Origin of the sequence: Synechococcus sp. A15-127, from assembly GCF_014280215.1 — a bacterium.
Classification (GTDB): domain Bacteria; phylum Cyanobacteriota; class Cyanobacteriia; order PCC-6307; family Cyanobiaceae; genus Parasynechococcus.
On the sequence record NZ_CP047948.1, the window covers coordinates 1 to 220,660 of the forward strand.

General features: G+C 61.4%; 217 protein-coding genes, 3 tRNA genes, 1 other RNA gene, 1 pseudogene and 1 riboswitch (1 of these 223 cut by a window edge). Of the genes and pseudogenes, 124 read left to right on the plus strand and 98 right to left on the minus strand.

Annotation, left to right across the window (positions count from 1 at the left end; all coding sequences use genetic code 11):
* Window positions 1-173: 173 nt before the first annotated feature.
* From dnaN to purF, 4 genes are read left to right on the plus strand one after another with little or no spacing between them, the layout of a single operon-like run.
* Window positions 174-1,331, plus strand: coding sequence for a DNA polymerase III subunit beta (gene dnaN / locus SynA15127_RS00005; protein WP_043693932.1), 1,158 nt, complete (start codon window positions 174-176; stop codon window positions 1,329-1,331).
* Between the two features lies 1 nt (window position 1,332).
* Complete coding sequence (locus tag SynA15127_RS00010; RefSeq protein WP_186484509.1) at window positions 1,333-2,082, plus strand: RNA methyltransferase; 750 nt, start codon at window positions 1,333-1,335, stop codon at window positions 2,080-2,082.
* 48 nt (window positions 2,083-2,130) lie between these two features.
* Window positions 2,131-4,464 (plus strand): phosphoribosylformylglycinamidine synthase subunit PurL, encoded by a 2,334-nt coding sequence (purL, locus tag SynA15127_RS00015; RefSeq protein WP_255475518.1) that lies wholly within the window; start codon window positions 2,131-2,133, stop codon window positions 4,462-4,464.
* Window positions 4,415-5,950 (plus strand): amidophosphoribosyltransferase, encoded by a 1,536-nt coding sequence (gene purF, locus SynA15127_RS00020; RefSeq protein ID WP_186484510.1) that lies wholly within the window; start codon window positions 4,415-4,417, stop codon window positions 5,948-5,950. Before purL ends, purF begins: the two co-directional genes overlap by 50 nt.
* Here purF and SynA15127_RS00025 read toward each other — a convergent pair whose 3' ends face one another.
* Genes SynA15127_RS00025 through queG form a run of 3 tightly spaced genes read right to left on the minus strand, consistent with a single transcriptional unit; the run spans window position 5,951 to window position 10,343 of the window.
* Complete coding sequence (locus tag SynA15127_RS00025; protein WP_186484511.1) at window positions 5,951-8,425, minus strand: DNA topoisomerase (ATP-hydrolyzing) subunit A; 2,475 nt, start codon at window positions 8,423-8,425, stop codon at window positions 5,951-5,953.
* A 45-nt stretch (window positions 8,426-8,470) separates the two neighbouring features.
* A complete protein-coding gene (locus SynA15127_RS00030; protein ID WP_186484512.1) occupies window positions 8,471-9,361 on the minus strand; it encodes a tetratricopeptide repeat protein in 891 nt (296 codons plus the stop codon).
* A 16-nt stretch (window positions 9,362-9,377) separates the two neighbouring features.
* On the minus strand, window positions 9,378-10,343 hold the full coding sequence (queG, locus tag SynA15127_RS00035; protein WP_186484513.1) for a tRNA epoxyqueuosine(34) reductase QueG: 966 nt from the start codon (window positions 10,341-10,343) through the stop codon (window positions 9,378-9,380).
* 33 nt (window positions 10,344-10,376) lie between these two features.
* Here queG and SynA15127_RS00040 point away from each other — a divergent pair, with 33 nt between their 5' ends.
* The 7 genes from SynA15127_RS00040 to SynA15127_RS00070 all read left to right on the plus strand — a co-directional run bounded on the left by SynA15127_RS00040 (window position 10,377) and on the right by SynA15127_RS00070 (window position 17,618).
* Entirely contained in the window at window positions 10,377-11,039 is a 663-nt protein-coding gene (locus SynA15127_RS00040; protein ID WP_255475519.1) for an HpsJ family protein, read from the plus strand.
* A gap of 47 nt (window positions 11,040-11,086) precedes the next feature.
* Complete coding sequence (locus SynA15127_RS00045) at window positions 11,087-11,821, plus strand: DUF502 domain-containing protein (protein WP_186484514.1); 735 nt, start codon at window positions 11,087-11,089, stop codon at window positions 11,819-11,821.
* Window positions 11,822-11,825: 4 nt separating this feature from the next.
* Window positions 11,826-12,461 carry a transcription antitermination factor NusB gene (gene nusB, locus SynA15127_RS00050; RefSeq protein WP_186484515.1) on the plus strand — a complete coding sequence of 212 codons (636 nt, stop codon included), beginning with the start codon at window positions 11,826-11,828 and terminating at the stop codon, window positions 12,459-12,461.
* A complete protein-coding gene (gene ftsY / locus SynA15127_RS00055) occupies window positions 12,461-13,930 on the plus strand; it encodes a signal recognition particle-docking protein FtsY (protein ID WP_186484516.1) in 1,470 nt (489 codons plus the stop codon). The genes nusB and ftsY overlap by 1 nt, the downstream gene beginning before the upstream one ends.
* Before the next feature lie 37 nt (window positions 13,931-13,967).
* The gene (locus tag SynA15127_RS00060) at window positions 13,968-15,380 is read left to right on the plus strand and encodes a PP2C family protein-serine/threonine phosphatase (RefSeq protein WP_186484517.1); all 1,413 of its coding nucleotides are present in this window, start codon (window positions 13,968-13,970) and stop codon (window positions 15,378-15,380) included.
* Window positions 15,381-15,426: 46 nt separating this feature from the next.
* Window positions 15,427-16,845, plus strand: a complete 1,419-nt coding sequence (gene argH, locus SynA15127_RS00065) for an argininosuccinate lyase (RefSeq protein ID WP_043693961.1) — start codon at window positions 15,427-15,429, stop codon at window positions 16,843-16,845.
* Window positions 16,846-16,970: 125 nt separating this feature from the next.
* On the plus strand, window positions 16,971-17,618 hold the full coding sequence (locus SynA15127_RS00070; protein WP_186484518.1) for an RNA-binding protein: 648 nt from the start codon (window positions 16,971-16,973) through the stop codon (window positions 17,616-17,618).
* Window positions 17,619-17,625: 7 nt separating this feature from the next.
* Here SynA15127_RS00070 and dusA read toward each other — a convergent pair whose 3' ends face one another.
* Window positions 17,626-18,630, minus strand: coding sequence for a tRNA dihydrouridine(20/20a) synthase DusA (gene dusA, locus SynA15127_RS00075; protein ID WP_186484519.1), 1,005 nt, complete (start codon window positions 18,628-18,630; stop codon window positions 17,626-17,628).
* A gap of 65 nt (window positions 18,631-18,695) precedes the next feature.
* On the opposite strand from dusA, the gene msrB reads away from it, so the two are divergent.
* Window positions 18,696-19,199 carry a peptide-methionine (R)-S-oxide reductase MsrB gene (gene msrB, locus SynA15127_RS00080; protein WP_186484520.1) on the plus strand — a complete coding sequence of 168 codons (504 nt, stop codon included), beginning with the start codon at window positions 18,696-18,698 and terminating at the stop codon, window positions 19,197-19,199.
* Window positions 19,200-19,233: 34 nt separating this feature from the next.
* Window positions 19,234-20,439, plus strand: a complete 1,206-nt coding sequence (locus SynA15127_RS00085) for an NAD(P)/FAD-dependent oxidoreductase (RefSeq protein WP_370594004.1) — start codon at window positions 19,234-19,236, stop codon at window positions 20,437-20,439.
* On the opposite strand, the gene SynA15127_RS00090 is transcribed toward SynA15127_RS00085, so the two are convergent.
* The 3 genes from SynA15127_RS00090 to SynA15127_RS00100 are packed head-to-tail and all read right to left on the minus strand — an operon-like array spanning window position 20,414 to window position 24,534.
* On the minus strand, window positions 20,414-21,664 hold the full coding sequence (locus SynA15127_RS00090) for a type II secretion system F family protein (RefSeq protein ID WP_186484522.1): 1,251 nt from the start codon (window positions 21,662-21,664) through the stop codon (window positions 20,414-20,416). The two genes, SynA15127_RS00085 and SynA15127_RS00090, sit on opposite strands and share 26 nt — an antisense overlap.
* 22 nt (window positions 21,665-21,686) lie before the next feature.
* Window positions 21,687-22,763 (minus strand): type IV pilus twitching motility protein PilT, encoded by a 1,077-nt coding sequence (locus SynA15127_RS00095; RefSeq protein WP_186485493.1) that lies wholly within the window; start codon window positions 22,761-22,763, stop codon window positions 21,687-21,689.
* A 10-nt stretch (window positions 22,764-22,773) separates the two neighbouring features.
* On the minus strand, window positions 22,774-24,534 hold the full coding sequence (locus tag SynA15127_RS00100; RefSeq protein ID WP_255475520.1) for a GspE/PulE family protein: 1,761 nt from the start codon (window positions 24,532-24,534) through the stop codon (window positions 22,774-22,776).
* 163 nt (window positions 24,535-24,697) lie between these two features.
* Here SynA15127_RS00100 and grpE point away from each other — a divergent pair, with 163 nt between their 5' ends.
* From grpE to rsgA, 4 genes are read left to right on the plus strand one after another with little or no spacing between them, the layout of a single operon-like run.
* Window positions 24,698-25,378: a nucleotide exchange factor GrpE gene (grpE, locus tag SynA15127_RS00105; protein ID WP_186484523.1), complete on the plus strand. Its 681-nt coding sequence runs from the start codon at window positions 24,698-24,700 to the stop codon at window positions 25,376-25,378.
* Entirely contained in the window at window positions 25,378-26,508 is a 1,131-nt protein-coding gene (gene dnaJ / locus SynA15127_RS00110) for a molecular chaperone DnaJ (protein WP_186484524.1), read from the plus strand. The genes grpE and dnaJ overlap by 1 nt, the downstream gene beginning before the upstream one ends.
* Window positions 26,505-26,732: a sulfurtransferase TusA family protein gene (locus SynA15127_RS00115; protein ID WP_043693985.1), complete on the plus strand. Its 228-nt coding sequence runs from the start codon at window positions 26,505-26,507 to the stop codon at window positions 26,730-26,732. The genes dnaJ and SynA15127_RS00115 overlap by 4 nt, the downstream gene beginning before the upstream one ends.
* A 6-nt stretch (window positions 26,733-26,738) precedes the next feature.
* Window positions 26,739-27,638, plus strand: a complete 900-nt coding sequence (gene rsgA / locus SynA15127_RS00120; RefSeq protein ID WP_186484525.1) for a ribosome small subunit-dependent GTPase A — start codon at window positions 26,739-26,741, stop codon at window positions 27,636-27,638.
* Here rsgA and SynA15127_RS00125 read toward each other — a convergent pair.
* Genes SynA15127_RS00125 through murC form a run of 3 tightly spaced genes read right to left on the minus strand, consistent with a single transcriptional unit; the run spans window position 27,613 to window position 30,299 of the window.
* Window positions 27,613-27,954 carry a YbaB/EbfC family nucleoid-associated protein gene (locus SynA15127_RS00125; RefSeq protein ID WP_186484526.1) on the minus strand — a complete coding sequence of 114 codons (342 nt, stop codon included), beginning with the start codon at window positions 27,952-27,954 and terminating at the stop codon, window positions 27,613-27,615. The genes rsgA and SynA15127_RS00125 overlap by 26 nt on opposite strands.
* A gap of 24 nt (window positions 27,955-27,978) precedes the next feature.
* On the minus strand, window positions 27,979-28,872 hold the full coding sequence (gene murB / locus SynA15127_RS00130; protein WP_186485495.1) for a UDP-N-acetylmuramate dehydrogenase: 894 nt from the start codon (window positions 28,870-28,872) through the stop codon (window positions 27,979-27,981).
* A 5-nt stretch (window positions 28,873-28,877) separates the two neighbouring features.
* Window positions 28,878-30,299, minus strand: a complete 1,422-nt coding sequence (murC, locus tag SynA15127_RS00135; RefSeq protein WP_186484527.1) for a UDP-N-acetylmuramate--L-alanine ligase — start codon at window positions 30,297-30,299, stop codon at window positions 28,878-28,880.
* Window positions 30,300-30,471: 172 nt separating this feature from the next.
* Here murC and gap point away from each other — a divergent pair, with 172 nt between their 5' ends.
* The gene (gap, locus tag SynA15127_RS00140) at window positions 30,472-31,497 is read left to right on the plus strand and encodes a type I glyceraldehyde-3-phosphate dehydrogenase (protein ID WP_186484528.1); all 1,026 of its coding nucleotides are present in this window, start codon (window positions 30,472-30,474) and stop codon (window positions 31,495-31,497) included.
* A gap of 50 nt (window positions 31,498-31,547) precedes the next feature.
* Here gap and thiL read toward each other — a convergent pair whose 3' ends face one another.
* Together thiL and SynA15127_RS00150 are read right to left on the minus strand one after the other, a co-directional pair.
* Window positions 31,548-32,540: a thiamine-phosphate kinase gene (gene thiL / locus SynA15127_RS00145; protein WP_186484529.1), complete on the minus strand. Its 993-nt coding sequence runs from the start codon at window positions 32,538-32,540 to the stop codon at window positions 31,548-31,550.
* Window positions 32,537-33,613, minus strand: coding sequence for a peptidylprolyl isomerase (locus tag SynA15127_RS00150; protein WP_186484530.1), 1,077 nt, complete (start codon window positions 33,611-33,613; stop codon window positions 32,537-32,539). The genes thiL and SynA15127_RS00150 overlap by 4 nt, the downstream gene beginning before the upstream one ends.
* A gap of 64 nt (window positions 33,614-33,677) precedes the next feature.
* On the opposite strand from SynA15127_RS00150, the gene efp reads away from it, so the two are divergent.
* Window positions 33,678-34,238, plus strand: a complete 561-nt coding sequence (gene efp / locus SynA15127_RS00155; protein WP_186484531.1) for an elongation factor P — start codon at window positions 33,678-33,680, stop codon at window positions 34,236-34,238.
* Between the two features lie 5 nt (window positions 34,239-34,243).
* Entirely contained in the window at window positions 34,244-34,714 is a 471-nt protein-coding gene (gene accB, locus SynA15127_RS00160; RefSeq protein WP_043694008.1) for an acetyl-CoA carboxylase biotin carboxyl carrier protein, read from the plus strand.
* Here the strand turns inward: accB and pdxA are convergent.
* Window positions 34,711-35,733, minus strand: a complete 1,023-nt coding sequence (gene pdxA / locus SynA15127_RS00165; protein WP_186484532.1) for a 4-hydroxythreonine-4-phosphate dehydrogenase PdxA — start codon at window positions 35,731-35,733, stop codon at window positions 34,711-34,713. The two genes, accB and pdxA, sit on opposite strands and share 4 nt — an antisense overlap.
* 4 nt (window positions 35,734-35,737) lie before the next feature.
* Here pdxA and SynA15127_RS00170 point away from each other — a divergent pair, with 4 nt between their 5' ends.
* Window positions 35,738-35,929, plus strand: a complete 192-nt coding sequence (locus SynA15127_RS00170; protein ID WP_186484533.1) for a hypothetical protein — start codon at window positions 35,738-35,740, stop codon at window positions 35,927-35,929.
* On the opposite strand, the gene SynA15127_RS00175 is transcribed toward SynA15127_RS00170, so the two are convergent.
* The gene (locus tag SynA15127_RS00175; RefSeq protein WP_186484534.1) at window positions 35,907-36,818 is read right to left on the minus strand and encodes an SDR family oxidoreductase; all 912 of its coding nucleotides are present in this window, start codon (window positions 36,816-36,818) and stop codon (window positions 35,907-35,909) included. The two genes, SynA15127_RS00170 and SynA15127_RS00175, sit on opposite strands and share 23 nt — an antisense overlap.
* A gap of 32 nt (window positions 36,819-36,850) precedes the next feature.
* On the opposite strand from SynA15127_RS00175, the gene SynA15127_RS00180 reads away from it, so the two are divergent.
* Window positions 36,851-37,036 carry a hypothetical protein gene (locus tag SynA15127_RS00180; protein WP_186484535.1) on the plus strand — a complete coding sequence of 62 codons (186 nt, stop codon included), beginning with the start codon at window positions 36,851-36,853 and terminating at the stop codon, window positions 37,034-37,036.
* 4 nt (window positions 37,037-37,040) lie between these two features.
* Here the strand turns inward: SynA15127_RS00180 and SynA15127_RS00185 are convergent, their stop codons facing one another.
* Window positions 37,041-37,442 carry an HNH endonuclease gene (locus tag SynA15127_RS00185; protein ID WP_186484536.1) on the minus strand — a complete coding sequence of 134 codons (402 nt, stop codon included), beginning with the start codon at window positions 37,440-37,442 and terminating at the stop codon, window positions 37,041-37,043.
* A gap of 145 nt (window positions 37,443-37,587) precedes the next feature.
* On the opposite strand from SynA15127_RS00185, the gene SynA15127_RS00190 reads away from it, so the two are divergent.
* Window positions 37,588-39,207 carry a DEAD/DEAH box helicase gene (locus SynA15127_RS00190; protein WP_370594005.1) on the plus strand — a complete coding sequence of 540 codons (1,620 nt, stop codon included), beginning with the start codon at window positions 37,588-37,590 and terminating at the stop codon, window positions 39,205-39,207.
* Here the strand turns inward: SynA15127_RS00190 and SynA15127_RS13445 are convergent.
* The 3 genes from SynA15127_RS13445 to SynA15127_RS00205 are packed head-to-tail and all read right to left on the minus strand — an operon-like array spanning window position 39,162 to window position 40,536.
* Window positions 39,162-39,632, minus strand: coding sequence for a hypothetical protein (locus SynA15127_RS13445; RefSeq protein WP_255475521.1), 471 nt, complete (start codon window positions 39,630-39,632; stop codon window positions 39,162-39,164). The two genes, SynA15127_RS00190 and SynA15127_RS13445, sit on opposite strands and share 46 nt — an antisense overlap.
* Entirely contained in the window at window positions 39,553-39,960 is a 408-nt protein-coding gene (locus SynA15127_RS00200) for a DUF6554 family protein (RefSeq protein WP_186484537.1), read from the minus strand. Before SynA15127_RS00200 ends, SynA15127_RS13445 begins: the two co-directional genes overlap by 80 nt.
* Window positions 39,961-40,020: 60 nt before the next feature.
* Complete coding sequence (locus SynA15127_RS00205) at window positions 40,021-40,536, minus strand: AbrB family transcriptional regulator (RefSeq protein WP_186484538.1); 516 nt, start codon at window positions 40,534-40,536, stop codon at window positions 40,021-40,023.
* 84 nt (window positions 40,537-40,620) lie between these two features.
* On the opposite strand from SynA15127_RS00205, the gene SynA15127_RS00210 reads away from it, so the two are divergent.
* The 3 genes from SynA15127_RS00210 (at window position 40,621) to SynA15127_RS00220 (ending at window position 41,503) form a co-directional block, all read left to right on the plus strand.
* Window positions 40,621-40,923: a hypothetical protein gene (locus SynA15127_RS00210; RefSeq protein WP_186484539.1), complete on the plus strand. Its 303-nt coding sequence runs from the start codon at window positions 40,621-40,623 to the stop codon at window positions 40,921-40,923.
* A gap of 113 nt (window positions 40,924-41,036) precedes the next feature.
* Window positions 41,037-41,192, plus strand: a complete 156-nt coding sequence (locus SynA15127_RS00215; protein ID WP_370594006.1) for a hypothetical protein — start codon at window positions 41,037-41,039, stop codon at window positions 41,190-41,192.
* A gap of 50 nt (window positions 41,193-41,242) precedes the next feature.
* Window positions 41,243-41,503 carry a hypothetical protein gene (locus tag SynA15127_RS00220; RefSeq protein ID WP_186485769.1) on the plus strand — a complete coding sequence of 87 codons (261 nt, stop codon included), beginning with the start codon at window positions 41,243-41,245 and terminating at the stop codon, window positions 41,501-41,503.
* A 14-nt stretch (window positions 41,504-41,517) separates the two neighbouring features.
* On the opposite strand, the gene SynA15127_RS00225 is transcribed toward SynA15127_RS00220, so the two are convergent.
* Both SynA15127_RS00225 and SynA15127_RS00230 read right to left on the minus strand, forming a co-directional pair.
* A tRNA-Gly gene (locus SynA15127_RS00225) sits at window positions 41,518-41,589 on the minus strand.
* Between the two features lie 35 nt (window positions 41,590-41,624).
* Entirely contained in the window at window positions 41,625-42,773 is a 1,149-nt protein-coding gene (locus SynA15127_RS00230; protein ID WP_186485499.1) for an alanine--glyoxylate aminotransferase family protein, read from the minus strand.
* 46 nt (window positions 42,774-42,819) lie between these two features.
* Here SynA15127_RS00230 and cbiD point away from each other — a divergent pair, with 46 nt between their 5' ends.
* The 5 genes from cbiD to mrdA all read left to right on the plus strand — a co-directional run bounded on the left by cbiD (window position 42,820) and on the right by mrdA (window position 48,398).
* Window positions 42,820-43,923: a cobalt-precorrin-5B (C(1))-methyltransferase CbiD gene (gene cbiD, locus SynA15127_RS00235; RefSeq protein ID WP_255475675.1), complete on the plus strand. Its 1,104-nt coding sequence runs from the start codon at window positions 42,820-42,822 to the stop codon at window positions 43,921-43,923.
* A gap of 32 nt (window positions 43,924-43,955) precedes the next feature.
* On the plus strand, window positions 43,956-45,542 hold the full coding sequence (gene guaA / locus SynA15127_RS00240; RefSeq protein WP_186484541.1) for a glutamine-hydrolyzing GMP synthase: 1,587 nt from the start codon (window positions 43,956-43,958) through the stop codon (window positions 45,540-45,542).
* Window positions 45,543-45,603: 61 nt separating this feature from the next.
* The gene (locus SynA15127_RS00245) at window positions 45,604-46,215 is read left to right on the plus strand and encodes a hypothetical protein (RefSeq protein WP_186484542.1); all 612 of its coding nucleotides are present in this window, start codon (window positions 45,604-45,606) and stop codon (window positions 46,213-46,215) included.
* An 11-nt stretch (window positions 46,216-46,226) separates the two neighbouring features.
* Window positions 46,227-46,607, plus strand: coding sequence for a hypothetical protein (locus SynA15127_RS00250; RefSeq protein WP_186484543.1), 381 nt, complete (start codon window positions 46,227-46,229; stop codon window positions 46,605-46,607).
* 3 nt (window positions 46,608-46,610) lie between these two features.
* Window positions 46,611-48,398 carry a penicillin-binding protein 2 gene (mrdA, locus tag SynA15127_RS00255; RefSeq protein WP_186484544.1) on the plus strand — a complete coding sequence of 596 codons (1,788 nt, stop codon included), beginning with the start codon at window positions 46,611-46,613 and terminating at the stop codon, window positions 48,396-48,398.
* Window positions 48,399-48,416: 18 nt separating this feature from the next.
* Here the strand turns inward: mrdA and SynA15127_RS00260 are convergent, their stop codons facing one another.
* The 4 genes from SynA15127_RS00260 to SynA15127_RS00275 all read right to left on the minus strand — a co-directional run bounded on the left by SynA15127_RS00260 (window position 48,417) and on the right by SynA15127_RS00275 (window position 51,922).
* Window positions 48,417-49,562, minus strand: a complete 1,146-nt coding sequence (locus SynA15127_RS00260) for a glycosyltransferase family 1 protein (RefSeq protein ID WP_186484545.1) — start codon at window positions 49,560-49,562, stop codon at window positions 48,417-48,419.
* A 15-nt stretch (window positions 49,563-49,577) separates the two neighbouring features.
* Window positions 49,578-50,774, minus strand: coding sequence for an NAD-dependent epimerase/dehydratase family protein (locus tag SynA15127_RS00265; protein ID WP_186484546.1), 1,197 nt, complete (start codon window positions 50,772-50,774; stop codon window positions 49,578-49,580).
* Between the two features lie 59 nt (window positions 50,775-50,833).
* Window positions 50,834-51,007 carry a photosystem II assembly protein Psb34 gene (gene psb34 / locus SynA15127_RS00270; protein ID WP_186484547.1) on the minus strand — a complete coding sequence of 58 codons (174 nt, stop codon included), beginning with the start codon at window positions 51,005-51,007 and terminating at the stop codon, window positions 50,834-50,836.
* An 87-nt stretch (window positions 51,008-51,094) separates the two neighbouring features.
* The gene (locus tag SynA15127_RS00275; protein WP_186484548.1) at window positions 51,095-51,922 is read right to left on the minus strand and encodes a thiazole synthase; all 828 of its coding nucleotides are present in this window, start codon (window positions 51,920-51,922) and stop codon (window positions 51,095-51,097) included.
* Between the two features lie 89 nt (window positions 51,923-52,011).
* Here SynA15127_RS00275 and SynA15127_RS00280 point away from each other — a divergent pair, with 89 nt between their 5' ends.
* On the plus strand, window positions 52,012-52,557 hold the full coding sequence (locus SynA15127_RS00280) for a hypothetical protein (protein ID WP_186484549.1): 546 nt from the start codon (window positions 52,012-52,014) through the stop codon (window positions 52,555-52,557).
* Between the two features lie 8 nt (window positions 52,558-52,565).
* On the opposite strand, the gene SynA15127_RS00285 is transcribed toward SynA15127_RS00280, so the two are convergent.
* Genes SynA15127_RS00285 through rpmI form a run of 3 tightly spaced genes read right to left on the minus strand, consistent with a single transcriptional unit; the run spans window position 52,566 to window position 53,682 of the window.
* A complete protein-coding gene (locus tag SynA15127_RS00285; protein WP_043694059.1) occupies window positions 52,566-53,084 on the minus strand; it encodes a tetratricopeptide repeat protein in 519 nt (172 codons plus the stop codon).
* A 9-nt stretch (window positions 53,085-53,093) separates the two neighbouring features.
* A complete protein-coding gene (gene rplT, locus SynA15127_RS00290; protein ID WP_043694070.1) occupies window positions 53,094-53,441 on the minus strand; it encodes a 50S ribosomal protein L20 in 348 nt (115 codons plus the stop codon).
* A gap of 43 nt (window positions 53,442-53,484) precedes the next feature.
* The gene (gene rpmI / locus SynA15127_RS00295; RefSeq protein ID WP_043697172.1) at window positions 53,485-53,682 is read right to left on the minus strand and encodes a 50S ribosomal protein L35; all 198 of its coding nucleotides are present in this window, start codon (window positions 53,680-53,682) and stop codon (window positions 53,485-53,487) included.
* Window positions 53,683-53,766: 84 nt separating this feature from the next.
* On the opposite strand from rpmI, the gene SynA15127_RS00300 reads away from it, so the two are divergent.
* Together SynA15127_RS00300 and SynA15127_RS00305 are read left to right on the plus strand one after the other, a co-directional pair.
* Window positions 53,767-55,320: a SpoIID/LytB domain-containing protein gene (locus SynA15127_RS00300; protein ID WP_186484550.1), complete on the plus strand. Its 1,554-nt coding sequence runs from the start codon at window positions 53,767-53,769 to the stop codon at window positions 55,318-55,320.
* Window positions 55,321-55,344: 24 nt separating this feature from the next.
* Complete coding sequence (locus tag SynA15127_RS00305) at window positions 55,345-56,652, plus strand: glycosyltransferase family 2 protein (RefSeq protein ID WP_186484551.1); 1,308 nt, start codon at window positions 55,345-55,347, stop codon at window positions 56,650-56,652.
* On the opposite strand, the gene SynA15127_RS00310 is transcribed toward SynA15127_RS00305, so the two are convergent.
* The 5 genes from SynA15127_RS00310 to tig all read right to left on the minus strand — a co-directional run bounded on the left by SynA15127_RS00310 (window position 56,643) and on the right by tig (window position 62,652).
* On the minus strand, window positions 56,643-58,406 hold the full coding sequence (locus SynA15127_RS00310; RefSeq protein ID WP_186484552.1) for a DNA polymerase III subunit gamma/tau: 1,764 nt from the start codon (window positions 58,404-58,406) through the stop codon (window positions 56,643-56,645). The two genes, SynA15127_RS00305 and SynA15127_RS00310, sit on opposite strands and share 10 nt — an antisense overlap.
* Window positions 58,403-59,068 (minus strand): lecithin retinol acyltransferase family protein, encoded by a 666-nt coding sequence (locus tag SynA15127_RS00315; RefSeq protein WP_186484553.1) that lies wholly within the window; start codon window positions 59,066-59,068, stop codon window positions 58,403-58,405. The genes SynA15127_RS00310 and SynA15127_RS00315 overlap by 4 nt, the downstream gene beginning before the upstream one ends.
* 4 nt (window positions 59,069-59,072) lie before the next feature.
* Window positions 59,073-60,422 carry an ATP-dependent protease ATP-binding subunit ClpX gene (clpX, locus tag SynA15127_RS00320; RefSeq protein WP_186484554.1) on the minus strand — a complete coding sequence of 450 codons (1,350 nt, stop codon included), beginning with the start codon at window positions 60,420-60,422 and terminating at the stop codon, window positions 59,073-59,075.
* Window positions 60,423-60,512: 90 nt separating this feature from the next.
* Window positions 60,513-61,187, minus strand: a complete 675-nt coding sequence (gene clpP / locus SynA15127_RS00325; RefSeq protein ID WP_043694085.1) for an ATP-dependent Clp endopeptidase proteolytic subunit ClpP — start codon at window positions 61,185-61,187, stop codon at window positions 60,513-60,515.
* A 43-nt stretch (window positions 61,188-61,230) separates the two neighbouring features.
* On the minus strand, window positions 61,231-62,652 hold the full coding sequence (tig, locus tag SynA15127_RS00330; RefSeq protein ID WP_186484555.1) for a trigger factor: 1,422 nt from the start codon (window positions 62,650-62,652) through the stop codon (window positions 61,231-61,233).
* A gap of 168 nt (window positions 62,653-62,820) precedes the next feature.
* On the opposite strand from tig, the gene SynA15127_RS00335 reads away from it, so the two are divergent.
* Genes SynA15127_RS00335 through SynA15127_RS00345 form a run of 3 tightly spaced genes read left to right on the plus strand, consistent with a single transcriptional unit; the run spans window position 62,821 to window position 66,785 of the window.
* Window positions 62,821-63,843, plus strand: a complete 1,023-nt coding sequence (locus SynA15127_RS00335) for an aspartate-semialdehyde dehydrogenase (protein WP_186484556.1) — start codon at window positions 62,821-62,823, stop codon at window positions 63,841-63,843.
* Entirely contained in the window at window positions 63,840-64,748 is a 909-nt protein-coding gene (gene dapA, locus SynA15127_RS00340) for a 4-hydroxy-tetrahydrodipicolinate synthase (RefSeq protein WP_186484557.1), read from the plus strand. Before SynA15127_RS00335 ends, dapA begins: the two co-directional genes overlap by 4 nt.
* Before the next feature lie 51 nt (window positions 64,749-64,799).
* Window positions 64,800-66,785 (plus strand): ribonuclease J, encoded by a 1,986-nt coding sequence (locus SynA15127_RS00345; RefSeq protein ID WP_186484558.1) that lies wholly within the window; start codon window positions 64,800-64,802, stop codon window positions 66,783-66,785.
* Here SynA15127_RS00345 and SynA15127_RS00350 read toward each other — a convergent pair.
* The 3 genes from SynA15127_RS00350 to holA are packed head-to-tail and all read right to left on the minus strand — an operon-like array spanning window position 66,771 to window position 70,302.
* Window positions 66,771-67,502: a tol-pal system YbgF family protein gene (locus SynA15127_RS00350; protein ID WP_186484559.1), complete on the minus strand. Its 732-nt coding sequence runs from the start codon at window positions 67,500-67,502 to the stop codon at window positions 66,771-66,773. The genes SynA15127_RS00345 and SynA15127_RS00350 overlap by 15 nt on opposite strands.
* The gene (locus SynA15127_RS00355; RefSeq protein WP_186485500.1) at window positions 67,502-69,307 is read right to left on the minus strand and encodes an aspartate kinase; all 1,806 of its coding nucleotides are present in this window, start codon (window positions 69,305-69,307) and stop codon (window positions 67,502-67,504) included. The genes SynA15127_RS00350 and SynA15127_RS00355 overlap by 1 nt, the downstream gene beginning before the upstream one ends.
* Before the next feature lie 29 nt (window positions 69,308-69,336).
* Entirely contained in the window at window positions 69,337-70,302 is a 966-nt protein-coding gene (holA, locus tag SynA15127_RS00360) for a DNA polymerase III subunit delta (protein WP_186484560.1), read from the minus strand.
* Between the two features lie 9 nt (window positions 70,303-70,311).
* Between holA and SynA15127_RS00365 the strand changes: the two genes are divergently transcribed.
* Window positions 70,312-70,959, plus strand: coding sequence for a precorrin-8X methylmutase (locus SynA15127_RS00365; protein WP_186485501.1), 648 nt, complete (start codon window positions 70,312-70,314; stop codon window positions 70,957-70,959).
* Here SynA15127_RS00365 and tilS read toward each other — a convergent pair.
* Complete coding sequence (gene tilS / locus SynA15127_RS00370; RefSeq protein WP_186484561.1) at window positions 70,907-71,896, minus strand: tRNA lysidine(34) synthetase TilS; 990 nt, start codon at window positions 71,894-71,896, stop codon at window positions 70,907-70,909. The two genes, SynA15127_RS00365 and tilS, sit on opposite strands and share 53 nt — an antisense overlap.
* Before the next feature lie 57 nt (window positions 71,897-71,953).
* Between tilS and SynA15127_RS00375 the strand changes: the two genes are divergently transcribed.
* From SynA15127_RS00375 to uvrB, 3 genes are all read left to right on the plus strand, one after another.
* Complete coding sequence (locus tag SynA15127_RS00375; protein ID WP_186484562.1) at window positions 71,954-72,712, plus strand: DUF561 domain-containing protein; 759 nt, start codon at window positions 71,954-71,956, stop codon at window positions 72,710-72,712.
* Between the two features lie 72 nt (window positions 72,713-72,784).
* Window positions 72,785-73,195 carry a phage holin family protein gene (locus tag SynA15127_RS00380; RefSeq protein ID WP_043694110.1) on the plus strand — a complete coding sequence of 137 codons (411 nt, stop codon included), beginning with the start codon at window positions 72,785-72,787 and terminating at the stop codon, window positions 73,193-73,195.
* Between the two features lie 21 nt (window positions 73,196-73,216).
* On the plus strand, window positions 73,217-75,256 hold the full coding sequence (uvrB, locus tag SynA15127_RS00385; RefSeq protein ID WP_186484563.1) for an excinuclease ABC subunit UvrB: 2,040 nt from the start codon (window positions 73,217-73,219) through the stop codon (window positions 75,254-75,256).
* A gap of 4 nt (window positions 75,257-75,260) precedes the next feature.
* Here uvrB and mutS read toward each other — a convergent pair whose 3' ends face one another.
* Window positions 75,261-77,996 carry a DNA mismatch repair protein MutS gene (gene mutS / locus SynA15127_RS00390; RefSeq protein ID WP_186484564.1) on the minus strand — a complete coding sequence of 912 codons (2,736 nt, stop codon included), beginning with the start codon at window positions 77,994-77,996 and terminating at the stop codon, window positions 75,261-75,263.
* 43 nt (window positions 77,997-78,039) lie between these two features.
* On the opposite strand from mutS, the gene SynA15127_RS00395 reads away from it, so the two are divergent.
* A complete protein-coding gene (locus tag SynA15127_RS00395; protein ID WP_186484565.1) occupies window positions 78,040-78,885 on the plus strand; it encodes a glycosyltransferase in 846 nt (281 codons plus the stop codon).
* Here the strand turns inward: SynA15127_RS00395 and SynA15127_RS00400 are convergent.
* Window positions 78,867-79,499: a sulfotransferase gene (locus tag SynA15127_RS00400; RefSeq protein WP_186484566.1), complete on the minus strand. Its 633-nt coding sequence runs from the start codon at window positions 79,497-79,499 to the stop codon at window positions 78,867-78,869. The two genes, SynA15127_RS00395 and SynA15127_RS00400, sit on opposite strands and share 19 nt — an antisense overlap.
* The gene (locus tag SynA15127_RS00405) at window positions 79,496-80,308 is read right to left on the minus strand and encodes a glycosyltransferase family A protein (RefSeq protein ID WP_186484567.1); all 813 of its coding nucleotides are present in this window, start codon (window positions 80,306-80,308) and stop codon (window positions 79,496-79,498) included. The genes SynA15127_RS00400 and SynA15127_RS00405 overlap by 4 nt, the downstream gene beginning before the upstream one ends.
* A gap of 84 nt (window positions 80,309-80,392) precedes the next feature.
* On the opposite strand from SynA15127_RS00405, the gene psbZ reads away from it, so the two are divergent.
* The 3 genes from psbZ (at window position 80,393) to SynA15127_RS00420 (ending at window position 81,210) form a co-directional block, all read left to right on the plus strand.
* Window positions 80,393-80,581 carry a photosystem II reaction center protein PsbZ gene (psbZ, locus tag SynA15127_RS00410; RefSeq protein ID WP_043694118.1) on the plus strand — a complete coding sequence of 63 codons (189 nt, stop codon included), beginning with the start codon at window positions 80,393-80,395 and terminating at the stop codon, window positions 80,579-80,581.
* 7 nt (window positions 80,582-80,588) lie between these two features.
* On the plus strand, window positions 80,589-81,074 hold the full coding sequence (ribH, locus tag SynA15127_RS00415) for a 6,7-dimethyl-8-ribityllumazine synthase (protein WP_186484568.1): 486 nt from the start codon (window positions 80,589-80,591) through the stop codon (window positions 81,072-81,074).
* Window positions 81,075-81,138: 64 nt separating this feature from the next.
* Window positions 81,139-81,210: transfer RNA gene (locus SynA15127_RS00420), tRNA-Gly, on the plus strand.
* On the opposite strand, the gene SynA15127_RS00425 is transcribed toward SynA15127_RS00420, so the two are convergent.
* Complete coding sequence (locus SynA15127_RS00425; RefSeq protein WP_186484569.1) at window positions 81,202-81,669, minus strand: GNAT family N-acetyltransferase; 468 nt, start codon at window positions 81,667-81,669, stop codon at window positions 81,202-81,204. The two genes, SynA15127_RS00420 and SynA15127_RS00425, sit on opposite strands and share 9 nt — an antisense overlap.
* 49 nt (window positions 81,670-81,718) lie before the next feature.
* On the opposite strand from SynA15127_RS00425, the gene SynA15127_RS00430 reads away from it, so the two are divergent.
* From SynA15127_RS00430 to SynA15127_RS00440, 3 genes are read left to right on the plus strand one after another with little or no spacing between them, the layout of a single operon-like run.
* Entirely contained in the window at window positions 81,719-82,954 is a 1,236-nt protein-coding gene (locus tag SynA15127_RS00430; protein WP_186484570.1) for an HlyD family secretion protein, read from the plus strand.
* Window positions 82,955-82,968: 14 nt separating this feature from the next.
* Window positions 82,969-83,688 carry a hypothetical protein gene (locus SynA15127_RS00435; protein ID WP_186484571.1) on the plus strand — a complete coding sequence of 240 codons (720 nt, stop codon included), beginning with the start codon at window positions 82,969-82,971 and terminating at the stop codon, window positions 83,686-83,688.
* Window positions 83,689-83,704: 16 nt separating this feature from the next.
* Window positions 83,705-86,677 carry an ABC transporter transmembrane domain-containing protein gene (locus tag SynA15127_RS00440; RefSeq protein ID WP_186484572.1) on the plus strand — a complete coding sequence of 991 codons (2,973 nt, stop codon included), beginning with the start codon at window positions 83,705-83,707 and terminating at the stop codon, window positions 86,675-86,677.
* Window positions 86,678-87,162: 485 nt separating this feature from the next.
* On the opposite strand, the gene SynA15127_RS00445 is transcribed toward SynA15127_RS00440, so the two are convergent.
* Together SynA15127_RS00445 and SynA15127_RS00450 are read right to left on the minus strand one after the other, a co-directional pair.
* Complete coding sequence (locus SynA15127_RS00445) at window positions 87,163-88,557, minus strand: hypothetical protein (protein WP_186484573.1); 1,395 nt, start codon at window positions 88,555-88,557, stop codon at window positions 87,163-87,165.
* A gap of 58 nt (window positions 88,558-88,615) precedes the next feature.
* Window positions 88,616-89,845: a glycosyltransferase gene (locus tag SynA15127_RS00450; protein WP_186484574.1), complete on the minus strand. Its 1,230-nt coding sequence runs from the start codon at window positions 89,843-89,845 to the stop codon at window positions 88,616-88,618.
* 35 nt (window positions 89,846-89,880) lie between these two features.
* Between SynA15127_RS00450 and SynA15127_RS00455 the strand changes: the two genes are divergently transcribed.
* From SynA15127_RS00455 to SynA15127_RS00465, 3 genes are all read left to right on the plus strand, one after another.
* On the plus strand, window positions 89,881-91,674 hold the full coding sequence (locus SynA15127_RS00455) for a tetratricopeptide repeat protein (RefSeq protein WP_186484575.1): 1,794 nt from the start codon (window positions 89,881-89,883) through the stop codon (window positions 91,672-91,674).
* A complete protein-coding gene (locus SynA15127_RS00460) occupies window positions 91,671-92,738 on the plus strand; it encodes a tetratricopeptide repeat protein (RefSeq protein WP_186484576.1) in 1,068 nt (355 codons plus the stop codon). Before SynA15127_RS00455 ends, SynA15127_RS00460 begins: the two co-directional genes overlap by 4 nt.
* Before the next feature lie 113 nt (window positions 92,739-92,851).
* Entirely contained in the window at window positions 92,852-93,535 is a 684-nt protein-coding gene (locus SynA15127_RS00465; protein ID WP_186484577.1) for a hypothetical protein, read from the plus strand.
* Here SynA15127_RS00465 and SynA15127_RS00470 read toward each other — a convergent pair.
* A complete protein-coding gene (locus SynA15127_RS00470; RefSeq protein ID WP_186484578.1) occupies window positions 93,494-94,909 on the minus strand; it encodes a sulfatase-like hydrolase/transferase in 1,416 nt (471 codons plus the stop codon). The genes SynA15127_RS00465 and SynA15127_RS00470 overlap by 42 nt on opposite strands.
* Before the next feature lie 62 nt (window positions 94,910-94,971).
* Here SynA15127_RS00470 and SynA15127_RS00475 point away from each other — a divergent pair, with 62 nt between their 5' ends.
* Both SynA15127_RS00475 and SynA15127_RS00480 read left to right on the plus strand, forming a co-directional pair.
* Entirely contained in the window at window positions 94,972-95,982 is a 1,011-nt protein-coding gene (locus SynA15127_RS00475) for a glycosyltransferase (RefSeq protein ID WP_186484579.1), read from the plus strand.
* Complete coding sequence (locus SynA15127_RS00480) at window positions 95,982-97,184, plus strand: exo-alpha-sialidase (RefSeq protein WP_186484580.1); 1,203 nt, start codon at window positions 95,982-95,984, stop codon at window positions 97,182-97,184. Before SynA15127_RS00475 ends, SynA15127_RS00480 begins: the two co-directional genes overlap by 1 nt.
* A 70-nt stretch (window positions 97,185-97,254) precedes the next feature.
* Here SynA15127_RS00480 and SynA15127_RS00485 read toward each other — a convergent pair whose 3' ends face one another.
* On the minus strand, window positions 97,255-97,446 hold the full coding sequence (locus SynA15127_RS00485) for a hypothetical protein (protein ID WP_186484581.1): 192 nt from the start codon (window positions 97,444-97,446) through the stop codon (window positions 97,255-97,257).
* 76 nt (window positions 97,447-97,522) lie between these two features.
* On the opposite strand from SynA15127_RS00485, the gene SynA15127_RS00490 reads away from it, so the two are divergent.
* Window positions 97,523-98,413, plus strand: a complete 891-nt coding sequence (locus tag SynA15127_RS00490; protein ID WP_186484582.1) for a hypothetical protein — start codon at window positions 97,523-97,525, stop codon at window positions 98,411-98,413.
* On the opposite strand, the gene SynA15127_RS00495 is transcribed toward SynA15127_RS00490, so the two are convergent.
* On the minus strand, window positions 98,343-99,071 hold the full coding sequence (locus SynA15127_RS00495) for a sulfotransferase (RefSeq protein WP_186484583.1): 729 nt from the start codon (window positions 99,069-99,071) through the stop codon (window positions 98,343-98,345). The two genes, SynA15127_RS00490 and SynA15127_RS00495, sit on opposite strands and share 71 nt — an antisense overlap.
* 67 nt (window positions 99,072-99,138) lie before the next feature.
* Here SynA15127_RS00495 and secA point away from each other — a divergent pair, with 67 nt between their 5' ends.
* On the plus strand, window positions 99,139-101,940 hold the full coding sequence (gene secA / locus SynA15127_RS00500) for a preprotein translocase subunit SecA (RefSeq protein ID WP_186484584.1): 2,802 nt from the start codon (window positions 99,139-99,141) through the stop codon (window positions 101,938-101,940).
* 193 nt (window positions 101,941-102,133) lie between these two features.
* On the opposite strand, the gene SynA15127_RS00505 is transcribed toward secA, so the two are convergent.
* Genes SynA15127_RS00505 through SynA15127_RS00525 form a run of 5 tightly spaced genes read right to left on the minus strand, consistent with a single transcriptional unit; the run spans window position 102,134 to window position 106,301 of the window.
* The gene (locus tag SynA15127_RS00505; RefSeq protein WP_186484585.1) at window positions 102,134-102,850 is read right to left on the minus strand and encodes a glycosyltransferase; all 717 of its coding nucleotides are present in this window, start codon (window positions 102,848-102,850) and stop codon (window positions 102,134-102,136) included.
* Window positions 102,844-103,698, minus strand: a complete 855-nt coding sequence (locus SynA15127_RS00510) for a glycosyltransferase family 2 protein (RefSeq protein ID WP_186484586.1) — start codon at window positions 103,696-103,698, stop codon at window positions 102,844-102,846. The genes SynA15127_RS00505 and SynA15127_RS00510 overlap by 7 nt, the downstream gene beginning before the upstream one ends.
* A complete protein-coding gene (locus SynA15127_RS00515; RefSeq protein WP_186484587.1) occupies window positions 103,695-104,546 on the minus strand; it encodes a sulfotransferase family 2 domain-containing protein in 852 nt (283 codons plus the stop codon). Before SynA15127_RS00515 ends, SynA15127_RS00510 begins: the two co-directional genes overlap by 4 nt.
* Window positions 104,543-105,289: a serine O-acetyltransferase gene (gene cysE / locus SynA15127_RS00520; protein ID WP_043694176.1), complete on the minus strand. Its 747-nt coding sequence runs from the start codon at window positions 105,287-105,289 to the stop codon at window positions 104,543-104,545. Before cysE ends, SynA15127_RS00515 begins: the two co-directional genes overlap by 4 nt.
* A gap of 10 nt (window positions 105,290-105,299) precedes the next feature.
* Entirely contained in the window at window positions 105,300-106,301 is a 1,002-nt protein-coding gene (locus tag SynA15127_RS00525; RefSeq protein WP_043694179.1) for a GntR family transcriptional regulator, read from the minus strand.
* Between the two features lie 133 nt (window positions 106,302-106,434).
* Between SynA15127_RS00525 and SynA15127_RS00530 the strand changes: the two genes are divergently transcribed.
* Window positions 106,435-107,142 carry a dienelactone hydrolase family protein gene (locus SynA15127_RS00530; RefSeq protein WP_370594054.1) on the plus strand — a complete coding sequence of 236 codons (708 nt, stop codon included), beginning with the start codon at window positions 106,435-106,437 and terminating at the stop codon, window positions 107,140-107,142.
* Here SynA15127_RS00530 and infC read toward each other — a convergent pair.
* Both infC and miaA read right to left on the minus strand, forming a co-directional pair.
* Complete coding sequence (gene infC / locus SynA15127_RS00535) at window positions 107,139-107,792, minus strand: translation initiation factor IF-3 (RefSeq protein WP_186484588.1); 654 nt, start codon at window positions 107,790-107,792, stop codon at window positions 107,139-107,141. The two genes, SynA15127_RS00530 and infC, sit on opposite strands and share 4 nt — an antisense overlap.
* A gap of 57 nt (window positions 107,793-107,849) precedes the next feature.
* Window positions 107,850-108,746: a tRNA (adenosine(37)-N6)-dimethylallyltransferase MiaA gene (miaA, locus tag SynA15127_RS00540; RefSeq protein ID WP_186484589.1), complete on the minus strand. Its 897-nt coding sequence runs from the start codon at window positions 108,744-108,746 to the stop codon at window positions 107,850-107,852.
* Between the two features lie 156 nt (window positions 108,747-108,902).
* On the opposite strand from miaA, the gene gyrB reads away from it, so the two are divergent.
* Genes gyrB through SynA15127_RS00560 form a run of 4 tightly spaced genes read left to right on the plus strand, consistent with a single transcriptional unit; the run spans window position 108,903 to window position 111,942 of the window.
* A complete protein-coding gene (gene gyrB, locus SynA15127_RS00545) occupies window positions 108,903-110,870 on the plus strand; it encodes a DNA topoisomerase (ATP-hydrolyzing) subunit B (protein ID WP_186484590.1) in 1,968 nt (655 codons plus the stop codon).
* 14 nt (window positions 110,871-110,884) lie between these two features.
* Window positions 110,885-111,190 carry an SH3 domain-containing protein gene (locus tag SynA15127_RS00550; RefSeq protein WP_186485503.1) on the plus strand — a complete coding sequence of 102 codons (306 nt, stop codon included), beginning with the start codon at window positions 110,885-110,887 and terminating at the stop codon, window positions 111,188-111,190.
* Window positions 111,120-111,551, plus strand: coding sequence for a CrcB family protein (locus tag SynA15127_RS00555; RefSeq protein WP_186484591.1), 432 nt, complete (start codon window positions 111,120-111,122; stop codon window positions 111,549-111,551). Before SynA15127_RS00550 ends, SynA15127_RS00555 begins: the two co-directional genes overlap by 71 nt.
* Window positions 111,544-111,942 carry a CrcB family protein gene (locus tag SynA15127_RS00560; protein WP_186484592.1) on the plus strand — a complete coding sequence of 133 codons (399 nt, stop codon included), beginning with the start codon at window positions 111,544-111,546 and terminating at the stop codon, window positions 111,940-111,942. The genes SynA15127_RS00555 and SynA15127_RS00560 overlap by 8 nt, the downstream gene beginning before the upstream one ends.
* Here SynA15127_RS00560 and SynA15127_RS00565 read toward each other — a convergent pair.
* Window positions 111,908-112,381: a glutathione peroxidase gene (locus SynA15127_RS00565; protein ID WP_186484593.1), complete on the minus strand. Its 474-nt coding sequence runs from the start codon at window positions 112,379-112,381 to the stop codon at window positions 111,908-111,910. The two genes, SynA15127_RS00560 and SynA15127_RS00565, sit on opposite strands and share 35 nt — an antisense overlap.
* Window positions 112,382-112,455: 74 nt before the next feature.
* Here SynA15127_RS00565 and mgtE point away from each other — a divergent pair, with 74 nt between their 5' ends.
* Both mgtE and SynA15127_RS00575 read left to right on the plus strand, forming a co-directional pair.
* On the plus strand, window positions 112,456-113,916 hold the full coding sequence (gene mgtE / locus SynA15127_RS00570; protein ID WP_186484594.1) for a magnesium transporter: 1,461 nt from the start codon (window positions 112,456-112,458) through the stop codon (window positions 113,914-113,916).
* 52 nt (window positions 113,917-113,968) lie between these two features.
* On the plus strand, window positions 113,969-114,967 hold the full coding sequence (locus SynA15127_RS00575) for an RpoD/SigA family RNA polymerase sigma factor (protein WP_186484595.1): 999 nt from the start codon (window positions 113,969-113,971) through the stop codon (window positions 114,965-114,967).
* Here SynA15127_RS00575 and SynA15127_RS00580 read toward each other — a convergent pair.
* Window positions 114,952-115,875, minus strand: coding sequence for an alpha/beta fold hydrolase (locus SynA15127_RS00580; protein WP_370594007.1), 924 nt, complete (start codon window positions 115,873-115,875; stop codon window positions 114,952-114,954). The genes SynA15127_RS00575 and SynA15127_RS00580 overlap by 16 nt on opposite strands.
* Before the next feature lie 108 nt (window positions 115,876-115,983).
* Between SynA15127_RS00580 and mutY the strand changes: the two genes are divergently transcribed.
* Genes mutY through SynA15127_RS00595 form a run of 3 tightly spaced genes read left to right on the plus strand, consistent with a single transcriptional unit; the run spans window position 115,984 to window position 118,912 of the window.
* Window positions 115,984-117,105, plus strand: coding sequence for an A/G-specific adenine glycosylase (gene mutY, locus SynA15127_RS00585; RefSeq protein WP_186484596.1), 1,122 nt, complete (start codon window positions 115,984-115,986; stop codon window positions 117,103-117,105).
* Between the two features lie 23 nt (window positions 117,106-117,128).
* Window positions 117,129-117,962, plus strand: a complete 834-nt coding sequence (locus SynA15127_RS00590; protein WP_186484597.1) for a hypothetical protein — start codon at window positions 117,129-117,131, stop codon at window positions 117,960-117,962.
* On the plus strand, window positions 117,947-118,912 hold the full coding sequence (locus tag SynA15127_RS00595; RefSeq protein ID WP_186484598.1) for a carbohydrate kinase: 966 nt from the start codon (window positions 117,947-117,949) through the stop codon (window positions 118,910-118,912). The genes SynA15127_RS00590 and SynA15127_RS00595 overlap by 16 nt, the downstream gene beginning before the upstream one ends.
* Here SynA15127_RS00595 and tsaE read toward each other — a convergent pair.
* The gene (gene tsaE, locus SynA15127_RS00600) at window positions 118,867-119,391 is read right to left on the minus strand and encodes a tRNA (adenosine(37)-N6)-threonylcarbamoyltransferase complex ATPase subunit type 1 TsaE (protein ID WP_370594008.1); all 525 of its coding nucleotides are present in this window, start codon (window positions 119,389-119,391) and stop codon (window positions 118,867-118,869) included. The two genes, SynA15127_RS00595 and tsaE, sit on opposite strands and share 46 nt — an antisense overlap.
* A gap of 22 nt (window positions 119,392-119,413) precedes the next feature.
* Between tsaE and ahcY the strand changes: the two genes are divergently transcribed.
* Together ahcY and SynA15127_RS00610 are read left to right on the plus strand one after the other, a co-directional pair.
* Window positions 119,414-120,844, plus strand: a complete 1,431-nt coding sequence (gene ahcY, locus SynA15127_RS00605) for an adenosylhomocysteinase (RefSeq protein WP_186484599.1) — start codon at window positions 119,414-119,416, stop codon at window positions 120,842-120,844.
* Window positions 120,845-120,907: 63 nt separating this feature from the next.
* Window positions 120,908-121,567, plus strand: coding sequence for a DedA family protein (locus SynA15127_RS00610; protein ID WP_186484600.1), 660 nt, complete (start codon window positions 120,908-120,910; stop codon window positions 121,565-121,567).
* Between the two features lie 20 nt (window positions 121,568-121,587).
* On the opposite strand, the gene SynA15127_RS00615 is transcribed toward SynA15127_RS00610, so the two are convergent.
* Window positions 121,588-121,968, minus strand: a complete 381-nt coding sequence (locus SynA15127_RS00615; RefSeq protein ID WP_043694217.1) for a single-stranded DNA-binding protein — start codon at window positions 121,966-121,968, stop codon at window positions 121,588-121,590.
* 139 nt (window positions 121,969-122,107) lie between these two features.
* On the opposite strand from SynA15127_RS00615, the gene SynA15127_RS00620 reads away from it, so the two are divergent.
* The 7 genes from SynA15127_RS00620 to SynA15127_RS00650 all read left to right on the plus strand — a co-directional run bounded on the left by SynA15127_RS00620 (window position 122,108) and on the right by SynA15127_RS00650 (window position 128,442).
* On the plus strand, window positions 122,108-123,160 hold the full coding sequence (locus SynA15127_RS00620) for a rod shape-determining protein (protein ID WP_186485506.1): 1,053 nt from the start codon (window positions 122,108-122,110) through the stop codon (window positions 123,158-123,160).
* A 4-nt stretch (window positions 123,161-123,164) separates the two neighbouring features.
* Window positions 123,165-123,911: a rod shape-determining protein MreC gene (mreC, locus tag SynA15127_RS00625; RefSeq protein WP_186484601.1), complete on the plus strand. Its 747-nt coding sequence runs from the start codon at window positions 123,165-123,167 to the stop codon at window positions 123,909-123,911.
* Window positions 123,912-123,914: 3 nt separating this feature from the next.
* Window positions 123,915-124,424 (plus strand): rod shape-determining protein MreD, encoded by a 510-nt coding sequence (locus SynA15127_RS00630; RefSeq protein ID WP_186484602.1) that lies wholly within the window; start codon window positions 123,915-123,917, stop codon window positions 124,422-124,424.
* The gene (locus SynA15127_RS00635; protein WP_186484603.1) at window positions 124,421-125,716 is read left to right on the plus strand and encodes a sugar ABC transporter substrate-binding protein; all 1,296 of its coding nucleotides are present in this window, start codon (window positions 124,421-124,423) and stop codon (window positions 125,714-125,716) included. Before SynA15127_RS00630 ends, SynA15127_RS00635 begins: the two co-directional genes overlap by 4 nt.
* A gap of 103 nt (window positions 125,717-125,819) precedes the next feature.
* Window positions 125,820-126,587, plus strand: coding sequence for a response regulator transcription factor RpaB (gene rpaB, locus SynA15127_RS00640; protein ID WP_186484604.1), 768 nt, complete (start codon window positions 125,820-125,822; stop codon window positions 126,585-126,587).
* A 56-nt stretch (window positions 126,588-126,643) separates the two neighbouring features.
* Complete coding sequence (lysS, locus tag SynA15127_RS00645) at window positions 126,644-128,155, plus strand: lysine--tRNA ligase (protein ID WP_186484605.1); 1,512 nt, start codon at window positions 126,644-126,646, stop codon at window positions 128,153-128,155.
* Window positions 128,156-128,178: 23 nt separating this feature from the next.
* Window positions 128,179-128,442, plus strand: coding sequence for a hypothetical protein (locus tag SynA15127_RS00650; RefSeq protein WP_006851112.1), 264 nt, complete (start codon window positions 128,179-128,181; stop codon window positions 128,440-128,442).
* Between the two features lie 4 nt (window positions 128,443-128,446).
* On the opposite strand, the gene SynA15127_RS00655 is transcribed toward SynA15127_RS00650, so the two are convergent.
* From SynA15127_RS00655 to egtB, 4 genes are read right to left on the minus strand one after another with little or no spacing between them, the layout of a single operon-like run.
* Window positions 128,447-128,929 (minus strand): hercynine metabolism protein, encoded by a 483-nt coding sequence (locus SynA15127_RS00655; RefSeq protein WP_186484606.1) that lies wholly within the window; start codon window positions 128,927-128,929, stop codon window positions 128,447-128,449.
* Window positions 128,926-129,162: a hercynine metabolism small protein gene (locus SynA15127_RS00660; RefSeq protein WP_043694245.1), complete on the minus strand. Its 237-nt coding sequence runs from the start codon at window positions 129,160-129,162 to the stop codon at window positions 128,926-128,928. The genes SynA15127_RS00655 and SynA15127_RS00660 overlap by 4 nt, the downstream gene beginning before the upstream one ends.
* Before the next feature lie 20 nt (window positions 129,163-129,182).
* Window positions 129,183-130,136 carry an L-histidine N(alpha)-methyltransferase gene (egtD, locus tag SynA15127_RS00665; RefSeq protein WP_186484607.1) on the minus strand — a complete coding sequence of 318 codons (954 nt, stop codon included), beginning with the start codon at window positions 130,134-130,136 and terminating at the stop codon, window positions 129,183-129,185.
* Window positions 130,133-131,299 (minus strand): ergothioneine biosynthesis protein EgtB, encoded by a 1,167-nt coding sequence (gene egtB / locus SynA15127_RS00670; protein WP_186484608.1) that lies wholly within the window; start codon window positions 131,297-131,299, stop codon window positions 130,133-130,135. Before egtB ends, egtD begins: the two co-directional genes overlap by 4 nt.
* 41 nt (window positions 131,300-131,340) lie before the next feature.
* Here egtB and SynA15127_RS00675 point away from each other — a divergent pair, with 41 nt between their 5' ends.
* Window positions 131,341-133,476 (plus strand): serine/threonine protein kinase, encoded by a 2,136-nt coding sequence (locus SynA15127_RS00675; protein WP_186484609.1) that lies wholly within the window; start codon window positions 131,341-131,343, stop codon window positions 133,474-133,476.
* Here SynA15127_RS00675 and smpB read toward each other — a convergent pair.
* Complete coding sequence (smpB, locus tag SynA15127_RS00680) at window positions 133,473-133,973, minus strand: SsrA-binding protein SmpB (protein WP_186484610.1); 501 nt, start codon at window positions 133,971-133,973, stop codon at window positions 133,473-133,475. The two genes, SynA15127_RS00675 and smpB, sit on opposite strands and share 4 nt — an antisense overlap.
* A gap of 50 nt (window positions 133,974-134,023) precedes the next feature.
* Between smpB and ruvB the strand changes: the two genes are divergently transcribed.
* The 5 genes from ruvB to SynA15127_RS00705 are packed head-to-tail and all read left to right on the plus strand — an operon-like array spanning window position 134,024 to window position 137,844.
* Window positions 134,024-135,070, plus strand: coding sequence for a Holliday junction branch migration DNA helicase RuvB (gene ruvB, locus SynA15127_RS00685; protein WP_186484611.1), 1,047 nt, complete (start codon window positions 134,024-134,026; stop codon window positions 135,068-135,070).
* The gene (locus tag SynA15127_RS00690; protein WP_186484612.1) at window positions 135,067-135,840 is read left to right on the plus strand and encodes a tetratricopeptide repeat protein; all 774 of its coding nucleotides are present in this window, start codon (window positions 135,067-135,069) and stop codon (window positions 135,838-135,840) included. Before ruvB ends, SynA15127_RS00690 begins: the two co-directional genes overlap by 4 nt.
* Window positions 135,837-137,006 carry an amidohydrolase gene (locus SynA15127_RS00695; protein WP_186484613.1) on the plus strand — a complete coding sequence of 390 codons (1,170 nt, stop codon included), beginning with the start codon at window positions 135,837-135,839 and terminating at the stop codon, window positions 137,004-137,006. Before SynA15127_RS00690 ends, SynA15127_RS00695 begins: the two co-directional genes overlap by 4 nt.
* Before the next feature lie 20 nt (window positions 137,007-137,026).
* On the plus strand, window positions 137,027-137,221 hold the full coding sequence (locus tag SynA15127_RS00700; RefSeq protein WP_255475525.1) for a DUF3188 domain-containing protein: 195 nt from the start codon (window positions 137,027-137,029) through the stop codon (window positions 137,219-137,221).
* Between the two features lie 5 nt (window positions 137,222-137,226).
* Window positions 137,227-137,844 (plus strand): HEAT repeat domain-containing protein, encoded by a 618-nt coding sequence (locus tag SynA15127_RS00705; protein ID WP_186484614.1) that lies wholly within the window; start codon window positions 137,227-137,229, stop codon window positions 137,842-137,844.
* On the opposite strand, the gene SynA15127_RS00710 is transcribed toward SynA15127_RS00705, so the two are convergent.
* Window positions 137,837-138,010 (minus strand): hypothetical protein, encoded by a 174-nt coding sequence (locus SynA15127_RS00710; RefSeq protein ID WP_186484615.1) that lies wholly within the window; start codon window positions 138,008-138,010, stop codon window positions 137,837-137,839. The two genes, SynA15127_RS00705 and SynA15127_RS00710, sit on opposite strands and share 8 nt — an antisense overlap.
* A 308-nt stretch (window positions 138,011-138,318) precedes the next feature.
* A riboswitch (TPP riboswitch) is annotated at window positions 138,319-138,426 on the plus strand.
* 47 nt (window positions 138,427-138,473) lie between these two features.
* On the opposite strand from SynA15127_RS00710, the gene thiC reads away from it, so the two are divergent.
* Both thiC and SynA15127_RS00720 read left to right on the plus strand, forming a co-directional pair.
* Window positions 138,474-139,844: a phosphomethylpyrimidine synthase ThiC gene (gene thiC / locus SynA15127_RS00715; protein ID WP_186484616.1), complete on the plus strand. Its 1,371-nt coding sequence runs from the start codon at window positions 138,474-138,476 to the stop codon at window positions 139,842-139,844.
* Between the two features lie 29 nt (window positions 139,845-139,873).
* The gene (locus SynA15127_RS00720; protein ID WP_186484617.1) at window positions 139,874-140,470 is read left to right on the plus strand and encodes a hypothetical protein; all 597 of its coding nucleotides are present in this window, start codon (window positions 139,874-139,876) and stop codon (window positions 140,468-140,470) included.
* 2 nt (window positions 140,471-140,472) lie between these two features.
* On the opposite strand, the gene SynA15127_RS00725 is transcribed toward SynA15127_RS00720, so the two are convergent.
* On the minus strand, window positions 140,473-141,027 hold the full coding sequence (locus SynA15127_RS00725) for a methyltransferase domain-containing protein (protein ID WP_186484618.1): 555 nt from the start codon (window positions 141,025-141,027) through the stop codon (window positions 140,473-140,475).
* A 51-nt stretch (window positions 141,028-141,078) separates the two neighbouring features.
* Here SynA15127_RS00725 and SynA15127_RS00730 point away from each other — a divergent pair, with 51 nt between their 5' ends.
* A complete protein-coding gene (locus tag SynA15127_RS00730; RefSeq protein WP_186484619.1) occupies window positions 141,079-141,870 on the plus strand; it encodes a class I SAM-dependent methyltransferase in 792 nt (263 codons plus the stop codon).
* Window positions 141,871-141,964: 94 nt separating this feature from the next.
* Here SynA15127_RS00730 and SynA15127_RS00735 read toward each other — a convergent pair whose 3' ends face one another.
* From SynA15127_RS00735 to acpP, 4 genes are all read right to left on the minus strand, one after another.
* Window positions 141,965-143,077: a hypothetical protein gene (locus SynA15127_RS00735; RefSeq protein ID WP_186484620.1), complete on the minus strand. Its 1,113-nt coding sequence runs from the start codon at window positions 143,075-143,077 to the stop codon at window positions 141,965-141,967.
* Between the two features lie 75 nt (window positions 143,078-143,152).
* Window positions 143,153-145,162 (minus strand): transketolase, encoded by a 2,010-nt coding sequence (gene tkt, locus SynA15127_RS00740; RefSeq protein WP_186484621.1) that lies wholly within the window; start codon window positions 145,160-145,162, stop codon window positions 143,153-143,155.
* Window positions 145,163-145,226: 64 nt separating this feature from the next.
* Window positions 145,227-146,474: a beta-ketoacyl-ACP synthase II gene (gene fabF, locus SynA15127_RS00745; protein ID WP_186484622.1), complete on the minus strand. Its 1,248-nt coding sequence runs from the start codon at window positions 146,472-146,474 to the stop codon at window positions 145,227-145,229.
* 8 nt (window positions 146,475-146,482) lie between these two features.
* Window positions 146,483-146,725, minus strand: a complete 243-nt coding sequence (gene acpP / locus SynA15127_RS00750; RefSeq protein ID WP_007099572.1) for an acyl carrier protein — start codon at window positions 146,723-146,725, stop codon at window positions 146,483-146,485.
* A 140-nt stretch (window positions 146,726-146,865) separates the two neighbouring features.
* On the opposite strand from acpP, the gene psaC reads away from it, so the two are divergent.
* The 3 genes from psaC to SynA15127_RS13450 all read left to right on the plus strand — a co-directional run bounded on the left by psaC (window position 146,866) and on the right by SynA15127_RS13450 (window position 149,293).
* A complete protein-coding gene (psaC, locus tag SynA15127_RS00755) occupies window positions 146,866-147,111 on the plus strand; it encodes a photosystem I iron-sulfur center protein PsaC (protein WP_006850103.1) in 246 nt (81 codons plus the stop codon).
* A gap of 62 nt (window positions 147,112-147,173) precedes the next feature.
* On the plus strand, window positions 147,174-149,081 hold the full coding sequence (gene glmS, locus SynA15127_RS00760) for a glutamine--fructose-6-phosphate transaminase (isomerizing) (RefSeq protein WP_186484623.1): 1,908 nt from the start codon (window positions 147,174-147,176) through the stop codon (window positions 149,079-149,081).
* 80 nt (window positions 149,082-149,161) lie between these two features.
* The gene (locus SynA15127_RS13450) at window positions 149,162-149,293 is read left to right on the plus strand and encodes a hypothetical protein (protein WP_255475526.1); all 132 of its coding nucleotides are present in this window, start codon (window positions 149,162-149,164) and stop codon (window positions 149,291-149,293) included.
* On the opposite strand, the gene SynA15127_RS00765 is transcribed toward SynA15127_RS13450, so the two are convergent.
* Both SynA15127_RS00765 and rimM read right to left on the minus strand, forming a co-directional pair.
* Window positions 149,269-150,729 carry a mannose-1-phosphate guanylyltransferase/mannose-6-phosphate isomerase gene (locus SynA15127_RS00765; protein ID WP_186484624.1) on the minus strand — a complete coding sequence of 487 codons (1,461 nt, stop codon included), beginning with the start codon at window positions 150,727-150,729 and terminating at the stop codon, window positions 149,269-149,271. The genes SynA15127_RS13450 and SynA15127_RS00765 overlap by 25 nt on opposite strands.
* A 66-nt stretch (window positions 150,730-150,795) precedes the next feature.
* Window positions 150,796-151,329, minus strand: a complete 534-nt coding sequence (gene rimM / locus SynA15127_RS00770; protein WP_186484625.1) for a ribosome maturation factor RimM — start codon at window positions 151,327-151,329, stop codon at window positions 150,796-150,798.
* 54 nt (window positions 151,330-151,383) lie between these two features.
* On the opposite strand from rimM, the gene SynA15127_RS00775 reads away from it, so the two are divergent.
* Both SynA15127_RS00775 and SynA15127_RS00780 read left to right on the plus strand, forming a co-directional pair.
* Window positions 151,384-151,569, plus strand: coding sequence for an NAD(P)H dehydrogenase subunit NdhS (locus SynA15127_RS00775; RefSeq protein WP_186484626.1), 186 nt, complete (start codon window positions 151,384-151,386; stop codon window positions 151,567-151,569).
* A 5-nt stretch (window positions 151,570-151,574) separates the two neighbouring features.
* The gene (locus SynA15127_RS00780) at window positions 151,575-152,414 is read left to right on the plus strand and encodes an ion transporter (protein WP_186484627.1); all 840 of its coding nucleotides are present in this window, start codon (window positions 151,575-151,577) and stop codon (window positions 152,412-152,414) included.
* On the opposite strand, the gene SynA15127_RS00785 is transcribed toward SynA15127_RS00780, so the two are convergent.
* From SynA15127_RS00785 to rnpB, 4 genes are all read right to left on the minus strand, one after another.
* Window positions 152,393-153,094, minus strand: a complete 702-nt coding sequence (locus SynA15127_RS00785; RefSeq protein WP_186484628.1) for a ribonuclease III domain-containing protein — start codon at window positions 153,092-153,094, stop codon at window positions 152,393-152,395. The genes SynA15127_RS00780 and SynA15127_RS00785 overlap by 22 nt on opposite strands.
* 9 nt (window positions 153,095-153,103) lie before the next feature.
* The gene (locus SynA15127_RS00790; RefSeq protein WP_186484629.1) at window positions 153,104-154,348 is read right to left on the minus strand and encodes a hypothetical protein; all 1,245 of its coding nucleotides are present in this window, start codon (window positions 154,346-154,348) and stop codon (window positions 153,104-153,106) included.
* Between the two features lie 5 nt (window positions 154,349-154,353).
* Window positions 154,354-154,926, minus strand: coding sequence for a hypothetical protein (locus SynA15127_RS00795; protein ID WP_186484630.1), 573 nt, complete (start codon window positions 154,924-154,926; stop codon window positions 154,354-154,356).
* Window positions 154,927-156,057: 1,131 nt separating this feature from the next.
* An RNA gene (gene rnpB, locus SynA15127_RS00800) (RNase P RNA component class A) lies at window positions 156,058-156,445 on the minus strand.
* A gap of 54 nt (window positions 156,446-156,499) precedes the next feature.
* Here rnpB and SynA15127_RS00805 point away from each other — a divergent pair.
* From SynA15127_RS00805 to SynA15127_RS00815, 3 genes are all read left to right on the plus strand, one after another.
* Window positions 156,500-156,573: transfer RNA gene (locus tag SynA15127_RS00805), tRNA-Arg, on the plus strand.
* A 93-nt stretch (window positions 156,574-156,666) separates the two neighbouring features.
* Window positions 156,667-156,993 (plus strand): hypothetical protein, encoded by a 327-nt coding sequence (locus SynA15127_RS00810; protein WP_186484631.1) that lies wholly within the window; start codon window positions 156,667-156,669, stop codon window positions 156,991-156,993.
* Window positions 156,994-157,030: 37 nt separating this feature from the next.
* Window positions 157,031-157,492 (plus strand): hypothetical protein, encoded by a 462-nt coding sequence (locus SynA15127_RS00815; protein WP_186485507.1) that lies wholly within the window; start codon window positions 157,031-157,033, stop codon window positions 157,490-157,492.
* Here the strand turns inward: SynA15127_RS00815 and SynA15127_RS00820 are convergent.
* The 3 genes from SynA15127_RS00820 to SynA15127_RS00830 form a co-directional block, all read right to left on the minus strand.
* Complete coding sequence (locus tag SynA15127_RS00820) at window positions 157,475-158,551, minus strand: acetate/propionate family kinase (RefSeq protein WP_186484632.1); 1,077 nt, start codon at window positions 158,549-158,551, stop codon at window positions 157,475-157,477. The genes SynA15127_RS00815 and SynA15127_RS00820 overlap by 18 nt on opposite strands.
* Window positions 158,551-161,073: a glycogen/starch/alpha-glucan phosphorylase gene (locus SynA15127_RS00825; RefSeq protein WP_186484633.1), complete on the minus strand. Its 2,523-nt coding sequence runs from the start codon at window positions 161,071-161,073 to the stop codon at window positions 158,551-158,553. Before SynA15127_RS00825 ends, SynA15127_RS00820 begins: the two co-directional genes overlap by 1 nt.
* Window positions 161,074-161,139: 66 nt before the next feature.
* Complete coding sequence (locus SynA15127_RS00830; RefSeq protein WP_186484634.1) at window positions 161,140-163,563, minus strand: phosphoketolase; 2,424 nt, start codon at window positions 163,561-163,563, stop codon at window positions 161,140-161,142.
* A gap of 215 nt (window positions 163,564-163,778) precedes the next feature.
* On the opposite strand from SynA15127_RS00830, the gene SynA15127_RS00835 reads away from it, so the two are divergent.
* A complete protein-coding gene (locus SynA15127_RS00835) occupies window positions 163,779-165,161 on the plus strand; it encodes a cation:proton antiporter (protein WP_186484635.1) in 1,383 nt (460 codons plus the stop codon).
* Between the two features lie 14 nt (window positions 165,162-165,175).
* Here the strand turns inward: SynA15127_RS00835 and SynA15127_RS00840 are convergent, their stop codons facing one another.
* The gene (locus SynA15127_RS00840; protein WP_186484636.1) at window positions 165,176-165,502 is read right to left on the minus strand and encodes a hypothetical protein; all 327 of its coding nucleotides are present in this window, start codon (window positions 165,500-165,502) and stop codon (window positions 165,176-165,178) included.
* Between the two features lie 48 nt (window positions 165,503-165,550).
* Between SynA15127_RS00840 and SynA15127_RS00845 the strand changes: the two genes are divergently transcribed.
* Together SynA15127_RS00845 and SynA15127_RS00850 are read left to right on the plus strand one after the other, a co-directional pair.
* Window positions 165,551-166,459 (plus strand): alpha/beta fold hydrolase, encoded by a 909-nt coding sequence (locus tag SynA15127_RS00845; protein WP_186484637.1) that lies wholly within the window; start codon window positions 165,551-165,553, stop codon window positions 166,457-166,459.
* A gap of 28 nt (window positions 166,460-166,487) precedes the next feature.
* Window positions 166,488-167,342 carry a galactose mutarotase gene (locus tag SynA15127_RS00850; protein ID WP_186484638.1) on the plus strand — a complete coding sequence of 285 codons (855 nt, stop codon included), beginning with the start codon at window positions 166,488-166,490 and terminating at the stop codon, window positions 167,340-167,342.
* Here SynA15127_RS00850 and SynA15127_RS00855 read toward each other — a convergent pair.
* Window positions 167,327-168,478 carry an FAD-binding oxidoreductase gene (locus SynA15127_RS00855; protein WP_186484639.1) on the minus strand — a complete coding sequence of 384 codons (1,152 nt, stop codon included), beginning with the start codon at window positions 168,476-168,478 and terminating at the stop codon, window positions 167,327-167,329. The two genes, SynA15127_RS00850 and SynA15127_RS00855, sit on opposite strands and share 16 nt — an antisense overlap.
* A gap of 14 nt (window positions 168,479-168,492) precedes the next feature.
* Here SynA15127_RS00855 and SynA15127_RS00860 point away from each other — a divergent pair, with 14 nt between their 5' ends.
* On the plus strand, window positions 168,493-169,839 hold the full coding sequence (locus tag SynA15127_RS00860) for a four-carbon acid sugar kinase family protein (RefSeq protein WP_186484640.1): 1,347 nt from the start codon (window positions 168,493-168,495) through the stop codon (window positions 169,837-169,839).
* Here SynA15127_RS00860 and SynA15127_RS00865 read toward each other — a convergent pair.
* Window positions 169,738-171,120, minus strand: coding sequence for a (Fe-S)-binding protein (locus SynA15127_RS00865; RefSeq protein WP_186484641.1), 1,383 nt, complete (start codon window positions 171,118-171,120; stop codon window positions 169,738-169,740). The genes SynA15127_RS00860 and SynA15127_RS00865 overlap by 102 nt on opposite strands.
* 57 nt (window positions 171,121-171,177) lie before the next feature.
* Between SynA15127_RS00865 and SynA15127_RS00870 the strand changes: the two genes are divergently transcribed.
* Window positions 171,178-172,152 carry a hypothetical protein gene (locus tag SynA15127_RS00870; protein ID WP_186484642.1) on the plus strand — a complete coding sequence of 325 codons (975 nt, stop codon included), beginning with the start codon at window positions 171,178-171,180 and terminating at the stop codon, window positions 172,150-172,152.
* Window positions 172,153-172,366: 214 nt separating this feature from the next.
* Here SynA15127_RS00870 and SynA15127_RS00875 read toward each other — a convergent pair whose 3' ends face one another.
* Both SynA15127_RS00875 and SynA15127_RS00880 read right to left on the minus strand, forming a co-directional pair.
* Complete coding sequence (locus SynA15127_RS00875) at window positions 172,367-173,080, minus strand: sulfotransferase family 2 domain-containing protein (RefSeq protein ID WP_186484643.1); 714 nt, start codon at window positions 173,078-173,080, stop codon at window positions 172,367-172,369.
* Between the two features lie 33 nt (window positions 173,081-173,113).
* Window positions 173,114-174,538 carry an NADP-dependent isocitrate dehydrogenase gene (locus SynA15127_RS00880; RefSeq protein WP_186484644.1) on the minus strand — a complete coding sequence of 475 codons (1,425 nt, stop codon included), beginning with the start codon at window positions 174,536-174,538 and terminating at the stop codon, window positions 173,114-173,116.
* An 80-nt stretch (window positions 174,539-174,618) separates the two neighbouring features.
* On the opposite strand from SynA15127_RS00880, the gene SynA15127_RS00885 reads away from it, so the two are divergent.
* Complete coding sequence (locus SynA15127_RS00885) at window positions 174,619-175,554, plus strand: glycosyltransferase family 2 protein (protein ID WP_186485508.1); 936 nt, start codon at window positions 174,619-174,621, stop codon at window positions 175,552-175,554.
* Here the strand turns inward: SynA15127_RS00885 and SynA15127_RS00890 are convergent.
* Together SynA15127_RS00890 and SynA15127_RS00895 are read right to left on the minus strand one after the other, a co-directional pair.
* A complete protein-coding gene (locus SynA15127_RS00890; RefSeq protein WP_186484645.1) occupies window positions 175,529-176,773 on the minus strand; it encodes a ChbG/HpnK family deacetylase in 1,245 nt (414 codons plus the stop codon). The two genes, SynA15127_RS00885 and SynA15127_RS00890, sit on opposite strands and share 26 nt — an antisense overlap.
* A complete protein-coding gene (locus tag SynA15127_RS00895) occupies window positions 176,770-177,540 on the minus strand; it encodes a 5'-methylthioadenosine/adenosylhomocysteine nucleosidase (protein WP_186484646.1) in 771 nt (256 codons plus the stop codon). The genes SynA15127_RS00890 and SynA15127_RS00895 overlap by 4 nt, the downstream gene beginning before the upstream one ends.
* 78 nt (window positions 177,541-177,618) lie before the next feature.
* On the opposite strand from SynA15127_RS00895, the gene SynA15127_RS00900 reads away from it, so the two are divergent.
* The 9 genes from SynA15127_RS00900 to SynA15127_RS00940 all read left to right on the plus strand — a co-directional run bounded on the left by SynA15127_RS00900 (window position 177,619) and on the right by SynA15127_RS00940 (window position 188,504).
* Window positions 177,619-178,062: a hypothetical protein gene (locus SynA15127_RS00900; protein WP_186485509.1), complete on the plus strand. Its 444-nt coding sequence runs from the start codon at window positions 177,619-177,621 to the stop codon at window positions 178,060-178,062.
* Window positions 178,063-178,137: 75 nt separating this feature from the next.
* Window positions 178,138-178,851: a heme oxygenase (biliverdin-producing) gene (locus SynA15127_RS00905; RefSeq protein ID WP_186484647.1), complete on the plus strand. Its 714-nt coding sequence runs from the start codon at window positions 178,138-178,140 to the stop codon at window positions 178,849-178,851.
* 7 nt (window positions 178,852-178,858) lie between these two features.
* Window positions 178,859-179,911, plus strand: coding sequence for a glycosyltransferase (locus SynA15127_RS00910; protein WP_186484648.1), 1,053 nt, complete (start codon window positions 178,859-178,861; stop codon window positions 179,909-179,911).
* Between the two features lie 82 nt (window positions 179,912-179,993).
* Entirely contained in the window at window positions 179,994-181,814 is a 1,821-nt protein-coding gene (locus tag SynA15127_RS00915) for an ABC transporter ATP-binding protein (protein WP_186484649.1), read from the plus strand.
* 5 nt (window positions 181,815-181,819) lie between these two features.
* Window positions 181,820-184,039 (plus strand): glycosyltransferase, encoded by a 2,220-nt coding sequence (locus tag SynA15127_RS00920; RefSeq protein ID WP_186484650.1) that lies wholly within the window; start codon window positions 181,820-181,822, stop codon window positions 184,037-184,039.
* Complete coding sequence (locus tag SynA15127_RS00925) at window positions 184,036-185,193, plus strand: glycosyltransferase (RefSeq protein WP_255475527.1); 1,158 nt, start codon at window positions 184,036-184,038, stop codon at window positions 185,191-185,193. The genes SynA15127_RS00920 and SynA15127_RS00925 overlap by 4 nt, the downstream gene beginning before the upstream one ends.
* On the plus strand, window positions 185,186-186,484 hold the full coding sequence (locus SynA15127_RS00930) for a glycosyltransferase (protein WP_186484651.1): 1,299 nt from the start codon (window positions 185,186-185,188) through the stop codon (window positions 186,482-186,484). The genes SynA15127_RS00925 and SynA15127_RS00930 overlap by 8 nt, the downstream gene beginning before the upstream one ends.
* A 26-nt stretch (window positions 186,485-186,510) precedes the next feature.
* On the plus strand, window positions 186,511-187,632 hold the full coding sequence (locus SynA15127_RS00935) for a glycosyltransferase (RefSeq protein WP_255475528.1): 1,122 nt from the start codon (window positions 186,511-186,513) through the stop codon (window positions 187,630-187,632).
* The gene (locus tag SynA15127_RS00940) at window positions 187,629-188,504 is read left to right on the plus strand and encodes a sulfotransferase (RefSeq protein ID WP_186484653.1); all 876 of its coding nucleotides are present in this window, start codon (window positions 187,629-187,631) and stop codon (window positions 188,502-188,504) included. Before SynA15127_RS00935 ends, SynA15127_RS00940 begins: the two co-directional genes overlap by 4 nt.
* A 7-nt stretch (window positions 188,505-188,511) precedes the next feature.
* Here SynA15127_RS00940 and SynA15127_RS00945 read toward each other — a convergent pair whose 3' ends face one another.
* The 5 genes from SynA15127_RS00945 to SynA15127_RS00965 all read right to left on the minus strand — a co-directional run bounded on the left by SynA15127_RS00945 (window position 188,512) and on the right by SynA15127_RS00965 (window position 192,934).
* Window positions 188,512-189,351, minus strand: a complete 840-nt coding sequence (locus SynA15127_RS00945) for a sulfotransferase family protein (protein WP_186484654.1) — start codon at window positions 189,349-189,351, stop codon at window positions 188,512-188,514.
* Entirely contained in the window at window positions 189,348-189,713 is a 366-nt protein-coding gene (locus tag SynA15127_RS00950) for a hypothetical protein (RefSeq protein ID WP_186484655.1), read from the minus strand. The genes SynA15127_RS00945 and SynA15127_RS00950 overlap by 4 nt, the downstream gene beginning before the upstream one ends.
* A 135-nt stretch (window positions 189,714-189,848) precedes the next feature.
* Window positions 189,849-190,028: a hypothetical protein gene (locus tag SynA15127_RS00955; protein WP_186484656.1), complete on the minus strand. Its 180-nt coding sequence runs from the start codon at window positions 190,026-190,028 to the stop codon at window positions 189,849-189,851.
* A 1,119-nt stretch (window positions 190,029-191,147) separates the two neighbouring features.
* Window positions 191,148-191,999 carry a 3-deoxy-8-phosphooctulonate synthase gene (gene kdsA, locus SynA15127_RS00960; RefSeq protein ID WP_186484657.1) on the minus strand — a complete coding sequence of 284 codons (852 nt, stop codon included), beginning with the start codon at window positions 191,997-191,999 and terminating at the stop codon, window positions 191,148-191,150.
* A 53-nt stretch (window positions 192,000-192,052) separates the two neighbouring features.
* On the minus strand, window positions 192,053-192,934 hold the full coding sequence (locus tag SynA15127_RS00965) for a glycosyltransferase family 2 protein (RefSeq protein WP_186484658.1): 882 nt from the start codon (window positions 192,932-192,934) through the stop codon (window positions 192,053-192,055).
* An 80-nt stretch (window positions 192,935-193,014) separates the two neighbouring features.
* Here SynA15127_RS00965 and SynA15127_RS00970 point away from each other — a divergent pair, with 80 nt between their 5' ends.
* The 4 genes from SynA15127_RS00970 to kdsB are packed head-to-tail and all read left to right on the plus strand — an operon-like array spanning window position 193,015 to window position 198,435.
* Window positions 193,015-194,508: a glycosyltransferase family 39 protein gene (locus SynA15127_RS00970; protein ID WP_186484659.1), complete on the plus strand. Its 1,494-nt coding sequence runs from the start codon at window positions 193,015-193,017 to the stop codon at window positions 194,506-194,508.
* A 9-nt stretch (window positions 194,509-194,517) separates the two neighbouring features.
* A complete protein-coding gene (locus tag SynA15127_RS00975) occupies window positions 194,518-196,911 on the plus strand; it encodes a UvrD-helicase domain-containing protein (RefSeq protein ID WP_186484660.1) in 2,394 nt (797 codons plus the stop codon).
* A gap of 25 nt (window positions 196,912-196,936) precedes the next feature.
* Window positions 196,937-197,647 carry a hypothetical protein gene (locus SynA15127_RS00980; protein WP_186484661.1) on the plus strand — a complete coding sequence of 237 codons (711 nt, stop codon included), beginning with the start codon at window positions 196,937-196,939 and terminating at the stop codon, window positions 197,645-197,647.
* A complete protein-coding gene (gene kdsB, locus SynA15127_RS00985) occupies window positions 197,647-198,435 on the plus strand; it encodes a 3-deoxy-manno-octulosonate cytidylyltransferase (RefSeq protein ID WP_186484662.1) in 789 nt (262 codons plus the stop codon). Before SynA15127_RS00980 ends, kdsB begins: the two co-directional genes overlap by 1 nt.
* Here the strand turns inward: kdsB and SynA15127_RS00990 are convergent.
* Window positions 198,432-198,983 carry an HAD family hydrolase gene (locus tag SynA15127_RS00990; RefSeq protein ID WP_255475529.1) on the minus strand — a complete coding sequence of 184 codons (552 nt, stop codon included), beginning with the start codon at window positions 198,981-198,983 and terminating at the stop codon, window positions 198,432-198,434. The two genes, kdsB and SynA15127_RS00990, sit on opposite strands and share 4 nt — an antisense overlap.
* Window positions 198,980-199,993, minus strand: a complete 1,014-nt coding sequence (locus tag SynA15127_RS00995) for an SIS domain-containing protein (RefSeq protein ID WP_186484664.1) — start codon at window positions 199,991-199,993, stop codon at window positions 198,980-198,982. The genes SynA15127_RS00990 and SynA15127_RS00995 overlap by 4 nt, the downstream gene beginning before the upstream one ends.
* Window positions 199,994-200,011: 18 nt before the next feature.
* Here SynA15127_RS00995 and SynA15127_RS01000 point away from each other — a divergent pair, with 18 nt between their 5' ends.
* Complete coding sequence (locus SynA15127_RS01000; RefSeq protein ID WP_186484665.1) at window positions 200,012-201,226, plus strand: CCA tRNA nucleotidyltransferase; 1,215 nt, start codon at window positions 200,012-200,014, stop codon at window positions 201,224-201,226.
* On the plus strand, window positions 201,226-202,632 hold the full coding sequence (locus tag SynA15127_RS01005) for a hypothetical protein (RefSeq protein WP_186484666.1): 1,407 nt from the start codon (window positions 201,226-201,228) through the stop codon (window positions 202,630-202,632). The genes SynA15127_RS01000 and SynA15127_RS01005 overlap by 1 nt, the downstream gene beginning before the upstream one ends.
* A gap of 1 nt (window position 202,633) precedes the next feature.
* On the opposite strand, the gene selD is transcribed toward SynA15127_RS01005, so the two are convergent.
* Together selD and galE are read right to left on the minus strand one after the other, a co-directional pair.
* Window positions 202,634-204,760: a selenide, water dikinase SelD gene (gene selD, locus SynA15127_RS01010; protein WP_186484667.1), complete on the minus strand. Its 2,127-nt coding sequence runs from the start codon at window positions 204,758-204,760 to the stop codon at window positions 202,634-202,636.
* Window positions 204,757-205,800 carry a UDP-glucose 4-epimerase GalE gene (galE, locus tag SynA15127_RS01015; protein WP_186484668.1) on the minus strand — a complete coding sequence of 348 codons (1,044 nt, stop codon included), beginning with the start codon at window positions 205,798-205,800 and terminating at the stop codon, window positions 204,757-204,759. Before galE ends, selD begins: the two co-directional genes overlap by 4 nt.
* Before the next feature lie 127 nt (window positions 205,801-205,927).
* Here galE and SynA15127_RS01020 point away from each other — a divergent pair, with 127 nt between their 5' ends.
* The 9 genes and pseudogenes from SynA15127_RS01020 (at window position 205,928) to SynA15127_RS01055 (ending at window position 216,891) form a co-directional block, all read left to right on the plus strand.
* Window positions 205,928-206,689, plus strand: a complete 762-nt coding sequence (locus SynA15127_RS01020; RefSeq protein WP_255475530.1) for a peptidylprolyl isomerase — start codon at window positions 205,928-205,930, stop codon at window positions 206,687-206,689.
* A complete protein-coding gene (locus SynA15127_RS01025; protein WP_186484669.1) occupies window positions 206,686-209,643 on the plus strand; it encodes a peptidase domain-containing ABC transporter in 2,958 nt (985 codons plus the stop codon). Before SynA15127_RS01020 ends, SynA15127_RS01025 begins: the two co-directional genes overlap by 4 nt.
* Before the next feature lie 2 nt (window positions 209,644-209,645).
* Complete coding sequence (locus tag SynA15127_RS01030; RefSeq protein ID WP_186484670.1) at window positions 209,646-210,929, plus strand: HlyD family secretion protein; 1,284 nt, start codon at window positions 209,646-209,648, stop codon at window positions 210,927-210,929.
* A gap of 132 nt (window positions 210,930-211,061) precedes the next feature.
* Window positions 211,062-211,466: pseudogene (locus SynA15127_RS13645) on the plus strand (glycosyl transferase family 1); the annotation flags it as partial.
* 90 nt (window positions 211,467-211,556) lie between these two features.
* On the plus strand, window positions 211,557-212,189 hold the full coding sequence (locus SynA15127_RS13650) for a glycosyltransferase (RefSeq protein WP_370594033.1): 633 nt from the start codon (window positions 211,557-211,559) through the stop codon (window positions 212,187-212,189).
* A gap of 35 nt (window positions 212,190-212,224) precedes the next feature.
* Window positions 212,225-213,517: a histidine--tRNA ligase gene (gene hisS / locus SynA15127_RS01040; RefSeq protein WP_186484672.1), complete on the plus strand. Its 1,293-nt coding sequence runs from the start codon at window positions 212,225-212,227 to the stop codon at window positions 213,515-213,517.
* A gap of 1 nt (window position 213,518) precedes the next feature.
* A complete protein-coding gene (locus SynA15127_RS01045) occupies window positions 213,519-214,469 on the plus strand; it encodes a UDP-glucuronic acid decarboxylase family protein (RefSeq protein WP_043694423.1) in 951 nt (316 codons plus the stop codon).
* Entirely contained in the window at window positions 214,466-215,869 is a 1,404-nt protein-coding gene (locus SynA15127_RS01050; RefSeq protein ID WP_186484673.1) for a nucleotide sugar dehydrogenase, read from the plus strand. Before SynA15127_RS01045 ends, SynA15127_RS01050 begins: the two co-directional genes overlap by 4 nt.
* Window positions 215,869-216,891 (plus strand): NAD-dependent epimerase, encoded by a 1,023-nt coding sequence (locus SynA15127_RS01055; protein ID WP_186484674.1) that lies wholly within the window; start codon window positions 215,869-215,871, stop codon window positions 216,889-216,891. Before SynA15127_RS01050 ends, SynA15127_RS01055 begins: the two co-directional genes overlap by 1 nt.
* 61 nt (window positions 216,892-216,952) lie before the next feature.
* Here SynA15127_RS01055 and SynA15127_RS01060 read toward each other — a convergent pair whose 3' ends face one another.
* The 6 genes from SynA15127_RS01060 to SynA15127_RS01085 all read right to left on the minus strand — a co-directional run bounded on the left by SynA15127_RS01060 (window position 216,953) and on the right by SynA15127_RS01085 (window position 219,180).
* Window positions 216,953-217,153: a photosystem II reaction center protein J gene (locus tag SynA15127_RS01060; protein ID WP_043694431.1), complete on the minus strand. Its 201-nt coding sequence runs from the start codon at window positions 217,151-217,153 to the stop codon at window positions 216,953-216,955.
* Between the two features lie 10 nt (window positions 217,154-217,163).
* Window positions 217,164-217,283, minus strand: a complete 120-nt coding sequence (locus tag SynA15127_RS01065) for a photosystem II reaction center protein L (RefSeq protein ID WP_043694434.1) — start codon at window positions 217,281-217,283, stop codon at window positions 217,164-217,166.
* A gap of 9 nt (window positions 217,284-217,292) precedes the next feature.
* Window positions 217,293-217,430 carry a cytochrome b559 subunit beta gene (gene psbF / locus SynA15127_RS01070; protein ID WP_043694437.1) on the minus strand — a complete coding sequence of 46 codons (138 nt, stop codon included), beginning with the start codon at window positions 217,428-217,430 and terminating at the stop codon, window positions 217,293-217,295.
* A 4-nt stretch (window positions 217,431-217,434) separates the two neighbouring features.
* Window positions 217,435-217,683 (minus strand): cytochrome b559 subunit alpha, encoded by a 249-nt coding sequence (gene psbE, locus SynA15127_RS01075; RefSeq protein WP_043694445.1) that lies wholly within the window; start codon window positions 217,681-217,683, stop codon window positions 217,435-217,437.
* 70 nt (window positions 217,684-217,753) lie between these two features.
* Window positions 217,754-218,755 carry a photosynthesis system II assembly factor Ycf48 gene (locus tag SynA15127_RS01080; protein WP_186484675.1) on the minus strand — a complete coding sequence of 334 codons (1,002 nt, stop codon included), beginning with the start codon at window positions 218,753-218,755 and terminating at the stop codon, window positions 217,754-217,756.
* An 11-nt stretch (window positions 218,756-218,766) separates the two neighbouring features.
* Window positions 218,767-219,180 (minus strand): rubredoxin, encoded by a 414-nt coding sequence (locus SynA15127_RS01085; protein WP_370594034.1) that lies wholly within the window; start codon window positions 219,178-219,180, stop codon window positions 218,767-218,769.
* Between the two features lie 137 nt (window positions 219,181-219,317).
* On the opposite strand from SynA15127_RS01085, the gene SynA15127_RS01090 reads away from it, so the two are divergent.
* The 3 genes in view from SynA15127_RS01090 to SynA15127_RS01100 are tightly spaced (at most 3 nt apart) and all read left to right on the plus strand, a layout consistent with a single transcriptional unit that may run on beyond the window.
* Entirely contained in the window at window positions 219,318-219,680 is a 363-nt protein-coding gene (locus SynA15127_RS01090) for an NAD(P)H-quinone oxidoreductase subunit 3 (RefSeq protein WP_186484676.1), read from the plus strand.
* 3 nt (window positions 219,681-219,683) lie between these two features.
* Entirely contained in the window at window positions 219,684-220,436 is a 753-nt protein-coding gene (locus tag SynA15127_RS01095; RefSeq protein ID WP_186484677.1) for an NADH dehydrogenase subunit K, read from the plus strand.
* Window positions 220,433-220,660: the 5' end (the start) of an NAD(P)H-quinone oxidoreductase subunit J gene (locus SynA15127_RS01100; RefSeq protein ID WP_186484678.1), read on the plus strand. 333 nt of this gene lie beyond the right edge of the window; the window shows 228 of its 561 coding nt (coding positions 1-228); the start codon lies at window positions 220,433-220,435; its stop codon lies beyond the right edge, outside the window. The genes SynA15127_RS01095 and SynA15127_RS01100 overlap by 4 nt, the downstream gene beginning before the upstream one ends.

Sequence of the window (220,660 nt, forward strand, 5' to 3'; positions counted from 1 at the left end):
TCGATCCGAGATTTCCCCATTCCCACAGGCCCTACGACGGCTGTTTTTCTTTTGTTCTTTTTTTTTTTGAATAAAACAGCCGAAGAGCACGCGGATGGAATCACGGCATTGCACTTCCCTCAACGCTGTGAAACCGTGGGGCACCTCCACGACACGTTCAGGCCTGCAGCACGATGAAAGTGGTCTGTTCCCAGTCCGAGCTGAATGCCGCTCTTCAGCTGGTCAGCCGTGCGGTCGCCACGCGACCGACGCATCCGGTGCTGGCGAATGTGCTGCTGACAGCCGATGCCGGCAGCAATCGCCTCAGCCTCACAGGTTTTGATCTCAACCTCGGCATTCAGACCTCTCTGGCAGCCAGCATCGACAGCAGCGGCGCGATCACCCTTCCGGCCCGGCTTCTGGGAGAGATCGTCTCCCGGCTCTCAAGCGACAGCCCGATCACCCTGGCCACGGACGACGCCGGGGAACAGGTGGAACTCACCAGCCTGAGTGGCTCGTATCAGATGCGGGGAATGCCGGCAGACGACTATCCCGATCTGCCGATGGTCGAGAGCGGACAGCCGCTGAAACTGCAGGCATCCGGTCTGGTTCAGGCCCTCAAAGGCACCCTGTTCGCGAGCAGTGCGGATGAAGCCAAGCAGCTGCTGACAGGAGTCCATCTCCGGTTCACTCAAAAGTCCCTGGAGGCGGCGGCAACCGATGGGCATCGGCTCGCCGTTCTGGAGGTGGACGATGCCCTTCATGATGCTGCTCCCTCTGATGACCCCGAGTCGGAAGGTTTCGCAGTCACTCTTCCCGCCCGTTCTCTGCGGGAGGTGGAGCGACTGATGGCAGGCTGGCGATCAGAGGAGCCGGTGAGTCTGTTCTGCGATCGGGGGCAGGTGGTTTTCCTGGCCGCTGATCAGATGGTCACCAGCCGCACGCTGGAAGGCACATATCCGAATTACCGGCAGCTGATCCCGGATGGATTCACCCGAACCATCAGTCTTGATCGCCGTGCTCTGATCGCCGCCCTGGAGCGGATCGCTGTTCTGGCTGATCAGCACAACAATGTCGTCAAATTCAGCACCCAACCTGATGATGGAGTGGTCCAGCTCAGTGCTGATGCACAGGATGTGGGCAGGGGTTCTGAGTCGCTTCCAGCCACGTTGACCGGTGATGCCATGCAGATCGCCTTCAACGTTCGCTACCTGCTGGATGGTCTCAAGGCTCTCGGCACTGATCAGGTGGTTCTTCACTGCAATGCACCGACAACTCCTGCGGTGCTCAAGCCGGAAGGTGAAACTGAAAGCTTCACCTATTTGGTGATGCCCGTTCAGATTCGTTCCTGACTTGAGTCTTCCCGACCAGCTTCTGCTCAGCGATCTTCTGAATCACACCGTCCGCTGTGATCGTGGGCTTGATCACGGTCCCGGTGTGATGGTGTGGATGCATCCACCTGTGCATCGTCTGCTCGGCTGGGTCAGCCGGCCATCGGCGTTACGGCTCAGCCGTGACGTCTGGAGGCTTGATCAATGCTGTGGATTCACAGATCAGCAGGTGTTCGTGCGGGGGGATCCTTCCGTCAGTGATCAGGCCACCCTTGATCGGCTTCCGACGCTGATCGATGCGGATCTGATCAACCGTCATGGTGATCGGCTGGGCACTCTGGTGGATCTCAGTTTCATAACGGCAACCGGAGCGATCCGCGAGTACCTCGTTGCCCGCAGTGATCCACGCCTGCCCGGCAGCTCCCGCTGGCGGCTGACTCCGGATCGCATTCTCGATCAGCGTCCCGGTGTGGTTTCCACAGGGCTCACCACATTGGAGGATCTGCCTCTGCATCGGGCCAGTCTTCGGCAGGACCTGCTGCAACGCACGCAGCGATGGCGTGATCAGTTGCGTCAGATGGGAGATCGGGCCGGCGACAGGCTTGAGGGTTGGCTTGATGAGCCTCCCTGGCAGGACGAGGGTTCACCGGCATCAGCACCCTCCAGGTCCCGCCTGGATGACGTCGATCCTCTCGAGGATTGGGAGGATGAACTCTGGAATCAACCTCAGCCGTCGCGTCGCAAGGACCGGGATGAGGATCCCTGGGTCTGAGCGGCTGACGCATGGTCGGCAACACTGGTGCAAGGTGCTCTCAGACTGGTGGTCGCTGCTCCCGATGCCCCTGGATACGACATTGCTGAAGCGGTGCGGGCCGAGGGACTGAAGCCCAGAGACTGGGAGGAGATCTGCAAACGTCTGGGGCGAGCTCCGAACCGAGCCGAACTGGGAATGTTCGGCGTGATGTGGTCGGAGCACTGTTGCTATCGCAATTCCAGATCCCTGCTCCGCGGGTTTCCCACCGATGGACCGCGCATTCTCGTCGGGCCAGGGGAGAACGCTGGTGTGGTGGATCTCGGCGACGGGCATCGCCTTGCCTTCAAGATCGAAAGTCACAACCATCCCTCGGCGGTCGAACCCTTCCAGGGGGCGGCCACAGGTGTCGGCGGCATCCTGCGGGACATTTTCACGATGGGAGCCCGACCCATTGCCTTGCTGAATGCTCTGCGGTTTGGACCTCCTGAGGATCCCGCCAATGTCGGTCTGATGGAGGGCGTGGTCGCCGGGATTGCTCATTACGGCAATTGTGTCGGCGTTCCCACCGTCGGTGGCGAGGTTGCCTTTGATCCCTCCTATGCCGGCAATCCCCTGGTCAATGCGATGGCGCTCGGTCTGATGGAGACCGGTGAGATCGTGAAGTCCGGAGCGGCCGGCATCGGGAACCCCGTCGTCTACGTCGGCAGCACCACCGGTCGTGATGGCATGGGGGGGGCCAGCTTCGCCAGTGCGGAACTCAGTGCGGATTCCCTGGACGACCGTCCGGCGGTGCAGGTGGGGGATCCTTTCCTGGAGAAAGGTCTGATCGAGGCCTGTCTGGAGGCCTTCGCCAGCGGAGATGTGGTGGCTGCTCAGGACATGGGAGCGGCCGGCCTCACCTGCAGTTGCTCCGAAATGGCTGCCAAGGGTGGTCTTGGTGTGGAACTGGACCTTGATCGCGTGCCGGCCCGGGAGAGCGGCATGACGCCGTACGAGTTCCTGTTGTCTGAATCGCAGGAGCGGATGTTGTTCGTGGTCAAGAGCGGTTGTGAGGAACGGCTGATGCAGCGTTTTCATCGCTGGGGCCTTCAGGCTGCCGTGGTCGGACGGGTGCTGGATGAGCCGCTGGTGCGGGTTCTGCATCAGGGCGGTGTGGCTGCGGAGGTGCCTGCAGCTGCCCTGGCGGATGACACACCGGTTGAACAGCACGATCTGCTGCAGGAGCCTCCTGCAGATCTTCAGCTGCTCTGGCAGTGGCAGGAACGGGATCTTCCAGAGCTGAACGATCCGGGCTCCGTTCTGCTTGCTCTCCTCGATGACCCCACGATCGCCAGCAAGCGCTGGGTCTATCGCCAGTACGACCAGCAGGTGCTCGCCAATACCGTGGTGTCGTCCGGTGCGGCGGATGCCGCGGTGGTGCGTCTGCGGCCTCAGCAGGGAGAGCAATCCCTTCAGGCTGTTCATCGAGGCGTCGCGGCCACCGTCGATTGCCCCAACCGCTGGGTTGCGCTTGATCCTGAGCGGGGTGCGATGGCCGCAGTCGCCGAAGCGTCGCGCAATCTCAGTTGTGTTGGTGCCGAACCGCTGGCGGTCACCGACAACCTGAATTTCCCATCTCCTGAAACACCTGTTGGCTACTGGCAGTTGGCCATGGCCTGCCGCGGGATCTCAGAGGCCTGCCGGGCATTGGAAACGCCTGTTACGGGGGGGAATGTCTCCCTCTACAACGAAACCCGGGGGGATGACGGGTCTGCACGGCCGATCCATCCCACGCCTGTGGTGGGCATGGTCGGGCTGGTTGAGGACATCCGTCGGGTGGTGGGTCTCGGTTGGTGTGAAGTCGGGGACTCTGTTGTTCTTCTGGGGGTTCCACCGGAGGAGCGTGAGGATGAACGGGTCGGCCTGGCTGGCAGCAGTTATCAGCAGCTCGTCAACGGCACCCTGGCCGGACGTCCTCCACGGGTTGATCTCGCGCTGGAGCGGTCTGTTCAGACCCTGCTGCGACAGGCGATCCGTCAGGGTTTGATCGCGTCAGCCCATGACAGCAGTGATGGTGGTCTGGCAGTGGCGGTGGCGGAGTGCTGCATTGCTTCGGGTCTTGGTGTTGCCCTGGATCTCTCGCCGTTCAGCGGTTCAGTGCAGCGGCTGCTGTTCGGTGAAGGCGGTGCGCGCGTGGTGGTGTCCGTCAAACAGGCCTCTCTCGAGGCCTGGGAGCGTCTGGTTCTCTCGTCGCCTGCCTGTCCGGTCACCCCTCTGGGTGTTGTTCAGCAGGATGCTCGCCTGCACTGGCGTCTCGCAGATCGGGATGTCCTGGATCATTTGATTGAGAGCCTGCGCCGAATCCATGAGGATGCGTTGCCCCGTCGTTTGCGGGCGGCAGGGCGTGGGGCAGAATTGTGAAGGATTTCTGAAGTCGAGGCGCCCTGTGCAGCAGCTCGTGGGGGAGCGTCCCGATCGGATGGAAGAGGCCTGCGGAGTCTTTGCCGTTCTCGCGGTGGAGCAGCCTGTGGCCAACCTGGCCTACTTCGGCCTCTATGCGCTTCAGCATCGAGGCCAGGAGTCGGCTGGCATTGCCGTGTTCAATCAGGACAAGGTCCGTCTGCACAAAGACATGGGCCTGGTCAGCCAGGTGTTTGACCAGGAGGTGCTTGCCCGGATGCCAGGGGATCTGGCGATCGGCCATAACCGTTATTCGACCACCGGCAGCAGTCGGGTCTGCAATGCTCAGCCGGTGGTGCTGATGACCCGCCTGGGGGCGTTTGCCCTCGCCCACAACGGCAACCTGGTCAATGCGGCGGAGCTTCGGCAGGCGGTCGATGACGGACAGGCCGAGTTCACATCCACCACCGATTCGGAACTGATCGCATTCGCCGTTCAGCAGGCGGTTGACCGCGGTCTCGACTGGCCCGAAGCCATTCGTTCAGCGCTCAAGCTCTGCCAGGGAGCTTTCAGCCTGGTGATCGGTACCTCGCAGGGGCTGTTCGCCATCCGCGACGGGTACGGCATTCGTCCGCTTGTCTTCGGTCATCTCGGCGAGCCTGAGTCCGGTCACTGGGTGGTGAGCAGTGAGACTTGCGGGCTTGAGATCATCGGAGCCCGCTACGTCGATGATGTTCAACCCGGCGAACTGGTGCGCTTTCGTGCTGGAGACATCGTTCCGGAACGCCAGAGCTGGAGTGTTGAGCCGAATCGGCTCTGCGTGTTCGAAATGATCTACTTCGCTCGTCCGGACAGCCAGTTCTTCGGAGAATCGCTTTACAGCTATCGCCAGCGCATCGGCCGCACCCTGGCGCGCGAATCCTGTGTTGATGCCGATCTGGTGATCGGTGTTCCGGACTCGGGTATTCCCGCAGCCATCGGGTTCTCACAGGAGAGCGGCATTCCCTACGGGGATGGGCTGATCAAGAACCGTTATGTCGGTCGCACCTTCATTCAGCCGACTCAGGCGATGCGGGAGGCCGGCATCCGGGTCAAGCTCAATCCATTGCCGGATGTGCTGTCCGGCAAGCGGGTGGTCGTCATCGATGACTCCATCGTTCGAGGCACCACCAGTCGCAAACTGGTGACTGCCCTGAGGGACGCCGGTGCCACGGAGGTGCACATGCGCATCAGTTCCCCGCCCGTGACCCATCCCTGCTTCTACGGCATCGACACCGACACGCAGGATCAGCTGATCGCAGCCAGGCTCACTCTTGAGGAGATTCAGGAACACCTCAAGGTTGATTCACTCGCTTATCTCAGCAAGGAAGGAATGGTGGAGGCGGCTAAGGCTGAATCGGGCAATTTCTGCACAGCCTGTTTCGATGGCGATTATCCAATTCCGATGGACGAACAGCTTCTCAACAGCAAACTGATGCTGGAGCCTGCTGGAATCGCCGGTCGCTGATCAGCGGCGTATCAGAGGGACGACAGAGCGGATGGCTTCGCCGCTGCGTAGATCGATTTGATCGGTGAAGTCACCTCCAAGCGAGCTGAGGGCGGTTTCACCGGTTTCCAGTCGACCATGACGGCTCCGGTCCGAGATAAGTCCGATCAGGGCGTCACCATTGCTGATGCCCCTGATCCTGTCGTCATCCGATCCAAGGTTCACTCCCATGCAGCCGAGGTCTCCACGCTCACAACGGCGCAGCGGAGTGATGTCGAGGCGGGTCATGCGTCCCTTGCCGCTGACCATGAACAGAGTCGGGTCCTGTTCCGCCACGTTGATGCAGAGAGCTCCGACGAGCTGTTCTCCCGGCAGCAGTCGCATCGTCATCGGACCTTGGGCCAGACGACCCATCAACGGCAGTGTTGTTTCATTCACCGGAAGTCGCAGAATCCTTCCCAGATCTGACACCAGCACAAGATCGCTGTGCTCCCGGCAGATCAGTGCGGATGCCAGCTCGATGCCTTCCTTGAGCTTCACCACGCTGGTGGCGCGTCCGGAGAGATCCAGCACTTCACTCATCGGTAGGCGCTTGAAACGCCCGTCGCTGCTGAGCAGACCAAGACTGAGATCGGATCCATCGCCGTCAGGCAGTTCAGCGATGGACACCAGTGGGTCACCTTCCAGTCCTGTGGGCAGAAACCGCTCGAGGGAACCGGGTTGCTGTCCGGCGAATTCCCACCGCAGCGATGCGACCCGTCCACTGCTGCTGATTCCCAGCAGGCGTGGAGGTGGTTCGATCGGCAGGATCAGCCTGGCCGGTGAGGGTTCATCCCCGAGAGGACAGGGCTCGCTGAGGTGCATCCGGCCCAGCACCTGAGGCGAAACAACCTTCACCTGACCATCGGCCTGGATCAGCAACCGCGCATCTCCAGGCAACGCCGCCAGAGCCTGTTGCCGCAGCAGTTCGGTGTTTGGGCGCTGACTGGCGGCTCGTTCCGCCATCAGGGCATCACCTCCCTCCACAAGACGGGTTCGGCGAGGGGTGGCGAAGCGCTTTTTCAGTGTCTTCAGTTCCGCGACCATGGTGTCGAGCAACTGATCGCGGTTCTCCAACAGCAGCTTCAGACGATCCCGTTCGGTCCGCAGATCGTCGAGCTCCTTGCGCAGGCTGTCCTGCTCCAGACCTGTGAGACGTCGTAACGGCATGGCCAGCACCGCGTCCGCCTGACGTTCGTTCAGATCGAGGCGCACCATCAGACTCGCTCTGGCCGAGGCGGCATCCGCTGCTTCCTGAATCATGGCGATCACAGCCTGAAGACTGTTCAGCGCTGTGATCAGTCCTTCAACGACCTCCAGGCGGTCTTCGGTTTTTCTCAGGGCATGGCTGGTTCTTCGGATCAGCGTCAGCTCCCTGTAATCGAGGAAGGTCTGGAGCAGTTGTCTCAGGGAAAGCTGCTGGGGCTGACCATCCACAAGCGCCAGAAGGATGGCTCCGAAGTTGCTCTGGAGAGCAGTGCGACGCTGCAGATCGCTCAACACGTTCTGAGGGTCGGCATCCCGGCGCAGTTCCACGACCACCCGCATTCCCTCGCGGTCGCTTTCATCACGGATGTCCGCGATCCCACCGATCTTTCCGTCATTCACCGATTCCGCCAGCTTCTCGATCCAGCCCGCCTTGCTGAGCTGATAGGGAAGTTCGGTCACCACCACGGCATTGCGTTTGTGGCGTCCCTTGCCTGGATGCACCTCCTCGATATGGGCGATTCCCCGCATCGGGATGCTGCCTCGGCCGTGCAGATAGGTATCCCGTACCCCCGCGCTGAGCAGCACCTCACCACCGGTGGGGAAATCAGGGCCTGGAATCAGTTGCAGCAGTTTGTCGTCGCTGAAATCGGGTTGGCGGATCAGGGCGATCAGACCATCCACGACTTCCCCCAGGTTGTGGGGCGGAATGCTGGTGGCCATCCCCACCGCGATTCCGGAGCAGCCGTTCAGCAGCAGGAAAGGGAGCTGCGCCGGCAGAACTGTGGGCTCCTGCTGGGAACCGTCGAAATTGGGAGCGAAGTCGACGGTGTCATCGCCGATCTCCTCGAGCAGGGCCTGGTGAGCGATCGGTGCCAGGCGTGTTTCGGTGTACCGCATCGCGGCCGCTGGGTCGTCGTCCACCGATCCGAAGTTCCCATGACCATCCAGCAGTGGATGGCGGCTCGCAAAGGTCTGCACCAGACGAACCAAGGCGTCGTAGACGGCTTGGTCGCCATGGGGGTGGTACTTGCCGAGCACGTCTCCGACGACACGGGCACATTTCCGGTAGGGCCGGTCCGGAGTGAGGCCGAGCTCCTGCATCGCATAGAGAATGCGCCGCTGCACCGGCTTCAGGCCGTCGCGGGCATCAGGGAGAGCCCTGCCCACGATCACGCTCATGGCGTATTCGAGGTAGGAGCGCTGCATCTCCTGATGCAGGGCGATCGGTTGAACGCGCTCCTCAGCCATCTCGTCCGCTGAATCCTGGGCGGAAGGCGCTCAGCCTACAGATGATCAGCGGCGTTTCTTCCATGTGGCGTTGGCTTGTGCCCGCTCCACACTGGCGGCCAAATCCGGTTCAGTCAGCAATTTGGCTGTTGCCTGACGGATCCGATAGCCCCACAGCTGTTCCTCCTGATGCGGTGCGAGAACGTAATTCGGATCGCTGGCCAGGGCGTCCTGCGCCAGGGTCAGGATTTCGCTGCTGGTGCTCTTTTCCTGTTGATACAGAGCGGCAGCGAGAGCCAGCATCGGTTCCGCGTTGACTTCAATCTTCAACACCCGACGCCAGCGGCGGATCGCTTCATCCCGGTTGCCCATCTCGTAAAGCACCAGAGCCTGATTGTTCAGGGCTTCCCAGAAATCCTTCTTGAGCGCGGTGGCTTTCTCAAATGACTTCAGCGCCATCGGCAGTTCGTCTTGCATGATCCGGGCATTCCCGAGATCGAAGTAGGCCGCGTGGTTGTCGGGGTCGAGTGCAAGGCCCCGGTCAATCAGCGGGATCGCCTCCTCCGGACGTTCAGCCCGCAGCGCGATCGCGGCTTCCGCAAACCAGAGACCCGCCTTTTCGGGATTGAGATTCTTGGCGCGAGCCAGTGAGAAACTGGCCTGATCGAGTTGTTCGTTGCGCAGCTGGGCTTCAGCCAGTACGGACCAGAGCCTTTCGTCCTGCGGATTGAGGCGAACCGCCAGCGCGGCAAGTTTCGCTGCCTCACGGGGTTGATCGAACTGCAGAAGCTGAGCGGCTGTGCGCCCGATCCCCATGGCAGATCCCGTCAGTTCTTCGGATGTCGGGAGGTAGACGTACGGAACTATCGCTCTTGCCGGCAGAGCCACAGTCAGAGTTCCTGCCAGGACGAGCGCTGCTTGCAGACCTCTGCTGATAGGCGTTCGGCTGGATCCCATGGAGTGGAGTCGTTCCCTAAATCGTAGGGGGCTCACTCATGCGTGCAGCTGCCGCATTTCTCCTCCACATCCACGGTTTGATCCGCCGCAGAGCCGACCCTCTCAGCTGCTCGTCCCAGTGATCGTCATCCCAGCTCAGCACCTGGTCGCGGGTCAGATCCATCAGCCAGGGTTTCGGCTGCAGCTCAGGATCTCTGGTGCTCGGGAGTGATCGGTGGTTCCAGGGGCACACCTCCTGGCAGATGTCGCAGCCGGCGACCCAGGGGCCAAGCGCTTCGCTGATCGATTCAGGAAGACGAGCGGACCTGTTTTCAATGGTGTGATACGCCAGACAAAGCCCTGAGTCGACAACGAAAGGTTCACGAATTGCGTCCGTCGGGCAGGCGTCCAGACAAGCGGTGCAACGTCCGCACAGGGAGCGGGCGGGTTCATCCGGTGTCAGCTCTTCGGTGGTGAGCAGATGTCCCAGAACCATCCAGGACCCCTCCTGGGCACTGATCACGTTGCTGTGCTTTCCGATCCAGCCCAGACCGGCCTCCTCAGCCCAGGCCTTGTCCAGGAGTGGGGCCGAATCGACGCACACGCGCCATCGGCAATCCGGACGCTGCTCTGACAGCCAGCGGCCCACGCGTCTGAGCCGCTGATCCACCACCCGGTGGTAGTCCCGTCCCCAGGCATACCGCGCAACGCGCAGTCGTCCTGGTTTCGGCACTGTCTCGACGTGATAGTTCAGTCCAACGGCCAGAAGACTGGCCAATCCGGGCAGGAGCAGGCTCGGATCGCGGCGGCGCGGTGAGGCCATCCAGGCCATGTCCGCATGATCACCGCATGCGAGCCACCGTTGCAGAGCCTCTGTCCGCATCTGCAGCCTCGGACTCCCTGGGAGACGGGCAATGCCGACAGGCTCGAAGCCCTCCTCTCGTGCCCGCTGCTTCAGAGCAAGGCTGAGGCCAATCTGAGGATCACTGTTCACGACGGACATCAACCCTAAAGTTGAGCGCTTTTGCATCGTCCCGTGACTGAGTTCGAGATGGGAGGCCCCTCCAACGGCCGGCTGACGCCTCTGCTCCGCTGGCTCGGTCTCACCATGGTGGTCATCCTCGTTCTGCAGATGGTGGCTCTGCTGGTCGGTGTGGACTGGTCGGACGAGACAACCAAACCCCAGATCGTCGGACCGTTGGTGGCTTTGTCTCCGCTGGGACTGATGGGGTTGCTGATCGCTCTGATCGGTTCGCGTGTCGACGTTCCAGAACGTCGACTCACACCACTGCGTCTCGTGGTCTGTGCGATCTCCTCGCTTCTGGCCCTGGCGATGATCGTGGCTGTTCCTTTCTCGCTGGGAGCTGACGCTGCCGATGGTCCGGCTGCCGAACGTCTTGAGCAGGGACGTCAGGCCATCAAGGATGCCCGCAGCTTCCGCGAAAACCCCAAGGAGGTGGAACAGCTCGGTGAACAGCTCGCTCAGGCCGGTCAGCTGGCTTCCGACGCATCGGCGGAGGACAAGAAGCGTGCGGCCGAAACGATGATCGACACCCAGATCGCACAGATGGACGACCAGATCGAGAAGCTGGAGAGTCAGCAAAGCCGTTCGGGTCGCCAGCGTGTCATCGGTGGCACGGCCAGTGCCGTCGTCCTGGCGATCTCATTCACGCTGCTTGCCCTGGCCGCTGTGCTCTGAGCGCTGGTTAGGTTGGACGCATAAATGACTCTGGGCTCAGAAGCTCCTTGGTCCAGTCCAATCCCAGACCCGATCAGCCGCTGACCGCCAGGCTTCAGCAGGATCTGAAGAACGATCTGATCGCCGGACTTCTGGTGGTCATTCCTCTTGCCACGACCATCTGGCTCTCGACGATCGTCAGCCGCTTCGTGCTGGCCTTCCTGACATCGATCCCGAAGCAGTTCAACCCGTTCATCACCCTCAACCCTCTGCTCCAGGATCTGATCAACCTGGCGCTGGGACTGACCGTCCCCCTGATGGGGATTCTGCTCATCGGATTGATGGCCAGGAACATCGTCGGCCGATGGCTGCTCGAGTTCGGCGAGGGCACGCTCACCAGAATTCCTCTTGCCGGGTCGGTTTACAAAACACTCAAGCAACTGCTCGAAACTGTCCTGCGCGACAACTCAACCCGATTCCGTCGCGTTGTCCTTGTCGAATACCCCCGTGAAGGACTGTTCAGCGTCGGCTTCGTCACCGGTCAGGTCGGTCCGTCTCTGCAATCGGACCTCGAACAGCCGCTGCTGAGCGTCTTCATCCCAACGGCGCCGAATCCGACCACCGGGTGGTACACCCTTGTTCCCGAAGGTTCGGTGCGTGAGCTCGATATTTCTGTGGAGGAGGCCTTCCGCACGATCATTTCGGCTGGCATCGTCAACCCCGATGAGCGCGAAACCCAGGTAAACCGAAGTTTTTCCAGCCTGATCGCCCAGCTCCGTTCCTCCGTTTCACCCACCGCCTGATTCCATGCACTCAAGATCCCTCGCCCGCGAACTGGCGTTGCTGGTGTTGGGGCAGACGTCGGAGACCGATGCAGCTCTGGCGGAACAGCCGGCGATGGATGGCCTGCTTCAGAAGGCTCTCGACAGCCTCATGATCCTCTGGCGCGAGACGTTGGACGGCAGTGCGGCCGATCTCGAACGTGCACAGCAGAGCCTGCTGGACAGTGAGCTCAACCAGGATGTGTCGGTGCCGACCGCCACGGTGACATCGCATCTGCGTTCATCCATCAGCGCAGCAGAGCAGGTGCTGAACGGTCTCTCCGCCTGTCTTGACCTTCCTCGCCTGTTGCTTCTGGCCGATCAGGAGCAGATCCGCCAGGACGCTCTCTCCAGGGTTCGCTTGGTGATGGAGCGGCGTTCTGCGATCGACGCCCGACTGGATCAGGTGATGGAGGGTTGGAGGCTCAACCGCCTGCCCCGCATCGATCGCGACATCCTCCGACTTGCGGTGGTTGATCTGACGGATCTCAGCACTCCTGCACCCGTGGCGATCAGCGAGGCTGTGGAACTGGCCAACCGTTACAGCGATGAGCAGGGCCGACGCATGATCAATGGTGTTCTGAGGCGGTTTCAGAACGCTGCATCCACCGCATCAGCCTGATGGTGTTCGATTGGTTCCAACGTCGGACTGAAGCGGCCCCGACTTCAGAGCCCGAAGCGACCCCGGAGCCCACCCCGTTGCCGGTCGGTCCCGAACCCACAGCGGAGCCGGTTTCGGAGGAGACGCCGATGGAGCAGCCGTCGGACGTGCCGCAGGTCAAGGAAGACGACGCTCTCGTCTGGGCACGTGAGGCTTACGCGCGTCTCAAACAGCAACAGATCGCCGAGCAGTCCGCGCCGGTTCCGGTCCCGACGCCGAGTCCGACGCCAACACCCAGTCCTGTTCCGACCTCTGCGCCGGTTCCGACATCAGGCCCCTCATTGCTGGAGCAGGCCGCGGCTCAGCGCCTTCAGCGTCAGCAGGATCAGGATGCCCGTGCGGCTGAAATCGAGCCGACACCTTCGCCGACGCCCGCGCCGACAGCCTCTCCGGATGACTCCGCGGAGCCCAGCCTCGGTGACTTTGACGATGCATTCACCTGGTCAGCGGAAGTGCTCGCGGCGCAGGGACGACGAGCTGATCAGGTCTCTCTCGAAGAGATCGACTGGCTCAGTCGGTTGCGTCAAGGTCTGGAGAAGACGCGCCAGGGATTCGTCACAGGGCTGCTCGAGAACCTGGGGGATGACCCTCTCACTCCCGAGGTTCTCGATGATCTGGAAACACTTCTGCTGCGAGCTGACGCCGGGGTGACAGCGACGGATCAGGTGCTGGAGGCCCTCCGACAACGCATGAATCAGGAGGTGGTCGACCCCAGCGAGGGGATCCGCTTCCTCAAGGAACAGCTCCGTGGCCTTCTTGATGCACCGATCCGGTCGAGCGGCGTGAACCTGCTGGCTCCGGAACGGGGAACCCTGAACATCTGGCTGATGGTCGGTGTGAACGGCGTCGGTAAGACCACCACCCTCGGCAAACTCGCGAATCTTGCTGTTCGCAGTGGTTACACCGCTCTGATTGCAGCTGCCGACACCTTTCGAGCCGCTGCCGTTCAGCAGGTGGAGGTCTGGGGACAGAGGAGTGATGTTCCAGTCGTTTCCAACCCCAGCAGCAACGCGGATCCCGCTGCTGTTGTCTTCGATGCCATCGGTGCCGCCCGGTCCCGCGGCAGTGATCTCCTGCTCGTGGACACCGCCGGTCGTCTGCAGACGAAACACAACCTCATGGAGGAACTGTCCAAGGTGCGGAAGATCATCGATCGTCTGGCGCCGGAGGCGAAGGTGGAGTCGTTGCTTGTGCTGGACGCAAGCCAGGGTCAGAACGGGTTGCGGCAGGCCATGGCCTTCGCCGATGCGGCCGGGCTCACTGGTGTCGTGATCACCAAACTGGACGGCACGGCCCGCGGTGGAGTGGCGTTGGCCGTGTCTTCGGAAGCAGACCTGCCGATCCGTTTCATTGGAGCCGGCGAAGGGATCCGGGATCTGAGGCCCTTCAACAGCTTTGAATTCGTGGAAGCTTTGCTGGCTGGTCGCTGAAGCATTGCTACCTTGCAGCCTCTTGGGGGGCTGAGCCGTGAGCAGCAAGCCGCCCCGTCGGCATCCGACTCCTGCGGTTCGAGGAGTCAACCCCACGCCGCAGGCGATGGCATCGCTGCGGCAGTTGTTCGACAGCCTCAGCCGCGAGCAGAAGCGCAATCAGGATCTGCTGGTTTCCCTGGCTTTCGCTCTCCGCAGTTTCACCAATCTGAATCGCTTTCTTGAGCTGGTTCCTGTGGTGGCCGCTCGTCTGGTGAATGTGGAAGGGGCGGTTCTCGTGCCGTTCCAGGCGGATGGTCGGCTCTGGCGAGATCAGCTTCAGGCTGTGCCTCTGGAGCCATGTCAGGAGTTGCTGCGCCGGTTGTCGGGATTCACCCCCGGGCAGGCTGCCGGGTTCGGAACGGAGGACAGTCAGCTTGTCGTCATGGATCGCCTTGTTCAGCGGCAGTTGCCCAAGGCCGGAATGTTCGCCACATCCGTTGTTGCCAGAGGTCGCCCCAGGGGACGTCTGTACGTGTTCGACCAGGGTGGTGATCTGGTCTGGACCGATGTCCATCGCCGTCATGCGCAACTTGTGGCCGATCTCGCTGGCGTCGCCATCGAGAATGACCAGATGCTGCAGGAAGCCCGTCGCCACGAGCGGGTCGATCGGCAGCTGAGCATCGGAGCCGAGATCCAGGCCCAGCTTCTCCCGGATCGATGTCCCGTCATCGAGGGGGTGGAGCTGGCGGCACGTTGCCGTCCGGCTTTTCAGGTTGGAGGGGACTACTACGACTTCATCCCGACGCGTCCCGAGCTGATCGGACGTCGTCGTGAGCGGGGTCGCTGGGCCCTGGTGATGGGAGATGTGATGGGAAAGGGCGTCCCTGCCGGACTGCTGATGACGATGCTGCGCGGCATGCTGCGGGCCGAGGTGCTGAGCGGACTGCCTCCCCATCGCATTCTTCACGATCTCAATCAGCTCGCTCAGGAGGATCTGGCGCAGTCCCACCGGTTCGTGACGCTCTTCTATTCGGATTTCGATCCCCGGACCCGTCAGCTTCGCTATGCCAACGCGGCGCACAATCCACCGCTCCTCTGGTGCGCGGACAGGCGCAGCATCAGTCGTCTCGACGCTGCCGGTCTGCTGATCGGGCTGCAGCCCGAGGCGGACTACGGGCTCGGTGAGGTGCGTTTAGAGCCCGGAGACGTACTTCTGTACTACACCGACGGCGTGACTGAAGCCCCGGGAATCACCGGCGACCGCTTCGATGAGGCGAGGCTGATCCGCGCTCTCGAAAGCGCCTGTCGCAGTGGTGAGGGGTCTCAGGGAATTCTCAACACGTTGTTCGAGCGTCTCGATCGTTTCGTCGGGGCTGACCGGCAGCTGGAGGACGATGCGTCGATGGTTGTGCTCAAGGTGCCTGAGGCAGTGACTCTTCCGAGCGTCCGATCCCAACCGCAGCTCTGAGGGCTGACATCCGCCTGACAAGCTGAAGACACTGTGGATTGGCCCAATGGCAGCTGGAGTGACCGGAGGTGCAGCGGGAACCTGGAGTGATCGTTTCGAGCAGGGGCTCCACCCCTTCATCGAAGCATTCAATGCTTCGATCGGATTCGATCTCACCCTGCTCCAGGAGGATCTGGATGGCTCCATCGCTCACGCCCGGATGCTGGCCGGGTGCGGGGTGATCAGCGCGGAGGAGGGCGATCAGCTGGTGGAGGGTCTTGAGACGGTCCGCCGCGAAGCGGCAGAGGGGACATTTCAGCCCGGTCTGGCCGATGAGGATGTTCACTTCGCTGTGGAGCGGCGCTTGATCGCTCTGCTGGGGCCGGTGGGCAAGAAGTTGCACACGGGGCGCAGTCGCAATGATCAGGTGGGCACTGATCTGAGGTTGTGGCTACGCCGTCGCCTGGACGGTCTTGACACCGATCTGGTTCGCCTGCAGCGGGCTCTCTGGTCCCAGGCGGATCAGCACCGACGCACTCTGATCCCGGGCTACACCCATCTGCAGCGGGCTCAGCCTCTCTGCCTGGCGCACCATCTGCTGGCTTACATCGAGATGCTGCAGCGTGACCGGGACCGTCTGCAGGATGTGCGAGGTCGAGTCAACATCTCACCCCTCGGGGCTGCTGCACTTGCCGGTACCCCTGTGCCGATCGACCGCCGTCGGACGGCGGCACAACTGGGTTTCGATGCGATTTACGCCAACAGTCTCGATGCCGTGAGCGATCGCGACTTCTGTGTGGAGTTCTGTGCGGCAGCGTCGTTGGTGATGGCTCATCTCAGCCGCCTGGCGGAGGAGGTGATCGCCTGGGCTTCCGAGGAATTCGGATTCGTGCGATTGAGTGATCGCTGCGCCACGGGCAGCAGCCTGATGCCGCAGAAGAAGAACCCTGACGTTCCGGAACTGGTTCGGGGTAAAACCGGCCGGGTGTTCGGCCATCTGCAGGGTCTGCTGACGATGATCAAGGGTCTTCCCTTGGCATACAACAAAGATTTTCAGGAGGACAAGGAGGCCTTGTTCGATGCGTTTCGGACCACGCGCGACTGCGTCGAGGCAATGGCGATCCTGTTCGAGGAGGGTCTCGTGTTCCGCCCCGAACGGCTTCATCAAGCGGTGGGAGAGGATTTCTCCAATGCCACCGATGTTGCTGACTATCTCGTTGCCCGCGGCGTTCCTTTCCGAGAGGCTTATCAACTGGTGGGTGCCGTGGTCCGGCGTTGTCTCGAGGATGGCTGTCTGCTGCGAGACCTCAGCCTCACGGCCTGGCAGGACCTGCATCCAGCCTTTGAGGCGGATCTCTATGCCGCCCTTGAGCCGCAGGCGGTCGTCGCGGCCCGGCGCAGTGAGGGGGGTACAGCATTTGACCGGGTGGATGAACAGCTTGAGATCTGGTCTCAGCGTTTGCATGAATCTCAAACAGCGGGATGACCCGTCTGCATGGCCGGGTCTACGATTCGTATGCCAGAGGTACGCGCTTCTCTAAGAAGTCAAGGACCCATGGCGATGATTCAGGTCCTTTTGGTCCACTTTTTCGTACCCGGTCCACTTCAAACGTGAGCATTTTCGTTGGCAATCTCCCCTTCCGCGCTGAGCAGGAAGATGTGGTCGAACTGTTTGCCCAGTTCGGTGAAGTTGTGAATTGCGCCCTTCCGCTTGAGCGGGACACCGGCCGTAAACGCGGATTCGCCTTTGTGGAAATGGCGGATGAAGCAACAGAGGAAGCCGCGATCGAGGGCCTTCAGGGCGCCGAGCTGATGGGTCGGCCGTTACGGATCAATAAGGCAGAACCCCGCGGCAGTGCACCTCGGCGCGGCGGCGGCGGTGGTGGCGGCTACGGCGGCGGCGGTGGTGGCGGCTACGGCGGCGGCGGTGGTGGCGGCTACGGCGGCGGCGGTGGTGGCGGCTACGGCGGCGGTGGTGGTGGCGGCTACGGCGGCGGTGGTGGTGGCGGCTATCGCGGCGGTGGTCGTGAAGGCGGCGGCGGTTATGGCGGTGGCGGTCGTGAAGGCGGCGGAGATGCCGGTGCTGACCGTCGATCCGGTGCCCGCGGCTGGGAAGATCGCAGTTACGGCGCAGGTTCCCGCGACACTGCCGGTGAAGGTGGCAACTATGACGACGGCCGCAGCCGTCGTCGTCGTGGTTCCTCCGGTGGCGGCGGTGGCGGTGACGACTACTCCGGTTACGGCGGCGCCGAGGGCTGATTCGACTTCAAAGGCCGGCGTCTCGCAATTGGCGGCCGGCCTCCTCCAGGATCCGCAGATCGGCTCCAGGTCGCTGGGCCCGGTTGCCGAGATCGCGGCGCCAGTGCCGCGCGCCTCGTACCCCTTCCACGAGCTGCACCAAATGACGGCAGAGATCCCACAGTCGTCCGCCCCGTTGTAGATGGGCCTCTGCGTGGGGAATCAGTCCTGTCACCACATCCGACGCCAGGATCGTTCGGGGACCTTCATCGAAGATCACCGCATCCACGCTGGTCCAGCGCAGAGGATGGGAATAGGCAGCGCGTCCCACCATCGCTCCATCGCAGATCTCAAGGGCTTCCAGACAATCTTCAGGTGATTCCAGGCCGCCGTTCAGTTCAATCACCAGCTCCGGGCGACGTCGCTTGAGCGCCATCACGCGTTCATGCTGCAAAGGTGGAATCGTCCTGTTCTGTTTGGGGTCAAGTCCCTCCAGCCAGGCTTTTCGCGCATGAACGGCAAAGCGGCTGGCGCCCGCTGCCGCCACACGATCCACAAAAGCGGTCAGCAGAGCATCGCTGTCGAGATCATCGATGCCGATGCGATGTTTCACGGTGACAGGCAGATCGGTTGCGTTGCGCATCGCCTCGACGCAGCGGGCCACCAGATCGGGTTCTCCCATCAGGCAGGCACCGAAATTGCCAGCCTGAACCTTCTGGCTGGGACATCCCACGTTCAGATTGATCTCGTCGTATCCCCAGGCGCTGGCGAGACGGGCAGCTTCCGCGAGCAGGGTCGGGTCGTCCCCGCCCACCTGAAGGGCAATCGGGTGTTCCACCGGGTCGAAGTCCAGCAACCTGTCCCGTCGATCGGTGTGATGCAACGCCTGGGCCACCACCATTTCCGAATAGAGCAGTCCCCTCCGGGTGATCTGCCGCATCAGCACCCGGAAGTGGCGATCGGTGCAGTCGAGCATCGGTGCGACGCTGAATCGGAAGGCACCTGTGATGTCCGCTGTGGCGACGGTGTTCATGGATCCATGCTGCCTGCCGGTGAAGGCCCACTCCGGTTAGAACCGGCTCTGTTCATCCGGTGATGATGTCCTTCAGCAGCTTCGCTGTCTCGAGACGATCGCTTCTGGTTGCGGTGTCCGCAGGACTGGTGGGCTCCCTCTGGACACCGCGGCAGGTGCTGGCGGCGTCCAAGGCTGATGATCCCCAATGGAATCTGTCAGAGGAAGCCTGGCGTCAGCGGTTGTCTCCCGCGGCTTACAACGTGCTTCGTGACGAGGGAACCGAACGGCCCTTCACCAGTCCTCTGAACAACGAGAAGAGGACGGGGACCTATCACTGCGCCGGTTGTGATCTCGCCCTCTTTTCCTCTGAGGCGAAGTTCGACAGCGGCACCGGGTGGCCCAGTTTCTGGCAACCGCTGCAGGGTGCCGTCACCACGAAATTAGATTTCAAGTTGATCCTCCCCCGCACGGAGTATCACTGCAGTCGCTGTGGTGGTCATCAGGGCCATGTGTTTAATGACGGACCCCGTCCCACCGGCAAGCGCTTCTGCAACAACGGCGTCGCCCTCCGCTTCCAGCCCGCTTGATCTGATCGTCGTTGGCGGTGGACCAGCCGGATACATGGCAGCGATCACAGCTGCAGAGCAGGGGGTTCAGCAGGTCATGGTGCTGGAGGGCACTCCTGAGCCGCTCCAGAAGGTGCGCATCAGCGGCGGCGGTCGCTGCAATGTGACCCATGCCTGCTGGGACCCCCGCGAACTGACCACCCATTACCCCCGTGGCAGTCGACCTTTGCGGGGTCCCTTCAGCCACTTCGCCTGCGGCGATGCGATTGCATGGTTTGACGAGCACGGGCTCACCCTGGTGGAGGAACCCGATGGACGGATGTTTCCGCAGCAGAACCGTTCTGAGGCGGTGATCCAGTGCCTGCAGAAGGCGGCGAGGGCGTCGGGTGTACAGCTGCGTACGAAGGCCATGGTCCAGCAGTTGCGCGTTCACCCCGAACGGGGGTTTGTGCTCGAGGGCCGCGGCCTGGAGCCTTTGCATGCGCGCAGTGTGATGCTGGCCACGGGAGGGCATCCCAGTGGCCGAAAACTGGTGGAAGCCCTCGGGCACCAGGTGGTGCCGCCGGTGCCATCGCTGTTCAGCCTTGCGCTGCAGGCCCCGGAACTGACTGCCTGCAGCGGCATCGCCATTGACGATGTGGGCCTGGATCTGAAGCTGGGCAGCCAGCGGTTCCGCCAGACCGGGCGGGTGCTGATCACCCATCGCGGTCTGAGCGGGCCGGCCACCTTGCGCCTCTCGGCATTTGCGGCCAGGGCCCTGCATCAGAGCCGTTATCGGGGTGAGCTGAAGCTGGATTGGAGTGCTGGGTTGGGTCGTCAAGAGGTGGAGCAACGGCTCCAGCAATGGCGGCAGGACCAGGCCAGGAGAACCCTTTCAGCAGCCAAGCCCTTGGAGCATCTGCCACGGCGGCTCTGGCAGGCTTTCCTGACCATGGCTGGGGTGGAGGCGGATCGCCGTTGGGCCGATCTGCCGTTGAAGGCCGAGCGTCAACTGGTGGAGTTGCTCTGCGCGCAGCGTTTGTCGATCAAGGGGCGTGGACCCTTCGGGGAGGAGTTCGTCACCGCCGGCGGTGTCGCTTTGGGGGACGTCAACCTGGCCACGATGGAGAGCCGACGCTGTCCCGGTCTTTACCTGGCTGGTGAACTGTTGGACGTGGACGGAGTGACCGGCGGCTTCAATTTTCAGGCCTGCTGGAGTGGCGGTTGGTTGGCAGGTCAGGCGATTTCGCAAGCTCTCACTGAATCTGATCAAACACGGTGAACATCGGCAGGTACATCGCCAGAAGAATTGAGCCGACGATTCCACCTACAACGACAATCATGGCTGGTTCCAACATTGAGGTCAGCGCTTTCACCATTGCGCTGACTTCGTCCTCATAGAAATCAGCCACTTTGCTCAACATTTTATCCATTTCACCGGTTTCTTCCCCAATCGACAACATGTTCAGTGCCATATCCGGCAAAACCTTCTGACGGATCAGGGCTGTGCTCAACAGAACTCCTTCCTGGACAAGAGCTCTGGATTCGAGGATCGCATCGGAGATGATGGAATTTCCTGCAGTCTGGCTGGAGATCTCAAGGGACATCAGGATCGGCACGCCTGCTCGTGTAAGTGAACTGAAGATCCGGCAGAACTGCGCTGTTGCCGTCATCATGATCAGCTCTCCGAAGAGAGGAACTTTCAGCATCAGCCGGTCCACCTGACGGCGTCCGTTGTGCGTCTGGTAAAAACGGGCGAACATCCAAACCGCAATCAGGAGTGCGCCGACGATGTACAGAGCCATCACGGATCTCAGCAGTTTGCTCAGGTCGACCAGCAACTGGGTGAACGCTGGGAGTTCGGCTCCGAGATCTTCGAAGATTCCAGCGAACGTCGGAATCAGAAAGATTGTCATGCCCAGGAACACCAGGATTGCAATCACAAGAACGGCGACGGGATATCCGAGAGCACCCTTGATCTGGTTCTGAAGTTTGGCGTTGTCCTCGAGAAGTTTGGCAAGACGTTTGAGCGACTCATCGAGCACACCGCCGGCTTCGCCGGCTTCCACCATGGCGACACTCAGTTGATCAAAAACTTTCGGCCATTTCCTGATTGCGGTTCCGAGAGCAACGCCTTCATTCACATCAAGGCTCACCCTGACCAGAGCTCGCTTGAACATCGGCAGCTTCTGCTGTGTTGCCATCAGATCGAGGCTGCGCACGATCGGCACCCCGGCATCCACCAGGGCCGCCAGCTTGCTGGCGAACACGGCTTTCTCCTTCACCCCTGGTGCCTTTTCAAAGGCACGGCCGAGATCGAAAGACATCCCTCCACCAGCGTCTTTCTTCTCGCTTCCACGTGTGTCATTGCCACTCGGCTTCACGTCGGTGGCGCGGATGCCCCGTCGTCGAAGCTGTTTCCGCGCTTCGCTCAGATCAGCGGCCCTGACGGTCAGGGTGCGTGGCTGTCCGGTTGACCCGGTGTAGGTGGCAACAAAGCTGGCCATCGGTTAGGTACGGCGCCGCCGCTCAGGGATCACCGACCAGACGTTCCAGTTCCCCCGGCTTGCTGGCTTTGGCAGTGGCCTCAGCCATGCTGATTTCACCTTCTGCCACCATGTTCGCCAGCGCTTTTTCAAGTGTCTGCATGCCCAGTTCCCCACCGGTTTGGATCTGGGAATAGAGCTGAGCAGTCTTCCCTTCCCGGATCAGGTTGGCCGTCGCCGGGGTGTTGATCATGATTTCTTGTGCCATCACCCGACCGAACTGACCGGGAGCCGGATTCTGGCGGCGGCAGAGGGTCTGGGAGAACACGGCCACGAGACTTCCCGAGAGCTGCACACGGATCTGCGTTTGTTGGCCTGGCGGGAACACATCCACCATGCGATCCACCGTCTGGGCAGCCGAACTGGTGTGCAGCGTGCCGAACACAAGATGACCGGTTTCAGCAGCGCTGATGGCCAGTTGGATTGTTTCCAGGTCTCGCATTTCGCCGACGAGGATCACATCTGGGTCTTCCCGCAATGCCGCACGCAGGGCATTGGCGAAGCTCCTGGTGTCTTCGTTGAGTTGGCGTTGGTGCACCAGGCTTTTATCGCTCTGGTATACGAATTCGATCGGATCCTCGATGGTGAGGATGTGTTCGCTGCGGGTGTGATTGATGTGATCCAGCAGTGCAGCCAGGGTGGTGGTCTTGCCGGAACCTGTGGGTCCTGTGACCAGCACCAGGCCTCGTGGACGCTTGCTGGTTTCGATAACGACCGGAGGCAGGTTCAGAACCTCGATGCTGGGGATCTTGCTTCCCAGTGCCCTCAGGCAGGCGGCATAACTGCCCTTCTGCCGGTACACGTTCACCCGGAAACGGGCGACGCCTCTGAGTCCGTAGGCGCAGTCCAGTTCCCAGGTCTGTTCGAGGGTCTTGCGCTGGCTGTTGTTCAGCATCGAGAAGATCAGCCTGTTGCAGTCCTCCTCTTCCAGGGGTTCCTCCAGCATCGGGCGCAGTTCGCCGCTGAAACGTCCGTAGGGAGGCTGCCCGGTGGCGATGTGCAGATCGCTGCCGCCTGCTTCGACTAGCTGCACCATTAGTTCTTCGATCATCAGATTCATACCCATCTCCTCACTGGCGTTCCGTCAGGCAGTAGGGACATTCGAGCCAGCTCTCCTGAAGGCCGGCGCCACAACCGCTGCACGTCATTGTGCTGAGGGCCCGGGCTCTCCGCTCGGATTCCAGACCTGAATCCGTGAGGATCATGCGGCCCACCTCCTCGAGGGTGGTGTGGCCCTGTCGCACCAGCTCCAGGCTGTACCTCAGCAGCGTCTTCATTCCGGATTCCAGGGCCAGCTGCCTGATCACGTCGGTGGTCGCCCCCTTGGAGACTGCCGTTGCAATGTCCTCATTCATCCGCAGCACTTCATAGACACCGACGCGGCCCTTGTAACCACTGCCCTTGCAGCGGGGACAGACGGAGGTTCCCGGCGTTTGGTGTTGGGCCCGGAAAAAGGTCACCTTCGCTTCGTCGCTTGCCATCAGACCGAAGCGTCCAAGCTCCATCTGGCTGGGTCGGTAGGGCTCCCGGCAAGCGGTGCACACCCGGCGCATCAGACGCTGGGACACGATCCCGATCAGGGCAGCAGAGACCATGAAGGGCTCCACACCCATCTCGTCCAGCCGGGCGATCGTGCTCGGGGCATCGTTGGCATGAAGCGTGCTGAGCACCAGATGGCCCGTGAGAGCGGCTTCGATGGCAGTCTTCGCGGTTTCCAGATCGCGGGTTTCCCCCACCAGCAGCACATCCGGGTCCTGTCGCATGAAGGCTCTCAGGGCTGTCGCGAAGTCGAATCCCTTATCCCGGTTCACCTGGCTCTGAGTGATTCCAGGCAGCGTGTATTCGATCGGATCCTCGACGGTGGAGATGTTGATGCCGGGGTCGTTTCGCTCCGCCAGCAGCGAGTAGAGCGTTGTCGATTTGCCTGATCCGGTGGGGCCGGTCACCAGAATCATCCCGAACGGTTTAGATCCCAGTTCACGCACGAGGTCGAGGGTGATTGGATCGGAGATCAGCTGATCCAGTCCGAGCTGCGTTGAATCGCTGTCCAGAAGACGCAGCACCACCTTCTCGCCGTAACGGCTCGGAAGGGTGCTGACCCGGAAGTCGATCACCCGGTCTCGATACCGGCGGCGGATGCGTCCGTCCTGAGCCTGACGTCGTTCGGCGATGTCCAGGTCCGCCAGGATCTTGAAGCGGGAGGTGACTGCAGGGATCAACCGCCCCGGCAGTGGCTCGATGTATTGCTGAAGCACACCATCCTGTCGGTAGCGAAGCCTCAGACCCTTCTGCTGGGGTTCGACGTGGATGTCACTTGCGCCGACGGACATTGCCTGCAGCAGGATCCTGTCCACGAGACTCACCACCGGTGAGGCGTCGGCATCCCGCAGACTCGCCTCCAGGTCGATCGTGCCGCTGCTCTGCTCGGCCAGCTCTTCAGGGTCCTCCTCGAGCACCCCATCCACGGTGAATTCCTCCAGATAGGTGGCAGCCGTCTCTTCGACGGCCCGGTCCACCGAGGGGGAGGCCGTCGGGACCGGCTCGACGGCTTCGCGGGTCTCCGTCTTCTGGAGTGCGGCCTTCAGATCGCTTTCCAGCGAGTGATGCAGGCGGATCTGCCGACCGTTGCCAGGATGCTGAGCCAGGAACTCGCTTCGATCCTGTTCATCCCAGTGGCTGGGGACGGCGATGTCGAGATGGTCGTCGTCGATCGCAATCGGCAGAGCCCGAAGTGCGCGCCATTGATCCGCGTCCAGTCCTGTGCTTCCGTCCTGGAGAAGCTGCCACGAGCAGCTGAGCTGCTTCGGACCGGGGACGGTCTGCTGCAGCAACAGTTCCAGTTCCAGCCGTTACTGAGCCGGTTCTTCGGCATCTGGAATCGGCCGGGCCAGGGTCACGGGCGGGAGGTGAAGTGGAAGGTGCGGGCTTCCGCAACTTGTGGGATGTCTGCGTCGCCCTTCAACATGTCTAGGCAGCAATTCCTGACCGGTCAGCATGAGCGGCGACGCCTCCACCCCAGCGCAGGACCAGAACGCCGAGTCGATGGAGCCTGTCGCGTCCCCCGACGTTCAGGAATCGCCGGTTGAGCCCGGTACCACCGGAACGGATGTCGATCCTGCCGAGCGCCTGCAGCAGCTGGAAAAGGAGTTGCTGACCCTGCGTGCGGAACACGACGCCCTGCAGAGTCAATACATGCGAATCGCAGCTGATTTCGATAATTTCCGCAAGCGTCAGAGCCGGGATCAGGATGATCTACGTCAGCAGCTGGTCTGCTCGACGCTGAGCGAGATCCTTCCTGTTGTCGACAACTTCGAGCGCGCCCGTCAGCAGCTCAGCCCTGAGGGTGAAGAGGCTCAGGCCCTCCATCGCAGCTATCAGGGTCTCTACAAGCAGCTGGTCGAAGTCCTGAAGCAGCAGGGGGTCGCCCGGATGGAGGTGGTGGGTCAGGAGTTCGATCCCACGCTCCATGAAGCTGTTCTTCGTGAAGAGAACACGGAGCACCCCGAGGATGTGGTGATCGAGGAGCTGCAGCGCGGCTATCACCTCAACGGTCGCGTCTTGCGCCACGCCATGGTCAAGGTCTCGATGGGACCAGGTCCTTCCGGTGATGCTCCAGCTGCCGACAGCCACTCGGAACAGCCCCAGCCGGAACAGTCCCAGTCGGAGGACTCTTGATGGCTGATTTCTATGAGCTTCTCGGTGTTGCTCGGGATGCGGATGCCGACACCCTGAAGCGGGCCTATCGCCGCATGGCCCGTCAGTACCACCCCGACATCAACAAGGAAGCGGGTGCGGAGGATCGCTTCAAGGAGATCGGCAGGGCCTATGAAGTGCTCAGCGATCCGCAGAGTCGGGCCCGGTACGACCAGTTCGGAGAAGCAGGACTCGGCGGTGCCGCCGGAGCGCCTGATATGGGCGACATGGGCGGTTTCGCCGATCTCTTCGAGACGTTCTTCAGCGGTTTCGGAGGTGCACAGGCCGGGGGGCGTCAGCGACGACGTGGTCCTCAGCAGGGCGATGATCTGCGCTACGACCTCACCATCGATTTCGAGCAGGCGGTCTTCGGTCAGGAACAGGAGATCAAGATCCCTCATCTGGAAACCTGTGACACCTGCAATGGCAGCGGGGCCAAGCCGGGGAGCGGACCCACCACCTGCGGCACCTGCGGAGGGGCCGGTCAGGTGCGTCGCGCCACCCGCACGCCGTTCGGGAGTTTCACCCAGGTGGCGGAATGTCCGACCTGCGGAGGCACCGGACAGGTGATTGCCGATCCCTGCTCAGCCTGCGGTGGCCAGGGAGTGCATCAGGTCCGCAAGAAACTGCGGATCAACATCCCTGCCGGTGTCGATACCGGAACCCGTCTGCGGGTCTCGGGCGAGGGCAATGCCGGCCCCCGTGGCGGCCCTTCCGGGGATCTCTACGTGTTTCTCACCGTGAGGCCCCACCCCCGTCTCAAGCGGGATGGCCTCAACATTCACACCGAGGTGAACGTCAGCTATCTGCAGGCGATCCTCGGTGACACGATCGAAGTGGAGACCGTTGACGGTCCCACCGAACTGGAGATCCCGGCTGGAACCCAACCCGGATCGGTTCTGACCCTGTCCAACAAGGGGATCCCCAAGCTGGGAAATCCCGTCGCCCGAGGCGATGAACGCATCACGGTCACCGTTCAGCTTCCGAGTCGTCTCTCAGACGCCGAACGAGGGCTGCTGGAGCAGTTGGCCGGTCATCATTCGGCCCGTGGCAAGCAGCATCACCACCACAACAGCGGGCTGTTTGCCCGACTGTTCGGTCAGAAGGGATGAGCAGCGGTTCTCTGGATCTCAGGGGCACGCCCTGTCCGGTGAACTTCATCCGCTGTCGACTGGCTCTCGAAGCCTTGCAGCCTGGTGATCTCCTCAATGTCCAGCTGGATCGCGGCGAACCTGAAGAGATGGTGATCCCCGGATTGCGCGAAGCGGGTCACCGGGTGGAGATCACCGATGACTCCTCCAGCTGGATTGTTCTGCGTGTCGTCTGCGGGGGTTGATCAGCTGTGAGCGATGCCATCGGAATCGTTGTGGCGTTGCAGGCGAATTATCTGGAGGTGGAGCTGGACTCGGCTCCAGAAGGAGTTCCGCCGCGGCTGCTCTGCACACGGCGCACCCGTCTGAGCCATCGGGGTGAAGTGGTGCATGTCGGCGATCGGGTGGTTGTCGAGGCGATCGACAGCGTTCAGGGCCGCGCCGTTGTGGCTCGGGTGGATGCCAGAAGCAGCCTGCTGAGCCGACCCCCGGTGGCCAATGCCTCCACCGTGGTGGTGGCCCTCGCTGTCGAACAGCCCGGTTTCGATCCGGATCAGGCCAGTCGGTTTCTGCTCACCGCCGAACGCACCGGCCTCGCTGTTGAACTGCTTCTGACCAAGGCCGATCTGGTGAGCCGGGATCATCTGGAGGCTCTTGAGGTTCGTCTGCAGGGCTGGGGGTACGCGCCGATTGCGGTTTCCTCCAGGACTGATGAGGGGCTCGACCGGGTGCGGCAGAGACTTTCAGCCTCGCCGCTGACGGTCGTCTGCGGTCCTTCCGGTGTTGGCAAGAGCAGCTTGCTGAATCGACTGATGCCGCACCTGGCGTTGCGGGTCGGAGCTGTGTCCGGACGACTGCAGCGGGGTCGTCACACCACTCGGCACGTGGAGCTGTTTCCTCTAGCTGAGGGATGTCGCGTTGCGGATACCCCAGGCTTCAATCGACCGGATCTGCCGGATGAACCGAGGGAGTTCGCCCTGCTGTTTCCTGAGTTGCGTCACCAGCTGGATCCCTGGCCCTGTCGCTTCCGCGACTGCCTGCATCGGGCTGAGCCCGGCTGTGGCATTCGGAGGGACTGGGAACGTTATGACCTCTACACAACAGGGCTGGAGGAACTCTTGAAGCTCAGCCGCTCATCCCGGGCAGGTTGAGGTTGAGTCCTCCTGTGAGGTCCTCCATCCGCTGCTTCATCGTGGCGGTTGAAGCGTCGTAGGCCGCCTGCAGGGCTTCCAGGGTGGCGGCTTCGCAGGCGTCCTGACCCTCCTGGAGAAGCGCCGGATCGAGGCGCACCCGCAGCGGCTGCTGATTGCCGGAAAGCCAGATGCTGGCGCGGCCATCGGTACTGCTGCCCTCGATTTCCATTCCGTCCAGTTCCTCCTGCAGCTTCTGGGCGTCCTGCTGGATCTGCTGGGCCTTGCGGAAGGCTTCGGTCAGCTGACCGAAATTGGGTAGTCCGAACCCTGCCATCGTGGTGCTGAGGTAGTCGGCAGATTAAGCCGCTGTTGCGAAACCGAGGCGTTTCACTTCCGGATGCAGAGATAGTGCATGGCGTTCGTGCACCCGTGCCTGCACGAAGCTGATCAACCGGTCGATGTCCATGGCTGTGGCGGCACCGGTGTTGACGATGAAATTGGCGTGGACGGTGGACACCTCAGCGCCACCTATCCGCGTTCCCTTGAGGCCCAGGTCCTCGATCAGCCGACCGGCCTTGAGGGGTTCAGGATTGCGAAACACGCTGCCGCAGCTGGGTTGGCTGTAGGGCTGAGTGCTGGTGCGCTTGCTCAGGTTGTTTGAGGTGATGCGCCTCAGTTCCTGAGGGTCGTGCCCGGGCTCCAGCCGGAAGCGGGCCGAAAGCACCAGCAGGGGTTCGTTCTGCAGGCGGCTGTGGCGGTAATCGAATGCGAGCTGGTCGCGTGTCAGCTCGAAGCTTTCACCACCGGCCATCGGGATCACCTGAACAGATTCCAGCGATTCAGCTGTGCATCCACCCTGAGCACCCGCATTCATCACGGCGGCACCGCCGACCGTGCCGGGGATGCCGACGGCCCATGCCAGCCCCTGGAGACCGGCCTGTGCGACCCGGCGGGCCAGGGACGGGATCGGTTCCCCTGCGAGGGCCTGGACCAGGCCACTGCGCGCGTCCAACGTCACACCCTGCATGCGGCGAAGGCAGAGGGTGAGGCCGCTCAGGCCCTCATCGTTGATCAGCAGATTGGAGCCGGCGCCGATCACACGGCAGGGCAGATCGTTCTGATGCGCCCAGTCCAGCCATGCGGTCGTTTCCTCGATGGTGGTGGGTTCCGCCAGCCACTCCGCCGGTCCTCCCACACGCCAGGTGGTGAACTCGGCGAGAGGAACCTGCTTGCGGGAAGGGAGACCAGGCATTCCGATCAGGCGGCCACCGGTGTCCTGGACAGTCGTGACCACAGGCCGTTCACATCACCGGCTCCCATGGCCAGAACCAGGTCTTCAGGGCGGCTGGCGTCCCGCACGAGAGAGACCAGCTCATCGATGTTGTCGGCCACGTGGACGGGAAGCTCAGGTCTCAGGGCCCGCACACGGTCCGCCAGGGTGCGGCTGCAGACCCCTGCGATCGGTTTTTCACCTGCGGCGTAGACCGGGGCCAGCATCAGCGCGTCACAGTTCTGCAGGGCGAGGGCGAATTCACCGAGGAACTCCTGTGTACGGCTGTACCGGTGGGGTTGGAATACGGCCAGCAACCGGCGCGGCGGGCTGGGCAGAGGGCTGCGGCCGCTGTCCACCATCAATCGAGCCATCTCGAGAGTTGCTCTCACTTCGCTGGGGTGATGGGCGTAGTCATCAACGATGTGGCGCCCCTGCCAGGTGCCGCGCAGGTCGAAGCGACGCCCTGGGGTCTGCAGCACAGCCAGGCCTCCCATCAGTCGGTCCAGGCTCAGACCTTCCATTCGGCAGGCGGCAAGGGCAGCCGTGGCGTTGCTCAGGTTGTGCAGGCCCGGCATCGGCAGGGTGAATTCACCAACGGCTTTGCCGCTTTCGAAGAAACGGGCGTGACAGCGGTCACCGTCCAGCTGCAGAGGCAGGGCGGCGAAGTCGGCGTCGTCGCTGTTGCGGACCGACCACCAGGCATCGGCGTGGAAGTGTTTCCGCAGGATCGGATCGTCGTGGTTGGCCAGCAGGCGGCCGCAGCCATCTCCAAAGCGCTGCAGAGTCGTGATCAGGTCGTCCAAACCGCCGTAGTGGTCGGTGTGATCGAGCTCGAGATTGGTGATCACGCCAAGGCTTGCCTGGAACTTCACCAGTGAGCCATCGGATTCATCCGCTTCCGCAACCAGCAGTCGACCCTGACCCGCATGGCCGTTGCTGCCCAGGCAGGGGACGATCCCGCCGATCACGGCAGTGGGGTCTTCACCGGCCTGATGCAGAAGGGTGGTGATCAGTGAGCTGGTGGTCGTCTTGCCATGGCTGCCGGCCACCGCAATCGACGGCTGCCGGGAGATCAAGGCGGCGAGCAGATCGGAGCGATGCCAGATGTCCAGACCTTTTTCACGGGCCCGCATCAGTTCCGGATTGGTATCGGGGATCGCGGTGCTGATCACCACGATCGGTGCCTGATCGGACGACTCGAGAAGGGCGTTGATGGATGCGGCTGTCTGCTCGGAGAAGATGCGCACCCCGAGTCCGTGCAGGTTCTGCACCGTTGCGTTGTCCCGCGGGTCGGATCCACTCACCGGTTGCCCGCGATCCGCAAGGATCCTGGCTAGGGCTGACATGCCGATGCCACCGACCCCGATGAAATGTACGGGCTGGCGACTGTCGAGCAGGAGAGCCAAGGAACGTAGTCAGAGGCTTGAAAGATAAGGCAGTCCTTCAGTGTCGTCCTGGTTGTTTTGGGACAGATCGACCGTTGCTTTGACCAATCCGGCTGGGGTCAGAGCAAGGTTTTTGTTCTTATTTCTGTATGATCTGCGGCCAAAACCCTTCTGCGGCAATCCCGCTTCTGACATGACCCTGCGCGTTGCGATCAATGGATTCGGCCGGATCGGTCGCAATGTGATGCGGGGTTGGCTCAGCCGCGGCGCTGATACCGGAATCGAGATCGTGGGCATGAACTCCACATCCGACCCGAAGACCAGCGCTCACCTGCTGACCTACGACTCGATTCTGGGCAAGCTCGACCCCAGCGTCCAGATCGAAACCACTGACGAAACCATGACCGTCAATGGCAAGGAGATTAAGTTTTTCGCCGATCGCAATCCCCTCAACTGCCCTTGGAAAGACTGGGGCGTCGATCTGGTTCTCGAGTCAACCGGTGTCTTCAACACCGATGAAAAAGCAAGCCTGCACCTCGAGGCAGGTGCCAGCAAGGTGATCCTCACCGCTCCCGGTAAAGGCCCTGGAGTCGGTACCTTCGTCGTGGGAGTGAACGATCACGAATACCGCCACGAAGATTGGAAGATTCTTTCCAACGCCAGCTGCACCACCAACTGCCTGGCACCGATCGTCAAGGTTCTCGATCAGACCTTCGGCCTCGACTGGGGTCTGATGACCACGATCCACAGTTACACCGGTGACCAGCGGATCCTGGACAACAGCCATCGCGATCTGCGTCGTGCCCGTGCTGCGGCCCTGAACATGGTTCCCACCACCACCGGCGCCGCCAAGGCCGTTGCTCTCGTCTACCCGCAGGTGAAGGGCAAGCTCACCGGTTTTGCCATGCGCGTCCCCACTCCGAACGTCTCCGCGGTTGATCTGACCTTCGGTCCTTCCCGTGCCACCAGCGTCGATGAGGTCAAGGCTGTGATGAAGGCAGCCTCTGAGAACGGCATGAAGGGAATCATCAAGTACAGCGATCTGCCGCTGGTTTCGACCGACTACGCCGGCACCAACGAGTCCACCATTTTTGATGCCGATCTCACCTATGCCATGGGCGACAAGGCAGTGAAGATCCTGGCCTGGTACGACAACGAGTGGGGCTACAGCCAGCGTGTGGTTGATCTGGCCGAGGTCGTGGCCCGCAACTGGAAGTGATTCTCAGAGCTCTGGTCTGATGCCATTCCCTCCCCTCGGGGAGGGTTTTTTTATGCCGATCCGTAGTGATCGAAGCCGGACCCGGACAGTTCAACGGCAGCGTGATCTCCGCTCCAGATCAGGCTGTCTGGATTGGCGGTGATCCGTCCGAATCGCTGACTGCCGGGGAGTTCCCTGAGCCATGCTTCCGCCCAGTCCTCAGGAAGGCTGAGCACCAGTTCGAAATCCTCGCCGCCGGTCATGCACCAGCGGTCCCAGGGTTCTCCCGGCGGCCACTGCCCAGGGCGCGGCACTCGGGCATGATCCAGCTCCGCACCACAACCACTGCTGCTGCAAAGTGCCTGAACGGCTGCGAGCAGACCGTCGCTGCTGTCTGTGCCACCGGCACGCCAGGGAAGATGCGCCGGCTTGCAGTTCACCAGGGCCTTGAGGGCATCAAAGCGGGGAATCGGACGGCGATGCTGAGCAACGGCCTCGGCCTTGAGCGTTTCGGGCAGGTCGCCGTCCTGCAGGAGACGATCGTTCTGCAGCAGCGCCAGGCCAAGCCTGCTGAGGCCGTGGGGCCCGCTCGTCACCAGCACATCCCCTGGTCGCGCTGCGTTGCGGTGCAGTCGCAGAGGACCAAGACGGCCAAGGGCTGTGATCGAAATCAGTCGTTGGCTGCCGGTTGAGCAATCACCTCCCAGCAGAACCCCACCATGCTGTTCGAGAGCGGCCGCGATTCCTTCGTACAACCCATTCACCCAGCTCCATGGTGTTGTTCCCGGAGCCACCAGGGCGACCGTGATGCCGTCCACATGATCGGCACCGCTTGCCGCCAGATCGGACAGGTTGGCCGCCACGGCCCGCCAGCCTGCATCCATGGGGGCGGTGGTGCCGTCACTGAAATGGATGCCATCCACCAGCACATCGGTGTTGATCAGTAACGGACGCGGGTCCGCTCCCAGGCACGCGGTGTCGTCATCCAGCTGGCCGACCGGTGCGAAGCCCGCCAGCCGCCGCAGCAGCTCCGCTTCACCCAGGTCAGTCAGGGTTTCGATCATGCGTGCGATCGGAGGCCGTCGGCACCATCGATCACCTTGATCGATCGGATCCGGTCATCGGTGGTGAGCTCTTCGAGCACATCAAATCCCTCAACGACGTAGCCGAAAGCGGCGTTGCGACCATCCACCAGGTTGAGCCCTGCCGGAGTCAGCTCCGCTTCGTACAGGAACATGAAGAACTGGGACGATCCGTCGTCGATGGCCTGGGCCGAATGGGCCCAGCCCAGGGTGCCGAGCGTGGCGAAGGGCAGAGTCGGCGTCGCCTTGTAGAGGCCGACGTCTTCAAAGGTTTCGTTGTAGAGGGTCTCCGGTTCCTCGGGCACGCGAATCTCCAGGGGCACCTGGCGTTCTTGCCCTGTGGCGGGATCGACGTAGCCGATCTCCGGTCCCTCGGGATCTCCGCTCTGGATCACGTAGAAGTCCTCGGCGCGGATGAAGGGCAGGTCGTCGTAAAACCCCTTCAACGTCAGATCAACGAAGGCACCTGCCGTCAGGGGGGCGTTGTAGCCATCTACGACGGTGGTGAGATCCCCCTGCGTGGTGCTGATGGTGAGGGTTGCGCGCCCCTGCAGACGCGGCAGGGCATCGAATTCGGCAGGGATCGCGCGTTCGAAGCCGTCCTCGACCAGCAGAGCTTCCACATCACCGATATGGCGCAAGGTCTTGCGTCGATTGGCGATGAATTCCGGTTTGTCAGTGGCTTGAACGGTTTGCTGCAGATCCTCCAGGCCGGTGTCCACCTCTGCGAGCAGATCCTCGGCTCTGCTGCGCCGGTCTTCCGGGACCGCATTGAGGATGGTGCTCCGACGTGTGTTCAGGAGCGCCTGACTGCGGCTTACGGCCTTGCCGAGAGCACTCCAGCGCTTTGCCCGCAGGTCATTGCTGGTGAGCTCGAGACGATGCTGCAGGGTGCGGATGTCCTGCTGATCAAAGGGCAGGGCGTCCCTGAGGATCGCGGCCGGGTCCTTCACGGCATTCCCCTGCGGCAGTCCCGCCCAGGCGGGGGTCACCACAAGGAACAGTCCGGTGGTGATCAGGGTGATCAGGAGGGCTTTAAAACGCTGATGGGCCAAGGGGAACCCCAGTGCTGACGGGACTTTGGCACAGCCGTATGATCCCCTGAACCGTCCAGCCGGAATGATCTCCAGCAACGACTTTCGCACCGGCACCACGATCGAACTCGATGGTGCGGTCTGGCGCGTGGTGGAGTTCCTGCACGTCAAGCCCGGCAAGGGTTCCGCCTTTGTCCGCTCCAAGCTCAAGGCGGTGAAGAGCGGCAGCGTCGTGGAGAAGACCTTCCGCGCGGGCGAGATGGTTCCCCAGGCGATCCTGGAGAAGTCCTCTCTGCAGCACACCTACATGGAAGGGGAGGATTTCGTGTTCATGGATATGGCGTCCTATGAAGAGACCCGGTTGTCAGCCCAACAGATCGGAGAGAGTCGCAAGTACCTCAAGGAGGGAATGGAGGTGAACGTCGTCTCCTGGAACGGCAGCCCCCTGGAGGTGGAGCTGCCCAATTCCGTTGTGCTTGAGATCACCGAAACCGATCCGGGAGTGAAGGGAGATACAGCCACCGGCGGCACGAAGCCAGCCATCCTCGAGACAGGGGCTCAGGTGATGGTTCCCCTCTTCCTTTCCATCGGCGAGAGGATCAAGGTCGACACCCGCAACGACAGCTACCTCGGCCGCGACAACTGATCATCATGCAGCTCGATCACGACCAACTGCATCGGCTTCTTGAGGCGCTCGGTGAGAGCGACATTCAGGAATTCCGCCTTGAGAGCGACGATTTCCGACTGGAGATCCGGCGCAATCTCCCCACCCAGACCGTGATGACCACGGTGGCTCCGACTCCCGTCGCCGCTGCTGCCCCGATCGTGAGCGAGACCGCTCCCGCGTCCCCTCCTCCGGCCGCGGCTGCCACGCGCAGTGATCTGGTGGACATCACCGCACCGATGGTGGGCACGTTCTATCGGGCTCCTGCCCCTGGAGAGTCTCCGTTCATTGAAGTCGGAAACCGCATCAACGTCGGCCAGACCATCTGCATTCTCGAGGCCATGAAGCTGATGAACGAACTGGAGGCCGAGGTGAGTGGAGATGTGGTCGAAATCCTTGTTGACAACGGCACGCCCGTTGAATTTGGACAGGTGCTGATGCGCGTGAGGCCCGCCTAGGGCGTCGTCAGCTCCCAGGCCGCCTGCAGAGCAGCAATCATGCTCTGAGGTCGGGCGATTCCTCGTCCGGCGATGTCGAAACCGGTGCCGTGGTCCGGCGACGTGCGCAGGAAAGGCAGGCCCAGGGTGGTATTGACAGCTGCATCGAAGGCGAGCAGCTTCACCGGGATCAGCCCCTGATCGTGATAGAGGGCAAGGTATCCATGCGGTGCCGCGTCTTCATCCAGTCCTTGCCAGGCCCGTCCGGCGGCCAGCCAGCAGGTGTCCGGCGGCAACGGACCATCAAGGCGCACGTCCGGGTGCGCCAGCCGCCAGCGGTCCAGGGCGGGCCTGATCCAGTCGTTCTCCTCTGCTCCAAGTTGACCTTCCTCGCCGGCGTGGGGATTGAGACCGGCGAGTGCCAGGTGAGGTCTGGGATGGAAACGTTGGCAGAACGCCAGCAGAGCATCGAGCTTGTCGACCAGCACCTCTTCGTTCAGAACGTCGGGTACCTGCTGCAACGGGATGTGGGTGGTGGCCAGCAGGGTGTTCAGCCGCCAGCCGCTCAGGGGAGAACGTGCCGTGAACAGCATGGATGCTTGCGGGCAACCCGCCAGTTCAGCCAGGCGTTCGGTCTGACCGGGATAGATGTGTCCCGCTGCATGCCAGAGATGTTTAGCGATCGGTGCGGTGACCAGGGCGCGCGCGCCGCGGCTCACCAGATGGTCCACGGCGACGTTGAGCCAGTGGAAACTCGCTTCGCCGCTGCGTGCATCACCTTGCCCCGGCTGGATGGGAGCGATCAGTGGTCGATCCTCGATCCTCAGATGCTCCGGATCGGCCAAAGCCGTGCAGCCGAGCCGTCTCAACCGGTCGTGGGTCTCCAGCAGGGTTCGGCGACAGCCCACCAGCATCGGTTTCATCGCTTGCGGCAGCTCTGGAGAGGCAAGCGCCTTCAGCGTCACTTCCATCCCGATGCCCGCAGGATCCCCCAGAGCGATCACAAGGCGTTGGGTAGCGTCGTGGTCGGATGTCTCCATCGCTGTGCTGCGGTTGTTCCTGTTGGGTCTGCTGCTCGTGGGGCTGGCCACGGGGTTTCGAAATCAGTGGCTGACGGTGAACTGGAACAAGATGCTGGGAGACATGGGGTTGCCTGCCGCTGACACCGAGGAGGAACCCATCGATTTCAACCGCCTGATCATCGGTAACCCTGCTACGCCGGCGACGAAGGACTGACGTCCTGCTTCAGACAGTCCTGCAATCCGACGCGATAGTCGGGATGAAGCAGGTCATAACCGAGACCATCCCGCAGCAGATGATTGCTCACCCTTCGGTTCTCGCTCCAGAAGGAGCGTGCCATGGCACTCATCTGCAGACTGGCCTGCTCGAAGGTCTCCGTCTTCGGCGCGTTTCTGCCGAGCAGTGCACAGGCGTGGTCCAGAAGTTCGGTACTGGCGGCCGGTTCATCGTCGACAACATTGACTATGGCGGGATGCAAGCCCTCTTTTGAGCGATGCATCAGGTGCAGACAGGCACCGGCGATGTCCTCGACATGCACCCTGCAGAAAACCTGCCCGCTTTTGTCGATCCGACGGGCCCGACCCTCCTGCACTGTGTTGAGGACGGATCGCCCCGGGCCGTAGATGCCCGGCAGACGCAGGATCTGGATCGGCAGCCCGGAATTCCGCCAGGCCTCTTCGCAGTCCAGACGTCGCCGGCTGCGGGCTTGCCCGGGTCGTGCCGGGTCTGTTTCACGCACCCAGTTCCCCTGAGTATCGCCGTAGACCCCAGTGGTGCTGAGATATCCCACCCACTGCAACGGCATTGATTCCAGCTGGGATCGCAGGCAGTGCAGGGCGGGATCCTCTCCTTCCGGTGACGGCGGAATGGTGCTGAGCAGATGGGTGATGCCCTGCAAGGCATCAGGTTGCGGCAGCAGGTCGCGGTCGCTGTCGAAGAGCAGGTCGGCATCGGGCCGAGACGGATCGCGTCGTGTGCAGAGCACCGTGTTCCCCAGCCGCCGCAGCAGTGCCGCGAGCATCCGGCCGCTGTATCCCCCGCCAAGGATCAGGACTTTCGTGCTGGCAGGCAGAGCCCGGCTGCGGTTGACAAGCTCATTGAGCATCAGTACACCTGTATCAGTGCTTCGTTGTGGTCATGAGTTCGTCCTGTCTGCGGTCATGCGGTCCGGTGTCGACCGGCGAGGCTGCCGCTGTCCCTCTGTCCATCATTCTGCCTCTGCTCCTCTGCCTGGTGGCTGGGCTGCTGGCTCCGGAGGATCCAGTTGCTGACGCTTCGATCTGTCAGCGGCATCATCCGGAGCCGGTCTGTCGGGTCTGGTGAGGGTTCAGATGGTCTGGAAGGTCAGGTTCTTGTCACCTGTTCGGTCGGCGGGTGTGACCTGATTCGGCTGAGCCCACTGCAGCAACCTCAGAGCCAGACGCAGATCACCATCCATCCAGGCGCGGATCGCCATGGCCCTTCGGGGGTCATAGAAGCGCTGTCGCCGGTACCACTCGAAGACATCCGAATCAGACTTGTGACCGTTGCAGGACAGACATGCCGGGACACAGTTTTCGGTAACGCTCAGTCCACCTCTGCTGCGAGGAAGGACATGATCAATGGATTCGGAAGGTTTACCGCAGTAAATACAACTTTGACCGGTGTGAGTATGGAGGGATTGTCTCCAACGTCGGACGCGTAATTTCGGGCAGAGTTCGTCAAGAAAAACGGCATCTCTGCTGTGCATCCGAGTCAATCGGCTAAACGAATCTTGCCTCGAATGCATGCTCCGTCAATGTGTCGAGCGCTGCAAAAACAAAGGTTTCTCCAGCTCCAGAGGAAAACTTCATCTCTGCTCTTGCTCTCAAGCTGCCCGCCATTAAAGTGAATGTTTGTGGGGGGCGTTCACGACGCCATCGTCACCTGCTCACTGTTATCTAGGTCTGTCTCCCGCAGGTCTGATCCGTGTCGTAAGTCCATTCGATGCGGTCACACAGGCGCAGCTGAAACGGATCCGTCCCAGGGGGCATTGGCATGGCCCCGCCGCGGGCTGGGAATTCCCACTGGCTGCGGCGGATGCCCTGCAGAGGCAACTCGGCAAGCGGTTTCACATCGCGCCGGATTTGGAGCAATGGCTGAGCTGGAGCCGTCACCCTCTGCCGCCGATGCCGTCCCACAGAGATCTGGTGGCGTCGGCCGATCTTCAGCAGGTTCTGCCCGATGGTCGTCAGCCTCTGCGGCATCAGCGCAGCGGTGTGCGCTGGCTGTTGGCGCGACGGGGTGCATTGCTGGCCGATGAGATGGGTCTGGGCAAGACGCTGACGGCTCTGTTGGCGGCCCGCGCCATGGTCCGCTGCATGGAGGTGAGAGTTCTGGTGATCGCGCCCGTCGGGCTTCATCGCCACTGGCGTCAGGAGGCGGATGCCGTCGGTCTCTCCATTGCGTTGGCCAGCTGGGCCAGGCTTCCCGGGGATCTGCCGCCTGCCGGCACAGTGCTCCTGGTGGATGAGGCCCATTTCGCTCAGTCGATCCGGGCGAAACGCACGGCTGCCCTGCTGCGTCTGGCACGCCATCCCCGATTGCGGGCGATCTGGATGATCACCGGGACCCCGATGAAGAACGGGCGTCCTGCTCAGCTTTATCCACTCCTTGCTGCGATCGATCACCCGATTGCCCGCGACCGACGCAGCTATGAGGAACGGTTCTGCCAGGGCCATTGGCGTGAGCAGCGGGGACGTCAGCGCTGGCAGGCGGATGGTGCCAGTGAGCTCGAGGGGTTGAGGCGTCTCACCCGTCCGCTGATCCTTCATCGCCGCAAAGCCCAGGTGCTGGATCTTCCCCCCAAGCGGCGTGCACTGCATCCTGTCGAGCTCACGGAGCGGGAGGCGCTCGGCTTCGATCACCGCGTCGATCTCGTTGTGGAGGACTATCGACACCGGGTCAGGCTCGGTCAGGTGCGCTCCGATGCCGAGCCTCTGGCGGTGCTGACCTCTCTGCGTCGGATCGCCTCGGAGTTCAAGCTCCCCGCCCTGGAGACCCTGTTGTCACGGTTGCGCTCAGACGGGCAAGCCGTGGTGGTCTTCAGTGGTTTCGTTGATCCGCTGGTGCTGCTGCATCAGCGGGTCGGGGGAGAGCTGCTCACTGGACGTCAGCGTCCACAGGATCGTCAGCGCGCTGTGGATCGCTTTCAGCAGCAGGACTGCGATCTGCTGCTCGCCACTTACGGCACGGGCGGGCTTGGATTCACCCTGCATCGGGCGAGACATGTGGTGCTTCTGGAACGTCCCTGGACTCCAGGAGATCTGGAGCAGGCGGAGGATCGCTGTCATCGGCTCGGAATGGGGGATGGGCTGACCTGCCACTGGCTGCAGCTCGGTCCTGCTGATCAGCTGGTGGATGGTCTGGTGGCCAGCAAGGCCGAGCGCATCGATGTCTTGCTTGGACCTCGTCGCATCGCCCTCGAGCGTCAGTCCCTGCCTGCCATGGTGCGTTCCTGCTTGCAGGCTGCCTGACGCACACTCAGCTCATGACGCAGCATCGGCTCAACGGCGGCACCCCGTCGTTGCTGCAGCTGGATCGCTTGCGCGACGTTCTCACAGGCCTGTGCCGTCCTGCCGAGCAGGTTGAGCACAAGGGCGCGATCGCTTCGTGCAGCGGGGTCCTCCGGTGTCTCCTTCACGGCAATATCACAGCGATCAAGGACTGCTTCCAGCTGATCTGCCCTGAAGGCCTCAAGACAGCCTTGTGCTGCGGCGTTGTTCTGAGCTGACGGCCTTGTGTCCGGGGGCTCCGGTGCCCGGCAGCCGAAGTTGATCAGGAGGCATGCGGCGATCGGAATCAGCAGGATTCCCCGTTTCTCAGTAGCTGTATCGGCTCTCGTCGAATGTCTCAGAACCGCTGGGAGTGTCGCTGGTTGGTGCAGGGGAAGGTCGGCCACTGGAGATGGAGGTCTGCGTGCTGCCTCCGAACAGATCGCCGAGGAACTGGCCACAGTCGGGGAAATTGCCGGGGTCGTTGACCACCGACTCGGTGATCATCACAGAGGCGTGCTGCGGCGATGTCTTGAACGGTCCTTTCCCCTGGCGCTTGATCACGGCGTAGGCCGCATTCCAGCTCACGGCGTGGTCATTACCGCTGGAGCGCATGTAGCAGTAGATCTTGGCGCCCTTGTCCTGCTTGCGTTCCGCAGCATCGGCCACGGTGGCAGCGCAGACACCGATCAGGCCGAGGCTGACCAGGGCCGGAAAGGGAGCGAAACCTCGCATGAACCGATGCTGCGGAAACTGGGCCAACGGTATCGATCGGGGCTGCGGTGTCCAGACGTCTCAGGAGTTTCCAAGGGTTATCGGAGTCAGCAGTCGCACCACCACAGGCAGCACCAGCAGCACCGTGATCAGTCGAACCGCGTGCAGGGCGGCCACTGCCGCACCAACGCCGAATTCCGCACCGACCAGACTCATGCCGCTGATGCCCCCCGGGGCAGCTCCCAGCAGGGCGACGACGGGATCAATGCCGAGCAGCCTGCTGCTCCAGAGACCGATCACGATGCCGGTGACCACCAGGGTGACGGTGATCAGCAGGGCAGGCCGCCAGAGTGCCTGCAGTTGTTCGAAGGAAGCGCGCGTCAGCCCTGTGCCGATCACCGTGCCGATGCCGATCTCCAGCACGGTCCTGGTGCCGCTGGGCCAGTCCGCGCTGTCCAGTCGACCGCTCATGCTCAACAGGCCTGCTCCCAGAAGGGCACCGGCCAGCGGAGCGGCCGGAATGCGGCTGAGCAGAGCCAGCAGCCCGACTGCGGTGCCGGCAGCCAGGTAGGTCAACAGCGTGGCGACTGGGTGCATCGTTCGCATCATCAGACTTCGTCAGTCTGAACTTGAGGCTGAGCAACCCATGTGCTGTCATCGGGCCAGTCGAGACCTGACCGGATGAGCTCATCGGTGTCCTTTCGGATCACGCGCACTGCCGAGGATCTGGCCCAGACCATCACCACCCTCTCCCAGAGGCTGCTGACCCTCGAGCAGCGCGTCGAGGCGATGGAGCTTCAGTTGCGTCAGCAGCGTCAGGACGGTCAGACGGTTCCCGAGGAGGAGCGACAGATGCTCGATGGGATTGAACGGATGCTCCGTGAGACCCGCGACCTTCTCAGCACGGAGACGGCGGAGGAGGGCTGGCGTGAGGATGGTTCGTCCCTCGATGCGTCACACCACGGTCAGGACATCGCCGCATAAGGGTGGCGCTTGATGCCAAAATGAAAAGAAAGGCAACTATGGCTTCCACCATCCCTGCCTCAGGTGCTTGCACCTCACTCAGTTCATCCCGAACCCTCCAGGGTCTGACGGTCATGACGCGATCGGGCTTCGTTGAGGGTGGCCATCAGCTCGAGAAGCTCGAATTCGCTCTGGCTGTTGCCGAAGCTCGCGGTGACAGTGAGCGTTGCAGTTTTCTGCGTGATCAGATCACAGATCTCGGCGGAAACGCAGAAGAGCCAGGCACCTGAGCTGAATCAGCAATCAAAGTTCTTGATACTTCTCTGGAAGACTGGAGAATTTGATCCACCGCGGTAAGATATTAACCAAGGGAATTATCTGGAATTTGACGCTCACACTTCCCAAGGCATCAGCTCTCGCGGCTGAGCAACGGCAAGCCCACACATTGGCTGCAAAAGGTTATTTCGAACAAGCGCGCACTGTTGCTGAATCAGGAAAGATCGCCGAAGCAAGTTCTCTGATTCTCAAGGGTTTGGATCGTGAGCGCCGCGCCGGATGCGCAGGTCCACAGGTCATGCAGTTGATCAAACCAAGAGCCTGATTAGATCTTCAACAAGCGGGTGACCGGATTCGAACCGGCGACGTTCAGCTTGGGAAGCTGACATTCTACCACTGAATTACACCCGCAATTGAGCGAGATTGTTCTCGCTCATTGGTTTTGCTCAGTTCAGAGCCTCTGCCGCCGCAGCCACGCCTGAACCCATCTTGCGCTGATGCAGTCCAAGGGATTGCAGCGTTGCTTCGATGGCAGAGACGGCAGTGAGCACATCCCGATCACAGACGAAACCGAGATGGCCGATGCGGAAAACCTTGCCCTTGAGGTGATCCTGTCCGCCTGCCAGAAGGATATCGAAACGCTCCTTGACTGTCTTGCGCAGCAACTCCGCATCGATGCCTTCCGGTGCCACGGCTGTGATCGCCGGACTGCCATGGCCTTCGGCAGCGAACAGAGGCATGCCGATCGCCTTCATACCGGACTGGGCGGCGGCGCGGTGACGTGAATGACGGGTGAAGATCGCGTCGAGCCCCTCCGACTGCATCATCCCCAGAGCGGCTTCCAGGCCGAAATAGAGATTCACTGCTGGCGTGAATGGGTTGCTGTTTTTCGCTGCAGTCTTTCGATACGGTCCAAGATCCAGATAGAACTTCGGCAGATCGGAGCGGTCGTAGGCCTCCCATGCCCGATCACTCATGGCAACGAAGCTCAGTCCCGGAGGCAGCATGTAGCCCTTCTGGGAGCCGGAGGCGACGACATCAATGCCCCAGGCATCCATAGGCACATCTGTTGCGCCGAGGCTGGTGACGCAGTCGGCGATGGTCAGGGCGGTTCCGTGGGCTTTCACGTGGCCGCAGATGGTCTGAAGATCGTTGATCACCCCGGTGGAGGTTTCCGAATGGGTGAGGATCACGGCACGGATCTCCTTGGCCGTGTCAGCTTCCAGGGCGCTGCGGAACGCCTCGGTATCCAGTGGCTGGCCCCATTCCGCCTTGATCACCTCCACGTCCAGGCCGTAGGCGCGTGCCACCTTCACCCAGCGTTCACCGAATTTGCCGTTATCTCCGCAGAGCACCCGGTCACCACGGCTCAGGGTGTTGATCATTCCGGCCTCCATGGCGGCTGTGCCGCTTCCGGTGATCACCAGCACATCCCCACTGGTCTGATGCAGCCACTGCAGCTGTTCTGTGGTGCGTCGCACAATCTCCTGGAAGTCGCCGCTGCGATGGCCGATGGGATGGCGGCCGATGGCCTTCAGCACCGTTTCGGGAACCGGTGTCGGGCCCGGAATCATCAGGGTGAGCTTGTCCTGCACGGCTCTGGAGGATGCCAATCAGCGACTCTAGAAAACAGCCGCTCCACTGCCCATCAACGTCTCCGCTTCCGGACTGACTCTGCCGGTGTGGGTGACAGCCGCGGCCCGTGCCGCTGTGTGTGCTCTGCTGCATCGCCCGTTTCAGGGTCAGCAGCCGTTGCAGCTTCCTGATCGGGATGCCCCTGTGGCAGTTCCCGTGCTTTCGGCAGCTCCACTGGCAGGTGGTGATTCCGCCCTGGCGATCAGCCGCTGTGATCCAGGAGAGGGGTTGGATCTGACACGAGGTCTGGAGATCTGGGTCTTTGTGGAATGGTGCGAGCGTGATGCGGTCCCGATCGTTCTGGTGGCCGGAGAGGGAGTGGGGCGCATGCAGAGCGACGGGGAACCCTGTCTCTCCGCCTTTGCCAGAACTCTGCTGTCGGTGAACCTCGAACCGTTGGTGCCGTCGCATCGTGGCCTGCGGGTGGAGGTGGTGCTTCCACGGGGGCGCGAGCTGGCGGAGCGCACCAGCAATGCCGCCTTTGGTGTTGTGGATGGCCTGGCCCTGATCGGCACCCAGGCAGAAGTGCAGCGCAGTGCGGATCCCGATCAGTTGCAGACGGTGCTTGCGGAACTGCAGGCCCTCGCAACGGATGAGTACTTCGCCGGTCAACTGGTGCTGGTGATCGGTGAGAACGGGCTCGATCTGGCCCGACGCTCGGGTTGGCAGCCTCTATTGAAGGTGGGCAACTGGATCGGACCGGTGTTGGTGGCCGCGGCAGAGGCCGGCGTTCAGGATCTGCTGCTGCTGGGTTACCACGGCAAGCTCGTCAAGCTGGCGGGTGGGATTTTCCACACCCACCACCACCTGGCGGATGGCCGTCTCGAAGTGCTCACGGCGCTGGGAGTGGATCAGGATCTGTTGCCGCAGCAGCTTCAGCGATTGCGGCACGCGCATTCCGTCGAGGAGGCCCTGCAGGGGCTGGAGCCCGAGGCGAGAGAGAGGCTCGGTCGTCACCTGGCGGCGACGGTGGAGCAGCGCAGCCGGGCCTACATCGCTCGCTACGGCGATTGGTCCATGCGCATCGGTGCCGTTCTGTTTGATCGCGGCAGGAGCCTGCGCTGGCGTGGCCCCGTGGCGGAGGACCGCTTCTTTACGCTGAGGGATTGACGCTCCTTCGTGAGCGGCACCACTCAGGATCGATGTCCCAGCCTTCGTCAGACGGTCAGCGTCAGCCGGCCATCGTCATCCTTGATTTCGGCTCCCAATACTCCGAACTGATCGCCCGCAGAGTGCGGGAGACCGAAGTTTTCTCGGTGGTGCTGGGGTACAGCACGACGGCGGAGGAGCTGCGCCGGATCGCGCCGAAGGGGATCATCCTCAGTGGCGGACCCAGTTCGGTCTATGCCGACGGTGCCCCTCTCTGCGACCCCTCGATCTGGGAGCTGGGCATCCCAGTGCTTGGCGTCTGTTACGGCATGCAGCTGATGGTGCAGCAGCTGGGGGGTGTGGTGGAAGCCGCCACCGGCAAGGCCGAGTACGGCAAGGCGCCGCTCGAGGTGGACGACCCGACGGATCTGCTGACCAATGTCGACAGTGGCTCAACGATGTGGATGAGTCATGGTGATTCGGTGAAAGCCCTGCCGGAGGGCTTTGTGCGTCTGGCGCACACCGTCAACACCCCGGAAGCTGCTGTTGCACATCTGCAGCGCCGGCTCTACGGCGTGCAGTTCCATCCGGAGGTGGTTCACTCCACCTGCGGCATGGCTCTGATCCGCAATTTCGTTTATCACATCTGCAATTGCGATCCTGACTGGACCACCACGACATTCATTGATGAAGCGGTTCGTCTGGTCAGAAGTCAGGTGGGAGAGAAGCGTGTGCTTCTGGCTCTTTCCGGCGGTGTTGACTCCTCCACCCTCGCCTTTCTTCTGAAGAAGGCGATCGGTGATCAGCTCACCTGCATGTTCATTGACCAGGGTTTCATGCGGAAAGGGGAACCCGAATTCCTGATGGATTTCTTCGACCGCGAGTTCAATATTCACGTTGAATACATCAACGCCCGTCAGCGTTTCATCGGCAAGCTGAAAGGAATCACCGATCCTGAGGAGAAACGCAAGATCATCGGCACCGAATTCATCCGGGTGTTCGAGGAGGAGAGCAGGCGGCTCGGGCCCTTTGATTACCTCGCTCAGGGGACGCTCTATCCGGATGTGATCGAGAGCGCCGGCACGAACGTTGATCCCAAGACCGGTGAACGGGTGGCCGTGAAGATCAAGAGCCACCACAACGTGGGTGGTCTGCCCAAGGATCTGCAGTTCAAGCTTGTGGAACCGCTGCGCAAGCTGTTCAAGGACGAGGTGCGCAAAGTCGGCCGAGCTCTGGGATTGCCGGAGGAGATCGTCCGGCGGCATCCGTTTCCTGGACCGGGGCTGGCCATCCGCATCCTTGGCGAGGTCACCGACGAGAAGCTCAACTGCCTGCGTGATGCGGATCTGATCGTGCGGGAGGAGATCCGAGAGGCCGGGCTGTATCACGACATCTGGCAGGCCTTTGCGGTGCTGCTGCCGGTGCGATCCGTCGGTGTGATGGGCGACAAGCGCACCTATGCGTGGCCGGTGGTGCTGCGCTGCGTGTCCAGTGAGGACGGCATGACCGCCGACTGGTCGAGATTGCCGTACGACCTGATGGAGACCATCTCCAACCGCATTGTGAATGAGGTGAAGGGAGTGAATCGGGTTGTTCTGGACATCACCAGCAAACCGCCCGGCACGATTGAGTGGGAATGAGCGTCTGAGGGCTGGTGGGGGCCGACCGGGATCGATACCTTGGGCCACCGGCTTTGAATCCGTGACGGCGACACAACAGCAGGATCTTCAGCTGCAGCGGCGTCTGCAGCAGGACAGCATTCAGCTGGGTGGGCGCACGATCTATCTCAATCCTTTCCTGTACTGGCGTCGGTTCGACAGCAACACCGACCGTTGGCTGCGGGAGCCCGGTCAGCTGACGGAGGATCAGATCATCGCCAACCGATGTCGCTTCTATCCGGAAGTGGACTGGAGCCAGCTGGATGATCAGCAGATCGCTGTGCGCGATGGAGCGGTGGAGATGTTCCTGAAAAGCCTGGAGCTGATCAGCACCTTCCATCCCGAGCTGGGCTCCGGTCAGCTGCTGGAGGTGGAGCGGAAGATGACGATCACCAAGAAACGGGCTTTCGAGCGCTGGGTGGACAAGGCACTGCGTCGTCGCAGCCGTGAGGAGACCAGGGAGCATCGGCGCTTCGAGCGCACGCGCTTCTGGCGGGCCTGGCGGGAATGGATCGTTCTCGACACCACTCAGAAGGCGCTCGTGCCGATGGTGATGCTGATGGTGCTCTGTGGTTTCGCCGGCTGGTCGATGGGCATGCGCCAGTCCGTCTGCCCGACACTTTCGCTGCCGTCAGGACAGACTGGGATCCGCTGAACCCAGGCCCCATGGCTGACGAACCCGCAGCCTCCAATCCCCTCGACCAGCTGCGCCTGACCCTGATGCAGGAGGTCCTGCCGGTCGGTCTGGCAATGGTTGAACGGGCGCGGGAAGGCGGTCCGGCCAGGGTCGCCGAGCTGTTCACTGCAGGGGCTGCCGATCCTTTCGGAGAGCTTCGCCAGGAGGGTGAACCGGCTGCCCGTTCCCTCCGCGATCAGCTGGATCAGGTGAGTCCAGGTCTCGGCAATCCTGTGATGCCGGTCACGGTGTCGGTGCAGGACCCGGACACTGCCGAGATGGATCAGCAGGAGCTGAACGCCATGCTTGAGCGGATTGCGGGTCGTCTGGAGACACTGAGAGCTCTGCTGCCTCCGAAAGGGCAGGTGTAGGTCATGGCCGTGACCAGCCAGCAGCGTCAGACCGGTCTGCGTCAGCAGCCGCTTGTGCTCCTGGTGGTTGTGCTGTTGTTCTGCAGTGCCATGGTCGCGCGCCTGGTCTGGATGCAGCTGCTGGAGGGCGCCCGTTTTCGTGAACTGGCTGATGAAAACCGCATCCGACTGGTTCCGCGATCGCCGATCCGCGGTCGCCTTCTGGATCGCAAGGGACGGGTGCTCGCCACCAGCAAACTCAGTTACACCCTGTATGTCGAGCCCCGCCTCGTGTCCGATTCAGCCTGGCCCGGCTTACGCGACAGGCTTGCTGCGCTGTTGAATCTCAAGCCCGATGTGCTGGATCAACGCCGCGACCGTGGCGTCGATCGTGATGGCTACCGCACCACCCTCGCCCTGAATCTTAAGCCGGAACAGGTGCTGCGTTTCCGTGAACAGGCGAGCACGCTCCAGGGTGCCCAGGTGGATGTGGAGATCCTGCGCCACTACCCGCATGGAACCCTGGCGTCCCATGCGTTGGGTTACACCCAGCCGATCACGGAACAGGAATATGAAGCGCTGGCAGAGAAGGGCTACAAGATCCGCGATCGCATCGGCCGCACGGGTGTCGAAGCGGCGTACGAGACGCATCTGCGCGGCAAGTGGGGCGGCCAGATGCTGGAGGTGAATGCCATGGGTGAGGTGCAGCGGAACCTTGGCGATCGGCCTTCGGTGGCCGGGAAAGATCTCACCCTCACGCTCGACCTTGATCTGCAGCGGGCTGCGGAGCTGTCCCTGGCAGACAAGCCGGGGGGTGCTGTGGTCGCTCTGGATCCTGAAGACGGTTCGATCCTCGCCCTGGCCAGCAAGCCTGGGTTTGATCCCAACTTCTTCTCGAAGCTGATCACCACGCAGAAGGAGTACGACGCGCTCTTCTCCAATCCGAAGAAGCCGTTGCTGTCCAGGGCGATGAACCCCTACGACCCCGGGAGCACCTGGAAGCCGGTCACGGCGATGGCAGGGATGGAATCCGGCAAGTTCCCTCCGGACACGAAATTGCACACCACGGCCTGCATCACGTACGGCGGCCACTGTTTTCCCGATCACAACGGGGTCGGTTTCGGCACCATCGGCTATGTGGACGCGCTGCGTTTCTCCAGCAACACGTTCTTCTATCAGGTGGGTGTCGGCGTGGGCTCCCTGGCGCTGAAACAGGCGGCCGATCAGCTGGGTTTTCAGCAGAAGACAGGTATCGAGATCGGTTGGGAGGAGAGCGTGGGATTGGTCGGTGATGAACGCTGGGCGGCGAAGGGACGTGGCTGGGCTGCACCCGGTTCAGTGCCGTGGATTCCGGAGGACATGGCCAGTGCTTCCATCGGTCAGTCGGTTGTTCAGATCACGCCTCTGCAGCTGGCCCGCGCTTACGCGGTGTTCGCGAACGGTGGCTGGCTGGTGACGCCGCACCTGGCCAAGGGCCAGACGAACTGGCTGGATGCCGAGCACCGACGCAGGGTGGAGATCAAGTCCTCCACGCTGAAGACCATCCGCGAGGGTCTCCGAAAGGTGGTGTCCGCAGGCACAGGCTTTGGCCTCAACGGACCGGGCATTCCTCCTGCTGCAGGCAAAACAGGAACCGCAGAAGACAGCACCGGTGGTCCCGACCATGCCTGGTTCGGCACCTACGCCCCGTATCCGGAGGGCGAGATCGTTGTGGTGGCTTTCGCCCAGAACACACCGGGAGGGGGGTCTGTCCATGCCCTGCCGATGGCCAAGACGGTTCTGGCTGCCTGGGAGAAGACACGTCAGCGCTGAAGCGCCCATCGCATCCGCTCAGGCGGCGGTGAGCTGAGGCTGATCCAGCACCTGGCGGTAGTAGCCCCGCAGTTGTTCGGTGGCCCCCGCCCATCCCCAGCGCTCGGCTTCGTTGCGCGCCGCTTTGCGCAGGGCCTGTCGTTCGACGTCGTTCCCCAGAAGTCGCTTGGTGGCTTCGATCAGGCTGGCGGCACCGCCATCCTCCCCACCCGGTTCGTAGAGGCAGCCGTTCACACCGTCGGTGATGATGTCGGGGATGCCGCCGCGGTTGGCGCCCACCACGGGGCAGCCGGCAGCCATGGCTTCCAGAAGCACCAGCCCGAGGGTTTCCGTGCTCGAGGGGAACAGGAAGGCATCACCGCTGGCGTAGGCACCGGCCAGTTCCTCGCCGGCCAGATAGCCCACAAAGGTGGTCGCGGTTCCCTCGAAGTGCTTCTCCAGCTGCTGGCGGTGGGGCCCGTCACCGACGAGAGCGAAGCGGGCATCCGGCAGTGCTTCCAGCACCGGTCGGATCCGTTCGATCTGTTTTTCTGCCGATAGTCGACCGACGTAGAGAAGCAGGGCGCCCCGGTCGTCGTGGGTGCCCAACAGCCGCTGTCGGAGCTCCGGGCTGCGCAGTTCGGGTCTGAACAGCTCCGTGTCCACTCCTCTCTGCCAGAGCGAGGTGTGCTGAATGCCCTTGTCACTCAGTTCCTGCACCATCGCCGTGGAGGTGCAGAGGTTGAGCAGTGCCTGGTTATGGGCAGCCTTGAGAAGTTCCCACAGCAAGGGCTCGAGCATGCCCATCCCGTAATGCTCGAGGTATTTGGGCAGGTGGGTGTGATAGCTCGCCACCAGGGGAATCCCTTTGGTCTTCGCCAGCCAGATGCCCCCTAGACCGAGCACGGCCGGGTTCACCACGTGAATCAGATCCGGCTGGAAGCTGTCGATCGCTTCGGAGACCGCCGGTCGCGGCAAGGCGAGTTTCAGTTCCGGGTAGAGGGGCAGCGGCATGGCCGGCACGCCGATCACCCGGGCTCCCATGTACTCCTCCGGGCAGCCTTCAGGGCAGAACACCACCACCTCATCCCCGGCCTCCACGAGATGCCGGACCGTCTTGGTCAGACGGGTGACGATGCCGTCGACCTTGGGCAGGAAGGTTTCAGTGAAGAAGGCGACTTTCAAGGGTGAAGTCTGATGTCAGGAGGCGGTGCCGATGGCCTGCGCCTGGGTCTTGGTCCAGGCGGAGGTGCAGAGGATGCGGTCGCGGTCGCAGCGGTCGGCGTAGCGCGTGGCGATCTCCACCACTTCCTTCAGCAGACCGTCATCGAGGGTGGTCGGGTTGAGACCCAGCTCGATGAAGCAGCGGTTGTCAACGATCAGATCGTTCTCCACCGCTTCGTTGCGAGGGTTGGGAAGGTTGTTCACCTGCGCGCCGGTGAGAGCAGCCACCTTCTGGGCCAGTTCTCCCACCTGATGACTTTCGGTCATCTGATTGAAGATCTTGACCCGTTCGCCCGGTTCCGGAGGATTCTCAAGGGCCAGCTGCACGCAGCGCACCGAATCACGGATGTGGATGAAGGCGCGGGTCTGGCCGCCGGTGCCGTGCACCGTGAGTGGGTAGCCGATTGCAGCCTGCATCAGGAAGCGATTGAGAACGGTGCCGTAGTCACCGTCGTAATCGAAGCGGTTGGTCAGGCGCGGGTCGCGGTCGGTGGCATCGGTGTTGGTGCCCCAGACGATGCCCTGGTGCAGGTCGGTGATGCGGACTTTGTCGTTCTTGTTGTAGTAGAGGAACAGCAGCTGATCGAGCGTCTTGGTCATGTGGTAGACGCTGCCCGGGCTGGCCGGATGGAGGATCTCCTCCTCGAAGCGGCTGCCGTCCGGCTGGGGAACCTCCACCTTGAGGTAGCCCTCGGGAATCGTGGCGCCGCGGTGGGAGCCGTAGCCGTACACACCCATGGTGCCGAGGTGCACCACATGGATGTCCTGGCCGCTCTCCACGATCGCGGCGAGCAGGTTGTGGGTGCCGTTGACGTTGTTGTCGACGGTGTAGCGCTTGGTGGCGCTGCTCTTCATCGAGTAGGGCGCTGCCCGCTGCTCGGCGAAGTGAACAACGGCATCCGGCTTCTCCTCCAGCAGAAGATCGAGCACGCGTTGGTACTCGTGGGCGATGTCCATGTGCACGAAGCGCATGGGCTTGCCGCCGATCTCCTCCCAGGCCTTCAGCCGCTCGCCGATGGTGGTGATCGGGGTGAGTGATTCCACCTCCAGATCGATGTCGATCTTGCGGCGGCTGAGGTTGTCCACGATCAACACCTCGTGGCCCTGATCGGCCAGGTTCACCGCACAGGGCCAGCCGCAGAAGCCGTCACCGCCGAGGACGAGAACTTTCAACTCAGACTCCTGCAGGAACGAGCGGAACGCTCAGTTGAGGCAAGTTACTACAGGGATTTTCAGCTGATCGCGACGGTCATCGCCACGAGGGCCAGCACGAGCACCGTGCCTCCGAGGGTCATGAGCATGGAGCCTCGCCCGCGGATGCGGCTGGTCTCCGCATCCATCACCTCCATGCGGGGCTCCTTGGCGAAAGCGTTCAGGCGGCCGCCGTCTTCCGTCGTGACCTGCATGGTGGAACTGCGAGTGCCTGGACCTTATGAGTCCAATTGCTTAGCGGCTTGGAATGTATCGCCAGATTCACTGGTCTTCATCTGTCGTTACCTGCCGGCGCTTTGCTCCTGAACCAGTCCCGTGGTGGGAGAGCTGGCGGCCGCCTTATCGCGTTTCGGCAGGCGGCCGGCTCGGTATGCGGAGCGACCGGCGGCGACAGCCAGCCCCATGGCTTCAGCCATGGCCGCTGGATCCCCGGCCAGAGCGATGGCGCTGTTCACCAGCACGGCGTCAGCCCCCATCTCAAGCGCCTGGGCCGCTTCGCTGGGAACCCCGATGCCGGCATCCACCACCACGGGAACGCTGGCGTTCTCGATGATCAGGGCGATGTTCGCCGCATTGTTGAGTCCCTGTCCTGAACCGATCGGTGAGCCCAGGGGCATCACCGTGACGCAGCCGGCATCCTCCAGGCGTTTCGCCAGAAGCGGATCGGCATTGATGTAGGGGAGCACGGCGAAACCCTCCTGCACAAGGCGTTCCGCTGCCTCGAGGGTTCCGATCGGGTCCGGGAGCAGATGACGGCTGTCGGGGATCACCTCCAGCTTCACGAAGTTGTTGTCCTCCTGGCCGGCCAGCTTCGCCAGTTCACGGCCCAGTCGTGCCACCCGCACCGCTTCGTCGGCATCGCGGCAGCCGGCGGTGTTAGGCAGCATCCAGATGCGTGTCCAGTCGATGGCGTCCATGAGGCCGGCATGGCCTGCGGCAACGGCCTGAACACGACGCACGGCCACCGTCACCATCTCGCAGCCGGAGTGCTCGATGCTCTGCTTCATCGTGGTCAGGTCGGGATATTTGCCCGTTCCGGTGAACAGACGGCTTCGGAACGGGCGACCGCCGATGACCAGCTGGTCGTTGGCACAGGACGTCGGAACCATGACGCGTGGTGAGGTTGAGGGAACGGCATCGCTCTGCCGTCGAAGATGAGCAAAACGCCCTACCTTGCGCTCATCATGATGCGCGGTTGATGCCTTTCCTGCTTGCCATGGATCTTTCGATCGGCAGTCAGGTGCCCTTCCGGATGAATCCCCAGCTCCCCCTGGATCCGATCCAGCTGGCGGTCCCTCTCAAGGTGGATGAGGGGAGTGTCGAAAGTTTTGATCCTGTTGCCCGAGCGAGTGATCTCGCCGGAACCCTCCCCCGCCGCTGGTGCGGCACCTACAAGCCGTTCGATGGCAACCCGACCGTCTACGTCACCCTGAACCTGACGTCGCTCACCCCCATGGGTCAGATGGTGGATCTGCGGGGCACCATGGATCTCGGTACAACCACGGCGCCTGTCCAGGGCAACCTGCATGCCAAGTCCGATCAGCTCGACCTCATTCCTCTAGGCAATGCCCTGATTCCTGGTCTCGAGCCCGGAGGCATCTTTCTCGGTCTGCAGGGCTTCAGTCCAACGGCCTGGCAGGCTCCGCGTCTGGTGAACATGGCGGACCCCTCCACCGGTGTCGGAGGCCGTCTCGCTCTCGACAGCAGCTGTGAGCAGAGTGTTCCGGTGCAGCCTCTCTGGTGATCGACTGATCAGCCCAGACGTCGCTCCAGCTGTTTGAGACGTTTCCGGGCCGTGGTGTTTCCGGGATCCAGAACCAGAGTCTGTCTGTAGAGATCGGCTGCCTCTTCACTTTTGAGCAGTTTGTCCTGGGCGAAAGCAAGATTGTTGATGGCAACCGGATAATCCGGTTTCGCCTTTAGAGCCAGTTTGTAGTGGCGCACAGCTCCCTCGTAATCCTTCTGGGCGGCTAGTGAAAAGCCCAGGGCATTCTCGATCAGAGCCCTGGCTTCATCCGGCTCACCGTTGGCTCGCTTCAAGGCCTGCTTCAACGACGCGGCGGCCTGGGGATAAAGCCGTTTGCGGAGCTGAACCGATCCCAGTTCATACAGGTCGGATGCCTGGCGGGATCCCGCTGCGCCCGCCTGTTCCAATTCGATCAGGCGGGCTTCATCGCGTCGCACGCGCAGCAACTGACGACCCACAACCACCGCCACAATGGACAGCAGGCCGACCAGGCCCAGCAGGTAGGTCTGGGGCAGCAGGTTCATCGCGTGGGATCAGCTTTTGGCAGCGGTGACCACGTTCGTGAAGCTTCCGGGGTCAACCACCGCCAGCTGAGCCAGCATCTTGCGGTTGAGGCGCACATCTGCCTTCTTGAGACCACCCATCAGCCGGCTGTAGCTCACACCGTTGATACGGGCGGCGGCATTGATACGGGCGATCCAGAGGCGACGGAAGTCGCGCTTGCGGCGACGGCGATCCCTGTAGGCATTGCAGAGGGCTTTCATCACCCGCTGATTTGCGGTGCGGAACAGGGTGCCGTTGCCACCGCGGAAGCCACGGGCCAGCCGCAGGATCTTGTTGCGGCGCTTACGGGCGACGTTGCCTCTCTTGACGCGGGCCATGACGTTGGAAGGGTGTAATCAGGTCGGAACGGAACGAAGCAATTCAGGCGTACGGGAGCATCCGGATCACGCGCAGTTCGTCCGTTTCGTGAACCACGGCCTTGGTGGCCAGGTGGCGCTTCTGCTTGGGAGTCTTGTGATCCAGCAGGTGATTACGGAAGGCGCGCCGGCGGATGAACTTGCCGCTGCCGGTCGCCTTGAACCGCTTGGCGGCAGCTTTGCGGGTCTTCAGCTTGGGCATGTCTGCTCGTTCGGGCACAAACAATAAGGATACGACGCCACGTGCACCTTCCTCTGTTGAACCGATGATGAGGGCTCTCGCACGATGAGCGTGTTGATCCGGCTGCTGTCGGTGGCTGTGCTGGTCTGGTCGTCGACGGGCTGCCGGGCCAGGGAGATCCAGCCGGAGGGACCGGTGTCTCCTCCTCAGGTGCCAATGGCCGTGACCCATCCGTCTGTGCCGCCCCCGCCGCCGGTCAACGGTCCGGAGGATCGGCTGTGGGTTTCTCTGCAGGCCCATCTCGGTCGGCCTGATCAGAGCGCCCCGCTGACGCTGCATGGAGCCGGCAGTCCGCTATCGCTGAGCGATGCCAGTGGCCGTGACTGGAGCGGTTCGGTCCTGACGATCAGCTGGCGGAGTGTGCCGAGGGAGACACCGCTGACGCTCTCGCGTCGCGTGGCCGGTCCATTCGCCAGCTTCGAGTCCGCGGAACGGGTGGCCAAACGCTGGCGGGAGATTGGGGTTGCAGCTGTTGTGGCTCATCCTGACGACTGGGAGGTCTGGGCTCCGAAGGGAGCGCCGCTGCCGGACGGCCTGGCGGTCCGTGACTGGCACGGCAGCATCGACTCGGTGGTAGTGCCTGTGCTTCAGACCGCTGAAGGAGGCTTCACGCTCCAGGGTCCGATCCGGATCAACGCCCCTCAGGGTCTGAAGTGGAAGGGCGGGCGCTACGGGGGGCCATTCCGCCTGCAGCGGGATGCCTACGGCAGCTGGACACTGATCGAGCAGGTGCCTCTGGAGCGCTACCTGGAAGGCGTGGTTCCCCATGAGATCGGCGCTGGCTCGCCGCCGTCGGCTCTGCAGGCTCAGACGGTGCTTGCCCGCACCTGGGCTCTGGCCAACAGCCATCGTTTCCGGATCGATGGCTACCACCTGTGCAGCGATACCCAGTGCCAGGTGTACAGCGACCCGCGTCAGGCGGGCCCTGCGGTGCTTCAGGCGATTGCTGCCACCCGTGGTCGACTGCTGAGCTGGAACGGAAGCCCGATCAGCGCGGTGTACCACGCCAGCAACGGCGGTTTGATGGCCAGTGGCACCGAGGCCTGGGCGATGGAGCCCCAGCCGTATCTCCGTGCGGAGGCCGATGGAGATGCCGGTTGGGTAATGCGCCATCCTCTGCCGCTCATCGCGACGGAGGGGGTGGATGCCCTTCTGGCGGATGGAGCCGGCGCCTATGGCAGGAACCATCCCCGCTTCCGATGGACACGAACGCTCACGACGGCAGGGATCCGGAGCGCCCTCGGTTCAGCCGGAGCTGCTCTGAGTGCTCCGATCCATCTTTCCGTGCTTCAACGGGGGGCCAGCGGACGGGTTCTGGCGCTGCAGATCAAGGGTTCTGGATCGGCCAGTCCAGTGGTGCTGCGGCTCGATCGGATCCGGCGGACCTTCCGCACTCTTCCCAGCACCCTGTTCGTGCTTCAGCCCCAGGGCGAGACCAGCTGGTTGGTCCGTGGCGGTGGCTTCGGCCATGGAGCCGGACTCTCCCAGGCCGGTGCCATCGATCTGGCCTGGCGCGGCTGGTCAACGGAACGGATCCTCAGCCGCTACTACCCGGGGACGCTTTATGAACCGCTGTCGCCCCAGACTCAGTCCCCTTAGAGTCCTCTCCACCTGAAATGGTGCATGGCTCCGACCGCTGCCTCTGGAGATCACCGCAGGGTGAAGTCGGCAGCGTTCCTGTTCGCCTGCGGCTGCGCCGGCGCAGCACCCCACTGGCTCGATCCGGCCCGGTCTCTCTGGCCGGCGATCAGCCTGGCGCTGATGCTTGGTGGATATGGCCTGCGCACTGTGCTGCAGGGTGAACCCTCCCGTCGGCTTCCGGCCGGCACCCCAGGCGATCTGCCCACCCTTGATGTGGTGGTGGCCGCCCGCGACGAGGAAAGTGTCGTGACCCGCCTGGTGGAGCGTCTGACGGCCCTGCGGTACCCATCCGGACGTCTGTCCACCTGGGTGATCGATGACGGAAGTCTGGATCGCACGCCGCAGCTGCTCGACGACCTAGCCGCCACCCATGCTTCGCTTCGGGTGATCCACCGGCCCCGCGATGCGGGCGGTGGGAAGTCCGGGGCTCTCAACACGGCACTGCAGCAGCTTCGTGGGGAGTGGTTGCTGGTGCTGGATGCGGATGCGCAGCTTCAGGAGGATCTGCTGGAGCATTTGATCCCCTATGCCCTCGACGGTGGCTGGTCTGCTGTTCAGCTGCGCAAGGCCGTGATCGATGCCGATCGCAACTGGCTGACCCGGGCTCAGGCCATGGAAATGGCACTGGACGCCGTCATTCAGCAGGGTCGGCTCTCAGGCGGCGGCGTGGCGGAGCTTCGCGGCAACGGTCAGCTGATCCGCCGCTCGGTGCTGGAGGCTGCTGGGGGATTCAATGAGGACACGGTCACCGACGATCTGGATCTCAGCTTCCGATTGCTCACTCACGGAGCTCTGGTGGGGATTCTCTGGGATCCGCCGGTGCAGGAGGAGGCCGTGCCAGGTCTGGCGGCTCTCTGGAAGCAACGTCAGCGCTGGGCGGAAGGTGGACTGCAGCGCTTCTTCGATTACTGGCCCACGCTCACCTCAGGCCAGCTCAGCCTTCGCCAGCGCTGGGATCTCGCCTGTTTCTTCCTGCTGCAGTACGGCCTTCCCGTGGTGTCCTTCGCCGATCTGAGCACCAGTCTGGTGACGCGCACTGCGCCGAGTTACTGGCCATTGTCGTTTGTGGCCTTCAGCGTGTCGGGGCTGGCTTACTGGCGAGGCTGTCGCATCAGCAGTGAAGGTCCACCGATTCCCTCGGCTGGTCCACTGCAGCTTCTTCTGGCCATTTTGTATCTCTCCCACTGGTTCGTCGTGATCCCCTGGGTGGCTCTCAAGATGGCTGTTCTCCCGAAGCGTCTCGTCTGGGCGAAGACCAGTCATGGAGAGCAGGAGCCTGTTCAGGCCTGAGGGTTGTCGACGGGCTGTTCGATATCGAGCACCTGTCCATTGAAGAAATCAGCCAGTTGTCGGGCGTTGCGATCGAGTCCGGATGGAAGTTCCGGTGGGGTTTGAGCCGTGGTGGTCGGACCGGCCGGGCTGGATGTGTGTTGCGGAGGGGCCGCTGGCTTGACGGAGACCGTTGGTTCCGGGGCTGGTCCTGACGGTGGAGCGGGTGTTGGAGCCGGACCGGTTGGCAGCGTCACCACCGGAGCAGGGGGAGAGGCGACAACAGGGGCCGTCATCGTGCTGCCACCGGCTTCCAGCACCAGTTGGCGGTTGCCGCCCAGAGCCGTAGCCACAGCCTTTTCCAGCAGGCTGGCTCGGCTCTGCACCATCCCCATCCAGTTGCCGGCCACCTGCACCACGGCACGGTTGGCATCCAGGCGCACCAGCTGAGCCTGCTGCGAGAGCAGCATGCGGGTTGATGGCAACTCCAGGCTGCCGAGGATCTGCTGCCAGAGCTCGGGCAGGTTGGCGCCGACGGGAGCAGGTTCCGGCGGTGCCGGTGGGCTCACGGAGGGCAGTTCAGGACTCGCTGCCGGTGGAGAGGTCGGGGGAGGTGGGCTGATCGCGGCTGCCACTGGCCTGGTGGCTGGCGCAGCGACAACGGGGTCCTTCAACGAAGCCGGCTCTGCCAGAAGCCCCAGCAGCAGCACCTCCAGCCAGAGGCGCGGTTGCACGCTCTGACGCAGCTGCTGTTCCGCCCCACGCAGCTGGTTCTGCCACTGGAGCAGTCGCGGGCGACCGAGGGCCCTGGCCAGATCGGGCAGCTGATCGCGGAACTGGGGCGATACCCCGGTGAGTTCCGGTCGATCCGGTGCGGCAGCCGTCAGCACCAGGTCTCTCAGGATCCCGGCCAGGCCCTGGAGCACAGCTCCAGGATCGCGGCCCCTGTCCAGCAGATTGCGGGTCGCCTCCAGCAGTTCCACCGGTGCAGCAGCGGTCATCGCTTTCACCAGCTCAAGCAGCTCCTGTTCAGGGACTGCTCCCAGCAGATCCCATACCGCTGTGGCTTCGATCGGGGGCGGCAGCAGGCTGAGCTGATCCAGCAGGCTCTCGGCGTCGCGCAGACCTCCCTGGGCTCGCTGTGCCACGACATGCAGGGCATCCGGCCGGATCTCGATCGCTTCCTGCTGGGCGATCCAGCTCAGATGTGTCTCGAGGGCATCGAGTGGGATCCGCCGGAAATCAAAGCGCTGGCAGCGGCTCAGGATGGTCGGCAGCACCCGCTGCGGGTCTGTTGTCGCCAGGACGAACACCACCTGTGGTGGAGGCTCCTCGAGGGTCTTGAGCAGGGCGTTGAAGGCGGCGGTGGAGAGCATGTGGCACTCGTCCACCACGTACACCTTCCAGCGGGCCTGCACCGGCGCGAAGCGCGAGCGTTCGATCAGCTCCCGGATGTTGTCGACGCCGGTGTTGGAGGCGGCATCGATCTCGATCACATCCAGGGCGGTTCCGGCGGCGATCGTTGTGCACAGCTCGCAGTGCCCGCAGGGCTCCGGTGTCGGCCCGTCGCTGTTGAGGCAATTCAGCGAGCGAGCCAGGATTCTGGCGCTCGAGGTCTTGCCTGTACCCCTCGGGCCGCTGAACAGATACGCCGGTGCGATCCGGTTGCTGGTGAGGGCATGGCCGAGGGTGGCGGCAATCGCCTCCTGACCCACCAGCTGATCGAAGCGCTGGGGACGATATTTGTGGTGGAGCGGCTGATAGCCCGGACTCATGCGCCGCCAGCGTTGCTGCGAGGGTACTCAGGTGAGCCGGCCTCAGGCAGGGCCGGAGGCTGATCCAGCAGGGCATCAATCCGTTCCTTGAGATCCTCCACTGCGGCCAGTTCATCGGCGAGGCTCTGGCCGGAGAGCAACAGCTGGCGGTTGCTGCCGTCACCGGCCTGCTGCAGCAGGGTCTCCAGGCTGCTGAGAAGCTTCACCCGCAGCTTCTCAAGTTTGGCCACCCCCTCACGGGCCATCCGGCGGGCGTTGTCATCCAGCAGTCCGCGTTGGACCAGGAGCTCAAGTCCGCTCATCAGGGCCGCCGGCATCAGCTGGCTCCAATGGCGGGCCCGTTCCAGAACCGATTCCACCTGGCCGCTGCGGTGCCGACCGGTTTTGCACCAGGTGGCGAAGTGTTCGCAGTTGTTGAACAGCAGGTTGTAGTTCTGTTCCCCGATCCGGCCCATCGCCCGTCTCAGGGTCACTCCCGACGGTGAGGCGTGCTCGTGTTCGATCACCGCTATGGGCTGCCCCTGGCAGAACTCCTCGACGGGGCTGCGAAGAATTTCGCGGCCCTCGAGGTAATGGGCCACGGTGCCGTCTCCCAGGTCGATGCCGTGATGGTTGAACAGTCCGTGCTGCCGCGGTACCTGCAGGTGGTCTGCGGTGGCCAAGGCGTCAGGCGGTCTTCTGCTGGTCCGCGCCCGGCAGCGGCAGCACCTTGCCCCCGCTGTGCTCTTCGACCATGGCTCGGGTCACGGTGAACGAGGAGACCGACGTCTGGGAGGGCAGGTCGTACATCAGATCGAGCATCAGCTCTTCGACGATGCCGCGCAGAGCCCGGGCGCCGGTCTTGCGGCGATGGGCTTCCTGGGCGATGGCTTCGATCGCGGCGGGCTCGAAGTCCAACTGGACGTTGTCCATGCTCAGCAGCGTGCTGAATTGCTTCACCAGCGCATCGCGGGGCTCGGTGAGGATCGATTCGAGTGCGCTTTCGTCGAGGGGCTCCAGCACGGCACTCACCGGCATCCGGCCGATGAATTCCGGGATCAGTCCGTACTTCACCAGATCATCCGGTTCGAGATGGCGCAGCACCTGGGCCGCCTGCAGGTCCCGGTTGGTGCGGCTGCGGCCGCGGCTGTCGCTGGGCATGAAGCCGATGGCGTTGCGGCCCATCCGCTTCTGCACCACATCGTCAAGGCCGACGAAGGCACCGCCACAGATGAACAGGATCTGGCTGGTGTCGATCTGGATGCAGTCCTGATAAGGGTGCTTGCGGCCTCCCTGGGGAGGCACGTTCGCCACGGTGCCCTCCAGCATCTTGAGCAGAGCCTGCTGCACCCCTTCTCCGGAGACGTCACGGGTGATCGAAGGGTTCTCGCTCTTGCGGGCGATCTTGTCGATCTCGTCGATGTAAATGATGCCGCGCTGGGCCTGATCCACATCCATGTCGGCTTTCTGCAGCAGCCGCAGCAGGATGTTCTCCACGTCTTCACCGACGTAGCCGGCCTCCGTGAGAGTGGTGGCATCCGCCACAGCAAAGGGCACGTCCAGCAGCTCCGCCAGTGTCTGGGCCAGCAGGGTCTTGCCGCAGCCGGTGGGGCCGATCAGCAGGATGTTGGATTTGTGCAGTCGCGTCGCGGTCTGCTCGGTCTCACCGTTGCCGTCACCCTGCCAGGCCAGGCGTTTGTAGTGGTTGTAAACCGCCACGGAGAGCACTTTCTTGGCGGAGTTCTGACCCACCACCTGCTGATCCAGGAAGGTTTTGATCTCCTGCGGTCTCGGGATCGAGGCCAGGGTCGGAGCCGGCTTGCCGCTCTTGTGGGTGGCGGGAGCGGACTTCCTGTGCTGCTCAGCGCTCTGACGCGCATTGCCCTGGCTGTCCACCAGCTCCTCGTCGAGGATCTCGTTGCACAGGTCGATGCATTCGTCGCAGATGTAAACGCCCGGGCCGGCGATCAACTTGCGAACCTGGTCCTGCGACTTCCCGCAGAAGGAACACTTCAGGTGGGCATCGAACTTGGCCATCGAACGCCGTTCACTTCAACGAGGGTGGTCAGAGCACGACCGGAGGAGGGTCTCCCTGAACACCAAGGATCGTGAGTCGGCGAGGCGCTGTCAGCCCTCCGTAACGATTCCTCCGTCCCTGGAACTGTCCACCACACGGTCGATCAGGCCGTATTCAACCGCGTCTGAGGGTGAAAGGAAGTAGTCCCGGTCGGTGTCTTCGGAGATTTTGTCGAGGGGCTGACCTGTGTGCTCCGCCATCAGTCCATTGAGGGTCTCCTTGAGGAACAGGATCTCCTTGGCCTGGATCTCGATATCGACGGCCTGTCCCTGCGCTCCCCCCAGAGGTTGGTGAATCATGATCCGGGCGTTCGGCAGGGCGAGGCGCTTGCCCTTGCAGCCGCCGCTGAGCAGGAAGGCGCCCATGCTGGCCGCCAGCCCATAGCAGATGGTCATCACATCAGGAGCCACCTGCTGCATCGTGTCGTAGATGGCCAGTCCCGCCGTCACGGAGCCTCCCGGCGAGTTGATGTAGATCTGAATGTCCTTTTCCGGATCCTCGGCTTCCAGAAACAGCATCTGGGCGACGAGGGCATCGGCCACGGCGTCATCAACGCCGGTGCCCAGAAAGATGATCCGCTCGCGCAGCAATCGGGAGTAGATGTCGAAGGCCCTGTCGCCACGGCCGGACTGCTCGACCACGGTCGGCAGAGGACCGGGTGCCGAGATGGGCATTTCGGCCCGCCAGCGGTTCTGGATGGGGTGGTGACTGCGGGCGTCGATCACGCGCTCGTTGCCTGTCTGAGTGAGATCAATCTATGGGCGGTGCTCACGCGTCGGAGTCCGCCTTGGACCCGGACTCGTCGGATGTCTTCTTGCTGGCAGCCTTTTTCTTGCCAGCAGGCTTGGCCTCGGAGGCCTCCGATGGCGTCGTGGCTGCCCGTTCGGTGAGCGTGCTGTTCTCCTCCAGCCAGCTCATCAGCTGCTCCTGGATCAGGTCATCCATCACGGCCTGACGCAGACGTTGCGGATCGATCTTGGCGTCAGCCGAGAGCTCCTTTCTCACCTCCTCGAGCTTGGCTTCCACAGCCGGCTCTTCAACCTTGATGCCTTCCGCTTCGGCCAGTGCGGTGAGGGCGAAGCTGCGGCGCAGACGCTCTTCGGCCTCCGGTCTGGACCTCTGCATCAGATTGCGTACAAGGTCGGGTGTGAACAGTGATTTCACATCCATACCCTGCTGCGCGAACTGAGCAGCGGTCTGCTCAAGGAGATTGCGGCTCTCCTGCTGGATCAGTGCTTCCGGAAGCTCCACCTCCAGCTGCTCCACCAGGGCCCCGACCAGGGCATCGCGACGGTTGCTGGTCTGGCGCCGCTCGGCGTCATCCTTCAATCGCTGCTCGAGGTCTTTGCGCAGATCCGTCAGGGTGTTCTGTTCGCTGGCCTGTTGGGCGAAAGCGTCGTCGAGGGCCGGCAGTTCGCGGGTTTTGAGATCCTTCAGCTCGATCTCGAAGGACGCTTTGCGGCCGCGGGCGTCCTCCTTCGGGTATTCCTCCGGGAACTGGCAGTCAACGGTTTTCGTCTCGCCGATGCTCATGCCGATCACCCCTTCAATGAATCCGGGGATCATGCGGCCGTGCTCAAGGTCCACATCCATCGAATCGGCACTGCCCCCCTCGATGTCACTGCCGTCGTCGCTGTAGGTGCCCTTGAAGCCCAGCACGGCGATATCGCCCTTGGCTGCCGACCGGTCCTCCACAGGCACCACGGTGGCCAGCTGCTTGCGCGAATCCTCCAGCATCTCGTCGATCTTCGAGGCCTCGTACGCCACCGGTTCGAATTCCGCTGTCAGCCCTCGGGTGGTTTTCAGCTTCGGTGTTGGGGCCACATCCGCTTCCAGGGTGATGGTCAACTCCGAACCGGGCTCGAACGTCGCCAGCAGACCCTCGAAGCCGCCACTCAAATCCGGCTGGCTGATCGGTTCCAGAGCTTCCTGTTTGATGGCCTCGCGCCAGACAGTGTCCACAAGGCTTTCCAGCGCTGTGGCCTTGATGCGAACCGCTCCAAGCTGCTGCATCACGACCGTGCGGGGAACCTTGCCCTTGCGAAAGCCGGGCAGGTTGATGTTGCGACTGAGGCTGCTGATCGCCTCCTCGTAGCTGGCCTTGCTGCGCTCCCCCGGCACTGTGACCTTCACCGACAGTCGACTGCCCGGTTTGGATTCGGTGCTCACCTTCAGGGCTGCTGCGCTCATGGCGGGTCGGTTGGATCACAGGGCAGCCCATCACTTTAAGAAATGGTTGGCCACGCCACTCCCCGGTAGGGTGGGTTCATCGCTGAACCGGACGCGCCAGCCCCCTGCAATGCGGCGCGCCATCCGGCACTTCTTCGGCCCGTTTTCTGTTCAGATCAGACCGCACGCTTGCCTCCATCCCTTCCAGATCGACCCCTGAACGTTGCTGTTCTCGGCGCAAGTGGCGCTGTCGGGCAGGAGCTTCTGATTCTTCTCGAGGAGCGTGGATTTCCTGTCGCCGAGTTGAGACTTCTGGCTTCAGCCCGCTCCGCCGGTCAGACCCAGACCTGGAACGGCCGCTCCCTCACCGTGCAGGAAGTCGATGCCTCCAGTTTCGAGGGCATCGATCTCGTGCTGGCCTCCGCCGGTGGATCGATTTCCCGTCAATGGCGTGAAGCGATCACGGCGGCCGGCGCGGTGATGGTGGACAACTCCAGCGCCTTCCGCATGGAGGAGGGGGTCCCCCTGGTGGTTCCGGAAGTGAATCCCGATGCGGCGTTCCTGCATCAGGGCGTGATCGCCAACCCCAACTGCACCACGATTCTGCTCACGCTTGCCCTGGCGCCTCTGGCGGCGCATCAGCCGATGCGACGGGTGCTCGTCAGCACCTATCAATCAGCCAGCGGTGCAGGAGCCCGGGCGATGGAGGAACTCAAGACCCTGTCGCAGACCGTTCTCGATGGAGGAACACCCACGAGTGAGGTGCTGCCCCATTCCCTGGCTTTCAATCTGTTTCTCCACAACTCACCTCTGCAGGAGAACAGTTACTGCGAGGAGGAGATGAAAATGGTGAATGAAACCCGGAAGATCATGGGTCTGCCGGATCTGCGCTTCTCGGCCACCTGTGTGCGGGTGCCCGTGCTCCGGGCCCATTCCGAAGCCGTGAACATCGAGTTCGAGCAGCCGTTCCCGGTAGAAACCGCTCGGTCCCTGCTGGGGAAGGCGCCCGGTGTGGAGCTGATCGAGGATCACGGCTGCAACCGCTTCCCGATGCCGACGGACGTGACCGGGCGCGATCCCGTCGCCATCGGTCGCATCCGCCAGGACATCAGTGACCCCAACGCTCTGGAGCTCTGGCTCTGTGGTGATCAGATCCGCAAGGGTGCTGCGCTGAATGCCATTCAGATCGCTGAGCTGCTGGTGCGGTCATGAGTCCCTCCGCTGAACGATCCCCCACTCCCTTCGGCCGTCTGGTCACGGCGATGGTCACCCCCTTCGATGGTGCTGGAGCCGTTGATCTGGCGCTGGCCGGCCGTCTCGCCCGTCATCTCGTGGATGAGGGGTCCGATGGCCTTGTGGTGTGCGGCACCACCGGTGAGTCACCCACCCTCAGCTGGCAGGAACAGCGGCAACTGCTGGAAGCCGTGCGGCAGGCGGTGGGTCCTGGAGTGAAAGTGCTGGCGGGCACCGGCAGCAACAGCACCGCCGAAGCGGTGACTGCCACCCGCGAGGCTGCCGAGGCCGGAGCGGACGGTGCGCTCGTGGTGGCGCCCTACTACAACAAGCCGCCTCAGGATGGATTGGAGGCTCACTTCCGGGCCGTTTCGGCTGCGGCACCGGATCTGCCCCTGATGCTCTACAACATCCCCGGTCGGACCGGTTGCAGCCTTCAACCCGCCACGGCGGCTCGGTTGATGGACTGCCCCAACATCACCAGTTTCAAGGCGGCCAGCGGCACCACGGAGGAGGTCACGCAGCTGCGTCTGGCCTGTGGTCCGCGCCTGGCGATCTACAGCGGCGACGATGGCCTCACTCTGCCGATGCTCGCCGTGGGCGCCGTCGGTGTGGTGAGCGTGGCAAGCCACATCGCAGGGCGTCGCATCCGCGCCATGATCGAAGCTCATCTCAGTGGTGAGGGAGCGATGGCGCTCGGCCACCACGAACAGTTGCAGCCCCTCTTCAAGGCCCTGTTTGCCACCACCAATCCGATCCCGGTGAAAGCAGCTCTCCAGCTCAGCGGCTTCCCCGTCGGCGATCCCCGTCTTCCGCTCAACCCTCTGCCTGACGCCATGCGAGATGCCCTGTCCCAGATCCTGTCCGCCCTGCGCCAGACCTAGGTCCGGTTCAAAGGCTTACGCACACAAGTTCTCTTTCGTTCCCTTTTTTCCATGACCAACAGTTCCAGATCCGCGAAAGGCCAGGAGCCCTGCCTGCGGGTGATCCCCCTCGGCGGCTTGCACGAGATCGGCAAGAACACCTGTGTGTTCGAGTACGGCGATGACCTGATGCTGGTGGACGCCGGCCTCGCTTTCCCCAGCGACGGCATGCATGGCGTGAATGTGGTGCTGCCTGACACCAGCTTCCTGCGCGAGAACCAGAAGCGGATCCGGGGCATGATCGTCACTCATGGGCATGAGGACCACATCGGTGGCATCTCCCATCACCTCAAGCACTTCAACATTCCGGTGATCTACGGGCCGCGCCTGGCCCTGTCGATGCTCACCGGAAAGATGGAAGAGGCCGGAGTCACCGATCGCACCACGCTGCAGACCGTCACCCCGCGGGAAGTGGTGAAGGTGGGTCAGCACTTCTCGGTGGAATTCATCCGCAACACCCACTCGATGGCCGACAGCTATTCGCTGGCCATCACCACTCCGGTGGGCACGATCATCTTCACCGGCGACTTCAAGTTCGATCACACACCGGTGGATGGCGAATTCTTCGACATCGCCCGCCTGGCGCACCACGGTGAACAGGGTGTTCTCTGCCTGTTCAGCGATTCAACGAACGCAGAGGTGCCGGGTTTCTGCCCGCCGGAGCGTTCGGTCTTCCCCAACCTCGATCGCCACATGGCCAGTGCCGAGGGGCGAGTGATCATCACCACCTTCGCCAGTTCGATCCACCGGGTTTCGATGATCCTCGAACTGGCTCTCAAGAACGGCCGCAAGGTCGGCCTGCTCGGGCGATCCATGCTCAACGTGATCGCCAAGGCCCGCGAGCTCGGCTACATGCGTGCTCCGGATGATCTGTTCGTGCCGATCAAGCAGATCAATGATGTGCCCGATCGCGAGACGCTGCTGCTGATGACAGGCAGTCAGGGTGAGCCGCTGGCTGCTCTGAGCCGCATCTCCCGTGGGGAGCATCCCCAGGTGAAGGTGAAGCCCAGCGACACGATCATCTTTTCCGCCAGCCCGATCCCTGGAAACACGATTTCCGTGGTCAACACGATCGACCGCCTGATGATGCTCGGGGCCAAGGTTGTTTACGGCAAGGGCGAAGGCATCCATGTGTCCGGTCACGGCTTCCAGGAGGACCAGAAGCTGATGCTGGCTCTGACCAAGCCGAAGTTCTTTGTGCCTGTGCACGGCGAGCACCGCATGCTTGTTCAGCACGCCAAGACCGGTCACTCCATGGGTGTGCCGGAGAACAACACGCTGATCATCGACAACGGTGATGTGGTTGAGCTCACTCCGGATTCGATCCGCAAGGGGGATCCGGTGAAGGCCGGCATCGAGCTGCTTGATCAATCCCGCAACGGCATCGTCGACGCCAGGGTGCTGAAGGAGCGTCAGCAGCTGGCGGAGGACGGCATTATCACGATCCTCGCGGCCATCAGCACCGACGGTCAGATGGTGGCGCCGCCTCGGGTCAACCTGCGCGGTGTGGTCACGACCGCCGATGCCCGCAAGATGTCGATGTGGACCGAGCGCGAGATCAGCTGGGTGCTCGAGAACAAGTGGAAGCAGCTCTGCCGCAACACCGGCGGCAAAGCCCCGGAAGTGGACTGGATGGGTGTGCAGCGGGAAGTGGAAGTGGGCCTCGGCCGGCGCATGCGCCGTGAGCTGCAGGTGGAGCCGCTGATTCTCTGCCTGGTGCAGCCGGCTCCTTCCGGGACGCCTGCCTACAAGTCGAAGGCGATGGAGGAGAAGGACGACCGTCCCGCTCCCCGTGGTCGCGCAGGGCGTCCCACCAGTGCCAGCAATGGCCGTCGTGATCCTGCGCCAGCGCCCGTCAAGGTGGCTCCCACCGCGGCGAAGGCGGCAGTTGCCGAGAGGGTGGAGCCCCAGGTGGAGCCCCAGGTGGAGCCCAAGGTGGAGCCGGAACCGGAGATTCCTGCCGGCCGCACCCGTCGCCGTCGTTCAGCGGCGGTCTGAACGCCTCAGCAGTCGTTGTAGCCGCTGCAGCAGAGAGGCTGATGCACTGTCATCGGCTCTCTGCTGAGGGTCCCCTTCCTGTATGGAGGAATCCAGGCGAACTCTCAGCAGGGCGCCGCTCAGCACCTGCTCTGGGTCGCTGGTTTCAGCCTCTTGCTGCTCAGTCTCCTCCTGCTCAGTCTCTGTGGGAGTCTCCTGGATTTGGAAGGGTTCCTGGGCTTTGAGAGGTTCCTGGCTTGGTGTTGGCGTCGGACTTGGTTCAGGCTCCTGGTCCGCAGGCGACGGTGCATCCAGCCAAGGCATGGCGGTGGGCCGAGCTTGTTGTTGCTGTGCTGACGGTGCTGCTGCCGAGCCGGGATTGACGAACGGATCCTGCAGCAGGTCCGGCCGCTGCGCTTCGCCGGGCTGCTGTGCCTGACAACGGTTCAGCCCCTGACGGGCGAGTTCCGCCAGCGTCTCCTGGGGATCACTGTCCAGAACCAGCTGATAGAAACCCGCTGCCGGGTCGGGCTGCTTCTGCCCGTACAGCGTGATGTGGCCCAGCAACAGGCCGACGATGGCCCGCCAGCCCAGTTTCGCTGCGCGGGTTTCGGGCGTGTCCGGGGTGGCTTCCAGCTGCTTGAGCAGACTCGTGGCCAGCGTGTCGGCATCGGCATACCGCCCTTCCCCATACGCCTGTTCGGCTGCCTGGTAATTCTGCTGGAAATCGCCGTCCATCAGTCGCTGTCAATGGGTGAGGCGGTTCCCTGCGCCTGATGATGCTCTCCGCCGCCCAGCTCGAATCCGGCGTGGACCGCCTTCAGAGCAGCCACGCCCGCGGCGTCCGCCACGAGGCAGCTGGTGCGGATCTCGCTGGTGGCGATCAGCGCGATGTTGATGTCGGCTTCCGCCAGGGCCCGGAACATGCGGCCCGCGGTTCCGGCGGTGGCCGGCATGCCGGCCCCGACCGCGCTCACCCGGGCAATCGCGGGCCCTTCCTCCAAGGCGGCCCCGGGCCACTGCGCCAGCAGGGGGGCCAGGGCGACATCAGCTCGGTCCCGGTCCTCCTTGCGCAGGATGAAACTGATGTCCCGCGACCCATCACCGTGCTGCCGCTCGGACTGGACGATCGCATCAAGACTGATGCCGGCTTCGGCCAGGGCTGAACAGAGGGCTGCCGCCGTCCCCGGACGGTCCGGCACGTGCCGCACACTCAGCTGCGCCTGATCCCGGTCGAGGGCGACCCCACGCACCTCCGGTTCGCCCCTGTCGCAGACGGATGGATTCAGCTGAACCTGTGCATCCTGCACTTCGAAGGCCTCGCGCACGGCCTGCAGCGCCTTGCGTCCGTTCGCGGCGTCAATCACGCAGCTCACCTTTACTTCGCTGGTGGCGATCAGCCTCAGGTTGATGCCTTGCTGCGACAGACACGTGAACAGTCCGGCGGCGATGCCGGGACGACCCATCATCCCCGCGCCGCTGATGCTCAGCTTGGTCATGCCCCCTTCGGCCGAGAGATCTCCCCCGAGGCTCTGAAGCAGTCCGGCACAGACGTCCTTGGCCCGCTCCAGATCCGCTTCCGCCACGGTGAAGGTGATGTCGTTGCTGCTGCCCTCATGGGTCGACTGGATGATCAGATCGACGTTGATGTCCGCCCCGGACAGCGTCTCGAACAGACGGGCGGCGATGCCGGGTTGATCGGGAATTCTTGAAAGCCCCAGCACCGCTTGCTGATCCAGCTGTTCCACGCCGTCCACGGGACTGCCGAGCTCGAGGCCGTCCCGACCGATCGGGCGGCGACTGCGGCTGGTGAGCCGTGTGCCTGGGGCGTCGCTCCAGCTGGAGCGCACCACCAGGGGAACCCCGTAGTTGCGCGCGATCTCCACCGCACGGGGATGCAGCACAGACGCTCCGAGGCTGGCGAGTTCCAGCATCTCGTCACAGCTGATTTCGGTCATCAGCTGGGCATCGGTCACCTTGCGTGGATCCGTGGTCAGCACACCCGGCACATCGGTGTAGATCTCGCAGGCGTCGGCGCCGAGCGCCGCGGCAAGAGCAACGGCCGAGGTGTCCGATCCGCCGCGGCCCAGGGTGGTGATCTCCGCGATTCCGCCGCTGCCGCTGCTGGTGCCTTGAAACCCGGCCACCACCACGACGGAGCCGTCTGCCAGGCGACCCTGCACCCGGTCGGTGCGGATCTCGAGGATGCGCGCACGGCCGTGGGTGGATTCGGTGACGATGCCGACTTGCGGGCCGGTCATCGACACAGCGCTCACCCCAAGAGCGTTCAGAGCCATCGCTAGCAGCGCGATCGACACCTGCTCGCCGCTGGCCAGCAGCATGTCCATCTCCCGTCGTGGCGGGTCGGCGTTGATCGCTGCCGCCAGCCCGGTGAGTTCGTCGGTGGTGTGCCCCATGGCGGAGACCACCACGACCACGTCGTGTCCTTCCTCCCGGCAGCGGGCGATGCGCTGAGCCACGGCCTGGATGCGCTCGACGCTGCCGACGGAGGTGCCGCCGAACTTCTGCACCAACAGGGCCATGCGCGGGATCCCAGCAACGCTGGAGTTTCTCACCCCAGCAGGCCGTCGCGGAAGGCATCCTCCGGTGATGATCCCCGCTTCAGCCGCGCCTCCACCTCCAGCAGCCGTCCCAGCAGGGAGAGAAACCGCTTGGGAGGCCGCCCCTGCAGCTGTTTGCGCATCACATAGATGCGCTTCGGGTTGCCGATGCCGGCGGCCTTGGCGATCACCGCCACATCCCGCTCTCCCTGCTGCTCCAGCAGGCTCACCCAAAGCCAGCCGCGGATCTGCCCGGTGAGGGTGGCGACGATGCGCAGGGCCGGTTCACCGGCATCGATCAGGGCATCCCAACGGGTGATCGCTTCGCCCGCATTTCCTTCCAGCAGCGCATCCCCCACCTGCAGAGCGTTGGTGGCCAGACCGCCCACCAGCTCCTCCACGAGCGCTGCGTTGATGGTGGTGGCCCGCAGCGACAGCTTGCGCAGTTCCGATTCCAGACGGGCGCTGTCGTTGCCGATCGCCTCCACAAGGGGGTCGATGGCATCGCGTTCCAGTTGCAGTCCCAGGGCATCGGCGGTGCGTTCCACCAGCTGTCGCTGACCGGCGCCGTCCCAGACCGCCGGCAGTTGAAAGCGTTGCTCATGGTCCAGTCCCTGCTTGATCCGCTTCTGCAGCGCCTTGGTGGTGCGCAGGCGACCATCCGGTTTGGCGGGGTTCACCAACATCAGATGGGCGTCGTCCGCCAGCAGCTCCAGGGAGGCTTCGAAGCGATCCGCCAGCTCCGTGGGGCAGGCGTTGCAGAACGGACTGCGCTGCAGCAGCACCACGCGGCTGCCACTGGCGAACGGCGGCGTGCGGGCCTCCTCCAGAGCCTGAGCCGCCTGCCCGGCTTCGGCACCGTCGAGGCGGCTGAGGTTGATGCTGCTCCAGGCGGGGTCCACCAGCGTTTTGATCAGCGCATCGATGGCCCGGTCCCGTGCCGCGGCGTCATCTCCCCAGATCAAATGAATGGGCATGCGCTGATGATGGCGTTGATGGCCCAGGACCACCCGATCTTCACCGAAAGCATCCGGCGCATCCGTGCTCTGCTGGGCAGCACCGGACTTGATCCACTGCAGCAGCAGGTGCTGGAACGTCTGGTGCACAGCAGCGGCGATCCGGCGCTGGCCCCTTTGCTGCGGTTCAGCCCCGGTGCCTGTGACCGGGGGGTGGAGGCGCTGCGGCGTGGCGCGGGGATCCTCACCGACACAGCGATGGCGGCCGCGGCGGTGGCACCGATGGCCGGCCGCACTCTGGGCACGCCGGTGCACTGTGTTCTGGACTGGGCCCCTGACCAGGCGCCCGCGGGTTCGACCCGCACGGCGGCTGGTATGGCCCTCGCCTGGAGTGAGCTGAGTGCCGTCGCCCCGGCACCACTGGTGCTGATCGGGAGTGCGCCGACGGCCCTGGAGCTGCTGCTGGATTCGGTGGCGGCTGGCCAGCCAGCCCCGAGTTTGGTGATCGGCATGCCGGTGGGCTTCGTTGGCGTTGAGGACAGCAAGCGTCATCTGGCCTGCAGTGATCTGCCCCAGATCCGGCTCGACAGCAGCCGCGGCGGAGCGGGTCTGGTGGGGGCGGCCGTCAACGCGCTGCTGCGGGCGGCAGCAGCGTCAGATCATTCCCCTGCCAGCTGAGGCGCCAGCCCCCGGGCAGATCACAGCCGCCGCCGGCGGCACCGAGCGCGAGTCGCCGGCTCAGCTCCTCAAGCAGGGCGGCATCGCAGCCCGTCACCCCTTGCTGGTCCAGCCAGAGGGCCAGCAGCTGTCGTCGGCTGGAACCGCTCAGACGACCGAGGCCGCGGCGGTCAAGACCATCGGGGTGTTGCAGGTGTTGCAGCGCCAGCTCCGCCAGTTCCTGGCGGGTGTCCTGCACCTGGGACAGTCGCTCCGCCAGATCCGCCATCCGCCGCTCCGCCCCGGGGTGCAGGGCCTCCAGCACCGGCAGAAGCTCCAGGCGGACCCTGTTGCGGGCGTAGGCCGGATCTGCATTGCTGGGGTCGAGCCACAGCGGCAGCGTCAGGTCGCGGCAGATGGCGCCGGTGTCATGGCGGCTGAAGCTCAGCAAAGGCCGCCGCAGCCAGGGCCCCTCGGGTGCGTCTGCCGAGAGGGGCCGCAGAGGTCGCAGGCTGCTGAGGCCGGCCAGGTCCGTTCCGCGGGCCATCTGCAGCAGCAGGGTTTCGGCCCGGTCGGTGGCCGTGTGGCCGGTGACCACATCGCGTTGTTCGGCGCTGGCCTGCTCCATCAGGCAGCTGTAACGCCAGCGCCGGGCAGCGGCTTCGCTGGCGACTGCGGTGGGCTCCGCCCGCTCGATTCGGATCGCCAGCTGATGGCTGCGGGCCCAGTCGCTGAGTTCCGTTGCGATCCTCCCGGAGTCCGGATGCCAGCCGTGGTCGCCATGCCAGAGCGTCAGGTCCCACTGGTGCAACGGCACCAGCTCCGTCAGCAGGGCACAGAGGGCCATCGAATCCTGGCCGCCGGAGACCGCCAGCAGCAGTCGGCTTCCGCTGGGCAGCAAGGCCGGCTGTTGCAGCAAGCGGCGATGCAGTCGATCGTGCCAGGGAGTCCAGCTCACGGCGGCGGACAGGGTTCCCCCACGGTGTGAGAATCAACGGATCGCTGTCCAGTCTCCATGTCCCGTCTCCAGCAGCTGCCCGTCGCTCTGCAGCGCAGCCTCGAGCAGCGTTCGGCGCTCAAGGTGATCGCCGGCCTGATGAACTTCGATGCGGCCAGCGTCGCGCGTGTGGCTCGTGCGGCCGGCCATGGCGGGGCTGATCTGATCGACGTGGCCTGCGATCCGGAACTGGTGTCGCTGGTAATCCGTGAGTCCGGCGGTGTGCCGGTCTGCGTGTCTTCGGTGGAGCCCGAGCAGTTCCCAGCGGCGGTCGCAGCCGGTGCGGTGATGGTGGAGATCGGCAATTTCGATGCCTTCTATCCCGAGGGCCGCGTGTTCGGCGCTGAGGAGGTGCTGGCACTTACCCGCCGCACTCGGGAGCTGCTGCCTCAGGTGGTGCTCAGCGTGACCGTGCCCCATGTGCTGCCGCTGGACCAGCAGGAGCAGCTGGCTGTGGATCTGGTGGCGGCCGGAGCAGACCTGATCCAGACCGAGGGCGGCACCAGTGCCAGGCCCTTCAGTGCCGGCAGCCTCGGCCTGATCGAGAAGGCGGCTCCCACCCTGGCGGCGGCTCACTGCATCAGTCGGGCCGTGGATGTGCCCGTGCTCTGTGCGTCCGGACTCTCGGCGGTGACCCTGCCGATGGCGATTGCCGCTGGTGCCGCAGGCGTCGGTGTCGGCTCTGCGGTGAACCGCCTCAGCGATGAGCTGGCGATGGTGGCCGTGGTTCGCGGTCTGCGGGCAGCGTTGCTGCAGGCCGTCCCCAGCCGTCTCTGAGTCGCCCCGGTTGCTGACAGCGGAGGGCTTGATTTCTACGTTGAGCGTCGAGTCCTCCCCCACGGTTCGAAAATGATCGGATGGTTGCTGCAGTGGCCCGTCAGGGCTTTGGTGTTGCTGCTTGTGGGGGCGCTCCCTCTCGGCGTTGAGATGGCGAGCTTCGGCACGGCGCTCTCGTCGGCCGTGGTGATCGGCCTGCTCGGCACGCTGCTGATCCTGCCCCTGAAGCTGATCCTCGCTCTGCCCTGGGCTGTGGCCAGTCTGGGGGGCCTGATCGCACCGATCACCTGGTTGTTCAACTGGCTGATCACCGTGGTGTTGTTTGCCATGGCGGCGCGGATGATCAATGGCTTCAGCCTGAAGAACGGCCTCTCCAGCGCCGTGCTGGGTGCCGTGGCCTACGGCGTGATCAGCGCCATCGTGATCAACGCCCTCGGCCTGGCAGATGTGGACTTCACTCGCGCGGCATTGCCCATAAGCTGAGCGACCGCCACGCCGGCGTTCATGCCTGCCTTCGACCTCACGGCGCCTTACTCCCCCAAGGGGGATCAGCCGACGGCGATCCAGCAGCTAGTGAAAGGCGTCAACGGCGGCGAGCGTTATCAGACCCTGCTGGGAGCGACCGGCACGGGCAAGACCTTCACGATGGCGAATGTGATCGCCAAGACCGGCCGACCGGCGCTGGTGCTCGCTCACAACAAGACGCTGGCCGCGCAGCTGTGCAATGAGCTGCGGGAGTTCTTCCCCGAGAACGCCGTCGAATACTTCATCTCGTACTACGACTACTACCAGCCGGAGGCCTACGTTCCGGTCAGCGACACCTACATCGCCAAGACCGCGTCGATCAACGAGGAGATCGACATGCTGCGTCACTCGGCGACCCGATCCCTGTTCGAACGGCGCGACGTGATTGTGGTGGCCTCGATCAGCTGCATCTACGGCCTGGGCATCCCCAGTGAATACCTCAAGGCTGCGGTGAAGTTCGAGGTGGGGGAAACGCTCAATGTGCGCCGTCAGTTGCGCGAGCTGGTGGACAACCAGTACAGCCGCAACGATGTGGAGATCGCCCGGGGGCGTTTCCGGATCAAGGGGGACGTGCTGGAGATCGGCCCGGCCTATGAAGACCGGCTGGTGCGCATCGAGCTGTTCGGCGACGAGGTGGAGGCGATCCGTTACGTGGACCCCACCACCGGTGAGATCCTCCAGAGCATCGATGCGGTGAACATCTACCCCGCCAAGCACTTCGTGACGCCCAAGGATCGTCTCGAGTCGGCGATCGGCGCCATCCGCAGCGAACTGCGGGAGCGGCTGGAGGTGCTCAATGCCGAGGGCAAGCTGCTGGAGGCCCAGCGGCTGGAGCAGCGCACCAAGTACGACCTGGAGATGCTGGGGCAGGTGGGTTACTGCAACGGCGTCGAGAACTACGCCCGTCATCTGGCCGGCCGGGAGGAGGGTTCTCCGCCGGAGTGCTTGATCGATTATTTCCCCAAGGACTGGCTGCTGATCGTGGACGAGAGCCACGTCACCTGTTCGCAGCTGCAGGCGATGTACAACGGCGATCAGGCCCGCAAGAAGGTGCTGATCGAGCACGGCTTCCGCCTCCCCAGCGCTGCCGACAACCGCCCGCTGAAGGGGGAGGAGTTCTGGGAGAAGGCCAGTCAGACCGTGTTTGTGAGTGCCACTCCGGGCAACTGGGAGCTGGGGGTGAGCGGTGAACAGGTGGCTCAGCAGGTGATCCGCCCCACCGGCGTGCTCGATCCGATCGTGGAGGTGCGGCCCACCACCGGTCAGGTGGATGACCTGCTGGGAGAGATCCGCGACCGGGCCTCGAAGCAGCAGCGGGTGCTGGTGACGACCCTCACCAAGCGCATGGCGGAGGACCTCACCGACTACCTGGCGGAGAACGAGGTGCGCGTGCGCTACCTGCATTCGGAGATCCACTCAATCGAGCGGATCGAGATCATTCAGGACCTGCGTCTGGGTGAGTACGACGTGCTGGTGGGCGTGAACCTGCTGCGGGAGGGGCTGGACCTGCCGGAGGTGAGCCTGGTGGCGATCCTCGATGCCGACAAGGAGGGCTTCCTGCGGGCGGAGCGTTCGCTGATCCAGACCATCGGCCGGGCGGCACGCCACGTGGAGGGTGTGGCCCTGCTCTACGCCGACAACCTCACCGATTCCATGGCCAAGGCGATTTCGGAGACCGAGCGCCGCCGGGCGATTCAGCAGGCTTACAACGAGAAGCACGGTGTGGTGCCCACCGCCGCCGGCAAGAAGGCCAGCAACTCGATTCTCAGTTTCCTGGAACTGAGCCGCAAGCTGAAGCAGGACGGCCCCGATGCCGATCTGGTGCAGGTGGCCGGCAAGGCCGCCAAGGCCCTGGAGGAGGACCCCGATGCCGGCATGGCCCTGGAGGCGCTGCCGGAGCTGATTGAACAGCTGGAAGGGAAGATGAAGGAGGCGGCCAAGAAGCTGGACTTCGAGGACGCCGCCAACCTGCGCGACCGCATCAAGCAGCTGCGTCAGAAGATGGCGGGCAAGGTCTGAAGCGTCAGGCGGCCAGAGGCAGGTCGTCCTGGTCGAGACGATCGAGAACCTGCCGGGCCCGCAGCACCACGCTGGACGGCACACCGGCAAGTCGGGCGGCCTCGATGCCGTAGCTGCGGCTGGCGCCACCGGCACTCACTTTGTGCAGGAACACCAGGTCATCGCCGGTCTCCTCCACCAGCACCTGGAAATTCACCACGTTGCTCCGTTCCCGTGAGAGGGCGTTGAGCTCGTGATAGTGGGTGGCGAACACGGTGCGGGCCTGCAGATCGCCCGCCAGGTGCTCGCTCACGGCCCAGGCGATCGAGAGACCATCAAAGGTGGCGGTGCCGCGTCCGATCTCATCGAGCAGCACCAGGGAGCGGTCTGTGGCGTGGTGAAGGATGTTGGCGGTCTCCGCCATCTCCACCATGAAGGTGGACTGGCCGGCCGCCAGATCATCCACGGCGCCGACGCGGGTGAAGATGCGATCCGCCAGGCCGATGCGCGCTGACCGCGCCGGCACCCAGCTGCCCACCTGCGCCAGCAGCTGGATCAGCCCGAGCTGCCGCAGATAGCAGCTCTTGCCGCTGGCATTGGGGCCGGTGAGCACCACCAGGTCCTGACCATTCCCGAGGGTCACGTCGTTGGGGGTGAAGGCTCGCTCCACCAGCAGCTGCTCCACCACGGGATGGCGTGACTCCTCCAGTTGCAGCACCCGGTCGTCGCTGATCTGCGGGCAGCAGTAACCACTCGTGGCGGCCACCTCCGCCAGGCCGCAGAGGGCGTCGAGGGCGGCCACGGCCCGGGCGGCGCGACGGATGGCTTCCGCTTCCGCGCCCACCTGCAGCCGCAGCTGACAGAACAGGTCGTATTCGCGTTGGCAGGCGCGCGCCCTCAGCTGGAAGATGCGCCCCTCCCGCTCCTTCAGGTCCGGCGTGATGAAGCGTTCTTCGTTGGCCAGGGTCTGGCGGCGGATCCAGTGGTCCGGCACGGCGGTGGCCTTGGCTTTGCTCACCGCCAGGAAATAGCCGAAGGTGCGGTGGTACTGGAGCCTGAGGTTGTTGTTGCCGCTGAGGCGGCGTTCCTGCTGCTCCTGCTGCGCCAGCCAAGCGTCCTGGTCGTCGAGCTGATTGCGCAGGCCATCCAGCAGCGGGTCGACCCCGTCGTGGATCAGGCCTCCATCGTTGAGGGAGAGAGGAGGTGTCTCGAGCAGTTGCTCCCGGATGCTGCTGGCCAATGCCGAGAGCGCCGGATCCAGGGCCTGCAGCAGCGCGATGCCGTCGGGCAGCGGAGCGGCATCGCTCTCCAGTAACGTCGCCAGCCGCGGCAGGCGTTCGAGGCCATCGGCGATCGCCACCAGATCACGGGCACCGGCATGACCGGCGCCGGCGCGTCCCGCCAGCCGTTCGAGATCGCCCATCGGTCGCAGCAACCGGCGGATCGCCTGCCGCAGACGGCGTTGCTCCACCAGCCGGCCGATCAGTTGCTGGCGGGCTTCGATGGCAGCCCGCTGTATCAGAGGTGCCTCGATCCAGCGCCGCAGGCTGCGGCCTCCCATGGCGGTGAGGCTGCGGTCCACCGCCCAGAGCAGGGAGCCCTGGAACTGGCCGTCCCGCTGGGTGGTCGTGAGTTCCAGGTTGCGGCGGGTCTGAGCATCCAGCACCAGGGCGTCGCCGCTGTGCACGATGTGAGGTCGCTCCAGCGGCACCCGGCTGGCCTCCTCGAGGGGCTGGGTGTCGCGCAGATAGGCCAGCAGGCCGCCGGTGGCCCGCAGCGCCAGGGGCAGCTCCTGCAGGCCCAGACCGTCGATGGTGGCCAGCTGGTAGTGCTGCAGCAGCGCCTGTTCGGCTTCCGGTCGGCTGAAGGGGGTGCTGGGCATCGGGGTGAGCTGCAGCCGATCGGGGCACCAGGCCGGTCGCTCATCGGGTTCGCTCCAGAGCAGTTCGGAGGCCTCCAGCCGGCTCAGTTCCTGATGCAGGCTGTCGCTGCCGTGGCGCTGCATCAGCTGCACCTCGCCGGTGCTCACATCGGCGCTCACCAGCCCCCATCGGAACGGCGTCTGTCGGGTGGCTGGCTCCACCACCACGGCCGCCAGCCAGTTGTTGCGGCGGGCACTGAGCAGCCCCTCCTCCAGCACGGTGCCGGGGGTGAGCACCCGGGTGATGTCACGTTTCAGCAGGGCTCCCTTGGCCGGGGTGGTCTCCAGCTGATCGCAGAGGGCCACGCAGCAGCCGCGGCGGATCAGTTCGGCGCAGTAGCGCTCGGCGGCGTGATGGGGAATGCCCGCCATCGGCACACGGCCGATGGCTTTGCCCCCCTCCTTGCCGGTGAGCGTGAGTTCGAGCAGGCGGGAGAGCTTGATCGCATCCTCGAAGAAGCACTCGAAGAAGTCCCCGAGGCGATAAAGCAGCACCCGCTCGGGATGGGCCGCCTTCAGCTCCACGTAATGGCGCAGCATCGGCGTCAGCTGCTGCGGATCCACCTGGGTGTGGTGGGCCCAGGCGGGCAGGTCGTCGTCGTCCGGCGTTGCAACGTCTCCAGGGATTGATTCGCTGGCGCCGGCTCTGCGTTTGTTCGAATCTTGTCTCTGTCGCGGCCGTGCTGCGGCATCGGCGTTGAGCTTGGCGTCCGTGAGTTCGCTCAGCTCCAGCGCAGCGGTGCTGCCTTGAAGGCTGGTGGTTGCTTTTGCGGGTTCCGGTTCTCCGAACAGGCTGCCCTGCAGGGCGAGGGAGTCCTGCTGTGCCACCGAGCCAACCACCGTTGGCCCGAGGATACGAGGGTTGTCGTGTGTCGGGCTGGCGATGCATCTGCTGATGGCGCTGGATCAGGGCTTTGAGTCCCTTGCGGCCGTGGCGCTCACTTCGTTTCTGCTGCATCAGCGCTTTGAGTCGCTTGTGTTGGTCAGTCCTGCGGGTGAAACGTTTCCGCAACTCAACGCGTTGGCGGCTGCCTTTGCCGTGCCGTTGCGTCATCAAGCCATTGGCGACGACGCAGCCCTGCATCAACTGCCGGCTGCGGTGCGCCCTTATTTCTTCTGTATCGAAGCGCTGCAGCAGTTCAGTCCCGGCCGTTACCTCTACGTCGATGCCGACACCCTGTGCGTGTCCAATCTCGAGGCGCTCGATGGCTTGCCCCTCAGCGAGGAGCGGCCCCTGGCTGCCGCCTCCCATGGCCGGCCCATGCCCGATCGGGCTCTGCTTCTTGGCCTGGAGACCCCCTATCACTACTTCAATGCCGGCGTACTGCTGTTTGACAGCAGCTGCCTGGCATCACTACTGACGCCCCCTGATGTTGTGCAGTATTACCTGCACAACCGAGCCCTCTGCCGTTTTCGCGAGCAGTGCGCGCTCAATGCGGTGCTTCGGGGCAGGGTGCAGTACTTACCCGGTCAGTTCAACCTGCTCAGCTGGATGCGTCCGCGCCAACAAGACAATCCCTGGCATGACCTCGCCTGCAATCCGATGGCCTATTGCCTGCCAGATGTGCGCGACAACGCCGCCATTGTGCATCTCTCGGCCGGAGCGCTGCCGAACCGGCTGGCGGCGGATCGCTTGGAGCGTTTTGACCGTTACTGGCTGCTCCTGCAGCAGGGCATCCAGCAGCCGCAGGATGCACCGCAATTGCCCAGTTACGCCGAGCGGTGGTGATGGGGAAACTGAGGTTGCTGGATTGTGAAATGGGGGCTGAGGAATCGATTCAGCTGTTTCACCGGGGTTTCACTGATGTGAAAGAGCAACAGCTGTTTGGGCGCTTCAGCGCTGAAGTACTGCAGCACTTCGCTGTGGTGTAGGTACCAGTCCAGCAGCCAGCGCTGCTTGAGTTGGCGGCGGTTGCGGATGCCGTCGCTGCGCAGGGCGTTCAGGTAGGCCTGGGCGAAGCGGCCCTGGTCATGCTTCAGGCGTGAACGGACCCAGGCCAAGGGATCACGGGTGTTGAGCACGAACAGGGCATCGGGATAGTGCTGGTGCAGTTCCCTGAAGTAGCGGCACCCCTCGATCAGCGGTGCGTCATCGCTGTTGCTGCATCCCCAGGGACTGCCTGGGATGCAGTTCATGTCGGTGTAGGCCGTCCAGCGATCGATGCCGCTCAGCAGGGGCTGCCCTGCCAGCTGGTTGCGGTGCAGGGCCATGGCCAGGGTGTTGGCGCGCCAGTGCACAGAGCTGATGCCGTTTGCCTTGAAGTAGTCGTGGAAAGACGTGGTGCCGCATTTGTTGAAGCCGATCAGAAAGATCGGCGGCGTTGTCCGGGCGGCGGCGCTCATGGAATCCAGCGGTCATCGCGCCAAAGAGCCCGCTGCTCTGGGCTCTCCAGCACGTTGCGGCACAGCTCCGGCAGTGCATGGGCCCGGATCGCTTCCAGTGGAAATGGTTCGACGGCATTAAGCGTGCGCACCTGCATCACAGCCGCGTGCAGGTCGTTGTGCCGGGCGGTGGTGGTGGCGTTTGGGTGCTTGCGATAACTCACATGCTCCTCGCTCACGGCTGTCATCTGCACGCCGGCTCGGGCCATGCGCAGATAGAGGTCGTAGTCCTCCGCCATGGAGAGCTCTGGCCGGTACGCCGGAGATCCAGCGGCGGTCACGGCAGCGCGGGTGAAGGCGGTGCCGGGGTTCGTGATGAAGTTCAGCATCTCCAGCAATGGCGCAGAGAAGGGTTGCAGCACTGGTTTCGGTCGCCCCTCCGGTCGCACGGCGCTGAAAAAGCGAACGCGGGTGTAGATGAGTTGCGCCTGGTTTGGATCCAGCAGCTGGGCGCAGCGGGCCGCGCGGTGGGGATGGTTGAGATCGTCGCTGTCGAGGGTGATCAAACGGTCACTGGCAGCCAGGGCAACGGCCTTGTTGCGGGCATCGGCCACCCCCCGCTGATCTGAATCGAGCTGGTGATAGCGCAGGCGCGGATCGGAGAATCCAGCCACTACGGCTTCAAGATCCGCGTCATCGCTGTGATCATCGACCACCACTGCCTCCCAGTCCTCAAGGCTTTGGCAGAGGCAGCTGGCTAGGGCCGCCCGCAGTTCCCGCGGCCTGTTGTGCGCGGGGGTGATGAAGCTGACCTGCGGTGGGCGACTCATGGCACGGCGCTTGTGACGGCTGGTCTTCGATCAAGCGAAGAGCAGGATCCCACGTGTGACAATGACCCGACGAACCGCGCTTCCATGCAGTACCTCAACACCCTCACTGTGTTTGCCCTCGTGGTGGCTTCCTTCGCTCTGATCGTCGCGGTGCCGGTGCTGTATGCCTCCAGTGAGGACAGCGGCCGTTCCAATCGTCTGATCCTCCTGGGGAGCGCTGTGTGGGTGGCCCTCGTTCTGCTCAACTGGGGAGTGAGTTTCTTCGTCGTCTGAGGACCATATGGCCACCTTCGAGGGACGTTTCACCGATGCGTCGGGACTGCGCATCGCCGTTGTGGTGGCCCGTTTCAACGACCTTGTCACGGGCAAGCTGCTGAGCGGCTGTCTGGATTGTCTGGCCCGCCACGGCATCGATACCAGCTCCAGCAGCAGTCAGCTCGATGTGGCTTGGGTGCCAGGGTCCTTTGAATTGCCGATCGTCACCCAGCAACTGGCCCGTAGCGGTCGTTATGAGGTTTTGATCACGCTGGGGGCGGTGATTCGCGGAGACACTCCCCATTTCGATGTGGTGGTTGCCGAGTCCAGCAAGGGCATTGCATCGGTGTCTCGGGAGACCGGCGTTCCGGTGATCTTTGGTGTGCTCACGACCGACACCATGCAGCAGGCATTGGAGCGGGCTGGGATCAAGAGCAACCTGGGTTGGTCGTACGGCCTTCAGGCCCTGGAGATGGGGTCGCTGATGGCTGCCATAGCGCGAGCGGATTGACCATCGGGACCCCTTTGGGGCATGATCACCTGGTCGCAGGGGATACATCCCCAGAAGGCGATATGCGGATGTAGCTCAGTGGTAGAGCATCTCCTTGCCAAGGAGAGGGTCGAGAGTTCGAATCTCTTCATCCGCTTGCTTGCATTCGACGGATCAGCAACTGCTGGGTGTCGGCATTCCTGAAGCCGAGCTGTTGATAGAACCCACCACTGTTCGTGGTCATCAGGTAAACCCGCTCGACCTTGCGTAGTGCCGGGGCTTCGAGCAGTGCTTCAACCACCTGACGCCCGAGCCCACGGCCCTGTAAGTCTCCAGCCACCACAATGTCCCAAAGCACGGCCCGGTACAGGCCATCGGAGTGGGCACGACCGAACCCCACCAGGCGTTTGCCTCGCCAGAGGCTGACGACCACAGTGCTGCCGGAGAGCATGTGGCGGAGTTGAGCGGTTGAGCGGATTCCGGCCCAGAACGCATGCTTCTTCAGCAGCCGTTGCAGCTTCAGAAGTCCTCGCGTCGGTGCGAGATTGGGTCCAAGACCCAGCCAGCGCAGGCCTGGCGCACCAGGGGCATGCCGAAGCAAGCGGATCGCAGTCATGGCAGCGGTTGACTGGTTTGAGTCTCCCAACCCGGTCTAATGTCCCGCAATGTCGAGTCGGTTCAGCTCCCTGAAGGATCCGAGCAGCAGGCAGGATCAGGCCAGTTCAGCCCTGGTCGAGACGACGGCACAGTCGGTTGATCTGACCCTTCAACAGCGTGCTGGTGATGCGGCCAACAGCTGGTTGGCACGCAACCGCTCCCTGGTGCTTCGACAGACACCGTTCTGGGCTCAGGGATTGGTGGCCATCTTGATCAGCCTTGGAAGCGTGGCTGTTGTCGGCAGCATCGTTTTGAGAATTGATGAGGTGGTCACGGTGCAAGGCCAGCTGCAATCCATCGGTGGAACGGTGGAAGTGAAGACTCCTGCGGGAGGGCGAGTTGCTGAGGTGCTGTTCAGTGATGGCGACATGGTGCGCAAGGGACAGAAATTGCTGCGTTTTGACACCCGCAGGGCTCTGGAGCAGAAGAACACGCTCAATCGACTGATCGCATTGGAGCAGAAGCAGTTCGCGACCCAGCTGAGGACCCTCGCCAGTCAGCGCGCCACCTTGATGAGTCGCCGCGAGGTGTTTCAGCAGCGGATGCGGACCAAGACCACCATGCTCGAAGCCATGCAGAGCCTCGTGGATCAGGGGGGGTTCCAGAGGCTTCAATACCTCGAGCAGCAGGACCAGCTGTTCGCGCTGCAAAAGCAGGTCAGTGAGCTGACGGAAGAGGAGAACCAGCTGCAGCTGCAGGCGGAGCAACTTCAGCTGCAGAGCAGCAAGTCCATCGATCAGATGCGCAATCAGCTCAAGGAAGCAGAGGTTCAGCTGGAGTACCAGAACGTTCTGGCTCCGAGCAGTGGAGTGGTGTTCGACCCAAAGGTGCGTGTTGATGGCGTGCTGCAGCCCGGCGAACGGATTCTTTCGATCGTTCCTCAGCAGGGCCTTTATGCCGAAGTTTTCGTTCCCAACCAGGACATCGGATTCATCAAATCAGGCCAGCAGGCGAAGGTGCGGGTGGATGCCTTCCCCTTCACGCGTTACGGAGAGTTGCCGGCCCAGGTGACTCAGATCGCTGAGGATGCGCTGCCCCCCGATCAGACCAGGAATTTTTATCGCTTCCCGGTGAAACTGAAGTTGGAGCGTCCCTATCTGGAAAGCGATGGTGTTCGAATTCCACTGAAAGCCGGTATGGCCGTCACCACCAATCTCAAGCTGCGGGACAAGCGCGTGATCAGTCTTGTGAGTGACCTTCTGGTGGATCAGACCGACAGTGTGCGTCGCATCCGCCAGCAGTGAGCAACATCAGTCTGATGGCTCCTGCGGAGCCTGATCTTCATCTCTGGTGCACGCCGCTGCGCCTGGATCAGCTCAGCAGAGAGCTGCATCCTGCTCTGGACAGCCTGCTCTGGTCCGGCCAGCTGAAGCCGGTGTTGCGGGATTGGGTGCGCCGTCAGTTGGTGGAGGAGGTGCTGAAGGACTTGCCTTCAGATCCTGAAGCCTGTGAAGGGGATCAGCCACCGCCAGGCTGGAGTGAGCAGCTTCGCAGCCAATGGCTTCAGCGGGACGCGGCACTGAAGCTTTGGGCGCGTCAGCAGTGGGCCCACCGGTTGGAAGCGATGTATCTGGCTCGAAAGAGCCAACTTGATCGCTTCACCTTCCGCATGTTGCGGGTGTCTGATGGTGATCTTGCTCTGGAGCTTTATCACCGCATCAAGGCCGGCGAGGCCGGTTTTGAGCAACTGTCATGGACCTTCGGTGAGGGCAAGGAGCGGTTCCAGGGTGGATTGATCAAGGGTCAACGGTTGGAGGCGTTGCCCCCGGCATTCATCCCTCTGCTTCAGAACCTGCGCAGCACGGTGGTGCAGGAACCCCGGCGACTCGGCAAGCAACACGTCGTTTATCAACTGGAGAAGCGGGAGCCCGCCGTTTTTGATGAGACCACCTCCGAACAATTGCTGCAAGAGGATCTCGCTCGCTGGGAGGCCGTTGTGGTCGACCATTTGTTGACTCATCTAATCTCCTCGGATTGATTGAGCCCAGGCAGTCTTGAGTGCGTCTTCTGTCTCGCCGTCCCTTGATGCTCTTGTGGCTTCGTTACGGCGTCAGCAACCGTTCTCGCTGTTGTCTTCGGATGATCTGAACCGCTGGCTTGGACGGGCGAAGCTGCTGAACATGCGGCCTGGCCAGCAGCTGCTCAAGCCCAATCAGCTTCAGAACCGCATCTATCTGGTGATGCGTGGAACAGTTCGGCTCCTCGTGCAGCTCGATGAACGCGAGGTGATCACCCTGGATCGTCGAGGAGTCGGTCAGTTCCTCGGCTGGGTGTCGTTGTTGCGAGCTGAACCCTGTGAGTGGGTGTCGGCTTCCGAGGAGACGCAGGTGTTGGCGCTGCCTGCCGAGGATTTTCTGGACGGCATTCAAACCTCGCCGGCCTTTGCAGATTGGTTTGCTCAGAAGGTTCACCCCCAGGAGGCCTTTGCGGTGGCCAGTGCTGCTCTGGAGCTTCAGGTCAGCCGACCCGATGAATGGCGAGAGCTGCTGCAGCGCCAGTGGCCTCAGGCCAGGGTTGTCCCGGTCGCCCAGGGAACTGCGTTCACCAGGCCAGATGGCATGCCTGATGACATGCAGTGGTACCTGAGCAGCGCTCAGGTGGCGAATCACCGTGTGGGTGAATGCCTTGTTGAGGGCACGCTGCTGCCCGCCAGAGCAGGGGATGAGCTGCCCTATCGCGTGGTGGGTCTCCCTCCTCTGACGCAGGATCACGCTCCTCTGCCGTTGGATCAGCAGCTGCCGGTTGACGACATGGAGCAGGAGTTGCCGGTGGTTTCTTTGCAGCAGCTGGGCATTCTTGAGGACGACACCCTGGCGGACAGTCAGCGGTACCCGCTGGTGCGGGGGCAGGGCACGCTTCAGGAGGCGTTGGCTGTGTGCGAGATGGCGGCCCTGCAGCAGCGGGTGCCCTTTCGTCGCGACGCGCTCCAGAAAGTTCTGGAAGATCAGTTCCGGCGAGACAAGTCCCTCAGCCTGGAGCTTCTGGCAGGCCTGATGGAACTGATGGGCCTCAAATCCCAGCTGGGCAGTGTTGACAGCCGCTATCTGGGCAGCCTGGAGGCTCCGGCGCTGCTGATGCTGGAGGGTTCACCGGTGATGGTGTTTGCAGTGAAGCGCGACGCTCTGGTGCTGGGCCATCCGCGCCGTGGCCTGCAGCAGCTGCCGATCGCGGCGGTGCAGCAGCAGCTTGGCGAGAGCGTCAACTTCGTGTTGCCTCGCCGGGTGGGCAGCACCCCCTCCAGTCGCTTCGGCTGGGGCTGGTTCACGCCGCTGCTGGGCAAATACCGCCGGGCACTTGTGCTGGTGTTCCTGGCGTCGCTGCTGGCCCAGCTGTTCGGGTTGGCGATCCCCCTGTTGATTCAACAGATCATCGACAAGGTGCTGAGCCAGGGAAACCTCAGCAGCCTCAATGTGCTGGGCGGCCTGATGGTGGTGCTGGCGATTTTTCAGGGCCTGCTGATGGCCCTGCGCACCTACATCTTTGTGGACACCACTGACCGCATGGACCTCACCTTGGGGAGTGCCGTGATTGATCGCCTGCTGGCCTTGCCCCTGCCGTTTTTTGACAAGCGGCCGGTGGGCGAGCTGTCGCAGCGGATCGGGGAGCTCAACACGATTCGAGGCTTCCTGACCGGCACGGCTCTGGTGAGCGTGCTGAACATCGTGTTTGCTGCGCTGTATCTGGTGGTGATGTTGATTTATTCGCCGCTTCTGTCGGTGGTGGCGTTGAGCACGTTGCCGATTTACATCCTGCTGGTGTTCGGTGTGGCACCGATCTACCGGCATCTGATCCGTGAGCGCGCCAAAGCTCAGGCTCGCACCCAGAGCCATCTGATTGAAGTTCTCGGTGGAATTCAGACGGTGAAAGCACAGCATTTCGAACTCACCGCGCGTTGGAAATGGCAAGACCGTTATCGCCACTTCGTGAGTGAAGGCTTCAAGAGTGTGGCCTTGGGTGCCACAGCTGGAGAGATCGGTAAATTCCTCAATCAGCTCAGTGGCCTGTTGGTGCTTTGGGTGGGAATGTGGCTGGTTTTGGAGGGAGATATGACGTTGGGCATGCTGATTGCCTTTCGAATCATCAGCGGCAACGTCACCGGGCCGTTGCTGCAGCTTTCCACGCTTTATCAGGGCTATCAGCAGGTGCAGGTGTCGATGGAGCGTCTCTCTGATGTTCTTGATCAGACGCCGGAGCTGTCTGTCGGGGAGGACGTGGATCAAATTGCCATGCCTTCGATCAGGGGGGATGTGCGCTTTGAAGATGTGAAGTTCCGATTTGGATCGAAGGGCCCTTACCAGGTGGATCGTGTGTCTGTCTCGATTCCGGCCGGTCATTTTGTGGGAGTGGTGGGCCAGAGCGGTAGTGGCAAGAGCACGCTGATGAAACTGCTGCCCCGGTTGTACGAGCCACAGCAGGGACGCATCTTCATTGATGACTACGACATCACGAAGGTGAATCTCTCCAGCTTGAGGCGGCAGATCGGCATCGTTCCTCAGGATTCACTTTTGTTTGAGGGCACGATCGCTGAAAACATTGCTTTGAATGATCCACAGGCCAGTACGGAGGCCATCATCGAAGCTGCACGCTTGGCGTGTGCTCATGATTTCATCATGGGATTGGGGCAGGGGTATGCCACGCCTCTGGCGGAACGCGGCAGCAACCTCAGTGGCGGACAGCGCCAGCGAATTGCCATTGCCAGAACCATTCTGGCCAATCCCCAGCTTCTGGTGATGGATGAAGCCACCAGTGCTTTGGATTACAACACCGAGCGGCAACTGTGTATGAATTTGCAGAAGTGGGCTGCAGGCCGAACGGTTTTATTTATCACACATCGCTTGAGCTCGATTAAATCCAGTGACTTGATCTTGGTGATGCATGATGGCCGGCTTGTCGAGCAGGGGATGCATGCAGAACTTATGGAGATGAATGAGCGCTACGCCGCTCTTTATCAACAACAGGGCGAATGAATACCTTGTTATGAGCCGTGAAATAAGCGTGGCGTGGGTTTGTTGAACCGTCATAATTTCGATTGATATCCTGGGCAAGTGAAGTAGCTTGCCTGCTGATTCGTTTCTTGGACGCGCTTGGTTTTGTATCTGGTTTCTGGTTCGGTCTTACGGATCAGGCCTACTTGTTAATCATTGGGCTCCATGCTGATTGATGAAGCTGAACGCTTTAAGGATGAGGAGGGGAGAGGGAGAGTTTTACACAAAATATCCTTTTGTTTTGAAGGGGTACATGGATTGGATTGATTTGAGTTTGGATTGGTCCCAGTTAAAGCTGCCAGTGAATACACCGATAGCCATGGGAGTGTACCTATTTCCTTATTTCCTGGAAGTGATCTTGGTGATGTTGTGATCACTGTGAGAGTCAGGCGAGAATTATAGACAAAAAAATACCCCTTCGTGGAAGAAGGGGTATAGAAATTAGTTAGAAGATTGAATTAACCTAATCAATCAACTGTGAAGTCAACCTTCACCGCCTCAGCGGTTGCTCCATCGAGGGTCATTCCCAGGCCAGCACCGGCTGCAGCATCGATCTTGGCGACGTAGTCGTCATCAGTTCCAGCAGACCCACCCTGAATGAACAGGAAAGCATCTTCTCCATTGGTGAAGACAACAGTTGCTCCACTCTTGGTGTTGGTGAGCGAATCAGCGTAACCAGCCATCGTTGCCACAGAAGTGACAGTCTGTTCGATAACCATCTCTCCGTTATTAAAGGTGCCAGTTACACCTGCACCGGAGAGCACTGTTGTAGTTCCAGAAGCAAAGGTGCCTGTGGTGAGCTGTGCGCTACCAGCAAGCGTGGAACTGCCGACATCGAAAATCACTGATCCGGCTACGCCTGTGGTTCCGGCGAAACTAACGGTGTCGATAGATGAGACAGTGGAGTCGCTCAGCGAACTAACGTCAACCGAACCGTAAGTTCCACCAGCAACTCCAGTGCTGTAGGTCAAGGTATCGGATCCAGCACCCAGACCGACTGAAAGACCTGCATAAACACCAGCTGCGCCGGAAACAGTGATGCTGTCGGCACCACCGCCTGCAACAACTGTTCCTGTAGCAACAAAACCGATAGAAATGGTGTCGTTGCCTGAACCAGCTTGAACTCGTGCACTGCCGAATGATTCGACAGTCAGCAGGTCGCCACCAGCATTTCCTTCAACGATTGCACCGCTGCCGATCGTTGTGACGCTGATGGTGTCGGAACCACCTTTGCCTTTGATGTCTGCGTTATCACCGAGGGCTACAACGCTGATGGAATCAGCACCACCGCCGTTTGCGCTTGAATCAGCGTTAAGGATTGCTCCAGATTTGCTGAATGAGGCGAGGGTGATGGTATCTGCACCGCCACCAGCGACAAGATTTCCTGCAACATCGCCTACAGCTGAGAAGTAATCTGCACCAGCACCAAGCGTGACACCAGAGACAACCGAACCGGTTGCAATGTTGACAGTATCACTGCCACCACCAACATTCAGTGTCTCAACCGAACCACTGAGGACGTTAATCAGGTCGTTGCCGTCGCCACCGTTAACTGCAACACCACCAAGAGTGTTAGAAATAGTGATTGTGTCACCACCGGCTCCACCGTTGAGTGCAGCAACACCGGCTGAAAAGTCAGGTAAGCCACTGACACTGATGACATCAGCTCCACCCATTCCATTGATGGAAGGGCCACCAACAGCGCTGATGGTGCTGCCAGCAGCAGTGAGCGTGATGGTGTCGTTGCCAGCAAGGGCATTGACAACGGAGCCATTTGCGGCGACTGAGGATCCAAACAGGATCTCGTCGGCTCCTTCGGTCCCCGTGGTCACCAGACCGGGGGAGGTAATCAGGATTGCCATGGAGACAGGAAGAGGTCGATAGAAACCGTACGGAAACTAAAGAAGAGGTCAAGCCCAGTCAATGGTTTGTGGTCAGCTTCAAACCAGACACAAGGCTCCAGCCGTTCAAGGACGATGCCAGGGAGCAGCGTTGCAGCAGCTGTTGGCGTCTGTTGGCAGGGTCTGGCTCGGGCTTCGCCTGAAAGACTTGAGCCAGGTGCAGAGAGAGCTCTGCTGCATTGCGGTGATCGACGAAGCTCACATTTGGCTGCCCCTCACAGAACTCACGCACGGGTGCAACGTCGCTGACCAGCAGCCTTGTTCCGCAGGAGAGAGCTTCGACAAGACTCCAGCTGGCCACGAAGGGATGGGTCAGATAAACGTGGCACCAGCTGCGCTGCAACCAGTCCACGTACCGCGTGAGGGGTAGATGCCCCAACCAATGCATTTGCTCGGCGACCCCGTGGTCTTCAAGAAATCGTTGTGCCCACGTGCCCCAGCTCTTAAATCCTTTCGGGGGGCTGCCGGAGTAGTTGCTGGAATCTTCGCCTGCAATCTCCACCGTTAGGTCGGGTCTCTCATGGAGAAGCTTTGGCAAGGCACGGATGAATTGGGGGAACCCGCGAATGGGTTCCATGCCCCGTGTGCCGTAGGTCAGCAGCGGAGTTGGATGGTGTGTGGGCGTTGCAGCAGGTCGGAAGGTTTGCAGGTCAATGCCGTCATGCACGATCTGGCAGCGTTCTTGCTGGGAGATAGGTAGTTGCTGTCGCTGCCAAGCCGTTGGTGCCACAACAGCGTCGGCGGCGCTCAGTTCAAGGGCTACGGGCTGGTTGCGCTGCCAGTGTTTACAGATCGCGTTGGGATGGATCCCCAGTTCGAGGTTTTCAGAGTCGTATCGATAGAACTCTGAGGTTGGGTTGAACCACCATTCCACGTAAGCCACATGCCGGCATTGGGGCCAGAACTCCTTGACGAACAGACCGCAGCCCCATCCGGAGTGGCTGACCACCACATCGGGTGTCCAGTTGGCTTTTTGCAGACTTAAGAAGCCCAGCCGGTACTGCTCTGCAAGTTTTTTTGTTTGCTCTAAAGTTGAAGCTGCCTGTTGCAGCAGCGCTTCTCGACCTGCTGAACCTTTCAGTTTCATGCGCAGGACGCCAGGAATGCTGCGGTTGTAATGGGTTTGGCATAAGAAGCGGACGTCATGTCCGGCACTGGCGGCAGCTTTCGCGAGGTGTTTGAACTGACCAGGGAAGTTGGGGTGGAGGATCAGCAGCCGTTGACCCTGAGAGGTTTTGATTTCAGGCATGATTGGATTATCCACCAATGATCTGAACAAACGCTGTGGGACTTCCGCTGGCTATCAAAGCCCATGGTGAGGGCAATCTTGCAGAAGCAGCTCGCCAGTATGAGCGTGCATTGGATCAGAATAAGGTTGAGCCAATATTATTTCAAAATTATGGTGCATTATTGCGTGCATCTGGAGACGAAAAAAGGGCTGAAATAATTTATAAGCAAGGTCTTTCTCGGTATCCGAATCATTCAGACATCCTGCCAAATTATGCAAACTTGTTGAAATCAACTGGTCAAACCAGTGAGGCTCTTCAATGTTATCTCACGCATCTTCGTTGCTGTCGTGCTGGCGATGATCCGAAGCTTAAGATTGCTTACACGCAATGCATCGATGCTTTGCTGAGTGAGAGCCGAGTGCAGTGGGCTCTGCAGATGATTCGTTCTGCCATCAAAGATCTGGGCCTTTGCTTTGAATTGCTCTGGTCGTTGTTTCGAATTTGCAACCATGAGGGTGGACACTCGTTCGCCGAGGATCAGCAGCAGCTTGTGCTCGACACAATTGAGCTGCGGCTTGAAAGTTGCACACCCTTGGAAAAGGCTGAATTTATCTTTGCCCGCTCATTTTTTGAACTCAATCGAGAGGAGTTGGAAGCCGCGCTTCAGTCGATTCAACTGGCCTCGGAGGTGTTGAGTACAGCCTTGCTAGTCACTCCTGAAGAGCAGAAAAAGGCCCAAAAACTGTATGACCGCAGCAATTGGAACAGCAGTTGTATCCTGTTGAAACACCAGCTCTTCCAGCAAGGTTGGAGCCTGTATGAGTATGGTTTGAGAACGCCCGCTCCCGGTAAGCAGAAGTGGCAACGGGCACTGAAAAAGCCTTTCTCGCTGCACGAATTGCCCCTTTGGCGTGGGTCTGAGTTAAAGGGGCAACGCATCCTGTTGCTTGAGGAGCAGGCCGTTGGGGACACGATGATGTTCGCTTCATTGCTGCCCCCTTTGATTCAGGAGTCTGCTCACGTTGGCTTGCTATTGAGTGGCAGATTGTTGCCGATTTATCAACGTTCTCTTTCAACCGAAATTCAGCAAGGTGAGGTGTCGATCTGGAGTCAGAATGATGTTGCTGAGGGCAGGCTCCATCCAGGCCTTTTTGATGTTCAATGTCCGCTGGGTTCGATCTGCCAGCATCGCTTTACAACAGTTGATACCTATGCTCCTCGAGTTCCAATTCTCGTTGCTGAAGGCGCTTCATCACACCAATTCCGATTGAATTATTCGATGGGAGCAACTGAAAAAATAATTGGGATCAGCTGGCGCGGTGGAGCCCAGGCAGATCGTATGAAGCAAAAGTCAATTCATGTAGATCTGATCGCAGACTTGATGAAGCAGTTTCCTCATTATCGCTTTGTCAGTCTTCAATACGGTGATGTTAAATCGGTCATCAGCGGCTGGCAAGTGCGAGGGATCCCAGTCATTCATGACGAGAAAGTGAATCCTCTCAAGAACATGGAGCTGTGGCTGAATCAGGTTGCAGCTTGTGATGCGGTGATCAGCGTGGCCAACACGACCATTCATGGTGCGGGTGGTTTGAACATTCCCACGCAGTGCCTGCTGAGTTTGCATAGTGATTGGCGTTGGTTGAGTGATTCAGCTGTGATGCGTAGCTACTGGTACCCATCGGTGGGCATTGCTCGGGAAACCAAGCAGCAGGGATGGCAGACGGCCCTGGAGCAAGTCTCCAGCTGGCTCCAAGCGGGATGCCCCATGCCGGATGGGCCGGTGCATACCGAAGAGGAGTCTGCTTCGGGATCGCATGCTTTTGTTGAGGGAGATCCGATCCAGGAATGACAGCTCCTACCCAACCCCAGTCGCAGCTGTCGGAGTTGTTCCAGCTCGGTCGTTATCACGACCTTGTAGCGATGGCCCGTGGCCAAGCTGTGACGCCCGAATCTGATCCAATGGCAGCACAGCTTTTGGCGGCTTCCTTATTTCGAATCGGTGAATTTGCAGCGGCAGCGCCACTGCTGGAATGCCTTGAACCCGCGTTTGGCTTGAATCCTGATTTCTTATCGTTGTTTGGTGCCAACAACCGGCGCCTCGGCAAGCTCGATCAGGCTGAGGAGTTGTTCAAGCGTGCCTTGCAACTCAATCCTGCGTCCGCTCCCATTCAAAATAACTATGCCAATTTGTTGATTGATCTGGCGCGGTATCAGGAGGCTCGAGAGATTCTCACGACGTTGTTGAAAGAGAACCCGGATTACAACGATGCCAAGGTGAATCTCAATCGTTTGGAGTTTGAAGATTCTCATCAGCCCACCTCACCAGCGCCTGCGACGGAGAACGTTGAGGGCTGGTCGCTTGCGGATCCCTTGCTCCTGGCCTTTTCTGAAGAGGAAGTTCGCGATTCTGGTCTTCGCAAATCTGCAGCTGTAGATCCAGCTGCAGCGAAGTTGCTCGACTCCCTGCCAAAACCAGAGGAGCGCTCGGTTGCTCTAGAGCAGCTCGAACAAGCTACGGATGCTGTATCGCAGAAACAGTTCACACTTGCTTTGCAATTGTGCAGTCAAGTGCACCGTGTATTGGGTTCTTACGCTCCTCTTTATGATTGTGTTTCGGATATTTATCTCAATCTTCGTCGTTTTCATGAGTCTGAAATTTGCCTCATGCATGCGCTCAGCCTGGATGGTCCATCCCCGAAGCGATGCCTGAATTTGGTGAGTTTCGCCAGCATGCGCGGAGATTTCAGTCTGGCCCAATATCACCTGCAGCAAGCCGCATCACTGGATCCCAGTCATCCTCAGCTTGCGTCGATTCGCGCGAGCTTGGCAAAGCGTCAAAGGACTGAGCAAGATAAACCCTATGCATTTCTTGGTAGCTGGGAACCAGCGTCATTGACTCATCAGTCTTCCTAGCTCCTGTGACTGCTCAAGAAGGGATTCTCTTCATCGCGACCGGTGAGCAACATGTTCATGAGGCGCTCGATAATGCCCGCGCATCCACTGAATATGCATGTGGACGCCCCTTTGTGCTGATCACCGATCGTATCGGTGAAGCCAGCGATGCTGATGTTTTCGACCAAGTGCTGGCCCACCCTGATCCCGTCGGTGGTTATCGGGACAAGATCGGACCGCTTCAGATGTTGCCCTTTCCACGCACTCTTTTTCTCGATAGTGATGCGCGTCTGACGGCCCCAGTCGATGCCTTGTTTGCAGCTTTAGGCCCTGCTGATCTGGCGGCTGTGCATGCACCGGTGCGTCATCCCCCCGGCTGGAGCGACAAGCGCGTTCCTGCCCTCTTCCCCGAATTGAATTCCGGTGTGTTGCTCTTCCGCCGCGGGCCCTTGCAGAGGCGCCTGGTGCGCCGCTGGTTGCGCTTGTACGACCGCTTGCATCATCGCTTTGGCCAGACTTGGGATCAGGCGTCGCTGCGTTCGGTGGTGTGGAGGTTGATGCAGCGCCGTGGACTTCGCCTTGCCGTGTTGCCGGCCGAGGCTAACTTCCGCACCACCAAGCCCTGGGTGGCTGGGCAGGGGCTGCCCGTGCATGTTCTCCATGGCAGGGTTCCATCTGATGAACAGCCGCTTCTGCAGGCCTATCTCAATAACAACGTAGAGCGGTTCCGCACGTGGGCGGAGTGGTTTGATCTCCACCCTGAATCCCAGCTGACGCTACGGATTGGCAAGCCTGCGCCAGAGCCACCTCGGTTTTGAGCGAAGTGCCTGGTCGCGCTGTGTCCAGCTTTTCAGTCGTTGCCAACACGGATGCAGCACACCACCTGTGGGCCAAAGGTTGATCTGTTCGCTCGGATCCCGTGCAAGATCGGTGGCCCAGATTGGGACACCCTCAGCATCCAGGCATAGTTTGCGTTGCCCCCTCACGTACAGCCGCTCGTTGGCGAACTCGGCGACGGCTCCCGGTTGACGGGCACCCCAGCGAAGGATTGGCTGCAGTGCCCCGCCTCTGGGAAGTCCTTGAAGAATCTGCCCCAACAGATCTGTGAGTGCTAACGCCTGATTGCTCAAGTTCTGCGGGTTATGGCCCGTTCGTTTCGGTGCTCGGTAGATGAATGGCACGCGGATGGCGCTTTCAAGAAAAGTGCCCTTGTAGAGCATGCCGGCATCCCCGAGCATGTCTCCGTGATCTGAGGTGAGCGCGACTGCTGTGTTGTCAGCGTCGCTTCGCTGGTTCAGCTTCTGGAGAATGTTTTGGAGCTGGTCATTCAGAAGTTTGAGGTGATCGGCGTAGTCAGCTCGACAGGCCTGGATCTGCTCAGGGGTCAACAGCTCGCGCCACCCATCTGCGCAGCGTTTCAGCTCGGCGTGTTGTGGCAGGGAGTCGATCCAGCTCGGCTTGGGTGTTGGCAATGGCAGTGCGCTGTTGGAGTGGAGGCCATGCCACGGGGCGGGCGTATCGAATGGTTCATGGGGACCCGTGAAGCTGATCCACAGCAGCCATGGTTGGTTGCTGGGCATGGAATCCAATAGCTCTAGGCCACGATCCGCGATCCAGATGTCGGGGTACAGCGCTTGCGGCAACACCGATGGGCGAATGGTCCAGGCAGCTGCGGTTCGCCCTGGTCCGTAGCGCTTTGTCAGGTCAGCTCGCTGAGCCTCCAGCACGCCGGCTGCACGCCAGGCATCGGTTAACGCGCATTCCATGCGCCGCAGTGCTCGGGGACCGGCGACCTCCTCCACGGTGTCGAATCCCAGTGCTCGAAGCAGCGGTTGATGCTCGCGCAGGTCGCCCGTCTTGTGATGGCTGCTCCAGTGGGTCTTGCCGATCAGAGCCGTACGCCACCCCAGCTCCTGCAGAGGTCTCACCACTGAGGGAGCATCCATCGGTAGCGAGACATCGCTGTTGCGGGTGACCCCGAGCTGACTGGGCTGCAGCCCAGTGATCCAGCTCATCCGTGCTGGCACGCAGTGAGGGCTGGCGGTGATGCAGCGCTGCGCACTCCATCCTTCGGCGGCGAGTTCTTGCAGTGCCGGCAAGTCCACGACTGGGTTGTGGGGGTCCCCCCAGTCACCCCGCCATTGATCAAACGTGATCAGCAGCAGATTGGCGGCTTGCTCAGACGGCGCCATGCTGCGGAGCTGCTAAGGAAGGCGTTCCATGATCCTGAAGCATCACCCGTGGTCGTTTGCCCATGAGCAGATCTGAGCGCTGCTTCTGGATTGCCTGCTACCCCGATCTCCCGCGCCCGATTGGTGGGGTGAAGCAGATGCATCGCCTCGCCGAAGCGATCAAGGCCTGCGGTCATCAGGCGGTGCTGGTGCAGGAGTCAGCCGATTTTCACCCCGGTTGGTTCCAGAGCAAGGTTTCCACGATCGCCCGTGCGAATTGGATCATGGGCACCCAGTTCAACCCGCAAACAGATGTGGTGATTGTTGCGGAGACATTTCTGCCATTGGTTCCCAAATTGGCGCCGGGAGTGCCGAAGGTTCTGTTCAATCAGAACGGTGCTTACAGCTTCGGGGTGCAGGGCAAGCCCCTTCTTTCACCTCAAAAGGTTCTGGCCATGTATCGACACCAGGAGTTGCGACAGATCTGGTGCGTCTCCGAGCATGACCGCCGATTGCTCAGCCTTGGGTTTGGGTTGCACACCAATCGCGTGCGGCGCATCGTCAACGGACTGGAGACTGAACATCTGAAGCCCAGTGGCCTCAAGAAGCGGCAAGTGGTTTACATGCCACGCAAAAACAATGCTGATGCTGAAGTCGTCATGGCACTGCTGCAGCAGCAGCCCTGGTTCAGGGACTGGAGTCTGTTGCCGATCCGCAACTGCAGCCATGCCGAGGTGGTGCAGGCCCTGCAGCAATCCCTCATGTTTCTCTCCTTCGGGCATCCTGAAGGATTTGGCCTGCCTGTGGCTGAGGCCCTTGCTTGTGGTTGTGCCGTTGTGGGCTATTCCGGCCTCGGGGGGCGAGAACTGTTTGCTCTTGCAAGGGGGTATGGCCTGGGCATTGAGGTGGCATTTGGCGACTGGCTTGGCTTCGTTGATGGTGTGCAGCAGCTGGATCAGCACGTGCGCCAGCGCCAGGATGATCTGCTGCATCAGTTGCAGGCGATGTCTGATGAGGTGCGCCAGCGCTATTCCGCGCTGGCGATGCAGACCAGCGTGGCGGCTGCTATTCGTCAGCTCGACGAGGTTCCCTGATGTTCTCCCCTGAGCAATCGGCGCTCGATCTGTGTGAGGCAGTGGACTTCGGGCGCCTCCTGATCACGCCACTTCAGCCGGGCGTGTGGTCGTTGTTGGAACCGGTGGATGTGCAAAACCACGCGCCGCAACTCTGCTGGCTTCGTCACGACTGTTTGGCCTGTGTCTGGATGGCAGGTGGGCAGGAGGGGACTGCTGGCATGTCGATACACATGAGCTTGCTTGTGCGTGGATCCAGTCGCTGGACCCCACCTCAGCGCATTTCCAAGGATCCACTGCGTTCCGAGCAGAACCCGTTGTTGTTTGTCAGTGATGGCGAGCTGCATCTGATTCACACGGCTCAGCGCAGCCGCGATCCAGATGATCTCAGCTGGCAGCAGCACGACAGCAGCTTTTCCATGCAATGGACGGCAAAGCTGCGCCGCCAGCAGCTGCCGCTGGTCAATCTTGAGCCTGAGAAGTCGCTCACTTGGGCGGCTGAGGCTTGGTCATCGCCTGAGGACCTGCTGGGAACGCCGGCGTTCTGTCGCCATCCACCTCACCCTTTACCCAGGGGCCACTGGCTGCTGCCGATCTATCGCAGCTTGGAGGGCAGGAACTTTGGAGCTGATCATTCCGAGCTGCTGCACCTCGATGCCAGTGGGCGGGTCCAGGGAGAAGCGATCCCGGTGCCCGACAGCGTTGGGAGGGTTCACGGTTCGCTCGTTACAGCTGCCGATGGCCATGGACTGCTGCAGTTGTTCCGCAGTCGACTCGCCGATCGTGTGTACCGCTCTTGCAGTCATGACCAGGGGAGCAGCTGGACGGCTCCTACTCCCTTGGATCTGCCCAACAACAACAGCTCGATCCAGGGTCTGCGTCTGGCAAGCGGCCGGTTGGCTCTCATCTTCAACCGCTTCAGTTTCGGACCAGATTCTGATGCTGCTGATGGAACGCCACCATGGGGAGAAGCCCGTTGGCCCCGCACGCGTTGGCCTCTCTCCATCGCGCTCAGTGAGGATGATGGCGATAGCTGGCCCTGGATCCGCGACATCGACACGGGTTTTGGCTTCTGCGGTTCGATGAATTGGGACTTGAACGGCCAGCTTGCCTATCCCTCGATTCTTGAAGGGCACCCCGGGGATCTTCATCTGGCGTATTCATGGGCAGGCCGTCAGGCGATCCGCTACCTCTGCCTGACAGAGCAAGACATCCTTGGTTGATGAGAGATCAGCTCTTCAACTGAGCGTTGTCAGCTTCTGCATCAAGATGCGGATCGCAGGCGTACACAAGTCAGGATTCTTTTTCGGCAATGCGAAGCATCTGCTCGGTGAAAAAGTCGACGTGTGCGTGTGTTCTGATCGCTGAAAAACGCTCATGACGTTGGGACATTCCCAACTCCCTGAGGTTTCCTTCCAGTCGCTCGCGGCGTTCTTGGCAACCGTCGAGGTTCACGAAGAACCCTCGAATGTTGGCCATACTCATCCTCCCTCTGATGTCCCGCCTGCCTGCTTGATGATTCGGGGCATACGCTTCGGCTGTTTTGGAATCGGACGGACGGATGGCTGAGACCGACGTTCTGCTGCTCAGCCTGGATTCATGCCGCTTTGACACCTTTTCTGCGGCGCAAGCAGCTGGCTCGGTTCCGAACTTGTCAGCGGTCGGTCCGTTGCATCGCGCCCAGGCTCCCAGTTATTTCACTTACGGCAGCCATGCCGCGATGTGGATGGGCTTCACCCCCGGCGTGGAGGGTTGTACGGATCCCTGGCTCAACCCCAAAGCCGGCAAGCTGTTTCGCATGGCTTTTGCCGGTCGCGCTGGTCAGGACAGCGACGGTTTCCAGCTTCAAGGTGCGAATCTGATTGAAGGATTCCGACGCAGCGGTTACCGCACCCTGGGAAGTGGGGCCGTGGACTGGTTCAATCCTCAGAGCGAGACCGGTGCCGTCCTAGGAGCTCCGTTCGAGCGCTTCCATTTCGCTGGGAACACCTGGAGCTTGGAGGGTCAGCTCGCTTGGATTGAACAGGAGCTGAAGGAGACTCCGAATCATCAGTCGACGTTTCTTTTCCTGAATGTGGGCGAGACCCATGTGCCTTATTGGCATGTTGGAGCCTCCTGGCCACGGAAGCCCAGTCCTTGCATTGCCTTTGGAGGAGATGCCTGTGATGCGGCTGAGAGTGCCCGTCGTCAACAGGCCTGTCTGGAATGGGTGGATGGACGGCTGGCGCCGTTATTGAACAGATTTTCTGATGGAACGGTGCTGATCTGCGCCGATCATGGTGATTGCTGGGGTGAAGACGGACTTTGGGAACATGGCATCAGTCATCCCGCCACACTCACTGTGCCGTTGCTGTTGCGGGTTCGTGGAACACCGATTGCAGCTACTCCCAGTCCCAGCCAAAGCCGTAACGTTCGCGCACGTCTCTGGCGGTGGAGGCGAGGGTCTGCCTGAGCTTCAGACGTAGGTCTGGGTCAACGCCAGCTGCGCCTCCATCGCCGGCATTGGCTTGTGGCAGTGGAGGCAATGGCTCTGGCGCAAGATCTAGGAACATCAGCAACCGTTGCCACAGTGGTTCAGGTGCCTCGAATAAGGCTTCGCTTTGCAGCACCAGCAGCTGGTCGGAGGGGAACAAAGCCTGATAGCGGTCCAGTTGTTCCAAATAGCGGCTTCGGGCGACATAACTGTGCTTCTGCAGGCTGATGGCGCATCCGCTGGCCAGCCGCTCCTCTTCTGCAGCGATCGCGTCGGCTGGTGAGAGTTCTTCAAAACCGCGCTTGCGGGCATGAAAAATCTGAGAAAGCGCTCGCTCCACGGGGTCTCGCAGCAAGACCACCAGACGTGCAGAGGGCAGCAAGGCATGGATGCGCTTCGGGACCTGGGGATGAAAGAGATAGAACGGCGTGATGTCGCCGCAGCACTGCGCCTGTCCGATGGATTGGAAGTGTCTGGCGTACCAGGCCGGGGGCTGGTGGTGGTTCTGGTCGAAGTAGTGCACCTCCTTGCAGTCCGGCAGGAAGACCTGTGGGTGGGCTGACAGCAGCCTGTGCAATGTGGTGGTCCCGCCCTTCTGGGTTCCGAGCCCCAAAAAGTCCGGGAATCGTTCAGCCATGGTTGCGGGCGATGGAGCCGGAGGGCCTCAGTAGGCTGCCACTGACTTTCCGGTAGCCGCCGTCACCATGCTCAAGCTCCTGCTGGGTGATCCCAATGCCCGCAAGCTGAAGCGCTACCAGCCGATCGTCACCGATATCAGTGTCCTCGAAGAGGACATCGCGCCTCTCAGCGACGACGACCTTCGCCGTCGCACGGCCGAATTCCGCGAGCGGCTGGACAACGCCGGCACGCTCGAGAACCAGCGGCCGGTGCTGGATGAGATCCTGCCGGAAGCCTTCGCGATCGTCCGTGAGGCCGGCAAGCGCGTGCTGAGCATGCGCCATTTCGATGTGCAGCTGATCGGCGGCATGGTGCTGCACGAAGGCCAGATCGCCGAGATGAAGACCGGCGAAGGCAAGACACTGGTGGCCACTCTGCCCAGCTACCTCAATGCCCTCACCGGCCGCGGCGTGCATGTGGTGACGGTGAACGACTATCTGGCTCGCCGCGACGCCGAGTGGATGGGCCAGGTGCACCGCTTTCTGGGCCTGTCGGTGGGGCTGATCCAGCAGGACATGCGACCGGAGGAGCGCCGCCGCAATTACGCCTGCGATATCACCTACGCCACCAATTCCGAGCTGGGGTTCGACTACCTGCGGGACAACATGGCGGCCGACATCGGCGAGGTGGTGCAGCGCCAGTTCCAGTACTGCGTGATCGATGAGGTGGATTCGATCCTGATCGACGAAGCCCGCACGCCGCTGATCATTTCCGGTCAGGTGGAGCGCCCTCAGGAGAAGTACCAGCAGGCCGTTCAGGTGGCCGAATCCCTGGAGCGGTCTGCCGAGATGGGCAAGGACGGCATTGATCCCGAGGGGGATTACGAGGTGGATGAGAAGCAGCGCAGCTGCACCCTCACCGATGAGGGCTACGCCAAGGCCGAACAGATGCTGGGGGTGCAGGACCTGTTCAATCCCCAGGACCCCTGGGCCCACTACATCACCAATGCCCTCAAGGCCAAGGAGCTGTTCGTCAAGGATGTGAACTACATCGTCCGCGATGGCGAGGCGGTGATCGTCGATGAGTTCACCGGTCGCGTCATGCCGGGTCGCCGCTGGAGCGATGGTCAGCACCAGGCGATCGAAGCCAAGGAAGCTCTGCCGATCCAGCCCGAGACCCAGACCCTGGCCTCGATCACCTACCAGAACTTCTTTCTGCTCTATCCCCGCCTGGCCGGCATGACCGGTACGGCCAAGACCGAAGAGGTGGAGTTCGAGAAGACATACAAGCTCGAGACCACCATCGTGCCCACCAACCGGGTGCGAGCCCGTCAGGATTGGGCGGATCAGGTCTACAAGACCGAACCGGCCAAATGGCGCGCCGTCGCCAACGAAACCGCGGAGATTCATCGCAAAGGCCGGCCGGTGCTGGTGGGCACCACCTCCGTGGAAAAGAGTGAACTGCTCAGTTCGCTGCTGGCGGAGCAGCAGATTCCCCACAACCTGCTCAACGCCAAGCCCGAGAACGTGGAGCGTGAGTCGGAGATCGTGGCCCAGGCAGGCCGTGCCGGCGCCGTCACCATCGCCACGAACATGGCTGGCCGCGGCACCGACATCATCCTGGGTGGCAACAGCGACTACATGGCCCGCCTCAAGTTGCGGGAGGTGCTGCTGCCCCGCCTCGTGCGCCCCGAGGACGGCCACAAGCCCCCGGTGCCGCTGCAGCGCAGCACAGCGGCTGGGTTCTCGGAGGCCCCCCAAGCGCCGGCGCGCAGCAGCGAGAGCCTGTTCCCCTGCACTCTCACCGATGACACCGATCAGCTGCTGGGGCAGCTGGCCCGCGATCTGGTGGCGGCCTGGGGGGATCGGGCCCTCACGGTGATTGAGCTGGAGGAGCGCATTGCCACAGCCGCCGAGAAGGCTCCCACCGACGACCCTCAGATCCAGTCCCTTCGGGAATCGATTGCCCGGGTGCGGACTGAATACGACGCGGTGGTGAAGCAGGAGGAGGAGCGGGTGCGTGAGGCGGGGGGTCTGCACGTGATCGGCACGGAACGGCACGAATCCCGCCGCGTCGACAACCAGCTGCGTGGCCGTGCCGGCCGCCAGGGAGATCCGGGCTCCACCCGCTTCTTCCTCTCCCTCGGCGACAACCTGCTGCGCATCTTCGGCGGCGACCGGGTCGCCGGGCTAATGAACGCTTTCCGGGTGGAGGAGGACATGCCGATCGAGTCCGGCATGCTCACTCGCTCTCTGGAGGGGGCTCAGAAGAAGGTGGAGACGTACTACTACGACATCCGCAAGCAGGTGTTCGAATACGACGAGGTGATGAACAACCAACGCCGGGCTGTGTATTCCGAACGCCGTCGAGTGCTGGATGGCAGCGCCTTGAAGAAACAGGTGATCGGGTACGGCGAGCGCACGATGAACGAGATAGTGGAGGCCTATGTGAATCCGGATCTACCGCCGGAGGAATGGGATCTCGATCAGTTGGTGAGCAAGGTGAAGGAATTCATTCACCTGCTGGAGGATCTCACTCCGGAGCAGATTCAGGGCCTGGGCATGGAGGAACTGAAGGCGTTCCTGCAGGAGCAGCTGCGCAACGCCTACGACCTGAAGGAAGGCCAGATCGAGCAGCAGCGTCCGGGACTGATGCGGGAGGCTGAGCGCTTCTTCATCCTTCAGCAGATCGATACTCTCTGGCGGGAACATCTGCAGGCGATGGATGCCCTGCGCGAATCCGTCGGCCTGCGGGGCTACGGCCAAAAGGATCCCCTGATCGAATACAAGAATGAGGGCTACGACATGTTCCTCGAAATGATGACCAACATGCGCCGCAACGTGATCTATTCGATGTTCATGTTCCAGCCGGCGCCTGCAAAGGTTTAGCCCTAGTCTGCTTCGTTATTGGTAATCGGCATCGAAAAATTCTGGCGATCTCTATTCGCAATGTTTGCTTTTTGGTCAGGCCGTTGGTCCTTTTTGAATGCATTTAATCGTGACATCTTCAGGCTTTGCTTGTGCCGTTGGGTTGTCTCGCCCGAAGCTTCAAATGACTCTCTGCGGTGAAAATGTATTGTTTTTATATCAATGGAGGGAAGCCATCTTCTTCCCAGCTTCTGAAAGATTTTTCATAGTTCGGGCGTTTTTGGACACCCTCCGGAATTGGTACTCCCATGAGCTTGTAGTTGCCTTCTTTGCTGCAACGGTAGTAGACAGATGGCTGATCGAGATGGATTCTCCTTAAGGCTGCGTTTTTGAGGTGGTGAAGCATGATTCGATCGCCTATCAGATGTCCATATTTAGGCATCAAGACCCAGTGGTGCAATTGTGAGAATGCATTTTTACCAAGCATCATGCAATTGGTGTCGATGAAGTTATCGGGATCAATCTGGGGGCAAGGCCCCATTTCAGAACCATCAAGCCTGCATAGCATTCGGCCTGTGGTGACAACGTCTGCTTCCATTTTTTGCATTGCCTCAAATGCTGTAGATAGATGATTTGGTGCGTACCAATTGTCAGCATCAAGGAATGTGATCGTTTCGACTCCAAGTCCAATGGCGTGGTACGAGCCAATCAGTCTTGGAGTTGATCCAATGTCGTTGTGGCTCATTGGAAGTTGGATGTGGTGAGCAAGCCACTGATTGATTGTTTGGTGTGCATGACCATCTGCGACGATGACATGCAAGGCTTCTTCGCTTTGGGCTCTGACACTCTTGTGACATTGCTCCAAGGTTTCGAGAGATTCCTTGTAATAGGGAGTAATGACTGCGATGCGTGGTTTGGTTTTGTTCACCATGGAAGCCACGAGGGTGATCGACGCAGTGCTCGCTGCAGTCGTTTGTCTCGAATTAATTCCCCTCTCTTAAGCATCTTGCTGATCTCTCCGTCATTTGGGCGCAGCCCGTCGTAGTAATTGCTCAAGCTTCCCTCGACGAGGTGGTTGTGATAAAGATTTCTCCAGGCATGACCAACGCCAGAATCCACTCGCGTGTTGCGCTCTAAGGCTTCTGTTCCTTGACGTATTTTTCGCTCCAATTGTGAGTAGCTACGAATTGGCCAGTGCAAGATTTCAATTCCGTTGCATGGAGTTGTCTTTAACAATTTCCCTTCATGGCTGGCGCTGTGGTTACCATCGCTGATAATAATATTTTTATGGCTTCTGTGAATTACTTTTGGGGGAAGTTCTTGGCCGAGACTGTTGTAGGACACTCGTTCCCGAAGATCCTGTTTCATGTAGAAGGGCTGCCGGCCTAAAGAATTCCGTGGAGGGGGCAGAAAGTTTGTACGGTTAACACTGCAGGCGCTGATGTGTGGTGGTATTTGCTCTAAAATATTTTTCAAGTTTCCACTTGTCGGCCACCAAAATTCATCAGCATCGCTATTTATTACCCAGTCTGCGCCCTGCTCTGCTGCCATCCTTGCCATGCGCGTCACCCATACTGCCTGGTCGTGGTTGTGCTCTTTCTCCTGAATCAATTGCAATTTACCCAGTTTCTTAAAGCGTTGTAAGATATTGACGCTGCGATCAACAGATCCATTGTCTGTAGCGATAATGTGATCGACACCGTTTGCCAAGTGGAAGCGAAGCATGCTTTCCAGGATGTCGTCTTCATCGCGACATAGTAGAGTTAAGATGATTTTCATGATCTAATCTTTCTATTCCGTGTAGCCCTGAGAAGTTGATCGCTCTTTGTGCTGCTGCGGCCCCAGTACCAGCGCATCTGTGGAGTTAAATTTGTCAGCGGAAGTTCATGGGAGGGCCCAACTTTTAGGCAACGCTCCATCAAGTCCTTGAGTTCCGGATCGTTAAAGCTGGTTTGATTCCGTTTGTAATTGAAGCAGCGGAAATCTTGGCGATGGAGGATATTGGCGAGTGATTGAAGGTTTGGATCTCCGGATAGCCCTTTGAGGTTGATGGCCTCCTGGTGACTTTCTCCCTGGGCGACTTTGCACAGAGTTTGACGTAGGCTGATAGGAAGATCAAGAGTTTGAGCCAACATATCAAGATCAGATTTCATGTGTTCGCAACGGATCAGGTGGTCAACTTTTGGTCGCTTTCCGTAGTGGGTAAACCAATGGATTGGGAACCCGTGCACCCAGCGCAAGTCATGCGCATCCATCGCTGAAGGGAGACGCCGTAAATACGCGAGCATTTGATCCTTCGTGGGGGGAGTTCTTGTCATCTGGATCTGGCTGTCCCGGTTCTTCTGTCGCAGGAACTCACGGCAGGCTGAGGCCAGTCTCTGGTACGGATGCCTGATGCAGGCGATCACCCTGTAACGGCTCAGAAACTTCCATTCTTGGAAGTGTCTGAGATCCATCAAGGGCATGTGGGCGAGATCGACTTGTCGTTGCAGCACCGTGCTGTATTGAAAATCAAAGAGGCTTACGACGTCACGGCTGTTGTCTTCCATGAAGGCTCGTCGGAGTGCAGTGCCAGCGCACTTCGGAACGTGAAGAAGCACAAGACGGAGGTCGTGGTCAATGATCACCCGGTGTTCTCCCCCAGGAATTCAAGAATTTCCCGGTCCTTGAGGCTCTGGGCCTCGCCGCGGCAGACCTCCCGCACCTGACGCCCGGCTGCCACCTCCTGGAGACAGCGCTGCAGATTGAGCACCGTGCTCTCCAGCTCATCGATCCGCTCCATCAGATTGCGGATCACATTCGCCTCGGCATCGGGCAGGGCGGAGTGAGCCAGGGGATTGATCCGCACCCCGCTCTGGTGGATCACCCGGCCCGGGATGCCCACCACGGTGCAGTCCGATTCCACATCGCGCACCACCACCGACCCGGCTCCGATGCGGGTGTTGGCACCGATCGTGATCGCGCCGAGCACCTTGGCGCCGGCACCGACCACCACGTTCTCGCCCAGGGTGGGGTGGCGCTTGCCGTGCTCCTTGCCTGTGCCGCCCAGGGTGATGCCCTGATACAGCAAACAGCGGTTGCCGACCTCAGCGGTTTCACCGATCACCACACCCATGCCGTGGTCGATGAACACGCCGCGGCCGATGCGGGCGCCGGGGTGAATCTCGATGCCGGTGAGGGCCCGACCCAGCTGACTGATGCAGCGGGCCAGCAGTTTCAGCGGCAGCCGGCAGCGCCAGAGCGAATGGCTGAAACGGTGCAGCGTCAGCGCATGCAGGCCCGGATAGCAGGACAGGATCTCCAGCCAGCCGCGGGCAGCCGGATCACGCTCGCGGATGATCGCGAGATCGGCGCGGATGTGATCGAACATCGCGGGGGTGTCAGCTGGCGGCCGCTGGGGTCTGCAGGCCGATCTCCTTGCGGAGCAGTTCGATCGTATCGGTGCTGAGGTAGCTCTCGGCGCAGTGCACCTGGGGCATGCGCATCAGCTGCGAGCGGTTCTGGCGCAGACTCTGCTCCACAAGCGGCAGGCTGGGGCGATCGCACAGCACGTGGCTGGAGGCCCGCAGCAGCGCCAGCAGGCGGCTGCCCACGTCCGGGGTGGCGGTCATCAGCAGCAGTTCATTGCCGCGCATCGAATGGAGGATCACCTCCGCGGCCCGCAGAATGCCTGGGCTGATGCTCACCAGGCCCACGCAGCTGCCCGGGCGGAGTTCCTTCAGCATCGCGAGTTCCTGGCGGAAGTCGTTGAGGTCCACGGCGACGGCACGCACCCCGTGCTTCTTGGCTAGGTCCTCCACCGGCTGCAGGAAGTAGCGGCTGGTCACCACAGTGCCGTTGCTGGAACTCTCCAGCACGCTTTCCAGCTCTTCCATCGGCACCACTTCGACGGGCACATCGAGGCAGGGCTCGAGTTCCTCGGAGATCAGCATCGACGCGCCGATGTCTTCTCTGGGTGTGCTGACCAGCACCCGGGCGCCACAGCGCAGCCGCCAGTCGATTTCTCGGGTGAGCATCTCGCGGGTCTGCTGCAGGGTGCAGCCGGCGTTGAGCAGACCGTCCACGCATTTGCGCACCTCGCGATCGAGGTCGGTGACGCCGCGGTTGCGGATGTGGGGAGGGGTGCGGATCTCCCGTGGTTTCTGCTGATCCCGCACGTAGATGCCGGATCCGGCCATCGCTTCCACCACACCGTCGGTTTCCAGCTGCCGGTAAACCTTGCTGATCGTGTTGCGGTGCAGGCCGGTCTGCATCGCCAGCTGGCGCGTGCTGGGCAGCCGGTGGCCGGGGGGGTAATGCCGGGCCGCGATGGCGAAGCAGATCTGGTTGTACAGCTGGGTTGATGCCGGAATGTCGCTTTCCTGCTGGATGTGGAATCGCACGCCGGTGGGCCAGGTCGGAATGCGGCCACCATAAGGACCGGAACCCGCGGTGACAATTGGGTGTGTGTCCTGCGGACCTGTGACAATCTCCAACTCCCGATACAGCGACTGGGTTCAGGTGGTGGACGGTCAGGTGCCGCTCCGCTGCTGGTGGGCGCCTCCCGTTGCTGACCAGCACGATATTGATGCAAATATGACACAAAAACGTGTAGTTATCGTGCTGCCTGAGGTGTTCGGTGTGAATGCCTGGGTGCGTGGTGTCGCCGATCGTCTCGCCGCTGCAGGAGTGCCGGCTCTGGCGGTGCCGTTGTTCGCCCGCACAGCCCCCGAGCTGGATCTCGCTTATGAAACGTCCGATCTGGCTCAAGGACGGCGTCACAAGGACGCCACCACCACCGATCAGATTCTCAGTGATCTTTCAGCGGCCATCGCCTGGCTGGCCCGGGTCTGTCCTGGGGCCGAGGTCAGTGTGGTGGGGTTCTGTTTCGGCGGCCACGCCGCTCTGCTGGCGGCCACCCTGCCGGCGGTGAAGCACAGCTTTGATTTCTACGGTGCCGGCGTCAGCCGCATGCGGCCCGGCGGTGGACCGCCCTCCCTCGCACTGCTGCCCAGCATCCAGGGGCAGCTCACCTGTCTGTGCGGCACAGGGGATCATTTGATCCCTGCTGAGGATCGGGCCGCGATCCAGGCCGCGCTTCGGGAGAGCGATCCGGAGGGAGAACGCTTCCGCTACCTGGAGCTGGAGGGGGCTGACCATGGCTTCATGTGCGACGCGCGCAGCAGCTACAACCCGGAGGCGGCCCGTTTCGGATGGCAGCTGCTGGAACGTTCCCTCGCCTAGGCCTGGCGGCCGGCCAGCTTGGCGGCGGTGGGACGCGGCGGTGACGGGATGGTGCGGACGGCCTTGGTGGGAGCCGCCTCCTTCTCATCCTTCTTCAGGAGCGGGGTCTTGCGCGGAGTGAGGAACATGATCATGTTGCGGCCCTCCCGCTTGGGTGCCTGCTGAATCTCGGCCTTCTCCTCGAGGTCCTTGGCCATTCGCCGCAGCAGCGTCTCCGCCAGGGCCGTGTGCTGAATCTCCCGGCCTCGGAAGATCACCGTGCACTTCACCTTGTCGCCGGCTTTGAGAAAGCGCTGGGCCTGACCGATCCGCACGTCGTAGTCGTGCTGGTCGATCTTGTAGCGCATCTTGACCTCCTTAACTTCGGTCTGGTGCGACTTTTTCTTGGCCTCTTTGGCTTTCTTTTCCTGCTCGAACTTGAACTTGCCGTAATCCATGATCCGGCAGACCGGGGGATCTGCCTTCTCGCTCACCAGCACCAGATCCAGCTCCCGATCCCGAGCCACATCCAGCGCTTCCTCCCTGCTGATCACGCCGAGCTGACTGCCGTCTGAGTCGACCACCCGCAGCTGGGGGTAATTGATCCGGTCGTTGATGTTGGGCAGCTCCCGCACAGGAGCACGACGGTCAAAACGGGGACGTGGGGGCATTCAGGCGGAGAAGGGGACAGGAGCAGACAGCAGGTGACACATGGTGGTCTGCATTCCTCACCTTAGTTGTCGCTCGATCAGTGTCATCGCCTCAGCTTCTGAATCGTTGCTCTCCAGCCAGTGGGGGTTGTGCTGCCGCCGGAACCAGGTGCGCTGCCTCTTGGCGAACTGACGGGTGCGCTGGCTGGTGATCCGGATCGCTTCCGCCGTCTGCATCGCCCCTGCCAACACCTTCAACGCCTCGCCGTAGCCGATGGTCTGCAGCAGCGGCAGGTTGTCGCCGTAACGCTCTGCCAGGCGTTGGGTCTCCTGCACCAGCCCGTCGCTGTAGAGCTGTTCGGTCCGCTGCTGAATGCGCCCCCGCAGGTCCACCGGATCGAGCCCCAGCTCGAGCACCCGCCACGGCGGCGGCTCCGCCGTGGCTTGACGGCTCATCGGCTGTCCGGAGGCATAGAGCACCTCCAGCGCTCGCTGGGTGCGCACGGCATCCGCCGGGGCGATCCGGGCGGCGGCGGCGGGATCCGCGGCTTGCAGCAGCGGGTGGCAGATGGTCTGGCCGAGCGCGTCGAGCTGCCGGCGCAGCTGCGGTTGCGGCGGCACGGCAGGCGGTCGAAGGCCACTGGTGAGGGCTTTCAGGTACAGGCCGCTGCCGCCCACCAGCAGGGCCATCCCTTCCTGTTTCAGGACCGCGTCGATGCAGGGGTTGGCTTCCGCCTGGAACTCCTGGAGGGTGATCGGCTGATCTGGCGGGCGCAGGTCGAGCAGATGGTGCGGAACCCGCGCCTGTTGGGCGGCGGTGGGCTTCGCGGTGCCCAGATCCATCTCCCGATACAGCTGGCGGGAATCCACGTTGATCACCGGTAGTCCGAGCCGCTCGGCGATTCCCAGGGAGAGGGCCGTCTTGCCGCTGGCGGTGGGCCCGAGCAGCACGATCACCAGCGGGTCTGAGGGCATCAGCAGCGGGCCGGGGGTGCACCCCTGGATGAAACGGCGCGTGAGAGGCCTCTGGAAGCCTCTATGGACGGCCGGTGGTAGATTGAGCCTGCCAGGTCGAGGTTTCAGGCTGTTACAGCCTTTTAGAACCCTGTCTCCTGGCTCAAGAGCTGCGGCATGAGCGACGCTTCCAAGGTCCAGAACGCTTACGGCGCTGAGCAGATTCAGGTGCTGGAAGGGCTGGAGCCCGTCCGGAAACGCCCCGGCATGTACATCGGCTCCACAGGGCCGAGGGGTCTTCATCACCTGGTCTACGAGGTGGTGGACAACTCGGTGGACGAGGCTCTCGCAGGCCACTGCGATCAGATCGTGGTGGTTCTGGGGGAGGACGGTTCCGCTTCGATCAGTGACAACGGCCGCGGCATCCCCACGGATGTGCATCCCCGCACCGGCAAGAGCGCCCTGGAGACGGTGCTCACCGTTCTGCATGCCGGGGGCAAGTTCGGCTCCGGTGGTTACAAGGTGTCAGGCGGTCTGCACGGTGTCGGTGTCTCCGTCGTCAACGCCCTCAGTGAATGGGTGGAGGTCACGGTGCGGCGTCAGGGCCAGGTGCACCGTCAGCGCTTCGAGCGGGGTGCGCCCATCGGCAGCCTTGCGTCGGAACCGCTCCCCGACGGGGAACAGGACCGCACCGGCACCAGCGTGTGTTTCAAGCCCGATCAGGAGATCTTCACGGTCGGGATCATCTTTGATTACGCCACCCTCTCGGCACGGTTGCGGGAGCTCGCCTATCTCAACGGCGGTGTCAGCATCGTGTTCCGTGATGAGCGTGAATCAGCCCGCGAAGCCGATGGATCTGCCCACGAGGAAATTTATTTCTACGAGGGTGGCATCAAGGAATACGTCTCCTACATGAACAAGGAGAAGGAAGCCCTTCATCCTGAGATCATCTATGTGAATTCCGAGAAGGATGGCGTTCAGGTGGAGGCCGCGTTGCAGTGGTGTGCCGATGCCTATTCCGACAGCATTCTCGGCTTCGCCAACAATATCCGCACCGTGGATGGTGGCACGCATATTGAAGGCCTGAAGACGGTGCTCACCCGCACCCTCAACGCCTTCGCCAAGAAGCTCGGCAAGCGCAAGGAAGCCGATTCCAATCTCGCCGGAGAGAACATCCGTGAGGGGCTCACTGCTGTGCTCTCGGTGAAGGTGCCGGAGCCGGAATTTGAGGGTCAGACCAAGACGAAGCTGGGCAACACCGAGGTGCGTGGCATCGTCGACAATCTGGTCGGTGAGTCGCTCAGTCAGTTCCTCGAATTCAACCCCTCCGTGATCGGCCTGATCCTGGAGAAGGCGATCCAGGCCTTCAATGCTGCCGAAGCGGCTCGGCGGGCCAGGGAGCTGGTGCGCCGCAAGAGTGTGCTGGAGAGTTCCACGCTCCCCGGCAAGCTGGCCGACTGCAGTTCCCGTGATCCGGGTGAATCTGAGATCTACATCGTGGAGGGAGACTCCGCTGGAGGGTCAGCGAAACAGGGGCGGGACCGACGCTTCCAGGCCATTCTTCCGCTGCGCGGAAAGATCCTCAACATCGAGAAGACCGACGACGCCAAGATCTACAAGAACACCGAGATTCAGGCTTTGATCACGGCGCTCGGGCTTGGCATCAAGGGAGAAGACTTTGATGAAAAGAATCTCCGCTATCACCGCATTGTGATCATGACCGATGCTGATGTTGATGGCGCTCACATCCGCACGTTGATTCTTACTTTCTTCTATCGCTACCAAAAAGCGTTGGTTGAGGGCGGCTACATCTACATCGCCTGTCCGCCGCTCTACAAAGTGGAGAGAGGTAAGAATCACACCTATTGTTATAACGAATCGGATCTGCAGAAAACCCTGAAAGGATTTGGCGAAAAAGCCAACTACACCATTCAGCGTTTCAAGGGCCTTGGAGAAATGATGCCCAAGCAGTTATGGGAAACCACCATGGATCCCAGCACGCGGATGATGAAGCGCATCGAAATTGAAGATGCACTGGAAGCGGATCGCATCTTCACGATTCTGATGGGCGACAAAGTCGCGCCCCGTCGGGAATTCATCGAGACCCACAGCGCTGAACTGGATATGGCGGCTCTGGACATCTGATGGGGACTGTTCCGATGGGAGGTGTGTTGCGTTGGAGCTGGCTGCTGGGGGTGGCGCTGATGGCACCGGCAGCCCTGCCGGCTGGTGGCGGTGAGTTCCGTCAGCCTCAGGTCCGTCGTCGCTCCGGCAGCGGTCCGCTGCACATCAGTTCCGACTGCCCGCTGCGGCTCAGTCCGCTGGCGGTGGCGCCGAGCCTGAGCACTCTGGCCATCGGAACCCCCTGTCGGCTGCTGCGCCGCTGGCCGGGGGATGACGGACAGGATTGGCTTCAGGTGCAGGTGCTCAGCGGGGACTGTCCACGAGGCTGGCTCCGTGCCTGAAGCCCTGCTGGTGGCGATCGGGGCTGTTCCGGGAGCCTGGCTGCGCCTGAAGATGGTGAACCATTTCGAGCCGATGGTTCCGAAGAAGCACTGGGGCACCTTCACCGTGAACGTGCTCGCTTGCTTTGCCCTCGGTCTGGTGCTGGCACTGGAGGAAACCTGCTCCGCCCGCACCGGGATCGTGCTGCTGATCGGGGTGGGCTTCTTCGGCAGCCTCAGCACGTTCTCCACCTTCGTGGTGGAACTTCTTCAGGAGCTGCGGGCCGGCCAAGTCCTGGCCGCTGCTGCTCTGGCAGCAGCCTCGGTGCTGGCAGGTTTGCTGGCTTCCGCAGCCGGATACGGACTGGGGATGCATGCCTGAGTCCAGACCCCCCCTGAGGATTGAACTGGAGGAGCTCCTGCTGGTGGCCCTGGGTGCCGTGCCGGGGGCCCTGCTGCGCTGGCAATGGGCTGTTCAGCTGGAGGATCGCAATGTTCTGGTGAACACCCTGGGCGCCGCGATTCTTGGCCTGCTGGCCGGGCTGCCGGCGGCACCACGGCGTCAGCTGCTCCTGGGCATCGGCTTCTGCGGGTCGCTCACCACCTTCAGCAGCTGGATGCTGGCTGCGATGCGTGATCTCAGTCGCGGGGAGTGGGGTTCAGCGGTTGGCCTGATCGCTCTCACCCTCGGGCTGGGCTTGGGAGCTGCTGCCCTTGGCTTTGTCTTCGGACGTCGGTTCAGGCGTCAAGAGCCGCCTGAACCGCCTCGCTGAGCTGCTCCGGTTCCACGCCGCTCTTGAACCGTTCGATCACCGTGCCGTCCTTCCCCACAAGGAATTTCTCGAAGTTCCAGCCCACATCACCGGCAGGCTCCATCCGGTTGAGGGTGGTGAAGGGCTCGGTGGTGCTGCCCATGGCATGCACCTTCCCGAAGAGTTCGAAGCTGGCGCCGTAGGTGGTGGAGCAGAAGCTCTGGATCTCCGGCAGGCTGCCGGGCTCCTGACCCCCGAAGTCATTGCAGGGGAAGCCGAGCACGGACAGGCCCTGGTCGCCGAAGCGCTCCTGCAGCTGCTGCAGACCGGAGTACTGGCGGGTGAAGCCGCAGCGGCTGGCCACGTTCACGATCAGCAGCACGCGTCCGGCGTAGTCGCCGAGCGATTTCTCGCTGCCATCCGCGCTGAGGACGGACACGTTGCTGATGCTGATCGTCATCGTCTGAAAGGCCTGCTCGCCGAGACGTTACCCAATGGAACTGCCCATACACTTGGGGCCCTTGCCGGTCGTCCATGAGCGAGGTAGCTGCAGCGTCCGCCGGAGGCGTGACCGTGGAGCACCACCTCCTGGCGGAGGTGGTGACCCGTCAGCTTGAGGCCATGCTCAGCGTCGGCAACTACGACGCTGTGAAGCTGCTGCTGGAGCCGGTCCAGCCGGTGGATGTGGCGGAGGCGATCGGCAGCCTGCCGCAGAACCTGCAGGCCATTGCCTTCCGACTGCTCAGCAAGGACGAGGCGATCAGTGTCTACGAGTACCTGGATACAGCCACCCAGCAGAACCTGCTGAATCTGCTGCGCTCCGGTGAGATGCAGGAGGTGATGGAGGAGATGTCTCCGGATGATCGGGCGCGGTTGTTCGAGGAGCTTCCAGCGAAGGTGGTGCGTCAGCTGCTCGATCAGCTCAGTCCGGAGGAACGCAAGGTCACGGCCGAGCTGCTGGGCTATCAGGCGGAGACAGCCGGTCGTCTGATGACGACCGAATACATCGCTCTGAAGGAGAACCAGACAGCCCTCGAGGCGCTCGACATCGTCCGGCGCCGGGCCCGTGAAACCGAGACCATTTATTCGCTCTACATCACGGATACCGAACGGCGTCTCACCGGCATCCTGTCGTTGCGGGATCTGGTCACTGCTGATCCCCATGACCGGATCCGGGATGTGATGACGGCAGACGTGCTCAGCGTGAGCACCGACACCGATCAGGAGATGGTGGCTCGCACGATCCAGCGGTACGACTTCCTTGCTGTACCGGTGGTGGATCTCGAGCAGCGGCTCGTGGGCATCGTCACGGTGGATGACGTCATCGATGTGATCGAGCAGGAGGCCACCCGCGATCTGTATGCCGCCGGCGCCGTGCAGGCCGGCGATGAAGACGATTATTTCAGCAGCAATCTGTTCACCGTCGCCCGTCGTCGGGTGGTGTGGCTGGCGGTGCTGGTGGTGGCCAGTTTCTTCACGTCCGAAGTCATCGCCGCCAATGAGGACGTGCTGCAGAAGGTGGTGCTGCTCGCAGCCTTCATTCCCTTGCTGGGGGGCACAGGCGGCAACGTCGGTGCTCAGAGCTCCACCGTGGTGATCCGGGGCCTTAGTACCCAGAGCATCACGGCGCTGGGACCGATGAAGGCCGTGGTGCGGGAAGCGCTGGCCGGAGCTCTGCTGGGGGTCTTGATGATGATCCTGGTGGTGCCCTTCGCCTGGTGGCGTGGAGAAAGCGCCCTGGTGGGCCTGTCGGTGGGCATCAGCCTGCTGGCGATCACCACGCTGGCGGCCACCGCCGGCGCAGCCTTTCCGCTGCTGTTCGACCGCATGGGTCTGGATCCGGCCTTGATGTCGACGCCGTTCATCACCACCTGCACGGACGTGGCCGGCACGCTCATCTATCTCAAGACGGCGGAGTGGCTGCTGATGAACCTGCCGGAGCTGCTCCAGGCGACAGGTATTTCTACCCAAATCGCCGTTGCTTCTGCTTTCTGAGAGTTCGTTTACGTTTCTTAGGAGTACGCTTTACATAACTAAATGAAGCGCCATGACACCGGCTATCGCCGCTGCAACAAAGCCCGCTTCGGCGGCCCGCAGCGTCAGTGTTGACGTCGATCTGGTCCGTTCCTACCTGCGTGACATCGGTCGTGTTCCCCTCCTCACCCATGAGCAGGAGATCACGCTTGGACGACAGGTTCAGGAGCTGATGGATCTGGAAACTCTGGAACAGGAGATCGAGAGCCGCGACGGCGGCAGGCCTTCCCAGGACGCTCTCGCCAAAGCCTCCGGGATGTCCGCAATGCAACTGAAGCGCAAGCTTCAGCACGGACGGCGCGCCAAGGAGCGGATGGTGGCGGCCAACCTGCGATTGGTCGTGAGCGTCGCCAAGAAATACACCAAGCGGAACATGGAACTTTTGGATCTGATCCAGGAGGGAACCATCGGTCTGGTGCGCGGCGTCGAGAAGTTCGACCCGACCCGCGGATACAAGTTCTCCACGTACGCCTACTGGTGGATCCGTCAGGGCATCACCCGCGCGATCGCTGAGAAAAGCCGCACCATCCGGTTGCCGATCCATATCACCGAGATGCTCAACAAGCTCAAGAAAGGGCAGCGTGAGCTGAGTCAGGATCTCGGTCGCACGCCCACGGTCACCGAGCTGGCTGAATTCGTCGAGCTGCCGGAAGACGACGTCAAGGATCTGATGTGTCGCGCCCGTCAGCCGGTGAGCCTCGAGATGAAGGTGGGTGATGGCGATGACACCGAGCTGCTGGAACTTCTGGCAGGTGATGGAGACCTCCCCAGTGACCAGGTGGAAGAGGACTGCCTCAAGGGAGATCTGCGCGATCTGCTGCATCAGCTGCCCCATCTGCAGGAGCAGGTGCTCCGCATGCGTTACGGCATGGATGGCGAAGATCCGATGAGCCTCACGGGCATCGGTCGCATCCTCGGCATGAGCCGTGATCGGGTCCGCAATCTTGAGCGCGACGGACTGGCCGGTCTGCGTCGCATCAGTGACCAGGTGGAGGCCTACGTGGCCTGCTGAGGCTGGTTGGTTGTTTCCAAAAGCCTGAGAAGCACTGGATTGACCCGATCCGGTGCTTCGTCATGGGGACAGTGGCCGGCGCCACTGATCACGTTGATGGATTTCACGCAGGAGATCTGTTCAGCCCAGCGCTGAGCTTCCGGTAAGGGTTCCCAGGGGTCCTGTTCGCCCCAGATCAGATCCACAGGCACCGCCAAATGCTGCATTAGCTGCGGTGCGAGGTGGTCGTCGAACAGGTTGATGAAGCCGCGGAACGCTTCGGCGGCACCATTCCGGCGAGTGGGCTGAAACAGCAGCTCCACCAAGGCATCATCCACGTGCTGACCACTGGGGTAAGCCTGTTTGAGCACGCTGCGGATCACCCCTGGTCTGGCCGCATTGCGGAACAGGGTGGTGCTCAGCCAGCGCTGGCGCACCATGGTTTTCAGCAATGGCCGGATCCAGGCCATCCAGGCGGGCTGTGTCGCCAGCTGCTTGTCGTCCATCAAGCGCTGGGCGCAATCGATCAGCACCACGCCACAGCAGCGGTCGCCCAGCAGCTGTGCTGCCCGCAGGGCCACCACCCCGCCGATCGAGTTGCCCATCAGCAGCACCGGCCGATCGATCACCGTCCGGCAGAAGTCCGCCACCTGCTGCCCCCAGAGATCAAATCCGTAGAGGACGGACCCTGGCTGCTCCGGTTCGTCCTTCAGTCGCGCCCGCGGTTGGTCGCTGCGGCCGAAGCCGAGCAGGTCGATGGCATAGGTCGGAGCCAGCGCCGCCAGGGCCGGTTGATTGAAACGCCAGTGCTCTGTGTTGGCGCCGAAACCGTGGATCAACAGCACGGCCAGGGGTGCCTCGGGATTCCCCATCAGCGTCCATCCGATGTTGCGATCCCCCCAGCACCACAGACCTTCCTGCAGCGTCATGCCTGGAATGACCTGGTAAGCGCGGGCAAAAGAAACGAGCGGACCACGCAGCGAAGACGACTTGTGCTGAACATTTAAAGGAACGCTGGCGAGGATCGGTTGATGTCCATGACGCCAACACGCAGCAACGGATGTCGTTCAAGCGATGCGGAGCTCAGGCCGTTGCTGCTGAATTGGTGGAGCGACCACGGTCGCCACGACATTCCCTGGAAACGAATCTCGTGCGGGGACCGACCTGCTCCTGATCAGCCCCTGGATCCCTATCCGATCTGGATCGCTGAGGTGATGCTGCAGCAAACCCAGCTGGCGGTGGTGCTCCCCTACTGGCATCGCTGGATGGCCATGTTTCCAACCGTGGAGGCTCTGGCGGCGGCATCGCTTGAGCAGGTGCGTCTGTTGTGGCAAGGACTCGGCTACTACTCCCGGGCCCGCCGCCTGCATCAGGCGGCTCAGCAGATCTCAGGGCGTTCCTGGCCCAGGGATCTCGAGGCATGGATGGCGTTGCCGGGGATCGGACGCACCACCGCCGGAAGCATCCTGTCGAGTGCCTTCAATGCACCCGTGCCGATTCTGGACGGCAACGTGCGGCGCGTTCTGGCTCGCCTCAGGGCCCACGACCGAGCTCCCGGCAGGGATCAGGCCCTCTTCTGGCAGTGGAGCCATGAGCTTCTCGATCCGCATCGCCCGCGAGATTTCAATCAGGCCTTGATGGATCTCGGGGCAACCCTGTGCACCCCACGTCAACCGCTTTGTGACGCGTGTCCCTGGCAACGGCACTGCGCTGCCTACGCTGCCGGCGAGCCCAGTCGCTGGCCTGTGAGTGAGGAACGCAAACCGGTTCCATTTCAGGTGATCGGCGTCGGCGTCGTGCTCAACGCCGAAGGTGAGGTGTTGATCGACCAGCGGTTGGAAGAGGGGTTGCTGGGTGGTCTCTGGGAATTCCCCGGTGGCAAGCAGGAGCCTGGAGAGACGATCGAGGCCTGTATCACCCGGGAGCTCCAGGAGGAGCTGGCGATCGAGGTGACGGTGGGTCAGGAACTGATCAGCGTTGATCACGCCTACAGCCACAAGCGGTTGCGCTTCGTGGTGCATGTCTGCCGCTGGTTGTCCGGAGAGCCGAAACCCCTGGCCAGTCAGCAGGTGCGTTGGGTGCTTCCGGACGATCTGGGGAACTACGCCTTTCCGGCAGCCAACGCAAAGATCATTGCGGCGCTGCGGGCTCGCTCATGAAGCTATTGCTCCATGCCGGCCCGATGAAAACGGGCTCTACAGCGTTCCAGGAACTGCTTGGGGCCAATCACGCTCTGCTGGAGCAGAGCGGAATTCGATTCCGCCATTTGCGCCGTCAGGAGTTGGACGACCTCGAGGCCGTTATGGAGGAGGAGGAGGGAACGGGTTGGCCGAGCGTGCTGTTGCTGTCCCATGAATGTCTCTGTCGTTTGGACCCGCAGCGCTTAGAAGGGGCGTTGGGTTTGGTGCCGGTCTCTGCGGAGGCTGTTCTGGTGGCGCGACCGCTTCGAGAGGTTTATCCAAGCCTTTACCTCCAGAACCTCAAAGGGCATGTGATGCGCACCTCCTCCTATGAGGAGTTTCTTCAGGAACAGATCGAGCGGGACCGACGGCCGGAGCATGCGGAGCGGGGACAGGTGTTCCGTTATGCCTTTCTGGATGAACAGATGCAGGCCGCTGGTTGTGCGGTCCACTGGGTCTCCTATCGACGTTCATCCCTGCTGGATGATCTGGTCGCCTGGCTTGCGCACCACGCCAATGCCACTGAGGCGTTGCGTGGTCTGAAGCCCCTGCCCACGCCGACAGGAGTCAGTCCACGACGCTCTCTTGATGGAACTGTCGTGGAGGTGGTTCGACTTTTGAACGACCGTTGTCGTGCAGGCACGGTGTCGCTTGCGGATCGCAACAACCTTTTGGAGGCCTTATTGGACAGCAGCGATCGGATCCGCTCCCAACGCCATGGCCTGGATTCTTTCCGTGACATTCATCGTGCTCGGCTGGATGCTTTGGATGATGAGCTCAATGGCGACTTCTGGCGCCAAAGAGCGATGCATCTGTCGCCATGGGATCCGCAATAACCGCCCCTTGCTCTGTGGTCTGCCTGGGTGAAGCGCTGATCGATCGGCTCGGTCCGCCCGGCGGTGATCCGGCGGAGGATTTGCCAGTGGACGATCGTCTCGGCGGTGCGCCAGCGAACGTGGCCTGCGGCTTGGCCCGCTTGGGCACGCCGGTGGCCTTTGTCGGTCGATTGGGGCAGGACGCCGTTGGGGAGGCGTTTTCCAGTTTGTTTTCTGAGCGTGGTCTGGATACTGCGCTGTTGCAGCGCGATGCCGAGCGTCCCAGCCGCATTGTTCTGGTGCGTCGTTCCAGGGATGGCGAACGCCAGTTTCAAGGTTTTGCCGGGGATGAAGGGGCTGGTTTCGCCGACCAGGCTCTGGAGCCGGCCCTCTTGCCCCAGGCTCGATGGCTGTTGATCGGCACGCTTCCGCTGGCCGCACCTGGTTCGGCCTCGGCTTTGCTTTCTGCGGTACGCCAGGCCCGGAACCAGGGCACGGCGATTGCCCTCGATGTGAACTGGCGACCCACCTTCTGGGATGCCGATGCTGATCCGTCCGCAGGGCCGCCGCCTTCCGCGGTGGCGGCCATCCGGCCGTTGCTCGAGCAGGCGGCCCTGATCAAGCTCGCTCGCGAGGAGGCGATCTGGTTCTTCGGTTCAGCGCAAGCGCAGGTGATCAGTGGTTTGTTGCCCCAGGCCCCGGATGTGGTGGTGACCGATGGAGCCGAGCCGGTGACCTGGTGGATGGAGGGTGCCTCCGGTTGCCTTCCGGCGTTCCGTCCGTCGGACGTGGTGGACACCACCGGTGCCGGAGATGCCTTCACGGCGGGCCTGTTGCATTGCTGGGATCTTCCCCCTGCGCACCGGGTGCGCTTCGCCGCCGGTTGCGGTGCTCTGGTCTGCAGCGGAGCCGGAGGGATCGATCCTCAACCCAGTGCGCAGGAGGTGGAGGCCTTCATCGCCGAGGCATGAGGTGGCGTGAGTCGGGCTTTCCGCCCCTCTCCCTGGTAGGCCAGTTCCAGCTGCCAGGCCTCAGGGAGCACCAGCCTGAGTCGCTCCGGCCATTCCACGGCCATCAGGGCTCCCATGGCCCGGGCTTCTTCCTCTTCCTGCAGGAACAGCTCATCCGCTGATCCGGGGGTGTCCAGCCGGTAGAGATCTAGGTGCACGAGGGGCGGATTGCCGTCCGGGTAGTGCTGAGCCAGCGAGAAGGTCGGGCTGGTGATCGGTTCGCTGATGCCACAGGCCAGGGCCAGGCCCTGCACCAGAGAGGTCTTGCCTGCGCCCAGAGAACCCTCAAGGAGAAGAATGGCGCCCTTCGGCAGGCGTTGTGCCAGCCCCCGCCCGAGGGCTCGAGTGGTCTCAAGGGTCTCAAGTTCCCAGAGACACTGTGTAGAGTCCGCGCCTGACGAGCCCGAAGCCTCGGCGTCTCCGCAGAGATTCACATTCAAATTCCCCAGGGAGACTTACGTCATGGTGGCAGCGCCCACAACCGCGCCTGAGCTGAAGCTAGGCACCGACTGCGTCGTTGCAGATATCACCCAGGCAGCGTTCGGCCGCAAGGAGCTGGACATCGCCGAGACCGAGATGCCCGGTCTGATGGCGCTGCGTCAGAAATACGGCACTGAGAAGCCCCTGAAGGGGGCGCGCATCGCCGGTTCTCTCCACATGACGATCCAGACCGCCTGTCTGATCGAAACCCTCGTCGAACTCGGTGCCGAGGTGCGCTGGGCCTCCTGCAACATCTTCTCCACCCAGGACCATGCGGCTGCCGCCATCGCGGCACAGAGCATCCCGGTGTTCGCGGTCAAGGGTGAAACCCTTGAAGAGTACTGGGATTACACCCATCGCATCCTCGAGTGGGGCGATGGTGGTTCCCCCAACATGATCCTGGATGACGGCGGCGATGCCACCGGTCTGGTGATGCTGGGCAGCAAGGCGGAGCAGGACATCACTGTTCTGGAGAACCCCGCCAATGAGGAGGAGACCTACCTGTTTGCCTCCATCAAGAAGAAGCTGGCTCAGGATCCCAGCTTCTACAGCCGCACCAAGGCGCAGATCCAGGGCGTGACTGAGGAAACCACCACCGGTGTGGCCCGTCTCTACAAGATGCAGAAGAGCGGGGAGCTGCCCTTCCCTGCCATCAACGTCAACGACTCGGTCACCAAGAGCAAGTTTGACAATCTCTACGGCTGCCGCGAGTCGCTCGTCGACAGCATCAAGCGCGCCACCGATGTGATGGTGGCCGGCAAACAGGCGCTGGTGATGGGTTACGGCGATGTGGGCAAGGGCTCAGCCCAGTCCCTGCGCGGTCTCGGTGCCACCGTCTGCATCGCCGAAGTTGATCCCATCTGCGCCTTGCAGGCGGCCATGGAGGGTTACCGCGTTGTGCGTCTCGAGGACGTGGTCGAAGAGATGGACATCTTCGTGACCGCCACCGGCAATTACCAGGTGATCCGCAACGAGCACCTGCTGAAGATGAAGGACGAGGCGATCGTCTGCAACATCGGCCATTTCGACAATGAGATCGATGTCGCCTCCCTCAAGTCCTACGAGTGGGACAACATCAAGCCGCAGGTGGATCACATCACCCTGCCCAGCGGCAATCGGATCATCCTGCTGGCGGAAGGCCGTCTGGTGAACCTGGGCTGCGCCACCGGCCACCCCAGTTTCGTGATGAGCAATTCGTTCACCAACCAGGTGCTGGCTCAGATCGAGCTGTTCACCAAAGGGAGCGAATACGGCAAGGAGGTCTATGTGCTGCCCAAGCATCTCGATGAGATGGTGGCTCGTCTGCACCTCGACCGCATCGGCGCCAAGCTCACCGAGCTGAGCAAGGACCAGGCCGATTACATCAACGTGCCCGTGGAAGGTCCGTTCAAGCCCGACCACTACCGCTACTGATCGACCGCAGGCTCCTCAACCCCTCTGCCTCATGGAAGACTTGCGCGATCCCGCGCAGGCTCCATGGGGCTTTCTGATGTCATCACCCGCTTGCCGGAGCTGATCGGACAGGCTGTGGAAGCCAATCAGTGGCTGGGCTACACCGCGATCTTCGCGGCGATGTTCCTGGAGAATCTCTTTCCCCCGATCCCATCGGAGCTGATCATGCCGTTGGGTGGTTTTTACGTGCAGCAGGGCCAGCTGCAGCTGATCCCCGTGGTGATCGCCGGCCTGCTGGGAACGGTGCTGGGGGCGCTGCCCTGGTACGGCATCGGTCGACTGATCAATGAAGAGCGGATCGAGCAGTGGCTGGCCCGCCATGGTCGCTGGATCGGCATCAGCCCGGGGGAGCTGACCCGCTCCCGTCGCTGGTTCACGCGTTACGGCACCGCGTTGGTGTTCTGGGGCCGTCTGGTGCCAGGGATCCGCACCCTGATCTCGGTTCCCGCCGGAATCGAGATGATGCGGATGGCACCGTTTCTGATCTGGACCACCGCCGGCAGTCTGATCTGGACTCTGCTGCTCACCGTCGCCGGCATGGTGCTCGGTGAGGGGTACAGCAATGTTGAGGTCTGGATCGATCCCGTCTCCAAGCTTGTGAAGCTGCTGCTGGTGATCGCCGTGCTGGCCGGTGGGATCTGGCTGGGGTTGCGCGTCTGGCGCCGCAGGCAGTCCGGGGACTGACCGCAGCGCCGGGGTGCGGATCAGAAGGGAATCTCTTCATCCGAGGCCTGGCTGCCGCCGAAGTTGCCGGCAGCCTCCTGGTTGTCCCGCTTGGAGCCAAGCAGCTCCAGTCGGTCCACGCGGACCACGGGCTTGCTGCGCTCCTCACCGCTGTTGCGGTCCGTCCAGCGGTCGAGCTTGAAGCTGCCGATGATGCCCAGCTGGGAGCCCCTCTTCACATAATCCGCGGCGACCTGGGCCTGTTTGCCCCAGATTTCGAGGTTGAACCAGTCCGGTTCGTCGTCGCGGCTGCGGCGGTTCACGGCGAGGGTGAGGTTGGCCACCATGCTTCCGGATTCGAAGTAACGCACTTCGGGGTCGCGGCCGGCTCGACCGACGAGGGTGACGGAATTGACGCCCATAAAAAAGGTCTCCTAAGTCTTGAGAACAATGATGCGCCACGGTTCAGGTGGCTGCTTTCAAGGAGTTCCACCGTGGCCGGCGTCCGTCACAAGCTGACCCGTAGAACGCCCTTAAGATTCGGCGACTTGATCCGTGGACGTGCTTTTCCGACGTTTTCAGCTGTCCCGTGACATCGGCATCGACCTGGGCACGGCCAACACGCTGATCTACGTTTCCGGCCGCGGCATCGTTCTCCAGGAACCTTCCGTCGTCGCGCTCGATCTCGAGCGTGGAGCCACCCTGGCCGTTGGCGATGAGGCCAAGCTGATGCTGGGCCGGACCCCCGGCAACATCCGAGCCGTGCGTCCGCTGCGGGATGGCGTCATCGCGGATTTCGATGCGGCTGAGCAGATGCTCAAGACCTTCATCACCAAGGGCAATGAAGGGCGCGGCATCATGGCGCCGCGACTTGTGGTGGGGATTCCCAGCGGAGTCACCGGGGTTGAGCGGCGTGCCGTGCGTGAGGCCGGCATGGCCGGCGCCCGGGAGGTGCATCTGATCGATGAACCGGTGGCCGCTGCCATCGGTGCCGGACTTCCTGTCACCGAACCGGTCGGCACGATGATCGTGGACATCGGGGGTGGCACCACCGAGGTGGCCGTTCTCAGCCTGGGCGGGACGGTGCTGAGTGAATCCGTCCGCGTCGCCGGAGATGAGATCAGTGATTCGATCGGCGTCTACCTGAAGAAGGTGCACAACATGGTGGTGGGTGAGCGCACCGCCGAGGACATCAAGATCCGCATCGGCTCCGCCTTCCCCGATGACGCCTTCGACCAGGAATCCATGGATGTGCGCGGACTGCACCTGCTGTCCGGTCTTCCCCGCACCATCAACCTCAAGGCGGGTGATCTGCGTGAGGCGATCGCTGAGCCTCTCAACGTGATCGTCGAGGCCGTGAAGCGGACTCTCGAGCGCACGCCACCGGAACTGGCCGCTGACATCGTCGATCGCGGCATCATGCTGGCCGGGGGCGGAGCACTCGTGCGCGGCATCAGTGACCTGATCAGCCACGAAACCGGGATCTTCGTGCATGTGGCGGAGGATCCGCTGCTCTGTGTGGTTAACGGTTGCGGTCAGGTCCTCGAGGATTGGAAGCGTCTGCAACGGGTGGTCGACACACCGGAATTCGTCCGATCCGCGGCTGGCGCCTGATCCGATGGGGGCGTCCCTCTGGCCCGGTAACGGCCGTTGGCGTGCCCTCGGGCGGGTCGCCCCATGGCTCGCTCTGCTGCTGGGACTGCTGATGGTGCGACTGAGCAAGGGAGCGGGTTTCGCCGATGCCTATGCCCTGTTCAGTCGACCGTTCTGGCCTGGTCCGGCTCAGCGCGAATGGGTCTCATCCGCAGCTTCTCTGGAGGATCAGGCCCGTCTGTCCCTGCTGGAGCAGGACAATCAGCGCTTGCGTGATCTTCTGGAGCTGCAGAGGAACACCGGGGCCGACAGCACCGTGGCGGCTGCCGTGATCTCCCGCCAGCCACGCGGCTGGTGGCAGCAGCTGGAGCTGGGTAAGGGATCCTTGAACGGCATCCGCAACGCTGATGCCGTTCTCGGGCCGGGCGGACTGGTGGGACGCGTTCAGAGTGTCACCCCCACCACAGCCCGCGTTCGTCTGCTGACCGCTCCAGGCAGTGAGGTGGGGGTCTGGCTGCCCCGCTCCAGACGTCATGGACTGTTGGTGGGGCTCGGCACCCACCGTCCCCAGCTGCGCTTCATCGACAAGGATCTCGACGTGCGGGCCGGCGATTTGGTGAGCACCTCTCCCGCCAGCACGCTGTTGCCTCCGAATGTTCCCGTCGGCGTGATCCAGTCCGTGGATGAGCGTGCAGTTCCCGCTCCTAGGGCGGTGGTTCAGCTGATTGCGGCGCCGGAGGCGATCGACTGGGTTCAGGTGCGGATCGACTGAGCGATGGCCCGTCTGCATCGTCAACCGGGTTGCGTCGTCACAGCTCTGCTGGTGCCGGTGCTGAGTCTTGCCAGCCCGCCCTGGCTCGGACTCGATGGGGTGTCTCCGGCCTGGGCCGTGCTCTGGCTGTTGCCCTGGGCGCTGGTGGATGGACCGGTGTCGGGCGCCGTGGCGGGGATCGCTCTCGGCCTTGTGCTGGATGGCCTCAGCCTGGGAGGGGTGAGTCAGATTCCCGCGCTGCTGCTGCTGGGCTGGTGGTGGGGGCGACTGGGCCGACGACCCCCCGCGATTCAGCGCACGCTCAATCTCGGATTGCTGGCCTGGATCGGATCGGTGACGGTGGGGCTGAGTCATTTATTGCAGCTGGTGATCCAGGAGGGCTGGAGCTTTGATCCCTGGATGCGCAGCTGGGGCTTGCAGACCCTGCTCTGTCAGACCCTTGTCACGGCGCTGCTGGCACCGATGCTGGTCTCGATGCAGTTGTTGCTGTGGCGCAAAAGAGGCACGTCATGAACGGGCCGGTGACGCGACGGGAGCTGTTGCTCGGAGCCGCAGCCCTTGGCTTGGCCGCCTGCGGTCGGGGCGGCTCGCGAGCTGATGAGCTCAATCTCTGGACTCTCCAGCTGGCCCCCAAGTTCAACCCCTACTTCGATGATCTGCTGACGGTTTGGCGACAGCGGCGACCGCAGCTCCCCGTGCGCTGGACCGACCTGCCCTGGGGGTCTGTGGAGCGCAAGTTGCTGGCGGCGGTCTACGCACGCACCGCCCCGGATGTGGTGAATCTCAACCCACCGTTCGCGGCCAATCTGGCCAGCAAGGGAGGGTTGAGCGATCTCACGCCGCTGCTGCCCTCCGGTGCAGCGGAGCGCTATCTGCCGTCGGTCTGGCAGGCCTGCCGGGATCCGGAGGCCGGTCAGATCGCCATCCCCTGGTACCTCACCGTCAGGCTCAGCCTGGTGAATCGCCGCCTGCTGGAGGAGGCTGGGCTGGACTCTCCCCCCACCAGCTGGGATGCGGTGCCCGAGTTCGCCCGCCGAATCCGGGAACGGACCGGTCGTTATGGATTGTTCGTCACCGTGGTGCCTGATGACTCCGCCGAGATGCTGGAGTCGCTGGTGCAGATGGGCGTGGTCTTGCTCGACGGGCAGAGGCGAGCTGCGTTCAACAGTCCGTCCGGTCGGCGCGCCTTCCGCTTCTGGACGGATCTCTACCGGCAGGGTCTGCTGCCGCGAGAGGTGGTCAGTCAGGGCCAGCGACGGGCGATCGAGCTTTTCCAGAGCGGTGATCTGGCTCTCGCCGCCACCGGGGCGGAATTTCTGCGCAGCATTCAGACCAACGCCCCCGGCGTGGCGGCCGTGACCGAACCCCATCCGCCCCTCACCGGAGAGGACGGCACAGCCAATGTCGCCCTGATGACGCTGGCTGTTCCGCGCCAGAGCCGACATCCCGCCGAGGCCGTGGCCCTGGCCCTGTTTCTGACCGATGCTGCCAATCAGGCTCGTTTCGCCAGGGAGGCCAGGGTCCTGCCCTCATCCCAGCAGGCTCTTGAGCAGGTGCGCACGGCCCTCGACCAGGAGCAGCCCGATACAGCGGAGCAGGCGCAGATTCGAACCGCTCGTCTGCTCTCCGCCCGGATCCTTGATCAGGCCAGGGTTCTGGTGCCCGCTCTGCCAGGTATCAAACGGCTGCAGAAGATCGTTTACACCCAGCTGCAACGCGCGATGCTGGGCCAGATCGAGAGCGATGCGGCGCTGGCCATGGCTGCCGATGAGTGGGATCGTTACTCGCGGTCACGCTGGCCATGACGTCAATTCTTAAGGCAATACGTAAACCTTTCCTGTAACAGCTTGTTTGCGTCGGTTTCAACACTCTTGCCGGTAAGGTTGCAAGCGTTAACACCTGTAGCCAATGGCGGGCGGAGAGCCCTCGCAACCGAAGGCCACACTGCTTGTGGTCGACGACGAGGCAGCCGTCCGTCGCGTTCTGGTGATGCGTCTTCAGCTCGCCGGGTACCGCGTCGTCTGTGCTGAAGACGGAGAACAGGCGTTAGAGCTGTTTCACCGTGAAGCACCGGATCTGGTGGTGCTTGATGTGATGCTCCCCAAGCTGGATGGCTTTGCTGTCTGTCGGCGTCTGCGCGCTGAATCATGCGTTCCGATTATTTTTCTCTCAGCGGTTGAGGCGATTTCGGAACGCGTTGCCGGCCTCGATCTGGGCGCTGACGATTACCTCCCGAAACCCTTCAGTCCGAAGGAGCTGGAGGCGCGGATCGCCACCATTCTGCGACGGGTCGGTCGTGGTGCTGCCGTCGTTGAGACCCGCGAAATGCCGACGGGTCAGGGCATTCTGCGGGTCGGAGAGCTGGTGGTCGACACCAACCGTCGTCAGGTGACGCAGGCTGGTGAGCGCGTGAATCTCACCTACACGGAATTCAGCCTGCTTGAGCTGCTGTTCCGGGAGCCGGGCACGATTGTGCCCAGGGCTGAAATCCTTGAGCAGCTGTGGGGCTACCCACCGAGGCGATCAGCGGATCTTCGGGTGGTGGACGTGTATGTGGCGCGACTGCGGGGCAAACTCGAACCCGATCCCCGCAATCCAGAGCTGATTCTCACGGTTCGAGGAATTGGCTACGCCTCCCAGCGCCTCGGAGATCAGGGAGCCGTCGCCAGCGCCTGAGGCGGGACAACCAGCGACGCGGACGGGCAGGATGGCGCCCGTCTGCCCCTGCCGTCGTGTCTGATCTGCGTGACACCCGCCTGGAGAAGGCGCAAGCCCTTCAGGAGCTGGATCAAGGACCCTATGCCCTGACCTTCGAACCCAGCCATCGGATGGCGGCTCTTCAGCAGGAGCACGCCGACCTGCCCAAGGGTGAGGAGCGGGATGTGACCGTGTCCGTCGCAGGTCGGGTGATGACCCGCCGTGTGATGGGAAAGCTCGCCTTCTTCACCCTCGCCGATGAGACCGGAACCATTCAGCTGTTCCTTGAGAAGGCCTGCCTTGAGGCCCAGCAGGAGGGTTGGTTCAAGCAGATCACCTCGCTGGTGGATGCCGGCGACTGGCTAGGGGTGACCGGCATCCTGCGACGCACCGATCGCGGGGAACTCTCGGTGAAGGTGGGCGACTGGCGCATGCTCAGCAAGGCGCTGCAACCGCTGCCCGACAAGTGGCATGGCCTGGCGGATGTGGAAAAGCGCTATCGCCAGCGCTATCTGGATCTCGTGGTGTCCCCCCAGTCCCGGGAGACGTTCCGACGCCGTGCGCTGACGGTGAGCGGCATTCGCCGCTGGCTGGACGAGCGTCAGTTCCTCGAGATCGAGACGCCGGTGCTGCAGTCGGAGGCCGGGGGAGCGGATGCCCGCCCGTTCATCACCCATCACAACGCTCTGGATCTGCCGTTGTTCCTCCGGATTGCCACGGAGCTGCACTTGAAACGGCTGGTGGTGGGTGGGTTCGAGCGTGTGTACGAGCTGGGCCGCATCTTCCGGAACGAAGGGGTGAGCACCCGTCACAACCCTGAGTTCACGTCCGTGGAGGTGTATCAGGCGTACGCCGACTACATCACCATGATGGATCTCACCGAGTCGATGCTCGCCTCGGTCACCGAGCAGGTGTGTGGAGGCACCCGCCTGACGTATCAGGGCACGGACGTGGATCTGACGCCACCCTGGCGGCGCGCCACCATGCATGAGCTGGTGCAGGACGCCACCGGTCTGGACTTCACCGCCTTCAGCAGCCGTGATCAGGCCGCTGCCGCCATGGCAGAGGCGGGGCTCGAGGTGCCGGAGAAGGCAGACAGCATCGGCCGTCTTCTGAACGAGGCCTTCGAACAACGGGTGGAGACAACGCTGATCCAGCCCACGTTCGTGACCGACTACCCGATCGAGATCTCCCCGCTGGCCCGCAAGCACCGCAGCAAACCCGGTCTTGTGGAGCGCTTTGAGCTGTTCATCGTCGGGCGCGAGACCGCCAATGCCTTCAGCGAGTTGATCGATCCCGTCGATCAGCGTCAGCGGCTGGAAGCCCAGCAGGCCCGCAAGGCGGCCGGTGATCTGGAGGCGCAGGGGCTGGATGAGGATTTCGTCCAGGCCTTGGAGGTGGGAATGCCTCCCACAGGGGGCCTGGGCATCGGCATCGATCGGCTGGTGATGCTGCTCACTGACAGTCCGTCGATCCGTGATGTGATCGCCTTCCCGCTGCTCAGGCCCGAAGCGAAGGCGGATGGCCCCTCTACAGTGGATAATTAGGACAGTGGCATTGTCGAGATCCCATGAGTGGTGAGCGCGTAGGGTTTCGCTTCAAACACGCCGATGCGGTAGTCAAGCGCAATCCCCAGGGCCGTTCCCGCCGGGGTTGGGTGATGGAGCCGGTGGAGCAGACCACCAGCCGTGGCACGAAGATGCCGGCCTATCGGATCCGCTGGCGCGACAGTGAGCGCCCTGAGATCGTCCTGCAGCACATGCTGATCGCCGATCCTGATCCCACTCCTCCCCCCGAGGGCGTCAGTCTTGAACCTCCGGCACCGAAGGCCTGAGCTTTCAGTCGCTGAAGCCTGCGTCCCGGCGCATGCGCTTCAGCTCCTGTTCCGCTTCGAACAGAGCCCAGTCGCGGTCCAGATCCTTCCGGTTCGCTGATTCAGGCTGACGATTCAATGCGTTGAGCTGACCGTCCACTTCCTCAAAGCGGCGTCCGAGATTCTCGAGGTCACTCCAGAGGGTGCGTCCCTGGGTCATCAGCTCATCCATGTGCCGACGGGCCCGATCCGCCAGATCCGTCGCCCCGGCCTGGTCAGCCCGCTGAATCCGCTCCCGCCAGTCCCTCACCTGGTCGGCGAGTGCCAGTAGCTGCCGGCGCTGTTCCTCAGCGTCCTGTTGCAGTTGCAGTCGCTGCCGCTTCAGGGCTGAGGCCCGATCCTGCTGGTGCTGGTCCTGAAACAGCTGGTCCTGGACCGGGTTGTTGCGGAGAAACTCCGACAGACGCTTGTCGAGCTCACGCTCCAGCTGCTCCAACCAGGTGCTCATGGCTGGTCGGCAGGAGTGGTGATCAGGGGCTTCTCGATCTCTTTGAGCAACGGTTCGATGGCTCGCGTCTTGGAGTTCAGGATCATCTGCGTGAGCTGAGCCGCCTTCACCTCACCGACATCGCCTTCCAGTTGCCCGAGGCGATCGAAGGCTCTCATGTAGAGCGCTTCGAGTTCGCTGATCAGTTGCTCGCGCTGGGATCGGATCGCTTCACGCCGTTCGTCCTGCTTCATAACGCTGCCGAGGTCACCGATCAGTCTGCCGGTTCCAGCCAGTGCAGCGACAGCGTGTCGTGCGGGTCATGCCAGCGTTGCCGGATCCGCCAGCCCGCTCTGGAGGCCAGTTCAGCGGCGGCTTCCGGGCTGTATTTGACGCTGTGTTCCGTGATCCAGGCTTCACCCTCGGCGAATGCCCAGTTCTGCTGCGCGAGTTGCACGGTCTGCTTGCAGCGGCTCACCAGCGCCATCTCAATGCGCTGCTGCTGCGGCTGCCATTGGGCCCTGTAGTGAAACTGCTCGGGTCGGGCGTTTCCGTTCAGCTCCCGGTTGAGCCGATGCAGCAGATTCCGGGCGAAGGCGGCTGAGACGCCGGCAGCATCGTTGTAGGCGGCTTCGAGCAGGCCGGGATCGCGGGGTTGGTCCAGCCCGAGCAGCAACGGGCCACCGGCCAGCAGTCGCCGGAAGCGTTCCAGAACGGAGACGGCATCCTGCGGTTGGAAATTCCCCAGCGAGCTGCCTGGGAAAAAACCGATGCGTCGCGTTCCCTGCAAGCGGGGATGGTGCGGCAGGGCGTCCAGAGTGCTGTGATCGCAGCAGATGCCAAGCATCGGGGTGTCCCGGTGCCCCTCCGCCAACGCGCTGAGGGAGTCCTCCAGAGCCGTCCGGCTGATGTCCAGGGCGATGAAGGCAGGGGGGCGCAGCGCCGTCAGCAATGGATCCACCTTGCGGGCGTTGCCGATCCCGAATTCCACCACCACGCCCTCACCCACGGCAGAGGCGATCTCTGGCGCCCGCTGTTCGAGCAGGGTGATCTCCGTGCGGGTGAGGGTGTATTCAGGCTGGTCGCAGATCTCGGCGAACAGCCGTGATCCCTCGGCGTCGTAGAGCAGCCAGGCCGGCAGCTGTTTCGGCTGCTGGGCCAGGCCTGCCTCCACCAGCCGATGCAGGTCGGCCGGCGCAGGATGCAGATCAATCAGCTCGACACTCATCGGGCCAGGCGCACTCCCGACGCCATCCAGCGGCTGGCGGGAGGGAAGAAATTTCTGTAAGTGTCTCGGGCATGGCCGTGGGGCGTCAGCCAGCAGCTGCCCCGCAGCACGAACTGGGAACTCATGAATTTGCCGTTGTATTCCCCGATGGCGCCGTCCGGTGGTGTGAAGCCCGGGTAAGGGCGGTAAGGGCTTGCCGTCCACTGCCAGAGAGCGTCGTGAGCAGCGGCGATTCGCTCGCCGTGCTGCGTCACGGCCACTTCCCATTCCGCTTCAACCGGCAGACGGGCCCCGCTCCAACGGGCGAATGCATCGGCTTCAAACCAGCTCAGATGACGGACCGGTGCAGCGGGATCGAGCGGTTGGCGTCCGGCCAGGGTGAATTCGTCCTGCCATTCGGCCGCTTCCCCGCTGCCGAGCCAGTAACGCGGGGCCTGCCAGTTCAGCCGCTGCCGCAGCCCCCAGCCCTCACTCATCCACAGCTCCGGTCGCTGATACCCGCCATCGGCGACAAACGCCCGGTAGTCGGCGTTGCTCACCAGTTGCGTCGCCAGCTCGAACGGCTCCAGCCACACCCGGTGTCGTGGCCCCTCGTTGTCGAAATGAAAGCCTGTGCCGCTGTGACCGATCTCCATCAGTCCCCCATCGCAGGTCAGCCAACCCGCGTTGCTCACCCGAAGGGTCAGATCCGCGTCCGCTGCGTAGGTCGGTTCAAGCGGCTGACGGCTGAATCCGTCCAACAGGTCCATCAGCAGCAGCTCCTGATGCTGCTGTTCGTGATGCAGCCCCAGTTCAGCCACCGGATGCAGCTCCAGGCAGGAGCGGTCGAGCAGTTGTTCCAGTCCGAGATCGATCCGGCGGCGCCAGGCCAGCACCTCCCTGATGGTGGGTCTGCTCAGCAGCCCCCGTTGCGGCCGGGGATGCCGTTCCCCGACAGCCTCGTAATAGGAATTGAACTGATAGCTCCAGCGCGGATCGCAGGCGGTGTGGCCCGGCAGATGCGGCTGCAGCAGAAAGGTGTCGAAGAACCAGGTGGTGTGGGCCAGATGCCATTTCGGAGGGCTGGCGTCCTCCATGCCCTGGAGAACCAGATCCTCCGGTTCCAGCGGTGAGATCAGGGCTTCGCTTCGACGCCGCACCTCCAGAAGGGTCTCGAGCAGCACGAGATAGGGATGCGCTGGCCCGGACCCTAAGAGAAGAGGCAATGTCAACGGCCGAACCGTCGGTACGATCAGCCAGCCCACTGAAGCAGCGTCGGCTTGTGAGCGAATCCAGCGCCTTGGGTGCCGGTACCGTCCTGGCGCAGCGTTACCGCCTGGAAGACCTCCTGAGCGAGGGCGATCCCATCCAGGGTCGGCTTTGGCGTGCCCTGGACACCCTGGCCGGAGACACCCCCCTGGTGATCCGCCAGGTTCAGAGTTCCGAATCCCGCCAGCGGTTTCAGCAGATCTGGCCGCGGCTGCAGTCTCTGCTGCATCCACAGCTGCCGCGCTGCGGTGAACTGCTGGAGTCTCACGGCAGCCTCTGGACGGTGCGGGACTGGCAGGAGGGCGAGGCCTACAGCCTGATCCTGAGCCAACGCAGCGAGCGACAGATGGTGTTCGGTGCAGGGGAGGTTCTGCTGCTGCTGCGTCAGACCCTGCCACTGCTGGCGGTGATCAACGGTCGCGGTCTGGTGCATGGGGATGTCAATCCCCGCAACCTGCTGCGACGTCACAGTGACGGTCTGCCGGTGCTGCTGGATTTCGGCCTGGTCCAGATCTGTGGAGAGGCTCCTCTGGCCGGTGCAACGCCGGGCTATGCCCCCCGTGCCCAGGGTCGTTCGGAACCCTGCGCGCCCTGGATGGATCTGCATGGCCTCGGGGTCACCGCGCTGGTGCTGCTCAGCGGCCGCACCCCTGAGAGCCTGATCGCCTCGGATGGAGGAGGATGGTCATGGCCGGATCAGCTCGAGCTGCAGCCTGAATTTCGAGCCGTGCTCGAGCGATTGCTGCTCGAAGACCCGGACAGGCGCTTTGCCGACGCTGCCCAGGTGCTGGCCGCGCTCGAGCCGCTGTCGATGCCGGACAGCATCGGCCCCATCGCCCGAGCCGATCGGACCGTGGTGCTTGCTCCCCGGGCCGCGGGCCGTCCGGCTCCGGATCTGCCTTCGCTCAGGAGCCCGGCTGACCCTGTTCCCGCCGCGGATCCCACATCCATGCGCCGCAGTCGAGCCGAAGCACGGGAGCAGGGAGCCGAGGGAGGCCTCTGGCCGGTGGTGCTGGCCCTCGCTCTCTCCGCCATCGCCGGCACAGCCATCGGCTGGTACGTGTTGTCGCGGGGAGCCTCCCGGGACACGGCTCCCTCCACCAGTCGCGATGTGGTGGGTCGTTCCCAGGGCATGAGTCTGCCGCCGGCGGAGGTGGATGAACGGCAGAAGCTGCTCAGTCGTCTGCGGGCCTTGCAGGTCGACCGAACCTGGTTTCTCAAGCTGGTGGACAGCAGCCTGCTGGCTCGATTCCCGGAACGGGGCGGACGGCTGCCGTCCGATTCCCTGGAGGACGCCCCGCTGCGCCGCGTCTGGAATGATCTGGCGGAAGAGTGGCTCGCCCGCATCGAGCGGCTCCCGCCAGGGATGCGCTCCAGGCTTGGCCAGCTGAAGGAGACGGACTGGCGCAAGCAGCGGCAGGACCTGGTCAGTCAGGGTGTGAACGGCACGGTGGTGGAGCAGTTGGTCAGTGCCGGAGCCCGTGACCTGCTGCCCGGCGATATCCAGGGCCGCAGGCCTGAAGAGCCCTATCGCCAGCTCTGGTATGCCGCCGCCATCCAGAGCCTTTCCGAGGTGACGATCGAGAACGTCACGGCCAAACCAGGCACGGCCACGAATCTGTCGCTGCGGGTGCCGTCGGGCGGCGCCCGACTGATCTCAGTGATCGTTCCGGCCGGCCATGATCTGGTGCTGGGCATCAACGGCACGCCGCTGATGCAGATGACCATCTTTGGAGCGCAGGGTCAGGTGGAGAAGCAGCGAGGCCCCCTGAGGGTGGTCACCCTGCCGGCGGCGGCGGGCTCACCTGTGCAGGTTCTGGTCACCAACGAAGGGGTGTCTGCGGGTCTGCTGACGCTCTCCTGCCGGGCCGATCGTGCCGGCCGGCCCCCTCTTCCGGCCATTGATCCCAATCCGTTCCCTGATCCCGCCACAGGAACGCCCAGCACGCCAGCGGCCCCGAACCCCCAGCCGCAGCCTGGCCGTCCACCCTCCGTCCAGTCCGACGGAAGACCGTCCACGGAGGCACCGTCCTCTGCTCCCAGGCCCCCTGGCGTTCCCATGCAGGAGAACGACTTCGACCTGATGGATTAGAGCCGGGCGATCGCTGCCCGGACCTCCTTCTTGCTCTGCTTCTCCTTCTCGGCAGCGCGCTTGTCGTGCAGCTTGCGGCCCTTGCCGAGACCAATGGTGAGCTTGATCCAGGAGCCCTTGAGATGGATGTTTAGGGGCACCAGGGTCAGTCCCTTCTGATCGAGCTGGCCGCGCAGTTTGTCGATCTCGCGCCGATGGGCCAGCAGCCGTCTGGTGCGCAGTGGGTCGTGGTTGAAGTAACTGCCCGCATGGCTGTGGGGCGAGATGTGCACGTTGTGCAGCTGCAGTTCTCCGTTGCGGATCAGGCAGAAGCCGTCCCGAAGGTTGGCTTTGCCGGCACGGATCGATTTCACTTCCGTTCCGACCAGTTCGATGCCGGTTTCGAGGGTTTCCAGAATCTCGTATTGATGGCGTGCCTGACGGTTGTCCGCCAGAAGACGGTTGGCCGCTGCCCGTGCCGCTGCCGCCGCGGCTTTCTTGCTCCCGCCTTTCGCCATACCTACGCCTCCGTCTCCCGACCCTATCCAGAGCTGGGTACCCTGCCTGTATGGCGATCGTCTCCTCCAATGCCGGCGGGCGGGCACCGCGCCGCGAGGCCATGCTCGATGCCAAGCCGCTGCCGGAGGAGGCTGCAGCCAAACCCGATGACGGGCTGCGGCCTCGACGCTTGAGCGATTACATCGGCCAGCCAGAGCTGAAGCAGGTGCTGGGCATTGCAGTGCAGGCGGCCATGGGCCGCGGCGAAGCCCTGGATCACGTTCTGCTGTACGGCCCGCCTGGCCTCGGCAAGACCACCATGGCGCTGGTGCTGGCGGAGGAGCTCGGGGTCAGCTGCCGGATCACCAGTGCTCCCGCACTGGAACGCCCCCGCGACATCGTCGGGCTGCTGGTGAATCTGCAGCCGCGGGAGCTCCTGTTCATCGATGAGATCCATCGGCTGACCCGTGTGGCGGAGGAGCTGCTCTATCCGGCGATGGAAGACCGTCGTCTGGATCTCACGGTCGGCAAGGGAAGCACTGCACGCACCCGCTCCCTTGATCTGCCTCCGTTCACCCTGGTGGGGGCCACCACCCGTGCCGGATCGCTCAGCTCACCGCTGCGGGACCGCTTCGGCCTGATTCAGCGCCTGGAGTTTTATGGCCAGGAGGATCTCGAAGCGATCGTGGCGCGCACGGCCGGTCTGCTGGGGGTGAACCTCACCCCACAGGCCTGTGCCCGCATCGCCGGCAGCTGTCGCGGTACCCCGCGCATCGCCAACCGTCTGCTGCGCCGGGTCCGCGACGTGGCCACGGTTCAGGGTGCCGGCGAAGCCGTGGATGAGCCGCTGGTCCGTCAGGCTCTCAGCTTGCACCGGGTGGATGACCGCGGACTGGATGCCAGCGACCGCCGGCTTCTCTCCCTGCTGCTGGAACATCACGACGGCGGACCTGTCGGTCTTGAGACGCTCGCGGCGGCTCTTGGCGAGGATCCCGCGACGCTGGAGGCCGTAATCGAGCCTTACCTCCTGCAGCAGGGTCTGCTGCTGCGCACCCCGCGTGGTCGCATTGTCACTGATGCCGCTCGCCGGCATCTGGGATCTGTGGAGGCTGCATGAAGGCGTTGCTGACGCTGGCGGTGCTGAGCCTGCTGCTGTTCGGTGCGTTCCCGGCCGTGGCTCTCGAAGGGGAGGTGCTCTACGGGCAGGCTCTGAGCGCCAGCCGTGAGGGGGATTTCGTGCGGGCGCTGCCGCTTTGGAACAGCGTTCTCGAGGTTCTGCCTGAGGATCCCGCCGCCCTCAGCAACCGCGGCAATGTGCGCCTGGCCCTCGGTGATACCACAGGTGCCATTGACGATCAGACTCGTGCCATCGCCCTGGCCCCTGAGGAAGCCGATCCTCATCTGAATCGGGGCACCGCGGAAGAGGCCCTGCAGGACTGGTCAGCGGCGGCGGCGGATTACCTCTGGATTCTGGATCGCGATCCCATGGAGGCCTCCGCCCTCTACAACCTGGGCAATGTGCGTGGCTCCGAAGGGGACTGGGCCGAAGCCCGTTCGCTCTACGGGCGTGCGTCAGAGGCCAGGCCGGGATTCGCGATGGCTCGTTCCAGTGAGGCACTGGCGGCCTGGCAGGAGGGTGACCAGATCTGGGCCGAGGCGGAGCTGCGCAAATTGATCCGGCGCTATCCGCTGTTCGCCGATGCCCGTGCTGCCCTCAGCGCTCTGCTGTGGCAACGCGGAGCGTCCGGCGAAGCGGAGAGCCACTGGGCCGCCGCCTCCGGTCTGGACAACCGCTACAGGGATGGCGAGTGGCTGCTGCAGATCCGGCGCTGGCCCCCTGTTCCAATAGCGGATCTGATGGCATTCCTGGCGCTTGACAGCCGATGACCGTGCTCGATCTGTTGCCCGAGGCGCTTCCCGAGTTGATCGAGCTGCGGCGTCATCTGCATGCCCATCCGGAACTGAGTGGTGAAGAACACCAGACCGCTGCTCTGGTGGCTGGTGAACTGAGGCGCGCCGGCTGGCGTGTGCGTGAAGCGGTCGGCCGCACGGGTGTGCTTGCGGAACTTGGTCCGGACCACGGCCCCACCGTTGGTCTGCGCGTTGACATGGATGCTCTGCCGGTGGAGGAACGCACCGGGCTGCCTCATGCCTCCCGGCGTCAGGGGGTGATGCATGCCTGCGGGCACGATCTGCACACCTGCATCGGTCTTGGGGTGGCCCGTTTGCTGGCGGCCGACGACGGGCTGTCCACCCGGGTGCGCCTGCTGTTCCAGCCTGCTGAAGAACTCGCCCAGGGGGCGGTCTGGATGCGCGATGCCGGAGCGGTGGAGGGGCTGGATGCTCTGTTCGGTGTGCATGTCGTGCCGAACCTGCCGGCCGGATCGGTCGGCATCCGCAGCGGTTGCCTGACGGCTGCTGCCGGGGAGCTGGAGATCACGGTGCACGGGGAGGGGGGCCATGGCGCCCGTCCCCATGAGGCGGTGGATGCGATCTGGATCGCGGCCAGGGTGGTGACGGAGCTGCAGCAGACGATCGCTCGCCGATTGAATGCGCTGCAGCCGGTGGTGATCAGTTTTGGGCGGATTGAGGGCGGCAGGGCGTTCAATGTGATCACGGATCGCGTGCGGCTGCTGGGTACGGTGCGTTGCCTGGATCTGGCTCTGCACGAGCGGCTGCCGGGCTGGATCGAAGAGACGGTTCAGGGCATCTGCCGAGCCGCCGGCGGAGATGCGGATGTGCGGTACCGGTGCATTGCGCCGCCGGTGCACAACGATCCGGAACTCACCGCTCTGATGGAGCGCTGCGCCGTGGAAAGGCTGGGATGCACCAGGGTTGTGGCAGTGGAGCAACCCTCCCTGGGGGCCGAGGATTTCGCCGAACTGCTGCGGGATGTGCCGGGCACCATGCTTCGGCTCGGGGTGGCTGGACCGCAGGGTTGTGCACCCCTGCATCACTGTCGCTTTGATCCGGACGAGGCCTCACTGCCGGTTGGCATCGAGGTGCTGACGGCAACGCTGCAGGCCTGGATGCTGGAGCGTCAGACGCCGTGAGGAAACTGATGCCTGTGTTGATGTCCTTCGGGGCGCCGCTGCTGATCGCTGTGGCGGTGGTGGCGATGCAGCAGCGGCAGGGGACCGACCGATCCCACGCCCTGCCGGCGCTGCTGGTCGGATCCTGGCTGATCGTCAGCAGTGCCGCCGGTCGCCGTCGTCGACGCGCCAGGCTGCTGTCAGCTCTGCGCACCAGCCGGGCTGAAACCGACTGATTCCGATGACGTCCGCTCCCGACGACCAGCGCCCCGATCTTCCCGCCCTGCGGGACGCCATTTCCAGTGGTGATCCGGTGCGGGCGATGCCGGCCCTGACCCAGCTGCGGTTCTGCAGCGATGAGGAGGCGGTGCCGTTGCTGGTGTTGGGTACGGCACAGAAACCGTTCCTTGTGCGTTCCCTCAGTTGCAGCGGCCTCGGCTACAAGCGCACGGAGCAGGGCTGGCAGGTGCTGAGCCGCCTGTTGGTGGACGACGAGGATTCGAACGTGCGGGCGGAAGCGGCCAATGCTTTGGCCAGTTATGGCGTGGAGCGGTCCTGGCCTCTGCTGCGCTCCGCCTTTGAAGCAGATGACGCCTGGTTGGTGCGTTGCAGCATCCTTTCGGCGTTAGCCGAACAACCGGAGATCGATCTGAACTGGCTGTTGGATTTGGCCACTCTCGCGATCAAGGATGGCGATGGCACTGTGCGGGTCAGCGGGGCAGAAATTCTCGGTCGTGTCGTGCGGGATGGCGCTGATCAGCCCTTGGGTGATCAGGCCCGCGCCCTGCTCCAACCCCTCCAACAGGACGTTGATCACCGGGTGGTGGCATCGGCGCTGAATGGTCTGCAGGTCAGCTGATGCAGGAGCGGTAGCCCTCTGTGCTGAAGCTGCCTTTGCGGATTGAGGTGCAGATCTGCACGAAGAGATCCACGTTGTTCGCAAAGCGACCCTGATGGAGGTGAAAAACGCGGTCTGCAAAAACGCTGCCGATGCCATAGCTGCCGTAGTTGCCCAGGCGCCACAACCCTTCCCTGCTGGGGTGGTGGAAATGGCTGGGTACCAGGCTTTGTAGATCATTCCTTGTGCCTCGGCTTGCCAGCTGAGTTCTTCCATACAGCGTCCATCCACTGGCTGTGGTCGGCTCGCATGCGGTGTTGCCTGATTGGCAGTTGAAAGTGCTGGAAGACCGCAGCTTGTTGCTGTGGGATGCGTTCTTCGGCGTCAGGCCAGTTGAGGGAATGGATCTCGGCTTTTACAGACACCAATCGAACTTTCTTCCAATTTTCAGCAACACCTGCACGCATTTTTGTGACTGGACGCTTGCTAGTTTGCAAAAACCACTAGGGGTGCCCGGTCGTTCATCAACGACGCAGGGCTGAGATCACACCCTCCGAACCTGAACCGGGTCATGCCGACGAAGGGAAGTGAATCAGCGTGATCGCAGAGGCCTGAGCCAACCCCTGGACTGTCCATCGCACGATCGACTCATGCGCGCTTCCTGGGTGTCTCCCCGTCAGGGCCAGGCCAATGTGTCTCAACTGCACTACGCCCGCCAAGGCGTGGTGACGGAGGAAATGGCGTATGTCGCCAAGCGTGAAAACCTTCCCGAATCACTGGTGATGGAGGAGGTGGCCCGGGGGCGAATGATCATCCCGGCCAACATCAATCACACCAATCTGGAGCCGATGGCGATCGGCATTGCCAGCAAGTGCAAGGTGAACGCCAACATCGGCGCGTCGCCGAATGCTTCCGATGCAGAGGAAGAGGTGAAGAAGCTGAAGCTGGCGGTGAAGTACGGCGCCGACACGGTGATGGATCTCTCGACCGGTGGCGTGAACCTCGATGAGGTACGTACAGCGATCATTAACGCTTCACCGGTTCCGATCGGAACCGTTCCTGTGTATCAGGCACTGGAAAGTGTTCATGGCTCGATTGAAAAGCTCGATGAAGACGACTTCCTGCACATCATCGAGAAGCATTGCCAGCAGGGTGTCGATTACCAGACCATCCACGCGGGCTTGCTGATTGAGCACCTGCCCAAGGTGAAGGGCCGCATCACCGGCATCGTGAGCCGTGGTGGCGGCATCCTGGCTCAGTGGATGTTGTATCACCACCGTCAGAACCCGCTTTACACGCGGTTTGACGACATCTGTGAGATCTTCAAGCGCTACGACTGCACCTTCTCGCTCGGCGATTCGCTCCGCCCTGGTTGTCAGCATGATGCCTCCGATGCAGCGCAGTTGGCTGAGCTTCACACTCTGGGTGAACTGACACGCCGGGCTTGGAAGCACGATGTGCAGGTGATGGTGGAGGGCCCTGGTCATGTGCCCCTCGACCAGATTGAGTTCAACGTGAAAAAGCAGATGGAGGAGTGCAATGAGGCACCCTTTTATGTGCTTGGTCCTCTGGTCACTGATATCGCCCCCGGTTACGACCACATCACCTCAGCGATCGGTGCGGCCATGGCTGGCTGGCATGGCACAGCGATGCTCTGCTATGTGACTCCTAAAGAGCACCTCGGTTTGCCCAATGCCGAGGATGTGCGCGAAGGGTTGATTGCCTACAAGATCGCAGCACACGCTGCTGACATCGCCCGTCATCGTCCGGGTGCCCGCGACCGGGATGATGAACTAAGCCGGGCTCGCTACAACTTCGACTGGAACAAGCAGTTTGAGTTGTCACTCGATCCCGAGCGCGCCAAGGAATATCATGATGAAACACTCCCTGCAGATATCTATAAACAAGCAGAGTTCTGTTCGATGTGCGGTCCCAAGCACTGCCCGATGCAGACGAAGATTACAGATAAAGATCTTGAAGACTTGCAATCTGTACTGGAAGAAAAGATCGCGGTGCTTTAACTGCCTTAAAATACTTATTAGTTCTTGAAATGGGTGACTCCTCGCAGCCTAAGTTTTTAAAAGCAGTTTTTGCTAATTTGCAGATTGCAAATCCAAGAGAAGGCGCAAACTTGGCATTAATTACGGGAGCTGCTTTAGAAGGGCATTCATCAGATATGATTCAACTGCTTGAAACAGCAGGCTATAAAGTTTTAACGTCTGATGTCGAAGAAGGAAAGGGCGTAGATATTGTCTGGGATCTTCAATGTGCTCCGCCTGCGGAGCTTTTAGGAAAAGTTAACTTATTTGTTTCATGTAGTGTTTTAGAGCATGTCCCAGATGTAATCCTCGCGGCCAAGAATATCAAGAAGGCGATCTGTGTTGGCGGGATAATGTATTTATCTGTTCCTTGGGTGTGGCGCTATCATCGTTATTCAGATGACTATCATCGTTTTCATGCGAGCTCTTTAAATCAATTGTTCCCCGATTCTTCCGCAATCGCTAGAGCTTGGTCAACGTCTCCCGATTCAAAACTTTATAAGTTTGAGGAAGATCTTGATCAGAAATTGTCTCGAACAATTGATGGTGTCAAGTTTCTGCCCTATCTCATGTTGCACGAACTTAGAGTAATGTCGAAAGGAAAATGATTTTACTGATTTATGCCTGTAATTCTCATATCCCTTGGTTCTTGTAACTTAAACTGTGCCTTCTCTTGTTTTGCGTTTATAAAGCCTGCTGATGTCACTACTTTGATTAGTGAATCAGGGGTGTAAGCCCATTTGTGGCACATCAGGGGATCTTTCCAGCTTGGGTCGCCGTAAAGAGGCCACATAGACATTTGCCCATTCTGATCAGCTGATGATGCCTTGCTTGGATTTTCCAATAGCATTTTGCATGCATAGAGAAGATTGGGGCATTCAAGAATAATCTTTCCTCCAGGCTTCAGGATTCTTTTCCAGCTCGTTAGTAATGGAATGACTTCCCAGTAATAAAAGTGTTCAATCACATGTACGGCTAGTATTTCGTCAGCAATTGATGTTTTGATATTTCGTAAATCTCTAATATCGGCAACAATGTCAGGCTTTTTTTCTTTGCGCGCTGATACCGTGTCGATATTAATGTAGCCAGGCAAGATTTTGTCGCCACATCCTAAATTAAGTCGCACTGGGGCAACTGATTTTTCATGATTAGGTGTTGTGCTCAAGTCTTGATTTTCGATGTCGTGTTATCATAGCAAGACATATGTCGTTAGGTCATGAAAGGGCATGATATTGAGGTTTGGTCTGCTGGAGGCGACAGCTCTGTGAGCGGTAAGAGCTCACAAAAACACTTTGATGAATTTGCTTTAAATAAATTTGGGCGGATAATGAAATCTGCTGGCGTCGAAACGCTGAATTGCATGAAGTTAGCGCATTATTTACCTGAGTATCAAAGGCTTTTTACTAAATCGGATGGCTCAAAGGTTGATTTCTTGGAAATTGGGGTACAGCATGGCGGTTCATATAGGCTGTGGAAGAATTTCTTTGGTGAAGACTTGCTTCGTTGGACTGGAATTGATATTAATCAAAAGTGCCTGGCTTTAAATAATCAACTTGCTCCTGAAAAGGGGCTTGTTTACTGTGGCAGTCAGGCTGATCCTGTTTTCCTAGAAGATGTTGCGTCTCAGAGAGGTGAATTTGACATTGTTATTGACGATGGGAGTCATCAATCGGAGCATATTATTGCTTCATTTAAAACTTTGGCGAAACATGTAAGGGATGGAGGGCTGTATATTATCGAAGATGTCCATGCGTGCTACTGGAAGGGTTTTCGTGGAGATTCTGACTCTTCAAATGCGCTCTCCTATTTTCTTGGGTTGGCTCATTCCCTTAATGTCCAGGCGACTCGTCATGAAAGATGTTCCAAAAATTTGAGGCCAGATGAGCTCGTTACGCCTCCTGCATTGATTCGGAAAATAGAACTCCTTCCATCGATGATTGTCTGCCATATGGGAGCTCCGCTTCCAATGATCGAATGGAAAGCTGGAATGAAATCAGTTATTGCATGATTCCCTTTGATTGAAAATGTCAGGAATTTGCAATTGTGAATCTCTTTGTGTGCCGAATGATTGTGTAAATTAGATGATTTCAGGTCATTCTTTTTTATTTGTAGCTTTGAGTAAGTGTTTTGATGGCATCTCTCCACTTTGCTGCATTTGTGGATGGCGAAAATCTTTCCATGTGGCTTTTGCGATGAACTTCCCATTTGCGTGTCAGCCTTGAATATTGTTGGATTCCGGTATTTATTGTTTCGGAAAAATTTTCGCTTAGTAGGAGGAGTTTATTGAGCTCTTTGTAGCTTGGCAGGGGAGATGCTATGACCATGCAGCCCGCTTGGATGGAATCGACGGCTCTGTTGTGGCTGGCTGCAAGTTTTCGCTTGTCTTGAATATTCGAAGGAATAATTGCAATGTGTGCCCTGGTTAACTCAGAGGCCAGCTGTTTTGGTTGAGAATTGCTGTCCCATTCAATGCATCGTAGAGTCCAGTGCTTGCATTGAGGTAGTTCCTTGAGCTGCTCTTTTGCCTTGTTTTGGATTGCAGAATCGCTGAGGATGGTGAGCTCATAGTTGGCATGTGTGTTGCAGGATTGAAGTAGTCTGGGTAGCTCATCAAGCAGATACTGAGAGTTGGATGAGTGGCCAAACCAGATGATCCTGCATGGTTGATCAGGCTTGAATTCTCGGTAGGGCTGCTCTTCGATTTGCCAAGGGTCCTCGATGATCCACTCTTGGGCTGGATTTTTTAGATTAAGCCAGGGTTTGCCAAGTTGTTGCATGGCTTGGCAGGGATAAATCACGGCATCCGCATGCCACAACAGACTTCGATAGAGGCTCGCAACCGATGTTTTGGTTTGACCGGCAAGATTGTCGCTGTAGTTAACAAGAATGGGTACGGATCGGCTTTTTAAGATTGAAATCGCGGCTAGGTTGGCAAGTAAAATATTTTGTGCAAATGTTTCGTCGGGATGGCTGAGTTTGCCCACGATGCAGCAACTTGGATCTCCCAGTGCTTGAAGACAGTTTGGTTTTTCGGCGCGGACGTTGAGCGGTTTTGGTTGAAACCCCAGTTCGATCACAGCTTGTTTGGCTGGTTCGAGCTGAATGCGATTGGATGCCAAAAATGTTCCGGCGTTCCAAGCTGTATCACCCTGGCTTCCTGCAGGTGCTAGCGAGTGGATTAAAAATAGAGCGGACCTCTCTGGATCATTGTTCATGGTTGGGCAGCGTGTCTATAAAAAAACCCTCGCGCTGGCGAGGGTTTGAGGTGAATTTATAGATTGAGAATTTGATCAATTCAGCAGTGCTTTGGCCTTGCTCACCACGTTCTCCACAGTGAAGCCAAACTCCTTCAGGCAGGTTCCACCCGGAGCTGAAGCGCCGAAGCGGTTCATGGTCACGCTGTCGCCATCGAGGCCGATGAAGCGGTGCCAGCCGAAGGATTCAGCCGCTTCCACCACCATGCGCTTGCGCACGGCATTGGGCAGCACGTCTTCCTTGTAGGCGTCGCTCTGCTCGTCGAACAGTTCAACGCAAGGCATCGACACCACGCGCACCTTGCTGCCTGCTTCGCTGAGCTGCTTGGCGGCCTGCACGCAGAGGTCGAGCTCGGTGCCGGTGCCGATCAGGATCAGATCAGGGGTGCCATCGCAGTCTTCGAGCACATAGCCGCCCAGGGCCACTTTGTCGATCGAAGAGTTGGTCTGGTTGGCCATGCCCTGACGGCTGAGGCACAGGGCGCTGGGGCGCTTGCGGTTTTCAATCGCCAGCTTGTAGGCACCGCTGGTTTCGTTGCAGTCGCCAGGGCGGAACACCAACATGCCAGGCATGGCCCGCAGTGACGGGATGGTTTCGATCGGTTGGTGGGTGGGGCCGTCTTCTCCGACGCCGATGGAGTCGTGGGTGAGCACGTAGATCACACCCAGCTCACTCAGGGCCGAGAGGCGCATGGAGCCGCGCATGTAGTCGGCAAACACGAGGAAGGTGCCGCCGTAAGGAATCAAACCGCTGTCGTGATACGCGATGCCGTTGAGGATGGCCGCCATGGCGTGCTCGCGCACACCGAAGTGCAGGTAGCGCTTCTCGGGGCTTTCAGGCTGGTAGGAACCGGTCTCTCCCTTGATATCCGTGTAGTTGGAGTGGGTGAGGTCGGCGGAGCCGCCGATCAGTTCGGGCAGGTTGGGGCCGAGGGCACCCAAGCAGATCTGGGAATGCTTACGGGTGGCCAGACCCTTCTCTTCAGGGCCGGCGGTGGGCAGATCTTTGTCCCATCCCTGAGGAAGTTCGCCGCGGAGCATGCGCTCGAACTCGGCGGCTTCGCTGGGGTACTTGGTGCGGTAAGCCGCCAGGGACTGGTTCCACTCGGCTTCGAGGCTGGCGCCACGGTCGATGGCCTGGCGGTACTGGTCGTAGGCCTCCTGGGGCACCTCGAAGGGGCCGTAGTTCCAGCCCAGCTGCTTGCGGGTGAGCTCAGCCTCTTCCTCTCCCAGCGGTGCGCCGTGCACACCGGCGGTGTCGCCCTTGTTGGGGGAGCCGTAGCCGATGGTGGTGGTCACCTTGATGATCGAGGGCTTGTCGGTGACGGCCTTGGCGGCCTCGATCGCCTTGGCGATGGCATCCACATCGGTGTTGCCGTCCGCCACGTGCTGCACATGCCAGCCGTAGGCCTCATAGCGCTTCAGCACGTCCTCGGTGAAGGACACATCGGTGCGGCCGTCGATGGTGATGTGATTGTCGTCGTAGAGGGCGATCAGCTTGCCCAGCTTGAGGTGGCCGGCCAGGGAGCAGGCTTCCGAAGCGATGCCCTCCTGGTTGCAGCCATCACCCATCACCACGTACGTGTAGTGATCGACGATCTCGGCGTCAGCCTTGTTGAACTTGGCGGCCAGATGGGATTCGGCGATCGCCAGACCCACAGCGTTGGAGATGCCGGCACCCAAGGGACCGGTGGTCACCTCAACGCCGGGGGTTTCAAACGTTTCGGGGTGACCAGGTGTTTTGGAGCCCCACTGACGGAACTGCTTGATGTCCTCGATGGTGACCGAGTCGTAGCCGGTGAGGTGCAGCAGCGCGTAGATCAGCATGCAGCCGTGTCCGGCAGACAGCACGAAGCGGTCGCGGTTAAACCACTTGGGGTTCTTGGGGTTGTGCTTGAGGAACTTGTCCCACAGGGTGTAGCCCATCGGGGCACAACCCATGGGCAGGCCGGGGTGCCCGCTCTTGGACTTGTTGACCGCATCAACCGCCAGGAAGCGGATGCTGTTGATGCAGAGCGTGTCGAGAGAAGCGGGAGCAGCGACCATGGTGAATAGGGGGGAGTGCGTAAGAAATGCGTACGAGTTTGACCGATGACGTCGATGTCGCCGGTTACCTCATCTGTCGGATGGCCAGGCAGACGTTGTGGCCGCCGAAACCGAAGGAGTTGGACAGCACCGTGCCCAGTGTCTGATCCCGGGCGGTGTTGGGCACGACATCCAGATCACAGTCGGGATCTGGATTGCTGTGGTTGATCGTGGGGGGAACCACCCCCTGGCGCAGGGCCAGAACGCAGGCCACCGCTTCGATGCCGCCGGAGCCACCCAGCAGGTGGCCGGTCATCGATTTGGTTGAGCTCACAGGGATCTGCAGGGCCCGATCCCCGAGGGCGCTCTTGATCGCGGCGGTTTCGTTTTTGTCGTTCGCCGGGGTGCTCGTGCCGTGAGCGTTGACGTAATCCACGTCGGCGGGATCGATGCCTCCATCCATGAGGGCAAGACGCATCGCTTCGGCACCCCCCACGCCACCGGGACTGGGAGAGGTGATGTGGTGGGCGTCGCAGGTCATGCCGTAGCCGACGATTTCCGCCAGCACAGTGGCGCCGCGCGCTTCGGCGTGGGCCAGGGTCTCCAGCACCAGAACACCGGCCCCCTCTCCGATCACGAATCCATCCCGTTCGGCATCGAAGGGACGACTGGCGGTGGCGGGGTCGTCGTTGCGGAAGGACAGCGCCTTGGCACTGGCGAACCCGGCAACCCCGAGGGGGGTGATCGCCGACTCCGCTCCTCCGCAGACCATGGCGTCCGCCTTGCCCAGCTGTAGCAGCCGGAAGGCATCACCGATGGCATTGGAACCAGCGGCACAGGCGGTTGCCACCGCTGAGCTGGGTCCCTTCGTGCCGAGGGCGATCGCCGCCAGGCCCGTCGCCATGTTGGGAATCATCATCGGCACCGTGAACGGACTCACCCGTCCCGGTCCCTTGCCTTCCAGCACGTGGGCCTGCGTCTCCATCGTCAGCAGACCGCCGACGCCGGAGCCGATGATCACGCCGATGCGGTCAGCGTTGGCGTCGGTGATTTCGAGGCCTGCATCAGCAAGGGCCTGCTTGGACGCCACCACGCCGAATTTGCAGAAGCGATCCCAGCGCTTGGCTTCCTTGGGTTCGATCAGCCCCGTCGGGTCGAACGCCTTCACTTCCGCCGCAAAGCGACAGGCGTGAGCTGAAGCGTCGAAGAGTGTGATGGGGGCGACCCCGTTGCGACCTCCTATGAGGCCGCTCCAGTACTCCTCAACCGTGTTGCCGATCGGTGTGACCGCGCCGAGACCGGTGACCACGACGCGATGGAGACCCTCCACCATGCCGCTCCTCAGGCCTGCTTGTCTTCGATGTACTTGACGGCGTCACCAACGGTGGTGATGCCCTCAGCGGCTTCATCGGGGATTTCGATATCGAAGGCCTCCTCAAGGGCCATCACGAGCTCCACGGTGTCCAGCGAGTCGGCGCCGAGGTCGTTCTGAAAGTTGGATTCCGGCTTCACTTCGCCGGCATCGACGCTGAGTTGCTCCGCAACGATCGAACGCACTTTCTCGAGGATCGCTTCCTGGGACATGGGCCGTGGCAACGGGACGCTGCATCCTACGGGCACGCCTCTGGGGCGCCTGAGCCGGGCGTTAACAACGGTGACGGCCCAGCTCTGGGAGGGTGTCTTGGCGGGTACGTTTGGCACCAAGCCATCCATGAGCACCGGGCATGTCCCACGCCGTCAAGATCTACGACACCTGCATCGGCTGCACTCAGTGCGTGCGTGCCTGTCCTCTCGATGTGCTCGAGATGGTGCCCTGGGACGGGTGCAAGGCCGGTCAGATCGCCTCTTCGCCGCGCACCGAGGACTGCGTCGGCTGCAAGCGCTGTGAAACCGCCTGCCCCACCGACTTCCTCAGCATCCGCGTTTACTTGGGCGACGAGACCACCCGCAGCATGGGTCTGGCGTACTGATCGTCCCAACGTCCCTCTGAAAACCCCATAAGCTCTGCCCGGCCACAGCCGGGCTTTTTTGTATGTGCGGAATCGTTGCGTTGGTCGGTTCCCGTGAGGCGGCCCCACTGTTGCTGGAGGGCCTGCGCCAGCTCGAATACAGGGGGTATGACTCCGCCGGCATCGCCACGGTCGACTCCAGTTCCCTGGATTCAGGCAGCGGCGTGCTGCACTGCCTGCGAGCCAAGGGAAAGCTCGTCAATCTCACGGCTCGTTTCGACGAGCAGGGGGCTCCAGGACAGTGCGGTATCGGCCACACCCGCTGGGCCACCCACGGCAAACCGGAAGAGCGCAATGCCCATCCCCACCGTTGCTGCGATGGCGGTGTGGCGGTTGTTCAGAACGGCATCATCGAAAACCATCGCAGCCTGCGTGATGAGCTGCAGGCAACCGGGGTGGTCTTCCAGTCGGAGACCGACACCGAAGTCATCCCTCATCTGGTGTCTGCCGAGCTGAAGCGGCTCCAGGCGGGTGGTGGTCAGGCCGGAGGCCCCCTGCTGCTGCAGGCGGTGCAGGCGGTTCTGCCTCAGCTGCAGGGGGCCTATGCCCTGGCGGTGATCTGGCAGGACGCTCCCGGAGCTCTCGTGGTGGCCCGACGCGCCGCGCCCTTGCTGATCGGTCTGGGGGAGGGGGAGTTTCTCTGTGCCAGCGACACGCCGGCCCTAGCCGGTTTCACCCGCACGATCCTGCCGATGCAGGACGGCGAGGTGGCCTTGCTGACGCCTCTCGGGGTGGAGCTCTACGACGCCGAGGGGCAGCGGCAGCAGCGCATGCCTTCGGTTCTGTCCGGCACGGATCATGTGGCCGACAAGCGCCACTTCCGTCATTACATGCTCAAGGAGATCCATGAGCAGCCGGAGACGGCACAGCTCTGGGTGGCCCGTCATCTGCCGCAAGGCCTGGCACCGGAGACGCCTGTGGCGCTTCCCTTCGAAGATGCCTTTTATGCCGGCCTCGAGCGTATTCAGATCCTCGCCTGCGGCACCAGTCGCCATGCCGCGCTCGTGGGGGCTTATCTGCTGGAGCAGTACGCCGGGATTCCCACGGCGGTCCATTACGCCAGTGAATTCCGCTATGCACCGCCTCCGCTGGCTCCGCACACCCTCACGATCGGTGTGACCCAGTCCGGCGAGACCGCCGACACCCTGGCAGCTCTGGCCATGGAGGCGGAACGGCGGACGGCTCACGGCGACCCGGCTTTCGCACCGCGACAGCTGGGTGTTACCAACAGGCCGGAAAGTTCCCTCTCCCGTCAGGTGCCCCACATCCTCGACATCGGTGCCGGCATCGAGGTGGGTGTTGCCGCCACCAAGACCTTCCTCGGACAGCTGCTTGCCTTCTATGGCCTGGCGATGGCTTTTGCGGCCCAGCGCGGCAGCCGTTCGCCAGATGAGATCAAGGCCATGGCCAACGAGCTGCGCCAGCTGCCACAGCAGCTGCAGGAGCTTGTGGAGCTCCATGATCGCCAGTCCGAAGCCCTCGCCCATCGGTTTGCTGAAACCCAGGACGTGATTTTTCTGGGCCGCGGCATCAACTACCCGATTGCCCTTGAAGGGGCGTTGAAGCTCAAGGAGATCAGCTACATCCATGCCGAGGGCTACCCGGCCGGGGAGATGAAGCATGGTCCGATCGCCCTGCTGGATGCCCATGTCCCCGTGGTCTCCATCGCCGTTCCGGGTGCCGTCTTCGAGAAGGTGCTCAGCAATGCTCAGGAGGCCAAGGCCCGCGACGCGCAGCTGATCGGCGTGGCTCCGCAGGGTCCGGACACGGACCTCTTCGATGAGCTGCTTCCGGTCCCGGAGGTGAGCGAGTGGATCAGCCCGCTGCTCACGATGGTTCCGATGCAGCTACTGAGTTATCACATCGCCGCCCATCGCGGACTGGATGTGGATCAACCCCGCAATCTGGCTAAGAGTGTGACGGTGGAGTGATGCGATCCGATGACTGGCGTCATGTCGGTGGAGCTGAATCGAGGCCTGCCTCCACGGTCGCCAGGTCCGGCGCAGCAGTGATGCCATTCGCTCGAGGCGCCTTAGCGAGCGTCCAGGTGATCTGCCTGGCAGTGATGTTCGGACTGTCGGTGGTTCCGATCAGCTGGTTCTGGAGACGCGGCTGGTTTCAGAACTGGACCGGGATGCGCTGATCGCTGCGGCCGTAGCGGTCTTCGAAGCGAACGATGTCGTCCTCCCCGAGGTACGCGCCGCTCTGAACCTCGATCAGTTCCACAGGGATCTTGCCTGGGTTGGAGAGGCGATGACGGCACCCCAGGGGGATGTAGGTGCTCTGGTTCTCACCGAGCAGTTGCTGCTCGCCGTCGCGTTCCACCACGGCGGTGCCGCGAACCACCACCCAGTGTTCGGCGCGGTGGTGGTGCATCTGCAGCGAAAGGCTGGCCCCCGGTTTCACCGAGATGCGCTTCACCTGCCAGCGGCTGCTCTCCACCACGGAGGTGTAGTGGCCCCAGGGGCGGTAGATCTTGCGGTGGGCTTTCCCTTCCGGGCTGCCATCGGTCTCCAGCTGTTTCACCACTTTCTTGATCTCCTGTGCTCTGGCGCGGTCGGCGATCAGCACAGCGTCATCGGTCTCCACCACCACCAGGTTCTCGACGCCCAGACCCACCACCAGTCGGTGCTCGCTGCGCAGGTAGCAGTTGCGGCTGCCTTCGCTGATCACCCGGCCCTGCAGCACGTTGCCATTCTCATCCCGGTCTGAGGTTTCCCACAGAGCACTCCAGCTGCCCACATCACTCCAGCCGGCATCGAGCGGAAGCACCGTCCCGAGTTCGGTTTTTTCCATCACCGCCACATCAATGGCGATGTTCGGACATTTCGCGAAGGCTTCTCGCTCGAGCCGCAGAAAGTCCAGATCCGCAGTGTCCTGCTCGAGGGCTGCCCGGCAGCAGCTCACCACCTCCGGTGACAGGCGTTCCAGCTCCGCCAGCATCGCGCTGGCCCGGAACAGGAACATGCCACTGTTCCAGGTGAAGCGTCCCGTGCTCAGGAAGGTTTCCGCCGTGGCCCGGTCGGGTTTCTCCACGAAGCGGGCGATCGGTACATCCTGAAGCGGGCCGCCGGAGAAGGGCTGGGCGGCTTCGATGTAGCCATAACCCGTTTCCGGTGCCGTCGGCACGATGCCGAAGGTCACCAGTCGTCCTTCCTCCGCCGATCGCCGGCCCGCTTCCACCACCTCACGGAAGTGGCTGGCATCGCGGATCACGTGATCCGCGGCCAGCACCAGCAGCAACGGATCCGCGCCATCCGCCGTCGCCTGCAGGGCCGCCACGGTCACCGCCGGGGCCGTGTTCCGTCCCATCGGCTCCAGCAGGATCGCGTTCGGTTCCACATCGATCTGGCGCATCTGTTCGGCCACGATGAATCGGTGGTCTTCGTTGCAGATCAGCAGCGGCGATCCGAGGCCGTCGAGGCCATCCAGTCGTTGCTGGGTCTGCTGCAGCAGGGTGGACTCACAATCGCCGCTGAGAGCCCAGTACTGCTTCGGGTAGCTGGCGCGCGACAGCGGCCAGAGACGGGTCCCGGTTCCGCCACAGAGGATGACCGGTATTAGTGGGGTGGCCGCCAAGACATCCGCTCATCGAGGGTCTAAGGATCGCCTGATGCCGGGTGCTTTGTCGACTGGAGGATGGGTTCACAGCTCCAGCAGCCCCGGTGGCGGCGTCAGCAGCAGCCAACCTTCCTCCGCAACCACGCGCGGCACGATCGCCTCCACGAACGGCACCAGCACCCGGCGTTCATCGTTGAGCTCGATTTCCAGAAGATCGTTGCCTCCGCTGATCAGATCCGTCACCCGCCCGATCGCTGGCCCCTGCGGTTCGAGGCGGGCTTCCAGATCAACCAGATCGAGCAGGTGGAATTCCCCCTCCTCCAACTCCGGCCGATCGTCAGCGGGTACCAGCAGCTCACGGCCCACCAGGGCCTCCGCGGCAGCGCGATCGTCCACTCCTTCGAAATGCACCACGAACAACGACTTCCCCGGCAGTTGGCGACCGCGGAGCAGGGCGACTTCCTGGCGATGGCCCCCCGCACCTGCCTTGAGCCAGCGGGGTCCAGGGCGGGTGAAGCGTTCCGGGAAGTCGCTGCTGGGATTGATCCTCAGGTCTCCCTGCAGCCCCTGGGCTCCGACAACCCGTCCCACCATGAGCCACTCCTCGCTGTCATCCATGCAGTGGTCGATCGCTCTGCTGATAATGGCGTCAGACCAAACCGTGCCCGATCCATGGCGAGCGCTGCAGCCCCGATCCTCCCTGGCTCCACGGTCACCGTTGTGGATGTGACGTCGATCTACAACGGTTACACCGGCTTCGTTCAGCGGATCAGTGGTGATCGAGCTGCAGTGCTGTTCGAGGGTGGTAACTGGGACAAGCTGGTGACGCTTCGGCTGAGGGATCTGAAGCCCGCCTGATCGATATGGCCGTTCCGCGACGTTTGCGCTCCCGACTGAGAACGGTCGTTCTGGAAGCGGGCACACCGGCAGGAAAGCTCTACAACATCATTGTTTTCGGGGCGATTCTGCTGAGTGTTCTGGCTCTGATGCTGGAACCGGATCCCTTTGGCAATACCGCCCTGCGGCAAACCAATGTGGCCTGGATCGATGCGATTCAGAACATCTGCCTGGCCGTTTTCTCGGCTGACTTCTTCTTGCATCTGTATGTGAGTGAACGGCCGAAACGGTATTTCTTCAGCTTCTACGGGCTGGTTGATTTCACAGCAGTGCTGTTCTTCTTCGTGCCGCAGGTGCGCAGTGAAATTCTGCTCTGGGTGTTCAAATTCGGCCGAATTCTGCGTGTTTTCAAGTTGCTCCGTTTTGTCGACGAAGCACGGGGCATGGGGCAAGCCTTGCGCAGTAATGCCCGCACGATTGCGGTGTATCTGTTCTTCGTCGTCATGCTGCAGGTGGTGCTGGGCTATTTCATCTTTGTGATTGAAAGCGTCAATCCAGACACCCAGTTCAAGACTGTGGCGAATGGCGTGTACTGGGCCATCGTCACCATGACGACCGTCGGCTACGGCGACTACGTTCCCCAGACATCTCTGGGACGGTTGTTGGCTTCGGTGGTGATGCTGCTCGGATTCGGCATCATCGCGATCCCCACTGGACTTCTGACTTATTCAGGACTAAAGAGCAGACGATCAGAGAATAAGGATGAGCAGTGCGGTATCTGCGGTCGTCAAGGGCATCGAGAAGATGCAGTTCATTGTGATTTCTGCGGCTCTGTTTTGACTGATCATTGTGCGTCTAACCGTTGAAGACAATTTTTTGCCGCAGACTGCTCAGCTTCTTTGCGAGAGCGGCCCCAGCCTTCTCCTTCAAGTTGCTCCGAAACAATCACAATGCTTCTGAAGCGTAGATCATCTCCATGTAGTTTTGATTGCTCAATTGTAGTGTAATTAGGAAGTCCTAATTGGTGAGATTGGCTCCATTCTTGTAGCGCTGACTTGCAATTAAAGTGGTATGGATTCTGAAGGAATTTTTTAGCCGTTATTTCCCATTCGGCCTTAAATAGTAAAATTATATTTTTGGTCGTTTGCTGCCTAATGTAAACAGCTCCTGCTACAGCTTCAACCATCTCAGCCCTGATAGTTTTAATTGCAGTCACGTCATGCATGGCATCTGAACCTTTCAATATTAGTTCATCAATATTCATGATTTTACCAAAATTCGCTAGCCATGAATCGCTTACCAATTGTGACCTCAGGGAAGACTGCTGGCCTACATCCATTGTTGGGTAACCGTTGCGGATGAATTCACTGGCGGCGAGCCTCAGAACGGCATCACCGAAAAACTCCAGTTGTTCATGGTTGTAGTGCTTCTTTACAGAGGAATGAGTTAAAGCTTCAAGAACTAATGCGTCACTTGAAGGCAAAAGATTAGAAATCTCAAGAAATTCATGGATCGACGAGAACGATTTTATTGGGAGCTGCGTCATCATTCAAGGTCAGGCTTCTTTGCTTAATGTCTTTAATCTAAAACCTTCCCTGGCAATCGCATCACGACGCCCAATGCCGATCCAGGAATCAAACAAACTGCCAATATCAATCGCAATCCCACCTTTAGACTTTGCAACTTTACAATAGTGCTTGCCGAGGTAACCTGCTGAAACTAAGAAGAGGTGTTTTTTGCTTTTAACGTTGATCTTGCGCTGAATCTTCCTATACATAATCGGGTAATGTGGCTTGCTGGTACGCATAAATGTTGAGTGGCCTGGAATTTGAATGTGATCTATGTTTTCGATTCCGTAGGTGTCTCTCAGTTGTTTTGATGCTGAAGTATGTGAAATGACTGTTATGAACTCTGAAGCCTTTAATATTGGTTCAATGAGTCCAAGTTTGTGAAGGCGAAGAAAGATGAATGTGTCAGGAACAAAAGTCCTGGCAGCGAACACTCTTGTATATAAGTTTGCGTATGCTGCCGCGACTCTAGGGTTGAAAAGTTTTTCGCAAATTGGATCATTGAATCGAATGATGCTTGGAGCGCAAACAATATCGGCTGTTTTAATCGATTCTTCAAGTAAATTTTTTAAGTAAAATGTACCAGATATTGTTGGTTGATAGGGGTATTTTTTTGCCAGCATTTTGAGGCATTTTTTCCCGAATTGATAGTTTAAGCATTCGCTCACTATCTCATTTATATCAAAGATGTGTGGAAACCCAAGTAGTCGACCTTCCCCATCTCCAAGTCGAATAACTGATAGAGGTTTACCAGTATCAATTGCATCTAGTATTACTTGTTGCAGTTGGGAACAGATTTGTGGACTTGAGAAAGCGTGCGGGGGAGAGCTGCTTAATGCTGCATTTAAAACAGCAATCTTTTTTGAGTCTTCATATGAAATTGGGGTGAGAATCGCTTTTGTGAGATTCTCAGAATAATTTGGTGAATATGGGAGTGCCGAAAATGATTGCAATCCATTTCCATGGATGGATGTGGATGGGTAATAAATGGGATGATCGTGGAATGTAAGTTCTAAGTCAACGGTGCCTTCGCGACATTCACGTTGAGATAATGATATTTCGAACGTGGCCTGAAAAAATCCCTTGGATGAGATAAAGATTTCGAAAATAACTGTTTCTGATTTTGATATCTGTGCCCATTTATTAATGCTGCTTGATTGTGCTATTTTGAGTTCCAGTGTGCATTTAAATCTTTTACTTGTTGTTCTTGGTATTTGGATATTATAAGGCATTGTGTTTAAGCTGCGTTTATAAAATAGGGGATAAAGTCGCAGAGCCTTTGGGCACTTATGCGATTTGGTTGAACATTGAAGATTCCCATTCTGCCAATAGAATATTCCTTAGCAAAAACCTCTTCGATGACATGATACTGTGGCCTATCCAGATAATCATCAAATAGAATAGTTACTGGCCTTTTGGTCATCGTTGCGCTGGCAATAAAACAAGCAACACGAAAACGACCATCAATTAAAATAGTATCTGGCGCATAATTCATTGTTTGCCATGGAAGAAGAGCATAAGACGGAAACTTCTGAAAATTTTTCCCTGATTTTAGCGGATGTCCCCATTCTTTGGTGGGCCCGATATCGGAATAAATTCCTCTGAAGTTACTTATTAAATCAAGGCTGACTAAGTATTCTTTGAGTCGATTTAGCCACTCTAGATCGGATTCGACAGCGGCGAGTTGTTTTTTTAAGGATAGTCCAAGCACAGAGGATCCTCCCGATCCATATTCGAGAATACCTTCAGCTCCTGAATATTTAGCTTCCAGAAAATCTATGATTTCAGGTGAGAAAGTAAGTTCAAACATGGTTTTTAAATTTTAATTATTATTCTTATTGTAGCATAGGCTATTGACTCTTTGCAGTAGTGGTGGCTTGAAGAAAATAACGCTTAGAGAGTCTTGACCTGTCGACTATTAGTTTGTCTGGTTGGTAGGGTTTTATGCACGCTCTGTGTTTGAAATGCTTGAAAGGATCTATTTGATGCCTGCAATCAGATTTTGCATAAGGTGTGATCAGTGAGCATGGCGACTTTCAGGCAGTATGGCTATTGTTAGTTGTTGCTTTAGTAGATGGTTGTAAGATTTAATTGTAGTTTCAAATGGTTCGTGGAGGGACAGTGGTCCGACAGGATTGGTTTGAATGCTTCCCTGTTGCGATCAGCAGTGCGGGGATATTTTGCGCCGGAGAAGACTTCTTTGACTTTGTTTATTTATTAATTAGGTTGAGGTAAATAGGGACTGTTGACTTGAAGATGACTGCAAGGTTTGGCCCGGACCAATCTTCGGAACAGCTAGCCCTTGTATGCATGCTTCTAATTGTTAACTGTGGGCTGAGTAGTCGAATTTTGAACTTTATGTTGTGGCTTGGCAATGGATGCGAGCATGTTTTGGTGTGGGTTGAATGCTGGCGATAGGTTTGATTGCTACTAGAAAAGAGATTGCAGCAGCGCTTCGATTGCTTCGGATTTGCTAAATAGATTTTCATGGCTTGCCTTCACCATGTTTGAAGGGCCAGATCAGCACTAACCTAACTATCTGAGTTGAGTCGATTGTTCAAGCTTGTCATATGCAGGAATTTAGAAATCACGGGCAATCTATCCCCTGGCGATATATTTGCCTCCACTTGCCGATACCGCAAGAATGTCACTCGAATTTTCGATAAGTTTAGTTATGTGGTTGAAGTTTTGAAAATCTCTTCGGTGCTGATTTCGTCGGACGCTCTAGACTTTTGAGGATTGCGGCTGAGATATTTGATACCTGGGCCAAATGAAGCTGTTTGTTTGTGGCGTCATAGGTTTTGCGAAGGGCTCTCGTATTTTTGCATCAAATTTTGCATAGCGCTTTGTATGGATCCGGTCAAATCGGAAAAGGAGCAGTAAGTAATATCATAGTTAATAAAATTTGTTGATTAACCCTGTATTTGCATCTGTTGCGAATTAGTGAAAGCAGGACATAAGCCGGGTTCTGTTCACACCTCCAAGGAGGGTGGGCGGTTATCTATCTGGGGCCGACGTCTCCGCCGGCCTCGAGCGGCGCGTTCAGACGGAACGGGGCCAATGGCCAGCCGTCGTTCCTTGGCCTTGCTCCCAGCCGGGGTTTACCGAGCCAGCACCTCTCGATGCTGCTGGTGCGCTCTTACCGCACCTTTGCACCCTTGCCTGTGCCTGGGGGAGGTCCCCACGGGGCCATCGGCGGTGTGTTTCTGTGGCACTCTCCTCACGGTCACCCGCACTGGGCGTTACCCAGCAAGCCTGGCCATCGGGGAGCCCGGACTTTCCTCAACCGGATCCGGTGGGATCCGATTGCAACCACCTCGCCTGCTTTCAGTCTCCATCATGCCCCGTGGGCATAATTTGAGGGTCCAGGGCTTTCGGTCCCTGGGGCTGTAGCTCAGCCGGATAGAGCGACGGTTTCCTAAACCGTAGGTCGTGGGTTCGAGTCCCGCCAGCCCCGTCACGTGCCTCATCTCGCTGTAATCACCGCTACATCTGGTGGGGTGGATTGATCGCGCACCACCGCTAGGGTTGGGCCAACAAGGTGGCTGCCATGACCCAGCTCCACGATCTCCGTCTTCGCCTGCTGGTGCAGCAGGAAAGTGAGCGGATCGCCGATTCCCAGCAGGCGGATCTCGATCTCTCTGTGGTCCAGGCCCGTTGCCTGTGCTGGCTTGCCCTTTTGGCTGAAGCCCATGAGGATCAGGCCAGCGATGCTGAACGTCGCGGCGACACCGAACAGGCCATGGGCTGGTTCGCCGATTCCATGCGGCTCAGGGATGTGATCCAGGTGGTGTCGTCCATCGAGATTCCTTTGCCTGGAACCCTTGAGGATGATGAGAAGGATGCCGACGACAGTGCTGATCCCCTCGCGGCCTGACGGATGCCATGATGTGGAATGTGTAAGAGGTCCTGCGGTGCCGGAAGAGCCCTGCCAATGCCCGGACTGTCAGAGGTTCTACCGGGAGCATGACCGTTTAATCCGTGAGTTCCCAACGCTGCGCCAGCAGCAGGAGCTCAGCTGGGCAGCACTGCAATCCTTCCGAACCCTGTCGGGTCGTGTTCTCGAAGACCTTCAGAAGCAGCACGGCTCCCGTGCGGCCGAGGCTTCGTCAGCTCAGCCTCTCTCCGTCGCTGGAGGTGGTGAGGAGTCGTCTGATGCGCTTCAGCAGGCGATGGCTGACCTGGAGAACATCAATGCCCATCTGTTCTCGATTGAGGCTCTGATGGAGCGAGTCTTCGATGTGCGCGTTCCCGAAGAGATCGAGCAGAAATTCCGGGAACTGGCGGGTGAGCTGGCTCCCGATCCTCTGAATGTCGATCGGCTGCGGCTGAACCGTCTGCTGCATCAAACGCCCGACCTACCCGACCGCAGCTGACGCCGGCGTTTCGCTGTGGCGTCGGCAGAGGCGGGCGATCATTCCCTCCTCATCTGCTGGAATCACCACGGTGGTGAACTCTCCCCACCACCGAAGAGACTCGCTCAGTTCGTCATGAAGTTGTCGGTCGTGTTCGCCGATCCCTCCCGTGAGTGCCAGCACGTCCACTCCGCTGAGGCTTGCTGCCATTGAGCCGAGCAACTGCAGCAAGCGGTGACGGAATACCTCGAGGGCCCGGATGGCCCCGTTGTGGCCATGGGCAGCGGCCTCACGGATGTCACGCATGTCGCCGCTGAGGCCCGACAGCCCCTTCAATCCGGATTCCTTCTGCAGAATTCTGGCCATCTGGTCCTCGCTGTAACCCTCTCGCATCAGCTCCAGCAGCAGGCCTGGATCGATGCTCCCGGAACGGGTGGCCATCACCAGGCCCTCAAGCGGGGTGTAGCCCATTGTGGTGTCGATGCAGCGCCCCCCTTTCACGGCAGCCAGCGAGGCGCCGGCGCCGAGGTGGGCACTGATCAGCCGCAGCCTTGATGGGTCCCTGCCCTGACTGCGCCACTGCTCCGCGGCGGTTTCCGCCACATGCTGATGGTTGATGCCATGGAACCCGAAGCGGCGGAAGCCACGGCAGCGGAAGTTCTGGGGAATGGCATAGCTGTAGGCCGCCGCCGGCAGACTGCTGTGGAAGGCGGTGTCAAAGCAGGCCCACTGAGGCAGCTGCGGGGCCCAGCGCCGACTCCAGGCCAGGCCCTTCAGGGCTGGCGGATTGTGCAGTGGGGCCAGGGGAATCAGTTCCTCGAGGGTCGCTTCCACCTCTGGTGTGATTCGGGTCGGTGCCGTGAAGCGCTCACCTCCGTGCACCACCCGATGACCGATCAGGTTCACCTCCTGGCGAAGGGGTTCCAATTCCGGTGCCAGCCAGCTCTCCAGCACCTCATCGAGGGATTCACCCGCAGCGATGCTGCGGCTGCTGTGCCAGGGGGTGGTCCCGGTGGGATCCACCAGGGCCGCCTTGAGGCTGGAACTGCCTAGATTGATGACCAGGCAGAGGTCGGCCATCAGCGCACGTCGCAGGTGATTTCGACGTTCAGGGCCTCCACGTTCCAGATGTTCTTGCAGTACTCAGCGATGGAACGGTCGGAGGAGAAGAAGCCGGTTCGTGCTGTGTTCAGCAGCGACATGCGGTTCCAGTGCATCCGATCGGTCCAGGCGAGGCTGACCGCTTCCTGGGCGCGCAGATAGTCGGCGAAGTCCGCCATCACGAAGAAGGGATCGTTGCCGGTGAGGTTGTCCAGCAGAGGCCGGAACAGTTCGCCATCGCCATTGCTGAAGTGGCCCATTTCGATCAGGCGCAGGGCTTCCTGCAGCTCAGGGACGGCGGCGATGAAGTCGCCGGGACGGTAGCCCTGCTCCTTGAGAGCCTTGATTTCTTCGACGGTTTTGCCGAACAGGAAGAAGTTCTCGGCACCTACCAGCTCACGGATCTCCACATTGGCGCCGTCGAGGGTGCCGATGGTGAGGGCGCCATTCATCGCGAACTTCATGTTGCCGGTGCCGGAGGCTTCCTTGCCGGCGGTGGAGATCTGCTCCGAAAGATCGGAGGCGGGATACACCCGCTCCGACAGTTTCACGTTGTAATCCGGCAGGAACACCACACGCAGGCGTCCGTCCATGTCGGGATCGCTGTTGATCGTGTCAGCGATGCCATTGATGAAACGGATGATCAGCTTGGCCATGTAGTAGCCGGGAGCTGCCTTGCCGCCGAAGATCACCGTGCGAGGGGCCATGCCATCGGCCTGACCGTTCTTGATCCGCAGGTACTGGGTGATCACCTGCAGGGCGTTGAGGTGTTGGCGCTTGTATTCGTGAATGCGCTTCACCTGCACGTCGAACAGGGTGGAGGGATCTACCAGCACACCAGTGTTCTTGTGGATGTAGCCGGCCAGCTTGCGCTTCACAGACAGCTTGGTTTCGCCCCAGTGCTCGAGGAAGCCGTGGTCGTTCTGACGCTCCTCCAGCTTGCGCAGGTTCTCCATGTTGGAGATCCACTCCTCACCGATGTGCTCGTTGAGCAGGGTGGACAGCTCGGGATTGGCCAGGGCCACCCAGCGGCGGGGTGTGACGCCATTGGTGACGTTGGTGAATTTCTCGGGCCAGAGTTCGGCGAATTCCGGCAGCAGGTCGGTTTTCACCAGATCGGAGTGCAGCGCTGCCACACCATTCACGTGGTGGGCACCGATGGTCGCCAGGTGCGCCATGCGCACCGCCTTGCTGCCGTCTTCATCGATGATCGACAGCTTGCGCTGGATGGCGTCGTTGCCGGGGTAACGCAGACGCAGCTGCTGGAGGAACCGGCGGTTGATCTCGTAGATCAGCTCCAGGTGGCGGGGCAGCAGGCTGCTGAACAGGTTGAGGTCCCACTTCTCCAGGGCCTCCGGCAGCAGGGTGTGATTGGTGTAGGCGACGGAACGGGAGGTGATGTCCCACGCCTTCTCCCAATCCAGGTGACGGTCGTCGATCAGCAGGCGCATCAGCTCCGCCACCGCGATGGCCGGGTGGGTGTCGTTGAGCTGAACGGTCCAGTACTTGGGGAAGTCCTCCACGGACAGGCCTCGGTTGTCGAGGCTGCGCAGCATGTCCTGGAGGGAGCAGCTGACGAAGAAGTGCTGCTGCTTCAGACGCAGACGCCGGCCTTCATCGGTGCCGTCGTTGGGATAGAGCACCTTGGAGAGGGTTTCGCTGCCCACCTTCTCCTCAACGGCGCCGTAGTAATCGCCGATGTTGAAGGCGTAGAAGTCGAAGCTTTCGGTGGCGTCGGCGCGCCAGAGGCGCAGACGATCGCAGATGTTGACGCGATATCCCAGGACGGGCACGTCGTGGGGGATGCCGATGGCATGTTCGGCGGGGATCCAGCGGGAGCGGTAGCTGCCCTTGTCGTCGATGTAGCTCTCGGTGCGGCCACCGAAGCCGACGAAGCAGGCTTCATCGGGCTGGGGCAGTTCCCAGGGCCAGCCGCCCTTCAGCCACTTGTCGGTGATCTCCACCTGCCAGCCGTCGCGGATCAGCTGGTCGAAGATGCCGAATTCGTAGCGGATGCCGTATCCCGTGGCGGGGATCTTCAGGCTGGCGAGGGATTCCATGTAGCAGGCCGCCAGACGGCCGAGGCCGCCGTTGCCGAGTCCCGGCTCCTCCTCCACCTCCAGGATCTGCTGCAGCGACTCGATCCCGAAATTCCGCAGGGCCTCTTCGACCTCCTTCTGGATTCCCAGGTTGAGCAGGTTGTTGTTCAGCTGGGGGCCGATCAGGAATTCCGCGGAGAGATAGGCCACGGATTTCTGGGGGTGGGCCCGCATCGCCTCGGTGGTGGCGAGGTAACGCATCATCAGGCGATCCCGCACCGCATAGCTCAGAGCCATGTAGAGGTCATGGCGGCTGGCGGTGGGCGCGAGCTTGCCGAGCGTGAAGAACAGGTGCTCGGTCATGCCGTCGAACACGCTTTTGGCATCAAGCCCGGCGCGTTCGGGATCGTTGTAACAGCCAGGTGTCGGCAGACGCAGATCGAGGGGTTGGGAGGAGGTCATGGGAAAAGGCGTGTTTGAGAGGAACTCAGGCGAGGAGAGATAAAAGCGAGGTTTGGCTCAGCCGTTTCAGGCACCGTGGCCGAATTTCCAGCGCCAGTTGTTGATCTCGGGCGCATCCATGCCGTGGGTGTAGGCATGGTTGCGGTGCTTGTGGATCTCGTCCTTCATCCGCTCTTTGATGTGAGCGGCGCGGGAGCCGAGGCTCTCCACCCGATCGATCACATCGATCACCAGGTTGAATCGATCGATCTGGTTGCTGATGGCCAGTTCCAGGGGGGTGTTGATGTTTCCTTGCTCCTTGTAACCGCGAACGTGGAAGTTCGCATGGTTCGGTCTGCGATACGTGAGCCGGTGAATCAGCCACGGGTAGCCGTGGAAGTTGAAGATCACCGGGCGATCCGGTGTGAACAGATCCTCGAAATCGCAATCGCTGAGGCCGTGGGGATGTTCCGAGGAGGGGGACAGGGAGAACAGCTTCACCACGTTCACGTAGCGGATCTTCAGCTGCGGGATCTGTTCGCGCAGGATCTCGATGGCTGCCAGGCACTCCTTGGTGGGGATGTCTCCTGCCGAGGCCAGCACTACATCCGGTTCATCCATCTCGGTGCCGCAGTCGTCATTGCAGGCCCAATCCCAGATGCCGAGCCCTTTGGCCACGTGACGACGGGCCTGATCCAGGGTCAGGTACTGAAGATGTTTCTGCTTGTCGGAGACGATGATGTTGCAGACGTCGGTCTCGGTGAGGGCCTGCTCGGCGACGGCGAGAAGGCTGTTGGAGTCGGCAGGTAGGTAGACCCGGGTGATCGATCCCTTCTTGTTTCCGGCCAGGTCCATGAACCCTGGGTCCTGGTGGGTGAATCCGTTGTGGTCCTGCCGCCACACGGTGGAGGAGATCAGGCAGTTCCAGGGACCGATCGGTGCGCGCCAGGGGATCTCTTCGCAGTGCTCCAGCCATTTGCAGTGCTGGTTGTACATCGAGGAGATCACATGGGCGAAGGCTTCGTAGGTGTGGAAGAAGCCGTTGCGCCCGGTGAGCAGATAGCCCTCCATCATCCCGACCAGGGTGTGTTCGGAGAGCATTTCGATCACCGAACCGTCGCGGGACAGTTCACTGCCGTTCAGGTCCTCGGGGAGGAAATTGGCCATCCACACCTTCTTGGAGACCTCGTAGACGGCCTGAAGACGGTTGGAGTGGGTTTCGTCAGGTCCGAACAGCTTGTAGGCGCCGGGGTTCTCGCGAATGAGATCACGGATCACCTCGCCGAGCGGGTAGGTGTTCTCCGCCTCGACGGTGCCGGGCGTGTCCACATCGATGGCGTACTTCTCGATCGCCGGGAACAGCAGGTCCCGGCGCAGAACACCGCCGTTGGTGTGGGGGTTGCTGCCCATCCGGCGATCCCCGTTGGGGGAGAGGGCACGGATGTGCTCCTTGACGGCACCGTTCTCGTCGAACAGCTCCCAGGGGCGGTAGCTCTTCATCCAGTCCTCGAGCAGCTGCAGGTGTGCCTCGTTGGTCCGAACGTCGGCCACGGGCACCTGATGGGAGCGCCAGAAGTTCTCGATCTTCTTGCCGTCGACGTCCTGGGGACCGGTCCAGCCCTTGGGGGAACGCAGCACGATCATCGGCCAGCGGGGCCGGAAGGCTTCACCGCTGGTGCGGGCCTGCTCCTGCTGAGCGCGGATGTCGAGCACCGCCTGTTCGAAGGCCACCGCCATGTCGCGATGCATCGTCATCGGGTCCGCGCCCTCGACGAAAATCGGCGTCCAGCCGAACCCCTTCAGCAGGTTGTCCAGCTCCTCATGGTCGATGCGGCTGAGGATCGACGGGTTGGCGATCTTGTATCCGTTGAGGTGGAGGATCGGCAGGACGGCACCGTCCCGGATCGGGTTGATGAACTTGTTGATGTGCCAGCTGGTGGCCAGCGGGCCGGTTTCAGCCTCGCCGTCGCCGACGCAGGCGATCGTGATCAGCTCGGGGTTGTCGAGGATGGAACCGCAGGCATGCGACAGCACATAGCCCAGTTCACCTCCTTCGTGGATGGAGCCGGGCATCTCCGCGGTGCAGTGGCTGCCGATGTGCCCCGGGAAGGAGAACATCTTGAAGAACTTCTGCAGGCCTTTCTCGTCGAAGGACTTGTCCGGATAGCGCTCGCTGTAGCTGCCGTCGATGTAGACCGGTCCGCGGGCGCCGGGGGCGCCGTGACCGGGGCCTGACATGTAGATCATGCCCAGGTCGTATTTCCGGATCAGGCGGTTGGCATGGGTCCAGATGAAGGCCTGACCGGGGCTGGAGCCCCAGTGCCCGAGCAGGCGGGGCTTGATGTGCTCAGGCCGCAGGGGCTCCCGCAGCAGAGGGTTGCTCTGCAGGTAGATCATCCCGACGGCCAGGTAGTTGGCTGTACGCCAGTAAGCGTCAAGCAGCTGAAGCTCGTCGTCCGAGGGAGCGTTCACGGCGGCGAGGGCCTGCTGTTGATGAGGCGCGGTCGTCATGGAGTGTCAGGAAGGCAACACTTTTGGGAAACACCCACGGCCTCAGGCGCCGATCGGGCGCTGGGACCATGCGGTTCTCCGGAAAGTAGCCGTCACGTCCTGGGCTGCCCGAAAGCGACCCGACATCAGGGATCTATCCACACGATCCGGACCTTGGCAATCACCAGCGTCATCGGACACCGCCACTAAGGTCGGCTTGAGCCTTGCGCAGCACAATGCTGTTTCCTGCCCTGCTGAGTGAGATCAGCAGCCATGACCTTGAGGTGGCCGAAACGCTGGTCGGCGTACTCCGGTTCATTCTGATCTTCATCGCAGCGCGGACCCTCTCGGAGTTTCTGGTCCGTTTCGAGCTCCCAACGATTCTGGGTGAGCTGATGGCTGGTGTGATCATCGGCGCGTCCGGTCTGCATCTGCTGGTGCCTCCGGAGACCCAGGTGCATCTCAGTGCCGCCTTCAGTGATGTGGTGGGCGGCTTGGCCCACATCCCACCGGATGAGGTCCCCGAGATCTACAACGAATCATTTGGGGCGCTTAGTTCCGTTTCGAATCTGGGTCTGTATTCCCTGCTGTTCCTCGCCGGTCTCGAAAGCGAGTTGGAAGAACTGATGGCCGTGGGGGCTCAGGCCTTCTCCGTCGCTGTTGTTGGTGTGGTGCTGCCGTTTGCACTCGGCACCATCGGCCTGATGAGCATCTTCCACGTTGATGCGATTCAGGCGATCTTCGCTGGAGCCTCCATGACGGCGACGAGCATCGGGATCACCGCGAGTGTGTTCAGCGAACTGGGATATCTGCGAACCCGGGAGGGGCAGATCGTGATCGGTGCTGCAGTGCTCGACGACATTCTCGGGATCGTGATCCTGGCGATCGTGGTGTCTCTGGCTGCAGGAGGATCCCTCGACATCGGACCGATCGTGCAGCTTGTTTTGGCTGCCGTGGTGTTCGTGGCGGTGGCACTGTTGCTGAGTCAGAGGGCTGCTCCCGCCTTCGACTGGATGATCGATCAGCTCAAGGCTCCCGGATCCAAGCTCGTGGGGTCCTATCTGCTCCTGGGCGCGAGTTGCTTCGTGGCGACGGCCATCGGTCTGGAGGCTGCTCTCGGTGCCTTCGCGGCTGGATTGATCGCCAGCACATCGAAACACCGGCATGAGATCCAGGTGGCGGTCACGCCGATCGTCAGTCTCTTCGCCACGGTTTTCTTCGTGCTGGTGGGTGCCGGTATGGATCTCTCCGTGATCAATCCTTCCGATCCTTCCTCCCGTTCGGCGCTGGTGATCGCAGCGTTCATGTTCCTGGTGGCCATTGTCGGCAAGGTCGCCGCCGGTTGGGCAGTCTTCGGCAAGGAGAAGACGAACAACCTCGTGGTCGGCCTGGGCATGCTTCCCCGCGGAGAGGTGGGTCTGATTTTTCTTGGCCTGGGCACGGCGGCCAACCTGCTCACTCCCGGCCTCGAGGCGGCGATCCTGCTGATGGTGATCGGCACCACCTTCCTGGCTCCCGTTCTTCTCCGGATTGTGCTCAAGGGCAAGCCCCCGGAGGACGGGGACTCGGTGCCACAAGAGTTGGTAGCCGATCCGACGGCAGGTCCCTCGGTTCCCTGAATCCGCTCACCGCGTCAGTCGGACCCGTCTCCGGAACTGGACAGGGCAAGCAACAGACTCCAGCCGATGCCGATCAGAGCCAGGCTGGAGGCCCATCCCGGTCCGAGGGCCCAGCTCATCAGCAACTGGGCCACCAGCCCCACGGCCATCGCCAGCAGCAGGCTGCTGACCACTAGCGCGATCTGTTTCCACTGGTCCGAGAGCGCACTGTCCGAGAGGCTTGATTCGAAGCGACCCAGAGGTGCGCTCAGCGGTACGTAGAGGGCCAGTGCCCAGAACAGGGCTCCACGCCAGAGAACGGCATCCGTCAATGGTCCGCCGTATGCCTCCAGCCCTTGCATTCGCTGTTGAAAACTCCTGCCTAGCATCGCTGCTCTGATTGGCCGGCTGTGGAGAGCGTCACCTGGAGCCATCTCGGCCATCCCGTGCATGCGGTGGTGGATCGCCCTGATGAGCCTGATCCTGAGAGTCCGGCGCTGTTGCTGGTGCATGGCTTCGGCGCTTCAACGGACCACTGGCGTCACAACATTCCGGTTCTGGCCCGCAGTCATGACGTGCATGCTCTGGATCTGCTCGGGTTCGGCCGCAGCGCCAAGCCTGCGGGCCTGGCCTACGGCGGTGCCCTCTGGCGGGATCAGCTGGTGGCCTATGTGCGCCAGTGCATCGGTCGGCCGACGGTGATCGCCGGGAATTCCCTCGGAGGGTTCGCCGCCCTTGCGGCGGGAGCGGCTCTGAAACGGGAGTGCGCCGGGGTGGTGCTGCTCAATGCGGCCGGCCCTTTCAGCGATGAGCAAAAGCCCCCTCAGGGCTGGGGAGCTATCGCCCGCCAGTCGATCGGCAGTGCCCTGCTGAGCAGCCCCGTGCTGCAGCGTCTTCTGTTCGAAAATCTCAGGCGTCCCGCCACGATCCGCCGCACACTGCGGCAGGTGTACGTGGACCGCACCAATGTGGATGAGGCCCTTGTGGAGTCGATCCGCCGGCCTTCCCTGGACCCCGGAGCCTTCGGGGTGTTCCGGACCGTCTTCGATATCCCTCGCGGTCAGCCTCTGGATGAGCTCTTCGCTGAACTGACAGCTCCCCTGCTGCTGCTCTGGGGCATCCGGGATCCCTGGATCAATGCTCCCGGACGTCGTGCCACGTTCCAGCGTCATGCTCCGCCGTCCACGACGGAAGTGGTGCTGGAGGCGGGGCATTGTCCTCACGATGAGGTGCCCGATCAGGTCAATGGCGCTCTGCTCGACTGGCTCAGGAGACCTGAGGTGAGCCAGAGCACCGGCATGGTTGCTGGCCAGAGCTAGTTTCCAGCCACCTCAGCCGCCATGGCGGATGCCGATGACACTGACGCAGCAGACGGGCCCCTATTCCCACTGGGAATACATCCATCCCGAGAGCGGGGATCGTCTGCGGATCGTTCCCGAGCGAGGTGGCATCGTCACCGAGTGGCGCTGCGGCGAACGGGAGGTGCTCTATTTCGATCAGGAGCGTTATGCCGACCCCGGCAAGAGCATCCGTGGCGGCATCCCGGTGCTGTTCCCGATCTGCGGCAACCTGCCTGGCGATCTCCTGGAGGTGAGCGGCGTTGCGCACACCCTCAAGCAGCACGGTTTCGCGCGCAATCTTCCCTGGCAGCTTCAGCTGCTGGAGGATCAGAGCGGCGTGAGGCTCACCCTCAGCGACACCGCGGACACCCTCGCGGCCTATCCCTTTTCCTTCCTTGTGGAGATGGAGATCCGCCCGGTGGCTCAGGCCCTGGAGATCCACACCACGATCCAGAACCGCAGCGAGAGCGTCATGCCCTTCAGCTTCGGTCTGCACCCTTACTTCAACATCAGTGATCTGGCTCAGACCGATCTGGCCGGTCTGAATGAGCGCTGCCTCAACCATCTGGAGATGGCGGAGACGGACACCGCGTCTCAGCTGGGTCGTCTGCCGGACGGGGTGGATTTCCTCTGCCGTCCTGCCGGTCCGGTGACGCTGATTGATCGGACCAACGGCCAGCAGCTGCAGCTGCAGCATCAGGAGCCCATGGATCTGACGGTGATCTGGACGGAGCCTCCGCGTGCCATGGTCTGCGTCGAGCCCTGGACCGGCCCACGTCAGTCGCTGATCTCCGGTGATCGCAAGCTTGAGATCCAGCCCGGTGCCAGCTTTGCCCTCAGCTGCCGTTACGCCGTCTCCTGATAGACGCCTGGCAATCGTCCGCGGCAGAGTTGCTGGCGCGGATCGAACTGTCGCTTCACGGCTTCGATCACCGGACGTGCCGGGGCGTCGAGCCAGGCCGGCAAGCCGGCCTCCTGAGGTTGTTTGAGCACCGTCAGCTGGCCCCCGAGGTCGATCACCCTCCGGCGCAGGGCGTCGACCCGGTAGGGGGCCGTTGCTTCAGAGCACCAGCCATCACCGCAGCCTGCACCGGCGGCCAGATCCCACTGCCATCCCTTCAGCGCGAGGAGGGTCCCATCGCTGAGCAGCTGATGCAGGACGGCGGAGGGAAGGGCGACACGCACCAGCCAGGTCGGATCCATGCAGGGCAGGCCACTGTCCAGTGGATCGGCACCGGAGTGCCGTTCCGTCTTCAGCCGATGGCTCCCGGCGATCGCCTCGAGGCGCTTCATCTGGTCTTCCACCGCTTGATCCGACACGCTGCTGAGCAGCAGCCCCAGTTGCCAGTGGCCATCGCCACGGCTCTGCCAGTCGCAGCGTTCTGGGGTGAGGGTCGATCGCAGCAGTTCGGCGCGGAAGCTGTTCTGGGAGCTGAGGTCGCCGTGCAGGAGAAGAGTGGCGTGGGCTGGCCGGATCGGCTGCACCCGCAGGGTGAGTTCGGTGATCAGGGCCAGGCTGCCCCAGCTGCCGCAGAGCAGTTTCATCAGGTCGTATCCCGCCACGTTCTTGACCACCCGCCCTCCGGCACGGGCCTCCACACCGTCACTGCGCAGCAACGTGATGCCGATGATCTGATCGCGGACGCCAAGATGACGCTGCCTCAGGCCCCCTGCCAGCCCGCGGGCCACCAGACCGCCGATGCTGCCTTGAGCTTCTCCGCGCGGGTGGTCCAGAGGCAGCCACTGGCCGCGCTCCGCCAGCACAGCCTGCAGGTCGGCCAGGGGGTACCCGGCTTGCACCGTGATGGTGAGATCGTCCACGGCGTGGTCGATCACCCGGTTCAGACCGCGGCAGCTCAGCACCGGATGACTGGCATCCAGGGGCGGTCCCCAGTCCAGGCGTGTGCCGAGACCGCTGGGAATCCAGGGGGAGGCCGCATCGTGCCACTGGCGCACCAGGGCGATCAGCTCCTTGCGGGTGGCAGGGGAAGGAGGCACGGCACGATGGTGCCATGAAGGTTGTTGTGATCGACGACGACCCAACCGGCTCGCAGACGGTTCACAGCTGCCCTCTGCTGCTGCACTGGGACGTGGAGGACCTGCGGGAGGGGCTGCGTCACCCGTCCCCACTGCTGTTTCTGCTGGCGGACACCCGGGCGCTGACCGAGGAGGCTGCAGGGGAACGTAACCGCGAGATCGCTGCCAATCTCGATGCTGCCCTCAGCGCCGAGGGCCTCCAACGCAGCGATGTGCTGCTCGTGAGCCGTGGTGACTCCACCCTCCGCGGCCATGGAGTGCTGGAGCCTGCCGTTCTCGCGGAGTGCTTCGGACCCTTTGATGCCACCTTCCACGTGCCGGCTTTTCTGGAGGGTGGGCGCACCACGGTCAACGGAGTCCACCTGCTTCGGGGGGCGCCCGTTCACACCACGCCCTTCGCCTGCGACCGGCTGTTCGGTTACGGCACCAGCGATCTGCCCGGCTGGCTGGAGGAGAGAAGCCGTGGTTCCATCCACGCTGCCGATGTGGTGCGGATCAGCGGGCGGGAATTGGATGCCGCCTGCGGCAGCGGGTTGCCCAATCTGATCGAGCGGTTGCGGCAGCTGGTGGGAAATGCGGCGGTGGTGGTGGATGCTGAGCGTCTTCCCCAGCTGACCGCCTTCGCGGCAGCGGTGCGCAGTCTGGGCCGGGAGAAACGTTTCCTGTTCCGCTCTGCCGCCAGCCTGGTGAAAGCCCTGGCGGATCCAGGCCCCCAGCCCCTGGATGGTCCAGGCCTGGCGGCCTTGCGTCGCCGGGATGGTCGAGGCTGCCGATTGCCGGGACTGGTGATGGTCGGATCCCATGTGCCCCTTGCCGATCAGCAGCTGGCGTTGCTGCTCTCGGAAGAATCCTGCGTGCCCATCGAGCTTCCGGTGCCCCGCATTGCGAGAGTGCTGGAGGGTCCGACCTCTGATCTGCTGTTAGCGGATCTGGAACAGGTGTGGCGGGAGCAGCTTCAGCATGCGCTGGTCAGAGGGGCCACGCCGGTGCTGTTCAGCAGTCGTGGCGAAGTGTGCGGTGGCCGTGAGCGGCAGGATCGGCGGTTGTCGCGTGAGCTCGCCCGGCTGATGGCACGATTGGCATCGGCGATGGCTCCCTCCCTCGGCTACCTGATCAGCAAAGGGGGCACAACCACTCAGACCCTCCTCAGCGGAGGACTGGCCTTGCGTTCGTTGCATCTGGAGGGTCAGCTGCTGCCGGGTCTGTCTCTCGTGCGCCCGTCAGGCGGGCGGTTGCAACAGCTGCCGATCCTCACCTTTCCGGGCAACCTCGGCGATGCCGGCACCTTGCGGGAGGCCTGGCAGCGGATGCAGGCCGGCTGAGGCCGCCAGCAGTTCCATGGGGTGATGCACGCTGGCCCGCGCACCGAGATGCCGACGCAGTTGCAGGGTGCAGCCGATGTTGGCGCTCGCCACCAGATCGGCACCGGTGCTGCTGAGGTCGTCTGCCTTGATGCGCCCCAGTTCCGCCGCCTCCTGCGGTTGCACCAGGTTGTAGATGCCGGCGCTGCCGCAGCACACGCCAGCTTCCGTGGCTTCCCGGAGTTGCAGAGCGGGGATGTTGTGCAGCAACTCCCTCGGCTGAGCCTGGATCCCCTGCCCGTGAATCATGTGACAGGCGTCGTGGAAGGCGACCGTGATCCCCAGGGGTTGCAGGCGTCGGCGGAAGGGTTCGCTCAGGCCGTGTTCCGCCAGGAATTCGTGAACATCCAGAACGGGGGCCCGGAAGCGGGCATCACCCATCAGCAGCTCTCCATAGGCCTTCATCGTGTGGCCGCAGCCGGAGGCTGCCACCAGCACCGCATCGAGATCCCCCTCGATCGCGTTGAAGCTGCGCACCAGATCCGAGGCCAGCTGGCGGGTCAGCTCTAGTTCTCCCTGGTGATGACTCACGGCTCCGCAGCAGCCCTGGTCGGGAGGCAGCACCACCTCGAAGCCATTGGCCTGAAGCACCGCCACAGTGGCTTTGCTGACGGCGGGATCAAAGCAACGCTGCACACAGCCCAGCAGCAGCGCCACCCGCCCTCGTCGTTCGCCCGTGGCCGGGTTCAGCTGCGGAAGATGGTCGCTGTAGCTGTCGGCGGTCAGAGGGGGCAACAGCCGTTCCATGGCTTCGATCTGGGGACCGAACAGGCGGGTGAGTCCAGCTCGGCGGGCAAGCGCTTGAACTGGCGTTCCCGCATAGATCCGCAGGGGTTGCAGCAGGGCTCTCAGGCGGCTCGGGTACGGCAGCACCTGCAGCAGCAGACGCCGGAAGGCCACCTCCCATGGGCTGCGATGGCCGGCATTGATCAGCTTCGGACGGGTGTGCTCGATCAGCTGGTCGTAGCGGACGCCGGACGGACAGGCGCTGACGCAGGCAAAGCAGCCAAGGCACGTCTCGAAATGACTGGCAACACTGGCATCGAGCTCCAGCTCTCCAGCTTCGATCGCCCGCAGAGCATGAATGCGGCCACGGGGGGAATCCATCTCACTGGCCAGCACCCGGTAGCTGGCACAGGTGGGCAGGCAGAACCCGCAGTGGACGCATGGGTCGGCCGCACCGGCGGGGAGTCCCGGCAGGTTGACAGAGGCGCTCTGATCCGGCCTGGAGGACTGAGTCATGCTGCGATTCTGACGGAGCACTTTCTGTTCTGGGTTACTCTCAGCCCCACCCAGGCCTTGGATCAGGTCATCAGGACAAGAGTCAATGTGATGGCCGAGTCTTCATCTTCCAGGGTCAAGATTCATGTCGGGGTTTCACGTACAGGGACAACGGTTCTTCAGCGTTATGTCTTCCCTGAGCTGAGAAATCATCTCGTCTTTGCTAAGAAGCCATTCACATCTTCGATATCGTCATTGCCGGTCGGTTGGGATTCCAGGCTGCAGTTCGTCGACCATTGCTTGGAGAAACCTCTGCAACTCCGAAGCTCTTCAGAGCGTCATCATTTGGCGGGGAAAATCCTTTTTCCTGTTGCCATTGCCGCCAGCAGGCAGGACAGTCCTGATCAGTCTGTCTTCCGCCAATACCTGAGATGTGTTGTCCGTCAGATGATCGAAGAGTCGCAGCGTGATGGCCGTAAGCTGTTGATCTCAAGTGAGCGTTTGGCGCAGACAAACTTTTCCATTTGGGCCAAAAAACGTAACTTCTCTAAGTCCGTTGTACCGACCTTTCCTGTCTATGAATTGTGTCGTGCTTTTCTTGATGCTTCTGGCCAGAAGCCGCAGGTGATTGTGGTGCTCAGGGAGCCGATCTCCTATCTGCGTTCCAACTACATTCGGATGTGCGAAATGCGGAAGAAGCACGGGAATTCCTATCTTTCAGCTGATCGTTTCGTGTCACGTCAGGCGCGCTGTGAAAGGTCTCGTCCCGGGACCTCGGCGCTGACTGCTGCCATGCATCAATCCTTTTTGGATGCTCTGGAGACCGTTGCGGAGGTGAAGGCAGTTGGTTTCCGTGAGCAGATCGCCAACAGCGATCTGTGTGCCCTTTTCGGTCTGGAAGGTGAGCCGGGGTTCTCGTTCGCTCAGTTCCCCCGCGAAAACAGATTTACCGAGATGGCCGACGACGAGGCGACGATTGAACGGCTGATCATCGAGACGCTCGCGAAGGAAGGATTTCTGGACCGTCTCCGCGACGAACAGCGCTACACGTGACCGTCAGAACCTTGTGATGATGGCAGCACGATTGTCGATAGTTCTTTACACCGTCGATGTCTGCCCTGAGATTGTGTTTCAACACTGACTTGTTTGTTGGTATGAGGCTTACGATTGTTAAGAGGCTCCAAGGGGTGAACTTGACGTTCTATTCCTGCTTCTAAATGCGCAAATGAAGCCAAAAAGGGAAAAGGGGTATTATAGTGTTTGAAATTCAGTATTTGTAGCCAGCCAGCTCAATCTCACGTTTAAAAATTAGTCCAATTTTCGCAGCTTGATCATCATTTAGAATATCACGGTAATGCCTTTTGTCATTGCGGAATTGATTCTTGGCGGCTGGCAGCTTTGGATTGCCTGGAAGATTTAGCTCCTCAAATATTTGATTCACTTCCGTTTGAGCATTTTCATAGCGACACAGTCGATCGACAGCCAGCTTGCTGTTCAATGTATACATTTCTCGACTGCGTCTTGCGATGCCTTCAATTTTTGCGTTACTCAGGAAAGAATCGAGGCTTAATGGTTGAGACCTGTTTCGAATCTTCCAAAAATAGTGTGAGATCACGAGATCCCATGGATTTCGAACGAAGCAAAAGCGGAAATAGGCATCCCAGGCTCCTGGTCGTAGAAAATTTAAAATCTTTTCAGGGGTTATATGTGTATAATAGCCAACCTCTTTAAGTTTTTCGGATATCCAAAGGCCAGTCAGAGTTCGCTGTGTGAGAAGCGAAAGGTATCCCAATTTTTTGGACCAAGGTATGAAGTTTTTTGGCTTGGGATAACCAAGTTGCCTGCGGATTTCTTCGTCTTCCCCTAATGGCGTAATCACGTCTTGTTTGTTGCAGGCGCTTGACAATGCAATTCCTATTGCGGTTGATGCTGTTTTGCGGTTGGCGATAAAAATGAATCGTTGACTATGGCTAATAATCATTTATGAGTGCTGGTAATTGTTTGAGTTTCAGGCTTAGAAGTGGCTTATGATCGCGTCAGCGAATCCGCTGCAGCTCATTGGGTCCACCTGAGGTTCCATCAGTCGGGCCAGGTCGTAAGTGACTTGCTTGTCAGCAATGGCGGCACTGATGCCCTTGGTGACCAGATCAGCGGCCTCTTGCCAGCCCAGGAACTCGAGCATCATCACGCCACTCAGGATCACGGAGCCGGGGTTGATCCGGTCCAGGCCGGCATGCTTCGGCGCTGTGCCGTGGGTGGCTTCAAAGATGGCGGCGTTCTCGCCGATGTTGGCGCCGGGGGCCATGCCCAGGCCTCCCACCATCGCGGCCGCGGCATCGGAGATGTAGTCGCCGTTCAGGTTGAGCGTGGCGAGGATCGAATACTCCTGCGGCCGGGTCTGGATCTGCTGGAAGATGCTGTCGGCGATGCGGTCATCGACCAGCACCATGGCTTTCCACTTGCCACCACCGTGGCTTCTGCCGATGGCATCGATCACCGCCTGCACTTCGGCATCAATGTCGGCCTTTTTCTCCGGCGTGAGACTGTCGTAGCCCGGCTCGATCATGCGGGCGTTGGCCTGCACGCTCAGGTTCGGATCCTTCGCGAGGTTGCCGAGGATCCAGCTCTCCCGCTCGGTGATGCACACGTCGCGGAATTCGGTGGTGGCCAGCTCATAGCCCCAGTCGCGGAAGGCGCCTTCCGTGAATTTCATGATGTTGCCCTTGTGCACCAGGGTCACGTGGCGCTTGCTGCCCTCAAGGCGCAGAGCGTGCTGGATCGCCTTGCGGATGTGGCGCTGGCTGCCGTGCTTGCTCACCGGTTTGATGCCGATGCCTGATCCTTCCGGGATCTGGCGTTTGCCCAACTTGCCGTTGGCGGGGATCACCACCTCGTTGAGGTGCTTGCGCAGCTCCTGGCCGACGGCGTCATCGGCTTCCCACTCAACCCCCATATAAATGTCTTCGGTGTTTTCCCGGTAGACAATCACGTCCAGATCCTGGGGACGCTTGTGGGGGCTGGGGGTGCCCTCGTAGTAACGGCAGGGCCGCACGCAGGAATACAGATCAAAGATCTGCCGTAGCGCGACGTTCAGGGAGCGGATGCCGCCACCCACCGGGGTGGTGAGGGGGCCTTTGATGGCAACGCCATAGGCGCGAATCGCCTCGAGGGTGTCCTCTGGCAGATACTGATAGGTGCCGTAGAGGTCGCAGGCCTCATCGCCGGCGTAAACCTTGAACCACTCGATGGATTTGCTGCCGCCGTAGGCCTTGGCGACGGCGGCATCGAGCACCTTCTGGGTGGCGGGCCAGATGTCCACGCCCGTGCCGTCCCCGCGGATGAAGGGAATGATCGGGTTGTCGGCCACCACGGGCTGGCCGTTCTCGAAGCGAATCGGTGTGCCCTGGCTGGGGGCGGTGAGCTTCTCGAACTGGGCCATGGCGGTTGGTCGGGCGTCAGCAGGCCGAGCCTATGACTGAGCCGGGAGCCCTACGGTTCAGGCATCACAGCTGGGGAGGCATGGGCAGCGAGCAGCTCTGGGTGGTGGCGGCTTGCTTCAACGAAGAGGGCATCATCTGTCGCTTCATAGAGGCGGTCCTCCAGCTCGACGTTGTGGATCGACTCGTTCTGATCGATGACGGCTCTGGCGATGCCACGGTCTCGGTCATCCGTCAGTGGCAGGAGGCCCATCCCAGCGCTCCGCTGGTCTTGTTGGAGCTCACGCGCAACTTCGGCAAAGAAGCGGCGATGTTGGCCGGCCTCGACCATGCATCTGGACGCTGCGGGGCGGTGGTCTTGATCGATTCCGACCTGCAGCATCCACCGGAGCGGATTCCAGTGATGGTTGAAGCGTGGAGGCAGGGGGCCGAGGTGGTCACTGCTGTGCGGGATGACCAAGACGCCGAGTCTCTGGTGAAAGTGGCCACAGCCTCCTGGTTCTATCGGGTGTTCAATCGGCTGGTGGATTCGATTCAGCTGCAGGAGGGGGCCGGTGACTTCCGTTTGCTGAGTGCTCCGGTGGTGGCAGCGGTGACCCAGATGCGGGAAGCCACGCGTTTCTCCAAGGGGTTGATGCCCTGGACGGGATACCGCAGCGTGGAAATCCCGTACAGCCGCGTGGCACGTCCGGGGGGGGGCAGTTCCTGGAGCTCCTACAGGCTCTGGCGTTACGCCCTTGATGGCATCTTTTCCTTCTCCGTGAAGCCCCTCAAGGTGTGGGGGGTGATCGGTGTGCTGATTTCGCTGCTCAGCTTCCTCTACGCCGCGCTGATCGTTCTGCGCACCGTTGTCTTTGGGGTGGACCTGCCGGGCTATGCCTCACTGATCGTGGCGATTCTGTTTCTCGGTGGAATACAGCTGATCGGCATCGGTGTGCTCGGCGAATACATCGGCCGGATCTACATCGATGTGAAGAGGCGGCCGCACTATTTCATCCGCGCGGTGCACGAGTCCTGAGGGCCTGCCACTCCCGCTGCCTGTCCGGACTGCTGAAGAAGTCTGAGGACAGTTGGAATCCGTTGCGCTCCATGGCGGCAGCGTTTCCGGCCACTGCCGGATGGCTCAGCAGGAGATTGGGTGTGTCTCCTTCGCGCGTTGGTCTCCATGCCAGTCCCTGGAGGCACGCCTCGAGAGGGCGTCCCGTCATGCGTCCTGTGAACAGCACACCACTGAATGCGCCGTTGGTGCTGATGCCGGCTCGCTTCAGCCGGGGAATGGCCAGGCCGCTGAGCAGTTGCAGCACCAGCCACTTGAGCAGGCCTCCGCTGCGCAGCGCAGACCACCAGCAGGACAGGGGCAGATCTGTGGGCAGAGGCTCCCGTATGGTGCGAATCCAGGGGATCTGATGTTGTTCGGACCCTCTCAGCAGGCAGTCCAGAACGATGGGCGTCAGGTGGATGTGTTGGTGGCCGTCAAGCGGAATGCGTCGCTGTCCGGTGAGTGTCCGGAAGCGGTGGATCTGATGGTCGATGGCTCGTTCCAGTTGCGGCAGGAATCGTTGGCGACGCGCGGGCAGCAGTGATGCCAGCAGCAACGTTCCGAAGCTCGCCGGTAGATCCGGACAGCCTTCCAAGCCTGGGCCTTCCGTCAGGCAGAGATGCAGGCAGAGTCCCGTCGCGCCGGGCAGCGTCCGCCAGGCGGCGGCGGCCTCCTGTGCTGATGTCCCATCCACCAGCAGGCTGGCGCCTTGCAGTTGACCGCTTGTCGCAAGGCTCAGGATGGCTTCGTTCACCTCCGGGGCCAGACCGAGGTCGTCTGCATGAATCAGGGCAGGCACGGCTTGGGTGTGACGCTGTCGCTGGCTGAAGCGAGCAGCCCGGCTCCAGATCAGGGCATTCAGCACTGTGGGGGTGAACACCAGCAGCAGGGTGCGCCATGCCGGATGGGCCCAGTCCTTCAGCAGCAGTGGCAACAGGGCGCAGACGCTCAGATTGATGCCGTACTGGAGGATCAGCCAGCGGCGGGCAAAGCGACGACCACCGGTCTCCTCCCGGAAGGTCACCAGAGCATGGCCGAGATAACCCGCCACAGAAGCGGCCAGAAAAGCGAGAGGGTTGGCCAGCCAGCTGGGAATCACCATCTCAAGGCTGATCAGCACGGCGAGATGCACACCTGCCGTCACAGCACCCACTGCTCCGTAGCGCCCCAGGCGCCGGAGCAGCGCCGCGGTTCTCATCGGCGGGGCGCTGAGGCCTGTCGCCGGAGCAGCGTCTCAATCAACGTCCAGGCCCGTGCGTCGTAGGCCTGAACGAAGTCATTGAAGCTCTGTGCGGCCTCCGAATCCGCCCCATCCGAGATCACACGCAGAACCAACCAGGGAACGTTCTCCTGTTCGGCCACCTGCGCCACCGCGGCACCTTCCATTTCCACGGCCTGCAGTTCGGGCAGGGCGTCGCGCAGGGCTGCGATCACAGCGGCATCTCCGATGAACTGATCACCGGTTCCGATCAACCCTCGCTTGGGCCGGCCGAATCCCTGGAGTGCACCGGAGGAGTGGCTCTGTTCAAGAGCGTTGAGTGCCCAGTGAAACCAGGTTTCCTGGGGTGCCAAAACGGCCCGGTTCAGCGGTGGCACCACGAATCTCGGCAGGATCGGTCGCACGTCCAGATCGTGCTGGACAACCGAATCGGCCAGCACCACATCCCATTGCTGCAGGGCTGGGTCCGCACCACCGGCGACTCCGGTGAACAGAAGCAGATCGATCGGCGCCTCTGAGGAAGCTGAGGCGAGCACACGGGTGGCGGTGCGAGCAGCGCAGACCTTGCCCCAACCACTCCAGGCCAGCGTCAAGAGCACCGGCGTCCCGCCATCCCCCTGCCATTCGCCGCGATGAATCACCAGATCGCCGAAGGTTTCGCGACTCAGGTTGTTCAGATGAGCCAGATCAGAACCGATCTCCTCCGGCATGGCCCCAAGCAGACCGAGATGGAGAGGGCGTTCCATGATCGACACGAATTGCTGTCACCGTAACGGCGGGCCAGGGAGGATCCGTGCAGGATTGGCTGAGGTGTGACGTCAGTCGTGAACGCAGGTGAAACGGTGTGCAGCGTGGAGCAGGCCCGGGTCATCGCCTCCGCAGTGACTCTGGTGCGGCGACATTTTCCTGCCGCCAAGGAAAATCTGCGTCCGTGGAGGGATGACGCCCTGACACGTCAGTGGAGCGAACCTGAGTCGATCGATCTCTCCTTTCACTTCCCGGGCTGGAGCCCGCGGCTGCAATGCCGCAGCCTGCTGATGCAGCTTCGTCTCAGCAGGCGTGAAGCCGATCAGCCAGGTCACCTGCTGGGTGTGCTGATGCGCGGCATGACCTACGACGGCGAGCGCTGGCGACTGGCGACCGTCGGTGATTGGCAGCCCGCAGGGTCCCATCTCCCCCAGCCGGATCAGGTGCAATGCCTGCGCCAGATCTGTCAGGACCTGTTCGTTTTGTTTTCAGCGGGCGCATCTGATGAGGCTGCCCCGTAACCCTTCGCAACTCAGACGGTCGCTGGTTGGATATCTCCTAATAAGGTCGAGGAATAGCTAAACCACAGGCTGATCATGTCCGTCACACTGGCTGCACAGCTTCGTGAAGGCACGAAGAAATCGCACACCATGGCCGAGAACACCGGCTTCGTGAGCTGCTTCCTCAAGGGTGTCGTAGACAAATCCAGCTATCGCAAGCTTGTTGCAGACCTCTACTTCGTCTACGAGGCGATGGAAGAGGAGATCGACAAGCTGGGCGATCATCCGATTGTTGGGCCGATTGGCAAGAAAGAGCTCAACCGTCGCGAATCTCTCGAGCAAGACCTCACCTATTACTTCGGTGCGGGTTGGAAAGAGCAGATTCAACCGTCCCCGTCCGCAGCGACTTACGTTGAACGGATTCATGCCGTAGCGAAGGACTCCCCTGAGCTCTTGGTTGGCCATCACTACACCCGTTATCTCGGTGATCTCTCTGGTGGTCAGATTCTCAAGAACATCGCTCAGAAAGCGATGAATATGGATGGCGATGATGGGCTTCGTTTCTACGTCTTTGATGACATCGCCGATGAGAAGGCGTTCAAAACCGCCTATCGCGCCGCGATGGATGAGCTGCCCATCGATCAGTCCACAGCGGATCGGATCGTCGAGGAAGCCAACCACGCCTTCCACCTGAACATGAACATGTTCAAGGAGCTGGAGGGAAATCTGGTTGCAGCGATCGGCAAGGTGCTGTTCGGTTTCCTGACCCGTCGGCAGCGCACCGGCAGCACGGAGGCGGCAACCGCCTGAAGCAGCCGTGGCCATCAGGCTTGTTCGCTTTCTGGTTCCCGGCACCAGCGGTCGTTTCCGCTGTGGTGGGCTGAGCGTTGAGCTGCAGACGGCACGTCTGGTGGCCTCATTGTGTGAGACGGAGATCGTCACGTACCGGGAACGTCGGGACGATGTTCTGTTTCTGGATGATCTCCTGCGCGATGAATCCCCCTCGGACGATGTGCTTTGGATCGTCAGCTGGGGTTTTGATGTTCCAGGGTTGATCCGCCGCCTGAGGGGCCACCGTGTGGCGTACCACGCCCACAGCAGTGGTTATGGATTCGATGTACCCCCTGGGATTGGCGTTCTTGCCGTGAGCCGGAACACGCTCGGATACTGGGGTGACCGAGCGCCGCGGAATCCACTGTTCCTGGTTCCGAATGCCCTGGAGCAGTCCTGGCTGGACCGAGGCGATCGTGGCGACGCCAGTGGCCGGGAGCGTCCCATTGATGTGCTGGTCCAGGCCCGAAAAAGCAGCGACTACGTCCTTCAGAGGCTGGTGCCAGCTCTTCGTCAGCGTGGGCTCTCGGTGGAGGTGCAGAGCGGTTGGGTGGAGGATCTGGTGGGTTTGTTCAACAACTCCAAGGTGTACCTCTACGACTCCGCCGAGTACTGGCGGGGTCGGGGCGTGTCGGAAGGCTTCGGCCTTCCGCCGTTGGAGGCTATGGCCTGCGGCTGTGTTGTGTTCTCCAGCCTGAATCACGCCCTGGCCGACCACTGCGATCCGGGCCGATCAGCCCATCAGATCGGTTGCGGAAGCCTGGCCCATGATCTGCAACGCATTCAGGCCGCCGTCGCCGAACCACGGCGATGGCGGCCGCCGATGGCGGAGCTGGGGGCTCTGCTGCAGAGCAGCGGTGAACAGCAGTTGTTGGAGCGTTGGCGACAGGTGCTGAGTGACCTCGATCAGCTGCAGTTGCAGTGGCAACAGGATGATCCCCTCAGCAGCCCATCCACGTGGAGATTGCGATTGGCTCAGATGCTCCATCGCGCAAGGAGAGTGGTCGATCGGTTACCCGGCTGGCCGAAACGGTCCTGAAACGTCAGAACTGACGGCTTAACTCATTAAGTCATCAGAGATTTCCTGCAGTTTCGTTTCGGCGAAGAGATCAGTTCGTTCTATGCCCGTTTTGCAGAGCCAGACCTGGAAAGAACTGAGCACTCTTTTTCGTGAGTTGTCACCGGAACGGCGTAAGTCTCTCCTTGTTGTTCTCGCTGCATCGTTATTCCAGGGTGTCATTGACATCCTGTTGGTGGGTCTGCTCGCCAGGCTGGTAGGGCTCCTGGCTGGAGCGAAATTGGAGGATCAGATTCCTGGGATCCGCTTTTTTGGAGGTGGATTTCTGGATCAGGCGGGTTGGATCGTTCTACTGCTGATTGCGTCGTTCTGGTTCGCTTCCATCGTGCGCTTCGGGGTGGCGTTACTGGAGGCGCTTCTTGCCGCAGATATCTGGTCAGATCTGGTCAATAAGGTGTATGGCAATCTGTTGATGCAGAACTACGAGTTCTTCACGCAGAAACGCTCCGCTGTTCTCTCTGAGCGATTCAATCGCATCCTTACCAGAGTCACGTCAACGGTGATTTCGCCGATGATCGCCATCTCCGGGAATGTATTGAGTGTTTCGGCCTTGCTGGTTGGCGTTGCCATTGCTTTAGGTGGTAAGGCACTCACAGTCTTCGCTTTTCTGTTGATTGCCTATCTGATTGCTTCGCTGATCATTACGCCTTATCTGCGCTTGTTTCTGCGCCAGAAAATGCGTTACACGCGTCGGATTCGGCTCACTTTCTCTGAGTCGCTGCGATCGATGCGTGACATCCAGTTGTATTCCTCGCATCAGTTTTTTGTTGACCGTTTCATGCGCGACGGAACGATCGCCAAGCGCAACGACCGACTTTCCAATCTTTTGCCGAATGTCCCCAAATTTTTGATTGAGCCCTCCGGCATCACCATTCTGTTCTTGGTCGGTCTTGCACCGGCCCTGGTGAGTGGGGACAGCGATCAGTTGCGTGCGGCCATGCCTGAATTGGCAACGGTGCTGGTTGTGCTTCTCCGCATTTCAGGCCCCCTGCAATCGATGTTCCGCAGCCTCAACAAACTGCGGGGTGGTCTGCCGGAAGTGAAGGATGCCCTTGATCTGCTGTGCATGCGTCCAACCCGCCTTTCGCTCACTGATCCGTCCGTGCCATCTCCGGAGGGGGTCATGCCTCGCCGTCTGATCGAGTTGCGCGACATCACCTTCTCCTATGGGCTCTCGGGTGAACCGGTGCTGCGCAATTTGGATTTGTCCATTCCTGTGGGTTCGCGCATTGCGCTGGTCGGCAAGACCGGAAGCGGCAAGACAACACTGGCTCACCTGCTGCTGGGTTTGTACAAACCGGAATCGGGCGAACTGTTGCTCGATGGTCTGCCGGTGTCAGATGAGGAAATGCCTGCCTGGCAGTCCAATTGTGCATTCGTGCCGCAGCAGATTCGTCTTCTGGATGCCAGCGTGCGTGAAAATGTGGCGTTCTGTGTAAGTCCCGATGAAATCGACGATGACGAGGTGTGGGCCGCCTTGAAAGCTGCTCAGTTTGCTGACTTTGTTGCCGACATGCCCTATGGGCTGTTCACCATGTGTGGGGAGAACGGCATGAAGCTCTCCGGTGGTCAGCGTCAGAGGTTGTCCCTGGCTCGAGCGTTTTACCGCAATGCCAAGTTGCTGGTGCTCGATGAAGCCACCAGCGCTCTGGATAACAAGACCGAGTACGACGTGATGCAGGCGCTGGAGCTGGTGGGTCGGCGCTGCACGATGGTGGTCATCGCCCATCGTCTGTCCACAGTGAAGAAATGCGATCGGATCTACGAAATCGCAGATGGAGGTATTCGGGCTTACGGCGATTTCGAAACGTTGAAAGCGACGTCCACCAGCTTCCGTGAGATGGCGATGCTCGATGACGCCTGAAGGCCATGGCTGATGTCATCCTCCTGTCCACAGCGGACTGGGATCATCCGCTCTGGACGAACAAACAGCACCTGGCCGTTTCTCTGGCGGATGCCGGTCATCGAGTGCTCTATGTCGACTCCCTTGGAGTTCGCGGTGCCCGTGCTGGTCGGGCTGATGCCGGGCGAATCCTGCGCCGACTGCTGAGAAGCTTGAATCCTCTTCGGCAGGTGCGTCAGCGCATCTGGGTGGTGTCGCCACTGGTGCTTCCAGGGCGGACCACTGGAATGGCGGGGCGACTCAACCGCTGGAGCTTCGGTCTTGCGCTGTTCTGGGCGGATTGGCGTCTGGATCTGCGTACTCCTCTGTTGTGGACCTTCAACCCGAACACCCGCTCTTATCTGAAGCTCGGGCGTTTCCAGGCCACGATCTATCACTGCGTCGATCGCATCCAAGCGCAGCCAGGGATGCCCTCAGCATCGCTTGAACGCGCAGAACAGGATCTGTGCGGTGCCGTCAATGCCGTCTTCACGACAGCTCCTGAGTTGCAGAAGGAGCTGGCACCGCTCAATGCCGGGACGCATCTGTTCGGCAATGTTGCCGATGCTCAGCATTTCGGACGGGCCCGTTCGCAAGAGCTGCTGCGTCCCTCTGATCTCCCCGCGATCCAAGGGCCCTGCCTGATCTTCATCGGCGCCATCGATGCCTACAAGCTCGATCTGGCGATGCTGGAGGCCCTGATCGCCTCGACTCCGCAATGGACCTATGTGCTGATTGGTCCAGTCGGTGAAACGGATCCGTCGACCGACGTGGAGCCCCTGGCTTCCCATTCCCATGTGCATCTGCTCGGCCCCAGGCCCTATTCCGAGCTGCCGGCGTATCTGGCATCGGCCGATGTCGCCCTGCTGCCGCTGCAGCTCAACGACTACACCCGCCACATGTATCCGATGAAATTCTTCGAATACCTGGCCGCTGGTTGTCCTGTGGTGGCCACGGCCATTCCGTCGCTGTTGGACCAGGGGGACGTGGCCACGCTCTGTCCGCCAGATGCCACTGCGTTTCAACAGTCGATCGCCGCAGTGCTGAAAGGTGATGTTCCGGCTTTGGAGCAACGCTTGGCTCGTGCGGAACAGTTCACGTATGAGCGGCGCACGGACTCGATGCTGCACTGTCTCGGCCGACACGGACTTCTGCCTCAGGAGCCGGCTCCGCCGCAGGCGATCCCATATCACCGGGTGCGGCGACAGCTGCGGGTTGATTGGGTCGCTGCCCAGGTGGGTCTGCTGCCGGTTCAGGCCATGAATCGATTGGGATGGCAACGGCTCAGCAGCCGCCTGCTGGATGCTTTTCTCCGCAGGTGGCCGTTCAGCATTCCCTTGCTCAGCGTTCGGGCCAGCCAAGCCTTGGCTCAAGGGGACCACGACAAGGGACGCCGTCTGATTGAACAGATCTGGCATCTGGATGGTGAAGCTGAGCTGATGCATCAACTGCTGTTCCGCCGCGGTTCCCGTCCTGGTGACCGCGGGGATCAGCTGGCGATGTTCGATGCTCTGGCTTCGAGCACGGTGCTGCCGCTCCACCTATCCGGTTACTGCCGGGTCGTGCGCACCTACAGGGCGATCGATCAGAAAGATCAAGCCCTTCTTCGGCGTTGCTGCAACGCTCTGGATGACATCATCGCTGCGTTGGACGATGACTCCGATACCTATCAGTGCCTGAGGCCGAATCGAGTGAACCGGGCCAAGCTGCTGATCTCGGCTCATCTCACCAGGCTGCGCGGATTGATGGCGTTGCAGGATCATCCCGCCCTCAACCAAGCCGCCTTGCAGCTTGAGCAGTGCGCCCGGCGTTACGACCCATTTGCGATTGATCGGACCACCGCGATTCGGATGACCCGCAACATCATGCGTTGTCTGGCGATTGCGGCGGTGATGGCCTGGCATGCCGGAGACAGCTGCCGTCTGGATGGTGTGGTCGCGCAGGTGGAGCGCCTGCGATCGGCGAGTTATGCCGATCGCTTTGACCCCATTGCGGAACGAACCCAGGAGGACCATCGCGCTTTTGCCGACTGGATGCTGGAGCGTCTGCGAGGTTGCCGCTGGCCCGGAGGCCAAGCGACGCTGAAACCACCCGCCTCTCTTTTCGTTGAGCCGGTGTTGCTGGTGTATTTCCCGGTGCTGCGATTGGATCGGGCTGAAAAAGCCTGGCGCTTTCTCACCGCCCTAAGCGGACAGGCCGCGGCGTGAACCAGCAGGTGGCGGGAACGATCGCCTTCAGCATCGACTCCCTGAAGCTCGGTGGAGCTGAGAGGACCTTGCTGCGCTGGGCAGTCTGGTGCCGGGATGCCGGTTGGCGGGTTGTGGTGATCACGCGCCATGGACCGGAGCGGGATGCCTATCCGGTGCCGGAGGGTGTGGTCCGCCGTCAGGAGCCTCGTCTCTCGCCTGCTCTGGAACGGCTTGGCTGGTGGGCCTTTCCCGCAAGGTTGCTGGCGTTGCGCTCGCTGCTGCGCCAGGAGTCGATCGATGTGGCGGTGGGGGTGACGGTGCTGCCAGCTGTGAAGCTGCTGTTGGCCTGTCGTGGACTGGGACTTTGTTGTGTGGTCTCAGAGCGCAACTATCCCCCGGCGCGCCCCCCGGCGTTGCCCTGGCGATGGTTGCGGCGCTTGTCCTATCCCTGGGCTGATCTGCATCTGGTGCAAACCCGCACAACCGGCCGTTGGTTGCGGCGCCATTGCGGTGCTGAGCATCAGCAATTGATGCCCAATCCTGTGGTCTGGCCGCTTCCGAACCATGAGCCGGCTCTGTCCCCCGATGCCCTGTTGCCGCCTGAGGTCCCTGTGCTGTTGGCGGCGGGAACCAAGGCTTATCAGAAGGGGTTTGATCGGTTGATGCCCGTCTTCAGGGGGTTGGCCGATCGCATCCCGGAGCTCCATCTGGTGGTGCTGGGGTTGGGGGATATCCCGTATCAGGGCGTTGATCAGCAGGCCTGGCTGAGGCGATTGCTTGGGGATGGCTCAGATCGGCAGAGCAGACTGCTGCTGCCGGGTCCGGTGGGCAACATGTCCGATTGGTACGCGAGAGCCAGCTTGTTCCTCCTGCCATCGCGATTCGAGGGGTTCCCCAATGTGCTTCTGGAGGCCATGGCTGCAGGCTGCGCCTGCGTTGCCAGTGATTGCCCTACCGGTCCGGCCGATCTGATCGAGGATCACAAGAACGGGCGGTTGTTGCCGGTTGATGCGTCGTCAGACGTCTGGATTGAGGTGTTGGAGAGCCTGTTGCGGGGTGAGGAGCAGCGCGCCCGGTTTGCTGAGCAGGCGATGTGCGTTCGCGACCGCTTCAGCGAGCGACACCTTCGGGATGTGTTTCTCGATGCTGTCGAGGGACTGAGCCATGGATGATCTCTGGGTGGTGCTGCCTCATCTCGGAGCAGGGGGCGCTCAGAAAGTCGGCCTGCTCGCAGCGGAACATTTCGCCGCACAGGGGTTCCAGGTTCGGGTGCTGTCGCTTCGACCGGAGCATCCGGTCAAGCACCGGTTGCCCGACAACGTGTCCATGCTGGACATGGATCCAGATCCGAAATCCCTCCATCCCTGGCTGCGGGATGTGGAGAACCGTTCCTGGCATGCACGCGGGCGGCGCTTCACCGTTGCCCAGCTGATCAAGGTGCGGCGGTTCATCGTTCGGCTCGTCACTGTCGTGCTGCTCCGCGGCATCCAGCTCGCCTTGCCCTGGGTTGATGATCGATTGCAACCGGGCCGGGGTGGACTGGCCAACGCGCTGTTGTGCTGCTGCATGGAAAGTGTTGGCGGCCTGCGTTACGAACGCCTGCGCGACTTGCTGGTTGAGCAGCAACCAGGGCGGGTGTTGGCACTGCTCAGCAAAACCAACATTCTCTGCTGTGCCGCGGCTTGGGATCTGCCGATTCATCTGGTGGTGTCGGAACGCAATGATCCACGACGGCAATCGATGGATCGTTTCTGGCGCTGGCTGCGTTGCGTGTACTACCGCCGAGCCGATGTGGTGACGGCCAACACCGAGGGCGTGCTGGAGGCTCTGCAGGAGATGGGTGACTGGCAGCGGTTGGAATTGCTGCCCAATCCCCTGCCCGCCGGTGTGCTTCACGAGGATGCGGAGCCCTCCCATGGCGCTGAGCAGGAGATTCTTGCGGTGGCCAGGCTGGTGCCGCAGAAAGGCCTGGATCTTCTGCTCAGAGCCTTTGCCGAGCTGGACCCGTCGCTCCGAGAAGGTTGGCGCGTGACCCTTGTGGGCGATGGTCCGGAGCGTGAACGGTTGCAATGGCTGGCGGCGGATCTGGCGATCGGTGATTCCGTTGTGTTCGAGGGTTTCCGCTCGGATCCTTTCCGCTTCATGCAGCGGGCCTCGATCTTTGCTTTGCCCTCCCGTTTCGAGGGGATGCCGAATGCGCTGCTGGAAGCCATGGCGGCCGGACTCCCCGCGGTGGTGAGTGATGCATCGCCAGGGCCATTGGAGATGGTGCGAGATGGCGTGAACGGCTTGGTGGTGCCCACCGAAAACCACCTCGCGTTCGCGAGGGCGTTGCAGCAGTTGATCGACGATGGCGGGATGCGGGATCGGCTCGGTGATGCCGCCCGTGAGAAGCTCCGGTCACTCGACTGGAGCGTGGTGGAGCCCCACTGGCGCTCCGTGCTCGCCCTCCCAGCTCTGTGATGCCGGCGGCTCTTCAGGGTGCACTGATGGTGTTCGCTCCAACGCGCCAGGCCGCGAGTGAAACCTTCATCCGCGCCAACCTGGCGGGACTTCCGTTTCGGATCCAGGCCTGGTTCGGTGACGAGCGCCCCCTCGTTCAACCCCTTCGGTGTCTGTACGGCAGCGCGATCCTGCTGAGCAAGCTGCTGACGCGGCTGCATTTGCTGCGACTCGCCGGATTGCCGGCTGCATGGGTGGCCTGGCTCTTGATTCGCCTTGATCCCCCGGATGTGGTGCTTGCGGAATTCGGTTTCGAAGCGGTGCGGGTGATGGAAGCCTGCCGCTGGAGTGGTGTGCCGCTGGTGGTGCATTTCCGTGGATCCGATGCGTCGGCCCGGAACCGCATTGGGCTGTTGGAGGAGCGCTACCGCCGGCTGCTGCGTCTGGCCGGTGGCGTGATCGTGAAATCGGAACGGATGGCCTGTCGCCTGGAGGAGCTCGGTGCTGAACGGCAGCGGATTCAGATCAGCCCCTCAGGTGCCAACCCAGCGCTGTTTCATGGCAGTCAGCCTTGTCAATCGCCTCCGTTGTTTCTGGCGGTCGGTCGCTTCGTGGCCAAGAAGGGTCCGCTGCTCACCTTGCGGGCCTTTCAGCTCTGTCTGCAGCGAGCCGATGTCTCACCGCTCCCGCAGTTATGGATGGTGGGAGAGGGCCCGCTTCTTGCAGAAGCGAGGCGATTTGTTGTTCAGCATCAGCTGCAGAACAATGTGGTGTTCGCCGGGGTCTGTTCTCAGGAGCAGGTGGCGGCACGGATGCGTCTGGTGCGTGCCTTCGTGCAGCACTCGATCGTGGCCCCGGATGGAGACAGTGAGGGAAGCCCCGTGGCTGTGATGGAAGCGCAGCTCAGCGGCCTGCCAGTGATCGCCACCCGTCATGCCGGGATTCCTGATGTGGTTGTCGATGGGGCTACGGGCCTGCTGGTGGAGGAGGGAGACGTGGACGCGATGGCCCAGGCGATGCTGACCCTGCTCGCAGAACCGATGCTGGCTCAGCAGCTTGGAGAGGCCGGCCAGAGGCGCGCCCTCCAGCACTTCACGGTGGAGCATCATTTGCGGGACGTCACCAAGCTGCTGTTGCGGGTGAGTTCCTCGGCCCGGGCGTTGTCATGAGTCGTCCCCCAACCCTGCTGCTGATCCGCGGTCTGGGCCACAGCGGTACCACGATCCTTGATCTTGCTCTTGGCGCTCACCCCCTGGTGATGGGTCTTGGGGAAGCTGCCCGGATTCTGAAGACTCCGGAACCTGGTGAAGAACAACGTGGTCCCGCCATGCTGCGTGGTTCACAACGACAGGACCGACTCTGCACCTGTGGGGCCACTGCCAAGGACTGCCCGATCTGGGGACCGGCCTTGGAGTGGCTGGTGGCTCATGACCACCTGTCACTTCCGGACAAGATGCAGCGTCTGATGCAGTTCTCCAGCGCGATGCCGTCCGCCACTGGGGACCCCCACCGTGTGATCGTCGATTCCTTTCAGGATGAACTGGTGCTGCCCCAGGCGATGCCTGATCAACTGGATGTGCGGGTGATTCACCTGGTGCGTGACGTCCGCTCCTGGCTGCACTCCCGGTTGAAGCCAGCCCGCGAATCAGCGCAGCCGTTGTCTGAGCTGCGCACCTTGTTGCGTTGGTGGTATGTGAATCGCAAATTCGATCGGGCTCTGCAGCGTTGCGGCCGGCCTGTGTTTCGTCTGGGCTACGAGGAACTGGCGCTCCAACCCGAACGTTCGCTGCAGCTGTTGTGCGACTGGTTGGCTCTGCCCTATGCCGATCAGATGCTGTCGCCCGGAGCTAACAGCACAAGCCATATCCTTTCGGGCAATCGGATGCGGTTTGATCCGGCTCGCTCGCGGGCGATCCGTTACGACGCCGCCTGGATGGCCTCCAACGACTGGCTGCTTCGCACGGCTCTGCTGATTCCGGCTGTGGCTGGACTGAACCGGAAACTGGTGTATTCCAACGATGTTCTCCAGTCCTTGGTGTAGTTGGCTACTAGCGGCACCAGCGGCTAGCCGTTGGCCAGTGCCGGCACAGATCAAGCTCCGGCAGTTGATCGGCAACGCCGCGGTACACCGCAGCCTGGCTTTCACCGATGCTGGCAAGAACGTCGTCCGGCAGATCGGTGGTGGAGCGACTTTCGTTCACCCGATGGCTCCAGTTCGGTTGCTGGTATGGAACCATCAGATGACTGCAGAGCTGCTCATAAACGGGTTCGGTGAACAGACGTTCGTAGAGCTCAATGAACAGATCTGTGGGGGCAAATGCCTGGCTTAACGCCTTGAGTGTGTGCAGATAATCGCTGCGCTGACTGGACTGCTGCTTGAGTTTATGGGCGGTTCGCAGCAAATGATTCCGTTCCATGTCCGGCTGAAGTTCTCCGAGTTTGCGTAATTTCATCCGTTGTTGCGACAGAATTCGCTCCACTGGATCCCGCATCAGGAAGACCACTCGGGTGGCGATGTTTCTTTGGTCAAATTCCTGACGCACCCAAGCCATCGTTTCGGGCGAAAGGCAGCTGTACGACGGGGTGATGTCACCGGTGAGTTGAATGGACGACTTGTTCAGTAAGCGGCTGAAGTAGTCGAAATAGCGAGAGCTGTCTGTCAGGAAACGTCGCCGGCGCCAGGTTCTCCATTTCCAGGGAGCTGCATGTGTCGGCCTGAAATGTTCAAATTGCGGCAATGTCATTGCGTCAAGAATGTGATACTCCTTGCAGAAGCCGAAATCTGCGTCCTGACGGCGATGCAATTGCTCATGTAGCCAGGAGGTGCCTGCCTTTTGTGCGCCAACGCCAAGCAGGAAGACTTTATACTTTTGTGTTGACTTTCTCATTGAATTCGCCTGAAGATTGTGCCATTATTCTCATTGGGATTGTAATCATAAATCTCCTTGTAGGCGGTCATGTCAACATGATGTGTTGCCAGGTATTTGCCAGAGTCAATATTCACAAGGAAATCTCCTTTAACGGGGGAGTAGTAAAACCCTTTGTCGACCCCTTCCATGACAGTGGATACATCAGCCTCTAGGTTAGGATAAATAAGACGGTCGAAATTCAAACGCTCCAGAGGCCCGCGATTTCTGAACCATGATTTGGAGTAGATGATGTTAACCTCCTCTCCATTCTCTAGAGCATTTTTTGTGATTGTGCGCAATTGATCATAGGTTTGTACCCAGCTTTCCTGGTTGACTTTCATCTTGCTGATTCTGTGGTTAAAGCCTTTTCCCTCGAGATGCTCGATACCAAACAGGCAACTGCTTGCTACAACTCCTGCAATGCCAATCAGCTTTGTATTTTAGCCTTTGTGAATCAGTGGTGTTGTCGCCCAGATTCATAGCATGGTCAAGTTCAGTGCCGCGATGAGTTGAACAGGCAGTGCCATGTCATTGCTGGAGCGAAACCCCACAAGGGCGAAAAATCCAAGGGCGTAAGCTAAGGCGCCGATATTGAAAGCATCCAGTAGAGAAAATCGCACTTTTCGAAGATAGATCAAGATGCTTCGTGTCGCCATGGTCAGCATCAGGATTTCAAATCTGTAATCGGATTCGAAGCGAGAAAATCGAAGATCAGAGTCGTAGGCGTTATTGCCATGGTAAAAGCTTGGTATGTAGCTTAGAAACAGGAATGAAATGCTAGAACAAAGATTAAACTGATGAGATATATCTCCAGCCTGTATGCCTTGATCCAGGCTTCCAGTGTTTTTCTTGACAGTTTTGATTTGTTCGCGAGAGCCCCCTCTGCACCGAGCAAGCAACACGAACATTGGTGGTATGTTGAAGAGGATAAAGCCTGTATCTTTGAAAAAGATGCTGACCAGTGCCGGAAGTATTGTTAGGTATTGATCTCGGGGTCGTTTGAATTTAAGTAGCGAGTATAGAAGTAAATATAGACTGCAAACAGAAGAGCAACGACTCTTTCGCTGTAAATAAACTGGAAAAATGTAAATCCTGTAGCGGTGTCAATCAAAAATAGGATACTGAAAATCAGGAGAATCTCATTCCTGTTAGATCTGTTGCTTAATTCACCAGCTGTTTTGGTGCTGAGAATGCAGATTGTGAAAAGCTCTGCTGCGTTCACCAGCATCCAAATGCTTACATAGGGTGTCAGCCAGTTCAGAATGTATAGATCCTTGTGTGATACAGAAAAGAAGCGAAAATCATTACGGAACATTGTTTCTTTGACAAGTTCCAAGCGCAATGCGAAGTTGTTCAATAAGTGATCAGTGTGAATATCTTTGTACCAGCTGATGATTTTCTTGTAAGTCAGCTTGCTTGATGAAGCATCAGAGATGCATGGAAAGCAAATAAATCCGATACCAGAGGGTGTCTTCTAACCCATTGCAATATCCTTTTATGCTTTCTGCATTCTTCTCTGGTGGGTGTTGTGAGACAGTTTCAGTCTGTGCTTTGTGAAGCATGAATAAGCAGGTTGCAGTGAGAAGCAGGAGGAAAAAAGATGTGAAATTGTGTTGTAGAGCTTCAGCAACAGTTTTCCGCTTTCACTGGCCACCTCAGGCAGCCATTTGCCCGAAGGGATCAGGATGAGGATTGCAAACAGTCCAATGCTGATCAACAACAGCCACACAACTCCAAGCCAGTGAACGGTCGTTCACCCAAGCATTGTGCTCAGATCAATTGATCTGCAGGTCGGGCAGGGATTTCACCACATCGTCCACGGCTTTCACCTGCTCCAGAAATGCCTCGAGCAGGTTCAGTGGCAAGGCACTTGGACCATCGCAGCGGGCTTTGCCTGGATCAGGGTGTGCTTCAAGAAACAGTCCTGCAAGGCCCAATGCCATGCCTGCTCTGGCGAGATCCACGACCTGGGAGCGTCGACCTCCCGACGCGGCTCCACCTGGATCACGGCACTGGAGGGCGTGGGTGACATCGAAGATCAGAGGAAGGTCATCGCAGCTGCGCTTCATCACTCCGAATCCGAGCATGTCCACAACGAGGTTGTCGTAGCCGAAATTCGTACCGCGTTCGCAGATCAGCAACTGGTTGTTCCCGCACTCGCGGAACTTCTCAACAATGTTCCGCATCTGTTCCGGGCTCAGAAACTGCGGTTTTTTGATATTGATAATCGAACCGGTTTCGGCCATGGCCTGCACCAGATCAGTCTGGCGGGCCAGGAAGGCCGGTAATTGAATGATGTCAGCGACATGTGCTGCTAAGTGAGCTTGTTCCGGTGTGTGCACATCGGTGATCACAGGAATGCCGTGGGTGTCCTTCACCGCCTTGAGAATCTTCAGTCCCTCGTCCAGTCCTGGGCCGCGATACGAATGGATGGATGAGCGATTCGCCTTGTCATAAGAGGCCTTGAACACCAGCGGGATGTTCAGGCGCTTGCAAACATCTTTGTAATGGGCAGCGCAGTGCAGGGAAAAGTCCAGATCCTCCAATACATTGACGCCACCAAGTAGCACAAACGGGCGGTCATTGGCGAAGGTGATGTCACCAAGCTGAATGGAGGGTTTTCCCATGGACCTGCCCTTACTCAGCAGAATCCTACTGCTCCTCAGCGGATCACCAGATCTTAATGGGCACTTCGCTTGTCGATCATGTCGGCAAGTAGAGCAAACATCATCACATTCAATGTGATGAAGGCAAGTAAAATTGTTTTATCAGTTAGGTCGTTCAGGATGAATACGTCGTGAGCGCTGCTTAGGATGAAAAGAACCCCAAAGAATGCCGCCACAGGTGTGAGCAGTCTCATTGGTGCAAAATACATGCCTGTTCGTGCAATTAACTGCACGAATCTTGCGGTGTCTCGAATTGGTTTGATATGGCTCTTGCCGATGCGTTTGGTGTAGCTGATCGGCACGAAGAGTACATCGTGGCGGTTTCGCAGCATGCAAATTGTGATTGTTGTCGTGAAGCTGAATCCATCAGGTAGCAGGCTCAGGAATTTCATTGCAAGATCGCGGCGGAACACGCGTAGACCCGAATTCATGTCTGGAACATTGCTGCCGCACAGGAAGGAGACCCATGGCACCAGAATCAGTTTTGGAATGCTTCTGATGGTTGAATAGTCAACATCTTCCCCTGTCCGTGCACCTACCACCATGTCGTGTTGAAAGGCTGAGGTGATCAGTTCAGGGATCCTGTGATTCGGATAAGTTCCGTCCGCATCGGTGATGCAGATCAGGTCTGCATTGGAACGACGTATCCCAGTTTTCAATGCAGCGCCATAGCCAAGATTGCGGCTGTGGTGGACGACGCGGAATGGTTCGTTTTGAAGATCTGCAGCAAGTTGATCCAAGAGTTCTTTTGAGCCATCCTTTGAGCCGTCATTGATGACAATGACATCGGTGAACTGGCTTTCATGCTGCTTTAAATGGCTAAAAATATCCCTTATTGTTGACTCGATTGCCCTCGATTCGTTGAAGCAGGGGATAACAATGCTAGTGCTCTTCATCGTAAGTTATCGTTCTTGACAAATTATAGGCTGCAACTCTGCGTTGTCCAAAGCCTTAGCACTATAGTTGCGTTGAAGGCATGGATGCGCAAATGCCAAAGCAAGTCGTCTCTCTCCTTCGCCCTGTTTTGCGCAGGATGACTTTAACTTCATTCAACAGGATTTCCGCCTTGATGGCATTGGCCGGATTTCTGTGGATTTTGTTTCAAAGCGCTCATGGCATCAATGGTGATGAGATCGGAAGCGATGCTGGTCAGAACCTTCAGTCTGCCTTGAACCTTGTTGGTCATGGGGTTTATGGAGAGGGAGTCTTTGAGGGCATGCCTGAGCATGGCTTCCGGAGAGAGCCATTCCCCAATGTTCTGCTGGGAATTCATCTTTTGATTTCGTCCTGGTTTGTGCCTGGGATGGACTTCACCCAAGCGAATCAAGATCAGGATTTACTGCACATTGCCAAAGGAGTTAATGTGAGTTATGTGGCCGTCTTGTTGGGGGGCTTGTGGATCTTGTTGCGCCGTTTGATTCTGCCTGAATTCATCGCGGACGGCTTATCTTTGGCTTTGTTTTTCTTGGTAGATCGCTATTTCATTCAATTTGAAATCAATGATCTGAATACGGAGCTGCCTGCATCCGCCTGCCTCGTGTGGGTTTCGCTATTGCTTGTGTTCGCTCATCAGCAAGGGCGAGGGCGTTGGCTCATGGCCTCTGGATTGGGCTTTGGGCTCCTGGTGCTGACCAAAGCAAGCGGTGCTTATGTTGCGTTGGTGGCGATTCCTGTTCTGGCCTTTTATGTGCATTGTAAATCTCCATATTTCCTGCGAACTTTTGCATTGATTTCGCTCGGATTTGCTTTAGCGGTGCTGCCTTGGGTCGCTAGAAATTCGCTGCGTTTCAACCGGCCAGTGATCGCTCAGGGTGGTGGTGACGTGTTGTTGATCCGCTCTTCGTTTAATACAATGACTCCTGAGGAATATAGGAACTCATTTTATGCTTACGCGCCTGTCATTGTTCGTGATGATGTTCTCGGGCCTGCAATGTCATTGTCGGAAAATGATTTTGAATGTGGCCATGAGTTGGACCGTTTTAATCGTAATCATCCGTGTGATCGACTTGCGCTTGAAGAAAATCGGTATCAGGATGTACGTTCATTTTATCAGATTGGCAAGCGCGCATTGCCGAGCTCCATGGGTCTCCTGCGAGAAGAGAAGCAGGCTGTTGCATTGAAGCGAATTCGTGAAAATCCTCTTCAACACATTCTCGTCTCTGCCCCGATGGCCTGGCGTGGCCTGTGGTCATTTGCGAAAATTAAATACTGGCTGGGAACAGGTCTTAATTTCTTTGCTTATGCGGCACTATTTGTTGCTGTTGTTCTTGGGATCGTCCAGAAGAAATTCATCTGGCTGGCCATCTCGATCATCCCGGCTGGGTACTTTCTTTTCTATGCTTTTTTGAGCCATTTCATCCCGAGATATTCCGAGCCTATGATTCCTCTGGCTTTTGTATGCATGAGTGTTCTTGGTGTTGCGATAGCAAGTCAATGTCTGCCTTCGTCCTTCGGCCGTCTTCGTTTTTGAGTTGTACCAATGAGCTTTCTTGCAGGACTCAACGACGCCCAGCGACGGGCTGTGGATCACCACGAAGGGCCCTTGTTGGTTGTGGCTGGAGCTGGAAGCGGCAAGACCCGAGCTCTGACCCATCGCATCGCGCATCTGATCGGTGCCCATGGGGTGGATCCAGCTCAGGTTCTGGCGGTCACCTTCACTAACAAGGCCGCCCGAGAGATGAAGGAGCGGCTGGAGCTGTTGCTGGCGCAACGGCTGGCCCAGAGCCAGTTCGGTCAACCCTGGAGCACGCTGCCGCCGGTGGAGCAGCGTCAGCTGCGCTCGCGTATCTACCGGGAGGTCACCAAGGAGCTCTGGATCGGCACCTTTCATGCGCTCTTCGCGCGGATGCTTCGCTTCGACATCGACAAGTTCAAGGACAGTGAGGGGCTCACCTGGACCCGTCAGTTCTCGATCTACGACGAGGCTGATGCTCAGAGCCTGGTGAAGGAGATCGTCACTCAGGAGCTCCAACTGGATCCCAAGCGTTTTGAGCCGAAGAAGACCCGATGGGCCATCAGTAATGCCAAGAATCAGGGTTGGCTTCCCGATCAGCTGGAGGCCAATGCGGAAGGGCAGCGCGGCAAGCTCACCGCGGACGTGTACCGGCGTTATCGAAAGGCTCTGGCGGCCAACAACGCCCTTGACTTTGATGATCTGCTGTTGCTTCCGGTGCAGCTGCTCCAGCAGAACGAACAGGTGCGCAGCTACTGGCACCGCCGTTTCAGGCATGTGCTGGTGGATGAATATCAGGACACCAACCGCACTCAGTACGACCTGATCAAGCTGCTGGTGACCGACGGGCGGGATCCGCAGAGTGTGGAGGACTGGAGCGGGCGCTCGGTGTTCGTGGTGGGAGATGCCGATCAGAGCATCTACAGCTTCCGGGCTGCCGATTTCACGATTCTGATGGGCTTCCAGGACGATTTCGGCGATCAGGCCCCGGATGACACCACGCACACGATGGTGAAGCTGGAGGAGAACTACCGCTCCACCGCGACGATCCTGGAGGCTGCCAATGCCCTGATCGCCAATAACAGCGAACGCATCGACAAGGTGTTGCGCCCCACCCGGGGCGAGGGCGAATTGATCACTCTCACGCGATGTGACGACGAGATCGCCGAAGCCGAGGCCGTGGTGCACCGGATTCGGATGATGGAGGCTGCGAATCCCGAACTCAGCTGGGGAGACATGGCGGTGCTCTACCGCACCAATGCCCAGTCGCGTGCGATCGAGGAATCCCTGGTGCGCTGGGGCATCCCTTACATCGTGGTGGGTGGTCTGCGTTTCTATGACCGGCGAGAGATCAAGGACCTTCTGGCCTATCTCCGACTGCTGGTGAATCCGGCGGACACCGTCAGCCTGCTGCGCGTGATCAATGTGCCAAAGCGCGGCATCGGCAAGACCACGATCCAACGCCTCACCGATGCTGCCAACCAGCTGGGGATTCCCCTTTGGGATGTGGTGAGCGACGCCGAAGCGGTTCGCTCTCTGGGAGGCCGTTCGGCCAAGGGGTTGCTGCAGTTCTGCGAGCTGCTCAATGATCTGCGGCTGCGGGTGCAGGACGCTGTTCCGTCCGAGCTGATTCAGCAGGTGATGGAGAAGAGCGGGTACGTCGCTGAATTGATCACAGAAGCCACCGATGAGGCGGAGGAGCGACGCCGCAACCTTCAGGAACTGGTGAATGCGGCGCTGCAGTACCAGGAAGAGAACGATGAGGGCGACCTGGAGGGTTTTCTGGCCACCGCCGCTCTCTCCAGTGATGCGGACAGCAAGGACACCGCGGCGGATCGGGTCACTCTGATGACCCTGCACAGCAGCAAGGGCCTGGAATTTCCCGTGGTCTTCCTGGTGGGGCTGGAACAGGGGCTGTTCCCCAGTTACCGATCGCTCGATGATCCCGCTTCTCTTGAAGAGGAGCGGCGTCTCTGCTACGTGGGCATCACTCGGGCCAAGGAGAGGCTTTTTCTTTCCCACGCCAGTGAACGACGGCTCTGGGGTGGGATGCGGGAGGCCGCCGTGCCGTCGGTTTTTCTCTCGGAGCTGCCGGAAGGGCTGATTCAGGGTGATATTCCCCAGTCAGGAGGTGCCGCGCTGCGGCGGGAACGCCGGTTGGAGCGGCTTACCCGGGTTGATCGGGATCCACCGGCCTCCGCTCCAGCCAATGCGGTGCGCCGCCGTCAGGCCGGTCCAGCGCCTGGCCGCAGCTGGTGTGTGGGCGATCGGGTCAGCCATGCCAGCTTCGGAATCGGTGAGGTCACCCACACCTTCGGCAGCGGCGAAAAGGTCTCGATCGCCGTGAAATTCGCTGGTATGGGACCCAAGATCCTGGATCCGCGGTTGGCTCCGATCGAACCGGTTTCAGGCACCGATTAACCTCCAGCCCAGCCTCCGACGGTCCGTGTCCTCCGCCAGTCAGCCGATCCCGGTGTTCATCGGCTACGACCCACGGGAGCGGGCTGCGACCAACGTCCTGATCGACAGCCTTTATCAGCAAAGCAGCGTGCCGCTGGCGATCACGCCGCTGGTGACGCCGCAGCTGGAGGCCCAGGGGCTGTACCGGAGAGAGCGGGATCCCAAGCAGAGCACGGCCTTTTCCTTCACCCGCTTCTTGGTGCCCCATCTGATGGGGTATCAGGGCTGGGCCCTGTTCATGGATTGCGACATGCTCTGCCGCGCCGATATCAAGGGTCTCTGGGACCAGCGTGATGACAGTTTTGGCGCCATGTGCGTTCAGCACGAGCATGTTCCAGGGGAAACCGTGAAATTTCTCGGTGAGGTTCAGAGCGCCTACCCCAAGAAGAACTGGAGTTCACTGATGCTGCTGAACTGCAACCGCTGCACCAAGCTCACCGTTGATTACGTCAACTCCGCCACCGGTCTGGAACTGCATCGCTTCCACTGGCTGGAGGGTGACCACGAGATCGGAGCGATCACCGGAGGTTGGAACCACCTGGTGGATGTGCAGGTTCCGCCCGATCCCCAGGAGGACTCGCCAATGCTGCACTGGACTCTGGGGGGCCCCTGGTTCCGCGAACAGCGCACGATGGGCGGACCGCTGGCGGCGGAGTGGTTCAGCGCCCGCGATGACGCCATGAAGCTCTGGGACTGATGACGATTCAACGCAGCCTGGTGGCCGTTCCGGCCCGTCTGCAGTCATCCCGGCTGCCCAACAAGGTGATGGCGGACATCGGCGGCAAGCCGATGATCCAGCGGGTGCTGGAGCGCTGTCGGGAGGCATCCGGTGTGGCAACTGTTGTGCTGTGCACCGATAGCGATCAGCTGCGTGATCTGGCGGAGGGACTCGGCTTCCCTGCCTTGATGACCTCGGAGCACTGCAGTTCCGGCAGCGAGCGGATCGCGTCGGTGGCCGATCAGCTGATGGCCCTGGCCTGGGGGGATCAGGTCCCTGTGGCGGAGCAGACGGCCATCATCAACGTGCAGGGCGACCAGCCCTTCATCGATCCGGCGGTGATCGAGGGGATGGTTACGGAGTTCGGTCGTCTCGATCCCGTGCCTGCCGTTGTGACCCCGGTGTATCGGCTGCATCCGGAGACGGTTCATAACCCGAATGTGGTCAAGACCCTGCTTGCCCATGACGGCCGAGCGCTGTATTTCTCCCGCTCGGCCATTCCGCACGTGCGCGATGTGGACCCTGCCGATTGGCACCGACATGCCACCTACTGGGGGCATGTCGGGATGTACGGCTTCCGCGGGGATGTGCTGGCGGCATGGGATCAACTGCCGGCATCGCCACTGGAGGATCTCGAACGTCTGGAACAGTTGCGCCTGATCGAGGCAGGCCAAGTGATTGCCAGTTTCGAGGTGAGTGGCACCTCCCTGTCGGTGGATACCGCCGATCAACTGGAGCAGGCCCGCCAGATGGCGGCCTCCGCCTAGTCGTTTCGATCCCGCCAGCCCTTGCGGCTGAGCATCTGCCAGCGACCTCGGGCCTGGAGCAGTCGTTCCGCCAGTTCGCGAACGGCTCCGTGCCCCCCGCGGTGGTGCAGCACGGCATCGGCCCCGCGCCGCACCGGTCGGCAGGCATCGGCCGGGGCGAAAAGCAGCCCGACCACCGGACGCACCGCCAGATCGTTGAGGTCATCCCCGAGAAATGCGGTCTGAGCCTGGCTCACCTCCAGCTGCCGTTGCAGGGCACTGAGTGCCATCGGTTTGTCCTTGATCCCAACCAGGCAGTGGCGAATGCCCAGCTGACGGGCACGCACCTCTGTGGCTCCTCCCTGACCACCGCTGAGGAAGGCGATCTCCAACCCCGCTGTCTGCAGAAGCCGGATGCCGAGACCATCCCGCACATCGAAGCGTTTGAGCAACTGCCCGTCGGCTGAGAACCAGAGACCTCCATCGGTGAGGACGCCATCCACATCGAGCACGAGCAGCTGCACGTCGCGCAGCCGGCGTTGCAGCCACCACCAGCGCAAAGGGCTCACGCCAGACCCGCCTGCACGAGATCGTGAAGGCGCAGGAGTCCCTGCATCTCCTGATCCGAATTCACCACAGGCAGAACCGAGATCGGTTTGCGGCGGTTCCGCTCCATGCATTCCAGGGCATGAACCACCAGCACTTCCCCTTCCACCGTGATCGGATCCGCGGTCATCAGATCCGCGGCCGTCAGGCGGCTCCAGCCCTCGGTGCTGTGATCCTGCAGTGCGCGGCGCAGATCACCGTCGGTGATGATCCCCACCAGGGCACCGCTCTGATCCGAGCGCTCCACCCAGCCGCAGCCGATACCATCGCGGGTGAGGCCACCGATCACTTCAGGCAGAGGCGTCTCGGGCTTCAAGGCATGCAGTTTCGAGGCCGGAACCATCAGGTCGGCCGCCGTCAGAGTGAGTTGTTTGCCCAGCGATCCGGCCGGGTGATTCAGCGCGAAGTCCGCCGGTGAGATGCCGCGCCGTTCCATCCAGACCGCCGCCAGCGCATCGCCGATCGCCATCGCCACGGCCGTGCTGGCGGTGGGCGCCAGATTCAGGGGGCAGACCTCCCGATCGACGCCGGCTTCCAACACCACATCGCTGCCGCGGGCGAGGGAGGATTCCGCCCGTCCGACGATGGCGATCCGGCCGGTGCCGCGTCGCTTCAGATGCGGCAGCACCTCCAGCAGCTCAGCGGTTTCGCCGCTGTTGGAGAGCAGCAGACAGACGTCCTCCGGTGCCACCACTCCGAGATCCCCGTGCAGGGCATCCAGTGGGTTGAGGAACAGGGCCATCAGCCCGATCGAGGAAAAGGTGGCGGCGATCTTGCGGGCGACGATGCCGCTCTTGCCCACGCCCGTGATCACGAGCTTGGCTTTGCGATCGGCACAGCGTTCCAACAGGGTCAGCGCCGCTTCCACCTGCTCGCTGCTCAGTCGTTCCGCCGCTGACGCGATGGCGGTGGCTTCCTCCTGCAGGCAGCGGGTCAGAGCGGACAAGTGCCGGATCCGGGATGATCGGTGCATTGTCCTGCACGCCGCGCCATGGACCTGCCGGGTGTGCCGAATGCTCTGCTGGATGCTCTCCGGGCTGCTTCCCGGGAGCTCGGCTGCGCTCATCTCGCTTTCGTCGGAGGGGTCGTGCGCGACGGACTGCTGCATCGACGCCACGGTGTGGCCTGGCGCGGAGTTCCGGATCTCGATCTCGTGGTGGAAGGGGACGCCCGCCAGCTCGCCCTTGCACTGCAGCGAATCTGCGGCTCGGAGCGCCTCACCGCCTGCCGGGAGCACGGCAGTTTCGGCACCGTCGAGCTCTGTCTGGACGGTGTGCTCCTGGATCTGGCGACGGCTCGCCGGGAGTCCTATCCCGCCCCCGGGGAGAATCCCGTCGTGCAGCCCGGCACCCTTCAGGCGGATCTGGTGCGGCGCGATTTCAGCATCAATGCGATGGCGTTCGATCTGATCTCCGGAGAACTGATTGACCCCCATGGGGGTCAGCGGGCTCTGCAGAAGCGTTCTCTGGAGTTGCTGCATCCCGGCAGCATCAGCGATGACCCCACCCGGGTCGTCCGAGCCGCCCGCTACGCAGCCCGTCTCGATTTCCATCTGGCCGATGACTCCCTTGAGCAGCTGCGTCAAACCATGGAGCGCTGGCCCTGGCGCTGGTCGACGAGGGATGTCAAGGGGAAGGCGCCCCCGGCGCTCTCCACCAGGCTGCGCATTGAACTGGACCGTCTGCTCCAGCGGGAACCCTGGGCGGAAGCTCTATCGCTTCTGCAAGGCTGGAGTGCGATGGCCCTTGTGGACCCTGCCATGCAGGATGATCTGCAATGGAGGCAGCGGTTGACGGGGGCCTGCCGACTTCGGGTGCCGCTGCTGCCGTCGCTGTTGCTGGGGGCAGCCGATCCGCTTGAAGTGGCGAAGCGACTCGACCTTCCAGGACAGCAAACAAAGGTGCTCGGACAGTGCCGGGATCTGCTGGCCTGGCTGCAGGAGCATGCACCTCCGCCAGGCGCACCACCCTCCCAGTGGTGCCGCGCGCTGGAAGGGAGCGGCTGGTCCGCTGAGGCCGTGGTGCTGGCGGTCTGTCATCGCCCTGCGGAGTGGAGGCTCCTGCTGCGCTGGTGGGGGCGCTGGCGCCATGTCCGCTCACCACTGACGGCCGCGGAACTGATCGATGCGGGTTGGTCCCCCGGTCCTGGACTCGGAGCCGAGCTCAGCCGGCTTCGTCTGCAGCGGATTGATCAGGAGGGGCGTTGATGCCACGACTGATCATGCTGCTGGTGTGCTCACTCTTCGCCATCAAGGCGCTGGTGCTGATCGATGCCACCGGTCTGTGGTCCGATGAGCTCTACAGCGTCGGAAAGAGTTTTCAACCAAGCCTGACGGGGTTGTTGGAGATGCTCCGCAACGACACCCACCCTCCTCTTTATTACATCGTGCTCTGGGTCTGGGGACAGGCTCTGGCTCAGACACCGCTAACTCTGCGGCTGATGTCCTGGCTGGCTTACCTGGCCGGAGCGGCGCTGGTGATGCGTCAGTCCGCGGCCATGGCTTCCCTTGGTTCCACCCGAACCGCGGTCTCTGTGGCGGCTCTGCTGATGATCTGCAGTCCCTACCCCATCCGGTTTTCGGTGGAGGGCAAGAGCTACGCCCTGCTGGTGGCCCTTGTGGCGCTGAGCTGGTGGTGTCGCCGTCGCTGGCTGGACGGCAGTGGTGCCGCCTGGACGTACGGGTTGAGTGTTGCTCTGGCAGCGCTGACGCATTTCTACGGAGCCTTCCTGTTTGCTGCGGCTGCAGGCTGGGACGGTTGGCAGCGCCGCTGGCCGCTGGCTCGGGCGGCGTTGATCGGACTGCTTCCGACAACGCTCTGGATCGTTTATGCCTCGACCTACCTGTTCAGCAGTCGCTCCGGCAGCTGGATCGGCTTTCCTGACTTTGCGTTGCTGGAAGACACCCTCGCCAGGGGTCTGGGTTGGTGGCCTCTGCCGCGACTGCTGGTGATGCTGGCGGTTGTGCTGCTGCTGCGTCGTCGGGGTCTGACAACGGATGGCGGGGAACTGGACCGGTCGGCACGATGGCGCCTGCTCGATCGGAGTGGCCTGATCCCCTCGGGACTGATGGTGCTTGCGGTGGTGCTGGTGTCTTTCCTCAAGCCACTGGCTTTCAGCCGTTACTTCGTGGTCTTGGTGCCTGCTGTCGTGACCTGGCTGGCGGTGGAGACAGCGGCTCTGTCGTTCAACCGCCTCGGGCGACGGCTGCTGGCCGTGATGGTCTCCCTGCTGTTGCTGGGCTGGTGGTTCCACAGCTTTCGCGAGATCCGGGCTGGCGGGGTGCGCGAGCAGAGCAATTTCCGCGCCGTCAGCCGCTTGACGGCCGGGATGACCGAGCGATTTTCACCGCGCCCGCGACTGTTCAACCTCAGCGATCGGATGGAAGGGGTTTCCCAGGTTCCCTGGGGAGATGAGGACGAGCTTGACGACCGTCTGAACGTCTTCCCTGCTCCCACCGTCATCTGGCTGGCTGCGTCTGGGCCCGAGCCGGTGATGCGCCGCCGGCTTCTCCCTCTCGAGCGGCGTGTGAGCCAGGCCGGCTATCGCTGTGAGGTCAGATCAGCCGAACTGGCCAATGCCAGGGTCCTCCTCTGTATCGCGGGGGAGACCTGAGTTACAGAACACAGCCGATCCGATGCCAGGAATGCAGGGATTCCAGCCGGATGGCCAGCGTTTCTGAACAGCCGATCAGCAGCGGCCCGCAGGTCTGCGGATCCACCAGCAGCTCCAGTAAAGCCCGATGGCGTGAACCTCCGATCCGGAGTCCCTCCAGGTTCAGATGGATCCTTGGGCCAGCCCCTCCGGCTGGTGCATCCAGCCAGTGCCAGGCACTGCGGTTTGCAGGGGCCAGGCTGCTGCAGTGACCGGCCTCCAGCAGTTCCAGAGCGCCGTTCAGGCTGGGGATCTTCACGGCATCCAGTTGCAGGCGACAGTCGTCGTCAAGCATTTCACCGAGATGTCCGAGCAGGCCGAACCCGGTGATGTCGGTGCAGGCATGCAGCTCCTCCTGTTCCGTTTCCTCGCGGAGCAGCTCCTCCAGGAGGGGGTGCTGGCTTGAGCCCATCATGCGCTCGGCACGGTCGAGATCCTCGGCGTCGGCAGCCCCCTGCATCGCGGCAGCGAACAGCACGCCGGTGCCGAGAGGACGGCTGAGCAGCAGTCGGTCGCCATGCCGCAGGCCTCGTTTGCTCCAACCGGTTCCGGTGTGTTTCCGCCGGACCTGACCATTGACGCAGAGGGTCACCTGCATCCCGAGCGAGGCCGGTGCCGGGGTCGGATGACGGGCCTCCAGGGTGTGCCCACCGATCAGCGCGGCTCCCTGAGGTTCCAGTGCCGATTGCAGGCCCGCCAGGGTCTGGCGCAGCAGCTCGGATTGCAGCGGGCTCGACAGGGCCGGAACGGTGATCACCGCCTGGGCACTGGTCACCATGGCTCCGCAAGCCCAGAGGTCGGAGCAGGCATGCAGAGCGGTCAACCGGGCGTTTCGCCACGGGTCGCTGAGCAGAGCTGGAAAGCCATCGACGCTCTGAAGCCAGTTTGAGCTTGCAGTTCCCGCTGGCAGCAGTTCAGCGGCATCCTCCGGTTGCTGCGCAGCGGAGCTGAGCCCCGACTCGGCAAGGGCTGCGGCGAGGGGAGAGGCTGCCAGCTTGGCGGCACAGCCTCGGCAGGCCATCGATGCGTCCGGATCGATGGAGTCCATCGTCTGCAGCTGCTGAAATCCCGCCATGAACCGGCGATCGATCCGCTGCTTCCACCACCAGAGCCATCGAAAGGGTCCCAGCCGCCAATGGCCTTTCAGGGCCAGGGCCTGTGGAGCTGATCCTGGAATTCCGAGCAGCTGCAGGGCCTGACGCTGCGGTCGCCAGGGTCGGGTGCTTCCGCCCCGGCATCGGGCTTCGAGATTCGCCGCCAGGGGCCTTGCTGACCGCACAGCCCAGACCCCTGATGCGGGCCGGGGATCGGATCGGATCACAGCACAGTCTCCACTGGCGAAGATCAGGGTCTCCCCTTCCACCTGCAGGTGGTGATCCGTGAGCAGCCGTCCGTTCTGATCCAACGGCAGACCGGTGGCCTGAAGCCAGCTGGGAGCACGACTTCCGGTGCAGTGGAGGGACGGTCCCGGCAAGGGTGCATCAGCTGGCTGAAGCTCGATCCGATGACGCTTCAGAACCTGCAGCACCCTTGTTTCCAGGCGCTTGGGAAACGCCTGCAGTCGCAGCGATCGTTCCGGCCAGCGGTGCCGCAGGGCTAACACCACTTCAACCGCCGCCAGCCCTGATCCGACGACGCAGAACGGCGCTGCATCCCCGGCCGGCTTCTTCAGATCCTCCGCTTCGAGAAAAGCCAGAGCGGGCTCCAGCGGTTTGATCGGAATTCCGCCTGTGGGTCTCGTCTCCGCACCCACATCGAGGCTGAGCAGTCCGAAGCGCAGGGGCGGTCGCTGCGAGAGTTCAAGCCGCTTGCCGGTGCGGTCTACGCCGGTGATCTCCGCGATCACCAGAGCGATCCCGGCACGATCCGCGAGACGCCTCAGATCGATCGCTGCGTCCTGCCGCTGATAGATCCCGGCAATCAACCCGGGCACCATTCCCGAGTACAGCGCGGTGCTGTGCCGGTTCACCAGAATCACGGGGCGCCTCGGTCTCCGCTCCGGGTGCATGGCCCAGCGGCGCAGCAGCAGGGCATGGCTGTGGCCGCCGCCCGCCAGCACCAGGGCATCCTCAGGGACGGCGGTCGTCATGAGCCGCTTCTGTACCCCATCGGATTCGCCAGCTGCCAGGCCCAGCCGTCGCGGCACATATCTTCCAGCGTCCGGCTGGCCTTCCACCCCAGCACCTCTGCTGCCTTGCGAGGACAGGCCTCGAGGCGGGGCACATCGCCCGGGCGACGTTCCACCATCCGTCTTGGGATGGTGAGGCCTGTGGCGGCTTCAAAACCGTTGACCACCTCAAGCACGGAAAGGCCGCGGCCTGTTCCGATGTTGAGGGTGAGATGCGTGGGGGTTGGCTGTCCGAGCAGATGGCGGAGGGTGCTGCTGTGGGCCTCCGCCAGATCCATCACGTGGAGGTAGTCGCGGATTCCGGTGCCGTCCGGTGTCGGATAGTCCTGTCCGAACACTTGAAGAGACTCCCGTCGTCCGGCGGCCACCTGGGTGATGAACGGGAACAGGTTGTTGGGGACGCCCAGGGGATCTTCTCCGATGTGCCCACTCGGATGAGCACCAACCGGATTGAAGTAACGGAGGCTGGCAATGCGCCAGGGGCTCACTCGGCAGAGTGCCTGCAGCATCGTTTCCACGGCGAGCTTCGTCTGGGCATAGGGATGCACGGGCGCTGTCGGTGTGTCCTCGCGCAGCGGGAACACCTCCGGTTCTCCGTACACCGTGGAGGTGCTGCTGAAGACGAGCGTGCGGCAACCGTGCCGCTCCATCGCTTCCGCCAGGCAACGGCTGCCGCTCAGGTTCACATCCCAGTAACGGAGAGGGTCGGCCACGGATTCCCCCACCGCCTTGAGCCCGGCGAAATGAATCACCCCATCCACAGCGCCTGGGGCGGCACCGAACACCCGCTCGAGATCCTCTGCGGAGCGCACATCCCCCTCCACCAGGGTCAGCGCTGCGTTGTCGTGGCGATCGGCCAGCTCAAGCACGCGCTGCATCGGTTCAGGGCTGCTGTTGCTGAAGTTGTCCAGCACCAGAAGGGAATGGCCCTCGTTCAACAGCACAAGACAGGTGTGACTGCCGATGAATCCCGCCCCACCCGTGATCAGAAATCGCGCCATTCCGCCTGGATCAGCCAAGGGTTTTGATGATTCTGCGCGGGAAACCGAACGATCGGGCAAGGTCTCCGACCATTGCGCTGAAAGGTCCTGAATCCGCCTCTATCTTTCGACGGGATCAGGAGATGACGTGGAAACCGGAACGACGGTTCAGGACCTGAGCCGCGTGATCAGTCCAGAGGGGCAGCAGCTCCTCGAGCACCACAACCTCTTGCGTCCGCTCATCGAGAAGATGGTGATCGACGAGACCACAGCGGCAGCGGTTGTTTCGGACGAGAAGCTGGCTGAAGCGAGGCTCGGTCTGCTGAAGCGCCGGGGATACACCTCCCTTGAGCAGTGGCCTGATCTCCTGACGGAACTCGGCAAGAGTGACGATGATCTCAGCGGCCAGTTGCTGCGCACCCTGCGCGTCAGTGCCATGGCCCGAGAGAAATTCGCACCGAAGGCTGAGGCCCGATTCCTGGAACGCAAGAACGAGCTCGACCAGGTTGTTTACAGCCTGCTCCGCCTAAGCAACCGTTTTCTGGCCAGGGAGCTTTATCTGCAGATCGAATCCGGTGAAGCCAACTTCGCTGATCTCGCGGGCCGTCATGCCGAAGGGCCTGAACGCAACACCAACGGAATCGTCGGACCAGTCCCGCTCACCCAGGCCCACCCGATTCTTGTGGAGAAGCTGAGGGTGGCGAAATCAGGGGACTTGCTGGAACCGTTCAAGGTCTCTGACTGGTGGCTGGTGGTCCGGCTGGAGCGCTATTCCCCCTCGACCTTCACCGACGAGGTCTCCGACGCCATGTGCAAGGAGATGTTCGACGCCTGGATCAACGAGCTGACCGCGTCTAGCTTGAGTCGCCTTCAGGGAGATGGCTCGGACGCCAGCGAGCAGACGTCATGACCCAGTCACCCCCCTTCCCCCTGCTTCAGCTGCCGGCGTTCAAGGATCTCAGCTCTGAGGGTGCCGCCCGGCTGCAGCAGGAGACGCGTGGCCTCAAGTTTGATCTCGGACATCAGCTGGTGGAGGACGGTGAGATTCCCGCCCGCGTGCTGGTGCTGTTGCAGGGCCAGGCCCGCCTGGTCGGTGAGCAGCGGGGACGCATGACCACGGTGGGCAAGTTCGGGCCGGGGAGCATCCTGGGAGCGGCAAGTCTGCTCTGCGGTCACCCCTGTGAGAACGTCGTCGCTGCCCAGGAGGTGGTGGCTGCGGCGATCCCGGATGAGACGTGGCTGCATCTGTACAAGACAGAGTCTAGTTTCCGCCGATGGTGCGATGGCCAGCTATGGCCTCAGGAACTGCAGTTCCTTCTAGAAACCCTGATCGCAGGCTCGGCCAATGCCGAGATTTCCTCGCTGCAGTTGCTTCAGACCCACTACAAGGCCTGTCGCCACTGCGCTCCGACCGCTGAAGCGATCCGAGCCGCTCAGGATGAGGGTGCCACGGTTTTCCTCTCCTCCTCCTGGGGAGAAGCCTCCCCTGGTCGTCTCGTTCAGGCCGACTCGGATCTGCCTCCGACCGATCGTTTCGCCCCCCGCCTGGTGGCTCTGCCTCAGGAGGTGATGGATGCCCTCGGGGGTGACGCCAGTCTCACCACCACTGCCAGCGCGGTGGAGGATGCATCGACGTCCACCTTGACGCTGCTGCCGGCCTCGGAGGAGGAGGGATCCCTGCCTCCCGTGAGCCATTACAGCCCGGAACGGAATGTGGTCGACAGCCTTCGACTGATCCGTGCCGACGGTCCGATCGATGAGACCTTGGCCTGTTTCCAGATGCTGGCGCAGCTGATGAAGCTGCCGTTCCGGCGCGATTCGATCGAGAAGGTGCTGCGCGACAACCTGCGGCGTGGCCTCACCCCCAATCTTCAGCTCTGCGGACAGCTGGCTGCCAGCCTCGGTCTGCATGTGATGGCCGCCCGGGTTCCGGCTTCAGCGGGTACCAGGCTTCAGGTTCCGTCGATGATTCCCTGGAAGGGGGGGTTCGCCCTTGTGGTTGCCAGCAACGAGCGCGGCCTGAAGTTTGCCTCTCCGAAGCACGGCATGGTGAGCCTGACGACTTCGGAACTGGAAACGAGCTTTCCCGAAGGCATCGAGCTGCTGCTGATGGAGCGCTCCAACGCGACGCCTGAGCAGAACTTCGGCCCCGGTTGGTTCTGGCCCGCTCTGAAGCGCTACCGCGGAGTGCTCACCCAGGTGCTGGCTGCGAGCTTCGTGGTTCAGCTCTTCACCCTGGCCAACCCGCTGTTGATTCAGGTGATCATCGACAAGGTGATCACGCAGCGAAGTCTCGACACACTGCAGGTTCTCGGTATCGCCCTTGTGGTGGTGACCATTCTGGAAGGTGTGCTCGGCAGCCTCAAGACCTTCCTGTTCGCTGAGACCACCAACCGAATCGATCAGCGCCTGGGAGCGGAAGTGATCGATCACCTGCTGCGTCTGCCCCTCGGGTACTTCGATCGGCGGCCCGTCGGGGAACTGGGCACGCGGGTCGCCGAGCTCGAGAAGATCAGGAACTTCCTGACAGGTCAGGCCCTGACGACGATTCTCGATGCGGCGTTTTCGGTCATCTACATCCTTGTGATGATCGTCTACAGCTGGCTGCTCACACTGATCGCCCTCTCGGTGCTGCCGATCCAGGTCGGAATGACGATTCTCGGAGCACCGCTGTTCCGTCGTCAGTTCCGCGCCGCCGCCGAGGAGAACGCCAAGACTCAGAGCCACCTGGTCGAGGTGCTCACCGGCATTCAGACGGTCAAGGCCCAGAACGTTGAAATGGTCAGCCGCTGGCGTTGGCAGGAGTTCTATTCCCAGTACATCGCGCGCACCTTCGAGAAGACGATCACCGGCACGGCTCTGAACCAGACCAGCCAGGTGCTGCAGAAGATCTCCCAGTTGATGGTGTTGTGGGTCGGTGCCTCGATGGTGCTGAAAGGAGAGCTGACTCTCGGTCAGCTGATCGCTTTCCGGATCATCTCCGGCTATGTGACCCAGCCGTTGTTGCGTCTGTCCACGATCTGGCAGCAGATCCAGGAGCTTCGGGTGAGCTTTGAACGCCTTGCCGATGTCATCGACACTCCTGAAGAATCCGATGAGGTGGATAAATCAAAAGTGATGCTTCCGCCTCTGGAAGGTCAGGTGCGCTTCGAGAATCTCTCGTTCCGATTCCGGCCCGGCCAGCCGGAAGTTCTCAAGGACGTCAACCTTGAGATCAAGCCCGGCACCTTTGTCGGCATCGTCGGGCAGAGCGGCAGCGGCAAGAGCACTCTGATGAAGCTTCTGCCTCGTCTCTATTCCCCTGAGGAGGGCAGAATTCTCATCGATGGTTACGACATCGACAAGGTCGAGCTGTATTCCCTGCGTCGCCAGATCGGCATCGTTCCGCAGGATCCTCTGCTGTTCAGCGGCACCGTGAGCGAGAACATCGCTCTCACCAATCCTGAGGCTTCCAGTGAGGAGATCGTGCGTGCGGCGCGTCTGGCCAATGCCCATGACTTCATCATGGAACTACCCAGCGGATACAGCACCTCCGTCGGTGAGCGCGGGGCATCTCTCAGCGGTGGACAGCGACAGCGCGTGGCGATCGCCCGCACGCTGCTGAGCAATCCGAAGCTGCTGGTGATGGATGAAGCCACCAGCGCACTGGACTACGAAACCGAACGCAAGGTTTGCGACAACCTTCTCGAGAATCTCAATGACCGCACCGTGTTCTTCATCACCCACCGCCTGTCGACCATCCGCAATGCGGACATCATCGTGATGCTGGATAAGGGCGCTGTTGTTGAACTCGGTACCCATGAGGAACTGATGAATCACCGGGGTCGTTATTTCGCCCTATACCGCCAGCAGGGGGACGCCTGACCATGAAACTCAACCCTTTTAAACGCGATGATTCCACCGGCGTGGCGCAGCCGACCAACGGTGTGCAGGACGTGAACGGCGAAACAGTGTCGATCACTCGATTCGATGAGTCCGTGCTTCAGCAGGGGCGCTTCTGGATGCGCACCGTCACATGGACGCTGATCGGCACTACGGTGTTCGGTGTGGCCTGGTTGGCTCTCGCGAGAACCGAAGAGATCGTCGTGGCGACAGGAAAGTTGGAGCCGATCGGCTCGGTGAAGGACATTCAGATGCCTGTCGGGGGCGTTGCTGACGAAATCCTGGTCAAGGAGGGGGAGCAGGTGAAAGCCGGGCAGGTGTTGATGAAACTGGACACCGAAGCGAGTGAAGAGCAGCAGCGATCTCTTCAGACCCAGATGCAGGCGCTTCAGAACAATCTTCAACTCAAGGACGTTGAACTGAGTCTGAAACGCAAGGAGCTCCGTGATTACCTCGCCATGAATCGAGAGGAGGTGGCTATGCTCGAGAAAAATCTCGTTCTGGCCTCGGACATCCTCGGACGTCTGGAGGAACTGGCCCGCCAGGGAGCCACGCCGGAGCTGCAACTGCTTCAGCAGAGAAACACCGTTGAGGAGACCCGTGGTCGCCTGATGCAGACCCGCGTCGATCGGGACAGACAATCAGCCATCCTCAAACAGAACATCACGCAACTGCAGCAGGCGATCCAGCAGACCCGGTCCCAGGAGGCTGATCTGAAGGCCAAGCTTGCAGAAACGCGTGTGACCCTGCGGTATCAGCAGCTCAAATCCCCGGTGGATGGCGTGGTGTTTGATCTCAAGCCCACGTCCACCGGATTCACAGCCCAGTCCACCCAGACGGTGATGAAAGTCGTTCCTTATGGTTCCTTGGAGGCGAAAGTTGAGGTGCCGAGCAACAAGATCGGCTTCGTCAAACTTCCTCAGGGACAGGAGGGCAAGCCGGGTTGCCCGCAGGATCTCTCGATCTGCATGGATGCAGACATCAGCATCGATTCCTATCCGTCAACCGATTTCGGTGTGCTGAATGGCAAGGTCACCAAGATCGGTTCCGATGCTCTGCCTCCGGACCCTCAGGAACAGCGTGAACAACTCAGCTTTCCGGTCACCGTTGAACTGCAGCAACAGCAGTTGAAACTCAAGAGCGGCACGTCACTCCCTCTGCAGGTGGGTATGAGCCTCACGGCGAACATCAAGCTGCGCAAGGTTTCTTATCTGCAACTGCTGCTCGGCGAATTCCAGGACAAGGCGGAATCGCTTCAGCGCCTCTGATGGGATGAGATGAGAGTTCTTTTTGTTCATCAGAACTTTCCTGGTCAATACATACATATCGTTCAGAGGCTGGCGCAACAGGGTAACCATCAGATTGTTGCTCTCGGAATCCAGTCGATGGATACCAGTCGCATGGTTCCCGATTCTGTTCATTATTTTCGTTATCCACTGAAGCGCGGCAATGCTGAAAATGCGCATCCGCTCGTGGTGGAGACAGAATCGAAGGTGATTCGAGCCGAGGCCGTTGCAGAGGCCGCTTGGCGTTTGAAGGGAAAGGGATTTGTTCCCGATCTGATCTGTGTGCACCCAGGTTGGGGCGAAGCTCTGTTTCTGCGAACCGTATGGCCTGAGGTTCCGATGCTCAGTTATCAGGAATTCTTTTATCAGGAGCATGGTTTTGACACCAATTTTGACTCCGAGTTTGAGTCCGAACGTGATTGGCAGAGGAAGGCAAAATTGATCATGAAAAATGCTTATCTGCACGTCACGCTGGAGCAATCAACCTGGAATATCTCGCCAACGCACTTTCAGGCGAGCAGCTTCCCGGAGCATTGGCGCAGACGGATCAGCGTCATTCATGACGGGGTGGACATGGCCCGCGCGGTGCCGGACCCTTCGCCTGCGCCCATGACCCTGCCTGATGGCACTCGGCTTGAGGCAGGCCAGCCCGTCGTCACTTTCGTGAACCGACGATTGGAGCCATACCGCGGCTGCCATACCTTCATCCGGGCCCTGCCTGCTCTTCAGAAGCGCTGTCCGGATGCCCGGATCATCGTTGTCGGCGAGACCACCGGGGTCAGCTACGGAGCGGCCTGCCCGGACGGCGAGTGGCGTGATCGTTTCCTGGCGGAGATCGAGGGGCGATACGACCCGTCGAGGGTGCATTTCACCGGCACGCTCCCGTACAGCTCATTTATCCCACTGCTCCAGCTGAGTGCCTGTCATGTGTATCTCACCTACCCCTTCGTGATGAGCTGGAGCCTGCTGGAGGCGATGGCCTGCGGTTGTGCCGTCGTCGGCTCCGATACGGCTCCGGTTCGCGAGGTGATTCGCGATGGTCACAGCGGTTTGCTCGTGAACTTCTTCGCTCCAGGGGATCTGGCGGAGGCCGTCGCCGAACTTCTGCAGAACCGGCCGAGGGCCAGAGCTCTCGGAGAAGCCGCCCGTCGCCATGTGGAACAGCTTTATGACCGGGAGGTGTGTGTTGCCCGGCAGCTGGCGCTGATGGATCTGGTGGCCAGCGGCAGCATCGTCGGCTGAAACGGCAAACTGAGGCGCTGTTCCGATCTGATGCCGTGTCGCAGCTGCAGAGCCTCAGAGGCATGGTGGATCTCTTGCCGCAGGCTCTGGAGCGCTGGCAGGCGGTGGAAGCCGTTGCCCGTGAGCACTTGCGCCGTTCCGGATTCGGCGAGATCCGTACGCCGCTCCTGGAAACCACCGACCTGTTCTGCCGCGGCATCGGCGAAGGCACCGATGTGGTGGGCAAGGAGATGTACAGCTTCACCGATCGCGGTGAGCGGGCCTGCACGCTGCGGCCGGAGGGAACCGCATCGGTGGTGCGTGCGGCGCTGCAGCACGGACTGTTGAGCCAGGGCGCCCAGAAGCTCTGGTATACCGGCCCGATGTTCCGCTACGAGCGGCCCCAGGCCGGACGACAGCGTCAGTTTCACCAGATCGGTGTGGAGTGGCTGGGGGCGGAGAGTGCCCGCAGTGATGTGGAAGTGATCGCTTTGGCCTGGGATCTGCTGGCCAGCCTCGGAGTCGGCGGGTTGGAGCTGGAGCTCAACAGCCTCGGTTCGGCGCACGACCGTCAGGCCTATCGCAAGGCCCTGGTGGATTGGCTGGAGCAGCGGCTGGAGCAGCTGGATGAGGACTCCCGCGCGCGATTGAGCAGCAATCCGCTGCGGATTCTTGACTCCAAGAACAAGGACACCCAGGCCTTGCTGGAGCAGGCGCCAACCCTGGCTGATGCCCTCAGCCCCGAGAGCCGCTTGCGGTTTGAGGCCGTCCAGCAAGGGCTGACCGCCCTGAGCATTCCCTACCGACTCAATCCGCGGTTGGTGCGGGGCCTGGACTACTACAGCCACACCGCCTTTGAGATCACCAGCGACGAGCTGGGCGCCCAGGCCACCGTCTGCGGTGGCGGTCGGTACGACGGCCTGATTGCTCAGCTCGGTGGATCCGCCACACCGGCCATCGGCTGGGCCCTTGGGATGGAGCGGCTATTGCTGGTGCTGGAGGCGGCCGCCAAAGCGGATCCGAACGGGCTGGCGGCTCGGTTGGTGGGTTCGTCCGCCCCAGATGCCTACGTGGTCAATCGCGGCGACCAGGCAGAGACCATGGCTCTGACGCTTGCTCGTGGTCTGCGGGCTGCTGGCCTGACCGTCGAACTGGACGGTTCGGGATCGGCTTTCGGCAAGCAGTTCAAACGGGCGGATCGTTGCGGTGCCCGTTGGGCCCTGGTGCTGGGTGACGACGAGGCGGACCGTGCTGAGGTGCGGCTGAAGCCGTTGCTCGGTCAGGGTGAGGAGGTCAGCTGGGCAGTGGCGGAGATTGCCGCCATCGTGGACGTGCTGCGCAGCCCCTGAGATGCGGATTCATCTCGTCACCGGCGGGGCCGGGTTCCTGGGCTCCCATCTGATTGATCGGTTGATGGAGGCGGGTGAGGAGGTGATCTGCCTCGATAACTACTTCACGGGCCGCAAGCGCAACATCGAGCGCTGGATCCGCCATCCCCGTTTCGAGCTCATCCGCCACGACGTCACGGAGCCCATCAAGTTGGAGGTGGATCGGATCTGGCATCTGGCCTGTCCGGCTTCGCCGATTCACTACCAAACGAATCCTGTGAAAACGGCCAAGACCAGTTTTCTTGGCACTTACAACATGCTCGGCCTGGCCAGGCGGGTGGGAGCTCGGCTGCTGTTGGCCAGCACTAGTGAGGTGTACGGCGACCCGGAGGTGCATCCTCAGCCGGAGAGTTACCGGGGCTGCGTCAATCCGATCGGGATCCGCAGCTGTTACGACGAAGGCAAACGCATCGCCGAGACCCTCTGCTTCGACTATCAGCGCATGAATGGCGTGGAGGTGCGGGTGGCACGGATCTTCAACACCTATGGCCCGCGCATGCTGATCGATGACGGTCGGGTGGTTGGCAATTTCATCGTGCAGGCGCTGAGAGGTCAGCCCCTGACCGTCTTCGGCGATGGTTCCCAGACCCGTTCGTTCTGTTACGTCAGCGATCTGATTGAAGGGCTGATCCGCTTGATGAACGGTGACGGCACCGGTCCGATGAATCTCGGAAATCCAGGGGAGTTCACCATTCGTCAGTTGGCGGAGTTGGTGCGGGATCGCATCGATCCTGATTTGCCGCTGATCGAAAAGCCGTTGCCGCAGGACGACCCCCGTCAGCGACGCCCTCTGATCGATCTGGCAAGGCAGGAGCTGGGCTGGCAGCCGACTGTGCCACTGGAGCAGGGACTGGGCCCGACCATCGACTCCTTCCGTAAGGTCCTCGAACTTGAGGTGGATCTGCGCGCGTGACGGTTCAACGCATCTGCTGCATCGGCGCGGGCTATGTCGGCGGGCCGACGATGGCGGTGATCGCCGACCGCTGCCCGGAGATCCAGGTGACGGTGGTGGACATCAACCAGTCGCGCATCGATGCCTGGAACGATGCCGATCTCAGCAAGCTTCCTGTCTACGAGCCGGGTCTTGATGCGGTTGTGGGTCGGGCCCGAGGCCGCAACCTCAGCTTCTCCACGGCGGTGGAAGCCACCGTCGCGGCGGCGGACATGGTGTTCATTTCGGTGAACACCCCCACCAAGACCAAGGGGCTCGGAGCCGGGCAGGCCAGTGACCTGCGCTGGGTGGAAGCCTGTGCCCGCACCGTCGCTAAGGCGGCGACGGGACACACGATCGTGGTGGAGAAGAGCACGCTGCCGGTGCGCACGGCTGCGGCGATCAAGACGATCCTGGAGGCAGCCCAGGCGGATGATCAGGGCCGCAGCTTCTCGGTGCTCTCCAATCCTGAGTTCCTGGCTGAAGGCACGGCGATCCGGGATCTGGAATCGCCCGACCGGGTGCTGATCGGCGGCGAGGACCCGGAGTCCATTGAGTCTCTGGCGGCGGTGTACAGCCACTGGGTGCCGCAGCAGCAGATCCTGCGCACCAATCTCTGGAGCAGTGAACTCTCCAAGCTCACGGCCAATGCGTTCCTGGCTCAGCGGATCAGTTCGATCAATTCGATCGCGGCCTTCTGCGAAGCCAGTGGCGCTGATGTGCGCGAAGTAGCGCGGGCGATCGGCACCGACAGTCGCATCGGGCCCAAGTTTCTCAACGCCGGCCCAGGGTTCGGCGGCAGCTGCTTCCAGAAGGACATCCTCAACCTGGTTTACCTCTGCCGCCACTTCGGCCTGCCGGAGGTGGCTGATTACTGGGAGAGCGTGGTGGCTCTCAACACCTGGCAGCAGCACCGGATCGCGCGGCTGGTGGTGCAGAAGCTGTTCGGCACGGTGACCGGCAAGCGGTTGGCGATCCTCGGTTTCGCTTTCAAGGCGGACACCAACGACACCCGCGAGGCGCCGGCGATCCGCATCTGCGCTGATCTGCTGGAGGAGGGAGCGCAGCTGGCCATCCACGATCCCAAGGTGGACCCGGTTCAGATCGCCCGTGATCTGAAGCAGGAGGCGGCAGCGGCGGCAGACGCTCTCAGCGGGACGGGCAGCTGGGCTCTGGCGGGTTCCGTGGAAGAGGCTGTCAGCGGTGCAGATGCGGTGCTGATCCTCACGGAGTGGCGTCAGTACCGCCAGCTGAACTGGGCCGATCTGGCCGCTCGGATGCGCCGACCGGCCTGGGTGTTCGATTCCCGCGCGGTGAGTGATCCGCATCAGGTGCGCGCCGCCGGTCTCAGTTTCTGGCGTGTCGGGGACGGCGAGGGCTGATGGCGCGCACGGTTCTGGTCACCGGTGCTGCCGGCTTCATCGGTGCTGCGCTCTCACAGCGGCTGCTGGCGCAGGGTGATCGGGTGGTTGGACTCGACAACCTCAACAGCTACTACGACCCGGCCTTGAAACAGGCCCGTCTGCGCCAGATCGAGGCCATCGCTCCGGCTGGAGCCTGGCGGTTTGAGCCGATGGCGCTGGAGGATGGTGAGGCCCTGATGGCCCTGTTCGCGGCGGAGCGGCCGCAGGTGGTGGTGAATCTGGCGGCCCAGGCAGGGGTCCGTTATTCGCTTGAGAATCCGGCGGCCTACATCCAGAGCAACCTTGTGGGTTTCGGCCACATCCTGGAGGGCTGCCGGCACCACGCGGTTGGGAACCTGGTGTATGCCTCCAGCAGTTCGGTGTACGGCGGCAACCGCAATTTGCCTTTTCACGAGCGGCAGCCGGTGAACCATCCGGTGAGTCTCTACGCCGCCAGCAAGAAGGCCAATGAGCTGATGGCGCACACCTACAGCCATCTCTACGGTCTGCCAGCGACCGGCCTGCGCTTTTTCACGGTGTACGGGCCGTGGGGACGGCCTGACATGGCCCCAATGTTGTTTGCCCGGGCGATCCTGGCCGGCGAGCCGATCAAGGTGTTCAACCATGGCCGGATGCAGCGCGACTTCACCTACATCGACGACATCGTCGAGGGAGTGCTGCGTTGCTGCGACAAGCCGGCCACCGTGAACCCCGACTTTGATTCGCTGCAGCCGGATCCGGCGACGGCGGCTGCGCCCCACCGGGTGTTCAACATCGGCAACAGCCAGCCCACGGAGCTGCTGCGCTTCATCGAGGTGATGGAGGAAGCCCTGGGACGAGAGGCGATCAAGGATTTTCAGCCGATGCAACCGGGAGATGTGGTGGCTACAGCTGCCGATACCCAGGCTCTTGAACAGTGGGTGGGCTTTCGCCCCAGCACGGCGATTGAAACCGGAGTGGAATGTTTCGCCCGGTGGTACCGCGATTTTTACAAGGTCTGAGATTCAGGCATAAAAAAACCGGTCCACAGGACCGGTTGAACCACGGAAATGATTCTGGAGATCAGGCGGAACCCACTCCTGTGTAAGAGCCGTAGAAGAACAGACCGACCACAAACAGAACGGCCATTCCGCCGGCCGTTGCCACAAGCCAGAGAGGGAGAACACCTTCGGTCCAGCGGGAGCGCCAGGGCACAGCCGGACGGCCATCAGGAAGGCGATCAGGGATCCGGCCATCGGGATAAAGAGACTTCTTGCTGCTCATGGGTCAGACCTCAGTTGAAGAAGTAGCTGGAGAACAGCACACCGGTGGTGAACACCAGCAGCAGGCCCAGATACAGGCTTGTGCGGTTGAGTTCAACCGGAAGGTTGTTGGGATTGGGATTGCGTTCCATGGAATCGGATCAGCGGCGGATGAACTGCATCGCGGCCAGGGCACCGAGAAAGAAGACGGTGGGCACGCCGAGGGTATGGAGAGCCAGCCAACGCACCGTGAAGATCGGATAGTTGCGCGGCGTGGTGTTGATCGGTGTCTGTGTCATGGGGTTATTTCAGGCGAACGTCGAGTTCCGACTTGCCCTCATAGCGCTGGCTGACGACTGGGGCCTTGCTTTCGGTCGCCTGGAAATAGGCGTCCGGTCGGGGAGTGCCAAAGGCGTCGTACGCCAGACCGGTGGATACGAACAGGAATCCCGCAAGAAAAATCGAAGGCAGGGTGACGGCGTGGATCACCCAGTAGCGGATGCTTGTGATGATCTCGAAAAACGGGCGTTCCCCGGTGGAGCCTGCAGCCATGGCTAGGGGTGTATCAGCCCGGAGATCCTAGGGGGTGACCAAGGATCGCGGGCCTGGTGATCAGGCTCAGTTACAGAGCGTTGCCCACCCAGCGCAGCAGGTTTCCCCGCTCGCCAAGGACAAAGGCTCGATCGCCATCGAAAACCATGCGGGTGAAGTTGCTGGGCTGCCGGTCTCCAACCGGATCGATTTCCCAGTTGTCACCCCCATCTCGGCTCACCAGAAGGGTTCCATTGCCGCCGCCGGCCCAGATGGCACCCTCTGCATCCCAGCCCATGTCCATGTATCCGTAGCCATTGGTGATCGGGATGATCGGCTTGCTCCAACTTTCGAGATTGCCGGGCTCGTCATTCAGTCGGATCTGGGCGCCGCGGGCGAGCATCCAGAGTTGCCCGTCCGGCTGGTACCCAATGCTCTGCAGCCTCTGGCTGCTGACACGCTGGTGCACCTGCCAGACGCTTTCCCCCGGTTCCCAGGTGGCGTAGAAGTTGCCGAGGCTGCTGACGCTGACGTAGCCACCGTCCTCGCGCCGACGCAGATCACGGACGGATCCAGCTGCATCGGAGACCTTCGCTTCCCAGCTGCCGCCGCTGTCGTGGGTTTCGTAGACGGCCCCGACGTTCGTGGCCAGTTCGGCGGAGTGCTTGTCAAGCGCCGTGATCAGGTAGGGCTCCCCGGGGAGCTTCGTGTCCAGAAACAGGCGGGTCCAGTTCTGACCACCGTCGATCGTGTGCATCAACAGGCCCGGCTGCCCTGCGATCCAACCTTCGTCGCCATTGAAATCGATGCTGATCAGGCGGAAGTTCTCTTCCTCCGGCAAATCCAGGCTCCGCTCATTCCAGGTGACTCCGTTGTCGTCCGTTTCCTGGATCATGCGGTTGCTGCCCACCAGGAAACCGTGGGAGCGGTCGGTGAAGCCGACATCGAGGGGGTTCGATTCCGTGTCCAGGTTCTGGGCCTGCCAGGGACTGGACGTTGCAACGGGCAGGCGGGTCGTGACGCAGCCGCTGAGACTGATGCCCAGCACGAGCACCAGAAGGAGATTGGCGGCGGAGGAGAGCAGGCGATTCATGGTGATGCCGGTCAGCGCAGGGAATACAGCGAAAGGAAGAAGGCGAATGCCAGGGCCAGCCCGCCGAAGATCAGCACATTCTTCTGCCCCGGGGTCAGTCGGTTCACACCGAGGCCGTAGTTGAGGTTCTCCTCGAAGCCACTGGCCTTGCTGCGGGGGCCGATATCCCGGAACGCCGGCATCCGGCTGCGGCAGACCGGACAACGGAAGCTGAGTGGATTCAGGTCCTCGAAGGCGGTGCCTGCTTCGATGCCCACTTTCTTGACCCCTTCGTCGGGGTCGTACACATAGCCGCAGCTCCTGCACTCAAAGCGATGAGTCCGGGGGTCGGTCTCGGTGGGATCTTTTTCTGCACCGTCCGCAGGTTCGATCGCCTCTGGCTGTTCGATCGCCTCTGGCTGTTCGATCACCTCTGGATGTTCGATCGCCTCTGGCTGTCCGATCGCCTGTTGCTGGTCAGTCGCCGGATCGTCGCTCACCGCTGTGCTGTCGTGCGGAGTGACTCTATCGGCGTCAACTGCTGGCAGTGAATGCCAAAATGGATTGGACTACGGGGACGTTCATGTTCGCCCTGCCCGGCTATGACGCCTTCCTCGGATTTCTGCTGATTTCTGCAGCGGTTCCGGTACTCGCCCTGATCACCAACAAACTTCTGGCGCCGCGCAGTCGGGCTGGTGAGCGGCAACTCACGTATGAGTCCGGCATGGAGCCGATCGGCGGTGCCTGGATTCAGTTCAACATCCGCTACTACATGTTTGCACTGGTGTTCGTCATCTTCGATGTCGAGACCGTGTTTCTTTATCCGTGGGCCGTTGCTTTTCACCGACTCGGTCTGCTGGCGTTCATCGAAGCGCTGATCTTCATCGCCATCCTGTTGGTGGCCCTGGCCTACGCCTGGCGCAAAGGCGCACTCGAATGGAGCTGAATGATGTCTGAAACCACTCCGTCCATCCAAAGCCCCTCGATCACCGCTGTCCGCGATCTCAGGGAAGCCAGCTGCGGGCCGATCGGAGCTCCCGCCGTCACCAACGATCTGAGCGAAAACGTCATTCTCACCAGCCTGGATGATCTCCATAACTGGGCACGGCTCAGCAGCCTCTGGCCTCTCCTGTATGGAACAGCCTGCTGCTTCATCGAGTTCGCTGCTCTGCTCGGCTCCCGTTTCGATTTCGATCGCTTCGGCCTGGTGCCTCGCAGCTCACCACGCCAGGCTGATCTCTTGATCGTGGCCGGCACCGTGACCATGAAGATGGCCCCGGCTCTGGTCCGGTTGTATGAACAGATGCCTGAGCCCAAGTACGTGATCGCCATGGGGGCCTGCACGATCACCGGCGGCATGTTCAGCGCAGACTCCACCACCGCTGTTCGGGGTGTCGACAAGCTGATCCCTGTCGACCTGTACCTCCCGGGTTGCCCGCCGCGTCCGGAGGCGATTTTTGACGCCGTGATCAAGCTGCGCAAGAAGGTCGGTGATGAGTCCCTGGCCGAACGTCGCAAGCATCAGCAGACGCATCGCTATTTCACGGTTTCACACCGGATGAAGCGGGTTGAAGCCCAGGTCACAGGTTCCTATCTGCGTGCTGATTCCCAGCGTGCCGCTCTCGCGGCTGCCCCGGAAGGTCAACTGCTGGCCACGGACGCTGCTGTTCTCACCCCCGTTGCCGACGCTGTCGACTCATGAGTGAAACCCCCACGACTCCTCCGAAAGACGACTCGTCATCTCTGGCTGCAGCACAACCCGGCCCTGTCAGCATCTGGTTGACCCAGCAGGGTTTTGAGCATGACTATCTCGATCCGGATCATTCCGGTGTCGAGCAGATCGGCGTGGATGCGGCATTCCTTCCGATCATCGCTGCGGCTCTGAAGAGCCACGGATTCGATTATCTCCAGTGCCACGGCGGCTAC

Excerpts from the sequence above, each read along its gene's own strand:
- SynA15127_RS00575 (WP_186484595.1), top strand. The coding sequence starts at position 113,969 with ATGACACCGGCTATCGCCGCTGCAACAAAGCCCGCTTCGGCGGCCCGC.
- SynA15127_RS00875 (WP_186484643.1), bottom strand. The coding sequence starts at position 173,080 with ATGATTATTAGCCATAGTCAACGATTCATTTTTATCGCCAACCGCAAA.
- SynA15127_RS01080 (WP_186484675.1), bottom strand. The coding sequence starts at position 218,755 with ATGAATCGCCTGCTCTCCTCCGCCGCCAATCTCCTTCTGGTGCTCGTG.
- SynA15127_RS01060 (WP_043694431.1), bottom strand. The coding sequence starts at position 217,153 with ATGAGCAGCAAGAAGTCTCTTTATCCCGATGGCCGGATCCCTGATCGC.
- SynA15127_RS00885 (WP_186485508.1), top strand. The coding sequence starts at position 174,619 with ATGGGCAGCGAGCAGCTCTGGGTGGTGGCGGCTTGCTTCAACGAAGAG.
- SynA15127_RS01055 (WP_186484674.1), top strand. The coding sequence starts at position 215,869 with ATGGCGCGCACGGTTCTGGTCACCGGTGCTGCCGGCTTCATCGGTGCT.
- rpmI (WP_043697172.1), bottom strand. The coding sequence starts at position 53,682 with ATGCCCAAGCTGAAGACCCGCAAAGCTGCCGCCAAGCGGTTCAAGGCG.
- SynA15127_RS00610 (WP_186484600.1), top strand. The coding sequence starts at position 120,908 with ATGGGGCTTTCTGATGTCATCACCCGCTTGCCGGAGCTGATCGGACAG.
- SynA15127_RS00180 (WP_186484535.1), top strand. The coding sequence starts at position 36,851 with ATGAGTTCGTCCTGTCTGCGGTCATGCGGTCCGGTGTCGACCGGCGAG.
- SynA15127_RS00780 (WP_186484627.1), top strand. The coding sequence starts at position 151,575 with ATGGCCGTTCCGCGACGTTTGCGCTCCCGACTGAGAACGGTCGTTCTG.
- SynA15127_RS00025 (WP_186484511.1), bottom strand. The coding sequence starts at position 8,425 with ATGGCTGAGGAGCGCGTTCAACCGATCGCCCTGCATCAGGAGATGCAG.
- SynA15127_RS00660 (WP_043694245.1), bottom strand. The coding sequence starts at position 129,162 with ATGAAGCAGGACGAACGGCGTGAAGCGATCCGATCCCAGCGCGAGCAA.
- SynA15127_RS00840 (WP_186484636.1), bottom strand. The coding sequence starts at position 165,502 with ATGCAAGGGCTGGAGGCATACGGCGGACCATTGACGGATGCCGTTCTC.
- SynA15127_RS00895 (WP_186484646.1), bottom strand. The coding sequence starts at position 177,540 with ATGGAACGCCCTCTCCATCTCGGTCTGCTTGGGGCCATGCCGGAGGAG.
- SynA15127_RS00125 (WP_186484526.1), bottom strand. The coding sequence starts at position 27,954 with ATGGCAGGGTTCGGACTACCCAATTTCGGTCAGCTGACCGAAGCCTTC.
- SynA15127_RS00365 (WP_186485501.1), top strand. The coding sequence starts at position 70,312 with ATGGCGTTGATGGCCCAGGACCACCCGATCTTCACCGAAAGCATCCGG.
- rplT (WP_043694070.1), bottom strand. The coding sequence starts at position 53,441 with ATGGCCCGCGTCAAGAGAGGCAACGTCGCCCGTAAGCGCCGCAACAAG.
- SynA15127_RS01025 (WP_186484669.1), top strand. The coding sequence starts at position 206,686 with ATGACCCAGTCACCCCCCTTCCCCCTGCTTCAGCTGCCGGCGTTCAAG.
- rimM (WP_186484625.1), bottom strand. The coding sequence starts at position 151,329 with ATGGATGACAGCGAGGAGTGGCTCATGGTGGGACGGGTTGTCGGAGCC.
- SynA15127_RS00445 (WP_186484573.1), bottom strand. The coding sequence starts at position 88,557 with ATGGCAATCCTGATTACCTCCCCCGGTCTGGTGACCACGGGGACCGAA.
- SynA15127_RS00695 (WP_186484613.1), top strand. The coding sequence starts at position 135,837 with ATGACCGTGCTCGATCTGTTGCCCGAGGCGCTTCCCGAGTTGATCGAG.
- SynA15127_RS00830 (WP_186484634.1), bottom strand. The coding sequence starts at position 163,563 with ATGACGACCGCGCCTCATCAACAGCAGGCCCTCGCCGCCGTGAACGCT.
- tkt (WP_186484621.1), bottom strand. The coding sequence starts at position 145,162 with ATGGTCGCTGCTCCCGCTTCTCTCGACACGCTCTGCATCAACAGCATC.
- SynA15127_RS01065 (WP_043694434.1), bottom strand. The coding sequence starts at position 217,283 with ATGGAACGCAATCCCAATCCCAACAACCTTCCGGTTGAACTCAACCGC.
- murB (WP_186485495.1), bottom strand. The coding sequence starts at position 28,872 with ATGCCTGGTCTCCCTTCCCGCAAGCAGGTTCCTCTCGCCGAGTTCACC.
- SynA15127_RS00965 (WP_186484658.1), bottom strand. The coding sequence starts at position 192,934 with ATGAAGAGCACTAGCATTGTTATCCCCTGCTTCAACGAATCGAGGGCA.
- SynA15127_RS00565 (WP_186484593.1), bottom strand. The coding sequence starts at position 112,381 with ATGACGATCAGCATCAGCAACGTGTCCGTCCTCAGCGCGGATGGCAGC.
- kdsB (WP_186484662.1), top strand. The coding sequence starts at position 197,647 with ATGACGATTCAACGCAGCCTGGTGGCCGTTCCGGCCCGTCTGCAGTCA.
- kdsA (WP_186484657.1), bottom strand. The coding sequence starts at position 191,999 with ATGGGAAAACCCTCCATTCAGCTTGGTGACATCACCTTCGCCAATGAC.
- SynA15127_RS00470 (WP_186484578.1), bottom strand. The coding sequence starts at position 94,909 with ATGGCGCCGTCTGAGCAAGCCGCCAATCTGCTGCTGATCACGTTTGAT.
- mrdA (WP_186484544.1), top strand. The coding sequence starts at position 46,611 with ATGGCCGTGACCAGCCAGCAGCGTCAGACCGGTCTGCGTCAGCAGCCG.
- SynA15127_RS00905 (WP_186484647.1), top strand. The coding sequence starts at position 178,138 with ATGTCCGTCACACTGGCTGCACAGCTTCGTGAAGGCACGAAGAAATCG.
- SynA15127_RS00945 (WP_186484654.1), bottom strand. The coding sequence starts at position 189,351 with ATGAGAAAGTCAACACAAAAGTATAAAGTCTTCCTGCTTGGCGTTGGC.
- SynA15127_RS00210 (WP_186484539.1), top strand. The coding sequence starts at position 40,621 with ATGAGCTCATCGGTGTCCTTTCGGATCACGCGCACTGCCGAGGATCTG.
- SynA15127_RS00730 (WP_186484619.1), top strand. The coding sequence starts at position 141,079 with ATGAAAGGGCATGATATTGAGGTTTGGTCTGCTGGAGGCGACAGCTCT.
- SynA15127_RS01095 (WP_186484677.1), top strand. The coding sequence starts at position 219,684 with ATGTCTGAAACCACTCCGTCCATCCAAAGCCCCTCGATCACCGCTGTC.
- SynA15127_RS00355 (WP_186485500.1), bottom strand. The coding sequence starts at position 69,307 with ATGGCCCTGTTGGTGCAGAAGTTCGGCGGCACCTCCGTCGGCAGCGTC.
- SynA15127_RS00480 (WP_186484580.1), top strand. The coding sequence starts at position 95,982 with ATGTTCTCCCCTGAGCAATCGGCGCTCGATCTGTGTGAGGCAGTGGAC.
- SynA15127_RS00935 (WP_255475528.1), top strand. The coding sequence starts at position 186,511 with ATGGTGTTCGCTCCAACGCGCCAGGCCGCGAGTGAAACCTTCATCCGC.
- SynA15127_RS00030 (WP_186484512.1), bottom strand. The coding sequence starts at position 9,361 with ATGGGATCCAGCCGAACGCCTATCAGCAGAGGTCTGCAAGCAGCGCTC.
- SynA15127_RS00380 (WP_043694110.1), top strand. The coding sequence starts at position 72,785 with ATGATCGGATGGTTGCTGCAGTGGCCCGTCAGGGCTTTGGTGTTGCTG.
- SynA15127_RS00785 (WP_186484628.1), bottom strand. The coding sequence starts at position 153,094 with ATGACGCAGCTCCCAATAAAATCGTTCTCGTCGATCCATGAATTTCTT.
- cysE (WP_043694176.1), bottom strand. The coding sequence starts at position 105,289 with ATGTTCGATCACATCCGCGCCGATCTCGCGATCATCCGCGAGCGTGAT.
- SynA15127_RS00950 (WP_186484655.1), bottom strand. The coding sequence starts at position 189,713 with ATGAAAGTCAACCAGGAAAGCTGGGTACAAACCTATGATCAATTGCGC.
- gap (WP_186484528.1), top strand. The coding sequence starts at position 30,472 with ATGACCCTGCGCGTTGCGATCAATGGATTCGGCCGGATCGGTCGCAAT.
- SynA15127_RS00635 (WP_186484603.1), top strand. The coding sequence starts at position 124,421 with ATGAACGGGCCGGTGACGCGACGGGAGCTGTTGCTCGGAGCCGCAGCC.
- dusA (WP_186484519.1), bottom strand. The coding sequence starts at position 18,630 with ATGAACACCGTCGCCACAGCGGACATCACAGGTGCCTTCCGATTCAGC.
- SynA15127_RS00955 (WP_186484656.1), bottom strand. The coding sequence starts at position 190,028 with ATGGCGACACGAAGCATCTTGATCTATCTTCGAAAAGTGCGATTTTCT.
- SynA15127_RS00890 (WP_186484645.1), bottom strand. The coding sequence starts at position 176,773 with ATGAGAACCGCGGCGCTGCTCCGGCGCCTGGGGCGCTACGGAGCAGTG.
- SynA15127_RS01090 (WP_186484676.1), top strand. The coding sequence starts at position 219,318 with ATGTTCGCCCTGCCCGGCTATGACGCCTTCCTCGGATTTCTGCTGATT.
- SynA15127_RS00115 (WP_043693985.1), top strand. The coding sequence starts at position 26,505 with ATGAGCAGCGGTTCTCTGGATCTCAGGGGCACGCCCTGTCCGGTGAAC.
- smpB (WP_186484610.1), bottom strand. The coding sequence starts at position 133,973 with ATGGCGAAAGGCGGGAGCAAGAAAGCCGCGGCGGCAGCGGCACGGGCA.
- guaA (WP_186484541.1), top strand. The coding sequence starts at position 43,956 with ATGTCCCAGCCTTCGTCAGACGGTCAGCGTCAGCCGGCCATCGTCATC.
- SynA15127_RS00085 (WP_370594004.1), top strand. The coding sequence starts at position 19,234 with ATGGCAGCGATCACAGCTGCAGAGCAGGGGGTTCAGCAGGTCATGGTG.
- SynA15127_RS00820 (WP_186484632.1), bottom strand. The coding sequence starts at position 158,551 with ATGGCCGACCTCTGCCTGGTCATCAATCTAGGCAGTTCCAGCCTCAAG.
- SynA15127_RS00995 (WP_186484664.1), bottom strand. The coding sequence starts at position 199,993 with ATGCACCGATCATCCCGGATCCGGCACTTGTCCGCTCTGACCCGCTGC.
- SynA15127_RS00430 (WP_186484570.1), top strand. The coding sequence starts at position 81,719 with ATGTCGAGTCGGTTCAGCTCCCTGAAGGATCCGAGCAGCAGGCAGGAT.
- SynA15127_RS00090 (WP_186484522.1), bottom strand. The coding sequence starts at position 21,664 with ATGGCCAGCTTTGTTGCCACCTACACCGGGTCAACCGGACAGCCACGC.
- SynA15127_RS00485 (WP_186484581.1), bottom strand. The coding sequence starts at position 97,446 with ATGAGTATGGCCAACATTCGAGGGTTCTTCGTGAACCTCGACGGTTGC.
- SynA15127_RS00595 (WP_186484598.1), top strand. The coding sequence starts at position 117,947 with ATGGGATCCGCAATAACCGCCCCTTGCTCTGTGGTCTGCCTGGGTGAA.
- clpX (WP_186484554.1), bottom strand. The coding sequence starts at position 60,422 with ATGGCCAAGTTCGATGCCCACCTGAAGTGTTCCTTCTGCGGGAAGTCG.
- SynA15127_RS13650 (WP_370594033.1), top strand. The coding sequence starts at position 211,557 with ATGACCCTGCCTGATGGCACTCGGCTTGAGGCAGGCCAGCCCGTCGTC.
- SynA15127_RS00850 (WP_186484638.1), top strand. The coding sequence starts at position 166,488 with ATGCCGATGACACTGACGCAGCAGACGGGCCCCTATTCCCACTGGGAA.
- dapA (WP_186484557.1), top strand. The coding sequence starts at position 63,840 with ATGAGTCCCTCCGCTGAACGATCCCCCACTCCCTTCGGCCGTCTGGTC.
- SynA15127_RS00475 (WP_186484579.1), top strand. The coding sequence starts at position 94,972 with ATGAGCAGATCTGAGCGCTGCTTCTGGATTGCCTGCTACCCCGATCTC.
- nusB (WP_186484515.1), top strand. The coding sequence starts at position 11,826 with ATGCACTCAAGATCCCTCGCCCGCGAACTGGCGTTGCTGGTGTTGGGG.
- SynA15127_RS00435 (WP_186484571.1), top strand. The coding sequence starts at position 82,969 with ATGGCTCCTGCGGAGCCTGATCTTCATCTCTGGTGCACGCCGCTGCGC.
- SynA15127_RS00970 (WP_186484659.1), top strand. The coding sequence starts at position 193,015 with ATGGATGCGCAAATGCCAAAGCAAGTCGTCTCTCTCCTTCGCCCTGTT.
- SynA15127_RS00405 (WP_186484567.1), bottom strand. The coding sequence starts at position 80,308 with ATGAGTCGCCCACCGCAGGTCAGCTTCATCACCCCCGCGCACAACAGG.
- SynA15127_RS00720 (WP_186484617.1), top strand. The coding sequence starts at position 139,874 with ATGGGTGACTCCTCGCAGCCTAAGTTTTTAAAAGCAGTTTTTGCTAAT.
- SynA15127_RS00300 (WP_186484550.1), top strand. The coding sequence starts at position 53,767 with ATGAGCGTGTTGATCCGGCTGCTGTCGGTGGCTGTGCTGGTCTGGTCG.
- psbE (WP_043694445.1), bottom strand. The coding sequence starts at position 217,683 with ATGGCTGCAGGCTCCACCGGGGAACGCCCGTTTTTCGAGATCATCACA.
- SynA15127_RS00305 (WP_186484551.1), top strand. The coding sequence starts at position 55,345 with ATGGCTCCGACCGCTGCCTCTGGAGATCACCGCAGGGTGAAGTCGGCA.
- acpP (WP_007099572.1), bottom strand. The coding sequence starts at position 146,725 with ATGTCCCAGGAAGCGATCCTCGAGAAAGTGCGTTCGATCGTTGCGGAG.
- SynA15127_RS01045 (WP_043694423.1), top strand. The coding sequence starts at position 213,519 with ATGCGGATTCATCTCGTCACCGGCGGGGCCGGGTTCCTGGGCTCCCAT.
- ruvB (WP_186484611.1), top strand. The coding sequence starts at position 134,024 with ATGGCGATCGTCTCCTCCAATGCCGGCGGGCGGGCACCGCGCCGCGAG.
- SynA15127_RS00705 (WP_186484614.1), top strand. The coding sequence starts at position 137,227 with ATGACGTCCGCTCCCGACGACCAGCGCCCCGATCTTCCCGCCCTGCGG.
- gyrB (WP_186484590.1), top strand. The coding sequence starts at position 108,903 with ATGAGCGACGCTTCCAAGGTCCAGAACGCTTACGGCGCTGAGCAGATT.
- msrB (WP_186484520.1), top strand. The coding sequence starts at position 18,696 with ATGTCCTTCAGCAGCTTCGCTGTCTCGAGACGATCGCTTCTGGTTGCG.
- miaA (WP_186484589.1), bottom strand. The coding sequence starts at position 108,746 with ATGCCCTCAGACCCGCTGGTGATCGTGCTGCTCGGGCCCACCGCCAGC.
- SynA15127_RS00700 (WP_255475525.1), top strand. The coding sequence starts at position 137,027 with ATGTCCTTCGGGGCGCCGCTGCTGATCGCTGTGGCGGTGGTGGCGATG.
- infC (WP_186484588.1), bottom strand. The coding sequence starts at position 107,792 with ATGCCCCCACGTCCCCGTTTTGACCGTCGTGCTCCTGTGCGGGAGCTG.
- purF (WP_186484510.1), top strand. The coding sequence starts at position 4,415 with ATGCGTTGCCCCGTCGTTTGCGGGCGGCAGGGCGTGGGGCAGAATTGT.
- SynA15127_RS00095 (WP_186485493.1), bottom strand. The coding sequence starts at position 22,763 with ATGAATCTGATGATCGAAGAACTAATGGTGCAGCTAGTCGAAGCAGGC.
- SynA15127_RS00865 (WP_186484641.1), bottom strand. The coding sequence starts at position 171,120 with ATGACTCAGTCCTCCAGGCCGGATCAGAGCGCCTCTGTCAACCTGCCG.
- SynA15127_RS00425 (WP_186484569.1), bottom strand. The coding sequence starts at position 81,669 with ATGACTGCGATCCGCTTGCTTCGGCATGCCCCTGGTGCGCCAGGCCTG.
- rpaB (WP_186484604.1), top strand. The coding sequence starts at position 125,820 with ATGGCGGGCGGAGAGCCCTCGCAACCGAAGGCCACACTGCTTGTGGTC.
- dnaN (WP_043693932.1), top strand. The coding sequence starts at position 174 with ATGAAAGTGGTCTGTTCCCAGTCCGAGCTGAATGCCGCTCTTCAGCTG.
- psbF (WP_043694437.1), bottom strand. The coding sequence starts at position 217,430 with ATGACACAGACACCGATCAACACCACGCCGCGCAACTATCCGATCTTC.
- galE (WP_186484668.1), bottom strand. The coding sequence starts at position 205,800 with ATGGCGCGATTTCTGATCACGGGTGGGGCGGGATTCATCGGCAGTCAC.
- SynA15127_RS00860 (WP_186484640.1), top strand. The coding sequence starts at position 168,493 with ATGAAGGTTGTTGTGATCGACGACGACCCAACCGGCTCGCAGACGGTT.
- SynA15127_RS00280 (WP_186484549.1), top strand. The coding sequence starts at position 52,012 with ATGCCTTTCCTGCTTGCCATGGATCTTTCGATCGGCAGTCAGGTGCCC.
- SynA15127_RS01000 (WP_186484665.1), top strand. The coding sequence starts at position 200,012 with ATGGACCTGCCGGGTGTGCCGAATGCTCTGCTGGATGCTCTCCGGGCT.
- SynA15127_RS00835 (WP_186484635.1), top strand. The coding sequence starts at position 163,779 with ATGCTGTTTCCTGCCCTGCTGAGTGAGATCAGCAGCCATGACCTTGAG.
- SynA15127_RS00975 (WP_186484660.1), top strand. The coding sequence starts at position 194,518 with ATGAGCTTTCTTGCAGGACTCAACGACGCCCAGCGACGGGCTGTGGAT.
- thiL (WP_186484529.1), bottom strand. The coding sequence starts at position 32,540 with ATGATCGAAACCCTGACTGACCTGGGTGAAGCGGAGCTGCTGCGGCGG.
- dnaJ (WP_186484524.1), top strand. The coding sequence starts at position 25,378 with ATGGCTGATTTCTATGAGCTTCTCGGTGTTGCTCGGGATGCGGATGCC.
- SynA15127_RS00200 (WP_186484537.1), bottom strand. The coding sequence starts at position 39,960 with ATGCGAGGTTTCGCTCCCTTTCCGGCCCTGGTCAGCCTCGGCCTGATC.
- psaC (WP_006850103.1), top strand. The coding sequence starts at position 146,866 with ATGTCCCACGCCGTCAAGATCTACGACACCTGCATCGGCTGCACTCAG.
- psbZ (WP_043694118.1), top strand. The coding sequence starts at position 80,393 with ATGCAGTACCTCAACACCCTCACTGTGTTTGCCCTCGTGGTGGCTTCC.
- SynA15127_RS01030 (WP_186484670.1), top strand. The coding sequence starts at position 209,646 with ATGAAACTCAACCCTTTTAAACGCGATGATTCCACCGGCGTGGCGCAG.
- SynA15127_RS00555 (WP_186484591.1), top strand. The coding sequence starts at position 111,120 with ATGACGGACAGGATTGGCTTCAGGTGCAGGTGCTCAGCGGGGACTGTC.
- SynA15127_RS00310 (WP_186484552.1), bottom strand. The coding sequence starts at position 58,406 with ATGAGTCCGGGCTATCAGCCGCTCCACCACAAATATCGTCCCCAGCGC.
- SynA15127_RS00450 (WP_186484574.1), bottom strand. The coding sequence starts at position 89,845 with ATGCCTGAAATCAAAACCTCTCAGGGTCAACGGCTGCTGATCCTCCAC.
- SynA15127_RS00615 (WP_043694217.1), bottom strand. The coding sequence starts at position 121,968 with ATGGGCGTCAATTCCGTCACCCTCGTCGGTCGAGCCGGCCGCGACCCC.
- SynA15127_RS00655 (WP_186484606.1), bottom strand. The coding sequence starts at position 128,929 with ATGAGCACCTGGTTGGAGCAGCTGGAGCGTGAGCTCGACAAGCGTCTG.
- holA (WP_186484560.1), bottom strand. The coding sequence starts at position 70,302 with ATGCCCATTCATTTGATCTGGGGAGATGACGCCGCGGCACGGGACCGG.
- SynA15127_RS00395 (WP_186484565.1), top strand. The coding sequence starts at position 78,040 with ATGCATCTGCTGATGGCGCTGGATCAGGGCTTTGAGTCCCTTGCGGCC.
- uvrB (WP_186484563.1), top strand. The coding sequence starts at position 73,217 with ATGCCTGCCTTCGACCTCACGGCGCCTTACTCCCCCAAGGGGGATCAG.
- psb34 (WP_186484547.1), bottom strand. The coding sequence starts at position 51,007 with ATGCAGGTCACGACGGAAGACGGCGGCCGCCTGAACGCTTTCGCCAAG.
- SynA15127_RS00275 (WP_186484548.1), bottom strand. The coding sequence starts at position 51,922 with ATGGTTCCGACGTCCTGTGCCAACGACCAGCTGGTCATCGGCGGTCGC.
- SynA15127_RS00345 (WP_186484558.1), top strand. The coding sequence starts at position 64,800 with ATGACCAACAGTTCCAGATCCGCGAAAGGCCAGGAGCCCTGCCTGCGG.
- glmS (WP_186484623.1), top strand. The coding sequence starts at position 147,174 with ATGTGCGGAATCGTTGCGTTGGTCGGTTCCCGTGAGGCGGCCCCACTG.
- pdxA (WP_186484532.1), bottom strand. The coding sequence starts at position 35,733 with ATGGAGACATCCGACCACGACGCTACCCAACGCCTTGTGATCGCTCTG.
- SynA15127_RS00825 (WP_186484633.1), bottom strand. The coding sequence starts at position 161,073 with ATGACCTCCTCCCAACCCCTCGATCTGCGTCTGCCGACACCTGGCTGT.
- ahcY (WP_186484599.1), top strand. The coding sequence starts at position 119,414 with ATGGTGGCAGCGCCCACAACCGCGCCTGAGCTGAAGCTAGGCACCGAC.
- SynA15127_RS00285 (WP_043694059.1), bottom strand. The coding sequence starts at position 53,084 with ATGAACCTGCTGCCCCAGACCTACCTGCTGGGCCTGGTCGGCCTGCTG.
- fabF (WP_186484622.1), bottom strand. The coding sequence starts at position 146,474 with ATGGTGGAGGGTCTCCATCGCGTCGTGGTCACCGGTCTCGGCGCGGTC.
- SynA15127_RS00590 (WP_186484597.1), top strand. The coding sequence starts at position 117,129 with ATGAAAACGGGCTCTACAGCGTTCCAGGAACTGCTTGGGGCCAATCAC.
- egtD (WP_186484607.1), bottom strand. The coding sequence starts at position 130,136 with ATGAGTGTCGAGCTGATTGATCTGCATCCTGCGCCGGCCGACCTGCAT.
- SynA15127_RS00940 (WP_186484653.1), top strand. The coding sequence starts at position 187,629 with ATGAGTCGTCCCCCAACCCTGCTGCTGATCCGCGGTCTGGGCCACAGC.
- argH (WP_043693961.1), top strand. The coding sequence starts at position 15,427 with ATGGCAGCTGGAGTGACCGGAGGTGCAGCGGGAACCTGGAGTGATCGT.
- SynA15127_RS00550 (WP_186485503.1), top strand. The coding sequence starts at position 110,885 with ATGGGAGGTGTGTTGCGTTGGAGCTGGCTGCTGGGGGTGGCGCTGATG.
- tig (WP_186484555.1), bottom strand. The coding sequence starts at position 62,652 with ATGAGCGCAGCAGCCCTGAAGGTGAGCACCGAATCCAAACCGGGCAGT.
- SynA15127_RS01005 (WP_186484666.1), top strand. The coding sequence starts at position 201,226 with ATGCCACGACTGATCATGCTGCTGGTGTGCTCACTCTTCGCCATCAAG.
- SynA15127_RS00735 (WP_186484620.1), bottom strand. The coding sequence starts at position 143,077 with ATGAACAATGATCCAGAGAGGTCCGCTCTATTTTTAATCCACTCGCTA.
- efp (WP_186484531.1), top strand. The coding sequence starts at position 33,678 with ATGATCTCCAGCAACGACTTTCGCACCGGCACCACGATCGAACTCGAT.
- SynA15127_RS00880 (WP_186484644.1), bottom strand. The coding sequence starts at position 174,538 with ATGGCCCAGTTCGAGAAGCTCACCGCCCCCAGCCAGGGCACACCGATT.
- mutY (WP_186484596.1), top strand. The coding sequence starts at position 115,984 with ATGACGCCAACACGCAGCAACGGATGTCGTTCAAGCGATGCGGAGCTC.
- SynA15127_RS00580 (WP_370594007.1), bottom strand. The coding sequence starts at position 115,875 with ATGACGCTGCAGGAAGGTCTGTGGTGCTGGGGGGATCGCAACATCGGA.
- SynA15127_RS00690 (WP_186484612.1), top strand. The coding sequence starts at position 135,067 with ATGAAGGCGTTGCTGACGCTGGCGGTGCTGAGCCTGCTGCTGTTCGGT.
- mgtE (WP_186484594.1), top strand. The coding sequence starts at position 112,456 with ATGAGCGAGGTAGCTGCAGCGTCCGCCGGAGGCGTGACCGTGGAGCAC.
- SynA15127_RS00510 (WP_186484586.1), bottom strand. The coding sequence starts at position 103,698 with ATGAAAATCATCTTAACTCTACTATGTCGCGATGAAGACGACATCCTG.
- SynA15127_RS00175 (WP_186484534.1), bottom strand. The coding sequence starts at position 36,818 with ATGCTCAATGAGCTTGTCAACCGCAGCCGGGCTCTGCCTGCCAGCACG.
- SynA15127_RS00560 (WP_186484592.1), top strand. The coding sequence starts at position 111,544 with ATGCCTGAGTCCAGACCCCCCCTGAGGATTGAACTGGAGGAGCTCCTG.
- accB (WP_043694008.1), top strand. The coding sequence starts at position 34,244 with ATGCAGCTCGATCACGACCAACTGCATCGGCTTCTTGAGGCGCTCGGT.
- SynA15127_RS00790 (WP_186484629.1), bottom strand. The coding sequence starts at position 154,348 with ATGCCTTATAATATCCAAATACCAAGAACAACAAGTAAAAGATTTAAA.
- secA (WP_186484584.1), top strand. The coding sequence starts at position 99,139 with ATGCTCAAGCTCCTGCTGGGTGATCCCAATGCCCGCAAGCTGAAGCGC.
- SynA15127_RS00650 (WP_006851112.1), top strand. The coding sequence starts at position 128,179 with ATGAGTGGTGAGCGCGTAGGGTTTCGCTTCAAACACGCCGATGCGGTA.
- SynA15127_RS00630 (WP_186484602.1), top strand. The coding sequence starts at position 123,915 with ATGGCCCGTCTGCATCGTCAACCGGGTTGCGTCGTCACAGCTCTGCTG.
- SynA15127_RS00810 (WP_186484631.1), top strand. The coding sequence starts at position 156,667 with ATGACCCAGCTCCACGATCTCCGTCTTCGCCTGCTGGTGCAGCAGGAA.
- SynA15127_RS00460 (WP_186484576.1), top strand. The coding sequence starts at position 91,671 with ATGACAGCTCCTACCCAACCCCAGTCGCAGCTGTCGGAGTTGTTCCAG.
- thiC (WP_186484616.1), top strand. The coding sequence starts at position 138,474 with ATGCGCGCTTCCTGGGTGTCTCCCCGTCAGGGCCAGGCCAATGTGTCT.
- SynA15127_RS13450 (WP_255475526.1), top strand. The coding sequence starts at position 149,162 with ATGCCATTCGCTCGAGGCGCCTTAGCGAGCGTCCAGGTGATCTGCCTG.
- SynA15127_RS00205 (WP_186484538.1), bottom strand. The coding sequence starts at position 40,536 with ATGCACCCAGTCGCCACGCTGTTGACCTACCTGGCTGCCGGCACCGCA.
- SynA15127_RS00920 (WP_186484650.1), top strand. The coding sequence starts at position 181,820 with ATGGCTGATGTCATCCTCCTGTCCACAGCGGACTGGGATCATCCGCTC.
- ftsY (WP_186484516.1), top strand. The coding sequence starts at position 12,461 with ATGGTGTTCGATTGGTTCCAACGTCGGACTGAAGCGGCCCCGACTTCA.
- SynA15127_RS00775 (WP_186484626.1), top strand. The coding sequence starts at position 151,384 with ATGGCGAGCGCTGCAGCCCCGATCCTCCCTGGCTCCACGGTCACCGTT.
- SynA15127_RS00250 (WP_186484543.1), top strand. The coding sequence starts at position 46,227 with ATGGCTGACGAACCCGCAGCCTCCAATCCCCTCGACCAGCTGCGCCTG.
- SynA15127_RS00915 (WP_186484649.1), top strand. The coding sequence starts at position 179,994 with ATGCCCGTTTTGCAGAGCCAGACCTGGAAAGAACTGAGCACTCTTTTT.
- SynA15127_RS00490 (WP_186484582.1), top strand. The coding sequence starts at position 97,523 with ATGGCTGAGACCGACGTTCTGCTGCTCAGCCTGGATTCATGCCGCTTT.
- SynA15127_RS00215 (WP_370594006.1), top strand. The coding sequence starts at position 41,037 with ATGACGCGATCGGGCTTCGTTGAGGGTGGCCATCAGCTCGAGAAGCTC.
- queG (WP_186484513.1), bottom strand. The coding sequence starts at position 10,343 with ATGTCCGTCGTGAACAGTGATCCTCAGATTGGCCTCAGCCTTGCTCTG.
- SynA15127_RS00375 (WP_186484562.1), top strand. The coding sequence starts at position 71,954 with ATGTCCCGTCTCCAGCAGCTGCCCGTCGCTCTGCAGCGCAGCCTCGAG.
- ribH (WP_186484568.1), top strand. The coding sequence starts at position 80,589 with ATGGCCACCTTCGAGGGACGTTTCACCGATGCGTCGGGACTGCGCATC.
- SynA15127_RS00400 (WP_186484566.1), bottom strand. The coding sequence starts at position 79,499 with ATGAGCGCCGCCGCCCGGACAACGCCGCCGATCTTTCTGATCGGCTTC.
- selD (WP_186484667.1), bottom strand. The coding sequence starts at position 204,760 with ATGACGACCGCCGTCCCTGAGGATGCCCTGGTGCTGGCGGGCGGCGGC.
- SynA15127_RS00930 (WP_186484651.1), top strand. The coding sequence starts at position 185,186 with ATGGATGATCTCTGGGTGGTGCTGCCTCATCTCGGAGCAGGGGGCGCT.
- grpE (WP_186484523.1), top strand. The coding sequence starts at position 24,698 with ATGAGCGGCGACGCCTCCACCCCAGCGCAGGACCAGAACGCCGAGTCG.
- SynA15127_RS00350 (WP_186484559.1), bottom strand. The coding sequence starts at position 67,502 with ATGGACGGCGATTTCCAGCAGAATTACCAGGCAGCCGAACAGGCGTAT.
- SynA15127_RS00495 (WP_186484583.1), bottom strand. The coding sequence starts at position 99,071 with ATGGCTGAACGATTCCCGGACTTTTTGGGGCTCGGAACCCAGAAGGGC.
- SynA15127_RS00795 (WP_186484630.1), bottom strand. The coding sequence starts at position 154,926 with ATGTTTGAACTTACTTTCTCACCTGAAATCATAGATTTTCTGGAAGCT.
- SynA15127_RS00185 (WP_186484536.1), bottom strand. The coding sequence starts at position 37,442 with ATGCACAGCAGAGATGCCGTTTTTCTTGACGAACTCTGCCCGAAATTA.
- SynA15127_RS00505 (WP_186484585.1), bottom strand. The coding sequence starts at position 102,850 with ATGGTGAACAAAACCAAACCACGCATCGCAGTCATTACTCCCTATTAC.
- mreC (WP_186484601.1), top strand. The coding sequence starts at position 123,165 with ATGGGGGCGTCCCTCTGGCCCGGTAACGGCCGTTGGCGTGCCCTCGGG.
- SynA15127_RS00675 (WP_186484609.1), top strand. The coding sequence starts at position 131,341 with ATGTCAACGGCCGAACCGTCGGTACGATCAGCCAGCCCACTGAAGCAG.